Below are 230686 nucleotides of genomic sequence, written 5' to 3'. Positions count from 1 at the left end.
CGCTCGAGGGTCATTCATCATGTGTCGTCCATCGGCTCGACAGTCACCCGATGAAGGGGTGGACCTGGGGGTCCCGCGTCCGCACCTCTCGCCTGGTCGATGGAAGCATCGAATGGAAGGAGTTAGGCATGGGATTGGAAATCGCAATCACCGTCGCCCGTGAGGAAACGCGTGTGGCGGTGTTGGACAACGGAGTGGTGACGGACCTATTTGGAGACCGCGCCAAACATAAAGATTTCGTGGGGAATATCTATAAGGGGAAGGTGGCCAAGGTCCTTCCCGGTATGCAAGCCGCGTTCGTCGATATCGGGCTCGAGAAGGCGGCGTTCATGCATGTCTCGGATCTGTCCATGGATGCCGAACCGGGGGATACCCTTGTCGATGCAGACGAGGATGAAAAAGGCGGGGACGATTTGCGGCCTCGACGGGAAAGCTCGAAGCCTATCGAGCAGCTCTTGAGCGAAGGACAGGATCTGATGGTGCAGATCTCTAAAGGGCCGATCGGCACCAAGGGGCCGCGTGTCACGAGCTATGTATCGTTGCCGGGCCGCTACCTCGTGTTCATGCCGAACGTGGAGCATATCGGTGTATCACGGCGCATTCCGCGAGACGAAGAACGCGCACGGTTGAAGGAGATCATGAAGCGCCTCCGCCACCCGGGTTGCGGGTACATCGTCAGGACGGTCAGTGAAGGAGTGAAGGAGGAAGAACTGCGGTCGGATGTCGACTTCCTGCATGTGCTCTGGCAAGACATCCACGAAAAGCGCGATCAGCAGCCGGCGCCGGCGCTGTTGCACACGGATCTCAGCCTGAGTTTCCGCGTCGTGCGAGACCTGTTCGGCAAGAAGGTGGATAGGTTGTGGATCGATTCGCGCGAAGAGTATGAAGCGGTGCGGGACTTCGTCCAGCGCTTCTCTCCTGAACAGACCTCGCGTATTCATTTCTACGATAAAGATGAGAGTTTATTCGATCATCTCGGAGTCGAACAAGAAATGGCCCGCGCCCTCAGCCGGAAGGTCTGGCTCAAGTCTGGCGGATATCTGGTCATCGACCATACCGAGGCGATGACCGTCATTGATGTGAATACCGGGCGCTTCGTCGGGAAACGAGATCAAGAGGAAACGATCTTGCGCAACAATCTGGAAGCAGCCAAAGAGGTCGCCTATCAAGTCAAGTTGCGCGGGATCGGCGGAATTATCATCGTCGATTTCATCGACATGGAGCGGGAGAAGAACCGGGACAAGGTGTATCATGCCCTGGTCGATGCCATGGCGTCGGATAAGGCGCGAACGAGAATCTCCCGCATTTCGGATCTGGGGTTGATCGAGATTTCACGCGAACGGGTTCGTGAAGATCTTCTGCGTTCTCTTTCGGAACCCTGTCGTTATTGCGACGGCCGCGGCTACACGAAGTCTCCGACGACCATCGCCTATGAGATTTTCCGTGAGATCAGACGGATCGGGAGCGAGGCGGAGCAACAGCGTATCGTGGTCGGGGCGCATCCTTCGGTCGCGGGTCTGCTGCAGGACGAAGAACGACAGGGGCTCGAAGCATTGGAGCGCGAGTGCATGGCCAAGATCCTGGTCATGTCCGACGAGCAACTGCATTTGGAGCAGTACGATCTGGCCGTGTTCTGAGCGCCCGACGGCGCAGTAGCTAAATCGAGCGGAGTCTGCTCCCAATCTCTTGACAGCCGATCTCTATGCAATCGCGTCACCCGACGGACCAGTCTCTTCTTGCGCCCTGGTTACGCCTGAGAGCTATTGATGGGTTGGGAGATGCGACCATTCTGTCGCTGCTGCAGATCTGGGCGACACCGGAGGCCGTGCTGAAGGCGGATTTCCACGAACTGATCGAACGAGGCTGCAGTCGCCGCTTGGCCGCCGCAATTACCAAGGGACCTTCTGAGAAGGCGTGCCGCCTGGTCGACCGAGAACTCTCGGTGCTGCGGCAGTCGATGTATACGGTCCATACGATCCTCGATGCATCATATCCCGCGCGGTTGCGGATGATCCCTGATCCTCCGCCGTTGTTGTATGTCTCGGGAGCGTTGTTGGAGGCGGATGCTTTTGCGGTGGCGGTTGTGGGCGCTCGCCGAGCGACGGCTGGTGGGTGTCTGTTGACGGAGGAATTGGCCAGAGACTTGGCGGAAGCGGGCGTCTCCGTCGTCAGCGGATTGGCTCGGGGGATCGATGCGGCTGCTCATCAAGGCGCCCTCTCGGGCGGAGGCCGAACCATTGCCGTGCTCGGTTGCGGTATCGACCGGACTTATCCGTCTGAGCATGCACGGTTGCGTCGTCAGATCGAAGAGCAGGGGGCGGTGGTGACCGAGGTGCCGATCAACACGGCTCCGGAACCGCACAATTTTCCTAAACGAAATCGCATCATCAGCGGGTTGTCGCTCGGCGTGGTGGTGACGGAGGCCGCCTTGGAAAGCGGATCGTTGATTACCGCCCGGTTGGCGTGCGAGCAGGGCAGAGAGGTGTTTGCCGTTCCTGGTTCGGTCAAGTCGGACACCTGTCGTGGAACAAACGCGCTGATCAAACAGGGTGCTGCCTTGGTCGAGTGTGCAGACGACGTTGTCCAAGCACTGACGCCGCAACTTGAGGAACCGATGCGCCGGAAAGTGCGCCGATCACGACTCGATCCCACGACTCCTGAGCGTTTGGATGAGCAGGAAAGGCTGGTCTACGAGGCGCTGTCACATGAACCCAGGACCGTGGATGAGGTGGCCGAAATCATTCATGCGCCGGTGTCCATTGTGACGGCGACGCTCTTGTCTTTGGAGCTCAATCGACAGGCTCGGCAGCTGGGCGGGCAGCGCTTCGTCCGCACGTAAGCAGGCTTTCATTCCTGAGATGAGTTGCATCGCGAGAAGAATTTTGGTACGGATGATACGGTAACCGGGTATTCATCCAGCGGAGCATCCATGGCGAAATCTCTCATCATCGTCGAATCTCCGACGAAGGCCAGGACGATCACGAAGTATTTGGGGCGCGGATATACCGTCGTCGCCTCGGTGGGTCATGTCAAGGATCTCCCTACCAGCAAGCTTGGTGTGGATCTGGAGCACGATTTTGCTCCGCAGTATGTCACGATCAAAGGAAAATCGAAGGTGCTCGCTGAGATCAAGAAGAAAGCCGAAGAGGCCGACAAGGTCTTTCTGGCTCCTGACCCTGATCGCGAAGGGGAAGCGATCGCCTGGCACCTTGCAGAAGAACTGAACGGCAAATCGAAAAAGAAGAAGGACGGCAAAGTCTTTCGTGTCCTCTTCAACGAGATTACGGAGTCCGCCATTAAGCGGGCGCTGCAATCGCCAGGACAGATCGACATGAAACTTGTCAATGCCCAGCAGGCTCGGAGGGTCTTGGATCGAATCGTCGGATACCAGGGCAGTCAGCTGTTGTGGAACAAGGTGCGCCGGGGACTGTCCATGGGACGGGTGCAGTCGGTCGCCGTTCGGTTGATATGCGAGCGCGAGGCGGAGCGAGAGGCGTTTCGCGCGGAAGAGTACTGGTCGATTACCGCGCTGCTGGCCGGAACGGTACCCCCTCCGTTCGAAGCCCGCCTGCACAGCATCAACGGGGAAGAAGCGTCGATCGCCACCGCGGAGCAGGCGCAGAAGGTGGTTGCGGCACTCCAAGGAAGGGCCTTTACGGTCACCTCCGTCGAGCGGAAGGAAAAAAGGCGCAACCCAGTCGCTCCCTTCATTACCAGTCGGCTGCAGCAGGAAGCGGCCAGAAAACTGCGCTTTACCCCTAAGAAGACCATGACTCTTGCCCAGCAGCTGTATGAGGGTATTGAGATCGGGACGGAAGGGGCAACGGGCCTCATCACCTATATGAGGACGGATTCACCGAGAATCTCCCAAGAGGCCATGACGGATGCTCGACAGGTCATCTTGGAGCGATTCGGTCAGGAATATCTCCCGGGAACGCCCAACGTGTACAAGACGCAGAAAGCGGCTCAGGAGGCCCACGAAGCGATCAGACCCACGTCGGCGGGCCGCGATCCCGAGTCAATCAAACAGTATCTCGAAGAGGACCAGTATCATCTCTACAAGTTGATCTGGAACCGGTTCATCGCTTCTCAGATGGTGCCGGCCATTCTCGACGTGACGCGTGTGGAGTCTTCCCCGCAGGATACGCCGGATCGGTATCTGTTCCGCTCGAACGGCACGGTGGTGAAATTTCCGGGTCACACCATCGTCTACATGGAGGGCGTCGACAAGGAGTTGGCCCTGCAAAAGCCCAAGCAAGACGAAGACAGCGACGAAGGGACCGAGCGCCAGCTGCCGGTCCTCGTTGAAGGTGAGCGTCTCCGGCTGGTCGAACAGGCGGAGCAGACGATCGCGGGCGTTACGTCCAGACAGCACTTTACTCAGCCGCCGCCTCGCTACAATGAAGCTCTGCTCATCAAGGAATTAGAAGAAAAGGGGATCGGAAGACCCTCCACTTATGCGGCCATCATCTCCACCATTCAAGACCGGAAGTACGTCGAGAAAATCGAAGGTAGGTTTGTTCCGACGGAAACCGGCCGCACGGTCAACGACTTTTTGATGAAAGGGTTTCCCGACATCGTCAATGTCGATTTCACGTCTCAGCTCGAAGAGGAACTCGACGAGGTTGAAGAAGGGAACAAGCCTTGGATCGATGCGGTTCGGGACTTCTACAATCCCTTTACAGCTGATTTGGAAAAGGCCAAGTCGATTCCCGGTCCAAAAGATACGGTCGAGCCTCCCACCAATATTCCCTGCGACAGATGCGGAAGAATGATGGAGATCAAGTGGGGTCGAAACGGCAAGTTCCTCGCGTGCCCCGGTTATAAAGAGGATCCACCCTGCAAGAATACTCAGAACTTTGAGAGACTCCCCGACGGAACAATCAAGATCGTCCCCAAGCAGGATCTCACGACCGACCAAGTTTGCGACAAGTGTGGGAGTCCGATGGTCGTGAAGACGGGACGATTCGGCAAGTTCATCGCCTGTTCAGCCTATCCCGCCTGCAAGACGACGAAGCCTCTGGCGCTGGGTGTGAAATGTCCTCAGCCCGGATGCGGAGGCGACTTGGTCCAGAAGCGCACCCGCAAAGGACGCTCGTTCTACGCATGCAGCCGCTATCCTCAATGCGAATTTGCTCTATGGGATCGTCCTGTCAACAAAGCGTGCCCCACCTGCAGCGCGCCATTCCTGGTCGAAAAGATCAGTAAACAGGACGGAAGAAGCGTGCAGTGCCGCAATGAAGATTGCGGTTATCGCGAAGCCGGATAACCTCGCTATCCCCGTCTCCTCTTGCGCATCAATCCGCCTGCGATCTTTGCTCTGATCCAGCCGTTTCGTACGTTCATCCCGCATAATCGCGCGTGCTCGCGGTGTGAAATTGAGAGGCGAAGTCATCGAAGATGAGAAGTCTAATCAGAATTACGTAAATCAAATCTTGACGAGCTGTGTGAGAGCCGAGATAATATGTGCAGGAATGGTTAGGTCATCGCGCATTCGCGTTGATTTTCTGATGAAGGGAGGGGCATAAGATGAAAGCAAAAGATGGGGTGATCAATCTGTTGAACAAGATTCTCACCGCTGATCTGACTGCCATCAATCAGTACTTCGTTCACGCCAAAATGTGTGCGAACTGGGGATATGAGCGGTTGCATCATAAAGTTCGAGAGCGGAGCATCGATGAAATGAAGGATGCGGACGAACTCATCGGACACATCTTGTACCTGGAGGGAGTGCCGAACGTGCAACGCATGAACACCGTGCATGTCGGCGAGACGGTGCCGGAGCAGTTCAAGCTCGACCTCAAGGCGGAACAAGAAATGTTGTCGCTGTTAAGCGAGGGGGTCGTCCATTGCACGAAGGTGACCGATTTCACCACTCGCCACATGCTGGAAGATATGGCCAAAGACGTCGATGCCCATATCGACTGGATTGAGACGCAGATGGAAACGATCGAGCAGATCGGCATTGAGAACTATCTGGCTGAACAAATCAAGAAAGAGAGCTGAGAGAAGCCATGAAAGCCAAGGAAGGAGTCATTCAGCATCTGAACGATATACTGCGAGCGGAGCTGACGGCGGTGCATCAATACCTGCTGCATGCCGCGCTGTGCAAACACTGGGGATATGAACGTCTCCATGGCCATTTCGACCATCTGGCGCACGAAGAAGTAGGACATTCTTCGTTGTTGATCGATCACATTCTGTATCTCCAGGGAACGCCGGAGGTGGCGAAGCTCGATGGTGTAGCCACGGGGCCCGATGCTAAGTCGCTGTTCGAGAGCGATCTGGCGTTCGAACGGGAAGATGTCGAACTGCTGCGGAAAGCTATCAGCCACGCTGCGCAGGTTGGAGACTATACGACCAGACATCTGCTGGAGCACATGGTGATAGACTCGGAAGAACACGTGGACTGGTTTGAGATCCAACTGAAGACGATTGGACAGGTTGGACTTGAGCGATATCTTTCCGAGCAAATTACGAAGTAGTAGATAGGACGCATCGTGCTGAGTAGGTGGGAGGCTGGTAGCAGCCGGCCTCCCGCCTATGTCTCTTCGGGCTCACATCCGAGTGGAGTCATCCGATTCCATCCTACTGGTAATCTTCGTTCAACGAATTCAGGAATGCGGTCACAGCCGGAAGATCGGCGGCCGTCAGGGCGATACCTTTGAGCTGACTATCCCCGTTCCGCAGGGTCCCCGCTCGTGCCTGATCGGATGTGCCTCGATAGAATTGGAGCACATTGTTGAGTCCATCAAACTGCCCCGTGTGCATGTACGGGGCAGAGTGTCCGAGGTCCCGCAACCCCGGTGTTTTGAATCGCGCAAGCGCTCGATCCAAGAGCACGGCATTCGAGACGGGACAGGGTTGCTGATTGTCGCAAAGGATCGCGGTGATCTTTGCCTGTGGAGCCGGCATGTCGGGATTCGCAAACACGTTCCACGCTCCGAGGTCGGTTAGTGCCGGGTTTGCCAGCACGGGGATTTCCCGGAAACGCTCCGACGCATTCGGGTGATTCTCCGTCGCCGGAAGGTACGCGTCGTAATTGGCGTCACGTGTGGAGAGGTTGGGGATGACAAGCCCGGAGAATTGCCCTGATCCATGAATCTGGTCGTATTCTCTTTGAGTCGTACCGGTATTGTGCAGTTTGAAATCCGTAAAGTTAGGAGCGGGGTGGCAGACGAGACAGTTCCCGATCTTGCCCGCCGTCAGTTCAGCCGGTGAAGCTGGAATGGCGGTCGGTTCTGCGAGAAACATTTTCAGACCTTCTAATTCGGTGGTGCCAAAGACGAAGGGTTGGGAGTGGAACTGGAACTGACCATCGGCTCGGTTCGGATTGGAGGTAACGAATTGCAACGTGCCGGCTAATTCACGGGTCTGTATCAGCTGCAGTAACCGCCTGCTGTACGCCACGGGAGTCTCGTTTGGATCCGGTTGCTGAGGCAGGCCATTGATGGTCAGGAACACGTCGAAGGGGGAACGGATCAAGGCACCGCCGTCGTCGGTCTGAGAGAAGAGCAGGCCGTTGACATAAGCCGCGACAACTTTGACTACTGCATCGAAAATTTCCTGATCCGTGCCCGATCCGACGAGAACCCGATATTCAGGAGGAAGACGTGACTCATCAGGGATCGCAGGATTCGATCCGGTGAACAGGATTCGGTAGGGTAGGCCCACGAACTGATCCGACGGGTCGAATGACCCGTCATCACCGCGAACTACGCGCGCGACATGAGCGATAGCCTGCGCGCGTTCTCCCGCCAACCATCCAAAGTTGCGTCCGGTGAAGGTAGCCGCGACAAGATCCTCCATCGAGTTAAATTCCGTATCAAGATGGAAGAGGACGCCTCCGGGTCGATCCAGTGCGGAATTGACCAGAGGTGGGGAATTTCTCGGCGTCAGCGTCTTTCCGTCGGCCCTGGCGGGAATAGGGCTGCGCCGCGCGAAGTCCGCGTAGGTCCGCATCCCGCCCCCGGGGGCTGTCAGCACCTCATCGACGAAGTGACAGGAGCGACAATTCATCGACAGACCCTTGAACGGCCCGGGACTGATGGGGACGCCGGGATTCATGGTTTCCACGGTGCTCACGACCGGGTCGTTGACCTTGGGGTCGTTGACGTTCCCTCCGTTGTCGAGGAACGCGCTGAAGGCTTGGGCGAATCGTGTTTCCATGAAGAGCCGTTCGCCGACGGCCTGCTCGGCGCCCGGTGTTCCTGTCTCTTGGACGGTCGCCGGCGCACTGGAAGTGTTGCCTCCCCCGGAACATCCTGAGAACGCCAGGAGCAGGACCAGCGCGATGGACACGACAGGGCAGGACGGAGTAGAGCGTGAGACAGATTGATGAGTCATGGCAAATCCTCAAGGAAAATATCAGCCGCGACATCCTGTCGGCAGATGTCCGGCGCCGTATTGAGCTGCGTACGAGGTGCGTTATCGTTGCACGCTCTCGACCTCCACGACCTGGGCTTCAGCTTCGGCTCCACGGTCAAGTCCGAGTCAGATTGATTCGGATGATGCCTCTCAAAAGTAAGTCGCAGCTGAAATCACCAACGCTTGGTCATGGATGCGCTGCTCGGTGTTGGGATTAAAGGCCATCGGCTGATACTGATAGCTGATCTTGAAGGCCGCATCCTCCACTGGTCGATAGTTAAGCCCAACGGAAATCTGCTCCAAATTCCCCCAGCCGCCTGTCCCATTGCTGTTATCCAGGTTTGTGTTCACCCTGTCGTACCGGAGGACGGCCGTGAAGGTTGATCCCTCGCCGAATCGCTTCGGCGACCACTTGCTCAGGAACGAGGGCATAAAATGATAGTTGCCCTGGATGTAGTAACCGCTCGAGCGCTGTGGTGGAATGCCCGGACCACTATTGCCTTCAATTCCGGTCAATAGGGACCCGGGAGCGAATCCAATTGTATTCGTCTGAATCGCGCGAGAGTTGCCCCTCGCGTAGGCCCAGGCTGCTTCTCCGATCAATTCAAACGGACCGCGCTGAAATGTCCAGTCGACTGCCACAATGCTTGTAGGATTGTAGTTGCCGTTAGGCGCGCCATTGCCGTAGTAACCTGATCCTCCGACTTCGATTCCTAGGATTGGGCTGAAAGCTAAACGTCCCACGATGGACTTACCGTTATTGATATCTAATCCATCATCCGAGGGACATTTCCTTTGCCGTGATCCCCTGGTCCCATCCGCTTCATTGATTCTTGGAGTTCCATCACTGTTATATGAACAGGGGCCCGTCGTGAAATACAATTCGTAGTCCAGCTTGCTGGTTGTTCCGGGATAGAACGTTCCGTAGAAACCAGCACCGGTTTCAGACATTGTCGAAGGAATCACGAAGCGAGCGACTAAGGGCCGATCGGTCAAATCATTGAGCGGAGAATCGTGCAAAAGGTTGAATTTTCCCACAGGCAGCAACAGGATGCCCGCGCGAATGTTGAAGGGTTCGTTGACGAGGTAATCGATAAAACCAAATTCCAGCCCAATTTCCAACCCTTGTGTCGAATCCTCACGGATGCCGTGTTCGATCTCAATTTCAGAGGCAAACTTTACATGCTCCGTAATGTCTGCGTAGATAAAGGGCACGAACCGCTGCTGATCGAAAGTATTTGTCGTCCCTCCGTACCCGTTTTCAATGCTGGCTTGACTCTGAGCTCGGTACTGAATGTCCATATAGCCGCCGACAACGGCTTTCGGAGCGGAAACGAACGGCTTGGCGTACACCAATCGACCCGACCCTGTGGAGCCGAAGGAGAGGGGAACTTTCTCTTCGCCCGGTCGCTCAACCTTGATATCGGACATGGATCCCACCGGCGTGGGGTACTGCGCTCCCGGGGGTGCAGACTCCCGATGTTCCGCTGTCCCCTCCCTGCGTTCCTGTTCCTGGTAGCGCTTCAGCGTCTCTCGGTTTTGTCGAAGCTCCTCTTCGACGCGCTGGAGGCGTTCCTCAAGCGCTTTATCCTGGGCGAATGCTTCCAGACCAGGACAGAGCATGAATGAGATCAGGGCCCCGAGTCCTATTGCGATCTTCATACGCTTCCCTCCCCAAAAATGTATTGGTGGTGATTGACTCGGGACGCGGGGGTCTCTGGTCTCTGCTTGCTCAATCATGCTCCTTGTGGACCATTCCTCCGGTCAGGATGACGCACGGCCAAAAAAAAGAGCCCACGATCACCGAAGGTGATGCTGGGCTCTGGGCGAAAAACCTCTGGCCGCTCCTTCTTATTACACCTTGTCTGAGTGCACCGTCGATCTCAGATCACGGTCCACCTTGTCCTTTCCCCGCCACCAGCGGCTGTCTCAGGACCCACATTTCATAGATGGGGATTGCCATCATAACGAGGAAACTGACGACCATCAGCGTGTCTCCCATCAGCATCGTGAGCACAAAAAATGGGGACACATAGCTGATCAGCCACGGTGACACCAAATCCAACCCGACGCCTCCGAAAGACAGCCAGGTCATCATCACTTTCATCAGGTGACTGGCTTCGGTAAGATAGAGCACGTGGGCGAGAATCATGAATACGACGGGCATCGTGAACAGGTGAAAGTGGGTAACCTCGGCCAGTTCCCGAAAGGACATCGGTTCGCCGAACGTCGCATCGGACCCTCGGTAATGATCGGCGATTCCCTGCGGAGATAATCCGGTCATGTCATGGGCCCAAAAAAAAGAAAAGGCGAATCCAACCAGCATCAGGAGCAGAAACTGCGTATAGAGCAATCGGATATGGCGGTCCGAGTCTCGGAGACGGAAACGCGTATTGAAGTTCCGCATGACGTCAGACAGTTTCGGGGGGTCACTTGCCGAACAATAGGCTGAAAAACCCTCTCTCGGCCCTGCGCGCGTCGATGGCGTCGCTGCCGAGACCTGCGGGCTTCAAATAGAATTCATCCAATAACACCAACACACGCTTCACACCTGCGCTCATGGAGCGTACGGACATGGTTGCGCCGGAGATATTGATGATATCTTTGTTGATTCGAATCGGATCGGACACGTTCTTGCCTTCATATTGAGAATTAAAACGTTTCGTGCGAACTTCGCTGCCTTTGGCGTCGCGAAAGACCAACAGTTCGACATCCTGGCAGGTCCCTTCTGCGTCCACACCGACCATATACGTCATGGGTTTGTACTTCCCGATGGTATGATGAATCATGGCGTACCCATCGATCTTATCGTCTGTCTCGCCGACATAGACCTCGAATGATTCCTCCGGAAACTTCCATCCGATGCGTTGCTCGATTAACTCTTTCTTGTCCTGCGTCAGACGGATGAGTTCTCGCCTGATGCGTTTCGACTTGGGAAGCGCGTGCTTCAACGCTTCATCTTCCGTCATGAATTCTTCGTACTTGAAGTCTTGCTCGGTGACGAACCGGCGCAACTCGTTGTCCCAAATGCGGTCGCCGCTGAACGCCGCTGTCGTCCACAGCGAGAAACCTGCAAAGCAGATGATGGAAGCAATTAGGCGAGCGAGCATCCTTGCTCCTTGAGCTTGCCGTCAAGCCGGTGTTCGACATCGGTCATCACCTCTCGGGAAGGGTCCGTATCAGCCCAGCCGAAAAGCCTTGAGCCTCCGCGAAATGCCCACCGTTGACGTTCCTCAATAAAGTTGACATTCGTGACGTCACTGAGTCGCTTGACATTCATGATGATACGGGAGCGGTCCTTGCTCTCCATGTCGCGTTGGAATGCCCCATACTTTCGACCGGGCATCGGGAGCTCCAACCACGCGGTTTCGATGAGACCCTTCTCCTTCTCTTGGACTTTGATCGACCTATCCTTGACGCTTTCGATGGCGGCATCCCAGACCTTGTCGTAGGGGCAAACGACATAACGTTCCTGCAGACCCGTCAGTGACGAGCACCCGACTTGCCATAGGAGAAGTCCAACACCTAGGAGACCTGTCACACTGTGCCCAATAGTCATGATGCCATCTTCGGATCGGCCGGCTGCCAGGCTAAGCAGGCAGCCGGCTTGTCATGTCTCTAGAAATACGTGGCTGCCATGAATAAGAATCCGTTCCCGTCGATGCGGGTCACCTGATTGTTCCCGGGATTGTTGACGAAGTTGTTCAAGGACGTGTTTCTCTGTGTATTGAACATGTAGCTGAACTTAAACACCGTGTCCTCGATCGGTCTGAAATTCACTCCTAGTGTCAATCGTTGCAGATCTCGCTGATTGCTGACCTGACCGTTGGCAAAGCGCGAGTTTTGAGATGTATCGGTATCTACAGTCTCCCATCGGACGACGGCAGTGAATGTCGAGTTGTCGGTGAAGTGGCTGGGAGCCATCCTCTTCAAAAATTCCGGCATGAAGTGGTAGTTGCCTTGGATATAATATCCAAACATGCCTGAGGGCCCTTGGGTGGTTAATGTTACTCCTTGGTTCCCTTCGATCCGGGACCAGGCCGCCTCACCGATTACCTCGAAGGGCCCGCGTTGAAGCGTCCAGTCGATCGCATAAATTCCGATGTAATCTTTCTGATTGTTGACACCCCCGGCATTCCGGTTGTTGTACAGGCCGTAGAACGACGATCCCGCGATTTCAATGCCGAGCATCGGGCTGAAGGCGAGACGTCCGACCACACCCTTGTTATCGTTCAGATCACGAGAGACACTGCCTCGGCAGTTGCGAGTTCCATTCACATCTGTGATCGCGCTGCCCTGTGCGTTACAGCCCATGCCATTGACGGCGTAGAATTCGTAGTCCACCTTCGAAAGGGAGCTGGGATACAAGGTGCCATAGAAACCGGCGCCCGTCTCGAACCAGGTGCTGGGAATGACAAGGCGATCGACCATCGGCCGATCCGGAAGGTCGTTGAGCGGTGAATCGTGCAGGAGGTTGAACTTGCCCACCGGCATCAAGATGATACCGCCGCGGAGATTGAAGGACTCAGTGACGAGATAGTCGAGCTGCATGAATTCCAGTTGCATGGAGCCGGCATTGGTGCCGTTCGCCCCCGGAGAATTGGTCCCGCCGCGTTCAAACTCAATTTCAGTCATGAACTTCACTCGGTCCGTTACATCGGCGTACAGGAAGGGCACCATTCGTTCCTGGTTGAACGACTGTCGGCTGAGATTGTCGAGCGTCGGGCCGGTCAGAGATCCGAACTTGAAATCTGCGTACCCACCGATGGTGGCCTTGGGCGCGCTGACGAAGGGTTTCGCATAAACGAGCCTTCCTGACCCGGTGGATCCGAACGACAGCGGCACGCTTTCTTCGCCCTTTCGTTCAACCTTAATGTCAGACATGGGACCCGTTGCAACCGGATACTGCGGGCCTCCGGGCTGTGCTTGCTTCTGCTCCATGGATCTCTCCGCAGAAGGTTCCCGCCGCTCGTATTCTTTCATTCTCTTTTCGACGGCCTCGTCTACCAACTTCTGAATTTCCTCCGGAGTCATGTTTTCCGCCCATACCGGCATGACCGGTAAGCTGGCGATAACCAGAGCCCCAAGGATTGCCCCGATCCGCATTGCGAACCTCCTTGAGAAACGATGGTTTGAAGCAATGGTGGTCTGACTCGGGACGCAAAGGTCTCTGGTCCTGTTTCTGGCGCCTAAGAGCTACCCGTAGGTTCTGACGATACGAATCCTCCTTTCATCTGGACGATTGCCCCGTCCAGCCTTCGACCGCAGCGAAGGGAATAATGACGATGCGCTTGCATCGTTTGCATTTGAGTTCAAGCCCGGCGTCCTTTACCTTGGCGATGAGCTGGCCGCATTCGCAACGCGTTTCGTCGTTCTGAAAACGCTCCTGGGGCGGCATGCCTGTGACAATCATTGATGCTAGAAGGCTTTAAATGAAATTGAGAACGGTTATTAATGTCCCGAATCGCTCCCAATTGTCAAGTGGTACGAACGGAAATCTTGAGAAAAATGAGATGGAGTCTCTTCGGTACTCCCCTGCGAATTCTCACGGAAACTGTGCTACAAACCTCTAGATATGGCATGCGAACTGACGAACCGGCTACGGGATCTGCTTCTTATTGTGACGATGCTTGCCGGATGTACTCAGTTGCTATCCCCGTCTACACCGGTGCTCAAAAAGCGAACCCAGTTGCACATGGGGACGCTTGTGACAATCACGGCACTAGCGCCGTCGGAGGAGGCGGCGAATAACGCGATCGATGCCGGATTCTCGGAAATCAAGCGCCTTGAGCGGCTACTGAGTACCTGGATTGGCACGAGTGAACTCTCTTCAGTCAATGCTGCTGCGGGAAGGGAGCCGGTCCGCGTGAGTCCAGAGACTATTGCGGTCGTCGAGCGATCATTACAGGTGGCGAAACTGACCAATGGCGGATTCAACATTGCTATAGGCCCCGCTGTCGATGCTTGGCGTGTCACTGAGCGACAAGAAATTCCGTCGCCCGAGGACCTTCAGGCCCTCAAGGCATTGACGATGCTCAGTGGCGTGCATCTTGATGTACAATCCGGCACGATTTTCCTCGAAACGCTTGGGATGCGGATCGACGTCGGAGGTATTGGAAAGGGTTATGCGGCAGATCAGGCAGTGACTGCGATGAGGACGGCGGGCGCCAATGCCGGAGTAGTGGCGCTCTCTGGGGACGTTAAAGCATTCGGTCAGTTACCAGGTAAGAGGAAATTTACGGTTGGCATCCAGCATCCTCGCAAAGAAGGGGCAGTTCTGGCTTTTATCGATTTAGAGGACGAGGCAATTTCAACAGCAGGCGATTATGAGAAGTTTTTTGACCGTGACGGAGTTCGTTATCATCACATCCTGGATCCGTCCACACTGCAGCCTGCCCGTGCTTGTCAAAGCGTTTCCGTCATTGCAAGGGACGGCGTATGGGCCGATGGCCTTGATACCGGTGTATTTGTCATGGGGCCTGAGCGTGGGATGGATTTGGTTGAACGCCTTCCCGATGTGGAGGCCGTGATCGTGGACCATGCGGGCAATGTTCATATCTCATCAGGGTTGAGACATCGCATTCGTTTTCCGGTTGAATCTGATCAGGAAGGACATCTTCAATGAGCAAACTCATGCGAGTGCTCCAGGCAGCCGTGCTGTTAGGAATGTCGGTGGCGTGTTCGGAGATCGAATCTCAGTACTTCAAGAATGGTGTGAACACTTCCACTGCCGAGCAGGTCGCCAGTCGTTACGGGGCCCCTCACAAGGCTCGGAAGATCGATGGTGGAGGAATGGTATGGACCTATTTTGACCGTGGCAGCGGGACCGGTAGCTTCGCAGGATATGCCAAGTCCACCTACTGTCATGTATACATTTTGACGTTTGACAAGGATGAGATCCTTCGGGATTGGCAACAGGATAAGTGTGAAGCCTAGATGAAACGGTAGAGCCAGCGGGACGTTTGAAGTCCTGCGCGTGACCGGCCTATCGGGCGGCTGAAATTGCGGTTACTATGATCTTAGCACCTCGAGACTGACCTGGTGGAAGCCGAGGCCGCGGACGTCATCGACTACGTTGACGAAGCGCTCAAGCACGGTTACCCTGTCCGCTCGAACCAGGACCAGCGATTCCCTGGAATGGCTGATCAATTCGACCTTCAATCCCTCCTGCGACACCGGTTGGTCGTTGAGGAACAAACTGCCATCGGAGGAGAGCGTGATCACAAGCGGCACATCCTTCCGGTCTCCTGCCTCTTTGGCCTTTGCGAGGTTCACTGGGATATGCCCAGTCGTGATGAACGTGGCCGTTGTCATGACGATGACAAGGAGGACCAGCATTACGTCCACCAGAGGGATCACGTTGATCTGATCGATCTCACGTTCCATGCTGCACCTTGTACAGGGTGATGAGTTCCGAGACCCGCCGACGCAAGATGTTATTCATGACCACGCACGGAATGGCCACCAGCAGCCCTACGGCCGTGGCTTTGAGGGCGAGACTCAACCCGATCATGATGGTATTGACCGCCATCTGACCGGTGGTTCCCATTGTGTGAAATGTGAGCATGATGCCAAGGACCGTTCCGAGCAGACCGATGTAAGGAGCATTTGATGCGACAGTCCCAATAATGACCAGCCGCCGGGTCAGGGCGATTTCGAACACTTGCTGATTAGGATATTGCTTGAGGTCGACCCGACGATAGAAGAGCCAGCGCTCAACAGCTACCGCGACACACCAGATGCTGAGCAAAAAGAGCAGTCCGATCACTCCATAGTCCACTGCGTGCTTTAACAGGTCCATCTGTTGCGCCTTCCGAAGAGCTGAACTGGAAAAAAGTTCTCAACATGTCGAGTGCGTACGCTAACAAAATTCAGAATCCTGTGTCAATTAAGCTGGGTCAGTTGGTCCGAATCGGAGGTGGGCCAGGGTCGCGCCAGCCTGCATTTTTGGCTCAGGGCTACTCCTGCAGACGGCGTGATGAGTGACTGATTTCTGCGGCGCTTAGTGGCGGCAGCGGGAGCAGAGCCCATAGAGCTCAAGCCGGTGGGTCTGAATCGCAAACCCGTTCTTCACCGCGACCTCTTCCTGGAGTCGCTCTATTTCACAGTTCTCGAACTCGATGATTTTTCCGCACCCAGTGCAAATGAGATGGTCGTGATGTCCCTTATGCGAAATGTTGTCGTATTGAGTTTGAGAACCGAAGTGTCGGGCCTGCGCAAGTCCGGCATCGCAAAAGAGGTTTAGGGTCCGGTAGATGGTAGCCAACCCGAGATGCGGATCCATCTTTGCCAGTTGATGGTACATCGCCTCAGCCGTAATGTGCTCTTGTCGCAAGAAGGCACTCAGAATGAGCTCTCGCTGGCGGGTAAACTTCAACTGGTGTCTCGCCAGATGCTCCTTGAGCGTCTCCATTTCTTTCGCGTTCTTTGCTGACACCATAACAGATATACCTCCGAGGGAACAAACATTAGAAACGAAATCATGAGGCTGGGTCAAGAGGGTCGTGATTGACGGGTTTGAGGTCCGCTGTCTATAGTCGTGGGCGGTTTTGTGATGCGCGGGGAATGGCCACGATGCGTCAGCCTCATCAGATTATGGTTGATCGGGCGTTATTGCTCTATGTGCTGCAGTGCGCTGAGCCCCACGGTCTCCTCAGCGATGTCAAGCTCCAGCAGCTCTGCTTCCTATGTGAACTGCAAATGTTCGGGAAGGGGTACAAAGGATTTCATTTCGAGTTTTTCCGCTTCGCCTACGGCGCCTTCAGCAAGGATTTGGACAACGACCTGACGTCCCTCCGCAGGCGGGAACGGGTGGAGAACTTTACGCTCACCGAACAAGCCGGAGAGGTGATTGCTCAGCTGGAAAAGGCGGTAGCGGGAGTGGAAATCAATGAGAAGATCGTCGAGATTCTCAAGGCGGTGGTCGCGACCTACGGCGGTCATGACAGCGGGGCCATCACCAACTCGGTGGAGTCCGTGGAGTTGAGCACCCCGCAGGATCCTGAATTCAAGATTCCGATCCGGGACATCGTGTTTCATACCACGCTGCTCGTACCGTCTCGGATCGAGGTGCAATACGAGTTCCAGCTCTCTCCGAGCATCTTGGCTAAGATCAACCATGCCATGGGGTACTAGTGGATAGCGCTGAGTTGTGAGCGCGGTGTGTTGAGCGGACACTCGACTTGGCCGATCGACCGGCTACAGTCGGTACAATTCGGCGTACTTTCGCTCGATGTACTGGAGATAGGGTTCCGGTGTCAGGCTCACACCGGTGACCCGTTGCGCCAATCGCTCGGCGGTGAACATCCGCCCCCAGCGGTGTATTTTTTGGCCGAGCCATCGGCGTAAGACCAGTAATTGCCCGGCCGCAATTTCGTCTTCCAGGTGGGGGATCTCCATGCGGGCCTGGTCGTAAAACTGCACGGCATAAAGATTTCCGAGCGTGTAGGTAGGAAAATATCCAAACGCTCCCAAGGACCAATGGACGTCCTGGAGCACGCCATCGGCATCGGTCGGCGGGACAATATCCAGATATTCCTTCATCTTCACATTCCAAAGTTCCGGGAGTTCCTCGGCTTTGGCACGGCCTTCGATCAGATCTTGCTCGATTTCGAAGCGCAACATAATGTGAAGATTGTACGTCAGCTCATCGGCCTCGACCCGAATGTAGGAGGGTTTGACCCGATTCACTGCGGCGTAGAAATGATCGAGGTCGACGGACTGCAATTGGTGATGAAACGTCTGCTGCAAGATCGGATAGAAGAACCGCCAGAAGGCTCTGGAGCGGCCTACACAGTTCTCCCACATGCGGGATTGGCTTTCATGAATCCCGAGCGAAACGGAGTCTCCAAGCGGCGTTCCATAGTGGGCTGGATCCAGCCCCTGATCGTACAGCCCATGGCCGCCCTCATGGATGCAACTGAACAAGCACGACGTGAGGTCGTGTTCATGGATCCGGGTGGTGACCCGCACGTCCGTGGGGTGAAACGATGTGGTGAAGGGATGAGCCGACAGATCGAGCCTGCCTCTCTCGAAATCGTATCCCATGGCGATGAGAACCAGGCGGCCGAATTCGAGTTGTCTCGCCGAATCAAAGGTGTGAAACAGGATGCCGTCATCGACCCGCACCGAACTGTTCTGGATTTTTCGGAGCAGGGGAACCAGTCTGGCCTTCAGTTGCGCAAACAACGGCCGCAATCCGGCGATCGTTGCCTCGGGTTCATAGTAATCCAATAACGCATTGTAAGGAGAGCCCGCATAGCCCAAATACTGAGCCTCCTCCCGCTTGAGGGCCAGCACCGTGCCGAGGTTCGGCAGGAAGTCGGCAAAGGCATTCCCTTCTCGTGCTTCCGCCCAGACTTGTTGAGCGAGGGAGCATTCGCGACTGAGCTTCACGACGAAATCAGACGGGAGTTTTCTGGCCCGGCTGAAGTCCCTCCACACCTCACGGAGAAGCGATTGTGCCGGCTCGTCCCATAACTCACCATCTCGGTCAAGGGGGTGACCCGTTGCGAGGTCGACGGCGGCGCTCAATAGCCTCTCGGTCTCATCCGAGACGAACTGCCTGTGAGCGATCCCCTGGAGTGTCGCAATCTGTTCGGCTCTGGCGGAGCCCCCGCCCGCCGGCATGTGCGTTTCTTGATCCCAGGACAGCACGGAAGCCGCGCTGTTGATACGCTGAATCTCGCGCAGCCGGTTTGTAAGGTTTTCCAGGGTGGTGAGTGTCTTCACATCATATATCTCCCGCATGACACCGTATGGTAAGATCGCTCACGTACGAGCCCACGATAGTGTACGCTCGATCCTGTCATTTTTAAACCGTCAAGGACCGCCCCCATGAACCAGCTTGTTTCGGCCGAGGTCGAAGCCTATTCCGAAGCGCATTCCATCTCTGAGTCGGCGGTCTGCAGAGCGCTCAGGGAGGAAACCCACCGCACGATGGAGCATCCACAAATGCTGGTGGGCCCCCTTGAAGGGGCGTTTCTGAAAATGATGACTCATCTGGTCGGAGCAAAACGGGTATTGGAAATCGGCATGTTCACCGGCTACAGCGCACTCTGTTTTGCCGAGGCGCTTCCCGCGGACGGAACCGTGGTGACATGCGAAATCGATGAAGGGCCGGCCGAGTTGGCGCGCCGCTATTTTTCGCGGTCACCAGACGGGCGAAAAATTTCGATCCGGCTGGGCCCGGCGCTCGACACCATGCGCGACCTGACCGGACCGTTCGATTTGATATTCATCGACGCGGACAAGCCCAACTATGTGCGGTACTACCGGCGTGCGCTCGATCTGATTGCACCGGGAGGCGTGATCTTGGTGGACAACGTGCTCTGGAACGGCGACGTACTGAAACAGCCGGCGCCTGACGAGAGAGCCGCCGCGATCCAGGAGTTGAATCGGATTGTGGCCGCTGATCCAGGTGTGTCTGCAGTCCTTCTGCCGGTTCGAGACGGGGTATTCGTCATCAGGCCGAAATAGGCCGAGACGAAGCGCCTAGAGTGTCCGGATTGCGCCCGCCGGCAGGCACCACGAACACGAAACCCGCACGCGGCCGGTTGAGAGTTCGGCTACGAACTCAGCTTGAGCCCGACGATCCCCGCCACGATGAATCCGATGCTGAACAACCGCATCAGATCACGAGGCTCGTGGAACAAGAACATCCCCATCACCGCCGTACCCGCAGCACCTATTCCGGTCCAGACCGCATAACCCGTTCCGATTGGAATGGTTCTCAGGGCAAGGGCCAGGCACCATAGGCTGACGATCATGGCCAATACCGTCCAGAGGCTCGGCCACAGCCTGGTGAAGCCCTCCGTATACTTCATTCCGACGGCCCACGCGATTTCAAAGAGTCCGGCAACAAAGAGATACACCCACGACATGGCAGTTTCCTTCCGTTGCGCTCACGCGCCGTTTCCCGGCCTCTCAATTCCGTGGTGCTGGAGAGCGGCGGCGTGGACGGACGATTCCGCGCCGTCTATGAGATCCTGAGGCGTGATGGCATTGCCGGTCTGTGCCGAGTGCCCAGCGTATCCGGCGGCGCGGCCCTCGACCCAACGGTAGAGCACCGGGAGCACGACCAGGGTGAGCAAGGTGGAACTCACCAATCCCCCGATCACGACGATCGCCAACGGTCGTTGAACCTCTGAGCCAATTCCTCGAGCGAATGCCAATGGCGCGAGGCCGAGTAGGGCAACCAACGCGGTCATCAGTACCGGTCGTAGGCGGAGCACGCTTCCCGTGAAGACCGCTTCATCCAAATTATGACCGTCGTCGCGGAGTTTGTTCATGCAGGACACGAGCACGATCCCGTTCAACACCGCCACGCCGAAGAGATTGATAAATCCGACCGAGGCTGGCACGCTGAGATACTCGCCGGTCAGCCAGAGGGCGACCACGCCGCCGATCAAGGCAAACGGCAGATTGAGGATGATGAGTGTCGCCTGGCGCAAGGAATTGAACATGGAATACAGGAGCAGAAAAATGAGGCCGATCGTCATCGGAACGATAATGCGCAGTCGAGCCATAGCTCGTTCCATGTTTTCGAACGAACCGCCCCACGTGACCAGATACCCGGGAGGGAGCGTCACTGCGGATGAAATCTTCTGTTGGGCTTCCGCGACCAGACTGCCGATATCCCGCCCCAAGGTATTGAAGCCGATCGACACATATCGTTGGAGACGTTCCCGACTGATGCGCCCGGGACCCTCTTCCAGCCTCACCGTGCCGAGATCAGCCAGGGGAATCAATGCCCCCGAGGGGTCGGTCAGCAGGATGTTGCTGATCCGCTCAACGCTGTCTCGATATTGCTCTGGAAACCGCACGAACAGGTCGAACCATTGTTGACCTTCATAGACTCTGGTCGCGGCGCGGCCTCCGATCGCCGTCGTAATGATCTCCCGCACATCGGCGACGTTGATGCCGTGACGGGCGATCTTGGTCCGGTCGATGTCGATCGTGAGGTACGGCTGTCCGAACAACTGTTCTACCTTGATGTCGCTGACGCCGCGGACGGTTCCGAGGACGCCCGCGATTTCGTCCGCCTTGCTCCTCAGGATTTCCAGATCATCGCCGAACAATTTAACCGTCGCCTCCGTCCGCACTCCGGAGATCAGTTCGTCCACTCGCTGCTGAATGGGTTGACTGATCAGGAAGGTTGCGCCGGGAATGCGGGTCAGTCGTTCCCGGAACTTCTGCATCAGCTCGGGCATCGTCCGGGCCGTCGTCCACTGATCCAGTGGGCGCAGGCGGACCACAGGATCGCTCTCATTGGGCTCCTGCGGATCGTTTCCCAACTCGGTCCGCCCGATTTTGGACACTACCGTCTCCACCTCCGGAAACTCCATCAGCGCTTGCTGCATGTGTTTCTCGATCTCGATGGAGGCCGGTAGGGACACGCTCGGCAAACGGATCGTCTGCGGGGCGACGCTGCCTTCATTCATGATCGGGATGAATTCGCTTCCGAGAAACGGGAACAGCGCCAGGCCGCATACCAACGAGCCGACGGCCGCAGCCATGACGACCGGGCTATGCCCGAGCGCCCATCGGAGCGCCGGGGTATACAAGCGCTTAGCCTTCCTGACGATCCACGGATCTTCCTCGCTCCCGCTTTTCAGCATCAGAGAGCACAAGGTGGGCGACAGCGTCAGGGACAATAAGAGCGAAATCAACAGGGCAATCATGATGGTGTACGCCAGCGGCTTGAACATCTTCCCTTCCATTCCCTGAAGGGAGAGGACAGGAAGGAAGACCAGAATAATGATGAGGATGCCGAACACCACCGGCTGGCCCACCTCTTTCACAGCCGTCATCAGGAGATCGCGCCGTGGCATCACAACGGCAGAATGAGTCGAGAGGTGGCGGTAGACGTTTTCCACCACAACGACGGAGCCGTCCACAATCATTCCGATCGCGATGGCCAGTCCTCCCAGCGACATGAGGTTGGCCGTCAAGCCGACCTGTCCCATCACGATGAACGTGGCCAAGGGCGCCAGCACCAACGTGCTGACGACGATGAACGCACTTCGGATATTGCCCAAGAACAGAAACAGGATGAGGACGACCAGCACCACGCCTTCCGCGAGCGATTTGTAGACCGTGTTCAGTGCGGCGGTGATCAACTCGATCCGGTCGTAAAATGGCACGATACGAAGGCCGTCCGGCAAGAGATCGCGCGCATGAATGTCGTCGATGCGCGCCTTGATGCCTTCGACCACGTCGCGAGCGTTCCCGCCGCGGAGCATCAGTACGATGCCGGTCACCACTTCCCGCTCGCCGTTCCAAACCGTCGCGCCGTGCCGCACGGCGTGACCGACGAGTACCTGTGCGACGTCTCCGATGAAGACCGGCGTGCCTCCCGTTTCTTTGACGACAATGCGCTCGATGTCCTCGAGCGTGCGGATGAGCCCCACGCCGCGGACGATGTACTTTTCCGCGTGTTTTTCCAAGATATTGCCGCCAGCATTGGCGTTATTGCTGGCGACGGCATCGAAGACGTCATGCAACGTGAGGTTGTATTTCCTGAGCATGGCTGGTTCGACCAAGACCTGGTACTGCTTGACGTAACCGCCCATCGAATTGACGTCGATGACCTCCGGCGTGCCCTTCAACAGCGGCCGGATGATCCAGTCCTGCACGGTCCGCTGCTCGATCAGACTCTGCTGGCGTTCATCTTCGCTCTGCACGTAGCTACGAGCGGGCTCCTGGAGATAATACTGGAACACCTCGCCGAGTCCGGTGCTGTTCGGCACCAGCATGGGTTCGGCGCCGAGCGGCAGCGTCTCCTTGACTTCGATCAGGCGTTCGAGGACCAGCTGACGCGCGAGGTTGATGTCCATGTCGTCGTCGAAGACGATCGTGACCAGAGAGAGTCCCACTTTCGTCAACGACCGCATTTCCGTCAACGACGGAACCCCCGTCAACTGCAATTCGATGGGGTACGTGACCAGTCGTTCGACTTCCGCAGGGGAGAGTCCCGGCGCCTTGGTCACCACTTGCACAAGAACACTGGTAACGTCGGGAAACGCGTCGATGGGGATCGTCCTGAACGCGTAGATGCCGCCGATTCCCGTCACGATCGCGAAGATCACGATGAGAAGGCGTTGGCGAAGGGAGATGTCGAGGAGCCGAGCGACCATCAGACCTGCTTCTTGAGGAGCTCGGACTTCAGGACGAACGCGCCTTGCGTGACGACGGGATCGCCCTCGCTGAGGCCGCCGAGAATCGTGGTGAGCGCACCGTTGGATTCGCCGATCTGGACGTCACGGGCTTCGTATTCATTTTCGTTGCGCCGCACGAAGACGAACGTCCGATCATGATCTCGCTGCAGGGCGGATTCCGGCAGGGCCAACCTGTCCGGCTGCGGTTCCGAGTACAGACGGATCGTCGCGAACATCTCAGGCTTCAATCGGCCTTCGGGATTTGGCAGCTCGAGCCGAAGTTGCATGGTTCGCGTCGCCGGATCCAGCACGTCGCCGACATAAGTGATGGTACCTTTGAAGACTTCATTCGGATAGGCGTTGACGCGTACGTCGGCTTGCGTGCCACCGGCCGCATGCACCAAGTGCACGAAGGGAATGTCCTTTTCGGGAATGTTGGCGCGGACCCACACCTCAGACAGGTCGGCCACCACAAAGAGCTTCTCGGTGGTTTCGACGACTTCCCCTCGCGTCAGGTTGCGTCCGATGATCCGTCCCGCAAACGGGGCCACAATCGGAACATGGGAGCGAATGGTCCGGGTTTGGTCGAGACGGCGAAATTCCTCATCGTTCATGCCCAGCAGCTTCAGGTGGTCGCGCGCTTCGTGCGCTTCCGCCTGCATACTGAGCAGTTCGGCCTTGCGTCGTTGCGCCTCTGCTTCACCGATCACTTTTTCCTGCAACAGAAATTTCGCTCGGGCATAGGCCTGCTCGGCCACATGCAGCTTCGCTTGCGACTTCAGATAGGCGGACTGGGCCAACCCCAGTTCGCTGCTGTACAAGATGGCGAGGAGTGCGTTAGCTTCGACTTGCTGGCCGAGGTCCGTATAGACGTCGACAACACGACCCCGAACGAGCGTGGTAATGTCGGCCACGGCCCGTTGGTTGGGCTGCACGATGGCCGGGAAGTCACGATGAGTTCGAAACTCGCTACGGGCGACCGGTTGGACGACCAGACCGACCCGCGAGGAATCCTCCGGAGACAGGACCACAACCCCCGCGGCCGAGCCGACGGGCGGTTTGAACCTGACCGCGTCGCTGGGCGTACTGTCGCAACCTATGGACGAAACCATCAGGCCCGCAAGCACCCAGCCGAGCAAAGGGAGAACGCCATGCCGGGATTGAGCGCGCATGTCAGTCGATCGCCTCGATCCAGTCGATATCATAGCGCTCCGCCGACCGCCCGCTCAAGTCGTGCCAAGGCGACGGATAAGTCATATCGAGCTTGGGCGTAGTCCATCTGGATCTGTCGTTGGACCCGTTGGGCGTCGAAGACCTCCAAGAGGCTGGATGCACCCTGCTGAAAACTGAACTGGGCCAGTCGGAGGGCTTCCTGAGCCTGTTTCAGGAGACCCTTGTCGAACACGTCGATGAGCTCGGCCGTTGTTCTGGCATCCTGATAGTGTTGGTGGATCGCCCGGGCCAGTTCGTTGCGCGCGCGCAACAATTCGGCCTCCTCTCGCCGCTTGGTGCCCAATGATGCCGCGATCTCTCCCTGGCGTCGGTACCAAACCGGGACCGGTAGAGACAGGCCGCCTTGCACGGCTTCGCGGCCGATCTCGCGCCAATAACTCCCGTTGACAGTGACCTGGGGCACTCTCGACTGCCGCTCGAACTCAATCCGCCAATCCGATTGCTCGACGGATTGCAGGAGACGCTGAATGGTCGGGTGGTCTTGGGCCATACGTGCCATGAGCTTATCGATACGCAATTCCTTGGACATGTTCAGGAAATCTCCCTGAACCATGTACGAGGGCCCGAGTCCGCCACCGGTGAGGGTGTCCACGATCACCCGATTCACCCGCACCACATTCTCGGCGCGAACGAGGACCTGCTTGGCCTTTAGGACTTCCACCTCCGCTTTGATCAGTTCGAATTGCGGCGCTTCTCCTGACTTGACTCTGGCCTTGACGATCCTGCCGACCCCTTCGACGATTTCAAGGTTCTGCTGGGCCAGCGCCGCGTCCTGCTGGGCGAGCAACAGATCATAAAACGCGACCTTGACCTGTGTGGTCAAATTCAATCGTGTTTCGGACATGCCCGCGTTTGCCGTGGCCAGACCTGCGTCCGCAACCCGCTGGCGGGCGGAGCGCATGGCCGGCCATTCCAGCGGCTGTCCAATGACCATGTTGTATTCCACGATCGACTGACGAGCAAGCGATTGCGCGATGTCGGCGCGGCCGGCATCCCGAATCTCACCGTAGCCCGCGTTGCCTAAGATGTGCGGATTGGGATAGGCACCCGCCGCTGTCTGCTGGCCTCGCTGGTGGTCGATGTGCCCCTCGGCGGAGGACACCACGGGGTTTCTGGCAAGCGCCATCTCGATTATGGTGCCGAGTTGGTAGACCGGTGCTCCTGACAATTCAGTCGCTTGGGATCGAAGGGGTACGGCGCCGATCTGGAGCGCCGAGGTCAGGCAAATGAGCAAAGAAATCCGTCGGTGTGTCATATGTCGTCCCCCTTTTGACCGGGTGTTCGTCCTGAGGCTACGCGAGTTCAGACCGATGTGGCAAGTCGCGCATACCACGCCGTCGCAACATAGTCGAGCAAGATTGGGGAGCAATTGGGTGCGGTGCTGTTGCGCCTAATCCTTTCCCTCGAAGAATACGCTCAAGCACTTGCGCCGAAACAGTTCAGAGTCGAAAGGTTTGACGATGTACTCCGTCGCTCCGACATTCATGGCTTGCCGAAGATTCGCCACGTGCATGGAGTCCGCCATGACCACAATGGGGATTGACGGGAAACGGGTGCGCACCTCTCGGAGGACCGCAAGGCCATCGAGTCCCGGCAGATACAGTTCAATGAGCACCCCATGAAAGGGATTTGTCGGCTGATCATTGGCGATGCGTGACAGCCCCGAGGCGCCGTCCGCTTCTGCGGTCACATCAAAACCGAGCGCGCCGAGTCGATCACGGAGAATCCGGCGGACATCGTCGTCGCCGTCGATCACGAGGATGCGCCGTCCGGGAGCGTTCCTTGTGGAAGGCGCAGCGGCCGAAGATCCAGTTGCGGAGGATGAAGCGTCAGTATTCACCGCGTCCACCTTTTCATGCACAGGGCAGAGCCATGGAGATGCGGAGCGTTGCCCTGAGGACCCAACCCATTGACCTAGCAGGCTCCGTACTGCGTCAACGTCTGACCTCGCGGGGAATCCGGGGGAGGGAAGTCCGATGTAACATATGGTTCCCGGCGCCATATGTACTGTACGACGGCTCGGATAGAGGAAAGCAGCGAGCGGGCTGTATCGTTGATAAGATACCCCGAAGCTCCGGCTTCAAATGCCGCAGCCATCGTGTCGGGATCTCCGCACGAACTATAGAAGATGACCCGACAGTCGGGCAAGAACTCATGAATTTCTCGCGCTGCGGCAATTCCGTTCAAGATCGGCATCTCAACATTCGTCAGGAACACATCGGGACGGAAGGTTCTGGCGGCTTCGATGGCCGTCAATCCGTTCTCCGCCGCTCCGACGATGTCGTACTCCGACTCCAATCGAAGCCGGAGCAGGGCAACCGTCTGGGCCTGATCGTCGGCCAATAGGATCCGCACGCGTCCCATCACGACTTCGTCATCTGTAGTGCCGGCACCGCGCATAAATCGCCACGAAGGAGTCTACCCGATGCGCCGTTCAAACGAGGAGTGGAATGTTACCGGAGCCTATCTGGAAAACTACCGGCTTCCGCGGCGAGAATTACGAGAGAACCGTTCGGTACGTGATCACGAGCTGGAAACCAAGCCGTGCGCAACTGCGTATTTAACCAAGTCGGCGGTCGTGTGCAAGTCCAGCAATTCCATGATCTTGGCTTTATGGAATTCGACGGTTCGATGGGAGACCTTCAGCTGCGCGGCGATCTCTTTGGCCGAAAAACCCTCAGCGACGAGTTGCAAGATCTCGCGTTGCCTCATGGTCAGGTCGTCGGCCGCGGCGATTCGGGGTTGGCCGGGGCTGAGAAAGGAGCTGATCACATCTTTCGTAATAAGCGGGGTGACGTAGTAGTTCCCTCCCATCACGCACTGAATCGCTTGGACCAATTCCTTCCCAGCCGACCGCTTGAGGAGATAACCGGACGCACCCGCCTTGAAGGCCTCGGTGATGTATGCCGTATCCGCATGCATGGTCACGAAGATGAGTTTCACGTCGGGAAGCAAGCGTTTCAGCTTCTTGGCTGCGTCAATGCCGTTGAGTCTGGGCATCGTGATATCGAGCAGGATCAGGTCGGGATGAACACGTTCCGCGGCTTCGACAAGCGCGCGCCCGTCCTCGACGGTCCCGGCGAGTTCGCAGTGCTCTTCGAGCAGTTTCTTGAATCCCTCGAGGACGAGGGTATGGTCGTCAGCCAGCAGGATTCGCGGCTTCTTCATTGGCATAGGCTCCAGGAAGAGGAACGAGCACGGAGATCCGGGTGCCGAGGCCGGGTCCTGAATGGATGTCCAGCCGGCCGTGGACGGCCCGGACCCGCTCTCGCATGTTAATCAATCCCAACCCTTGTTGGTGGCGGTATGGCTCTGGATCGAATCCCGTCCCATTGTCCTGAATCGATAGGGTAACTGCGGAACCGTCGCACGTCAATTCAAGCTCGACCCGCGAAGCTTTGGCGTGTCGGGTCACGTTCGTCAGGCTCTCTTGTGCGATCCGGTACAGGCAGGACGCGATGTCCCGTGGAAACGAAGGTGTCAGCTCCTCCTGGACCACGATGGTTTTCACGCCGGTCCGCGAAGAAAATTCATCGGTCAGACGCGTGAGGGCAGCCGGAAGCCCCAGATCGTCCAGGATTGAGGAATGGAATTCGTAGGCGATGCGGCGGACATCGTCGGAAATGGTCGCCAGACGCTGGGCCAGCGATTGGATCGCATGACGAGCCCGCCCATCGGACAGTGAGGGGTCCGTCTCCATGTTGCCCAGTTCGATGACGACGATGGCCAACCGTTGATTGATGTCGTCGTGCAATTCGCGGGAGATCCGCCGGCGCTCTTCTTCCTGCGCCGTCATCAGCTGTGCGGTCAGCGACTGCAGTTGCCCCTCGGCTTGCAGGCGGTCGCTGATATCCCGCAAGATCACCGTGAAGGTCGTCTTCTCGCCGACGGTAAGTTTCGAAATGCTGGCCTCGGCAGGAAATTCCTTTCCATCTTTTCTCAGACCAAAGACTCCCCGGCTTTCAGCCATACGGCGCGCCGATTCGGAGCCGAGCGCAAAGGCTTGGATATTGGCGGTGTGATGGAGCCGGTGGCGCGTGGGCAGCAGCAGTTCGATCGGTTTCCCCAGGACTTCTTCCGGCCTGTAGCCGAACAATCTCGATGCGCCCTGATTGAAAAGCGAGATGGATCGGTCTTCTTCGATCAGGATGATGGCGTCCTCGGCAATATCCAGAATCCCGGCGAGCCGCCCCTCCGAGAGGCGAAAGGCCCGTTCAGTCTGCATGCGCTCGGTGACCTCGGAGACCAATGCTTCGTTGACGCCGGCGAGCTGCCTGGTCCGGTCGGCGATCCTCTCCTCAAGTCCTTCATTGACCTTCTGCAACGCTGTTTCCGCCTGCCGGCGCTTCAGCGCGAACCAGACCAGGACCCACAGGATGAGAATTGTGAAGGTCCGGTTGGCGATCGGAATCCACAGCGGCTGATTGGGAAGCTGGGGACTGAGGAATGTGCCGATGATCGTGAGAGCGGTGCAGATCGTCGCGACCAGTCCCGGGATCCATGGAAAGCGGGAACCGATCGCGATCACGATGGCAACGGCGTAGAGAATATGGTTGGCAAGACTCAGCGGCGTATGGATGTCCAGGACGAAGAGTCCCGAGAGGAGCAGCACCAACGCGCCGCCGCGCAACCATTCTTTGTCGATGGAGGACATGCAATCGGCTCGTGATGGCCGAAAATTATGATCCTTTCAGGTCCGGAGGTGCAAGCTGGCTGCTCCAGCGATGAATCGAGACGGGCGCGGACACGATGACGAAGGATGAGGAATACTGCTTGACGGTGGCCGTGAAGGATTGTATCCCCTTAACCATAACCATGTCACAGCAGTCCAACAGTTTCGCCTATGGAGCGATCGTGACCGCCGCCATACTCTGGGGGGGATCCATCGTCGCACAAAAGCTGGCGCTGAGCGGGTTCTCCGCAGTCGAAGCCTCCGTGCTGCGCGACATGGGAGGGCTTGTCATCCTGCTGGTTACCTGGGCATGGCAGGAGCGCTCAGTGGCGGGATTGATGGCAGGAGACCTCCGTATCCTGTTTGGGCTCGGGCTGGGTGTGCTCGGCAATCATCTCCTGATTCTGATGGGCCTCAACTACGTCAGCGGCGCCGTGGCTGGCGTCATCATCGGGTCCGCGCCGGTTGTGACCGCGCTCTTGTCGGCGGTCTTGATTCAAGACGTGCCCTTGCGAATGGTGTGGGGCGGAAGCCTATTGTCGTTCATGGGAGTCGCGCTCGTCTCCGTGGCAGGTTTTCAGGCTGTAGGAGAGCAGCCGCTCCTCGGTAGTCTGCTGGTTTTCCTGGGAGTCGTCAGTTGGGCGTTGTACAGCATCGGCAGTCGCGCCATCATGGAGCGGGTGTCGGCCTTGACCGTCAATTGGACGACGCTGCTGGTCGCGACAGGGCTTCAGATTCCGTTGCTCTGGACGGATCGCAAAGCATCCCAGGCGGGATGGGCCTCCGTCGGCGCCAGTGACTGGGTGGCGCTCGGATATCTGATCGTATTCGCCACTGCGATGGCGCAGCAGGCATGGCTGTACGGGGTGAAGGGTATCGGACCGTCCCGCGCGACCGTGCTGGGAAATCTGACTCCGGTCGCGGCCGTAGCCCTGTCCGCCGTGATCCTCGGCGAATCAGTCGGGATGATCGAGGTGGCGGGAGTCACGCTGATCCTAGCCGGCGTCTGGCTGGTTCATCACCAAACCTCGACCCTCGCCCGTGCCTGATCCGGACGTTTCGTTCTCGCCCTCCTAGGCAGTTTCCAGTATGATACTCCGCTCGGACGGGGGAGACCTGTGATCGAACAGCGCATTGAAGAAGTCACCAGAGCCAATCAGCGATTTTACGATGCGTTCGAATCGCTCGACATCGCCAAAATGGACGAGGTATGGGCGCACCTCGAATATGTCACCTGCATTCATCCGGGCTGGACGCTCCGTTCAGATTGGCCTTCGGTGCGCGACTCCTGGGTGCTGATTTTCAACAACACCTTCTCGATGAAGTTCGAGCTGACCGAAATCACGGTGCAGGTGGCGGGCGACATCGCCTGGGTCATCTGTGTCGAGAACATCACGAGCCAGCAGTCGGATGAGCCCCAACAGGCGCACGTGCTGGCAACGAATCTGTTCGAGCGAATCGGGGATGAGTGGCTGATGATTCATCATCACGGAAGTACGGTGATGGGGTGAACGAGGCGAGGAATCACGAGCCGCACGTGTGCGCTCGCCGAATGAAATACCGCAGCAATCTGACCTACATTGCGACTCGTCAGCTCGATGGATGTGCGTGCGCGGAGTAGAGAATCAATGCAGGGAGCGATGGGGTCAAGGCTTCGGAGCGGAAGCAGGCGAGGGTTCGACGGCGCGGACGGTCTGTTGCCATTCCGCGACGATCACGTCGCGTTGGTCCATCGTCATGCCGGCATAGGTCAAAAACATCTGAGGGCCCTTGCGGCGGCGCCACGTGAGATAATGGAGAAAATGTTCCTTGCAGACGTTGTGTGTACCGGCTGGAGCGTAGACCTTCCCTTGGCAGCCTTGGATGATACAGTGAAATTGGTTCACGTGGTCCCCCTTCAGATTCGACAGTATGCACGACCGATGACCGGCTTTTCAACCTTGGCGTTGTGTGTTCTGGCACTCGCGGTGTTGACCGCGTGCACGTCGGCCTCCCGTGAAGCGCTCCCTCCGGACAGCCCCTTTCCAGAGACGACGGCGTTCAGAGACAAGCTGTTGCCCGAAGGGCTGGCGGTCGGTGATGTGACCAGCCGGTCGGCGGTGCTGTGGCTGCGCACGGACGGCCCGAAAGCCGTCCAGATTCTGTGGGCGCCGCTTGACGACTGGGAGAAGACGGGCGCGATGGCGTCGCTACGACCGGTCGTATCGCAGACTCCGACGCAGGTCACGACTGCAGACACCGACTTCACCCTGTCCGTGCCGCTCGAACATCTGACTCCTGCCACCCGGTACCGATACCGTGTTCTCGTCGATTCCGTCGATCACGCATCGGGCCCGATGCCCGGCTCCCTTGCCGCAACCGGTGAGGTGACGACGCTGCCGGAACCGGCGCGGTCCGTGCCGCTGACGTTCGCGTGGAGCGGGGATTTGGGAGGTCAGGAACGGTGCCGACAGGGGGAGGCCGGCTATCCGATATTCGACGTGATCGGCGCGCAGCGTCCAGATTTCTTTATCTTTCTCGGCGACACCATCTATGCCGACGGAATCTGTTCGGCTCCTCCCAACGAACCGGGAGCGGGTTTCATAGCCACGAATTTGCCGGAATATCGGCTGCGGCATCGATACCAACGAGGTGCTCCGGCATTGCGCAGACTGCTGAGCCGCGTGCCACTATACGTGATCTGGGACGATCATGAAGTACAGGACAATTTTGCCGGCCCTTACGAGCCCAAGATGGCCGCTGGGCGTCAGGCCCTGCGGGAATATTGGCCGATGGCGGTCCAGGCCGGCGATCCAGATCGAATGTATCGCAGCGTCCGGTACGGTGCGGATCTCGAGATTTTCATCCTCGATACGCGACAGTATCGCAGCAGGAATTCCGACCCGGACGGGCCGACCAAGACGATGCTGGGGCCGACTCAGTTGGCTTGGCTGGTCGATGGGCTACGCACGTCTACGGCGACGTGGAAAGCCGTAGTGACGAGCGTGCCGCTTTCGATTCCCAAAGGCGGCGGCGCGGCCTCACCCGGCTATGACGGGTGGGCAGGCGGACCCCCCGGCGGAGCCGCCAGGGGATCAGACGGGACCGGTTTCGAGCGGGAACGGCAGGTCCTCGTCGATCGGATCCTGGCGGACCAGATCAAGAACGTCGTGTTCCTTGCGGGCGACGTCCACTATGTGCAAGCCAACGCCTACGATCCGGACGGAGACGGCCGCGTCGATTTCCACGAGTTCGTGGCGGGGCCGCTGTCGGCGCGATTTGGTCGCCTGACGCCGCCGAACCCCGGCCTGCACCCGACCGTCCTGCTCAACGACGGGGGGTACTCCAATTTCGGACTCGTCCGAGTCACCGCCGAGGCGTTTGAGGTGTCGTTTGTTGACGACACCGGTACGACTCGCTTCTCCCACCGCGTGCAAGCTCGCTAACCAAGACCCTTGCATTCCCGGCGGCCAACCGGTTACGGTAACCACCTTTACCGACCCGTGAAGGGCCATATCGTTCATTCATGCTGCTACAGTTCATTTCGGTGGTCGGGGCGCTGATGGTGTTGGCGGCGTACGGACTCAATCAGAGCGGAATTTGGCGCGAGCTCCATTCCGGCTACCTCACCCTGAACATCGTGGGATCGCTGCTCTTGGGAGTGGTCGCGATCGCCGACGGCCGGGCCGGTTTCATTCTGTTGGAGTTCGCATGGGCCGCCTTGGGAATTCTTGGAGTGATTCGAGCGGTGCGCGCGCGGCAGCAGCATCAGTGACAACTCATAGAGCAAAGAAAAGAGGAGAATAATTTATGGCAGGGTTGATGTCGGCGGATGAAATTTTCGAAAAAGCACAGGCGGCGGCGGTGGCAGCCACAAGCCCCGATGAGAAAGCCTTGCAGATCGACTACCCGGCGCTCAAGGAAAAGGTTCGCGCTGCATTGGGAGACCGCAAAGTGGCGCTGTGTCACATCAACAAGTTTCTGCCGGAGGGTTATGAAGAACAGGGGCGCTTCAATCTCATCCTGCTTACGGCCGGCAACGTTGTCTTCGACATCGTCATCGGGGACTCCTATTTTCGCTACGACGTGCTGTCCGTCGGGCAGCTCGATAAGGTCCAAGTGATCGACGCGATGTGGGATAACCGGGAAAAGCGCCGCGAAGAGCCGTTTCTGAGCCTGCGCCTGATGCACGCCGAGGAAACGCATCTCCTATTGGCGTTAGATGAAGACGAGCGCAAGAGCTTGCTGGCGTTTGCCCGGGCCGTTTCCGCTGCACGTAACCCAGAACGCTGAGCACTCGGACGATCCTGGAAACAGGGAGGACCAAGGCCTGCGTTCAGCCGCGCCGAGGCCGCGGAGCGGCCACGGGCACCCGAGCGAGCAGCGCAAGGGCGTCTACTGGAACCCGTTGTTGGGCGTCGTTCACATACAGATCGCAGCAGCCAGCGCGCGCAAGAGCTTCGCGCCGTCGCCGCGCCATGCGCTGCCGTGCATGCAGGCGAGTGTTGTTGGGCGAGTGGACGCCAATCGCTCCAGCATGTGGCGCGCATGCTTTGTATGCGAGAAATAGTCCATTCCGTGGCGGAACGCCTCGCTCGGCCCGAGGATGTCCGACTCGGTCATGGCCGGATTGTCGGCGCCGCCCTGAGTGAAGAGGTCACCGCACAGAAGCGTCCCGGTCGTTTCTTCCATTAGGAAGCCGCATTCCCACGCGTGCGGCAGGTGAGGGGTGTCAAACCACCGGACGGAGTGTTTTCCCAGTGAGAGCAACTCGCCGTCAGCGAGCGCTCGAGGCGGTCGGTCCGCAAGGTCGTTGATGGAGACCAGCGCCGCAACGGTTCCGCATAGGGGCGCGGACCGCGGGGCGGCGGCCAGCCACTCATTGAGCGATCCGCACTCGTCAGCCTCGACGTGTGAGAAGGCAATGTGACGAAGTCGTGGGGGCGGAAGCACGCGTGTAACCGCCTCGTGCACGAGCGGAAACAGCTTCCGCGGCCCTGTGTGAAAAATCAGTGGCTCGTCGTCCACGATGAGATACTGGTTGAATGAAAAGCCGCTGCCCGACATGATCACCGGCGTACTGATGCGGTAGATCCCGTCCGCAACTTCCTGAATATTGGTCCCGGATTGCTTGTTCGTGATCGTCATTTCGGTCTCCTCACCGACCAGCTCTGGCCGCCATGGCGAAGTGGAAAAAATACCGGTCAAGCGAGGCGAGATCACTGCCGTAGGTGGTCCCGCCGAACATGGCATCGCACAGCAGTTTGCGCGCACGGGTCAGTTCTTTGCGCCGGCCTTTCCACCGCTCGTCCGCGATCGTCAAATCCAGCAGTTCCAGGGCTCGATCGAAGGCCCGTTCGCAACGCTGCTGATCCTTTCCATGCCAACGCGCAGCTCGCGCCACGTCGCTGCGGACATGGGCCAGTTGCTCCACGAGCGACAGCGTGTGCCAGCGTCCTGCGGCGAGTTGCTCGTGAATGGGCGCCATGCTGAGTGTTAACCTTGTACCAAGCGATTGACGATGGCCCTGACCGCGTCGCGAGTCTCCGCGCGCTCGACGTATCGAGAACGGTTTCCCCCGGAGGGGCGCACATTGATCATCGAGTCAAATTCAATCCATTCGGAGCCCGACCTTTCAGGGTAGAGATTGATGCCCCACAGGTGTCTTTGCAGCGAGCCTTGCTCTAGGAGCATGGCTTCCTCGTTGGAATGCAGTTCCCCGCCGATGGGCATAATCACCTGATCGATATCCACAACGGCCTTGACCATATCGCCGAACTGCTGCTGAGCCATGGCGTTCAGATCGGCCTTTGTCACACTCGTTCGAACGATGATGAGCTCCATGACGCGTGTTTCAGAAGGTGAGAGTCGCCCGCGGCGCAAGAATGCGGGTTGTGCAGGCTGCTGTCAATACCGGTTCGTTTGAACGCTTGGCGCTCTCTCTTGTCTGCGCATCGTCGATCGCCTGCGGACTGAAAGGTCCGACCCCGTAACTCCGGCCGCTCGATGATATCCGCTCTGCCCCCCAACGCCAAAGCTCAGGGGAGCGCGGCTTGCGGCGTGGCTCCTCCAGTGCTGAGTTGGGCGGCAGTAGAGCCCCCTATCGCACCATTAATGCTCGTGGTAAGTTCGCGCAACGATCTCAAATGACCCTCGTACTTCTTGGCACTTTCCGAGTAGCGCTCGTCGATCGCGCGGGCCTTTTCTGATGCTTGGCCTGACATCTTTATTGTCCCGGCCCTCAGCGCATCGCGGTACGCGGCGCGGGTGGAGGAGAACGTATGCCAGTCCAGTCGGAGGGACGAAAGCAAGCGATCGGCGCTATCTAACTTCTCTTTAGGGACTACGCCCATGGCCACCAAGCTCGCTAGGGCGAACCGGATCTGTTCGATGCTTTGAAACGCTTGGGAGGCAAGTGGCGGTTCCGGATTAGCGGCGATCCACGCAACGTTATGGGAAGCGTCATACTGCGTGTGCAGGTGAACAGCAGCCTCCAGAGCTGAGCTGACGAGCCTATCAATCTGTGTGCGGCGGAAGCTCTCCCTTTCCCGTTCAACCGCAGCTACCGCGGTGAACTATGCGACTGAGCGGTCCGTCCCGCTAGTCAGAGCAGCTGACGTAATGCTCGCGGCGGCTGCGATAACAGCTGCAATAAGTGTTATGCGTTCCTCGGTGGTGGACCGGATAAGACACCTCCTCGTATGTGTGCCGCATAACGTCTGAATTCACCGGCCTGAGTGGCTTAATGCGCAGGTTCGGTGCAAGGAATACTACCATGGCTCCACTGGTGAGCCGGTAGCAGCGAATTTTACTCAGAATCAAGTTTCTTTCCGTCAATAGCCCAGGCGTATCAATTTCGGTCACTGCTTTTCTCGCGACATCTCCCGATTCGGAATGCCAGATCTCGATTCCCGAAGGCGACGGTTCATCAAAAATGAATTACCCAAATAGTTTTCCACCCAGAGCGAATGCGCCCGCGACTAATGCTGCCAGCGCACCGAGGACGGACCACAGTTGGACGGGCTTCAAGCCGCCCAGCAGTTCTGCAACCGTCATGTCGGCCGCTGCCTTGGACGACACTGCCTTCTTCGGCGCGCCCAACATCTTCTGCTTCCAGCTGGCAAGAACCCCGTTGAACTCGTTGGAAGTCAACGACGTAGGTTCGAGGGTCACCCACTGCACATACCAGTCATAACCGCGCTCAAGCAGTCCTTCGCTCTTCAGACCAGCTTCGACGATGACCATGAGCGGGAGGCCGCGGGCGTAGGACATCGCAGCCTCGATATGATTCCATGGTGTGGGCAGCTTAACCTCAGTGAGGGCGCTCTCTTTCGCACCACCACGCTTCTCAATTCCTGCGGCAAAGTACGTACGCTCGAGGGCGATGACCACGGTTCCAGAACACCTGTCCAACAACTCGGTAACAGTCCTCAGTGGCGCATCAGCACTGAATGTATTCCTGCCGACCGTATGCGGAACCAAGCCTTCACTCCGAAGCCGGTCTTCCACCGCCCGGACAAACGTCTCCTGCTTCTCCGTGGCGGTCCCTCCGACGCTGACGAACACGTTCAGCTCATTCATAGCTCGACCTTCCGGGTGTGAGATGCATAACTAGACCGTGAACCGCTTGGCCCCTGAATCGATTGGCGGTGGTATAGCACGATCCTGCTCGACGCAGTTGCTGTCGCAAACGCCGCAAGTATCAAAGTGTTCAGGAGTTCTGTCAAGGCTGGATTGCCACAATGCCTGGCCGGATCCGGTGAGGTCTCCGGAACGGGGGTAAGCGTATAGCTTCGAATCCGGGAAGGTACTAAAAGGAGTGTCGGAACAACCGGGCCAGAACCTGTTTGGCACCTCCGCTGGATACGCTGCGAATCCTGCCTTCTATCCGGTGATCAGCCCACAGGATATCCGGCCAACCGGCCACAGGCGTGCGCTAAGGAACAGGAAGAGATTGTGCTGCGCAGTTGGACGGTTATCCCTTTGTGTAGAACGGGAGGCTGGTAACGGTGGCCTCGAGGCGGGTTCCGCCGATCTCGACCGAGAGCACGGTGTCGGCTGTGCTGAAATCCCGAAGCGGAAATCCGAGCGCAATGACGGCCTTGATCTGCGAGGATCGCGTCGCGCTGCTGATCCAGCCCACTTCGCGATCGCCGCTGAAGAGCTTGGCTCCCTGCGGCGGGACCACAGAACCCTTGACGACCAGGCCGACCAAATGGCGACGGACGTTGCCGTAGGTGTCCATGCGGGCGACGACTTCCTGGCCGGGGTAGCATCCTTTGGTGAGACTGAAGGCTTTGCCTTCGAGGTTCGCCTCGGGCGGGACTATCTCATCGTTCAAGTCCGGTCCGGCTTTCGGGATCCCTGCCTCGATGCGGAGCGCTTCACGGGCCTGGCTGCCTATGGGCGTGATCCCATAGGCCTGACCGGCCTCCATCAACCGCTCCCAGGCCGTGATCAGTCCGCCCGCGGGCAATAGAATCTCATAATCCTCTTCACCCGTTTCCTCCGTCCGTACGATCAGCGCGGACTGTCCGCCGATCATCGAGGAGACAAAGTTCACGGGCTTTAGATCCGCCACGTCCGTTCCAAAGGCGGCCCTCACCGTCGACGCGGCTTTTGGACCGCTCACGAGCAACAGCCCCCAACTCTCCGCGCAGTTTTCCATCTTGGCCTTGGTGCCGTAGAGCAGAAATTTCCGCAGCGCGCTGTACGTCGTCTCACCGATCTCGCCGACGTCCTCCAGCATGACGGCGTCGGTCTGCATATACACACGGAAGTAGGTGAGCATTTTCCCCTTGTGGGACAGGAAGCTCGAGTAGCGCCCCTGACCCTGTTGGAGAGACAGGATATCGTTGCTGATGACGCTCTGCAGCCACTTGATCCGGTCGTCGCCGGTCACCCGAAGTTTGCCGCGGTGCGACAGGTCAGTCAGCCCCACGAATTCCCGTACCGCCCGGTGTTCCGCGAGAGGGTCGCCGTAGTGCGCGGGCACGCTCCAACCGGTAACTTCCTCAAAGGTCGCGCCGAGGCCGGTATGGTGATCGTACAGGCGGGATTGTTTCAGCATACAAATATCCGGTCGTGAATGTTTAATGTTGCACGATTACCGCTGAATTGAAACCAGCTCAAAATTCAGCATCAAACGTTCGACAGTATTTCCTCAACGAGATCTTTTGTACGAGCCGAGAACTCGTTTCGTGAGACGATCTTCGTCACGCCCATCGACTTGGCGCGATTCCAGGTATCGACTTCTTCATGATTGGCAAACGCCAGGATGGGGACCACCTTCGTCCGAGCAGCGGCCTTCAAGGTTTCGAGGGCTTGGAACGCGTTCAGGACATCGTCGTTCATGTTCAGAATGACTGCGGCCGGCGAACCGGTCGATGAGATTCCCTCGATATCTTGCTGCGAGCGGGCACGTTCGAGTCGAAAGCCTTTGGGTCGCAGGGCATCGCGGACCTTCGTATAAAAGAAGATATCGGTCACCGCGACCAGAATCGTCGGCTCGGTTGCATGGTCGGTCTGAGTCATCTGGAATAGCTCATTGCCGAATCGTGAGTGCGAAGCGCGGGCGGTTTCAATTCAATGAACTGATCAGTCGTCCGAGCGACTTCTTAGCTAAGACGTAGTCCGGATTGAGAAGGAGGGCCTGCTTGTAGGATTCGATTGCGTCGGTCCACTGACCTTTCTTCTCGTAGACTCTTCCAAGGTTCAAGTGAGGAAAAGCCGGGCTCTCGTAGCGTTTCGCCTGCATCGCCTTCTGAAACCAGGGGATCGCCTCCTCGAACTGACCCTTCTCGATCAAATAGGCGCCGATGTCGTTGTAGGGGTTGCCGAACTCCGGGTCTCGCGCAATGGCCATGTGGCACTCGTCGATGGCGTCGTCGAGCCGACCCATGAAGCTGTAGGTCCAACCCAGGAACGTGTGCGCCTCCGCCGTGGGATGTGCGGACAAGGATTGTCGGTAGAGCGACACGGCCTCTTCCAATTCGCCTTTCATCTGCCGCTCGTACGCCTGCTGGAAGAGACCCCAGGCTTCCCGTTTGTCCTCTTCTCGGCCGTCGCCTTGTACTAGAAAATCTTGAACATCCATATGATGCGATGATGCAGCTTCTGAAAAACGCCTCCAGCGTCGTTCTCAGTCGTACGAACTCCCCAACACTCTCAGACGTACGCCTCCGATCCGCACTCCCTGCGGCCTTGCTGGAGACCTTCATTCATTCTTCAGTTTCTTTTTGATCAACTCCGCTCCGTACCGACCGGATAGTAACATAGATCCGAAGGCCGGACCCATGCGGGGGGTGCCATGGACGGCCGAGACGGCCAGGCCGATGACGAAACAATTGGGATAGACCTCGCCGGTATGGTCCATGACGTCCTCTTCCGAACGGGCGACCCACATGGCACCGTTGCCCGGCACCTCCGTGTAGAGGCTTCGTTTATGCAACAAGGTGACGACGACCGCATCGTGGCCGGTGGCATCGACGACGACCTTGCTTTCCAAGGCGATCGGATCGACGTGGATGAGATCATGGCCGGCCATTTCGGCGGTCGTGTTGTTGACGACCACTCCCTCCAAGGCCCCGTCATGGCGGAGCACCAGATCAACGACCCGGGTAAGATTCAAGATTCTCGCGCCGCCGCGATAGGCCGCGGCGATCAGCGCACCCGTGGCGTGAGGCGGATCCACGATGTACATGCCGTCGCAGTCCTTGATCTTCTTGCAGGGCACGCCGATCTCCGCGAGTATCTTGTGCGCCGGGGCACAGATCGTAGCCTTGTTCATCAGGTACCCGCCGTGCCAGAACCCGCCGCCGAGCGCGAGGTTCTGCTCGACGATGACCGTCTTGAATCCCATGTCGGCCAGGTCGTGTGCGCAGATCAATCCGGACGGTCCGGCGCCGACGATGATGACGTCGCTCTCGATGAGCTGATCGAATTCCTTGTAGTACTCGCGTGCGATCTGTCTCGTGATGTCTCGTTCTCTCAGCGGGGCCGGCTTCGGCTTACCCATCGTACGCTCCCTTCAGCGAATGCTGAAAACAGCCTCCAACTGCGTTCTCGGTCGCTCGTTCCCCTCAACGTACCTAACAACAGTACGTCTTGGGGCCCTCGCTCCCTGCGGCCTTGTTGGAAGGCTGTTTTGAGCATTCGTATTCGGATCTCATGCTACCGGTAAATTTCAGATCCGGTTTTTCGAAATTCCTCTGATTTTTCTTTCATGCCGATTTGAATCGCCTGCTGTTCACTGACATGCTTGCTCGCGGCGTAGTCGCGCACGTCCTGAGTGATCTTCATGGAGCAGAAATGCGGCCCGCACATGCTGCAGAAGTGAGACACCTTGGCCGCGTTGTCCGGAAGCGTCTGGTCGTGGAACTGTTCCGCGGTATCCGGATCGAGCGACAGATGGAACTGGTCCTCCCACCGGAATTCGAACCGCGCTTTTGACAGGGCGTTGTCCCGGATCTGCGCCCCCGGATGGCCCTTGGCGAGGTCGGCGGCGTGGGCCGCGATTTTGTAGGTGATGACGCCGGCCTTCACGTCTTCGCGATCGGGTAGGCCCAGATGTTCCTTGGGGGTGACGTAGCAGAGCATGGCGCATCCGTACCATCCGATCATGGCCGCGCCGATTCCGGAGGTGATGTGATCGTAGCCGGGGGCGATGTCGGTCGTGAGCGGGCCGAGCGTATAAAACGGCGCTTCGTGACAGGCCTGGAGCTGTTTCTCCATATTGACTTTGATCAGGTGCATCGGCACATGCCCTGGTCCTTCGATCATCACCTGTACGTCATGCTTCCAGGCGAGTTTCGTGAGTTCGCCCAAGGTCTCGAGCTCGGCGAACTGCGCTTCGTCGTTCGCATCGGCGATTGATCCGGGCCGCAGTCCGTCGCCCAGGCTGAACGAGACGTCGTAGGCCTTCATGATCTCGCAGATTTCCTCGAAGTGCCGGTAGGCAAAGTTCTCCTCGTGGTGAGCGAGACACCACTTGGCATGAATCGATCCGCCGCGCGATACGATGCCGGTCATCCGCCGGGCGGTCAGGGGCACATAGGCGAGCCGGACGCCGGCATGGATCGTAAAGTAGTCGACGCCCTGCTCGGCTTGCTCGATGAGGGTGTCTCGATAGATGTCCCACGTCAGGTCTTCCGCCTTCCCGCCCACCTTTTCAAGCGCCTGGTAGATCGGCACGGTGCCGATCGGGACCGGGGAGTTGCGGATGATCCACTCCCGCGTCTCGTGAATGTTCTTCCCGGTGGAGAGATCCATGACCGTATCGGCGCCCCATCGAATCGACCAGATCATCTTTTCGACTTCCTCTTCGATCGAGGAGGCGACGGCGGAATTCCCGATGTTCGAGTTGATCTTGACCAGGAAATTCCGGCCGATGATCATGGGCTCCGTTTCGGGATGGTTGATGTTGGCGGGAATGATCGCCCGTCCCCTGGCGACTTCATCACGCACGAACTCCGGCGTAATGGTCTTGGGAATGCTCGCGCCCCAGGCCTGGCCCGGGTGCTGCGCCGTGCCTCCCCCCTGGCCGTTCCGCGAGGCCAACTCGCGGGCGACTTCCCGGGATTGATTCTCCCTGATCGCGATGAATTCCATCTCGGGTGTGAGGATGCCTTTGCGCGCATAGTGGAGCTGAGTCACATTCTTACCGGGTTTGGCGCGCAGGGGTTTGCGGATGTGTCCGAAGCGCTGGTCTGCCAGTTTCGGATCAGCGGCTCGTGCCCTGCCATATTGCGAAGTGACGTCCGGAAGCTGTTCCACATCGCCGCGTGATCGAATCCATTCCTGTCGGGCCGGGACCAATCCGGCTCGAATGTCGATCGTGACGGACGGATCGGTATAAGGACCTGAGGTGTCGTAGACTGTCACGGGCTCGTTGGGGGTTGGCGCCTCGCCCTTCAAGGACTTGGTCGGAGATAAGGCGATTTCCCGCATCGGGACCCGCACGCCGGGCTGAGTCCCGGAAACGAAGACCTTCTGCGATGCGGGAAAAGGATTTGTCGTAATCGTTCTCGGGCCGTGACCGTCGTCGGAGCCGTTCTTGCTCATGGGGAGATTCCTTTCGTCTGAAACCGCTCTCGATTGTCCGAATCCTCACTGCAAACTAAAAAGCCGCCCCTGGTAGATTAGGGAGCGGCTCAGACCTCAGCGTCTTTTGCTGTTCCGCTTCCCTACGCTGGTATTACCCAGGTCAGGTTGTGAGGGTCGTCCGTCCAAGATCTTCCGGCGGACTCTCAGCCTTCTGGCACCCCTAGCTTATAACGTCAAATCGTAGTCTGTGCCGAGTGGGAAGTCAACGTGCTATTAGACCCATAGGACGGGATCCATTTATCCTCCGACTGCGTGATACAAGGCCTGTCGGAAGCCGGGCGGTAGTGGGTCCGTCTCCTCTTGCGTCATGCCCGCGAAGGCGGGCATCCACTCCTCGATCACGGCTAACTGCTGAAGAGAAGGTCTTGTCTGGATTCCCGCTTCCGCGGGAATGACAGACTTCAGTGCGTCTGGATGGCAAACTGACCCACTGCCGCCGGGGCGGTTTCATTGATTGTGGGAGAACGCGTGTCGTACAATCAGGGTTCTTTATATGAATAGGTGAGCACAGTTCGGACATGCTGGCCACATTACCCAAACCCAAGCCGATTACCGAGTATCAGGGCCTTGAGGGCGAGGAACTGTTCCGGCGAACTGCGCAAGCGAAGCGTACGCTAGGCGACCGGGTCATGATCCTCGGCCATAACTATCAGCGCGACGAAGTGATCGAACATGCCGATTTTCGTGGCGATTCGCTCCTGCTGTCCAAGCTCGCAGCCGAGCGTTCGGAGCGGCCCTACGTGGTCTTTTGCGGCGTGCATTTCATGGCCGAGACGGCGGACATTCTGAGCCGTTCAAATCAAACCGTCATTCTGCCGGACCTGGCGGCGGGCTGTTCTATGGCGGACATGGCGGCGATCGAGCAGGTCGACCAGTGTTGGGAAGCCTTAGGGCGCATGCTCCCGGTCGAAGAAACCGTCATGCCGGCCGTCTATGTGAATTCCGCGGCGGTCTTGAAGGCCTTTTGCGGCGAGCACGGCGGCATCACCTGTACTTCGTCCAACGCGAGAGCCGTGATCGAATGGTGCTGGGCGAGACGTGAAAAGATTCTCTTTTTCCCCGATGAGCACTTGGGCCGGAATACGGCGAACAAGATGGGCCTGCCGCGCGAACAGATGATCGTGTGGGATCCCTATCAGCCGAACGGCGGCAACAGCCGAGAGGCCATCAAGCGGGCGAAACTGATTCTCTGGAAGGGACATTGCAGCGTCCATCAGATGTTTCAACCGGTGCATATCGACAATTTCAGGAAGCAGTATCCGGACGGTAAGGTGATCGTTCATCCGGAGTGTCACGAGGACGTGGTCAACAAGGCGGATGTGTCCGGATCCACCGAATTCATCATCAAGACGGTCACCGCGGCCCCTCCCGGCACGACCTGGGCGGTGGGCACCGAACTCAATCTCGTCAACCGATTGAAGCGCGACATGATCGACAAGAAGGTCTTCTTTCTGTCGTCCACCGTCTGTCAGTGCGCGACGATGTTCAGGATCGACGGCGCGCATCTGTGCTGGGCCATGGAGAATCTCGCCGACGGCCACGTCGTTAACCATATCGTGGTTCCTGAAGACGACAAGCGGTGGGCACGAATCGCCCTCGATCGCATGATGGCCATTAGCTAACCCCGCAAGCAGTTAACACTCCACGCCCAGATTTCCATGGACTACAAAGCAACGCTCAATCTGCCCAAGACCGATTTTCCCATGAAGGCGAATCTGCCGCAGCGGGAGCCCGAACTCTTGGCTTGGTGGGAAAAAGAGCGGTTATACGAGGAGATCCAGCAAGCCGGAGAAGGTCGGCCCCGTTATGTGCTGCATGACGGCCCTCCCTATGCCAACGGCCGTATCCACATCGGCCACGCCCTGAACAAGATCCTCAAGGACATCATCGTCAAGTCGAAAACCATGGCAGGATTTCACGTGCCGTATGTCCCGGGCTGGGATTGCCATGGGTTGCCGATCGAGCATCAGGTGCTGAAAGATCTCGGTGAAAAGAAGAAAACACTCGATGCAATGACGATCCGCCGGCTCTGTCGGGAATATGCCGAGAAGTTCCGCGACATTCAGCGCGAAGAATTTCAACGCCTGGGCACGTTCGGTGATTGGCAACATCCGTATCTCACCATGAACCCGGCCTACGAGGCGACGATCGTGCGGGAGTTCGGCAAGTTCGTGGAACGGGGGGGGGTCTACAAGGGACTGAAACCGGTGCTCTGGTGTACGCAGGATCAGACGGCACTCGCCGAGGCGGAAGTGGAATATGAAGACCACACCTCGCCGTCGATTTACGTCAAGTTTCCGATCGTCAATCCGCCTCAGTCGTTCCCCGGACGACCGGACGGTATTCCCGCCGATCGAGCGTCGTACGCGATCGTGATTTGGACCACCACCCCCTGGACGCTTCCGGCCAATCAGGCGGTCTGCCTCCACCCTGATATCGACTACGCGTTCGTGCGGGTCGGCGACGAGATCTTGATCATCGCAGACAAGCTGGTGGAGCGCGTGGCCAAGGCCTGCGAATTGAAAGAGGCCCGCGTTCTGGGCGTGAAGAAGGGGGGAGACGGGTTCGAGGGGCTTGAGACTCAACGGCCGATGACCACAGGATTGTCGCCCGTCCTCTTGGGAGATTTCGTCACGCTCGACCAAGGCACCGGTTGCGTGCATATCGCGCCGGGACACGGCATTGAGGACTACATCCTGGTCCAGGAGTACAACGCCAAAGCGTCGCCGGGCGAGCGGCTCGAGATCCTTGCCCCGCTCGACGACGCCGGACGATTCACCAAAGCGGTGGGAGATTTTGCAGGGCAACATGTCTTCAAAGCCAACCCCGGCATCGTGGAACGGCTCAAGGCGACGGGGAAGTTGCTGGGGTATGGCTCGCTGAGCCACTCCTATCCCCATTGCTGGCGATGCAAGAGTCCGGTCATCTTCCGGGCGACGGAACAGTGGTTCGTGTCCATGGAGACGAACGATTTGCGTCAGGAGACCCTGGCCGAAATCAATCGCGTGCAATGGGTTCCTCCCTGGGGCCAGGATCGGATCACCGGCATGATCACCAATCGACCTGACTGGTGTTTGTCGCGCCAGCGGGTCTGGGGCGTGCCCATCCCGGGGTTTACCTGCGTTGGCTGCCGCAGAGTGATGGCCGAGCCGGTTCTCATCGAATACCTTGCCGTGTTGATGGAATCCGGAGGGTCCGATATTTGGTTCGAACGGTCGGCGTCGGAGCTGCTGCCTCCCGGTACCACCTGTGGGCAGTGCGGCGGGAGCACATTTGAAAAGGAACATGACATTCTCGACGTCTGGTTCGAATCGGGCGTGAGCTATGCCGCCGTTCTCAAGCCGCGCAGGTGGTGGCCGGCGGACTTGTATCTCGAAGGCTCGGACCAGCATCGAGGCTGGTTCCATAGCTCATTGCTCGCCGGGGTGATCACCGATCGGCGCGCCCCCTACAAGGCCGTTCTGACCCACGGATTCGTCGTCGACGATCAGGGCAAGAAGATGTCGAAGTCCGCGTGGAACGGCGTGGCGCCTCACGAGATCATTAAGCAGTACGGCGCCGAAATCCTCCGTTTGTGGGTGTCTGCGCAGAATTATCAGGACGACGTGCGCATTTCCCCGGCCATCCTGACGCAATTGGTCGAAGCCTATCGAAAAATCAGGAATACCTGTCGGTTCCTGCTGAGCAATCTGTACGATTTCGATCCCTCGAAGGATCGAGTGCCGTACGAGCGGTTGCCCGAGCTCGACCAATGGGCGCTGTTGCGGCTCGAGGATCTGAAGGGAAAGGTCCGCACGGCCTATGACGAGTTTGAATTTCACGCGATCTATCATGCGTTGAACAACTTCTGCTCAGTGGATTTGAGCGCCGTCTATCTGGATATTCTGAAAGATCGGCTGTACACGTTTTGCAAGGACTCGCCGTTGCGACGAGGATCGCAGACCGTCCTCTATGAAATCATTCTGACGATGACCAAGCTGATGGCGCCGGTGCTCAGTTTTACGGCGGAGGAGATTTGGCGGACGATCAACGCGCACTCGGCCTTGGAACCGGAGACGAAGAGCGTCCACATGAGTCGGTTTCCGGAAGCCGAGCCGCGGTGGAAGGATGCCGGGCTTGCTCAACGATGGGAGCGGCTGTTGGGCTATCGGGAGCTGGTCCAAAGTGTGTTGGAAGGAAGCCGGCGGGAGAAAGTCATCGGATCTTCCCTGGAGGCGACGGTGGAACTACAGGCCAATCAGGAGGACTACGCGTTCCTCGCGACCTACGTCCAAGACCTCCCGACGCTCTTCATCGTGTCCGAGGTGAGGCTGGTTGCCGGCGCGGCCGGCAGTCGGCTGTCCGTTTCAGCGGCGAAGTCGCCCTTCGGCAAATGTGAGCGCTGCTGGAATTACCGGGCGGCAGTCGGAAAGGATGAGCGCCATCCCACCCTCTGCGACCGCTGTGTGGAGGCGGTCCAGTGAACTCAACCGCGCTCCGGTACGGAGGGCTGGGTCTGCTCGGATTCGTGATCGTACTGGTCGATCAGGTGACGAAATATTGGATTATGCAGTCCATGCGGTTGCACGAATCCATCGTGGTCATTCCCAACCTGTTCAGCATTACCTACATTCGAAATCCGGGGGCCGCGTTCGGCTTGCTGGCCAGCAGCAGCAACGCGTTTCGCATGGTCTTCTTCGGGGTAACGTCCCTGTTTGCGTTGGGGCTGCTGGGGACGATTCTGGCCCGGCTGCCCGAGAAAGATTGGATCGGACAGGTGAGCATCGCGGGGATTCTCGGAGGGGCGATCGGAAATTTGATCGATCGGCTACGGTTCGGCGAGGTGATCGACTTTCTGGACGTGTATGTCGAGATGTACCATTGGCCGGCGTTCAACGTGGCCGATTCCGCCATCAGCATCGGGGTTATCTGCTTGATCATGCATTTTGCGTTCGAGCGAAAAGAGACGCCGCTGCCCGCGCCTGATCCTCCTCCGACCTCCCTGTCCTCCTAGCCGTCCTATTCCGTAAGGGGGACGATGAATCCGCCCTGTTCGTGAAACTGGCGCTGCTGTTCCGTTGAAAACATGAGCAGCGGCTCGCTGTGGCAGAACCGGCACTCATTCACCGTCACCGAGACGTCTCCCTCTCCCAATTCCTCCAGATAGCGCTTTGCCAGCCTGAGTGCGGCCGACTCGTCGGTCGTCATGACGTCGAAATGGAGGGGGCCCTGCTTTCCGCGCACTTTGGCGTCGAACACGTGGACCGTATCCGTCATCGGGGTTCCCCAGATTACAGACCAAAGATGTAGAGGACGACGAGTCCCATGACGATTCTGTAATAGGCAAACGGGCGCAGCGTATGGTGCTTGACGAAGGAGAGAAAGGCCGCGATCACGATCCAGGCAACCAGGAAAGAAACGGCGAGCCCGATCGCCAAGGCGACGTAGTCCTCTTGATGAAAGACTCCTCGTGATTTCCAGATCTGATAGCAGGTCGCGACGATCAACGTCGGGAGCGCCAGAAAAAACGAGTACTCCGTAGCGACCTTACGGTCAAGGCCTACGAGCAAACCTCCGATGATCGTCGAACCCGAGCGCGACATGCCGGGAACGAGCGAGGCACACTGAGCCAATCCAACGAAGACGGCGTCGCGCAGGCCGACTTTCTCCAATTGGTGAACGGCTGCCGGCTTGGAGCGCGACTCCACGACGAGAATGATCAGTCCTCCCAGGATCGACGTGATGCCGACCGTTTGGGGGCTGAACAAATTAGCCTTGATCCATCCGTGCGTGATAAAGCCGGCAAGGCCCGCCGGCAGGAAGGCGGCACCCAGGCCGATAAGAAACCACAAATGCGGATGCGTAGTCATCGACGTTGAGATCCGCAGGGCTTGATCCGATATGCCACCGACCATCCGCTGCCGAAGATCGGCTTGTTCCTCGAACGCGCGCGTGACCAGCAGCTTGAGTTTTTCACGCTCGTATGCCACGACGGCGAGGATGGCGCCCAACTGGATGGAAATCTCCGCGTTGGCCGCCAGGTCGCCGGTAAATCCCAGCGCATGCCCCACGAGAATGAGATGGCCGGTCGAGGAGACCGGGAGAAACTCCGTGAGCCCTTCGACAATACCGAGAATCACCGCCAGGGCGGGACCCCATTCATTCATCGGCGTTCCTTTTGGTGAGGTTTGTGACGAGAGGTCTCTGCATAATCACAAAGTGTCCGCCTCCCGTCAAGCAGACGCGAGAAACCGATGATCGGAAATCCAAAGGCGGCGGCAGGGCGTCAAACTTGTTGACAAAGACTGAGGCTTGGCATACACAGTGGAGGGGTGCGAAAAGACGCGGTGGTGAAGCCTACAGCCGCGCCGCGCAGGGACGGCGATCAGGACAAGGGGAGGTTCGCATGAGGTCAGTGTGGATGACGGCGATTGTCGCAGCGGGGGCGTTCTCGATTATGGGCTGTGTCGTCAGCGACCGCAAGTACCAGGAGGCGGTGGCCGAAGGCGATGCCGCTAAGACTGAATTGGCCACGATGCGAACGCAGAAGAGCGCGTTGGAGCAACAGGTCAAGACGCTGAAGGAATTGAACGTCAAATTCGGCAACGAAGCCCAGGCCGCCCACGACGAATTGGAGCGCATACAGCACAGCCGGGACAAGGAACGGGGAAGCATCGAAGCGCGGACCAAGGAGCTCGAGGACCGCGTCAAGCAGTTGACCGCCCAGAATCGGGCTATGAAATCGGAATATGAGGACGCCAAGCGGCACAATGAAACGTTGAAGTCCTTGGTCGCACGCTATCAGAAGGAGCTCAAGGAACGGAGCGTCACCAGCTCCTTGGCACCCTCTGCCGCCACGTCGCCGGCAATGGTTCCGGCTCCGATGCCGCCATCCGCCGCTGCGATCCCGTCGGCCGGGACAGGGCTGATGAACGTCAATAAGGCGTCGGCGGGTGATATGGTGCTGGTGCTGGGCATTTCGAAGGAGATGGCCGACCGAATCGTCATGAATCGTCCCTACAAGGTCAAGGGCGAGTTAGTCGCGAAGAACGTCGTACCGAAGGAAACCTTCGATTCGATCAGGGAGCGTATCAGCGTCAGCCCCTAGACCTGAAGCGTATCTCGTGAAGCGTGAATCGCAAACAGGCGCCTCACCTCGGCGGTTCTTAAAGGCTTAGCGCGAGGCGAGGCACAAACAACAGAGGGCAATTCCCGGACAGGCCATCCATGCACATGGATGGCCTGTCCTGCTTTTGAGGCCGGAGGATGATTCTCATTCGTCCGTCTTGCTAGAATGGCACGGCACAGCTTGGGGAGGAACGGCTCTCGTCATGCGCCGGCTTGTTCTGATTGCCGCAGTATTGGCCGTCGGGCTGGTCATCGGCGGCTATGTGTTCTTCAACGGTGAGCGCAAGCCGCCTATTCGGTACCGTGCAGCGTCGGTTGAGCGAGGAACGGTCGTCTCGCTGGTCACCGCTACTGGAACGATCGCCCCGGTCGTGTCGGTTCAAGTCGGCACACAGGTATCCGGCATGATCAAAAGCCTGCACGCCGATTTCAATTCCGTGGTCAAGGCCGGGGACATCGTGGCGGTGATCGATCCCGAACCGTTTCGAGCCCGTCGGGATCAGGCCGCCAGCAATCTTGAAATGGCGAGAGCGACCATCGCGCGAGCGAGGACGGAGCAGGCGCAGCGTCGCCGCGAGTTGGACCGGACGAAATCGTTGCTGGCCCAGCAATTCGTGTCGCAGAACGATGTGGACGTCGCGCTGACGAACGCGCAGGGAGCCGATGCCCAGGTGAGTGTCGCAACGGCGCAAGTGAAGCAGGCAGAAGCCGCGCTCAATGCCGCGGAACTGGATCTCAAGTACACGGTCATCCGATCACCGGTCAACGGCGTCGTTGTGGCCAGAAATGTCGAAGTCGGCCAGACCGTTGCCGCGAGTTTCGCCACGCCGAACCTGTTTTTGATCGCCCTCGACCTGACGCAGATGGAGGTGGACACGAACGTGAGCGAGTCGGATATCGGCGGCATCACGGAAGGAAAAGACGCGACGTTCACCGTCGATGCGTATCCGAGCGTTCCCTTTTCCGGCACCATCAGGCAGGTGCGCATCGCGCCGATCAACGTGCAGAACGTCGTCACCTACAACGTCGTGGTCGGCGTGGACAACAAGGATTTGCGGCTCAAACCCGGGATGACGGCGAACGTGTCGATCGTCGTAGCTCAACGTGAAAATGTGCTCAAGATCCCGAACGCGGCGCTCCGGTTCATGCCTCCGAAATCGGAACTGGCGACCAGCGGTCCGGTGACCGGCGGCGGCCGAGTCGCAGCCGCAGGAGGTGCGGGGGGCAGGCCTTCCCGGTTCATCTGGCAGGAGCGTGAAAACGGCGAGCTGGCCTCGGTCCCGGTCCAGGGCGGCATATCGGACGGCCTGTGGACGGAACTCATCTCAGGAGACCTTGCCGAAGGGGAGGCAGTGATCGTCGGGATCGAGCAGCCCCGCGGAGACCGGCAGGTCAGCGATCTGCCGCCGGGGTTCGGCCCTCCGCAGCGTCGCCAGTCTCGCGAACGAGGCATGTAGGCAAGCCCAAGGCCGAGCCTCCACTGCGTCTCAACCTGAACCTAAGCTCTCCCTCGATGACTCCACTGATCACCTGCCGCGACATCTGGAAGGTGTACCGGGTCGGCGAGGTCCAGGTCGAGGCGCTTCGTGGCGTGGACCTCACGATCGAGCGCGGCGAATTCGTCGCCGTCATGGGCTCGTCCGGATCGGGTAAGTCCACGCTCATGAACATTCTGGGTTGCCTCGATCAGCCGACGAACGGCAGTTATGCGTTCGACGGCGCCGAAGTCGCACACCTGCGTCAGGACCGGTTGGCTGAGATCCGCAACCGACAGATCGGATTCGTCTTCCAAAGTTTCAATCTTATACCGAGAACCAGTTCCCTGGAAAACGCTCAGCTGCCGTTGTTTTATCGAGGACTCCCGCTCAAGGAGCAGCGCCGACAGGCTGCGGAAGCGCTTCGGCGGGTCGGGTTAAGCGGGCGGGAGCACCACTTTCCGACTCAACTCTCCGGTGGCCAACAGCAGCGGGTCGCCATCGCGCGGGCGCTGGTGACGTCACCGGCCCTTCTGCTGGCCGATGAGCCGACGGGCAACCTCGACACCCAATCCAGCGAGGAGATCATGGCGATTCTGCAGGGGCTCAATCGCGAGGGCATGACGGTCGTCGTGGTGACCCATGAACCGGACATCGCGGCTCATGCGTCTCGGGAGATCGTCATGACGGACGGCCGGGTCGTGAGTGACCGAACGAGGCGAACGCAGGCGCCGATCATGGGGCTTTAGCATGTCGGCATTCATCTGGTTAACGATTCTGACGGCGCTGAGAGTCCTGAGGCGAAATCGCCTGCGGACGGCCTTGACCATGCTGGGAATCGTGATCGGAGTGGGGGCGGTCATCGCCATGGTCAGCATCGGGGATGGAGCCCGGCGTGCGGTCCAGAGACAGATCGCCACGATGGGCACGAACGTCATCATCATCTGGCCCGGGGTTACGACGGTTAGCGGTGTGAGGGGAAGCCAAGGGGGTGCCGTCACCCTGACGGTGGCGGATGCCCTGGATCTCAAGAAGAAAATCCCGTTGCTGTCGGATACGGCGTGGGCCAAACGGGACGTGATGCAGATCGTCAACGGCAACCGGAATTGGAACGGCTCCATCAACGGCGTGTCCCCGAGCTATCTGACCATCAGAGACTGGTCGTTTACCAGCGGCGGGCCGTTTACGCAGGCCGACCTCGACAGCGCGGCTCGGGTGGCGCTGATCGGGCGGACGGTGGCGGAAAATCTCTTTGATCCGGGAGAGGAGCCGGTCGGCGCCGTCATCCGCATCAAGAACGTGCCGTTTCGGGTGATCGGCGTGCTTGCGTCGAAGGGACAATCTGCCCAGGGTTCGGATCAAGACGATGTGATCTTCATCCCGTTCACGACGGCGGAGCGGAAGGTGTTCGGCACGCTGTTTCTGGGCTCGGTGGGAGGAATCTTCGCGTCCACCGAGCGGGTCGATGATCTTCCGGAGGCGGTCGAAGAGATTCGTGAAGTCATCCGCATGCGCCATCGCATACAGGGCGAACAGGCCGACGATTTCACGATCCGCACGCAGGTGGACATTGGAAAGGTCCAACAGGGGACGAGCCAAACGCTGACGGTGATGTTGTTCGCCATCGCGTCCGTTTCCCTTCTGGTCGGAGGGATCGGCATCATGAACATCCTACTGGTTTCGGTGACCGAACGAACCAGGGAAATCGGCGTGCGCATGGCGGTCGGCGCCACACGGCGCCACATCGTCGGGCAGTTCTTGATCGAAGCCATGACGTTGAGCCTGCTCGGCGGCGCGCTGGGGATCGTGTTCGGGGTGACGGGGGCGAAATTGACTACGGTGATCGCCGGATGGCCGACCATCGTGTCCGGGTCCGTGATAGGGGTCGCGTTTGTGTTTTCGCTCGTCATCGGATTGTTTTTCGGCCTCTATCCTGCCGTCAAGGCCGCGCGTTTGAATCCGATCGACGCGTTGCGCTACGAGTAGCTTGTGACGGGATCGAGCGAGCTGCCGGTCGGTGCGGCGGCGGTCAGCGACACCTCGATTCGCGGGTTGAGCTTGTCGACGTCTTTGTAGAGATGAGTTTCGACGATACGGTTGTCGTTGATGCCGAGCCCCTCGCACAGCGCGTCTTGAGCGATTTTCAACCCGCCGTCGACGTCACGACGTAACGGCGACCTAAAGTAAAACCGTATCGAAAGAACGAGCGTATTCGATTGAAGCCGCGACAGCAGTGCCGCACGGTTGGAGCGCTTGGAGAGCATGAGCAGCACAAGGTCTCCGACTTGGGCCTTGTATGTGCGTCCTGCCGCGGAAAGGAGGCGACGGCCACGCACGGTGGCATACTGATGGTTCACGCTGGGAGGTACAGGCAGCACAAGTGCCACGCCGTCGGCCTCGCGGCACGCTGCCGCGGAGATCACTCCGAAGCGCAGTTTCGCGGATGGAGCCATGCGGGTCCCTGCAAGGAGTCTCGTAGCCGGCCGTCGGCAAACCACGCGAACCGGGAGCCGAGAACTGATGAGGGGTGTGGCGCGACGGGCGATGGGCATGCGGAGGGCTACAGGAGATTCAGAATCTTCGCCATGTCTTGTTCATACCGGTCTTCGGATCGGCTGAGGTATCTTCGCCATTCGCTGGGGTTCCAGACTTCCATGCGGTGGTACAGGCCGACGAGGATGATCTCCTGGTCCTCGTCGAGCGGAACCAGTTTTCTCAGTCGACCGGGGATCAGAATCCGACCGGTCTTGTCGATCTCCGAGGTTCCCGCTTCCGAAACCACGAAGTGCATGAACAGCCGGCTCTGGTCTTCATCGAGCGTGGCCTTGCTCCGCTCAAGCACCTTCTCCCATTCCTTAATGGAATAGATCAGGATCGACTGCTCCGGGCCCTTCATAAAGACGACGGCGCGCCCCTCGGATTCAACCTGTTCCCGGATGGGCGAGGGGACGATGAACCGACCCTTCTCGTCGACTTTACAGAGGTACTCGCCGGCAAACATCAATGCCACCTTGGGCTTAGTCGTTGAACGGCGTTCTGACTCGACTCCGAATCCACTGTTCGAGATCGGACCGTACGAATCGCCACTGGTTGCCCAGCTTGAAGGCGGGAATCCGACGGCTCTGGAGGTAGCGATAGAGCGTTCGCTGGGTGATCTTGAGATATCGGCAGGTCTCTTCCGCCGTCATCAACTCGCTCTTGGAACTCCCAGCCATTCACCGTCCAGGATGGAAAAGGAACCATAGAGCAGACCGCCTCTAGTGTGGCATCAGGGTATGCGAGAGTCGCGAGCGTGTCAAGTGAAAACATATGACAATGACGGTCATTGCCCGCCAATATCGTCCAGATTCGGCGAGGATTCATCGGCAGCTTCCAGGGCACCCGACGGATCCTCTCCGAAATCCTCACCCATTTCGTCGCCCATCTTCTTCATGAACCGCTGCATGCTCTCGGGGTCGCTTTCGTCAAGGTCGCCTAAGGTATTCGGGTCCGCAAGGGATTCGAGCCTGGCCTCCTCGGATTTCGGTGACGCAAAACGGGACATCAGACGCGAGAGCCTGGCGCTCCCGCAAGAATCGCACGAGACCGGTCTAGGATTGGTGATGCTCAGTTGAAGCACGGTGGTGCGACGCCGGCAGTCGAGGCACAGATATTCGTACAACGGCATGTGCTACAGTCCCAGAACCGAGAAAGGTTGAGCCGGCTCCTCCACGAAGCGGCGATCCGGAACGAACAACGGACCAATCGTGCGGGCAAGCGTCAGAGCGAGGACGGATTGCGCTCCGGACGCCGACAGGACTGCCGCACATTCGTGGAGCGTCGCGCCGGTCGTAAAGACATCGTCGATCAGCAGGATTCGGCGACCGGCGACCATGTGGGGCCTGGGTACCGAAAACGCGCGCCGCACATTCTTCAGTCGCATATTCCGAGGCAACGTGGTTTGAGGGTCGGTGGCCTGCACCCGCGTGAGTCCGCCGATCGATACCGGCAGATTGAGATGCCGTGCCAGTTGGTCCGCAAGGAGCAAGGATTGATTGAATTCCCGGCTTCGCAACCGGCTCGGATGCAAGGGGACCGGCAGAATGAGATCGACCTCGAGACCCGAGGGTAGGGCGTCGATCATCAGACGCGCCAAGGGCTTGGCCAATCCGACTTTCCCTCGATACTTGAATGCGCAAATGGCTTCCCGCAGCGGAGGAAGGTAGGGATAGAGCGTCCAGGCCCTCGTGAAGGCGGGTCGGTAATCCAGACAGTCTTGGCAGTGATGATCCGGCGAGAATGAGACGGCGGCCTGCGAGACGAAGGGCTGGTTACAGAGAGCGCAGCTCGGCCCTTTCAATGGTACGATCAACTCCCAACAGTGCCGACAGAATTCCGGGACGGGATCGCCCTGCAAACGTGCGCCGCAAGTCAGGCAATCGACCGGAACGATGAACCGCACCGCCTGGCGGCAGAGGCTGAGGAAGCCGGTTCGGAACATGCCGTTTCTTCTAGAAAAAAACACGGCGCCTGTCAAGTTGTTGCCCTTCAAATGGTTGTGTTATACGGAAGTGATCCGATACCCATGATGCTCAGGCTTGATCAGGTTTCGAAGATCTATCAGCGCGGATCCACCTCCATCACCGGGGTGAATCGGGTCAGCTTGGAGGTGGCGGCGGGAGAATTTTGCGCGTTCATCGGACCGAGCGGGTGCGGTAAAAGCACGTTGCTCAACCTGGTTGCCGGTCTGGACTGCCCTACGCTTGGGGAGATCATTCTGAACGGGCGAGCGACCGGACGTTTTTCATCCGATGATTGGACGAAGGTCAGGCGGGAGGAGATTGGAATTGTCTTCCAAGCATTTCATCTGATTCCTGGACTGTCCGCCGAAGAGAACGTGGCCTTTCCGCTGCTGTTGAGAGGCGAGCGGGGCGGAACGATGCGAAAGCGTGTTGAAGAGGTGCTCAGTCTCGTCGGAATGAGCCATCGTCGCCGCCACCGTCCCGGGGAATTGTCCGGAGGAGAGCAGCAGCGCATCGCCATTGCACGAGCCGTCGTGCATGGCCCCAAGCTGGTTATGGCTGATGAGCCGACGGGCAATCTGGATTCGCAGCAGGGGGCGGCCGTCGTCGATCTCCTCAGGACGCTGGCCGATCAGGATCGCCGGACCGTCCTTCTGGCGACCCACAGTCGCGAGGCCGCGGGCGCGGCGGACTATGTGTGGATCATGAGGGACGGCCGTCTGGTCGAGCGGACCGCGCCGAACCTCCTTCTCTTGGGGCGGTAGGTCGATGGATTTGTCGACGACGATTGCGGGGATCAAGTTTGCCGGTTGCTTCATGAACGCATCCGGTGCGTTATGCGTGACGCGGGAGGAATTGTCGGCGTTGGGACGGTCGCACGCCGGGGCGATCGTCACAAAATCTATGACGGTGGAGCCTCGCCAGGGCAACCCGTCGCCGCGGTATTACGGGTTCCCGGGCGGTTCGATCAATTCAATGGGGCTGCCCAATCTCGGCTATCGCGCCTATGCCGAGTTGATTCCGGACTTGAAGCGGTTCGGCAAGCCGGTCATCGCCAGCGTGGCAGGTCTGGCCGAAGACGACTTCCCAATCATCGCAGAGGTCATCAATGCCGCCGGGCCGGATTTGATCGAAGTGAATCTGTCCTGTCCGAATATCCCGGGTAAACCGCAGATCGGCTACGACGCCGAGGCGTCCGAGCGTTTGATGAAGCGCGTGAGAAAGATTGTGACGGTTCCGATGGGGGTGAAACTGCCCCCGTATTTCGATCCGGCGCATCATATGCTGATGGGAAACGTGATCGGTCGTTGCGGCGTGGATTTTCTGAATCTCATCAATTCAGTCGGGAACGGGCTCGTCGTCGATGCCGAGACCGAAACCGTCGTCATCAAGCCGAAGGGCGGGTTCGGAGGGTTAGGCGGCGCCATTATCAAACCGGTTGCGCTGGCGAACGTCCGGGCCTTCTGGAAGCATTTCAACGGACGCATGCCGATCATCGGCACGGGCGGCATCATGAACGGGAGGGATGCGTTCGAGCACCTGCTCTGCGGCGCCTCGGCCGTGCAAGTCGGCACCGTGTTGGTCGATGAAGGCATCGACGTGTTCGCACGCTTGGAGAAGGAACTCGCGGCCGCCCTTCGCGATAAGGGCTATCAGTCGATAGCGGAGTGCCGCGGAAGACTCAAGGAACTTTGAAAGGAAGTTCGGCCCCGTATTGCCGGGTTCGTCACGGGACGGTTCTGGGTCACGTAGCTGAGCGCCGGAAGAGTTCAGGAGGAGGATGCCTGTGTGACGTTATTTGCCGAACGACTTGGAGAGCAAGCCGAGTTGGAGCGCTCGTCTGAGAAGTTGGGCGACGTTTCTGACGTTCAGGCGGCGCATCAGATTGAATCGGTGAACTTCGACGGTGCGGACGCTGATCCGCAGCACGGAGGCGATTTCACGATTGGTATGACCGACGGAAACCAGCCGAAGTATGTCCCGCTGACGCGGAGTGAGCATTCCGAGATCGATCTCTTCTGCGACCGGCTCGACTTTACGACGCAACACACTTTTCATGCGGCTCTCACCTTCGATCTCGTGATGTGTTGAAGCGAGTCTAACAAAGGCGGGAAACCCTGTAAACGAAACTACTAAATCCCGCACCTGCAGGCCCGTCCTCCTGTGGTCTGATCCGCAGCGTATCGAGAGTCATCGGTTGCTCACCTCAGCGACGAGGAGTCGGCTGGAATGCCAGTCCGTTGGTCAGTGCCTGCATCGCTGATTCTGGCCCATTTTCGCGAACGGCCGGTCCGAAACGTGCTCAGCGTCGTCGGGGTCGCACTCGGCGTGATGGCGTCCGTGTCGATCGGCACGGCCAACGTGCGAGTGCTTCAATCCTTCGATCGATCGGTCCGAGCCGTCTCCGGAGCGGCAACGCTGGAAGTCATCGGTCACGACCTTGGAGTGGACGAGACAGTGATCAGGTCCGTACGCCATGTTCCTGGGGTGGAGAGCGCCGCTCCGTTTCTGGAGCAGGGCGTTGTGGTGCAAACCGGAGAGCACCGAGGCGAGGTGCTGCAGATCTTCGGCATCGACCTCTTAGCCGAGTTGGGTTCCCCAAGCGAAAGATTCCTGGTCACTCAGGAACATCGAGAACGGACGCTCGAGGATGTCGTCTCGGCCGATGCCGTCTATCTCGGTCGATCGCTGGCCGATTCATGGAAACTCCATGTCGGCAGTCTCTTGGACGTGCAAGGCGGCGGAGGCAACCTCCGCCTGAGGGTGGCAGGACTGATTCAAGGGACGGAGGGTTCTCGATCGCTCTGGGACCGATCGGCTGCCATGGACATCGCCGCGGCGCAAGTGAACTTCGCCGCGATCGGCCGGTTGGATCGGATCGATATCGTCACGGAGGCGGGATGGAATGTGGATGACGTCGCGGCCTCCGTCCGTGCCGTCCTTCCGCCGCACCTTGTCGTACAACGGCCCGCCCAACGGTCGCAACAGGTGGAGAATATGGTGCGCTCGTTCCAGCTCAATTTGACGGTATTGAGCTGGGTCGGGCTCCTCGTCGGAACGTTCCTCATTTACAACACGATGGCCTTCGCCGTGACCCAGCGGCGGCGCGAGATCGGCATCTATCGCGCCCTTGGAATGCCGGAACGCCGGATCGCGCTGCTGTTTCTTCTTGAAGGAGGGATGCTGGGTTTCATTGGCGGCATGCTGGGAGGGATCGGCGGTGTCTGGGTGTCACGGGCGCTCATGGCGCTGGTTAGCCGCACCATCTCAGACCTCTACGTTCCGCTCGGGACGGGGGATCCGACGTCCTGGTTGGACGCGCAAACCGGCATGGCCATGCTGAACGGCACGGTGTTCGGGACGATGGTTGCGATGGTGGGCGCGTTGGCTCCGAGCCTGGAGGCCTCGCGAACCGTGGCGGTTCGTGCCCTGGCGCCGGGAGATTACGAAGAGACTCAGCGAGTCCGGAGCCGTCGCTTTCTGGCGGTCAGCGTGCTGTTACTGGTCTGTGCCGGTGTGCTGTCGATGCCGGGACCGATCAACGGTCTTCCCGTGTTCGGATATCTGGCAACCCTCTGCCTTCTTGGATCGCTGGTGGCTCTGTCGCCGGTCTGTATCCAGGCGTTGGGACGCGACAGGGTTTCCCAGGACAATGCGTCCCTCGCACTGGAGGGCGGGCTGCGTCGGATGGCTGCTGAGCATGCCGCGCGACATCCGGGCCGCAATGCGGTGACCGTTTCGGCCTTGATGGTCGGACTTGCCATCATGATCGGGGTCGTGGTTATGGTTCGCAGCTTTCGCGAAACCGTGGAGACCTGGGTGAATGAAACGGTCATGGCCGACTTGATTGTGGCGCCGTTCGGCTGGCTGCAAGGGCAACAGGTCGGTCATGCGGCCCGTGCGCTTCCCGATTCGCTGGTTTCAGATCTCGCTTCCTTCGAAGGTGTGGCGGCGGTCGACACCTATCGGAACGTGCAGGTGGAGGCCGAAGGCCGACCTGCCATGCTGGTGTCACGGGATATGCGGCTGCATGCCCAACGGAGTCGCTATCTTCTCGTGCGGGGCGATTCGACGGCCGCACTGACCCGGGCTGCCGAATCGGGAGGAGTTCTTATCTCTGAAGTGCTGGCCAACCGACTGGGAGTGCAAGCGGGCGGCCGCGTGAGTATTCAGAGTCCGCAGGGGCCACAGAGCGTGCCGGTGGAAGGGATCTTTTACGATTACGCCACGGACGGCGGCAAGATGGTCATGGACCGCGCCGTCTACCAGAGGCTCTGGCGCGACCACGCCGTGACGGTGTTCGCCGTCTATCTCAAACCCGGAGCCGATAGCGAGACCGTCCGGGCCGCGATGGTCCGGACCTTTGCCGGACGACAGGATGGCGCCTTGCCGCCGATGGTGATCAAGAACAAGGAGCTGCGGGAGGAAATCCTCGACATCTTCGACCGCACATTCGTCCTGACCTATGTGCTGGAGCTGATCGCGGTCCTGGTGGCGGTGCTCGGTATCGTGAACACGCTGGTGACCGCCGTCCTGGAGCGACGGCGTGAACTTGCCACGCTGCAGGCGATCGGGGCGAGTCGGAAGCAAGTCGAACGATTGGTCCTGTGGGAAGCGGTCTATCTTGGTGTGATCGGCGCGGTGTTGGGTGTGATGGGAGGGCTTGGCTTGGCCTGGATTCTCGTCACCGTGATCAACAAACAGTCCTTCGGTTGGACGATTCGCATGATCGTGCCGATCGAGGTACCTTTACAAGCGGTAACCATAGGAGTGGCCGCGGCATGGATTGCGGGTTACCTTCCGGCGCGATGGGCTGCGAGACAGAGCATTGCGGAGGGTATTAGGCAGGAATAGCGGCCTGGCGGAGCGCAGTCGCTTCCTCACCTCTCGGAGCGACTCTTCCGGACTCAGCCGAGCGGAATCTGCGCTTCGCGCCCTTCTGGAATTCCATCGACTGCGGTCAGCGACCGCAGGATCTCAGTCAGTTCCAGCTTTCCTTCTCGGCTGAGTCTCGGCGGGTCCCCGCTCCTACGGTGAAGTTGCTCCGCGCTCTGCCAGACCACAGTGGATATGAGAAACGCGGTGCTCGTTCGACGCGTGCAGGGTTGACCCATAACTTGACTCATACATACCCTGTGAGCATGTCCTTTCAGCCGAAATTCACCGTCTCCGCACGACTCGTCGGCGAACTCGAGGCGATCGCGGTACTGCGGGAGAGAATCCTCGCTGCGACAGTCCAAGTCCCATGGATACCTGCTCTCCAACACGAGGCGCGCGTCAGACATACCCATGGCTCGACGGCGATCGAAGGCAATCCCTTGACGCTGGAGCAGGTCTGGCTCATCGAAGAGGGGCATGAACTGCCTACCGAAGCGCCGCGCGCACGACGAGAAGTCCTGAATTACCTTGCAGGGCTCCGCCATATTGAGCGTCATGCGGACAAAAAACGGATTACCCACCAGGATATTCTCGCGCTACACAAGATTCTCGCCACCTGAGTGATGGACCAAGGCGACGCGGGTCGGTATCGAGACATTCAGGTCTATGTGGGACCGTATACGCCCCCAGCGCCGCAGCTCGTGGGCGGATTGATGGCTGAACTTCTGGCGTGGTGGAACAGGGATGCCGGGGCCTTGTCGCCGGTGATCTCCTCCGCAGTTCTCCATTATCAATTCGAGGACATTCATCCATTCGCTGACGGCAATGGGCGCACGGGGCGAGCCCTGGCACTCTGGGATCTCTGCCGCCGGGGATTCGATACGCACCAAATCTTTTCGGTCGACGAAGTCTATAGCGAGGACCGTCCCGCCTATTACGGCGCATTGGCGAATGTGCGGAAACAGGGGAACGACCTCACGGAATGGATCGAGTACGCTGCACGAGCGCTACAGGTCACACTCGATCGGGTCTGGACACGCATTCAGCATCTGGGGGCCGGGGCCACACGGACGAAGGTGGTGCTGCGTCCGCGACAAGAACAGTTGCTGCGGTTACTCATGAACCGCCGGTCGATGACGCCCAAAGAAATCCGCGAGAGCCTGCGAGTCTCCAAACAAGGAACCATGGATCTGTTGCATCCGCTTCTGGAAGCGGGGCTGGTTCAACGCAGCGGCACCAAGAAATCCGGCCGCTACATGCTGACTTGAAGTGTCATCATCGATGAAAGAAGCATCGCTGGACGATTCGTATGATCGTGCCGATCGAGGTACTTTTGCAAGCGGTAACCATAGAGGTAGCTGCGGCATGGATTGCGGGTCACCTTCCGGCCCGATGGACTGCGAGACAGAGCATTGCGGAGGGTATTAGATAGGAATAGCCTCGACGTCGGAAGAGCGGGCATTCAAGTTCCGCCATCATGCGATGATCAGGCACGGCTATCCGATTCGTACTGTTGGCCGCGTGCTCCTCGAAAGCTTCGACGAAGCGTCGAAATGCTGTCGCACGGCGGCACGTCGTCGGCCGTCTGTTTGGCGCGCCCGCTATGTTAGATCTCTCCATGCCCGCTCCTCCGTCCAAGGCAGTGAGTGAGGTGAGGCGGCGGATAGCTTCAAAGAGCGTCCTGGTGTGTCCGTCATGGCTTGCCACGGTACGCTCCAGTTTGGCGAGTTTCTGAGCCAGGGCGCTGTGCGTGCCCAGCATCTCGCGGAGTTTCATGAATGCTCGGACCACATAGATGCTCACCTCAACGGCTCGCCTCGAATTGAGGAATCTTGCCACCGTGACTGCGCCATGCTCGGTGGAGGCATACGACGTGGCGGGAGAATACTTGAGTTTCTTGTTGGCTGTCTTGCGAGCTGCCTTCGCCGCTCTGCGGAGCGCACGGCCAACCGCGCGGGAAAAGGCATTTGGGGTGATTTTTCGTCTCGGCGGCTTCATCGTGTTTGCTCGCTCAACAGCGGAACGTTCGTGGAATTGTCGTAGACGGACCACTTATCGGCTAACGGTCGATAGAGTTTCCGGAAGTTGTTCCAACTCCTCTGAAAGCGTCTGATGACATCTGCGCGAGGCACATCATGACCGCCTTGGCGAACGCGGGGCGCGATTCGTTGAGGTGCCAGGTGGACTCACGACAGGGATAAGAACACGATCTCTATTCGGTATCCAGCGGTATTCCACTTCTTCAGCAGTCGAGGATACGTTCGGCCGCTCAGCGTGCTTTCAAACGCGAACTTCTTCCTGGCCTTCGCCAATCGAGACAGCTCCAAGAGCACGAGGCGCTCTGCCTGTCGAGTCGCTAGTTCCGGACGGATAGGTGAGAGGCCACCGGCAATTAAGTCGGCATGCCCAAAATGGACGACTTCTTCTTCGCGTAGGAGGAATTCCTTCGCGAAAGTCGTCTTTCCCGCGCCACTGGGACCGGCGATGACAATGCAGCGTGGAGGTCGAGGTCTTCTGATTCTCCTGCCCACAGGACGTCGTATCAGCCTGCCACCGGCTGCGGAGGCTGCTCAAAAAGGTTCTCGGCAAGGCCGCAGGGAGTGAGGCCCCCGAGGCGTGCTCAGTGCCGCACGTTGAGGGGTTCGAGCGACTGAGAACGCAGCTGAGGGCCTTTTTCAGCAGCCGATTGGTAGTCCACCTCGATCGTGAATCCCAGATCTTCGATCATGCCCCAGACCTCTGGAGCCGGTGCGCCTGGGGTTGTCAGGTAGCCGTTCACGAACACCGAATCGGCTGGATAGAGGGCGAGCGGCTGCAGGCTGCGGAGGTTGTGTTCGCGGCCGCCGGCGATACGTATCTCGGTGCGTGGATGGAGAAAGCGGAACAGGCAGAGGACTTTCAGACAGCGTTGCGGCGTGAGATTGTCGCAATGCTCCAACGGAGTGCCTGCCACCGGGTGCAGCGTGTTGAGCGGAATGGAATCCGGCTTGACCTCGCGCAAGGCCATGGCGAGATCGATGAGGTCCTCGTCCTGTTCGCCCATGCCGACGATTCCGCCCGAGCAAATTTCCAATCCTGCCGCCCGGGCATTCCTGATTGTTGCGAGGCGGTCTTGGAACGTGTGGGTCGTGCAGATCGAGGCGTGAAACGCTTCGCTCGTGTTCAAATTGTGATTCACGCGATCCACGCCCGCCGCCTTTAACCGCTTCGCCTGCTGTTCGTTCATGAGCCCCAGTGAGCAACAGATCTGGATCGGATTTTCCTGCTTGATGGCACGGACGGCTCCGGCGATCTCGTCGATCTCACGGTCCAGCGGGCTTCTGCCGCTGATGACGATACAGTACCGTTGAGCCTTTGAAGCGGCGGCCTCTCGCGCACCCTCGATCATGCGGTTCTGTGGGAGCAGACTGTATCGTTCGATCGGAGCGGTTGAGATGGAAGATTGGGAACAATAATGACAGTCTTCCTGGCAAGCGCCGCTCTTCGCGTTCTGGAGCATCTGCAGGCGGACCGTTCGGCCGAAATATCTGGCCCGCACCTGGAATGCTGCGTGAAGTAGGGCGAGAAGTTCGTCGTCCGGTGCGGTGAGGACGGAGAGAGCTTCCGGTCTCGTCAGGGGTTGATCGTCAAGAGCTTTTGCGGCCAGGGTCGAATAATCCGTCATACAGAGACCTTTCAATTTCAGCGAGATTCGTGCTCTGGGTCGATGGCTCGGAAGGTCGAAACGGAAGAAAACTACACGGTTTCAAACGGAGAAGCAATGCCCGGATACGGAACCGCGCGGACCGGGAGGGGAGACTCTTTTCCCGCGGATACCACATCCCCATCGAGCCAGGGAAGGGCCACGAGGCTGTTCCAGCTTCCGCAACGCCGGCAGCGGCCGGCCCATTCGGCGGTTTCCTGCTGGCAGGCAGTGCAGACGTACGGGACGACGACGCGCTTCTTGAACTGCAGCGCTTTCTTCAATTCCACCACCGCCTGCTCCATGTGTTGCTTGCGCAAAAAGAGGTTGGCCATGATCTTGTGGTAGTCGACCAGTTGATCCTGAGGCCCTTCGATCGTCGAAAGAATGTCGAACGCTTCGTCGACCATTTCGAGCCGATAGTACAGTTTGCCCAAATAGAACTGCAGCACGGAGTCATTGGGGTTCTGCTGGAGCGCGTCTTGATACGTGCGGATGATTTCGCTCGGCTCGCCCTGTTCGAGGAACAGCTCTTCCAGGCGATGTAGGATGATCACGTTGTGCGTCTTCGCGTAGACCTTTTTAAGAATTTCGACGGCTTGTTTGGTCTTGCCTTCCTGTATCAGGATTTCTCCGATGCCGATATAGGCCGGGAGAAACGTTCGGTCCTTCTTAATCGCGCCGCGGAAGTATCGCCTAGCCTTGTCTGGATGCCCCCGCTCCAGCAGCTGGCGTCCGACCTCGTACATGCACCCCGTCAGCAACAACGTCTCCGCGCGGCGTTCGGATTCGGGCAGGCTGGCTTTCAGGAGTCGATGCTGGATTTCCAGCGCTTCGCTCCATTTTTCGAGACGGATGGACAAGTCCCGCTTGCGTATCAGGGCCGTCAGGTTGTCCGGTTCGATGCGTAGAATCTTCTGCAGGGTCTGGAGAGAATCCTCGTATCGCTTGGCGGCTTCCAAATCTTTGGCCAACTCCAGGAGGATTTCGATGTTGCGGTCGTCGATACGATTGGCATACTGATGCAGCCGGATCGCCTCCGAGAAATTGTTCTCCGAGCGATAGATATTGCCCAGCCAGAGCAGGGAATCGACCCGGTTGGGATCGATTGCCAGGGCCTTTTCAAACAGTCCGATGGCTTCGCTGATGCGCTTGGACATGAATGCGTGCGTGCCCTCGCGATGGAGCGCGTCGAGTTTCTCTTTCCGGCGTTGTAAACGTGTACTCCTCCACGTCCCGATGGCGTGCACAGTTTGCCGCATGCCGACCGCCAGGGCCACCAACACCGCTCCGACGGCCGTGGAAAAGATCACCAGCGTGACGGGGCTCAAGTCGAACTGCGAGGAAGGACCCGTATGGATGGTCAGCGTGCCGGGATTCAACTCACGGAAATAACTGTAGACGAAAATACCCGCGCTGATGAGAAAAATGCTGGTGAGCAGCCTGAGCATGGTCTAGGCCTGTCTGGATATGGCCATCCGCTTGGTGCGGGCGGGCTTTGCCGCCGCTGAATCTGACGTCCCTTCCTCTACCGGGATACGCTTGGCATCAGCCCAGAGACGCTCAAGCCCGTAGTGCTGACGGGCGTCATGCCGGAAGATGTGAACAACGACGTCCCCATAGTCCATCAACACCCATTGCGATGAGGCCTTGCCTTCGATACTGAGGGGATTGGAACCGGTTTGAGAGAGGACCCCGTCGACATGATCGGCGACCGCTCTGGTCTGTCGATCGGAATCCGCCGATGCCAACACCAAGTAGTCGGCGATCGAGGTCAGTTTGGCGACGTGCAGGACGACGATATCCGTGGCCTTTTTGTCGTACATGGCCTTCGCGATGGCAAGGGCCGTGGCCTTCGGTGTTCGTGCGATCGGATTCCTCTTATTCGTACAAGTGATGCTGAAGTATATAGGATTCCACGGTGGGCGGCAATAGATTTGCCACCGAAAATCCCGTCCGGACCCTTCTCCTGATGTCCGAAGCCGAAATCTCGCTGGGGGTGAGATGCAGGCACACAAGCCGTCGGTCTCCGAGGGGAATGTCCAATTGTGAGATCTGGCCGGCATCCAAGGCCGCGAAGGACTCTCTGGAAAGCGTCTGAAAAGGATTCACCCGAGTTAAATCCTGAAACGAGGTCCCCGGTCGATTCATCACGACGAATGAACAGAGCTTCAACAGCGTGTCCGATTCCCGCCAAGTCGGAAATTCGAGGAACGCATCCAGTCCGATCAGAAAGAACAAGTCCGTCTGGGAGCCGTATTCTTCGCGGAGGAGCCGAACGGTGTCGACGGTATACGATTTCCCAGGCCGGCGGAGTTCGACGTCGGAAATCGCAAGGCCGGTTTCTGAAGCGATGGCCAGGCGGACCATTTCATGACGATCCTTGGCGGATGCGAGGTCCTTGCCCGATTTGTGAGGGGGGTCGCACGTCGGAATGAAGAGTATGCGATCGAAGTCGAGGGCATGCCGAATGTGCCGCGCTATCGTCAGATGGCCGTAGTGAACGGGGTTGAATGTTCCGCCGAATAGACACAATCGCCGGTCGAGTTTTGAAGTGTTCGTGTTGAGCGCCGAGCTCGTTGATGCCGGATCGGACTGATTCATAACTTACAATTCAACGCTACATAACGACAGAAGTTCTGCCCTGTTCGTTATTCCGGGCTGGACCCGGAATCCAGTCCTGACCTGGATTCCCGCTTTCGCGGGAATGACAGGCACTGCTGTGATTAACGTCGTCATGTTTAATTTATAGGATGACGAGATTGTCCCGGTGGATAATCTCGTCATATTCCCGCGGACCAAGCCGCTGTTGGATTTCGGCCGTCTTCAGGCCTTTCATGCGGGCGATCATGTCGGAGGAGAAATTGACCAGGCCTTTGGCGAATTCCTTTCCGTCCTGAGTGAGGCAACTGACCGGATCTCCTGCCTCGAACGAACCCTTGACGTCGATGATTCCGGAGGCCAACAGGCTCTTCCCGCGTTCCGCGAGCGCCGCCACGGCTCCGGCATCAAGAAGCAGTTGCCCCTGGGCCCGAAGTGTGAAGGCGATCCACAGCTTGCGGCTCGTCATCCGGCGCCCTCTGGGCAGGAACAGACTGCCCCCATCGCCACCCGCTAGGACGGAGGGCAGAAGGCCGGCCTGTTGCCCATTGAGAATGAGCGTCGCTACGCCGTATTCGCCGACTTTTTTCGCCGCTCGAACCTTTGTGGCCATGCCCCCCGTTCCTTCAAACGTGGTAGACACGCCGGCTCGTTGCTCGATGTCCTCCGTAATTTCAGGGATCAGCGGGATCAGCGCCGCGTCCGGATTCTTCCTCGGATCTTGGGTGAAGAGGCCGTCGATATCGGAGAGGATGACCAGCAGATCCGCGTCCACGAGGTGAGCCACGTCCGCAGCCAAGGAATCATTGTCGCCGACCCGAATTTCGTCCACGGCCACCGTATCGTTCTCGTTGATGACGGGTACCACCCCGAATCCGATCAGGGCCGCCAGCGTATGGCGGGCATTCAGGAATCGTCGTCGATCGGCGAGGTCCTGATGCGTCAGGAGAATTTGAGCGACCTGGGCGCCGAGCCGTTCAAAGGATTTCTCATAAGCCCACATCAAGCGACTCTGTCCGACGGCCGCGGCTGCCTGTTTGACCGGCAGGCTCCTCGGGTATTCTTTCAACGCCAGTTTCTTGATGCCGGAGACGATGGCGCCTGACGAGACCAGCAGGACCTCGCGCCCGTCGGCGCGGAGCATCGCGATCTCGTCGGCCAGCCGGTCGATCCGATCGGGATGGAGTCCCGCGTCTTTGGAGGAGACCAGACTGCTGCCGATCTTCACCACGACCCGCTTGGCGGTTCTCAGAATTTCGTCGCGCATCCGACGGTCCGAAGGTGCTCGACCTGTTGTCCGACGAAGGAGACGAGTTCCGACAACCCTTCTCTCGTGGCGGCCGAGATGGGGAGACACTGGTACTTCCGGCGCTTGCAGTACGCCTGCAACGCCTTCAATTTGCTCCGGTCGCCGGCGGCATCGAGTTTGGTGGGGACCACCGCAAAGGGGCGCGCAGACAGGGAGGCGTCGTAGGATTCCAACTCTTTGCGCATGACGTCGAAGCTCGTCACGGGGTCATCCGCCGACCATTCGGATATATCGATCAGATGAAGCAGGAAGGATGTCCGCTCAATATGGCGTAAGAACTGAAACCCAAGTCCCTTGCCTTCGTGGGCACCCGCGATCAGACCGGGGATGTCCGCGACGACAAAGCTGCGATCAGATCCCCAGCGCACCACTCCAAGGTTCGGGACCAACGTCGTGAATGGATACTCCGCGATCTTGGGGCGCGCCGCGGAGATGGCCGCAATGAGCGTGGATTTCCCGGCGTTCGGATACCCGACCAGCCCGACGTCGGCCAGCAGTTTCAGCTTCAGTCTGAGTTCGCGCTCTTCCCCTTGGGTGCCGTGCTCAAAGCGCGTCGGCACCCGGTTGGTCGAGGTGGCGAAATGACTGTTGCCGCGGCCGCCCCTTCCGCCGTGCGCAATGGTGACCGTCTCTCCGTCTGCGGTCAGGTCGGCAAGCACGTCCCCGGTGTGTTCGTCAGAGACGACCGTTCCCACGGGGACAGCGACCACCACGTCATGTCCTGTCCGGCCGGTGCAATTGGATCCGCTGCCGGGCCGGCCGCCCTCCGCCTCGTAGTGCCGTTGGTATCGGAGGTCGAGCAGTGTCGTGAGGCGTTGTGACGCCGTGAAAATGACGTGTCCCCCATTCCCGCCGTCTCCTCCGTCCGGGCCCCCGCGGGGGACGAACATCTCGCGCCGGAAGCTGCACACTCCGTCGCCGCCTCGTCCGGCCTTGACCACGATGCTGACTTCATCGACAAACATCTGAGCCTATCCGCAGGAATGTGTCCGGTCAGTTCTGCCCGGAGACCTCACATGGGGCGCGAGGCCCCCTTGACGTTGTTGGACGAGTGAGACGGTAGTGGTGAAAAGGAGGGGCGCCGGCTATGAGGTCGTCGGTATGGGGTAGACGCTGACCTTCTGCCGCGCGCGACCGCCCTCGAATTTGACGGTGCCCGTTACACGTGCGAAGAGGGTGTGGTCTTTGCCGAGGCCCACATTGAAGCCCGGGAAAAACTTGGTGCCGCGTTGGCGTACGATTATGGCACCAGCCTTCACCGTTTCGCCACCATACGCCTTCACGCCCAAATATTGCGGATTGCTGTCCCGTCCATTTCTCGATGATCCGCCGCCTTTATTCGTCGCCATGAAGCATCATCCTTTACGATTAGGCCGTGTGGATGCCAGTGATCCGAAGTTTGGTAAAGCCCTGCCGGTGGCCTTTTGTGCGACGGTAGTTCTTGCGCCGTTGCTTCTTGAACACGATCATGGATCGGGTCCGGCCCTGATTGACGATCTCCGCTGTGACTTTGGCCCCCGTGACCAGGGGTTGCCCGATGACGACCCCCTTGTCCCCGTGAACGAGTCGAACGTGGTCGAGTTCCACGGTGCCGCCCACTTCACCGGGAAGGCTCTCGACTTGGACAAGGCTGCCGTGTTCCACCCGGTACTGTTTGCCGCCTGTTTCTACGATAGCGTACATGAACCCTACCCTCCGTGACAAAACACAGGTATCTATCACAGCACGGAGAAAAGTGTCAAGGTAATGGTGCGGCCGCAGCCTCGCGCGTTGCGGGGCGTAGGACCGCTCCTTCCCCCTTTCGAGGGCTTTCAAGCCCAGTCCGGCGGCGAATAAGATCCAACCACGGAGGATCGCACGCCATGGAGACTTGGGCAAGGCACTCAAACCGACCGATCCCAAGAACATTCGTTCTCAGAACCTACCGGCGAATCCCGACATGGTGCGCCTCCTACTACCTAAGCGGAGCCGCGATCGGGAAGGGAGTCGTGACGAACTTGTCGCGTAGCGGTATGCGGATGCTGGGGGATCATGCGCTCAAGGCCGGGACTGATTTGTGCGTTCGGTTCCAACTTGAGGAAGACCAGCCACCCATCGAGATCACCCGCGCCACGGTGCGGTGGGTACGTGAATATGAATTCGGGTTGCGGATCGACGATCAGACCGCCGCGGCGGCCGGACGCATCGCGGAGGTGCTGAACCGCCAGGCCCGCACCGGCCTCAATGGCTGGTAATCGCACTCGACCGGAGTCGTGGGCCGCGGATTCTTGACGCTTCTTCCGGCCCGCTGCTATAGTCCGTTTCCATCATGGAACCCCAAGGCAAGATCTGGATGGATGGAGCGTTTGTCGATTGGGCGGATGCCAACATCCATGTCCTCACGCATTCTCTTCATTACGGGCTGGCGGCATTTGAAGGATTGAGGTGCTATCGAGGCAAGTCAGGCTCCGCCATTTTTCGGCTGCACGAGCACGTCGATCGGCTCTTCGAGTCGGCGCATATCGGTATGATGACGATTCCCTACGACAAGAAGCAGGTTGCGGAGGCGATCGTCGAGACCGTGCGGATCAATCAGGTGGAGGCCTGTTACATCCGTCCGCTGGTCTATATCGGATATGGCGCGATGGGGGTGTATCCCGGTGACAATCCGATCAAATTGGCCATTGCCGCATGGAAATGGGGAGCGTATTTGGGCGAGGACGCGTTGGCCAACGGCATGCGGGCTCGGGTGTCGTCGTTCACTCGCCACCACGTCAACGTGTCGATGACGCGGGGCAAGATCTCAGGCTACTACGTCAATTCCATCCTCGCGAAGCGGGAAGCCAAAGCCGACGGCTACGACGAGGCCATCATGCTGGACCCCGAAGGCTACGTCTCTGAAGGCACGGGAGAAAATATCTTCATCGTGCGCAAGGGACGGATCAAGACCACGCCGTTGACCTCCATTCTTGAGGGGATCACGCGGAATTCCGTCATCGAACTGGCGCGAGAGCAGGGCATCGTCGTGATGGAGGATCGATTCACTCGAGACGAGATGTATATTGCCGATGAGGTGTTCGTCACGGGAACCGCCGCCGAACTGACCCCCGTGCGTGAAATTGACAACCGCCGAATCGGAACCGGGAAACCCGGTCCGATTACGACGGGTCTGCAGAAATCCTTCTTTTCCATCGTGCGCGGTGAGGATGCGGCCCACGCATCCTGGTTGACGCGCATCTAGCTCGGACTCTCCTGTCTGTCTCAGCGACGCCGTCACAGGGCCAGCCCACCAGGGCGGTCTGCGTATCCCGCCTCGGGGTGGTTGTGCACGGCGTCACTTCGAGGATCCGCTCAGTGACCGGATGATGAGGAACCGTCGGATGAGTGGGAATCTCCCGCCGGTTTGTCGGCCTGGGTCGGCGAAGCTTCCTTTTTCTTCAAATCGATAACGGTGGAAGAAAACGTCCGCTCTTTGACCAACATCGCAAGACTGAGAGAGGTGATCATGAATACGGCCGCCACCACCACCGTGAATTTGCTCAAGAAGTTAGCCGGGCCGCGACTCCCGAACACCGTCTGACTCGAACCCCCGAACGCCGCGCCGATCTCCGCCCCCTTGCCGGACTGAAGCAAAATAGCGCCGATCATCAGGAAACAGGCAAGGACATGAATGATGATGGTCAACGTGTGCATGGGCCTCCAGAATTTTAGCCGATCGGGTTCCGTTTCGCCGCGGCGATGATCTTAGCAAACGAGTCTGGATTGAGACAAGCCCCGCCGACCAGCGCGCCGTCGATGTCGGAGCCGTCGAGCAGCGAGGCGGCGTTCTGAGCCGTGACACTGCCGCCGTAGAGGATCCGCATCGTGGCTGCTGCGTCGTCATTCCAGCCTTTGGCCAAAAACGCTCGTATCGATCGGTGAACGAGGGTGGCCTGAGCAACCGTCGCGGCGCGTCCTGTTCCGATCGCCCACACCGGTTCATAGGCGATGGCCACCGCCTTTAAGTCTGCGGCCGTGAGCTGATCCAGGCCGGAGGAGAGTTGCTCGGCGATGATCCTCTCCGTTTGCCCCGTCTCGCGCTCCGTCAGCGATTCACCGACGCAGAGGATCGGTCGAAGACCGCAGGTCACCGCCGCGCGGACTTTTTTCCGCACGTCCGCATTGCGCTCCCCAAACAGCGTGCGCCGTTCCGAGTGCCCCACGATGACATAGCGGCATCCCAGGTCGAGAAGCATGGTGCCGGAGATCTCACCGGTGAAGGCCCCGTGCCCTTCCCAGTGAAGATTCTGCGCGCCGAGCGCGATCCAAGAGGTCGGTCCAAGGGACGAGCGTACTGATTCCAGCGCCGTGAACGGCGGAGCGAGGACGACTTCGGCCTCGGCGGAGGTTTCGAATAATTGCCGGAACTCACGAACGAAAGTCCGGGCCTCCGACGCCGTCTTGTTCATTTTCCAATTGCCGACGATCAGCGGTGTTCGCAAGAGATGTCCTGATGTTGGGGCGGTTCAAGCAGATGCGGTCGGTCAATCTTTCCGTTCGGGAAGGGCGGTCAAGCCGGGAAGCTGTTTTCCCTCCAGCAGTTCGAGCGCGGCGCCACCGCCTGTGGAAATGAAGGAGATGTTTTCCGATTCGCCCGCGCGGTGTACGGCCATGGCGGTCTCGCCTCCGCCCACGATCGTGAGCGCATAGGCGTCGGCGACGGCGTGAGCGACGGAGAGCGTACCCCTGGCATAGGCATCGATTTCGAACACGCCCATCGGTCCGTTCCAGAGGATCGTCTTGGCGTTTTGAACCGCTTCCCGGAACAGTTTGACCGAAGCGGGGCCGATATCGAGCGCGTACCATCCCTTGGGAATTTCCTGGACCGGCACGATCTTTGTTTCAGCACCCGGCTCGCGGCTGGCCGCCACCACGCAATCCACCGGCAGATAGAACTTGACCCCGCGCGACAACGCGTGATCCTCGATCCCCTTGGCGAAATCCAACATATCGTTCTCGACCAGCGAATTACCGATCTCCAACCCTTTGGCCTTGAGGAACGTGAAGGCCATGCCTCCGCCGATGATGACCTTGTCGACGCGCTTCCCCAGGTTTTCGATGACGCCGATTTTACCTGAGACTTTGGCGCCACCGAGAATGGCGACGAAAGGGCGGACTGGATTGGCCACCGCGCCTTCGAGATACTCGATTTCCTTCTTCAGGAGGAAGCCGGCCGCCGAAGCGGGAATAAACTTGGTGATGCCGACCGTGGAGGCATGGGCCCGGTGGGCGGCGCCGAATGCGTCGTTGATATACACGTCGCCCAGTGACGCCAGCGCCTTGGAAAATTTTTCGTCGTTCTTTTCCTCGCCCTCGTGAAAGCGGAGATTTTCCAAGAGCAGGACGTCGCCGGGGTTCATCTTCGCGACGAGCCCCTCCACAGCGGGGCCGATACAGTCCGGCGCAAAAGTCACGTTCTTCCCCAGAAGCCGGCCCAGCCGTTTCGCGATCGGCGCCAGGCTGTATTTCGGGTCGAACCGGCTCTTCGGACGGCCCAGATGCGAGCACAAAATGACCTTGCCTCCATCGTCGACGACGCGATTGATGGTGGGAAGGGTCGAGCGGATTCGGGTGTCGTCCGTGATCTGGAGGGAGTCGTCGAGCGGAACGTTGAAGTCCGCGCGGATGATCACCCGTTTGCCGTTCAGCGTGAGGTCGTCAATGGTTTGCTTGTGCAGATTCATGGTCGATCGTTACTTTGGGTCCGGCGTCCTAAGGAAAATAGGAGTGGAACGGAATCAGTTCACAGCCATCAATGGCTCTTGGCCTTCGCCGCAATCACCTTGATCAAGTCCCTGACTCGGCAGGAGTATCCCCATTCGTTGTCGTACCAGGCCGTGACTTTCACCAACCTCTTGTCGACGACGGCGGTCAGCGGGGCATCGACGGTGGCGGAGTGATCGTCGCCCTTCTGATCGATTGAGACGATAGGAGCCTCGGAATAGTCGAGAATGCCCTTCAACGGACCGCTTGCAGCCTTACGGAAGGCTTCGTTGACCGACGCAACGTCGCAATCCTTTTCGGTTTCCACGGTCAGGTCGACCAGCGAGACGTTGGGGGTCGGCACGCGGATGGCGAGTCCGTCCATCTTCCCTTTGAGTTGCGGGATGACCAGATGGAGCGCCTTGGCGGCACCGGTACTGGTCGGGATCATCGACATGCCGGCGGCACGTGCGCGTCGGAGATCCTTGTGCGGCAAGTCCAGCAACTGCTGGTCGTTGGTATAGGAGTGGATCGTCGTCATGATGCCGTGTTTGATGCCGAAGTTTTCCAGGAGCACTTTCGCCACGGGAGCCAGGCAATTGGTCGTGCAGGAAGCGTTGGATATGATGAGATGCGACGCCGGATTGTAGGTGTTGTCATTGACTCCGAGCACGATCGTCACGTCGGGATCCTTGGCGGGCGCGGAGATGATGACGTGTTTGGCGCCGGCGGAGAGATGCTTCCCGGCGCCTTCTCGGTCGGTAAATCGTCCCGTCGATTCGATGACGACGTCGATATTCAGATCCTTCCAAGGGAGTTCTTTGGGATCCTTGATCGCCAGGACCTTCGTCGCTTTCCCATCGATGAGAATCTGATCGTCCTTCGCCTCCACGGTGCCCTTCAGCGTGCCGTGGACCGAATCGTATTTCAGGAGGTACGCCAAGGTCTTGGCGTCGGTGAGGTCATTGATCGCCACAAACTCCAGCTGAGGATCTCCGAGCGATGCCCGCAGGACATTTCTTCCTATTCTGCCGAACCCATTGATTCCGACTCTGATAGCCATAGTGCGCTGGTCCTTCAAGAAAAAACAGGCCGGTGAACAGTACCGGCCTGATGGAGCCCGATAGTATCGACGGCATCCGAGCTTGTCAAGCGCTACCAAAGTGGTAAACCCGCGTCGATACGTTCATTTCAAGGGGTGCACCTGAGGGGTTTAGGTGCGACTTGCGTCTGTGCGGCAGCCATGGGTAGAGTCCGTCGCTGATGAGTCCATCTCCGCGGTCCGATCTCGCCGAGCTCACGACTCGAGCGCTCGAATGGAGGGTGCTCCTGGAGGCGCTTGCGACGCATGCCCGCTCCCCAATGGGTGCGGCCCGTTGTCGCACCCTTATGCTGACGAGCGAGATCCAAGCAGCCCGGCGACGCCAACAGGAAACCTGGGAGATGGTGCAGCTTCAGGCGAGTCCTGACCCGATGCCGACCCTCTCCTTCCCTGACATCCGGGAACCGCTGTCCCGCGCAAGCAAAGGGGCGGCGTTGGATACTCATGAGTTGCGCGATCACGCGGTCGTCCTCGTTCTGTGGTCCGAAGTTCTCCGCTATGTGCGGCGGCATGGGCAGGAAGCGCGGGCGCTGGCGGCTGCGGCAGCTTCTCTGGAAACGCTTCCTGAACTGGGTGTCATCATTGCGGCTCTGGAGGGGGCCGTTCACTTCGATGGATCGATGAAAGAGTCCGCGTCGCCTGCACTGCTTCGGTTGACGCATCAGGCCAACGATCTGAAGCAGAGGATCCGCCATCAACTCGATGACCTCCTTCGCTCGCGACACTATGAGGAGATCTTGCAGGAGCCGTATTTCGATCAACGCGAAGGACGCTATGTGTTGCCGATCAAAGCCGGATTGCAAGGTCGTGTCTCGGGAATTGTGCATGATGTCTCGTCGAGCGGAGCCACCGTTTTTTTCGAGCCGCGCGAGTTGGTGGAGCTGAACAATGCCATCAAGCTTGCCGAACTCGAAATCGATCGGGAGGCGCGGAGGATTCTCAGAGAACTGTCGGGTCTGCTCGCCGCGCAAGCGGAAAGAATTGGATGTGGTCTTGAGGCGCTGGCCGAGTTGGACGAGATCGCCGCGCGGGCGTCCTTGGGCCGCCGCTTAGGGGCTCAACCTGTGGCATTGAATGCCGATGGACTGATTCGCTTGAGACAAGCGAGACACCCCTTGTTGGTCCTGACTAGAGATCAGGTCGTCGCCAACGACATTGTGTTGGACGAGACAGTCCAGGTCCTGATCATTTCCGGACCGAACACAGGCGGGAAGACGGTCACGCTCAAGATACTCGGGCTGTTCGCCTTGATGGTACGGGCGGGATTACTGCTTCCTTGCGATGCGGAGTCCGACATGGCGGTCTTTTCGGCGGTCTATGCGGATATCGGGGATGCGCAGGATCTGGCGCGCGACTTGTCCAGCTTTTCGGCCCACATGACGCAAATGATCGAGTTGTTGCGCGAGGCGCAGCAAGACGGCGATCCCAGCTCCAGGTGTCATGTCGGACAGGCGCTGGTGTTGCTCGACGAGCCTGTCACGTCGACGGATCCGACGGAAGGGGCTGCCTTGGCGGAAGCTCTGCTGTGTCGATTTGCGAGGCTGGGGATGAAGGTCGTGGCCACGACGCATTACCGGTCCCTCAAGGCATTGGCGCAGACCAAGGAGGGATTCGCCAATGCCAGCGTAGGGTTCGACCTGGCCACCCTCTCGCCGACCTATCAATTGTTTCTCGGCGTTCCGGGTGGATCCTCCGCCCTCGAAATCGCCGGTCGGCTGGGTATGGATCACGCCGTGCTCGATGACGCGAGACAGAAGTTGGGGCAGGAGGACCATGCGCTCGAACGGATGTTGAACGATCTACACGGGCAGCGGCGACAATTGGCTGAGAATCTCGCTCGAGCGGCTGAATCACGGGCCGAAGCGGAAGAAGCCGCTCGGCTGGCCAAGGGAGAGCTGGCGCGGTTGGAATCGACCGAGCGGGAGGCCAGGAAGAGCATCAGAAAAAAATTGCAGGACCAGTTCAGCCGCGCAAGAGCCGAGGTGCAGGCGATGGTGGACGAAGCGAAAAGAGAACAGAAGCTGATGACGGCGCGAGCGGCGCAACGACGGCTCGGCGAACTGGAGCAGGAATCGCGAGAAGCCCTGGAGCCGGAGCGGATTCGAGTCCCGATCGAGCAGCTGAAGGTCGGCGATCTGGTCGAAATCGGAGGACTCAATACGATCGGCATGCTGCTCGAAGCTCCGTTCGGGAAGAAGCGCGTGCGTGTGAGAGTCGGAGAAGGGGAAGTGTCGGCCTTGTGTTCCGGGCTGATCGGGGTGATTCCGGATGCCGGAGGCGCGAAGAACCCTCCGCCCGCCCCTCCGGGCCCTCCGGCGGTCACGACCCCGCCTCGTGCCTATCATGCTTCCGAGCAGACCGTGGTCGATGTGCGGGGTAAGATGGTGGACGAGGCGCTGGAGGAAGTCGTGGCGGCCTTGGATCGAGCGGCACTGGCGGGGGCTCCTCTCGTGCGGGTCATCCACGGTCATGGAACCGGCCGTCTGAAGGCTGCCGTGCGGGACTATCTCGGTCGCTCGCCTTACGTCAAGGAGTTCCGGTCTGGAGATCGATCGGAAGGAGGAGACGGAGTGACGATGGCCCGACTGCGCGAATAATCGGCGATGAGGACGTTGAACCGGCAGCAACCAGCGATGCGGTCAGCAGAGACGATACTTGGCCATGCGATAACGTAAGGTGTTTCTCGTCAGTTTGAGAAGACGACTCGCTTCGGAAATGTTCCCTCCCGCCTGGTGCAGCGCCTCCATCAACATTTTCTTCTCCATGTCCTGCAGGGAGAGGCCGAACGCCAACAACGAGGGTTTGGCTTGAGGGTCCGGGAAATCACCGTTGGTGCGGAGCGTCGGCGTGCTGTCGCTCGATAAGGAGGCCGGGAGGTGTTCGGGGAAGATTGTCGGACTCTTGCAGGTGATCGTCAAGCCTTCCACGACGTTGTGCAGTTCCCGGACATTGCCGGGCCAATCGTGTCGGCGCAGCAACTCGATGGCTGCGGGACTGACATCCGGCACGCGGCGACCGCGGTCGCAACGAATCGAGTCCAGGAAGTGCCGGACCAGCGGCTCGATATCGTCGGGCCGTTCGCGCAAGGGCGGAATCCTCAATTGATACACGTTGAGCCGGTAATACAGATCGAGACGAAACTTTCCCGCTTTAATGTGAGCCGGAAGATCTTCGTTGGTCGCGGCGACGACGCGAATATCAATCGGGACGTCGCGTGTATCGCCCAGCGGACTGATCACGTGGTCTTCGAGAACCCGCAGCAACTTGGCCTGTGCCATGGGACTGACTTCGCCGATTTCGTCCAGGAACAACGTGCCTCCCTCGGCGGCCCGGAAACGCCCGAGCTTGGGCTGTTTGGCGTCGGTGAAGGCACCTCGCTGGTACCCGAACAACTCCGATTCCATCAGATGTTCAGGGATTCCCGCGCAGTTCAGCGCGACGAACGGTCCATTGGATCGCGGGCTCGAGGCGTGAATGGCATGGGCGAAGAGTTCCTTGCCCGTTCCGCTTTCGCCCGTAATCAGAACCGTCGCGTCCGTCCCGGCGACTTCGGCCGCCAGGTGCTTGACCAGCCGCATTTGCGGAGAAATGCTGACGATTCGATCGAACCCTGACGACGTTTTGGCAACCGATTGGCTGGTGGCGGTCTCGATGTGCATCCGAAGGAGCGTCGCGCGGACATCGGATTCTGTCAACGGTTTGGTGAGATAATCGGCCGCTCCCAGACGCAGTGTCTCCACCGCGGCCCGGGCCGAGTCCTCGGCACCCACGACCACGACCGGAACCGAAGGAGCCACGTTTCGAAACCGAGCCACCAGGGGGGGCAATATCCGGCTCTGCCGGCTCTCATCAAGGATGATGCCGTCGAACCCGGCCTGTTGCTCGAGTAGATGGATCCCTTCCTCCGATGTGGCGGCGAACTGGAGGATGAGGTTCAGGTTGGAGACCGCTCGCTCGATGGTGGTCTTCGTCGAAGAATCGGTCGAAATCACGAGGAGCAGAGGAGGCATGAGGCACCGCTGTTGTAATCGACAGCCGTTGTGTCGCGTTGTTGAGCCTACTCCTATTCGGTTGGGGATGAAAGGGGGGATTTCTTCGTATGACGGGTCTCGTTCTCCTGAACAATGACGACGTTGCGCAGCAATCCGTCCCGCTTGGCCCGGCGAATCGGGCTGTCGCGGAACTGTTCCGCGAATGCCGTCTCGGTCAGCCCGGCCAACTCCGACAGGCGGGGAGCCAGAGCGACAGGCGACGGCGAAAACGCTGCATCCGCTTTCCCGGCGGCTTGCAGATTGAACGGACAGACATCGAGACAGTCATCACACCCGAAAATATGGTTGCCCATCCGTTGTCGCAGCTCGCTCGCAATCGTGTCTCCGGGTCCGCGGTACTCGATCGTGAGGTAAGAAATGCAACGCCGCGCATCGACGACATAGGGCTCCACGATCGCCCCCGTCGGACAGGCCTGAATGCATAGGCGACAGCTGCCGCAGAGGTCGGTCGCGGGTTCGTCCGGTGTGAGTTCCACCGTAGTCAACACTTCTCCGAGAAGCAGCCAAGACCCGTGCTCGGCTGAGACCAGATTGGAATGCTTGCCGATCCATCCTAGGCCGGCCTGCTGGGCCCAAGCCTTCTCCATGACGGGACCGGTGTCGACGTAGCTGCGGGTGTCTGCCTCGGGCGCCAATGCCTTGATCCGGCTCTCCAGCCGGCTGAGGCGATCTCCAAGGGTACGATGATAATCTCGTCCCCATGCATAGCGAGCGATGCGTCCCAACCCGGGCCCCTCAGTCGCCCGGTGTCCCGTATCGTAATTGAGACCCACAGACACGATGGAGCGGCAATCCGGCAAGACCACCCTCGGGTCGGCGCGACGAGACGGATCGCGCGCCAGCCAGGCCATCGTTCCGTGATAATGGCGCGCGAGCCACTCCTCCAGCCGATCGAGGAGGGTTACCGAGGGGGATCGAGTGACCGTGGAGATTCCGACCGCGTCAAAGCCCAGGGCGATCGCTTCCTGCCGGATCACCGCGGAGAGCGACATGGTTAGCGTTGTGTGCAGTCGAATCGAACGATGAATTGGACGGAACAATGCCCGGTGCTGCAGCGCCCACAGGCTCCGGTAATCTTGGTTTTCCAGTCGGTGCGTTTCTCATCAAATTGGCAGGCCATCTTCCCGCCCTTGGAAATGGTCGTCCAGGGCTTGGTCGTACCGGGGATGTGAGCGACGAGGCAGTCGGCCGGTATCGGCACCTGGCAATGCTGGGAAGATTCTCCCTTGGCCATCCCGAAGCTGCAAGACTGTTCCGTTGTGGCGATATAATCCGACGGGCGTTGAGCCGTCGCGACCGAGGGCGGGCAAGCCCATAAGATGAGCAGCGCGACGCTCAGCATTCGGTACAAGGAGTACATGCCCGCGCATGGTAGCACAGCGGCCGAGCTTGCGGCTATGGACGACTCTGCGTAGAATCACGCCCGGGCGTCGGAACAATCGCAACGGCATTCTCGTGCCCTGTACGCGCGGCAGGCCGCGAGGAGCCTAGATCAGGCGCATCGACCGTATCGTTATCCATCGTCGGAGCATGGTCGAGGACGGCGTGGACAAGGCCGACCGTACGCCTGCCTCGCCGCGTCCGTTTGATTGAATGATTGTGTATTCCGCATGTGTGGTGACGACAGACAATCCTTGAGGGAGGAGCCATGCTGGCCACGCAGATTCGTCAGAAGGAAGGCATGTTTTACTTCATCGGGTACAACGCGGCCGATCTGCTCTCGAAGGTGCGGTTCACCAGCCGCTATTATTTCGAAGGCGAGGAGATCTCAGAAGCGAGACTCCCTGAGCATGACGACGTGGCGCAGTTCATCGCCGGGATCGAGCGGAGCGAAAAAGGCTTCCAACGCTTGCTCAATCGACAAAAAATCAAGCAGATCGTGAATTTTTATGAAACGGTGGTGGCGCAGCCCATGATCCCGGGGACGGTGCTGCTCTTCACCGATGAAACACTCCGTTTTCAGCGCGCCGGTGAACATGAATCCGTCGGCCATTTGAGCGAGCCGAAAGGGAAGTATTTGATCATCGACGGACAGCATCGGCTCGCCGGCCTCCACTTTTTTCAGCAACGCCATCCGGACCAGATCGACAAGGTGGAGGTGCCATGCATTCTTTTCGACGGCAGAAGCGGCGAGTTCGCGACCGAGATGTTCGTCATCATCAACAGCACACACACGCGCATCAATCGATCGCACCTTGTGGATCTTTATGAGAAGGTGTCGTGGGAAAGTCCTGAGAAAAAATTCGCCGCCAAGGTGGTCAACTTGCTCTATGAGGAAGCGGATTCTCCGCTGCAATACAAGATCAATCGGTTGGGCGGACGAAGCAAGCAGGAAAAGTGGATCCTGCAGTCCGAGATCTTCAACGAATTGCTCAAAGTGGTGACGGCGCACAAGCGATGGATGGAATCTCATTTGGGGATGAAGGCCGAGCGCTGTTATGCGCTGGTCCGGGACTATCTCAGGGGCGTCAAAGACGTTATGCAGGATGTGTGGGGGCAGAACGAGCGGTACATGTTTACCCGGGATGTCACGCTGAAGGCGCTGATTCGGGTGCTCGACGATATCGTGGTCGATCGGAAGCTGATCAGCGACTGGGAGGCGCAGCGCTCGGCCAGGCCATTCGCCGATCTCGTGAGGCCGTGGGCGGCGCTGGGGAAAGAATTCCGGGCCGAGGGGTTCTATGAACGGTTTCCGGCAAAAGGCCAGCTGGAGCGCGTGCGAAAGATCCACCAGCGGCTCCTGGATGCGATCATCGGGTAGCTGGAACCCCGCGCGTGTCCTGGTCAATGTGGCGTTGACGCTTGCGATCGGATTGTTCGAAACAGCCGCCCCTCCTGCCGTTGTCGCCGCAGATACCGATGAACTGGAAGTCAAAGTCGAGCCGGATAGTGGAATCCGAGCGAGGGCGAGGCTTGTCTTCGAGGCCAAGCCCGGCGTGCTGTTCGCCATCCTGACCGATTATGCGCACTGGCCAGACTTGTTCGAGGTGCGCATGAGGCTCGTCGACCTCACGATGCATGGCGCGATTGCCCGGACCGATCTTCGGATCGAGCATGCGCTGTTGCCGGGAGAACGGCGTCTGGTCACGGACTCACGGACAGTGACGGATCGCAGCATCGTGACCGATCTTGTGCAGGGCGATTTCAAACGGTACCATCGTGCCTGGAGATTGAGCCCCGCGGACGGCGGCGCCCATACGCTCGCGGAGTTTGAGTTGCTCGTCGCAATCGACTCCATGGTGCCTGACTGGCTGGTGGCCTTCGCCATGCGGCGCGAGTTGGAATCGCACTTCCGGATTGTCAAGAAGAAGGCGATGGAGCGTGCCGCGGCGGAAAGGTGAACTCGGACGGCTCCGCGGCGTCCACGCCCTGCTTGACGAGCCCGCCGATATCGAAACCTCGCTCGATGCGCCGAATATCATCGATCTTCGTTCGCGTGCTGGGATGCGGCGGCGTGAAGAGGGAGCAACAGTCCTCATCCGGCTCGATCGATGTGGTAAATGTGTCGATGTGTTCCGCCTGGCGCGTGATTTCCGTCTTATCCATCCCGATCAAGGGGCGCAGGATCGGCAGTTCCGCGGCTTCCTCGACGACCGTCAGATTTTCCGGGGTTTGAGAGGCGACCTGTCCTAGACTGTCTCCAGTCACGAGCCCCCAGCACTGTTCGCGTTGGGCCAACTCACCGGCGACGCGGACCATCAGACGACGATAGAGGACCACCCGGTAGGGTGCGGGTGCCTGCGCCACGATTTCGCGTTGGATTGTGCCGAACGGGACGACATACAGTTTGGAGCGATACTGATACGCGGTCAGTGTCTGAACCAACTCTCGGACTTTTTCTTCAGACGCGCGGCTGACCAGCGGGCGTCCGGAAAAATGGATGAACACGGCGTTGCAGCCGCGTTTCATCATGCGGTAGGCGGCGACAGGGGAGTCGATGCCGCCTGAAATGAGGCACGCCACGGTGCCGCTGACGCCCACCGGCATGCCTCCGGGTCCCTCGATCTTGTCCAGCGAAAAATAGGCCTCCTTGGTCAAGAGGTGGATATAGACCGTCAAATCGGGATTCTTGAGCTGTACCTTCTTGCCGGTGGTCTGATGTAAGTATGCTCCGACCGCTCGTTCCACATCCATCGACGTCAGGACCAGCCGCTTGTCCGCGCGTCTCGCCGTCACCCGAAAACTTTCAAACGTACGATGAACAACGGCCTCACCGATCCTGCCGGCCAAGACAGCGAGATTCGGGCTTGCCAGCTTCAACTCTACGGCCTCGGCGGGCGAAAAATTGGCGATGCCGAACACACGCCGCAAGCGATCGGCCACGTGCAGAGCGTTCGCTTCAGGCGGCAGGGCGATGCGGATACGGCTGCGCAGGCTTTCCACGCGGCTGATGCGAAGGTCGCGAAGGGAGGAGCGAATGTTCTGAACCAGGCGCCGTTCGAAGAAGTCACGATTACGACCCTTCAGCGCGAGTTCATGGTAGTGGATGACGACGTATTTCATGGGAGGAATCGCCCCCGCTTACCTCGATACGTCTGTCGCGCGCCTGCATGAGGTGCGGTCCACCTCGTCACGTGCCGAGAGCTTCCAGGTAGCGTTCGACATCCATCGCGGCCATGCACCCGGAACCGGCCGCGGTGACGGCTTGCCGGTAGATGGAGTCCTGCACGTCGCCGGCGGCGAAGATACCGGGGACACTTGTGGTGGTGCCCTTCGTGGTGATGAGATAGCCCTTTGGATCCATGTCCAGTTGCCCTGAGAAGAGCGACGTATTGGGCCGGTGGCCGACGGCGACAAAGACACCCGCGCAGGGAATTTCCGCCGAATGCCCCGTGACCACGTTCTTGAGCTTGATGGCTGTCACGACGTCGGCGCCGAGAATGTCTTCGACGACGGTGTTCCATAAGAAAGTGATCTTGTCGTTTTTCATGGCGCGATCTTGCATGATCTTGGAGGCGCGCAGCTTGTCCCGGCGGTGGACGACGGAGACCTTGGTGGCAAATTTGGTCAGGAATAGCGCCTCCTCAATGGCGCTGTCTCCGCCTCCGACGACCATAAGCTCCTTGCCGCGAAAGAAAAAGCCGTCGCAGGTGGCGCAGGTGGATACGCCGTGGCCGATGAGACGAGATTCGTTCTTGAGGCCCAACTGAAGAGGTGAGGCGCCGGTCGCGATGATTACCGCTTTGGTGTAGAACGATCGCTCCCCGTCGATCGTGATGGAGAAAGGGCGGGTCGTGAAATTGACCGACGTCACGTCGCCAGTCTGAAACACGGCGCCGAACCGCTCGGCCTGCGCACGCATCTCTTTCATGAGATCCGGCCCCATAATGCCTCGAGGAAATCCCGGATAGTTCTCCACGACGGTCGTTGTTGTGAGTTGCCCGCCCGACTGCCATCCTTCGACCAATAAGGGCGTCAGATTGGCCCGGGCGGCATAGATGGCAGCAGTGAGTCCAGCGGGACCGGATCCGATGATGATGAGATTATGCATAGGAATTCACTGTAGCACAGGGGGACTGGAGGATGACAGAACGGGGACGAAGGTGAAGAGAGTCTAGGCCAGCCGTTGAAAGTGACGGTACAGCTTCTGAACTTCGGCCCGAAGCGCGGGGAGAGGCACTGCGCCGTTGAGCACCGCGTCGGCCCGCGCAATTTTCCGGTTCAATGGGAGCTGGCTGTCGATTCGCCGAAGCGCCTCGTTTCGCGGCAGGCCGTCCCGGGTCTTGAGCCGCACTATTTGAGTCGCGCGCGGAGCCGTTACCACCACGATCCGGTCGACCCGCCTGTCCACTCCCGCCTCGAAAAGGAGCGGCACTTCATAGACCACCACGGCATGAGGATTTTTCTTCGCGGCGCTTCGCGTCAGCCCGGCCTGCAGACGGGCGACTCGGGGATGGATGATGTGCTCGAGCTTGCGGCGCTTCCTCGGATTACGGAACACGATTTCGCCCAGCCCCTGTCTATCGACTGTGCGGTCGGGCTTGAGGATGGATCTGCCGAACTCTGCGACGATCTCTCGCCAGGCTGATTTTCCTGGCCCGACCACCTCTCGCGCTAAGACGTCGGCGCTGATCACGGTCGCTCCGCATTGCTCAAACATCCGCGCCACGGTCGATTTGCCGGTCGCGACTCCGCCGGTGAGCCCCACGAGAATCATCGCGCGGAGCATAGCACGTGGCTAGAGTCCCAACAACAAACGCCGATTGACTTCTCGATGGGCGCGCCTGTAAGACCTTATCCGATGCGCATTCTTGTCGTCCTCATCACATTCCTTGGCGTCGCCGGCGTCAGCTTTGCAGAGCCTCCTCAGGATGTCGGCCATGAAACCAGAACCATCGTCGTTGCACTCGATGGTTCCGGCGATTTCACGTCTATCCAGGAGGCCGTTGATAGCGCCAAGAAAGGGGACACCGTCTTTTTGAGGCCGGGACAATACCACCAGGACGTCACGGTTCACAGCAAGGAAAGGGTGAAGTTGATTGGAGCGGGAAGAGATCAGGTTACCTTGCTTGGGCGGGAAGATATCGTGGGAGTGCTCCATGTGGGAAAGTGGCCGTATGGAGCGACGGATGTGGAAATCAGCGATATGACGATCAATGAGCACGGTGGACATGCCGTCGGTCTGTTCAACGGGCGCGGTGTGACGCTCAAACGGCTGACGGTGAACGGGATGCTGTTCAGCCAGCAGGTTCAGGATGCACATATCGAGGATTGCATGATCGGCGGAAGCGAGACCACGGGAGTTCAGTTCGCAGATACCCAGGCGGTGCTGGCGGGGAATTTCATCCACGACAACGATCATGGAGTCAACGTTGCCGGCAAGTCCGACGTTCGTATTGAGCGAAATGTCATTACTCGGAGCCTCTACGAAGCCGTGGTCGTGAACGACAAGGCGAAGGCCGTGGTCATCAGCAACACGCTCGTAAAGAACGGGGGCGGGGCGGCATTTCTTGGGCAGTCTCAGAGCGAGGTGACTGGAAATGTAGTGGGGTTGAACCGCGTAGGCTTCCTGATCGCGCCGTCAAGTCGGGCGCACACCTCCTACAACGCGTTGTATAACTCCGATCACGACTATGTCCGAGCCGGCAATCCCGATCAGCCGGCTCCCGAATTGAAAGCGCAATCGGATATTACGGACGATCCGCACTTTGTTGACCCTGGACACGACGATTTTCGCTTAAGAGGCGACACGCCTCTGCTCAAGGTGGGCACGTTTCCCTTCCTCGGCGCACTTCCTCCGACCTCCACATCTTCTCACTAGGTCAGGAGAAACAGCCGCGTTATCAAACGGTTGTCGGCAGACTCCCTGCGCCCCCATGCCCATGTGCTATGCTAACAGTACATTGAGACGCACTGTGAGCGATCCTGGCGCGTGAATTGCTGTTCGAATTGCCGCTGTTGAAGAGAGCTAAGGATCAACACAGAAAGTCGGAGGACAGTTTGGCAAGTTACCGACAAGAACTTGAGCAACGATCCGGGGATGGAATTCCGTCGCTCGATGATATCGAGCCGGGAAAGATTGTTGGGGCCGTCATCCCCATGTCGGAGCGGGCACAAACGCAAATGCGCGACAGCATCGAGGTAATCGACTATCTTCTGAACCAAGAACGAGTTGTCTGGAGCTAGACCTTCCTTCCCTCGTGATCCGTTTCCTCGCAACTCCCCTTGACAGGCCGTTCTTGCCTTCGTAGGCTGCCACAGATTCGCCATCGGCTTATCATTCACTCCTGGAGGAGCTACCTATGCCGTCGATTGCACGATCGGTGTGTGTGCGCGGTTCGCGCAAAACAGCGCGCGTGGTACTGATGTTTGGTCTGGCGCTCTCGGGAGTTGGTCACGCGGCTGAGGAGTTGCCCAAAGAGTCGGTATTGCCGCTGATGATGGCCAGCAAAGCCGTACAGGCGGCGGTGGAGGCCTGTAAGAAGGACGGGTATAAGGTCAGCGCTTCGGTGGTGGACCGTGCTGGCGAGCTACGAGCCATGGGGCGTGCAGACGGTGCCGGACCGCACACGATAGACAGCAGCAGAAAGAAGGCCTATACGGCCGTCAGCTTGCGCCGTCCCACGAGCGAGTTGGCCGACCTGGTCGGTAAAGTCCCAGCCTTGCAGGCGTTGCGCGACATGAATGAGAACGTGCTGATCTTGGGCGGGGGATTGCCGATCGAGATCGGGGGTGAGGTTGTGGGCGGTATCGGCGTGGGAGGTGCCCCGGGTGCGCATCTCGACGACGCCTGCGCTCAGGCCGGACTGGACGCCATCGGCGCATCCCCGAAAGTTCCTGCTCCAAAGTGAGACAGCTGGCCCACGCGACCATCATACTGTGGGCCTGGAGCTATCTTGCCGCATGCAACAGCGATGTTCCCGAGGTCGCTGTGGCCGAGATGCCGTCCCTTGACCTCGTGGTCACCGTGACGCGGGTGGCCACACATCCATTCCTGGCCCGGTACAACCTCAGCATGAAGGCCACGGCGGGAGGGAGGTGTTCTGCGACCAGTGAGCTGTTTCCTGATACCGGAGGCGCGAGTCGACGCAACGTATATGCGGGAATCACGGGGTTACTGTACATGGTAGGACAATACGACGTCCGCGTGTTCAATAGGGACAGCTGTTCGGTTGAGCTGCAGGAGTTTCGTTCGCTGGAGGGTCGGTTGGATTACCTGGGCACGTTCGATCTCGATCGCGAACGCCGGTGGAGATTTTTCCCGGCCACCGCGCGTCCAGAGCAGCCGTTTGAGAGGTTGTAGCTGCGATCAGCCCGATCCGATGATGTCTGAATGAGGCCAGTCTGAACCAACCGATTGTGGGTTATCATCAGGACGAACAAGGGGACTGGGTGGCGGACCTCGCCTGTGGGCATGGACAACATGTGCGCCATCAACCGCCGATGACGAATCGCCCCTGGGTCCTGACGCGGGAGGGTCGTGAGCAGCACCTTGGAGAGGTCCTCTTCTGCAAGAAGTGTGAATCAAGCTGATATGCCTGAATCTGTTTGGTGTGTAGTGGTTCGATGCTATTCTTCTTCTGGAGAAGCGGTCGGAGAATGAGGCTGAGAAGGCGCCCGTCCGATCCAAGGAGGGAAGATGACCACACTCACTGTGGCGGATTCGCAGCCGTCCGGTAATGCTTCCAAACGGGCTCCCCGAGGAATTCAGCGGGGATACGTTTTGTGGATTGGATTGTTGCTCTTCCTTTACTCCGCCCTGTTTTTCACCCTTGCGTTTTTCGGCCCGCATCTGCAGCCTCTCGTGACACTGTACGTGGGCAGTTCTCCGGCCGACCGCCAGGAGGCGGCGCTGAAACTCCTTTCCCTCAGCGAAACGGTGTCGGTTGCGATCCCGGTTCTGTGTCTGGGGGCGGCGATCTTCAGCCTGGTGCTGACAAAACGAGTGGCCCGTCCGCTCCACGTTCTGGAGGAGAGCATCGTCCGGTGGGCGGATGGGGACCTGACGACCCGACTGCGGTTTCGGCAGGTAGATCGACTCGACGCACTTGAAACGTCGATTAACGCAGGGATGCAGGCGATCGACGCCTCGTTTGCGAACATCGCGCAAGAACAGGCACGCGCGGAAATGGCCCTGGACCACATTCGCGCGGCACTCGAGACGCAGCCGGGTTCATCGCGGAAGGCCCTGCAGGGGCTCGACGAGGTCAACGATGCCCTTGTCAAAATGACAGAGATTCTCCGGAAGTTTCGGTTCACTCGCCGGTAGGAACGGCGTGCACGTCATGGATATCGAGAAGCGATCATTAACGACCGGAGGCTTTTCGCTGACGGAGTTGATGACGGTACTGGCCATCGTGTCGGTGCTGATTGCCGTGGGTGCGGCATCGTATTCCCGGTTCATCACCAAAGCCAAGTCCGTGGAAGCGGAGATCGCACTCTCCGAAATTCACCGTCTGGAGCAGATCCATTATGCCTCGACCGGAACGTACACGGCGAATGTCGACGAATTGGGATTCAGGCCTTTTCAGCCTCTCAAGTATCATTCGTTGTTCGTTCAAGTCGCGGGCGAGTCGGGCAATGGTGCGTTCCGCGCCTTGGCCGTCCCCTTGTCCGGTTCCGGGGGGCAGACCTTTTCCGTCGTGCAGTACGCAGCGAGCAAACCTTCGTCAAGCGGCGGAGCCGGTCTGTCCGGTCAAGGAAGCGGTCCCGAGCTGGCATTCGGTGGGGAAGGCTGGAGCGACGAAGGCATCATTCGGCTGGAGACCGGCGGAGCCCAAAAGGGCGGGATTGAGAAAACCGTGTCGAACCCGAAGCCTTCCAGTGCTCCTAAGCCGGCGAGCAAGTAGATCTATCCGTGCTCGATGACGGTCGCGGTTGGGCCGAGTTGCACTGAGAGGTCCAGGCCCGGAGCGTTCCAAGGGACGAGCCGATTTTCTTCGTAGTGATACCCACCCGTAACGGGGTCGTTCACCAGAAGCAACGGCGTATCGAGATCTAGCACCTCGAATCCCTTGATCCCGAGGACCAGACTGAAGGAACAACCCATCGCCACTCTGGTTTCCACCATCCCGCCCACCATCAGGCGCAGTCCTGAGGAAAGTGTATAGGCCGCGATTTCTCGAGCCTCGATCAGTCCGGTCTTCATGATCTTGATGTTGATGAAGTCGGCGGCTTGACTGGCCACGACGCTGTGAGCGTCGGCGAGCGAGCGGACGGATTCGTCGGCCGCGACGGGGATCCCGGTGTCGCGTCGAATGGCCGCGAGTCCCTCGAGATCGTTGCGTGGAAGCGGTTGCTCCAACAAGGTCAACACACCTCCGAATTGGTTCACGCCTGCGACGAAAGCCGAACACTCGTCGCGTGAAAAGCCCTGGTTGCCGTCGGCGATAAACGCGATTCCCGCCAACCTACGATGGAGTGCCTCCAAGCGCCTGATATCTTCCTCCACATCTTTGCCGACCTTCATCTTGAAGAGGCGGAAGCCTCTGGCGTACCAACGGCGCCCCAGGTCGATAGTTTTTGCCAGATCGCAGATCGGGATGGTGATATCGCTTTCTCGTCTCCGAACGTCGGCCCTTCCCCAGAGCGTCCACATGGGGATACCCAAGGATCGGCAGTAGGCATCGACGGCGGCGGTCTCCAAGCTGCAGCGCGCGGCCGGCTGATGCGGCTGGTGGTCCTTGAGGATATCCGCAAAGTGGGCGAAGGGGGCGACTCGTTCTGTGATCACGCGCTCACCGAGTCTCTTCAATGCATTCAGACACGAGATCCTATTCTCTCCCCCGACCTCGGGAAAGGGAGCCGCTTCGCCGTAACCCTGCACCCCGTTCGATAGTGTCATGCGCACGAAGACATTCTCCGCCGACAAGCGGACTCCGGTCGCGACGACAAAAGGGTCCGCCATCGGCACATCAACAGGCCAGAATTCAATCCTGCGAATCGTGAGGCTCTCGGGCCGCATGTGATATATCTGCGTGCGCGACATGTTACCCGGATGCACCGACGAAGTCAGCCGATTGTGCGACGATCGGGTACCAGATCCGCAGGCTTGACTTCCAACCTTCACTGGTTGAGAACATCGAGCAGGAGCAGTTGAGCGAGGCATGAGGAAAGGGTTTGCGGTCGCTACGATAGGGATAGCTCTGTGCGGTCTGACGGCGGCGGTGTGGCTGCTCGTGCCGACGGCCGCATCCCTTCTGCTTGAACGGTGGCTGCATAACGCAGGATTTGAGGAAGCGACGATCCGGGTGGAATTGCCCGGATGGGGTCTGATTTCTCTCTCGAACATTCGACTGAAGCACCTCCTTCAGGATGAGGCACTGATCATCGAATCAAGGGAGACGGTAATCAGATACAGCTTGGCCGGTCTCCTGGCTGGACGGTTCGATGAGGTCGCGCTGCCGGATGTGCGCATGGGATTGACGGCTGTTCCACCTCCGATTCCGCAGGAGTCTGAGGGGGATGAAAGGCACGCGCAGGAACAGTTTTTTTCACTTTTCAATATGGTCACCGTCAGCGATCTGGTCAGGGGTATCCCTCTGCTTCCCTGGGACGATCTGCAACTCGGGCGGTTGGAAATCACTCGCGAACGTGCGACCGGGCCGTTCAGGCAGTTGAAGGTAGGCGGATCGGTCCGCCAACGGGGGGAGGGGTTACTTGCGACCATCACCGTTCAGGGAAGCGACACCCAAGCCTACGAGCTGCGCGTGTCCGATCTCGCTACCGGCATCATGTCGCTTCAATTGGCGGCGAACGACTCCTCTTCTGTCCCGATCCTCAGTTGGCGATCGGAAGCAATCGTCGGTGAGGCGCATGCGCAGCTTCGCGGAATGATCGACGTCAATGTTCAGGCGTTGGCGCCGTTCCTTGCGCTTGTGCTGCCCGCCGGATCCGAATGGCGGGAGACGACCGGTCGCATCCAGGCCAATTGGGTCGGAACCGCCTCCACTGCGGCGGCGCTAGCGTCAGTCTGGCACGATCCCGACACGCAGGTGCAAGGGACGATGCAGCTGGCCGTGAAGCTTCCAGCCCTTGCAGGTCTAGGGCGCAAACTGACAGCGGCCATGATCGGAACCTTTTCCGGAAGTCCCGGGCAACTGCGCTGGACGATCGAGCCGGGTACGATCGCGACGGCCGACATCGAATTAAAGAACATGGCTGGCCTTGCGCCATATCGAAAATTGTTGCCCCCCGACACTCAGACTTTCCGGATCGAAAGCGGGCGGGGGGTGAGCGGCGAACTGCGCGCAGCCGACTCGCCCCCGAGCATCCGAGTGCAAGGTCCTTTGATGCTGTCGATGAATTCCACACAGGATGCCGCACATGCGGAGATGTCTCTTGCCCTCGTCACGCTCCGCGGCAGCCGGCTTGAATCAGCGGAAGGCACGTTCGATCTCGTCGGAGACCTTCCGAAGCCGCTCAGCGAGAGCCTCTCCATCCAACGAGTCATGGGAAAGGTGGAAGGACGATTTTCCATGCGCGATGCTGAAATTCAAGGATCTCTCCTCCCATCGTCCTCGATTACAGCCGTCAAGTTCCGTCAAGGGGCAGTCAGGGTGGATCGTGGTTCGATTGTGCTGGCCAATACCCCGATGTTCCGATTCGTTCCGGGGACGGGAGAATGGACCGTTACCCTCGCGGCCTTCGCACTGCGAGTCCCGGTGCTTCGCTGGGCTGATGAAGAGGTGATGGTTCAGGACGCTCTGCTGAAGATGGAGGAGGCGGGAGGGGCATACCTGACCAGGTGGAGGGGGAGAGGGACGGCAGTGGTTCAGGGCATCTCCGTTGGACGACAGGCGGGTCGTAGTATCCCCGCCGACCTTACCGTTCGGCTTGCAGCCGATGAAGTCGCGGTCAAGGCCGATGTTCGGGTCGATACACCGGACCATGTCGTGACGTTGGACGCGGAGGCCGAACATATTCTTGCGACACACAGAGGATGGGCACGCGGTACGATCGGCCCCATCCGTTTTGATCATGACAAGGTCCGGTTACGACGGCTGTGGAATTCTTGGCCCTATCCGTTAGACATAGAAGGAGGCAGGGCGCAAGCGAGCGGGGAATTGACATGGGACGCGGGTCTTTCGGACGCCGTTGCCGTGAAATCCGGCACGGCGGTGATTACGCTGGAGAACCTTCGGGGCTACTATCGCGAATTTGCATTTGTGGGTCTGCACACGACCCTGGACCTTGCCGCGACGTCGCCTGAGAAAGGGGTGACGTTACGGCCTACTAAAGTTGAAATCGCCTCGTTCAGGCGAGGGATTGAGGCCACGCACATTTCCTTCACGGTACAAAGCGAATCGGATTCGCAAGGAGGACCTCTCATCCTCGAAATCCGTGACGTACGGTGGGAGGTTTTGGGAGGGACCATGACGAGTCAGGGTGTACGGGCGGATCTGTCCCATCCTCCCTATGCGTTTACCGTGCTGGCGAGAGCGGTGGATCTGGGGAAGGTCTTGAATCTGGAGCAGCAAAAGGGGTTGGAGGGAACCGGGCTCCTGGATGGAACCATTCCTGTGAGCGTGACTTCAGGCGGGATCAGCATCAAAGACGGAGCGTTTGAATCCCGCCCGCCCGGCGGGGTCATCCGCTACTCTGCATCTTCTGAAACTAGCAAGGCCTTGACGGACGCCAATGCCAGCATGGAACTCGTGCTCAAGGCACTCAACAACTTCCACTATAATGTGCTACAAGTTGAATCCCAGTACGAAGAGGACGGGCAATTGCACCTCAAGGCTCGACTCGAAGGACGAAATCCCGACTTGAAGCAGTCGCCCCCGATCCATCTCAACTTGACAGTGCAGGAAAGCGTTCCGGCTCTCTTGAAAAGCCTCAGACTCGTCCAGGATATCGAGACTTCGGTCGAAAACCGATTTGTCCTGCCATAGGGTAGGTGGCGATGACGACGTATCATCGTAAGCGACACTCAGCAGCCACCGTCGGCTGGATCCTTGCCGGCATGGCGGCTTGCCTGGCCGGCTGTACGCCGAGGGTCGAGGTGGCGGCTCCCGAGAAGCCGATTACGATCAATTTGAACGTCAAGATCGATCACGAGATCCGCGTGAAGGTCGATAAAGAATTGGATCGTGTGCTGTCGAGCGATAGCGGGCTGTTCTGAAGGTTGAAGCTGGGGGCCTCGATGCGAATGATCGGAATGATCCTCGTCGTTGCGGCGTCGTGTTTCTGGTCCGCCTCCATCGTGTTCGGAATCTCGCTGGAGGAAGCCAAGGCCAAGGGATTGGTCGGAGAGAAAGCAAACGGCTATCTGGGAATTGTAACCTCGTCAGGACAGGATGTACAGGCTCTTACCAATGACGTGAACAGGAAGCGACGCCAGGCGTATGAGGACATTGCCAGGAGGAACAAAACGCCGTTGGATGCCGTCGAGACGCTGGCCGGAGAAAAAACGATTCAGAATACCCAACCCGGGAATTATGTGGAAGGCTCCGGCGGATGGGTGAAGAAATAGCGCCGGTCGAGTACATGACTCGAAGCACGTGTTGATTTCAGGCGTACCGATCGTTGATCCAGGGTAGTGCGGTATTGGAATAGCCGCGGACCTCCCAGAATCCCTTTTCGTCCTTGTCCGAAAACGTAATCTCTTTGACCCACTTCGCTCCTTTCCACGCATACCGTTTCGGAACGATCACCCGCACAGGGCCGCCGTGCTCACGAGTCAGAGGGACTCCATTCCACTTCCAGGCGAGAAGTACGTCATGATCGTCACAGGCTTCCAGGGGGAGATTGGTGGTGTAGTCGTCGTAGGACTTGAACAGGACGAACTTGGCCAGTGGCAATGGTGCGACCGCCGACAGGATGTGTTTGAAACTGACCCCTTCCCACTCGTTGTCATAACGGCTCCAACTGGTCACACAGTGGAAATCGGAGACGTCCCTGAACTGAGGCTGCGCCAGAAACTGTTCCCATGTCCAGGTCACAGGGGAGGTCACGAACCCTCCAAGCGACAACGTCCATTCGCTGTGAAGAATTTCCGGCTTGAAACCGAGATCGAGAACGGGGAAGGTTTCGACGACATGCTGGCCAGGAGGCAGACGTTCGTCACCTTCAAAAAAGACCTCCCGTTCCTCTCCACCACGGCGGGCTTTTGCCCACTGCTCTTTCTTCTGGGTCAATCGACTCGGGTCGCTCATGTCCAATCCTCCCCTTGCACAGGGTAAGGGAACAAGCCCGCATCTGACAAGTGTCTCGGAATCAGGATCGCGGCGAACCAATCTCCTAACTGCTTGGCCCACAATGGTGTTGGCTCGGCCTGCTACACTTGTAAGGATTCACTCCATACGAGGGGTCATGTTCCGACGTGCTCAACAATCGATCGATGTGTGCTTGTCCGCCGCCATACTGATCGCGACGCTTGTCAGTCCCGGCTGGGCGGGAGTGAGGGAGGCCAAGGAACGGATCTCCGCGGAGGGAACAGCGAAAGGGTCATTGGAGAAACAGGCAATGCAAGGCGCTCCCGTCGGTATCGGAGCGATCCGGCCGGCTGTCGGGAATAAGCAAGCGCAGGTCGTTCAACGACCCAAGCACTTCGCGGAGACCTCCCAGGCGCGCCGCAGCAAGACTCATCGGCGTACACACGTGAATAGGATGCCGCACGCCAAGGTTACGATCCAACCGTCTCGGCGGGAGTTGGCGTTTCATGGTCTACTAGAAACCCCGCAGCGATACGACCCTCGTTTGAATCACCGTGCAGCAAGGATGCCGGCTATTCAGACACCGGAGCTCGCACAGGACCAGTTTGTTGAGCTCGACCGTAATCAGGACGGCCATGTCGATCCGGTCGAACGGACACTCGGCCGATTGGACATGGAGCATGATCTCCAGCCTCGCTAGGTCGTGAACTCAAAGCCGGAGACGGCTCCCCCTTCGCTCCCAGACGATGATCTCCCTTCACCGCTCGAGCCGGTGGACCCATCGTACCTCCATTGCCGCCTGGTTGAACCAATGAGGGCTTACCGGAACCGACGTTGACAGTTGGAACCGGAATTCCCATGATACGTCTTCAATGATGGTTTCGTCCCTCAAGACTTTCCATACGGGCGCATCTCAGTCCATGATCCTTCCCATAACACCACAATTCCCTGCTCCGTCATCATGTTGAGAAGGCAGAGGGGAAGGAAGAATTATGATTCACGGTGAACCGGGCTCGATTGCACCCATGGATGAACACAATCGGGTCCTGCTGGATCATGTCCATCCCTCAAATTGGGTGAACCCGGAGTCCAGCGCCCGGTATAACATCGTGGTACTGGGTGCAGGAACCGCGGGCCTCATTACCGCCGTAGTCGCAGCCGGTATCGGGGCCAAGGTCGCATTGATAGAGCAGCATCTGATGGGGGGAGATTGCTTGAACGTCGGATGCGTGCCGTCGAAAGCCATCATTCGGGCGGCTCGTGCATGGTCGGACTTGCGCAACGCGGCTGAGTTCGGACTTCGCATCCCATCCGGTGTCACGTACGACTTTGCAGCCGTGATGGCGCGCATGCGCAGACTTCGGGCTCGCATCAGCCGCCATGATTCCGTCGGTCGGTATGCAGGATTAGGAGTCGACGTGTATATCGGCCGCGGACAGTTTACAGCTTCCGGGACCATTCGGGTGGAGGGGCCCGCCGGTGGACGAACACTGAGGTTTGCGAGGGCGGCGATCTGTACCGGAGCACGACCGACAGTCCCGCCGATTCCCGGCCTGAAGGAGGCGGGATTCCTCACCAATGAGACGGTCTTCTCGCTCACCGAGCTGCCGCAGCGGCTTGCGGTGATCGGTGCCGGTCCCATCGGGTGCGAGTTGGCGCAGTCGTTCGCACGGTTCGGGAGCCGCGTACATGTCTTCGAGACACAGCATGGGGTGCTTCAGCGAGAGGATCGCGATGCCGCGGAGATCTTGCAGGGCCGGATGGAACGCGACGGTGTGAGCGTCCTCTGTTGCGCGAAGGATCTCCACGTGAGCATGAGTGAGGATGGGACGCACGTAACTCTGACGTCGCACGGCGAACGACATCATGTGACCGTTGATCGGATCCTCCTCGGTACCGGCAGAACGGCCAATGTGGAGGCTCTCGGCCTTGAGGCAGTGGGAGTGGATCTCGACGACGCCGGCGTGAAGGTGAATGCGCGGCTGCAAACGACCAATCACACAATCTACGCGGCAGGCGACGTCTGTTCCCGATACAAGTTCACCCATGCCGCCGATGCCATGGCGCAAGTCGTCGTTCAGAACGCCCTCTTTCCTCATCCGTTCGGACTAGCCTATGCGAGCATCGATTCCTTCACCATACCCTGGTGCACCTATACGCAACCGGAGGTGGCTCATATAGGGCTCTATGAACACGATGCCGAGGCGTTGGGCATCGAGGTTGAAACGTATACCTATCGCTTGGATGAAGTGGATCGTGCCGTCCTTGATGGTGAGGAGGAAGGCTTTGCCAGGATTCATGTTCGCAAAGGGAGCGACAAGATTCTCGGCGCGACGATCGTCGGGGGCCATGCCGGTGATATGATCAGCGAGTTCTCGGTACTGATGAAGGTCGGGGCGGGGGCCAAGACAATCGCGGCCGCCATTCATCCCTATCCGACGCAAGCTGAGGCCAATAAGAAGGCAGCAAATCTTTGGCGGAAAGCCCGGTTTACGGAAAGACAGAAGAACATCTTGAAAAAGTGGTTCGTCTGGACACGAAAAGGATGAAAAAGGGATTGATCACACCGGTCTGCGTTTGCGCCTGTTCCCTGCTCTTCGGGCCCGCCGATACTCCGGCGGATTCACCCTCCACGCTCCGAGTGGGAGAGTTCTCCTCAGCGCGAATTGGACAAGGTTTCCCGGAAGGCTGGAGGCCGCTCACGTTCGAGAAGATTCTCCGCCACACGGTCTACGAAGTGGTGGGCGACGGCGAGAAAGTCGTCGTGAAGGCTGTCAGCGAGGCGGCGGCTTCGGGTTTGGTCAAACAGGTCACGATCGATCCGAAAGAGTTTCCGATGGTGAGGTGGAGTTGGAAAGTCGAGAATCTGCTGAAAAAGAGCGATGTTGCGCGCAAGCAAGGCGATGATTATCCGGCCAGACTCTACATCACTTTTGCCTATGACCCCGACAAGATCGGCTTTTCAAGAAGACTCAAATACATGGCTGCGAAAGCCATTTTCGGGGATGTTCCCATCGCGGCGTTGAACTATATCTGGGAAACCAGAACTCCCATTGAGAGCATCGTTTCGAACGCCTATACCGATTTTGCTCAAATGATTGTAGTCGAAAGCGGACAGGAGAAAGTTGGGCAGTGGGCTGAGGAGGAGCGAAATATCTATGAAGATTACAAGAGGGCTTTCGGCGGAGAGCCCTCTCTGATCAACGGGGTAGCGATCATGACCGACACAGACAATACCAGGGAACGGGCCGTGGCCTTCTACGGCGACATTGAATTTCGACGCTACGGACGATGAGTCGTCGAGACTGAAGGAAAACGAAGAGGCCGACCTGGCAAGGATCGGCCTCTTCCGGATACGGGTAGGTCCGCGCGGGTACACGGACCCTTCGGGAAGTTATTGAATGGAGTTGGCGAACCCACCCCGGGTAATTTCTGCCCGAACAGTATCCCCGATTTTCTTTTGCTTGATCTGCTTGGTCCCCTGCCCGACGTAGAGCTTGACCTGGTTGCCTTCATAGTCCTCGACCGTATAGGCATTACCCTCGATCTGCCTAACGGTCCCGCCGATGGTCTTCCAGGCTGGACCGGGCTTTTCATCGTGTCGTCCGGGCTTGGGCGCCTCCTGCGTTTGTGGGACCGCTCCCATGGACGAGGCGGCTGCCGCGGCAGACGAGTAGGATTGCGATTTCTTGGAATTCTTGGCTGAGGCCGTTCCTGCGGCAAGGAGGACGATGGCCGTTGTTGCCGCCAACATGGAGAGCAGAATCGTCTTGTCTGTCTTGATCATGGAAACCTCCTTAAGACAATGATTATTCAGCACAAAGACACAGCGCCAGCAAGGCACGTGCCCAGGCCTGCTCTCTTCTTCGACATTGGAAATACAGAGAGTTCTGATGAGATGTCGAAGCTGAAGTCATTGGACAGGTCGTCCTCAGAGAAAAAACGGCAAGAAACTGTGCAAATATGACCGTCTGGACCGAACGGCATGGGGTGCGGCACGCACAGACCGGTGCTTGTGAGGCAGTGCCTGACTGGTTTCGATCCGGAGTCGAAACCAGGTATGTTCTCCCGAACTCGTGAACGCGATGGGAGCGGGAACGGGTGCTCCGGAATCAGTCTGCGAAGCGGCGGTTCGATCGGATCTTTTGAGAAGGAGGGCGAATTATGCGACCTGCGGCGTGGGTGCTGGTCGGTGTGGGTATGTTGGGAACCGGTCCCGTGGCCGCGCAACTTCTGCCCCCTGCCTCGGACGATGTGAAGATTCAGGTGACCCAGCAGGAGATGGATGAGGATGCTGCTGGGCGGAACCCGACCAGCCATGCCGAAGCCATGGCCCGGCAGTTTGACGTGGAGAAGGACGTTGTCGAGCAATTGCGGCAGGCCAAGGTGGGGTGGGGAGAAATCGGCATTCGACTCGCATTCGCACAGGAACTGACCAAGCGGGATGCCAAGGGTTTCCCATCGGTGGGAGTCGCACTTTCAAAAGTGAGCGATCGACGCGGCAACAGGATCAGATGGGGAACCATGGCGAACGAGTTCGGCATCGACCTCGGACATGTCGTCACCCAGGCACAGCACGTTCGACAGCAGATGCGGGCCGAGGCCAAGCAAGAAGCAACGGCTGGAGTGGTCAAGCCGGGAGGACCGCCGCCGGATCGGACGAGCAAAGGGGACGGTGCACCGAAACTGGGGGGCGTCTCCAAGTAAGATCAGATACTGTCCTGGAGACCAATGTGAGACCCCGTCGTCCGGTCCGTTGTGAATCCCATCCTGCCGGTCTGCTCCGGAAGCTTTCGCACGAGCACCGTTCCTTGCTCCGTGGTCTTGGAAGGATGGCAGACGAACAGCGCGTGGCGCTGTATCTGGTGGGCGGAGTGGTCCGAGATCTGCTGTTACATCGCCATAACCTGGATTTCGATCTGACCGTAGAAGGTGACGGGCTCGCGTTCGCCCGCCTCGTCTGTCGACGGTATCGCGCCACAGCGACGTTCTTTGAGAAATTCGCGACCGCCCGATTACGATTGTCGAACGGGTTGAAGCTCGACGTCGCCTCCACCCGCCGGGAATCCTATGTTCATGCAGCTGCGCTGCCGTCGATTGAGCCGGCGGCCCTGCGGGATGACCTGTATCGCCGGGATTTTACGATCAACGCCATGGCGATTGGATTGAATGCCGGTACGTTCGGGCGGTTAGAGGATCCGTTCGGAGGTGTCCAGGATCTCAGAGCCAAGCGGATCCGGGTTCTCCACGAGGGAAGTTTTCAAGATGACCCGACCCGCATTTTCCGCGCCATCCGGTTTGCAGAACGGTTCGGCTTCGCCATTGAACCCGGAAGCAGGCGTCAACTCGCTGCGGCAGCCGCTATGGATCTCGTGAAGCGTCTATCCGGCCCTCGCCTTCGGAACGAAATATTTCTCCTGCTCGGCGAGCGACGGTCCAGCCAGGTGGTGGAACGGTTGGTCAGCCTGAAACTCTTGAGATTTCTTCATCCCAGGCTGCGGTACAGTAAAACGAGTAGGCAGGTGCTGGAGTCCGTCTCTGCTGCGCTGATGTGGTGGGGAGCACAAGGAGGTCAGCAATCCGTGGACGTGCCGACGCTCCGCCTGATGGCGCTGCTTTCACAGTCGGGTCCGTCGGTGATTCGACTGGTTGCACAACGTCTGCAGCTCTCCTCGGCGCAGGCTTTGGCGTTGTCCTACGCAGGTGCTCTCACCTCGCAGGTGCTGAAGGACCTGTCGGGTGACCGGATCCTGCCGTCCCAGGTGTACCGCCGTCTGACGGGGCTGCCGGACGAGGCGCTCGTGTTGCTTGTCGCCAAGGCACGAGCGTCGGTAGACCGTCAGACAGCAGGCCGGGTGAGACAGCGTCTCCTCCGCTATCTTCGAAGCGATCGTCATGTTGAAACGACCGTCCGTGGAAGCGACCTCAAGAAGCTGGGACTCAAGCCCGGTCCCCGATTTAAGATCATCCTGGATCGTCTGTTGAATGCGCGGATCGACGGGACGGTAAGGTCGGTGGCCGAGGAGCAGCGGTTGGTCACCCGTCTGGTCTTGCAATCCGCGGGATGAACGATGGCCGGAACGGTCGGCTCGAAGTACCGGCCGCCGCGTCTAGAGCGTCAACAGCCGCTTGTCGCTTTCCATCTTGCCGAATAAGTCGCGAAATGCGGCATGAAGGGCTCGTTCCATCGCTGCCTTGTCCTTCTTGTCACCCGGCATCTTTCCGAATCCGGAATACCGCATCAAGGATCGGCCGGTTCGAGGATCGCTGAGAGTGGCATCCGTCACGGCAAGATAGACGTGACTGAAATCGGAAGCCACGCTGGGGTCGATATACATGTTGATGCGGAGCGTCAGATCCAAATCCGCCGTCCCTTCGTGCATGACGCTCCGAAAGGTTTTTCTCGTCGTCAGATACTTGACGGTCGTGCGTTCCCAATCGGTCGGATCGTTGGTGGACAGCAACGGCCCGGTCGCGCGGCTCACCCGGCTCTGCAGTTGCGGGTCCGCATCCATGCTCGCCCCCGGTTCGACTTCAAAGGTTCCGACTTCGCTGACCTTTACCTTGGCCGAATAGGGGAGGGTGGAACTTGCGGGGACGACGGGAGTCGGATCGAATGGGGCACGGTGACACCCCGCCGACAGGACGAGCGCCAGCGCTGAGAGACCCAGCGCAGTCCATGCGATGGAGACAGAAACCTTCAATCTGGATGTCATTGGCCGCTCCCTCCGGTAAGTCCCGGTCGCAAGTCAAGTCCGCAGCCGGATTTTACCTTACACCTCGATGCGGCTTGCTGCAATGGGCACGGTGAGCGGAGAGCCGCCTGGTTGCTGCCGTCGGCATTCAACTCAGGCGGAGGCACAGGCTTGACTTGACTGTTCACCGGAGACCAGATTGCTTCCCATGGCATCCCCCATCACTCATGCGGTTGTGGCGGTTGCTGCGGCGGTAGGGCTCCGGATCCCGCGCATCCCTCTTCGGTACTGGGCGCTCGGGATCTTCTGCGCGGAAGCGCCGGACTTGGATGCAATCGGTTTCTGGACCGGGCTTCCCTATGGTTCGCTGTGGGGGCATCGAGGTCTGACTCATTCCATTCTGTTCGCGATGCTGCTGAGTTGGCTGCTCGTCGGACTGACCGAGCGCGGGAAGGACATCAGTCTCATTCGTCTCTGGTGTTTCTTGTTTGTCTCGACCGTCTCGCACGGGCTGCTTGACGCGATAACCGATGGTGGGTTGGGCGTGGCCTTTCTATCTCCTTTCGATCCGACCCGGTACTTCTTCCCCTTCCGACCCATTCAGGTTGCCTCCATGTCGCTTTGGGATCTCCTCGGTGCGCACGGAGTGAACGTACTGATAAGCGAATGTGTCTGGGTGTGGGTACCCTGCGCCTTGTTCATGGCAGGAGTGATGGCGACCAGAGGAAGACAGCTCGCGCGGTCAATCGGCTGACACACCCTTGAATGGGACCGTCTCCCTGCGAGGGGGAGACAAAGGGGCTCGGTGCTGCTCAGCCCATCGGAATGATGGTGGTTGAGACTTCATTCGGCAACAGCACCGTGATCATCATCCCGTCCTGGCTGTCCCGCTGAAGCAGCGCGAACAGCGGAACCGGTTGCGGTACGGTGTTGGGCGGAATCGTCAACATCGCGGGAAAGTCGATCAAAGGAGAAATGGTCGCATGAGCAGCCAGGCGGAGCCGCAATGCCATAAGCACGTCTCTCAGCCGTGCGGACTGTTCTTCCTGAGTCGTGATCCCGTTGGGCGCGATCCCGGTATTCCACAGGGTGCGCGTCAGGTTGACCGCGAAGGAAAATCCCAATTGCTTGGCAGCGGGCGTCACATCGATGAGAGTACCTGCTTCGAGAGCCTGTGCAAAGGGAATTCCTTCGGGCAAGACAGCAGACTCGAGTTCCTGTGCCGGTTCCCCCTGTTGGGAAGACTCCGGCTGGGGAGATGCTGCTTCGGGGTCGGCTGTGCGCTGCGCGGCGCTGTCGACCGCTGCTGATAGGTAATGGCCTGTGGGGCGGTCGGTCTCGCCCTCGGACATCGGAGGCAACGCCTTCACGATGCCGTCATAGACGGTGCGGGCTTTTGCGGACCAGATGGGGTTGAACGGGCGGCCCGTAAATGCCGCCTCCGCCGCCTTCTTCTCGTCATGGGTCAGGAATTCGCCAGTCGTTTGCGTGTCCATAGTGAGGAGAAATAAGCACGTGACGCATGAAGTCAAGGGTCGGATTGCCAGGCGGCTCCGGGATGGACCGCCGAATGTTCCGTTTGTGGACGGCTGCCGACGCCTCAGCGTACAAGGCTTCGCGTTCGACCAGAGGAGCCGGATGTGATCAGGCTGCTGGAAGAGATTTTCCCCATCCTGCTATAGTCGAAGGCGATGCGCGTCGACTATTACCGAATTCTGGGCGTCAGCCGCGAGGCTTCCAATGAGACGATCAAGAAGGCCTACCGGAAACTCGTCTTCGAACATCATCCAGACCGGAATCCCGACAGCAAAGAGGCAGAAGCCAAGATCCGTGAGATTAATTCAGCCTATGAAATCGTCGGCGACCCCGAAAAGCGGCGGAGCTACGATCGGCTGCACTGGGGCGACGAGCTCAGGGACGATGTCGTCGACACGGCCGTCATTCTCGACGAGATGGAAAAAAAGCTCTACGACGAGGGACGAAAGGAACTCTTTGCGGTCCTCATGAAGAATGTCCGCCGAATCAAGGACGAGCTCGCGGTGATCCGGGAACAGACGGTGGCCGATCAAGGATACGATTCGTTCAAGGAAACGATCGTCCACGCGCGCGCGGCCGAAATCATGGAGGAATTCATCACCGACGATATGGCGGGTCGCGCGGAGCGCCTGGTCGAGGTGGCCACGCAGATGATGGTCTCGCAAGGGGTGGTCGGGAAACACGATGAGCCGGGCGTTCGCGCACTCCGCAAAGGGCTCGGCGCGATGATCCGCAGAGGGCGCATCCACGGCTACGCCTCGGCGCTGGAATTATTCTATGAACGACGCTAAAAATAGTGGCGAGTGTTGGGTTTTGAGTGCCGGGACTTCAGAACTCACTCTTGTGCAAGAGCGCCTGAAACGAATTGTCCTCCCTTCATCACGCCGACAATCCGATCCGGCTCGCAGAGCACCCCGATCCGCTTGAGCGGGTTGCCGTCAACCAGCAGGAGATCGGCCTGCCGGCCTCTCTGAATCGCTCCCACCGAATCCTGAATGCCGATCAAGCGCGCGGCGGCGGAGGTCGTCGCGACAATCGCCTCCATCGGGCTCATGCCGAGCGACACCATGCGCTCCAGCTCCTGCGCGTTGTCTCCATGAAAATTGAACGGCGTGCCGGCATCCGTGCCCATGGCAATGAGAAGACCGTGGCGAAGGGCGGTTCTGAAGCTCCGCTGATGCCGCTTCGTCATCGCTCTGGCCTTGTCCAACACACTGTCCGGAATCCCGCAGCCGCGGCGGCAGGCCGCGGTAGTCGCCAGGGCGGAGAGGGTCGGGACGGCGAAGACGCCGTGCTCTTGCATGAGGCCGACGGTCTCTTCGTCGAGCAGCGTGGCATGCTCGATCGAATGGACGCCGGCCCGGATGGCGTTCCTCATGCCTGAGGCGCCGTGGGCGTGGGCCGCCACCTTCTTGCCGGCTTCCCTGGCAACCGTCACGGCGGCCATGAGCTCTCGTTCAGTCATTTGCGCGAGATCCGGCGAGGTGCCGGGGGTCAGGACTCCGCCTGAGGCGATGACCTTGATAACTCCGGCCCCGGCGGCGAGCTGTTCGCGCGCGACGGCGCGCACCTGATCCTCTCCCTCGACTTCTCTGCCGATGAAGCGAGCATGGCCTCCGATCATGCAGATCGCGAGCCCCGACCCGACGATTCGAGGACCTGGAAGAATTCCCGCATCGATGGCCCGTTGCAGGGCAAAGATCGAATGGTCCCGGGATCCCACATCCCGGACCGTTGTGATGCCTGCCTCGATGGTCTGCCTGGCGCGGCGTGCCGCTTTCAGCAGCGTGAGCGAGGGGCTATCCTGTTCGACGGCTGCCACGACATCCGCTTCGCTTCCAAGGCATAAGTGGACGTGACAGTCGATCAAGCCCGGCAGCACCGTCAGCCCGCGGCCGTCGATGATGCGGGCTCCCCGAGGAACGGACAGGTCCCGATGGCCACCCACGGCGGCGATACGGTCACCCCGAACGACGACCGTCGCCTTGTCCGATAGACGCCCGGTTCCCTCGATCACTCTGGCGGAGCGAATAGCAAGGATCCCGGTCATGGTGCGTCGATCGGAAGGGTGATGATGATGCCGCCCATTACATCGCCGACCTTGAAGTCGCGACGGGGGCTGTTGGGGTGTTGATTGTGGCACGTGACGCAGGACTGATTGACCGCGTAGTCCGGATAGATGGATTGGTAGAACCGTCCACCCTCCAGCTTGACGAACCCCTGGAACGGTTTCTCAGGATCTTTTGCCACGGCGTCGAGCCCTCTCCGCTCGAAGTCGGTATTGGCCCCGTTCCAGGCGTAGATCGGCGTCAGGCTGGCGAGTCGGAACGAAAACTTGAGATCCTTCTGGGCGACCAGCCGGCCGGTCTCAAGCAGAAACTGTGCGGGCAACGGGACGCCTCGTTCATCCTTCCAATGCTCAATCGCCTCCGCGATACCGGCGGCGTGGAGCTTGTTGACCACATTTTCCGTATAGTTCTTCCGGTTCGCTTCGATCAGCGCATGAATGTAGGAGGAGGCCTTATCCGGCGGGACCAGGTCGAATTTCATATGATTCGCCAGCGTCAGGGCGAAAATCCAATAGGCGGTGACAGCGACGAACGCAAAGGCTCCGCCGCCGAGCACCCACAACAAGGGCTTGTTGTCCGACATGGATAATGGCCCTCCCAGGTTAAGGATTTCCGCGGCTGTAGATCCGGGACGCCGCTCCGACCGCCAGGCCGGGCGTCGTGAACCAGCCGCCTTCGATGAACAATTCTTCCAAGGCATTCAGCAGGCGCAGGACATGGGCTTCGGTCGAGGACTCTCCCATGAGCCCGATGCGCCATATCTTGCCCTTGAGAGGGCCGAGCCCTCCGCCGATTTCGATGCCGTAGCGGGTCAACAGGTGGGCACGTGCCTCCGCTTCGGGGATGATGTTCGGCACGGTGACGCAAGCGAGCATCGGAAGCCGCTGGCCGGCTTGAGCTAGAGGGGTCAAGCCCAACTCGAAGAGTCCGGTCGTCAACGCGTCGCTGTTCAAGTGATGCCGCGCAAAGCGGGCAGCAAGCCCTTCTTCCTCGACGAGGCGCAGGGCCTCCCGTAGCGCGTACAGCATCGAGACCGGTGCGGTGTGATGATAGGTTCTGGTTCCTTCGGTCCAATATCCGGCCACGAGCTTCATGTCGAGGTACCAGCTCTGACAAGGGGTGCGGCGGCGTGTGATGGCGGTCAAGGCGCGTTCGCTCATGGTGAACGGCGCCAAGCCGGGAGGACAACTCAGGCATTTCTGCGTGGCGCTGTAGCAGATGTCGATTCCGACGGCATCGACATCCACTGGAATCCCTCCCAGCGATGTCACGGCGTCCACGATCAGCAAGGCATCATGTTGCCGAGCCAGCTGCGCGATGGTCTCGAGGGGCTGTCGGACCCCGGTCGAGGTCTCCGCATGCACCAGGGCGATGGCTTTGACCGGTCCGGACCGGCGAAGCGCCTGCTCCACGGCCTGCGGATCGATCGCGCTGCCCCAGGGGGCTTCGATTCGAATTGTCTTCCCTCCGCAACGTTCCGCGACCTCGGCCAACCTCGTGCCGAACACCCCGTTGACGCCCACCAAGACCGTCTCGCCCGGCTCCACGGCATTGACGATGGCAGCCTCCATGCCGGCCGATCCTGTTCCCGATATGGCGATGGTGAAGCGGTTGTCGGTGTGGAACGTGCTCCGTAGCAACGATTGAACGTCGTTCATCAAGGTCAGGAAGGCCGGATCAAGGTGGCCGATCAAGGGGGTGGACATGGCGCGGAGGACACGGGGATGGACCTGACTCGGTCCGGGGCCGAGCAGCAGCCGCCTGGGCGGTATGAATTCACGAGTATCCATCCGACTCTCCGACGATGGGATATTGACGAGCGGCAGTATAGCGAAGTTTCGAAGTCCGAGGCCATGGGAAACGTGCAGGGTCGAAGTGATCCCGTAACTATTCCGAGGGGTTTCTGGCTGAAAAATGCCCATGGTATAGTCGAACCGCGATGGACACCCCGTCGAACATTCCGGCTTCGTCTCCGCTGCGCGACACGCCTTCCTGGTGGTGCGCCATCGATGCTCCCGCTCCCGTGGGGGAGTATCCCCATCGATTTTCTCCCGTGATCAGCGTGCTGGCGGCGGTCTTCTTGGTATTGGCCTTGACCTCGGTCCTGTGGCTGTCCCTCTCGATTCCAAAACTCGAGCGGATGGACGCGCCGGAAACTGCGCTTGCTCGGATGGTGAGTCGGACGATGGATGCGCAGGAGGGGCTCCGCCGCGCGCCGGCCTGGAAACAGCTCGTGCTGGCCTGGATCACCGGAGATAGCGAGTCCGAGAGGCTGCAGGCCATCGCCTGGTATCGCGAGTTGGCGCAGGTCTCGGAGGCTCCGGTGGTGCCGCTCCAACTCGCCGTCCTGCAGGCTGAGTCGGCACAAGTGTCGCAGGCGCTGCTCTCGGCACACGAATGGGACCGTCTGGGCGATCCGTTCCCACGGTTGGCCGGATTGATCCGCGCCGCATACGCCGAGGGAACGACGCCCGATCGGGAGACGCTCGAGCGGTTTCAGGCCGAGGCGGCTGAGTGGCTTCCGGCCGGCTGGTTTTATGATCGCCTGGCCGAACGGCTGGCGAGGCATGCGGGCAATCACGCGCTCGTCGCCTCGATTCAGGCCACGAGCATCGCTCGAGCCGACCGCATGTTCCTTCTTTCCTGGAAGCTTACGCTCGTCGAGCTGCTGGCGATGCTCGTCGGCACGGTCGTGCTGATCCGCCTGTGGCTGGCCCGCAAGGCGGGATCAGCCCCGATCAGGCTCCATTCGATCGGCGTCCCTCCGCCATGGCCGGGGGGAGTCGGAACTGCAGTACTTCTCCGGGGCGGGGCTCTTGGAGCGTTGCTCACGGCGGCGTTTCTCTTCTACATGCCGCCTGAGAATGCGACGCTTCGGGCGTTGGCCATCCCGATGTCCAATGTTCCGCTCCTGCTGCTGGCCTATTACCATTTATTCCGTCCGTCGGGGCTGAGCTTCGATGAGGGCTTCGGTCTCGATGTCCCTTGGAGCCGGATCGGGCGTCTCACCGCCGCGGTGGCCGCGGTGGTGGCGGCAGGACTCTGGGGCGAATGGGTGATGGATCGTCTGGCGGAGCGCTGGCAATGGACGAGTCATTGGACCGAGTGGTTCGACGCAGACCTGGTGTGGGGATCACCGGCCCAAACCTTCATCAGCTTGATTGAATATGTGGTGTTTGCCCCGATCTTCGAGGAACTGGCGTTCAGAGGATTGCTGTTTGCAATCCTGCGCCGGAAGTTCCGCTTCCTTCCTGCTGCGCTCATCAGTGCAGGAATTTTCGGCATCGCCCATGGCTATGGGGCGCTGGGGCTCGTCAGCGTCTGCTGGAGCGGCGTGCTCTGGGCCTGGATCTATGAAAGAACTGGAAGCCTGCTGCCGGGGATTCTGGCGCATGCCATCAATAATCTGCTGGTGTGTCTAGCCGTCATGGCCCTACTTCGCTAGCGGACGGTGAATCTAAACAAGCCGGGTTAGCTACGCGGTAAAGCCGCAAGCGCTTCGTACAGGTTCGAGTGAAACAACTGCGGCTGAAGCTCCTGGATGAGCTTCCTTGTGTCGATCCGCTTTCCCGGCCCATGATTCTGCATCGAAGTCGGCGCCCGTACCTTCCAGCGGTCTTCGACGGTCCTGCCAATCTCAACCCACGTCCTGGGGGTGCCGTCGCTGACGTTATAGGTCTCGCCGGACCTGCCTCGCTCCAGCGCCGCAAGGACAATCCCGGCGAGATCTTCCACGTGAATGAGATTGACGTACCTGCGTGAAGGACCGACGCGACCGTTCTTGATCCATTCCAGCGGGTCCCGGCCAGGGCCGTATATTCCCGCAATCCGCAGCAGGATCGCGCCGCCGGCCTGCCGCAGATACTCCTCGCCTTGTACGCGAGGCTTGGTTCGATCGATCGCCGCGGTCTCGTCCAACCATGGCGGCGGATACTGTTGTGATTCCATCACGTCGTAGGCCGATGTGCTGCCGAGCACCACAAGCCGGCGTGACGATGCCTTCACGGCTTCCGCGCAGGTCTTGACGGCTTCAAGCGGCGCTGCGGGAAAACACCAGACAAGATCCGCCCTCTGCGGAATATTCTGCCATGTCTCCGGCTGTAACAGATCAAACCGAAGTCGCTGCTCGCTGCGGAGATGAGGAAGATTTCTGTCCGGATCTCGACTCGTGGCGAAAAATTGACGAGAGGCTTTCGTCAAAGCCTCGGCCAGATAGCGCCCGGTATAGCCGGAGCCCGCAATGACGACCGAATGTGACATGGATCTGTTATTTTCTTGGTGAACCAACCACTAGGTGATACGTTGTACTACGTATTCGGGATTCGATTCATCCGGACGTATAATTGCACAACCCGCGAGGAAATTGCCCGATATCGAAATGAGATGGCCATGAATCACCGCAAGTACGTCCTGCTTCTCCTGGTTCTCCTCCTCTCGCTCGACGGCTGCCCGGGCAACGGGGGCGGAGGCTCCGGCGGTGGCAGTGGATCGTTTGTGATCACCACGACGACCGCGCCATTTGGGGTGGTCGGGAATCCTTATTCAGCCACGCTCGCGACGACCGGTGGGACGGCGCCGTTTACCTGGTCGCTCTTCGGGGGGGCTCTGCCGGCAGGTCTTGGTCCCATTAATCCATCCACCGGTGCGATCACCGGGACTCCGACCACGGCCGGGAACTCCACGGCGACGTTCACAGTACGGGACGGCAACGGGAACACAGCCACCGGGCCGGTATCGTTTGCCGTACATCCGAGAACGGACATACTGTCTGTCGACAATAATACACCTCCCGTACCTGGCAATGGCCTCAGTAGCTCGCCGTCTATCAGTGATGATGGGCGATTTGTTGCATTTGCTTCTCTGGCGGGCAATCTCAACTCAGGAGGCGTGGGCAGTCAGGTTTATGTCCATGACTGGCAGACCAATCAGACGACTCTGATCTCAAGAAGCGGAACCGTGTCTTCTCCGACAGGCGGAAATGGTCCGAGCTCGACACCGGCAATCAGCGGTGACGGTCAATTTGTCGCATTCGTTTCCGCCGCCACGAACCTCTTGCCGGCTGGAAGCCCGTCCGTCACCGGGAGCCAGATCTATCTGTTCGACCTCCAACTCGGCGTGACGAGCCTTGTTTCAAGAGATAACTCCGGGAATCCTGCTAGCGGGGGAGCCACAATGGCATCTCCGGCGATCAGCGGGAATGGGCAGTTCATTGCCTTTGTTTCCGATGCCACGAATTTGGGTGCCTCCGGCGAACAGGTCTATGTCCATGACACACTGGCCAGCGGCCCCTTCCCTAACGGGCAAACCATTCTCGTATCGAAGGACAATACGAATCCAACCCCCATCCCTGGAAACGGGAATAGCGCAACCCCTTCCATCAGCAGCGACGGGTGCTTCGTGGCATTCAGTTCCGCCTCGACGAACTTAGGCGCTCCCGCGAATCAGGTACTCAGTAGAGGTCCTCTCGCCGTTGCCGGTTGCGCTGGAATAGAACAGACGTTCTTGGTGTCGAGCAATAGTGCGGGCAATCCGGCCAGCGCTGGATCGACGAATACGAAGCCGTCCGTAAGCGGGAATGGGCAATTTATTGCGTTCCGTTCCACCGCGACGAATTTCGGAGCGACCGGCACACAAATCTACCTTCGTGATACGCAAGGCAACCAAACCATTCTGGTCTCCAAGGATAACTCCGTCCCTTCAGTGGCCGGAGACAATCCAAGCGATTCGCCGTCAATCAGCGACGACGGATGTTTTGTTGCTTTCGCCTCGGCAGCCGCGAATTTAGGCTCCGCCGCAAATCAAATATATGGGCGAGGCCCTCTCGCCGCCGCCGGTTGCGCCGGAACCGAGCAGACATCGTTAGTGTCAAGAGATGATGCGGGAAATCCCGCGAACAGCGGAGCCGGGACCACCATCAGTCCCTCCGTCAACGGGAACGGCCAATTCACAGCGTTTGCCTCGTCCGCAACCAATTTGACTAGTCCGCCTCCCGGCAACAGCCAGATCTACATCCGCGCCATGCCATAGCCTCTAGAGCCCGTTTCCATGGCATGGTAGCATCAGCGCGCCATGCCGCTGTCTCGCTTCCATCCCCTCATCGCCCAGTGGTTTGCCGCGTCGGTCGGCGTGCCGACCGACGTGCAGACGGAGGCGTGGCCTGCCATCCAGTCCGGACAGCATGCGTTGATCGCGGCGCCGACCGGTTCCGGCAAGACGTTCGCAGCCTTCCTGTCCTGCATTGACCGGCTCTTCACGCAGGCCGTCGCCCGGGAACTCGAGGACCGTACCGAGGTGCTCTATGTGTCTCCGCTGAAGGCGTTGAGCAACGACGTGCAGAAGAATCTCCAGCGGCCTTTGGCCGACATCGGCCAGGCCGCGCTGGAAGCCGGGCTCTTGCTGCCGGAGCTGCGCGTGCTGGTGCGAACCGGCGATACCCCGATGGCGGATCGGCAGCAGATGCTCAAGCATCCCCCGCACATTCTGGTCACGACTCCCGAATCGCTGTTTATCCTATTGACGGCCGAGAAGAGCCGCCGATTGCTGCAGACAGTGCGTACGGTCATTGTGGACGAGATCCATGCGGTGGCACCAAATAAGCGCGGCGCCCACCTGGCCCTGTCGTTGGAGCGCCTGGAGGCGCTGACGTCGCGGTCTCCGCAGCGCATCGGGTTGTCCGCGACCCAGCGGCCGATCGAAACGGTCGCGCGATATCTGGTCGGAGATCGCCCCCTGCCGACCGTGATCGACGTCGGCCACCGGCGAACCATGGACATAGCAGTGGAGGTGCCGAAGGACGAATTGAGCGGCGTGGCGACCAATGCCCTGTGGTCGGATATCTATGACCGGATCGCGACCCTGGTGCGGGAGCACAGATCGACGCTCGTCTTCGTCAACACCAGGCGACTGGCGGAGCGCGTCTCGCACCATCTGGAAGAGCGGCTTCAGGATCTGGGGCCGGAGGCGGTGGCCGCGCATCATGGGAGCCTATCGCGGCAGATCCGCTTGTCGGCGGAAGAGCGGCTGAAGTCCGGCAAGACTCGCGTCGTGGTCGCGACCGCCTCGCTGGAGCTGGGAATCGACGTCGGGACGGTGGATCTCGTGTGTCAAATCGGCTCTCCGCGCGCAATTGCGACGGGCCTGCAGCGTATCGGCCGCGCCGGGCACTGGGTCAAAGCCGTCCCCAAGGGGCGTCTCTTCGCGACCACCCGCGACGATCTGCTGGAATGCGCCGCGGTCGTCAGAGCGGTCAGAGGCGGCGCGTTGGACCGGATCGAGGTGCCGGAAGCGCCGGTCGACATTCTGGCTCAACAGCTCGTCGCGGCGGCTGCAACGCAAACCTGGACCGTAGACGAGCTGCTGGCGCTGGTCCGCCGAGCCGGCCCGTATCGCACGCTCGAACGGCGAACGTTCGACGCGGTCGTGCGCATGCTGGCCGACGGCATTTCGACTCAACGAGGGAGGGGACAGGCCTATCTCTATCACGACCGGATCAATCACCGGATCAAGGGACGGCGCGGGGCGCGCCTTGCCGCCATCACGTCCGGCGGAGCGATACCCGATACGGCCAATTATGCCGTGGTTGCCGAACCGTCTGGAACAGTCGTCGGATCCGTCGATGAGGATTTCGCGGTCGAAAGCTTGGCAGGCGATATCATGCTCCTCGGCAACGCGTCCTGGCGGATCAAGGGTGTCGAGCTGGGCAAGGTCCGCGTGGAGGACGCCCAGGGCGCGCCGCCGAATATTCCGTTCTGGCGGGGCGAAGCACCATCACGCACCGCCGAGCTCTCGGCCGAAGTTGCGCGGCTTCGACACGCCATCGTTGAGCGAGCCGATTCTCCTGATTCTCCACGCTCAGCACTCAGGCCTCAGCACTCAGCACTGTCTTTTCTCAAACACGAATGCGGCCTCGACGTACGCGGCGCGGAGCAAGCGATGGAGTACGTCACGGCGGGTCGGGCGAGTCTGGGCGTGGTCCCGACCCAAGATACGATCGTCGCGGAACGGTTCTTCGACGAGAGCGGCGGTATGCAGTTGGTCCTCCATGCACCCTTCGGCGGACGGATCAATCGCGCCTGGGGACTCGCGCTCCGCAAACGTTTCTGCGTCACGTTCGACTTCGAGCTGCAGGCCGCGGCCACGGACAACGGCCTCGTGATCTCACTGGGCGAAAAGCACAGTTTTCCGCTGGAGTCGGTATTCGCATTCCTCAATTCGAACACGGTCCGGGACGTGCTCATCCAAGCGGTTCTGGCTGCGCCGATGTTCGCCACACGCTGGAGGTGGAATGCGTCCCGCTCTCTGGCGCTGCTGCGATTCGCGAAAGGGAAGAAGGTGCCGCCTCAGATCCAACGGATGAGGGCTGAGGACCTCCTGGGCGCGGTATTTCCCGATGCCATGGCTTGTCAGGACAACATGATCGGAGAACGGACGAGGCAGATTCCCGATCATCCGCTCGTGCAGGAGACGTTGCGAGACTGCCTGAGCGAAGCGATGGATATCGATGGGTTGATCGAATTGTTGCAGGGCGTCGAAGCAGGGCGGATCGCCTGCGTGGCGGTCGAGACGCCGTCGCCCTCGCCGTTTTCTCATGAGATCCTGAACGCCAATCCCTACGCCTTTCTGGACGATGCTCCATTGGAAGAACGGAGAGCCAGGGCCGTCGAATTGCGTCGAACCCTGCCGGTCGATCTCGCCTCGGATGTCGGAGCGCTCGACCAATCGGCGATCGAAGAGGTGGCGCGGGAATCCTGGCCGATTGTGCGTGATGCCGACGAACTGCACGACGCACTGCTGACGCTTGTCTGGGTTCCGAAGCAGACGTCGGAACAGTGGGGCGCCCTGCTCCCCACATTGGTGCAGGATGGCCGAGCCGTCGTGTTGGTTCTGGAAGGGACGGGGTCTGGCGGAGCGGGTCCACAACAACAGGTCGGTGGGTGGGTTGCCGGAGAGAATCGGGAGAGGATGGAACGGTTGTCTGTCCACGGAGATGAGGCGACGCTGGATACCATTGTCCTTGGCTGGATGGAAAGCATCGGCCCGACGACGACGAAGGAATTGGCTGATCGGCTGCTGCTTTTACCCAAGGACGTGGAGAGCGCCATGCTCCGGCTGGAAGGCCAAGGACAGGTCCTCCGCGGCCGCTTTCGCTCGAAGTCAGCACGCACCACTCAAGACTCAGTACTCTCCGGTGAGGTTCTAGACGCGCCGGAGTGGTGCCATCGACGCCTTCTGGCCCGCATCCATCGGCTCACGGTGGGCAGACTTCGCAAGGAGGTGCAGCCGGTGACGGCGGCGGAGTTCATGCGGTTTCTTCTGCAATGGCAGCATGTCGGCGGAGGCGCTCGCCGACACGGAGAAGCGGGACTTCTCGAGACCGTCAGGCAGCTGGCCGGCTTCGAAGCGGCGGCCTCGTCATGGGAGCCGCATCTGTTGCGCGTGCGCATGGCCAAGTATGAACCGGTTCTGTTGGATCGGCTCTGCCTGAGCGGCGCGGTCAGTTGGGGCAGGTTGTCCCTCCACCCACGACTCGCGCCGAGGCTCGGCGCGGCACCGGAGCAGGGACGGGTTCGGCGGATCGTTCCGACCAAACTCGCTTCGATCAGCCTTTTCCCTCGGGACGACACCGAGTGGCTGCTGGAGGTGTCTCAGGAAGAAACGACCGCACCGGATCCCTTCGCGGGCGTGAGCGCGCTGGCCCGGGACCTGCGCCGCCTGCTTGCCGAGCGAGGGGCCTGTTTCTTTGCCGATCTCGTCCGCATGAGCCGCCATTTGCCGGCGGAAGTCGAGGAGGGACTCTGGGAACTTGCGGCGGCCGGGGTGGTTACCGCCGATGGATTCGACAATCTACGTGCCCTGATGGATCCGCACCGCCGCCGCGCGGAAGGGCGCGAGCGAAGCCGAAGACCCCGCCATGCGGCAGGCCGCTGGTCGCTCCTCCGGCCGGCAAGACAGGTCGCCATCGGCCCTCAGCCCTCAGCTGTCGGGCTTTCGGCCTCAACTCAGCACTCAGGGCTCAGTACTCACCACTGCCAGAACGAGCGCGTTGCCCGTCAGTTGCTCCGTCGGTACGGCATCGTGTTTCGGGATCTCCTCATGCGGGAATCCCTGGTCACCGCCTGGCGGGATTTTCTCGTGGCCTACCGGCGCATGGAGTTGAAGGGCGAGGTCCGGGGCGGGCGCTTTGTCGAGGGCTTTACCGGCGAACAGTTCGCCTTGCCGGAGGCGGTAGAAGCGCTTCGAGCCGGCAGGGCGGCCGGAAGCCAGACTGACTCGGCCGAGATCCGGCTTTCGGCCTGCGACCCGCTCAACCTTGCCGGCGTCATTCTGTCGGGACCGCGGGTGCCCGCCTTCCCCACAAATTTTCTCATCATCAGGGACGGAAGCATCGTTCGCACGATCCTCGGCCGTGAACGGGCGGACGCTTTACTCCCGGATCTCAAAGCAGCAGGTCACAGGGCGTAATTGAGGACAGAACGCGGGGCCCGCGCGGTCACATCCGCGAAGGCCTTCACTCGGGAATGGCGAGAAGGGGGGAACGGACTGCTCGTAAGACTCGCTCGGTGGTGCTGCCTCGGAGCATATCGATCACACTCTGGTGTCCGGCCGTCGTCATCACGATCAAGTCGACGTCGAAATCCTGTCCGGCGGCCACGATCCAATCCACGGCATTGCCCTTGGCGATCAGCCGTTCCCATCTCCATCCCGGCTGAGTCGGTTTGTTGATCTTTGGAAAGGTCGCTTCGTCGCCCAAGTAGACGAGTTCGAACAGGACCTTTTCCGCACCGAGCGCACCGGCCAGATCCGTCGCGGCGTCGATCGCCGGTTGAGGGTCTGGATGGCGGGTGACGGGAATGAGAATTCGCTCGAGCTTGGTGATGCCGGTCTGGGCCGAGACGAATCCCGCGACTCCGGCTGGAACGAACAGAGTCTTGACGTGGGCCCCGCGCGCGACCGGTTCGGCCACGGCCTCGTGGGTTAGACGGGCCAACCCTTCCCGCTGGTGGGTCGACATCACCAGGAGATCGGCGGGCTGCAGGGTCAGTTGTCTGAGGATCGCCGCCGCCGCATGGTCGGCCACGGCTCGGAATTTGCTGATATGGACACCCAGCTTAGTGACGTCCTCTTTGGTGCTTCCTTCCGGCAGCAGGCCCCATTTTTGAAGCATCGGCCGGACACGGGGAAAGTCGTCGAAGTCCTCGGGGCCCACGTGCATGATCGTCAGGTCAGCCTGCGCCAGGCAGGTCAGCTTCAACGCGTGGGCAAACGCCTCCTGCTCCCTGGCGGCGCGATCCGTGGGATGGAAGACTTGCCGAAGCGAGAAGGCCGGGCGGCGTGGTTCCTCCGACATCAACGCCGACGCTCCTTCAATCGCTCGAGTTGCGCGGTCAGATTCTGCATCACTGCTCGCAGGTGAAAGGCGTTCTGCAATCCTCGGCGAGTCCGACTATAGCATGAGCGTTTCGGTGGCTGGAAGGCTTTCTGGGAAAGCGACGTACCGGCGCAGACCCGCCCGGAGGCCGGGCGGCCTCCGGACCGGCCGGCGATCAGTCGTTCCACAAACGCCGGTACCAGGCTTTTTCCTCCGGCACGGCAATGGCGGCGATGTTCATGGCCTTGCGGATGTCGCCGATGTTCCAGCCGGTCAGTGTCGCCAGAGTCTCGGCCTGTCGCTCATACCGCTCACGCAGGTGCTGGCGGTAGGCGGCCGCGGCCTGACAGTCGTCCGTGCCGGTCCAGGGATGCCTGAGAATGTATCGGGCTTGGAAGTTCGACCGGTCAGACGTTTCCTGAAAGAGCAAGTCTTCAGGAAAGTGGGCCGCGTCGTAGCGGACGTGCAATCGTGTCAGGAAGACGTTCTGAGCTTGGGGGATGCCCTTGGGCGAGCGCCCTGAAATGTCCTGCCAGAACACGCCGAGGTTTCGCAGTTCTTCAGCCGACAGGGGATCGGCGGCACAGGGGTCGCACCAGGTCATGTCCCAGGCATATTCCAGGAAGACCCCGCGCTCGTTCTCGCGCCGTACTTGTTGATTGAAGAGATCGTGATAGAAGTCGCCGAACCTGTCTTTGACGTACAGCGGAACTTCCTGTGAGGCGGGCAACCGCACCGTCCGGTAGTTCGTGGTTTCCACGCGACCCTGTTTCGTCAGGAAGTAGGCGAACAGCTCCTGAGAACCGTCCGCGTTCACTGTTCCGAGTCGGATCGGCAGCATGAACTTCGCAGACTCGAACGCGATCTGCAACGGACGCAGATGGGTCAAGCCCAGCTTGGCCTGCTCGCCCAGGTTGACTTTGGCGACGAAGAATTTCAGGTTCTGTTTCAGATAACTGTGCAGAACCGCCGACGCGCCCTGTGGAATGCGATAGCCGTTCTCCGTGAGCCAGGTCTCGAGGCCCGCGCTTTCCTTGGCCGAGAGAATCAGGATGTCGTACTCGCCGACCACGTACCGGGCCTCGACCGTCACGCCCAGCGTCCGCTCGCGCTCCCGACTCGGCGCCGCGGCCGGTGCCTGACTTTTCATGGCGTCCATCCTGCGATCCGAGGACTCATATCTCACGCAGGGGTTCTCGTCGAAGTATTCGACGAGCCTCGGTGCCGAATAGTCGGCCAGGTGTTTCAGGACGGCCGGGTTGCCGACGTGGATCTGGTCCTTCTGCAGCACGACCGGCACGGGGACGACCAGTGCAAACTCCTTCACGTCGCCGGTGAAGTCATTCGCCATCGTGAGTACGGTCTTGTCGGTATGGCGGGCGATCGCCACTTCGGAGGCCTTGTTGAAGAGTTTGGTGTCGGCCTTGCCGACGTAGAAGCCGCAAAAGGCGGAGGCGGTGGTGCTCCATGCGACTACCAGACCAACCATGATTAACGAAATGAAGAGGAGGCGGATCCTATCGGCGAACAGCCCAACTGTGCTCGCCCCCCCGCCCGGTGTGGGGTCCCCCGCTGCGCGCGCATGGGTAAGAGCCGCGTCTCGGCGCGCGTCAGGGCCTGGGTGGGTGAGAATGGCGCCCGCTCGCCGCCATCCGCGCACGGATGCAGAGTCACAAACTCCGGGATCTTTAAAGAAGATGAAGGGACGAAGTGCTCGCTGCGGCGGCAGGACTTCCAGAACAGCACCACGCCCATCCCTCTGCCCAAAGCCATCTGTCTCGGTGTTATGACTCCTCATGAGATCCTCCTTTGTTGTGATGTGGACAAGGGAACGAGCGCAGAGGTGGAGATGCTTAACGAGAATTCTCCGGTTGTAGGCTTGGACCAAGCGTAGCGAGAACCGGGAAGTAGATGGTCGATCAACGGGACGAGCGGCGAACAGACGATCAGGCCCCATAGCGGGCCGTGGGGACGGAACAAAACAAACTGAACGAAGAGTGCGGAACCAGCCACGAGGCAAGCGAAGAAGACACGGCCCGCGCGGGAGTCCGGCGTCGTCTTCGGGTCCGTGATCATGAAAAAGGAAAAGATGAGCAACGTGCCGCTTTCGATTTGATGCAGGGGAATCGTGAGCGGGTCCCCGAGCCAGACCGCGCGAGCCACAAGCAGCCCGACATAGAAACCAAGAAACGAGAGCGTGACGTCGGCGCGGGCGGCGCGTGTGACCACAAGGCTGCCCAGACAGGCGATCAGAAATCCGAACCATGCCACTTGTCCCCATTGACCGGGCGAGATCCAGCCGAGACCCGTCGCGACCACAATGATCAGCGCAAAATTGGTCGGGTTGAAGATGTGCTTATTCTTCCAGCGGATGACAAATTTGCTGGCAACGGCGAGGAAGGAGGTCAGCGCGACGATAGACAGATCGGTGGTGCGGAGAAAGATGCACAGCCCCAGGGCGGAAATGATCGCGCTCAGAGGGTCGAAGGATGGAAGCTTGTGCCAGCGCATCCCGGTATATTGCGTCAGCAGGGCTGCTCCGACCGTCATGGCCACCTGGGCGATCGAGACGTCGAAGTGTAGCCACAGCAGACCGTACGACAGCAGCGTTCCAAGACTGATGATTTGATAGAAGCGGGGATCGAGCGACGAGAACCTGGACAGGGTATCGTGGAAGCTCATCCGGCACCTTGCGAATGGTTGGCCTATCTATGGTATGGCGCGAGCTGCACAATCCTTTCATGGGCAAAAGTGAACTTGTGAAATCATTTCGCGGGTCCTGTCGTGACGCACAGCCCCACCGTACTCACTCTAGCCATCCCCAGTGGGTCCCTTCCGTTCCGCGCGCGTGGAGAATAGCCGCGTCTCGGCGCGGCGGGTTGGGCGGGTGAGCACGTTGCCCCGTTCGCCACACCACCTGCGGTATTAATCGTGAATTGGAAATCTCCGATCAATGGGCGTTGACATGGCGCTGGACACGCGCAAGAATCCGCCGGCTCAGAGCACCGAAACGGCGCGCTGGCAGGTCGGCCTGATCAAGCCGTCCGAGCTATGAGAGAGGAGCGTCACATGAAGGTGGCCGAGATCGCGTTCACCTGTTATCCGGTGACGGCCCTACAGCGCGCTCGTCGCTTCTATGTAGGGGTTTTGGGTCTGAAGGAAACACGGTTCTTCGGGACGAATCATCAGGGATTCGTGGAATACGATATCGGGTCGGGCACGCTTGCCCTCGTCAACAGCGCGCCCGATTGGACGCCGTCAGCCGACGGCGGTTCGGTTGGACTTAAAGTGGAAGACTTCGACACGGCGATCGCGCGCCTCAGATCAAGCGGCTGTCCGTTCCGCCTTGAGCCGAAGGAGACGCCGGTGTGCCATATGGCGGTCGTTTCAGATCCTGATGGAAATTCCGTGACAATTCATCGGAGGAAGGCCGAATGAGCGGAGGCGGTCCCGGGAAGGTGTCGAAAGACGCAATTTGTTCTTTCGGCGGTGCGTGGCTCGTCTTTATTTTGTTGAGTCTAGTATCAGGTTGCGAATATGTCCGGCCGACCGTGAACGCTCCGCTCAAACAATGGGATGTGAACTATGGATATCGATCGACGAACTTCCCTCCCCCTCCGACCGGCAATTCCGACGGTCTGTTTATCATTGCCTCCTTCTCCGGCGGCGGCGCGCGGGCGTCTGCTCTATCCTACGGCGTGTTGCGGGAACTGGCGCGAACCCAGATCAGGTGGGAAGGACGAAACGAACGCCTGGTCGACGAGCTGAATATCATCAATGCCCTGTCCGGCGGCAGCTTCACGGCGGCCTACTTCGCGCTGTACGGCGACCGGATCTTTCACGATTTTGAGTACCGGTTCCTCAGAAAGGATTGGGAGAGCGAACTTGAATCGCGTGTCTTCTGGTCCCCCTCTAACTGGTTCCGGATGTGGTCTCCCTATTTCGGCCGGGCTCATGTCTTTTCGGAACTGCTCGACGAAGCGCTGTTTGACGGGCACACCTTCGGGGATCTCGTCGAACAGCATCGACGACCGATTGTCTTCGTTCACGCGTCGGACATGGCGACGCTTTCGCGTTTCGAGTTCAACCAGCGGCAATTCGACCTGATTTGTTCCGATCTCAATCAGCTTCCCCTGTCCGTTGCCACCGCCTCGTCCAGCGCATTGCCTCTCATCCTGAGCCCGATTTCGCTGAAGAACTACGCAGGGCAATGCGGCTTTCAAGTGCCTCCCAGATTTGTAAAGGAGCGTGCAACCTCCTGGGGGCGGCAACGGGCGAACGAACTCCGGTCGTACCTCGACGCCAAGAAACGTCCCTATGTCCATCTGTTAGACGGGGGGCTGTCCGACAATATCGGCATGCGCAGCGTCTTGGAGACGGCTGCGCTCGTGGGAGATCTTGAGTCCTATTTCAAGTTGCTCGGGGTCAACAATATCAGAAAACTGGTGTATCTCATGGTCAGCGCCGAGACCGCACCGGACGTCAACCAATACCAATTGAGCGAAATCCCGGGCCTCTCACGCGTCAGTCGCGCCTTCATCGATATTCCGATCAATCGATATTCCACGGATACATTCCAGCTCATGAGGCAAGCTGTCGAGAACTGGAAAACGGAGCTTCGCCGGCAGCCTCGCGGAGATAGCGCCTTTGCCCCCGATGCCGACATCTATTTCATCAATGCCAGTCTGACGGAAGTGGAGAACCCGGAAGAGCATGACTATCTCATGAACATCCCGACCAACCTTTCTCTCACCGATGAGCAGATTGAGCGACTGCTTCTCGCAGCGACCCGCCTTCTCAGGAACGACAAGGAGTTCCAAAGGCTTTTGCAAGACCTGCAGGCTCACGCAACAACTGTTTCGAGCCCCGTCCCTTGACGGGTAATGGGTCAGTTTCCTCTTGCGTCATGCTCGCGGAGGCGGGCATCCACTCCTCGACCACGGCTAACTGCTGAAGAGTTAACGGCTGAAGAGGAGGCCTTGACTGGATTCCCGCTTCCGCGGGAATGACAGACTTCAGTGCGTCTGGATGGCAAAGTGACCCACTACCCCTTGACGGACAGCCTGCGACGCCTCGCCGCGTTGACAAGGGAGATCGGGCGCGCGCAAGAATCCTGCGCCAGCCTTCATGCTGTCCAGGCAGGTAGGGTGGTGAACCCCTTCACGAATCAGAGGGCGGCCTGTCTGTTTATGAGATACGTCCCAGAGAACCGTTAACGGTTTGGCAAATAGGACAAGAGTCGGCGAGCGCACGGCCGGGGAGGCCGGGACACGACATGCCGGATCGAGCGCCGACGGTGTCTCCTCAGGGTCTGCGGATGCGCAGTCCAGCATCTTGAACGAGACCAGCATCCGCTGCGCTAGATGTACTTCATCGCAAAGAAATCCGACGAGACCTGGAAGGACTGATTCCGACGTTGACAACGAAATTTGGCTCGCGCGAGAATCGACGCGTGTGGCCGGGCGAAGGCATCGGCGGGATTCGCGCCGAATTCCGACCGGTCACATCACCTCAGACAGGAGCGATTGCCATGGACGCGCCCAGACCGCCGTTGCCGCCCTTCGATGAGCAAACCGCCGCGCAGAAGGTGCGTGCGGCTGAAGATGCCTGGAATACCCGTGACCCTCACCGAGTCTCCTTGGCCTATACCCCGGACAGTGTATGGCGCAATCGAGCGGAATTCTTCAGCGGACGTGAGGCGATCGTGGAGTTCTTAACGAGAAAGTGGAACAAGGAGCTGGACTACCGGCTCATCAAGGAGCTGTGGGCGTTCCGCGATGACCGGATCGCGGTCCGGTTCGCCTATGAATGGCATGACGATGCGGGCCAGTGGTATCGGTCCTATGGCAATGAGAATTGGGAGTTCGACGAGCACGGTTTCATGCGTCGTCGGATCGCGAGCATCAACGATCTGCCTATCAGCGAGAAGAACCGAAAATATCATTGGACTCTTGGGCGGCGTCCGGACGGCCATCCAGGTCTGTCCGATCTCGGTCTGTGACTCTCGGCAACGGCAGGCCCCCTTCGGTAGCACCGCTGCTCCTGACGACCGAGACTCACCGCGCGAGCGGGACGTCCGCCTCGATGCGGGCAGCGGGGGAGCGGTCCCGCGTGACGACGTAGGTGCCCGATTCCTGATGAGAGGGGCGGGACTGGGGACAAGCTCCGATTCGCCCTGCGCGACGGGTCCCCTCACCGTACCTCATTGTTCCACTTGATGATTTGCGCGACGTTGGAGAAGTCGTCGGACCAAATCCCGACCGATGGCACACGTTGCAGCGGAGTCCAGCGGGGGTCCGTTCCTAACGACCCGAAGGCCTCCTTCTCTCTCGCCAACAAGACGATATCGGCGGCAAACCTGTGGATGGCGTCGTCCGATACGCCGAACTGTTTCAATCCGGACAGATTCAGGGTTTCCGCCAGATTCCCCAGGACCGGTTCGAGGGCCAGGTACTTGTTGGAGATATGGACCACCAGCAGGCCGTCCGGTGCGAGCTTCCGGAGATACAGCTCGATCGCCTCTCTGGTGAGCAGGTGAACCGGAATGGCGTCCGAGGTGAACGCATCTAAAATAATCATGTCGTAGGCGGCATCGGCGGCCTCTTCCATCTTCAGCCGGGCATCGCCGTGGACGACCTGGAGGTCTACGCCTCGGGCCACGCTGTCGCGAAAATAGGAGAACCACCGGGGGTTCTGCGCGATGGCGGTGACTTCCGGATCGATTTCGTAATACGTCACCTGTTGCCCCGCGTCACAGTAGTTCGCCAAGGCGGCGATGCCCAACCCGGTCACGGCGATCCGCTTCTTGGCCTGTGCGCCGGTGAATGCCGCGAACACCTGTCCATATGATCCGGTCGGGTGAAAATAGCTCAATGAATCGCGGCGAGCCCCTTCCTTCATGTTCTGCATGCCGTGGTTCACGGTTCCGTGCTTGAGCCGGTGAAGATCGCCTTCCGCCATGACCTTCAGCACGCCGAAGAACGTGCGGGATTGATGGAGCTTCGTGTCCGAGAACGTCTCACCGATCACGTGCGCACTCACCAGCACTACGCCGACCATCGCGCCGAACTGCAACGGCCGATTGCTGCAGGCGTAGCACAGAGCGAGGGGAATGGCGGCAAGCGCCGCATCGACAAGAAAGGGCGCCTCGCCGAGTGAGAAAGTGATCCACCCGGTGAGCAGCGTCGCGACGACGGCGGTTGCCGGCCACAGCGCCTCCCGTAGCCACTCGGCCTTGCCGGCCGCCATCGTGCGCAGCCACGCTCCGGCCTGTGCGCCCTGCAGGTCCTCGAGGCGCGGGAGGAGGAGCGCGGCGCCGACCATGGACGCTTGGTATTCGTAGATGTCTCGAAAGATGACCGGAGCGATCAGGGCATTGAACAGTCCTCCCAGCGCGCCGCCGACGGACATGAGCAGGTAGAACAAAGTGAGCCGCTCGGCCGGTGGTCTGGTGCGGGCCAGTTCGCCGTGGCAGACCATCGCCACCGCCCCCAATCCCAGCACCGGCAGGAGCAGCCGGATTTCCTTGGGCAAGAGCGGCGCTGCCGGCATGGCGTCGAAGACCATCACGAGTAGCACCACCGGCAGCGCCAACACCATCGCGCGGTGAGCGAGCGGAGGCCATTTGGCGAAGACGAGGATGAAGCTCAGCAGATACAGCGCCAGGGGCAGGACCCAGAGCAACGGAATAGCCGCGACGTTGAGCGTGATGTACGTTGTGGCGCCAAGCAACATGCTCGACGGGATGCAGGCCAGGGCCACCCATCGCAGCAACTGCTTCAGCGGCAGAGGCGCCGCCGAGATCGAGGCAGCGGCGTGAGGCGTAGGAATCGAGGGTGTCACCGATGGATCCTGGTTCCGGCGGAGGACCCAAGCGCAACAGAAGATCATCGCCACCAGCCCGGCATAGCCGGCGCTCCAGAGCGAAGTCTGGGCCAGAAGCACCTGTCCTTTAAGCGGTATCCGGGGTTCAATGACGAATGGATATCCCAGCAAGGCGACCATACTTCCGGCATTGCTCGCGGCGTAGAGGAAGTAGGGGTCATTCGCCGAAGGATGCTTCGTCCAGGAAAACCAACGCTGGAGGAGCGGCGCGGTCGTGGACAGGGTAAAGAACGGGAGCCCGATGGAAACGGTTAACATCAGGAGCACCCAGAGAATCGGGGTCGATTGATCCGGAGGAGTCCACCCTTTCGGAAGACCGATGGGTAGTAGGAACAACGGAAGGGCCAGAACCACCAGATGGACCGGCACTTGAAAACCAGGCTGAAGCTTGCGATTCAAGACATGGACATACCCGTACCCCCCCAAGAGCGTCGTTTGGTAGAAGAGCATGCAGGTGTTCCAGACGGCGGGCGTTCCTCCCAGCATGGGGAGGATCATCTTGGCCATCATCGGCTGGACGAGAAACAGCAGAAAGGCGCTGAGGAAGATCGTCCCAGACCACAGAACCGCCATACCGTTCCTTTGACCGAGCCTGTGGGAGGCCTTGATCACGTTATCGTGATGCCTGGATGCGGCCCCCGCTTCTACCAGACAGGCCGACAAGAAACAATGGAAACGTGATCCGGATACCCGTGCACCAGGACCGCGCCCTTCACCTACTCGAACCAAGGTTCACCGAACCACGACTCGTCTTGGTCGCCTTCTTCTCCCTCTGAATCCATTCCACATTTCATGTCTCTGACTCGGTGGATCGGACGTAGGTTGGCCCTGTGAACCGGCATTGATCGCGAGGGGGAGTGCGATGGAGTCCGGAGATCTCATTCGAGTTGGATCGTTTCTATCCATCCTGGGGATGATGGCGGCATGGGAGCTGCTGGCGCCGCGGAGGGCGTTGACGGCGTCAAAGTGTTGCCGCTGGGGCGGCAACCTCACGATCGTGGTCGTGAACACGGTGATCGCCAGACTGTTTTTCATGGGCGGCGTCGTGGCGACGGCGGTGATGGCGCAGGAGAGCGGCTGGGGGCTGCTGAATCTCGTGGAGGGACCGGCCTGGCTTGAAGTCGCCCTTGCGATCGTCTCGCTGGATTTCATCATCTACTGGCAGCATCAGGTATTTCACGTCGTCCCGATCCTCTGGCGGTTTCACATGATGCATCACTCGGATTTGGATCTGGATGTCTCCAGCGGTGTCCGATTTCATCCGGTGGAAATCGTCCTTTCGACGTTCATCAAGGCTGTATCGGTGGCGGCTCTGGGCGTGGCGCCCTTGGCGGTCGTGATCTTCGAGATCGTGCTCAACGCCAGCTCCCTGTTCAACCACGGCAATGTGCGCATGCCCTTAGGACTCGATCGAATACTTCGATGGGTCGTCGTGACGCCGGACATGCATCGCATCCACCATTCGACGAACGTGCGCGAGACGAACAGCAACTTCGGATTCAACGTGCCCTGGTGGGACCGGCTGTTCGGCACCTATTGTCCGGAGCCGGCGCTGGGACAGACGGGCATGAAGATCGGCCTCGAACATCTCGGCCCGCCGGTCTGCCTGAACCTCTTCATGATGCTGCGATTCCCGTTCGTGACGAAGCTCGGACGCTACGCCGGACGCACGTAACGACGAAGAAATGCTACCGCAGCGAGCGTGACGTTCCGAGAGGGATCTCGGTCGTCAGTTGCGCGAGCGGCGACAGATCGGGGGTGGCCACGTAGGTGGCCTGTTCCTGTGGAAGGGATTCCTGAAGTTGGTCGGGTGACGGTCGATCGAACATCGCCGCTTCTTGTTTAGTGATCGGCCCGAACGGCACTCGTGAGAGACGCACCGCAAGGGTAATGGGATCGCCGGTTGAGGGCAGTGAAATCGATTGTCGGCGGCCGGCTAGGATTTTCATCGAGATCTGACCGGTATCTTTGTCGGGCCACAGCAAGGATATTACCGAGGAACCAACAGTGATCCAAACCTGGAGATACGCGTCCTGATTCGATTCAATGGTGAGTTGAGCCGGGTCGCCGCTCTCCGCCGCCCTCGACGCGTCGACGACTCGATCCCGTCCGTCCGCTCCGCGGACGACGAAGCTGTAGCGGAGACCGAGCGGTGTGCGTGCGGCTGAAGATCGTTTCGCTCCGCTCAGCTGAGAAAGCTGCTCGAACATTCGTGCAGGCTTGTCGGCTTCTGGAGCCGGCTCCGAGGGAGGTTTCCGCGCTTGCTCTTGGGCCGTCATGCGCTGGTCCGAGCGCTCAGACCCGCCGGTGTAGAACAGCCTGCGGGCGCCGGCCGCCGCGCCGGCAGGCGGAGCGGCGGCTTGTGCTCCCAGTTCGGTCGTTGTCGGCATGGCCGCCGCATCCTTCCGCTCAATCGTGCCGACGGGTTGCTCATCTGACTTCCTTACCGCTTCGACAGGGGTCTCAGCTTGTCTCCGTGCCTCGTCCCGCCCGGTTCGCAGCGTGATATTGCCACGCGAAGCACCAGGCGCAGTCTGCATCTGAGCTGGAGGTGAGGGAGCGGCACGCTCTCGTTTCGCCGACTTGTCGGCCATTGCCTCGATCTGTTTCGGCTCAACAGGCGGAGCCAGATTTTTCTTGGCCTTCAACTCTGCTTCCTTCATCAGTGCAGGTCCCGATTGTAACGGTGGGATCATCGGGGTTGGCGGCGTGGCTGGCGTCGTCTCTTCAGTCGCGACCGATCGCGCCGCCTGTTTGAGGCTGTCTTGATACATCCTCGTACCGAGGACGACAGCGACGACTGCGGCAGTGAGGCCACCGGCCCAGGCGAGACCGGCCGGACGTCGGAACCAATCGAACCATGACCTTGAACCGGCGGCGCCTGACGGACTGGGTTGGTTCAAAGCCTGCAACAGTCTGCGCCGCACGGCCGGATCGTTCAACAATTCTTTCAATGCCTGTTCGTCGGCCAGGGCGATGAATAGTTGCTGGTCCTGCAAGGCGGCCTTGTAAAGCACTGTGCGCTCCTCGGCCGTCAGCGTATCCGCCGCGAAGCCACCCAGCAGTTTTTCGAGGTCGTGTTCAGGCATTTCTGAGAACCGTGACGAATGACGGGTGGCGCTGACGCGATGAACCGTTCCCGAATTGAAAATTACACATTCAACACTGAACATTGAAAAATAGAGCACCCGAAAAACTCAACACTCAAAATTGATTACTCCCAACTCCCGCCCATCAGGCTCAAGAGCTGCTTCCGGCATCGCAGGTCCCAGGTATAGATCGTGTTGATCGAGGTCTGGCCCATGAGCTGTTGGATTTCCGGAAAACTTTTCCCCTCCAGTTTCCATTTGAATAGTTCGCGGCAGCGTTCGCCGAGCTTCGCCATCGCCGCCATCAGCCGATCGACCCGCTGCTTCTGGTCGAGTTGTGTCGCCGGGTCGCCGCTTGGGTCGGCCAGCGGCAGGTCCTCTACGGATTCTCCATTATACTCGCCTCGGCGAAGCGCCTTGCGATGAGCATCGAGCATCTTGAACCGCAGGACTTGGAAGGCGAGGGGAACCAGTTCTGTCAGCTCGATGACATCGGCATATTTCTCGTGCAAGAGTGCGAGCACCTCCTGCGTGAGATCCTCCGCATGGTCCCTCGATACTCGTGATGTCGCGAAGGCGAGTATCCTTTCGCGGAGCGCGGGGAGTATCTGATCGCGGTCCATCGGTTAGAGCCGTTGGGCCGGTTGCGGCCGTGCAATGACGTCTCCGAGCGAGCGAAAGCCGAGTTCCAGCCCCCCACACACCTCGACCTGTCGATCGAACCGATTCTTCGTGCGGATCAGACGCCACATCGTGCGGAGCCCAACGCGTCCCCAGGCGGCCAGATGGAAGACCGAGAGGGGATAGTCGGTGCCGAAGAGCAGCCGCTCGTGGATCTCCGGATACCGGCGCAATTTGAGCAGCATCGCCAGGCGATTTGGGAGCGTCAACGCGGAGATATCGGCATAGAAGTTGGGATAGCGGCGGATGAAGTCACGCAGCGTGGGAAGAAATTTCTCGTAGACCATGAGGCCGTAGCTGCACGCATGGGCGGCAATGACGGTGGCGCCTTCATCGAGGGCCAATCGAAGACGGTCGGGATCTCCGACCGATTGATCTTTGCCGATCAAACTGAACTCGTAGCCCACGTGGCTCAAGAAAGGAAGTTTGCGCTCTGCGAGCGCCCGGTAGAACGGTCTGTACCGCGGATCGGCCGGGTTGAACTGTTGGGCATTCGGCAGCACCTTGACCAGCACGGCCCCGGCGTCGGCCACGCGATGCACCTCCTCCACCGCATCGCGCCGCTGTGGATTGACCGAGGTGCCCGCGAGAAAGTCCTGCGGATAGGCCTTGGCGGTCTGCAGCACGTACGCGTTGCTGATGAGAAAGTCGGTGTGGTCTTCGATCAGCCGTCCGTTGTGGTCGTACACGCCGTCCATGCCGAGGAGCACCGCCTTCTGCACATGGCGGGAGGCGCGGAGTTCATTCAGCAAGTCGTCGAGATATTTTCGATTGGCTTCGCGCGGTTTGTCAGGTGGCAGGCGGTGTTTCCACAGGAGAAACCGAAACAGCGGGCTCTTGAGGATCTTCGGCGAAATGTAGCACCCGTTGTCGCCGTCGGGCAGCGCCGCCAGATGTACGTGGCAGTCGATTAACGTTTTCTGAGCGATCATTGGCTAAGCGGTATTCGTTACTTGCCGAAACCCACACTCAGCACTCAGGACTCAGCACTCAGCACTTCCTAGGAGTCGCTCCATCGCGATGCGTTTGAGGCTGCGCAAGTCCATTTTCCCGGTTCCGAGCACCGGCAGCGCGTCCACCTTGAGGCAGTTGCCCCGGGACGGAATGAAGAGATTGGGCAACCCATCGTCGGCCAGTTTGGCCAGAATCGGCGGGATCTTCTCTTCGTCCACCGTGTGCAGGACGACCAGTTGCTCGCCTTTTCGGCTGTCGGGGACCCCGGTGACGGCAAAACTCTGTGTATCGAGGCCCGCAGCCTGGTGCAGGGCCTCCTCGACTGTTCCATGGGGCACCATCTCGCCGCCGATCTTGGAAAATCGGGACAGCCGATCGGTAATGGTCAGAAACCCGTCGTCGTCCAACAGCGCGAGATCGCCGGTGACGTACCACCCGTCCCGCAGGGCTTCGGCGGTGAGGTCGTCGCGGCCGAGATAGCCTTTCATGACGTTGGGCCCCTTCACGAGCAGCATGCCGGCCGTGCCGTCCGGCGACGGGGCAAACGTCTCCGGATCGACGATCCGCACGGAGACGCCTGGCAGCGGCTGACCCACCGTGCCGCGCCGTGACCCGGGCTGATAGTAGCCGGCCGCCCGGTAGTCCGGACAATTGACGGCGATGACCGGTGAACATTCCGTGACGCCGTAACCCTCGATGGGACCGATGCCGAACTTGTCCTCAACCGCCTGAGCCAGCCGCGCCGGCAGCTTCTCCGCTCCCGTCAGGATGACGCGCAGGGAGCTGAACTGTTCCGGCGTGCACCGCTTCAGATAGAGCTGCAGGAAAGTCGGAGTGGTCACCAGGAACGTGATCCGATACCGGCGGATCAATTCGCCGATCGCCGCGGCGTCCAGCGGGGAGGGGTGAAACACCAGGCCGGCGTTGTTGAACATGACGAGCCAGAAGACCAGATAGCCGAACGAGTGGAAGAAGGGCAGAATGCCGAGGATCCGTTCCTTCTCGTAGAGATGGAGCACCTGGCTGGCGGCTTGGGCGTTGGCGTCCACCGAAAAGTGGGACAGCATGACGCCTTTCGGCTCGCCCGTGCTCCCGCTGCTGAAAATGATCGTGGTCAGATCGTCCATCGACGGTGTTCGCTCGGTACCGCAGATCCGTTCGACGATGCGGGCCGGCGCCAGCGCGGCCAGGAGGGCGGCGGCGAGCTTTTGCGAGGTCCCGATCGTCTCCCGCACATCTTCCAGCCAGATGACGGACGGACCGTCCGGCAGAGCGAGTTTCGCTTTCTCCACGAACAATCTGCTGGTGACGATGGTGCGGATACCCGCAATCCGTACCGCCGCCTCCAGGCCTGCCTTGCCGACCGTGTAGTTCAGATTGACGGTGGTCTTGCCGCACAACGGCGCCGCGACGTTGACCAGCGCCGCCGCCACGGTCGGTGGGAGCAGCACACCGACTCGTTCCTGGTCCTTCCATTCGTGGCTGAGGCGTCTGGCCAGTACGATCGAACCGATGAGCGCCTGGAAGTAGGAGATGTGGGGACGTTGCTGGTCGGCCATGGCGAACCGGAGCGGATAGCGCCGCGCGGCTCTGATGAACTGCCGGTGCAGCGGGAGACGGTCGCCTTTGCGCAGGTACCAAGCCTCTTCCCCAAGGGCGCGAATTGCCTGGCGGATGCCGCGGACGTCGGTATCGGCCGGCATCGGCCGGCCGAAAGAGACGGTGACGGGATAGGGCAGTTGCTCCGGCCACTTCCAGAGCACCCGGCCGTCGTTGAAGCTGAAGATGCTTCCCCAGACGCGGTCCAGATGCACGGGAAGGATGGGCGCGGTCCGACCATTCATAATGCGTTCGAATCCGCGGCGGAACGGCAGCAGCGTGCCGGTCCGAGTGATCTGTCCCTCGGGAAACATGCAGACCAGCTCTCCCTGGTCGATCGCGGCTCCTGCGTCACGCAACGCGCGCAGCACGACCCGCAAGCCGCCTTCGGAAGAGATGGGGATCGCGCCGAGAAGTTTCATGAAGGGCTTGAGGAGCGCATGGTCCGCATAGCGCTGGTCGACGAGGAATCGCACGGGGCGGTCCAAGCTCGCGATCAGCAGGAAGCCGTCGATGAACGAGACATGGTTGGGAACCAGCAACGCGCCGCCCGAGGCCGGGACCTGCTCATGGCCGCGGATCCGGAGCCGATAGAGGGTGTTCGTCGCGATCACCAGGATGACGCGCAGCAGTGCCTCAGGCAGCAGCCGGAGCGCCCATCCGGTTCCGACGACGGTCAGGACCGCCGTGGCCAGGAAAATCCCCGTGGTGGACAGGCCGCCGGAGGCCAGCGCTCCGGCGCCCAGCGATCCCAATAGGATGCCGGTAAACACGCAGATATTTTCGAACGCGATGACCGAGCCTCGGCGATCCGCCGGGGCTCGCCACTGGATCAAGGCGTTCAGCGGTACGAAGATCAGCGCGCTGGACATGCCCAAGAGCACCATCATGGCCAGCGTGGCTCCGAGAGCCGGCGCGAACAGGCCCAGCGCGGACAACATGATTGCGACGCCGACCGCGCCCAGCGGGATCAATCCGTACTCCACGCGGCCTTGCGAGAGCCGGCCGACCAATCGCGCCCCGATCCCAATGCCGATCGAGAGCATCATCAGGGGCAACCCGGATTGCCAATCGGAAACGCCCAGCACCGCTTTGGCGTAGACGAGGATGTCCTGGGCAAACAGGCTGGCGATGGTCCAGAAGAACACGGCCCCCATAACCGCCAAGCGGAGCATGCGGTCCTTCGAAAGCGCGGACCAGGCGCCGCGTAATGTATCCGCCAGGCCTCCCTCCGCCCGCGCCGGGGGCACGTGGGGAATGATCCAGGCGGCGGTGAAGCCGATGACGGCCAGCCCCCAGAAGGTCAGCGGGGCGAGCCAGAGAGCCTCGCCGGTCAGCGACATCAAGATCCCTGGGGCCGCGGTGCCGGTCAGGATCGCGAGGAACGTCCACATTTCCAATCGCCCGTTGCCGGCTGCCAGTCGCTCGTGCGGTACCAACTCGGCAAGGATGCCGTACTTGGCCGGACTGAACAGGGCGCTGTGCACTCCCATCCCCCCGAGCACGATCAGCGGCAGGATGCCGCCGGCCTGGTTAAGCCAAAGGGCCAGCGTGGCGGTCCCCATCAGAAGGACTTCCACACCCTTCATGACGATGATGACGGTGCGTTTACTGACCCGGTCGGCGAGGAGTCCGGAGACAAGAGAGACAAGCGCGAGTGGAAGGGTGAAGACGACGAACGCGAGCGTCGTTTGCGCCTGGGAGGCCGCCTCAAGCTCAGGGCCCGGTGCCATGACCGACGAGAGCTGGCGGATACTCAGCAGGGCGACCATCAACTTCCAGGCGTTGTCGTTGAAGGCCCCGCAGAATTGGGCGATCAGGAGTCCGCGGAGGGGGTGTTGGGAGGCTTGCGTCATCGATCAGATCAAAGGAATCCGCGTAGGGTCGGATAAATATGGAGGAAGCGCCGGCAAAGGTCAAAGGAAACCGAGTGGCTCGTGCCGGCGAAGAGAAAGCTCGATAATCGGCTGCGCGTTGCTTGTCGGGCAGGCTCAGGTCGCCCAATTCTGACAGTCACCGTTCCCTCTGCCATCATAGAGGCACTTCTATAGGTTAGAGGAGGTGTCAGAATGCCCGGTGCAACGAAGCAGGCCAATTTCACCTTGCCCGAAGATCTGCTCGGTGAATTGAAGAGAACGGTTCCAAAGGGGGAGCAGAGCAAGGTCGTCGGCGACGCCTTACGTCATGAGCTCAAACGGATCAGGTTCAAGAAGGCCCTGGAGAGCAGCTTCGGGAGTTGGAAGAAGGAAGCGCATCCCGAGTTGGCTCGAGGCACACGACAGTTAGTCCGCTCGCTTCGGAAATCGTCCCGTTCGAGACGTGCCGGCGTCCGGTGAACAAGATCGTGTTTGACACGGACGTGCTCATCGATGCGCTCCGAGGCCGGGAAGCCGCCAGATTGTTTCTCAAAGATATGGTCGATCGGTTCGTGCCTTGTTGCTCGGTCATCACGGTCGCTGAAATTCATGTCGGGATGCGTGCTGAAGAAGAGGCCGCGACGCGAAGATTTCTCGGCAGCCTTGTGATTCTCCCAGTGACACAGGAGATTGCCGAAGTGGCCGGCCGTTTCAAAAAGAGGACGACGAGCCGCCGGTTGGAGTTGGCCGATTGTGTGATCGCCGCGACGGCATATGTCGAAGGGGCTCCCTTGGCGACGGGCGAGGTCAAAGATTACCCAATGCAGGAAATCACACTGTTGAAGGCTAGGTAACAGGACCCCTCAATCGCTCCCCCGTATTCTTCAACTTCCTTCGCCTCCGGGTTTCGGTACCGGCAATCCTTCCAGCTCCATAATCTTCAGTGCGTTGGTCGTCGGGCAGGGACCGGGTCGCAGCTTGTAATCGAACGACAGCGCGCCGTCCGCCACGCTCTCCTGAAAATGTGCGTTGAGCAGAGACGGAATGTCCTTCTCCAGATCCGTCAGTTCCAGATCGTGCGTGCTCACCAGTCCGAAGCCGTTTCCCGTCGAGAGCGCCGTGATATAGGCCCGGCTTCCGAGCAGACGTTCCAGGTTGTTCGTGCCCTTGAAGATTTCATCGATGAGAAACAGCACGGGCGGCGCGGTTCGATCGCCGATTGCATCGAGAATGGTCTTGAGGCGTTTGACTTCCGCGTAGAAAAAGGAGAGGCCTGCATCGAGGGAATCGTCGATGCGGATACAGCAGGCGAGCCGGCTCGGCGACCAGTCGAGCCGACTCGCGCAGACCGGTGCTCCTGCCTGGGCGAGGCAGAGATTGATGCCGATCGTCCGCAAGAACGTGCTCTTGCCCGACATGTTGGAGCCGGTGATCAGATGGAGGGAGCCAAGGCCGGCCAGTGCGAGATCGTTGGCGACGCGGGTCCGGGCCGGGATGAGCGGATGGCCGAGCGCGGAGGCGCGGACGGCGGTGTCAGCCGTTTGAGAGGGCCAGACGTAGGTCGGGTGCAGGAAGGCAAAGGTCGCCAACGCCGATGCCGCTTCCACTTCCGCCAATCGATCGAGCCAGACGGGGAGCTGTTGCGCGATATCCGCTTGTATGGCTCCCAGTTGCCTGGTGAACCACAGATCCCACGGGCAAAGCGCGTTCACGGCCAGGTGAATCAAGGGGTGTGCCTTCACGCTGATGCCGTGGAGCGCCTTGGCGGCGCGTTTCACCGAGGCCGAGGGACCGCGCCGGTCGTGCAGGAGCGGCGCGCAGGCCTCGCTCAGCGCCGACCGGCGGCCACGCGCACGACGTTCCAGATAGCCGAGCACGACGCCCAAACGTTCCATTTCGCCGTGCAGGCCGACCGCATGTTCCAGCAGTTCTTCTCCTTGGTCCGTCATCAGGTAGATGACGGCGTAGGCGCCGAACGAGAACATCCAATAGCCGGGCAGCCAACCGAGTAATGCGCCCAAGCCGAGCAGCAGAGTCGAGGCGGCCAGCACGCCCTGGACGGTGAGAATCAGAGACAGTCGGGGGAATCCGATCGGGTGGCTGAGCACGGCGGCGAGACGGCGGCCGTTGATTTCCTGCTCGCCGGTGAGGCGCGAGGCGAGCACGAGACGGTCTCGAAAGAGTGAGCGGGGAGTCAATTCTTGCGTCAAGCGGCGACGGGTTTCCCATTCTTCACGTGACGGAGGCTGCGCCAGCAGCCAGGAGGTCAGGCGATCACGGCCGTGGTCTGAGACGGTGGTGTCGAGCAGGTGCAGCAACGAGCGCGGGCCGACCAGGTCGAGATCGTTCGCATAGGGGTGCGATTCGGGGCGGGTCCCTGCCGGCAGCGGGATGGCGAGCCAATCCAAGCGGATCCGAGCCAGGTGAACCGACTTGATTGCATGCCACAGGCGCAACCTGTGAATCCGCTGTTCAAGCCTGCTATGATAAGACGCGATCAGCGCGAAGAGCACGACGAACCCGCCTAATGCCAGGTTGCCGGTCCGGTACCATTCGGTTTTGTAGAGCGCGACTGTGCAGATCAGGCCGGTGAGGAAGATCGCCAACCGCCAGGTCGTATAGGCTGAACTGGTTTTCGTACCGCGTGCAATCAATCGCTCGACCGATCTGAGAACACGCTGCAATTGGACCGCGCGCGAGAATGCCGCCATAGGTGATGGGACCTTACTGGAAGCCCGACATGTCGTCAACGCCTACCGATTGGGTCGACGTCCGCATCCTTTCCTGTCCTGAGGCAGGCGAATTTTTGGGACTGCTCGACGATCCCGACGTCGGCGGTGTCTGGGAAGAGGGCGAGGCGTTGCATCTCTACTGGCCGAGCGTTCGTTGGTCCTCCGATCGGTTGGAGCGGGTGCGACTCGCGCTGCGGCGGCTGCGCGGCGGAGGACAGCCGCTACCGGAGATTCGAATCGACTCGCTGCCTCATCAAGACTGGAACCGTCAATGGGCCGAATCCGTCAAGCCGTTGAGGATCGGACGGCGCATCGTCATCCGTCCGAGCTGGGAAGCGGTGGAGGTGCGAGCCGGTCAAATTGAGATCGTGCTCGATCCCAAGCAGGCGTTCGGCACCGGCCATCATGCGACGACCAGGATGTTGCTGGAATGGCTGGAGACGCTGGCGCTCGACGGAGCGACCGTACTCGACGTCGGAACCGGCAGCGGGATTCTGGCCATGGTGGCGCTGCGGCTCGGCGCCGTCCGAGCGGTCGGGCTCGATCACGATCCGGTCGCCGTCGAATGCGCGCAGGGCTGCGCGCGTGAAAACCGGTTCGGCGAGGAGCTTACGCTGAGTGACGAAACCCTGGCACGGGGCGAGCGGTTCGACCTCGTCCTCGCGAATCTGGACGGCGCAACCTTGACGAGCCTGTCGGACGAACTGGCTGTGGCCACCGGACGGAGGCTCCTCGTCTCGGGCCTGTTGCTTGATCAACGCCGAGAGACCGTGGAGGCGTTCGCACGCGCCGGACTCTACGAGGGCGAGGTGCGCGAGCTCGACGGCTGGGCGGCGATGGAATTCCTTCGCCCAGATGCCTGTGACGGGGCGGAGTCGTGACCGGACCGGGCCGACCGTCCTATCCGCACGTGCATCAGATCAATGTGTCTGACGGAGGGATTCCCAAGTATCCCCTGCTCGAGGGGGTCGTCGGAAAGAAAGGGCTCTCGGGCGATGCCCAACGCAATCGAAAGCTTCATGGAGGGCCTGAGCGGGCCGTCTGCCTGTATTCGCTCGATTTGATCGAGCGGTTGCAGGACGAAGGCCATCCCATCGATCCGGGGTCCTCGGGCGAGAATCTGACATTGGCCGGACTTGAGTGGTCTGACCTGGTGCCCGGTGTCAAGCTCAGCGTTGGACCGGAGGTGGAATTGGAAATTACGAGCTATTGCGCGCCGTGTGAACTGAACGCCCGATGGTTTCGCGACCGGGATATCGGCCGGATTCATCAGGAAAGCAATCCCGGGTGGAGCCGAGTCTACGCTCGCGTTCTAACAGGCGGCATCGTCAAGCCGGGGGACGCAGTCGAGGTAAAAGCGAAGTCTCAACCTATTTCGAGGGACTCTGCATGATGGATCGCATTCCGGAACCAGAGCTGATGGAGGACGAAACTCAGGTCGCCGCCTACGCCGATGCGGATTTCGCCGAAGAGAATCAGGGATTCGTCGATCGGTTTCGGGAATACTTTCCCGACTTTGCGGCGGGCCATATCCTCGACCTTGGATGCGGCCCCGGCGACATTCCGATCAGGCTGGCGAAAGCCTTCCTGGGATGCCGCGTCACGGGCGTCGATGCGTCGGCCCCGATGATCCGGCTGGCGGAGCGGGCGGTGCGATCGGAAGGATTGCAGGATCGGATCGTTTTCCAGTGCGAGCGGTTCGAACGGTTGCCGGGAGCGAACATCGTCGACGCGGCGGTCTCCAACAGCCTGCTCCATCATCTGCCCAACCCGCTTCAGTTCTGGAACAAGCTACGGCAGCTCGTGAAGCCCGGCTCTCCCGTGCTCGTCATGGATCTCCTCAGGCCGGATTCTCCGGAAGAGGCGCGAGCCATCGTGGATCGTTATGCGGCCGGTGAACCGGACATCTTGCGGAGGGATTTCTACAATTCGCTGCTCGCCGCTTTCACCGAGGATGAAATCACGTCGCAGCTGGCCCGCATGAACTTGACTCGTCTGTTGATCGACGTCGTTGACGATCGTCATTGGGTGGTCGGGGGCATCGTCCATTGATCAGGATGGTGAAATCGATATCCCTCTCACCCACCCAGCCCCGTCGCGCTGAAGCGCACCCCGTCCCGAGCGGCATTCGCGGTCGTTCGGACCTTTCAACGTATCGACATCATAGGCCGCGGAGGACCAACTTCCTTCGGTCTTGCCTGGGAAAGGGCGTGCTCCAACAGGTCGGGGTTGGGCGGGTGGGAGTGGCGACCGTTTTGGTCCTTCTGTCGGTCACGAATACGTATAAGATTGCCGACGCTCAGCTGGATCGATTGAGGAAGTCCAAAACAGTCGAGTCATCGGCCGCCAGCGAAACTCCCATGATCACGATTCCAGAAGGGGACTTCATCATGGGCGTCGACGGGACTCAGGCCTTGGAAGATGAGCGGCCGGCCCATCAGCCCTGGCTCGCGGCTTTTTCTATCGAGATTCATGAGGTCGCGACCGCCCAGTATGCCGAGTTTCTCAAGGCCACCGGCGGTCCGGCGCCCTGGCAATGGGACACAGTCGAGCTCTCCCGCCACGGTGATCGTCCCGTGATCGGCGTGGACTGGGCCGACGCGGACGCCTACTGCCGGTGGAGGGGAAAACGGCTCCCGACCGAGGCGGAATGGGAAAAGGCGGCGCGGGGGACGGATGGTCGCCTCTATCCGTGGGGTAACCAAACCCCAACGCAGGACCTGGCCAATTTCGCCCTCGGTGCTCGATTCAGTTACAGCCAGGTGCTGATGCCTGTACATTCGTACGAGCGAGGCCAGAGTCCTTTCGGCCTCTTGCAGATGGCCGGCAACGTCTACGAGTGGGTGCAGGATTGGTACGGAACGAATTACTACGAAGTGTCGCCCGATCGCAACCCGGCAGGTCCGGAGCAGGGCCAATTCAAGGTGGTGCGCGGCGGTTCCTGGTCTGATCTCCCCAAGTATCTCCTCACGTACGGACGGTTCAAGCTTCCTCCGGAGACGAGAAACAGCTATACCGGCTTCCGTTGCGCCAAGTAGGGGACTGGTGCCCTTCTCTTCACGGCGCCTGTCCCCCGAGACGCGGGAGCGCGGCGTCGTTCAGCCCGGATTCCGCCGTAGCAACAGAGAGATTGACCTCGAATGTCATTTCGACCACCGGGAGAAATCTGTTCTCGCTTCCAAGCGTGAAGATTTCTCACGGAGCCTGCCCTGAGTGAAGCCGAAGGGTTCGAAATGACAAGGCGATCAGGGGCTGATCGTCTGATTTCCAAACTGGTGGGGAACGCATCGCGCTTCCAACCCCACAGGCTCAAATCCAACTGCGGAATCCAGGTTCAGTAGATGCTCTTGTGGACCTCGGCGGAGAATGCGCTGGTATTCCCCGCGCTGTCATAAGCGGTCAGAGCGAAGTAGTAGGTCTGTCCTAGCGGCACGTTATCGACCTTATGGGTGGTGATCCGACCGATCGTAAAGGGAGACCCCGGATAGCTATAGGTCCCAGACGCGGTGCCGACGTAAACCTTGTAGCTTGCCAGGTCTTTTTCTGTACCCAGATACCAGGACAGCATCGCGTTTCCAGTTTTTGGGGGAGGAGGCGGCGTGCCGGACGACTGGCTTGGAGGCGCATTACCGGTCTGAGTGCCGGGAACTGGATTGCCTGAGGAAGGGCTCGGCTGACGATTGGTCGGTGTCGTGCTGCGAGGTGGATGAGAAGGTGGATGAGAAGAGGTGCCGGGGGCCGTCTGAGGCGCCGGCTTGGGATGGTCCGGAGGATTGCGCGACGAGGTGACCACGGGGGGGCAGCGGAGCCTGAAGCAGATTCACGAGGCCCGAGATGTTGGGCAAGTTCATCACAGCGCGCGAACCGCGGTACCGGCTGCTCGTCTCGGTCCCGTTTGCCGCAATCGGTTGAGCCGGACGCACGTTGGCTACAGGTTGGTGTCCAGCCTTGGTGGAAGCCACCGCGGCCATAGAAGTTCCCTGAGAAGTGTTGGAAAGGACCTCAGGATGCTTCGCCAGTCTGGGAGGCGGGGAAGCTGACGTTGAGGACGTGGCTGGCGAGACAGCGGCCCGGATACCGGTCTGCGCTTCCAAGGACAGACCAGGTGCCATGGGACGCTCGTGCTCGGCCACCGGCCTGAGAATCAAGCTGTGGCGCTTTCCGTCGACCTGATCCGCGCCGAATGCCTGCACCGTCATCGAAAGGACTGCCAGACAAACTGCAAGGCGACTCGGGAACGGTGACCTTATCGATGGTGTCTTTCGGAACCGAACAATGATCATTCGCGGGTCAGTTCGGAGGTGGTTCCCGTCGCGCATCGCAATCAGCGCGCCGAATCTCAGTCTGACGATTGGCGGCGGTGGACGGCATCGTTTTGACACGGAAGTCTGCAATTTGATGCGATAATTCCCATTCGATGGCAAATGAGAACTCAGTTCCCGCTTCGACGGAGATTATTACCCTGGAGGAAAGGCCCTGCGCGAAGTACCAATGCGAACGGAGTGGTGGATCAGTCCAGTAGGAGAGCGATCAGGAGGAGGACGGTCAACAGACAGAGCACGGAGAGATAGAACCTTCTGCTGCGATCGCCGAGCCACGCGGTTCTCCAGCTATCCGGATACAGCGTCTGATTTTCAACGATCAGGCCCTCTTCGTAGAAACCCAAAGCCTGCTCGATCTGGATCAGGACCTGTTTGGCTAAGCGATGACGGTGTTGCTGTTGCAGGATCAACGCGCAGAATAGCCCGCACCATGTGACGCCGACGACTCCCAACAAGAAGGTTTCCTGCGAGGAAAGTCGGTGCTTTTGGGGGCTGAGGAGGAGAGCAAACAGCATCACGATCAGCCCGAACGAGCCCATCGCCGTGAGTCGCATCATCTGCTCTCGACGTTTATACACCTCCTCTTTATACAGGGGATAGATGACCGTCAAAACTTGGTGCACGCCTTCCGTCAGCATCGGACTCCCCTAAACCCTCGATGGATCCAGATGCAGGGTCAGCCAATCGGCGATGGCGATCGTCATGCTGAGAAAATCTTCGCCTTTGCTGAACTGATGGTCTGCGCCCGGCAGCAGATCGAGCCGCTTGGGTCCCCGGAGCGCTTCCATCAATCGCCGGCTTTGATGGAGCGGAACCAACTCATCCCGGTCACCTTGCACGATCAAGGTCGGAGCGGTGATGCGCGTGGCCGGCTCATAGGCGACTTGTCGGAGACTGTCCTCGTACAGTCCATAGCCGAGCCGTCTTCGGTTCGGACCTCCGTGAATGTCCGGAACCATGTTCGTGTCCCTCCAGCGGGCCAACTCGTCCACTCCAAATTCTAAGCGAAGCTCTTCGGCAAAATCTACTACCGGACATTTGAGGCTCAAACAGGCGATAACGGGACGGTCAGCAGCCGTGAGGACCGCGACCAACCCGCCGAAGCTTGACCCCACCAGTCCGATCGGGCTCCGGCTGCGAGCGGCAACGAAATCCACGACCGTTTTGGCCTGGCCGAGCGCCAGCGACACGGTGATGTCTTCAAAACGGCCATCGCTCTCGCCGTGGCCGAAGAAATCGAATCGAAAGGTTGCGAAGCCCCGTTCATTGAGCAGGCGGGTCAAGGTCTTATTCGTCGTGCTGTGTTTGTTCGAGAGAAACCCATGGCAAAGCACCACAATTCCGCGGGCTTGCACGGGCGAGCTGAGGACGGCGGATACGCGATGCCCCTGTGCATCCCGGATCGTGACCGGTTCTTCCATTCCGTGACCGGGTACGGCAGATTGGTCTCCGGTCATGCCGCATCTTTGGCCGGCGGGTCACCGAACACCCAGGCAAGTTTGACCGAGAAGAGCGTGAGCGAAGTCAGGAACAGAATGAACGTCAGCCACACCGCCGTCTGCACCGCGACCGAACCGAGCGGTGCGGTCCAAGTCAGGGTGGCCACCAGGCCAAGCCCCAGCGTTCCCATGCTCAAGCCGGCGACTTGAGCGATGCGCCACCGATTCACGATGCGGTTCAGCCTGTCGAGGTAGGGCCCACGTTTCTTGTTGCTGGCGATCCGCTGTGCGGCGAGCGTCACCGGTACCAAATGGGAGATCGCCCCGAAGATGGTTTGCATGACGAAGCCGACCAGCGCCGTATGGGTATAGGCCACCAGGTGCAAGGTGCCGAACGGCAGAAAAGGATGCTCGCCTAGATAATTGGCCGCCACCAGCAGACCCATGAATACCGCCAAGACCAAGAAGAACGTCGCGGTCAACAGATGGTCCGATGCAGCATTACCCGCATGGCCGGAGGTCCGCCAAGTGACAAACAGGTTGAAGGCGTAGAGGCACAGTCCCGTGGCCAGGACGGCCCCGCCGATGAATTCGATGGACAGGGACGAGAGGGCAAACCCGCCGATCAGCAATGCGATACCTGCCGGCAGCAGGATAAACACCAGTCTGGCAAGACGCGGGCTGTGAAGTGGCTGTTGCAGGACGGTCGGAAGCAAGTTGTGCATGGTTCCGACGATCGTCACCGTGACGAATCCCATTAGGTTTAGATGCAGATGGATCAGCCTCGCCGCACCGGTCCAAGCCGGCTGAATGAGTTGCGCTGCCAAGCCGATGCCTAGCGCGAGCCCGCCCGCCAGGGCCGCCAGGGCCAGGGCGTAGTACCAGACATTCAGCGGAGGTCGATTGAGGCTTCGACGGGCTTGTTGCCATGTGTCTCGGGCGACCCAGAAGAAAGCCACGAACACCATGCAACCTGCGGCGGCCACCACCTGATAATCGCGGAATCCGAATCCCAGGACGAGCGCGAGGGCCCCGCCGTTCATCGTCGCGAAGAGTACGGGATGGGAATCCCGGCGGTCACGGCCGGTCATGAGCAGCGTGGATACAAAGGTCAGCATGGCCCCCATGATGATCTGCGCGACCCCGCCGACCAAGGCGCCGTGCACATGCACGAGTCTCAATCCCGGCGGCAGCGGGGTGCCGTGAACCAATCCAATCAGCAGGGCCAGACCCAGCAACGAGGCAAGCAGGAGCCAGGCAAATCCGGTCATGATGAAGGTCAGGGGGCGACAGAGGGGAAGCGGCATCGAGCGTCAGGTGTCCAGAAAATAGAAATGATTGGTCGGGCCATGCCCGTGACCGATTGCCAAGCCGTGCCGGATGGCTTCGGTCAGATAGGTCTTGGCGGTGTGGATCGCGTCATTGAGCGCCTTGCCGCGGGCCAGTTGGGCGGTAATGGCGGAGGCGAAGGTGCAGCCGGTTCCGTGGGTGTGCGGGGTTTCGATGAACGGGCTGCGAAATACGTTGAAGAACCGTCCGTCATAGAGCAGATCGGTGCCCCGCTCGGCGAGCAGATGGCCGCCTTTGATCAGGACGTGCCGGCAGCCGAATCCGTGGATCACCTTGGCGGCTCGGCGCGCGTCAGCCAGCGACGTGATCTCGATGCCGGACAGCTGCTGCGCCTCATGGATGTTCGGCGTGACGAGCAGGGCGAGCGGGAACAACCGCGTCTTCAAGGCTTCGATCGCCTCCGGCTTCAGCAGGGGATGGCCGGTTTTCGAGATCATCACCGGATCCAACACCATGCTGGCGATGTTCTGCGGTTTCAGAAGTTGAGCCACGACCTCGACCACGGCTGCCGAGGACAGCATTCCAATCTTGACCCCCGCCACGTCGAAGTCGTCAAACACGGCGTCGAGCTGCGCCGCAACGATCGAGGTGGGGAGCTCAAAGACTTCGGTCACTTCCTGAGTATTCTGGGCGGTAATCGCCGTGATCACGGACATGGCAAAGACGCCGTTGGCCGACATGGCCTTGATGTCCGCCTGGATACCGGCCCCTCCGCCGGAATCGGACCCGGCAATCGTCAGGACTTGTTTGAGTGTGGTGCTCATAGGGTATATCTAGCTCAGGGAGCCGGATGTCTTTATAACTCAGGGCATCGGGCCTGTCTAGCAACGGGGCACAGTCGGTCAGCGCACCAGCAGGCGGCCGAGGACTCGTCCGATGGCGTAACCGACCGGCAGCAGTCCGGTCAGTCCGATCGGGAGAAAGATGTATACGAGGGCGCCTTGCGCGTCGGGAAACCACAGGGTGGCCATATGAACCCAGGCACTGAGTCCGATCGCTCCGAGGCAGGCCGCCACCACACCCGCCATTCGTCGTCTGACCAGCAACAGAGGCTGGCTTGCGGTCATTCCGAGATGGAGCAGCAGAAAGAGGGCGAGAAGGACGAAGGGAATCGTATTCAGCAGCCCGACCAGAAATAGATTGTAGCCCGGCGCAAAGAGGTGGAGCCGCCATTGGTGTAGCGCCTGTTCGATGGACTGGTGATGTTTGAACAGGTCCACCAGGATCACGGCAATCCAGGGTATGGTTAAGCCCAGCCCGATGCAGGTCCAGTACAGGATTACGGTAGCCCGCTCGGGTCGCGAATCCGAGCGTGTACGGCTCACGGTGGTCCTCCGTTCCTGAGCGGCGCCGATTCGATCGACCGCAGGGCGTCCGCCACCGCATCGCGGACGACAGGGTCCTGGTCGGCACGGGTCTGTCCAAGAGCAGACAGAGCCTGAGCGGCGGCGGGGCCGATGGCCCCAAGCGCTTCGACCGCCAGGTACCGGTGCAGGGGGAGGCGGTCGTTGAGGAAGGGGATGATCGCGGGTACCGCTTCCGCCGCCGGCGGTCCCAGTCTGGCGAGCTGCTGCAATGCGTCCTCCCGGCCGTCCCGCCGTTGCAGTCGCGCCATGAGCATCTGGACGTCGGTGCGATGGACACCGCCGCCGCGATCCAACGCGATCCGTGCCAGCGAGGCGACGGTCTTGTCCGGGTCTTTCTGCAGGCCGGCCAACGGGGCGAGCGCCGTGGTCGGGATCGGGACGGCAAAGGCGAACAGCGAGACGGCGCGATGTCGGACCATCGCAGACCGATCGAAAAGTGCCGTCGTCAATGCGGCCGACACATCGGTCTGCGGCACGCCGATCGCGCCGAGCGCCTCGATCGCTCGTTCACGCGCAAGATCGTCCTCGTCCGCCAGCATCTTGATCAGCGCCGGTACGGCCGGCTTCGCGAGCAGTCCCAGACTGCCGAGCAGGGAGCAGGTGTGACGTCTGACGTCCGCATCCGAGTCGCTGAGGCCCGGCAAGGACTCTTGCATCACTCGGCGAGCCGCCTGAAGATCCACAGACCGGAGCGCGGCTGTCGCCGAAGTCCGCATAAGCCAATTTGTATGGTGGAGAGCCAGATCGACGAGCAGGGGCACAGCGGGACGCGCATCCTCGCCCGACTCCGACAGCCATTGTGCCGCCAGCATCTGAGCCTGTAAATCATGGCCCTGCAAATCCTCGATGATTCCAGGCACGGCCCGAGCGCCGGTGTGCAGCCAGAACGTCAGTCCCAACAGGCCGGCACCGATCACCAAGGCAAGGACATGCCCCGCGATTCGCCGCGGAGTGAGGATGGTATGAGAAACAGCCTGTTCCGTGTTCACTCCGCCTTTCTGATATACAGAAATTCGAATGTCTAATGAATCTTTCTTCACCCTCTCTCCCGTTCCTGGCAAGTGATGACGTATCACAACCGGCGGGAGGCTGGGAGGGTCTCGAAGCGAAATCAGAGCGCCGTTGGGGCAAATACACTCTACTGCTGAAGGGGCGGCGATGACCTGGAGTCTCATCGGCCCGCAGCGGGGGTCCCTACACCGGGCGGGGGTGCGAGGACGGCGAGGCTCCAGGTCATTGACAGGACCCATGACCGGCGCTCTGTGGCTGCGAGCGGAGAGAGCCTCCAGCCCGGGCCTGCCCTTCTACACCGGCCACTCTTCTTCGTTCCAGGCCATTTCCCAGAACATCCATTCGTAGCGTGAGCTGATCACGAAGGACTCTTCCATCCTGCGCCGTTCTTCCTGTCCCGCGGTTTTCGCCCAATGATCGACTTTGCGTCTCATCCATTGTTGCACGTCGGCGAATTCCGGGGACGCGTAGAGCAGGAGCCAGTCGCGATAGGGGTGAGTCTTCTTCGGGGCTCCGTGTTTCAAGAAGTGCCGCCCCACGACGCAATAGATCCAGGCACAGGGGAGCGCGACGACGGTGATCTCTGCGGCCGAACCGGATGCGGCCACTGAAAGCATGTGCCTGGTGTACGCGTAGTTTGTCGGCGCCATCGGGACGGACGTCATTTGTCGGGCGGTCATCCTCCACCGTTTGCCGTAGCCCTCATGGAGACTCCGCTCGACGGTGATGGTGTCTTCCGCGAGTTTGGCGAACCGAAGCCCCGATTCCGAGTCTGGCGCACGCAAGGCGCCGGCCGCGAATACGCGGGACAGATCGCCGAGGAAGCGCGCGTCCTGCAGGATGTAGTAGCGGAATTTGCGCTGAGGCAAGGTTCCGTTGCCCAGCGCCACGACGAAGGGATGCGAGAGTTGTGCAGTCCAGATCGGCTCGGCCAGCTTCCGCAGATGCTCGCAAAATGACATCAACGTCTCCTTTTCGAACATGGCTTCCCATGAAGCCGACCCCGAGGTGGAAGACCAGGGGGCAATTCAATGCGCCCGCGTGTCACGCTTCACGAGATACGCCTCACGCACTTCATTTCGTTGGCACCCACGGTCTCGGCAAACGATTGATGCCGTCGAGGGCGGCAACCTTGTAACATTCGGCGAGCGTGGGGTAGTTGAAGACCGTGTCGATGAAGTAGTTGATCTGCCCTCGGTAGGCCATGACGGCCTGTCCGATGTGAATCAGCTCGGTGGATCCCTCGCCGATGGCATGGACGCCGAGAAGTTGGCGGGTCTGCCGGTGGAACAGCAGTTTGAGCAACCCGGTTTCGTCACCGATGATCTGGCCCCTCGCGATTTCACGATACCGCGCGATTCCGATGCCGTAGGGGATGTCCGCCTTTGTGAGATCTTCCTCGTTTCGTCCCACCATGGAAATTTCCGGGATGGAATAAATTCCGTAGGGGAGCAGCTCCGTGTCGGTCCCGTCCGGAACTCCGAAGGCATGGCAGGACGCATGACGGCCCTGTTGCATCGACGTGGAGGCAAGGGCGGGAAAACCGATTACGTCCCCGACCGCATAGACATGGGGTATTGCTGTTTGAAAGTGTTCGTTGACGCTCAGGCGGCCGCGGGTGTCCGGGTTGAGCCCCACCGCGCTGAGATTGAGATCCTGGGTCGCGCCCACGCGGCCGATCGCATACATGAGCGTGGCGGCCGCGGTCGGGCCCGTATGCCGGAGTTGGACATGAATCAGGCCGTCCTGCTGCTTGTGGATCGAGACGACTTCCTCGTTGTGGCAGAGCGTGACGCCGATCTCCTTCATCTGCTGTTGCAGCGCCTGGATGATTTCCGCGTCCACGAACTCCAAGAGTCTGGGACGTTTGTCGATCAGGGTGACGGGCACGCCCAGAGCCGCGAGCATCGAGGCGTACTCCGTTCCGATGACTCCTCCCCCCACGATGACGATGGACTTGGGGATGTGCTTGAGCGTCAACAGCTCGTCGGTGTCGATGACGGACTCGTGATCGAAGGGCACTTCGACCGGCTTGGCCGGCTCCGATCCCACGGCGATGACGATGAAGTCGGCCTCGTGCTCGACCCGCTCTCCGCCCGCCTGGGTGATGCGCAGCCGGTGAGAATCGACGAAGCTCGCGGTTCCGTAGATCATGTCCACCCGGTTGCGCGCCATCTGGTTCTCGACGATGCCGACCTCGTTCTTGATGACGTGATTGGTGCGATAGGCAAGGTCCTCGATGGTGATGGTCGTCTTCAGCCGGTAGTCGGCTCCGTACATGCTCCGCTGCCGAAAGCCAGACAGGTAGAGGACCGCTTCGCGGAGGGATTTACTCGGAATGGTTCCAGTGTTGATGCAGACGCCGCCGACGACTTCCTTGCGTTCCACGATCCCGACTTTTTTCCCGAGCTTGGCCGCCTGCACGGCGGCCTTTTGTCCCGCGGGGCCTGTGCCGATCACCAGGAGGTCGTAGCGACTCATCGGTTGCCTTGGTTCGTGTGCGGATGCAAGGTTGGTGTGGCCGGGAGACCCCTGTGGTCAGTTCGCCGTAATCAACGACCGCGCTACGTTAAAGGATTCTTCCATGTCCGGCAGCTGGCCCAGTTCCGGGGTGACCTGGAGATGTCGGACTTTATTGTGCGAATCCACCACCATGACGGCTCGGGCCAGGACGTGGGGGTCCTTCAGGAACAGCCCGTAGGTCTTCCCAAAGTCGGCGCCTCTATAGTCCGACAGAAACGTGACATTGGCGATCTTGGCTTCGGTCGCGAATCGCTTCTGGGCGAACGGTGTATCGATGCTGACGGTGATCAATTCCACCATCCGGTCCAGTCCCTTGTTCTGCTCACTGAGGATGTGTGTCTGCTGTTCGCAGACCTTCGTATCCAGCGACGGCACAACGCTGATGATGCGGACCTTGCCCTTGCCTTTGGTCTCCGCGATATTGACGAGCGAGAGATCGGTCTGGACCACCTTGACGTCGCGCAACTGGTCGCCGGCCTTGATGCCGGTTCCGGTCAGGACCAGCGGGCTGCCCTTGTAGAGGACCGTGTGTCCCTCCCCCGCCTGTACCGTTCCGTCCGCGACGGGAAGGTTCTTGTATGCGAAGACGGAGCCCGAGCCGGACTGTGCACAGCCAGCAACGGCAAGCGCGACGAACATCAGCAGAAGCAGCCGTCGGCGAATAATCGGGGCGGTCATACGATCCTCCGTTCGGTTACGACTCCGCGGTTGCGGATGCGACAAACTCCATTATAGCCTGATTCACCTGTTCCGGCTGTTCCCATTGCGGAATATGTCCGGCCTGAGGGATGGTCACCAGTTTCGACCCCTTCATGGTCCGGTGCAAGTCTTCGCCGACGGCAACGGGGAAAACTCGATCTTCCTGGCCCCAGAGAATCAGAGTCGGATGGGTTATCGTTCCGAGGCGCGGTGCAAAGTCGGTTTCCCACACCGGCAGACTGTCCCGCAAGGCCATCAACGGTGGGATGATACCGGGGCGCCGGCGGTTCCGGTTCGACCGTTCGAGCACGGCGGGCGTAAGGAGGGCCGGATCGTGGACTATTTCCTGCAGGATCGATTCGACCATCAGTCCTCCGAAGAGCCAATTGCCGAAGGAAACCATCCAGGTCGGTGCCCGGGATTCCAGCGCCCGTTTGATCGTCGGACTCGTGAGCTTGTTCGCGACCTGGTTCGGTAGACCGTCGATAAGGATCAGTTTGTCGACGCGCTCAGGACGGGTCAAGGCCATCCCGAGGGCCAGCCCGGCCCCCATCGAACTGCCGACGAGGGTGGCCCGGGATAGCTGCAAGGTGTCCATGAACTCCGCGAAGTAGTCGAGCAACTGCTCGGGGGTATAGGCGATATCCGGCTTGTCGGAGAGCCCGGAGCCGATCAGATCCGGGGTGATCAGGCGGAAGTGCCGGCCCAGGACAGTCTGTTGGTGTTCCCACTGCCACATGGATCCGCCGAACCCGTGAATGAGGATCACCGGGGCGCCCTGTCCGATGTCCAGATAGGCGATCCTTTGTCCGTGGACCAAGGCGGTGTGGACGGGAATGCGTTCGAAGGCGTCGAACTGGGTCGGAATCGCAGTGGGCGATGAACAGGCGGTCATCGGCAGCCAGAACAGCAGCGTGGTCAGAAGCCGATGGAGGCCGACAGGGGTCTGGCTGGCGGTACCAAACGGCGGAATGGTCTACTCCAGCTGGATGAGGGTCTCGTCGGTTCGAACGTTTTCCCCTTCCTCGACCAGAATCCCCGTCACCGTCCCATCGATCGGTGCAGGGACCTGACTCTCCATCTTCATGGCCTCGATGATGAGCAGAGGATCTCCGGTCATGACGCGATCGTCCTTGGCGACCAGGATCTTGACGACGCGACCCGGCATCGGGGGAGCGACGTCGCCGGGTTTGGCCGGTTTGGGCCGTTTGGGCTTGGCTCCGCCGGCGGTCTCCGTGGCCTCGGGCGTGCCGGCCAGGACTTCCTGGATCGCTTCGAGGGACACCTCTTCGAGTTTGTCGTTGACCCGGATGTAATAGGGTTTCCGTCCGTCAACTTTGCGTCCGGATCCGGACACCTTCACGTGATAGGTTTCGCCATGGACGGTCACATTGAATTCCACCGGAGCCAAGTGGAGTTCGCCCGCGACGGCCGGACCTTTCGGCAGGCTTCCCTCCAGCGGCTCCGGGACCAGATCCCCCTTCTCGCGGGCCTCGAAGAAGTCGCGGGCGATGGCTGGAAAAAGAACAAACGACAGGTGATCCTCGACCGTGTCGGCGGATGCGGGCAGATCCTTCCTGGTCGCTTCCATTTCCGGTTCCAGTCGATCGGCGGGCCTGGTCTTGATCGGTTCATCGTCGCCGATGGCGCGAGCCATGACGTCGTGGGCCACTTGCCCCGGCGCGCGACCGTACAGGCCGAGAAAATAGTTCTTCGTTTCATTCGTGATGACCTTGTAGCGCTCGCCTGTGAGGACGTTCAGGGTCGCCTGAGTGCCGACGATCTGGCTGGTCGGCGTGACCAGCGGCGGATATCCCATGTCTTTCCGGACCCGGGGAACTTCGTCGAGCACCTCCTTCATGCGGTCGAGCGCGTTCTGTTCGGACAGCTGCGCGGCGAGATTGGACAGCATGCCCCCGGGAATCTGGGAGGTGAGAATCTCGGCGTCGACGCCCGTGACGTCGCTTTCGAACTGCCGATATTTCCGCCGCACCGTGCGGAAGTGGTCGGCGATCGGTTGAAGGGCCGTGAGCTCGAGCTTGGTGTCGTATGACGTGCGCTGCAACGAGGCCACGATCGATTCGGTCGGCGGATGGGAGGCGCCGCCGGCCAGGGGGGAGATGGCGGTGTCGACGATGTCGAGGCCCGCCAGAACGGCCATGAGCGCGGACATCGTGCCCATGCCGGAGGTGTAGTGGGAATGCAGATGGATGGGCACCCCGACCGCCTGCTTCAGACTCTTGACCAGCAGGTAGGCGTCCATCGGAGCCAGCAGTCCGGCCATGTCCTTGATGCAGATCGTGTCGGACCCGAGGTCCTCCAACCGTTTGCCCATCTCGACGAATCCTTCCAGCCGATGGACGGGACTCACGGTGTAGGAGATGGCCGCCTCGACATGTTTCCCGCAGGCTTTGACCTCCTGGATCGCCCGTTCGAGATTGCGGATGTCGTTGAGGGCGTCGAAGATACGGAAGACGTCGATGCCGTTGGCGGCCGAGCGCTCGATGAACCGGTCCAGCACGTCGTCCGCATAATGCCGGTATCCGACGATGTTCTGCCCGCGGAGGAGCATCTGCAACTTGGTGTTCGGCATCGCGGCGCGCAGCGCCCGCAGCCGTTCCCAGGGATCCTCCTTGAGGAAGCGTAGACAGGTATCGAAGGTGGCGCCGCCCCAGACTTCCAACGACCAGAATCCGACCGCGTCCAGCTTTTGGGCGATCGGCAGCATGTCCTCGGTCCGCATGCGCGTGGCCAGGAGGCATTGATGCCCATCGCGCAAGGCCACTTCGGTCACGAGCACCTGCTTGCCCGCCGCCGGCTGAATCGGCCAATCCTGTTTTAGAACGCCCCGCTTCTTCGGCGCCCTGGTCGCCGGAGTTTGGGAACGTTTCTTGTGCGTCGGTTTCTTTCCGGATGACCGTTTCGTAGCCATGGCTTCTCGCTTAGATCATGAACAATCGGAGGCGCTGAGGGGTTACAGCCCTTCATAGGCCGCAATGGCGGCGGCGAGCGCCAGAACGAGATCCTCCGGCTGCTCGATTTCGTCGTAGGTGTACAAGTCCGGGTGCGTGTCGAGATAGGAGGTATCGAACCGGCCGGCGAGAAAATCCTGGTCCTCCATGATCGCTTTCATGAAGGGAATGGTCGTCTTGACTCCACGCAACACGTATTCCTCGAGTGACCGCCGCATCCGGCTCACGGTCTCCTCCCAGGTCCGGCCTCGCACGGTGAGTTTGGCGAGCAAGGCGTCGTAATACGGCGGAACGGTGTAGTCCTTGTAGACGGCGCCGTCGATCCGGACGCCGATTCCTCCCGGCGACAGGTAGGCCGTCACGGTTCCGGTACAGGGCATGAAATTGTTCTTCGGATCCTCGGCGTTGATCCGGCATTGGATGGCATGCCCCTGGAGGATGACGTCCTTCTGTTGAATGTCGAGCGGCTTGCCGGCGGCGATGGCGATCTGGTTACGGACGATGTCGATCGCGGTGATCTGCTCCGTGACCGTGTGCTCGACCTGAAGACGGGGATTCATCTCGATGAAGTAGAAGCGACCGTCCTGGTCGAGTAGAAACTCCACCGTCCCTGCGTTGTCGTAGTTGACCGCCCGGGCGATCGCGGTTGCGGCTTTGCCCATTTCGGTCCGGAGCTTGGGCGTCAGGACGAGGGAGGGCGCGATCTCGATCAACTTCTGATGCCGGCGCTGAATCGAGCAATCCCGCTCGCCCAGGTGAATGATGTTGCCGTGGCGGTCGGCCAGGATCTGGAACTCGATGTGATGGGGCCGCTCGATGTATTTTTCGATGAACAGGCTGCCGTCGCCGAATGAGGCCAGGGCCTCTCGTGCCGCGACTTCCATGTTTTCACGCAGTTCGGCATCCGAGCGCACGACGCGGAGTCCGCGCCCGCCACCGCCGGCGCTGGCCTTGATGATGACCGGATACCCGGCTTGTTTGGCGAAGGTGAGGCCCTCCCTGGCGTCCGTGATCCCGCTGTCGGTTCCCGGGACGATGGGTACACCGATTTTGCGGGCCAACTCACGAGCTTTGACCTTGCTGCCCATGGTCGTAATGGCCAGGGGGGACGGGCCGATGAACGTAATGCCTGACGCGTCGCACAGTTCGGCGAACTGCGCGTTTTCTGAGAGAAATCCGTAGCCGGGGTGGATGGCGTCGGCGCCGATGCGTTGGGCCAACTCGACGATCTGACGGCTGTCGAGAAAGCCTTTGACCGGACCGGGTCCCACAAGGTAGGCCTCGTCGGCCTTCTTGACGTAGATTCCGGTGGAGTCGGCTTCAGAATAGATGGCGGCGGTGGCGATGTTCAGCTCGCGGCATGCGCGGATGATGCGCATGGCGATTTCACCGCGATTGGCGACCAGAATCTTTCGAAACATCTTCATCCAGCTTCTTGGAATTCCCTGTCCGCAGAATTCCTTGGTCGGCCCAAAAGGAGCGAGTACGCTAGCATAGGTGGAAGAGGTCTGTCGAGGGAGTCGGAGGGCAGGCAGCGATAACAGAGCCCGGAAATTCGCGGCGATTTTCCGGGCTCGCGACCTACTTGGATTTGATGAGGAGGGGTTTCGACTGGGCGCTTCCGCCGCCGGCGACGATGATCAGGAACGACATCCCGGCCTTGGCTTCCGGAACGGTCGCTTCAATCGTCGTGTCGTTGACGAACTTGTAGTCGACCGGCGCCTTGGGCGACGCGCTGAAGGTGACGGTATGGAAGCACTCTTTCGTGCCGAAATTCTCTCCGGAGATCACCACCTTATCGCCGGGCTTGGCCTCATCCGGTTCGACTTTGGCAATCCGCGGCCGCTTGTTGCGGTCGCAGACCGGATCCTTATCGAGCTTCTCCGTGTCGGATCCCTTGATCGACTCCATGTCGTACAGCGTAAAACCCGCGCCTTCCACAATCGCGCCTTTCCCGCTCTCGTCCGCCCGAGGCGTCGAGACGAGGACGAGCAGCATGAATCCGGTCAGCATCATTATCATGAAGCCCGATGATCGCCACGTCTGCATAAGACCCTCCTTGCTATAAAAAACGAGATTAGTTCCGTGTCACGGGAACATAGGCTTCCGTAACGATCTGTTGTCCGGGGGGCGAGAGGGCAAATTGGATGAAGGCCTCGACCAGCGGGTTCGGCTCCTTCCGTGAGAGCAATAGGACCGGCCTGCGCAATGGGTAGCGGCCATCCTTGACGGTGGGTATCTCGGGCTCCACATTGTCGATCGGGAGGAGGCGGACCGCCACGCCCCCGGACACCACCGAGAGCCCTTGGCTCATGGAAATATAGGCCACGGCCGACAAGGGAGGTAAGGTGCCGACGACCGTCTTGACGACCTTGTCGTCCCTCGCGATGACCTTGGCGGTATCTGGGATCTTTCCCGTAATGCCGAGCTGCGATTCAAAGGCGTCGCGGACATTTTGATTCCGAGGCCGGTTGATCAACAGGATTTTGGTTTCGGGACCGCCGAGTTCAGACCATTCTTTGACTTTCCCGGAAAAGATATCGGCGACCTGCTGTTTGGTGACCTCTTTCGTGAAGTTCGACAAGTGCACCAGAATTCCGATGCCGTCCCATGCGATCTGCGTCGCGGCAAGTCCGCCGTCTTCGGCGCCCGTGACGGCCAGGTGCGCTTCTCCCGTTTTCACCATTTCGACGGCTTTAGAGTGATCGTCCCAGATAACGTCCACATACGCGCGCGGGTTCGCCTTTTCAAACGCACGCACCAGGAGTTCGATGATGGGCTGCTCTGGACCGTTGCCTGCGATGATCAGGTTGCCGGAGACTTCGGCCGGCGATGGGCGGACGCCGGTGAAGGTCAGGAGCAAACCGAGCCCCAGACCGACAAGGAGACCCCGGGAAGCGCCCGCCGCCGATCGAAGTCTGAACATCCGGTCGAGGAGCCTGCGCATCGCTGGTCCCGGCATGCTCAGCTTTCTTGAGAGGGCTTGGAGGTTGAGGGGGGTGTCTCAAGGCTGGAAAACAGGTCGGGAGGCGGCATCGTTCTGGTGCCCATCACCGGGGGGAGCTTCGAGAACTTGTCCATGCGTTCGTTCAGCATGTTGTACGCTTTCATCTCGGCAAACCCAGGCTTGCGCGAGCCGACGACCTTGGAGGCAAACGACGACAGCAATTTCGTCGCATCCTGAGCCTGACAGAAGGGACACACGGTGTCTTCCGCCCGCGCGTGGACCGACTGAGTCGCTTCAAAGACCTTTTCGCACTGGCCGCAACGGTATTCATAGATGGGCATGTGTTCGCTCCTGCTGGAGAATCCATCTCGGCATCGACTCTTGACCGGCTGTCGAACGATGCCGTATTGTACCACACCTGCCTGGTTCGGAGACTAGGGGTATGCGGAGCGAGTTTTGAGGAGGGTGTGCGATGGCGGTGCTGATTCGGCGGTACAAGGGGCATAACGGGATGATGCAGGAAGAGCGGATCGACGACGACGATCGGATCGAGCGCTATTTTCGCCTGTTCGAGAAAGACGACGTCAAGAAACTCGAAACCGGGGTGAAGGTATTCATCGAAAAGGATGAGTGGCAGCTCCTTCCGTAAGGCAGGCCCACCCTCTTCTGACCTCTCGTGATTTATTGGATTCACATCGCGCGCTCGATCGACCGCGTGACTTTGCATAATGAACGCTGTTCTGAGGTGCCGTCGACGCAATCGTCCACCGACTATTGGGCCGGCGGATGGTTCGACTACCCGGACAAAGAGCGCGCGCTGACGGCGATGGAGCAGGCGGGCACCACAGACCAGCGGCGGTGCCCGCTCTGCAAACCCTAAGGTACAGTTCTGAGTTATGAGTGCTGAGTGCTGCGAGTAGAGAGGTTTGGATTCAGCACTGATCATTCAGGACTCAGCACTGATCATTCCGGACTCAGCACTGCTGTACCCTCATGCCTCGACTGGCGCTCCTGCTGACAACCCTGATCTGGGGCGCGACATTCCCGGCGACAAAAGCGGCGCTGGAGCAGATTCCCCCGCTGTCGTTTCTCTTCCTTCGATTTCTCCTGGGTACGCTACTCGTCGCGGCGTGGTTTGCGGCAGTGGGCCATGGGCTGCGGCGTGAACGGGGGATTCTGCTTGCCGTCGGTATCGCCACCGTGTTTCTGTTCCTCGGCTACGTCCTCCAGACCGTCGGGTTGCAGTATACCAGCGCATCCAACAGCGCCTTCCTGACGGCCTTGTATGTGATTATGGTGCCGGTGATTCTCCGGCGATTCGATCGACGGGTCATGCTGGCCGCTTCCGTCGCCACCGTCGGATTGTGGCTCCTAGTCAAACCGAGCACGACGATGAGCCCGGGGGATCTCATGACCCTGGCCTGCGCGGCGGCCTTCGCGGCCCATATCGTGTGTCTCGAACGATTCACCCGCCTGTTCGATGCACCGTCGCTCCTTCTCTGGCAGATGACGGCGATGACGCTGCTGCTCGTGCCAATGATGTGGTGGGAGCGGGCGTCTCCCGAGGCCTTCGCTCCCACCTCCGTGTTGCTGATCGGACTGGGAGTGACCGGTGTATTGGCGACCGGCGCTTTTGCCGTTCAGATGTGGGCGCAACAGTTGATTCCCGCGCAACAGGTGGCGCTGGTGTTTGCCTCGGAGCCGGCTTACGCCGCCTGGCTCGCCTGGTATTTTCTGGGAGAGACACTGGATGCTCGAGGATGGGTCGGCAGCGGTATGATCTTGGTCGCTGTCGTGATCGGAGCCTTTGCATCGAGCGGGCAGCAGCCGGCATCGCAAGCCGTAGAGCCAGCATATGGCGATTGAAGCAATGTTGAGACCGGAGCGCCGAGTAGCGAGATGCGGTCATCGCCTCTCGGCACTCAGCACTCAGGACTTCCATTGGAGACATGATGGCGCAGAAGTTCGGCAATGGGCGTTGGGTACGGGAAGGGTTTCTCGACAATCGGATTGAAGGGACCGTCGTCGGGCGGATCGTGCTCGCGGCCGTGGGACCCGTGGACCTGTTCCTGAGAGGAAACTTCAAGGCAGACATTGCCGGGGAAATGATCGAGTTCCGCAATCGGCGCTTCGAGGAGGACGACACGGCGGCTCAGGTCATCGGCGACATGGAGAATCCGCAGATCGGTACGGTGAACCTGATTTCATTCGATCCGCATCCCAACCTCGCCCCGCATCCGTACGTCGAATGGTTTTCTGACCGGTCGAATCACTACCGCTTCGAACTGGATCCGGATGACGCATGGGTGATAGCGGAGGAGAGGCGTGGTGCGATCGATGCCCAAAGCCGGGAGATCCGGGAAGCGCTGGCCGGTCGTGTCGTTGACCGGCCGCGCTCCGACGAAGAGTCCGAATGGATCTAGAGAAGGGGAAGTCTGGTCAGACGGCGAGCGCTTCCTGTTTGCTCTTTTGCTCGCGCACATAGATCGGGACTTCCTTGATGTCCCAGACCAGCCCGAGCCATTCCATCACCTTCAAGCCGTAATAGGTGATGTCGATTTCCCACCAGTAGAATCCCTGCCTCGTCGAAGCGGGATAGTAGTGATGGTTGTTGTGCCATCCTTCACCGAGTGTGATGAGCGCGAGAATGAAGTTGTTGCGGCTGTCGTCTCCGGTTTCGTAGCGCTGCGAGCCATAAACGTGGGACAGAGAGTTGATCGTACAGGTTCCGTGGACTAATGCCACCGTCGAGACGAAGAACCCCCAGATCAACATCTGAGGCCCGTTCGTTCCCAGTTCCGGCGCGTAGATTTCGAGCAGCTTACCCAGGCCGAACATCCCGAATCCCGCCATAGTCGGCACGAGAATATCGAATCGATCGAGGAAACGCAGCTCGGGAAACTTTGCAAAATCGGCGATCGCCTTCAGGCGTGGAGGAAAATGCGTCTGCGAGGTGAACCACCCCATATGCGACCACAGAAAGCCCCCGTGACGCGGAGAATGGACGTCGTCTTTCGTGTCGGAGGCGATGTGATGATGGCGATGATGGCCGGCCCACCAGAGCGGTCCGCGCTGGGCGCAGGATCCGCCCAAGACCGCGAAGGCGAACTGGCAAGCCCGGGTCGTCTTGAATGAGCGATGGGAAAAGTACCGGTGATACCAGCCGGTGATCGCGAACATCCGAACGACATAAAAGGCGGCGGCGACCGCCACGGCGATCCAGCTGACTCCCACCCAGATCACACCCAGGCACATCAGGTGGACGGCAATGAGAGGGATGCAACGGAACCAGTCCATCTTCGGGGTCCCGTCCGTCTTCATATACTCAAGTCCGGCCCACGAGTCGAACCAGCGGAGAAACGTGAACCAGAGGAGCTGGGCCTTGGTCGGGCGCAAGATGCGAACGTCGGACATTCGGGTACCTCCAGCTAAGTCCGACAGAGCATCCGCCGGACACACACGACATCTCGTATGGCTCAATGGAACCGCGGCAGCTGTTGGCGAATCACAAGGCAGGCCGCAGAAGCCGGGTCACGAGGAAGCTTCACGTACCGCTTTCTCGAACCCTGTCGATGACGGGAGCACATTATACATGTAATGGAGTGCAAATGGTACCAGGCAATTCATGCTTCCACACCCACATGCAAGTCATTCTACTTGAACGGGATTTCCTGTCCACTAATCCGCCGAACCTTCGACGCTTACCGTGGGCCGGCTGTCGGGATGGAGCGTGGCGGCCAGTGTCCGGGTCGGCGCGATGCCATTTGACACGTTCCGCAGGCCCCTCCTAGAATGCCGCACGGTGATGAACGATCGATTTCTCAAAGCCTGTCGACGTGAGCCGGTCGATTGCACCCCCGTCTGGTTCATGCGGCAAGCGGGCCGCTACATGGCCGAATATCGCTCGCTTCGGGCGAAGCATTCCATGCTCGAGCTATGCAAGATCCCCGAACTGGCGGCGCAAGTGACGCTGCAACCGATCGAACGCTTTCCTCTCGACGCCGCAATCATCTTCGCCGACATCCTACTGCCGCTCGAAGCGATGGGGCTGCATCTGGAATTTGCCGAAGGGGAAGGCCCAATCATCCATAACCCGGTGCGAGAACGAGCGGATGTCGAGCGCCTGCGGGTCATCGAGGGCGAAGAGTTGGAATACGTGGCCGAAGCCATTCGGCAGGCACGCCGGGCGTTGCGGGGCAGGGTGCCGCTGATCGGCTTTGCGGGAGCCCCGTTCACCCTGGCGAGCTATGCCATCGAGGGTGGGGGATCGCGCAACTACGTCCTGACGAAGTCGATCATGTATCGGGAGCCGGATCTTTGGCACAGGCTGATGGACAAGCTGGCGCGCGTGGTCGTGGGCTATCTCCGCCGTCAGATCCGAGCGGGGGCCCAGGCGGTCCAGTTGTTCGACAGCTGGGTGGGCTGCCTGTCGGCCGGTGACTACACGGAGTATGTGCTCCCCCACGTGCAACTCATCTTCGAAGGACTGAAGCGTGAACAGGTCCCCTTGATCCATTTCGGCACGGGAACGACCGCCATTTTAAAGCACATGCGGGAAGCGGGCGGAGACGTCATCGGCGTCGATTGGCGCGTGCCGCTGGATGAGGCCTGGTCCATGATCGGCCATGACCGGGCCGTGCAGGGGAATCTGGACCCTGTCGCCTTGTACGGTCCGCTCGGCGAGATCGAGCGGCGGGTGGAGGATATCCTGCGTCGTGCGGGGGGGCGGAACGGTCATATTTTCAATCTGGGCCACGGCATCCTGCCGACGACGCCCGTCGAGCACGTCGAAGCCGCCGTCAGCATGGTTCACAAGCTGAGCATGAGGTAGGGCCGGAGCGGCCCTTTCGGGGTGGACGGCGGACGGGACAAAGAGGGGATCGTGACCGGCGCGCAACGTCCTATCGCCGTGTTGTTGATGGCGATGGGAGGGCCCGATAAGTTGGAAAACGTGGAGCCGTTTTTGCTCGACGTGCGCGGCGGGCGCCCGACGCCGCCGGATCTGGTCGAAGAAATCCGCAGGCGATATCGTGCCACCGGCGGCAAGTCTCCCGCGGTCGGCATCACGCAGGCGGTGGCGGCCCGCCTCGAACGGCGGCTGAACGAGTCGCGCGGACGCTATCGCGTATACGTCGGGCTGCGTCACTGGCACCCGTTCATTCGAGAGACCTATGCGGAGTTGTTGCGCGATGAGCCGGAGCGCGTCATCGGCCTCTGCATGGCGCCGCAGCAATCGTCGTTGAGCACCGGGGCCTATCGCAACAAAGTGGAGGAAGCCCGGAGCGCTCTCGGGGACAGCTGCCCAGTGAGCTACGTGGGTAGCTGGCATCGGCACCCCCGTCTCATCGACGCCATTGCGGATCACATTCAGCAGACTCTCGAGCTGTTTCCCTCCGACGTGAGATCCACCATTCCCGTGCTGTTCACGGCGCACAGTCTGCCGGAGCGGATCGTGGCGATGGACGATCCCTATCCGGAGGAAGTACGGGGCACGGTGGCGGCCGTGACCGCACGGTTGGGCGGCCAACCGACCTGCTTTGCCTATCAAAGCCAGGGTCGGTCAGGAGAGAAATGGTTGGGTCCGACGGTCGAATCTATGGTCCATGAGCTGAGCCGAGCCGGTCAGCGGCAGGTGCTGGTCGCTCCGATCGGCTTCCTGTGCGACCATGTCGAAACCCTGTACGACATCGACATCGAATTGCGACAGCTGGCCGCCGGTCTCGGCCTGCGCCTCGAGCGCATGCCCATGCTCAACGATTCGCCGGCACTGGTGGAGACGTTGATCGACGTACTGGCGGCCCATGAATCTTCGCTGACGCTCACGTCGTGACCGCGCCCAAGACCGTCGCCATCGTCGGGGGAGGTATCGCGGGGCTGGCCTCGGCGTTTGCCCTCCTTGAGCGCTCGGCGCAGGCGGGCGTGCCGATCGCCTGCACGGTCCTTGAGCGCAGTCCGTCTTGGGGCGGGAAGATCGTGACTCACCGGGTCGGTGACCTGGTCACAGAAGCCGGCCCCGACTCGTTTCTGTCTCAAAAGCCCGCCGGTCTGCAGCTCATCGACAAGCTCGGTCTCATCGATCAGTTGATCGGCACCAATAAGACGGCGACGAAAGCCTGCGTGTATTCGCGCGGCCGCCTTCGCGAATTGCCGGAAGGGCTGGTGGTCATCGCTCCCGGCCAAATCGGCCCGTTTCTCCGAAGCGGTCTATTGAGCCCCGCCGGACTGCTTCGCATGGGGGCGGACATCGTCCTACCGGCCAAACGGTCGCCGGAGGACGAATCCCTCGCCTCCTTCTTCCGTCGTCGATTCGGCCGTCAGGCGTTCGAACGAATGATGGAGCCGCTGATGGCCGGCATCTATGCCGGAGACGCTCAACAGTTGAGCATCAGGGCCACGTTCCCGCGGTTTTCCGAACTCGAGCGGACACACGGCAGCGTCATCCGCGGAATGCTCGCGACGAGGGCCGATGCCTCCGGCGCGCAGGCGGCCGGACCGAAGCGGACGATGTTCGTGAGTCTCAGGAACGGATTGGAAGATCTGGTCACCGCGCTTCGCCGGTCGTTGACGGATCGGGGCGTGATGTTGCGAAGCGGCACCTCCGTGGAATCGCTCCGGGTGCGATCCCATGAGCTGGGCCGGTGGACCTACGATGTGATGCTGAGCGGAGGCGGAGCGCTGTCGGTCGACGGGGTGATCTTGGCGACCCCCGCGTTCATTTCAGCGGAGTTGCTCCGGCCGTTGACACCGATTGCGGGCGGCCTGCTGGAGAGGATTCCCTACGCCTCGACGGCGACCGTCGCAATGGCGTATCCTGCGACCGCGGTGGGGCGGTGCGTGCAGGGCTTCGGTTTCGTCGTTCCCCGCGTCGAGCAGCGTGATCTGATCGCGGCGACGTGGACGTCGCTGAAATGGCCCCACCGCGCCCCGGCCGACCAGGTGCTGATTCGTTGCTATCTCGGAGGCGCGGGGCGGGAAGCGGTGTTGGAGCTGGACGATCAAGCGCTGGTCGCTCGGGTTCGCGCCGAGTTGCGGCATATCAGCGGACTCATCGCCGAGCCGACCTATGTCGAGGTCAATCGCTGGATCAAGGCGATGCCGCAGTATGTGCTCGGACATCTGGAGCGGCTCGAGCAGATTGAGGCGGCGCTCAGCCGGTTCGGTGGGCTGGTGCTGACCGGCTCGGCGTATCGGGGGGTTGGCATTCCCGATTGCATCCGCGACGGATCGGTCGCGGCCGACCGCGTCGTCCGATATCTGTCGGGAGAACGAGTAAGAGGTGGGGAGACGTGAAAACCATGGCGACGGACAACAAATTGACCGTGCTCGAGGTCAGCGGCCCCTTTCGTGAGCCGAGAGAGCCGGTGTTCTCATATGACTATGCAGTCCAACGGGCATCATGGAGCATGCCGCACGCCGTGCGGGTCAAGGTCGCGATCGCCGAAGAGTTGGACGTTGTCAAGGGCCGATTGCTCGGCCAAGTCACCGGCACGCCGGGTCAGCAGCTCCTGATCGCACGAGCGCTCTCGCGGCGGATCGCCGACGAAAAGCTCAAGATCGCGGAAGCCGAAGGCACTCTGTCGGATCGACGTGACGTCATCATCGAGCCGTTCACCGGGCCGCAGGCGCATCTCTTCGTCAAGCTGGACGCCTGGCTCGACCGTGAAGGTCAGGCCTTGTTGGCCGAAGTGAAGAAGCGTGCCAATGTCTGAAGTCAGAAGATTTTTCGATAGTGCTTAGAATGGACGCCCGATTCGTCGGCGAACCCGACGGAGCCGCTGTCGGGGGCGCCCGTATTGTGGAGGTCGATGCGGTAGTGACCTCTGATCTCCTCCATGGCCACTTCGAACGGGACCGCATCCGGATAGAGTCCGCCCGGCGCATGGGCGCCGCGCGTGAGGGTCTTGAGCACGTCCGCCTTGGCGTACTTGGCGTCGGAGGTCACGTAAATGTCGGCCACGGCATGGTCGCCCAGCTTGTGGCCCGGCGTCGTGGCCGGGATCAGATCCGACAATGAGCCTGCGAGTCGTTCCTTTCTAAGTCGCTTCAACAGGCCCACGATCTGACTTTCGGTGGCCTGTGTCGGGACGACCAGGCTGACGGCGTTCATGTCGGGCACCGTAGCCTCGACCTTGAAGATGACCGGCGCGGCTTCTGGATCCTCGATCATCGGCATGGCCGGTCCTTCGGTGCCGGCCGCCTGCTTGTTCTTGGAACTCGGCACGATCAGCGCCACGAACAGCCACAAGCCGAGCAGGACGCTGAACACCACGATGAGCGGATGGATGCCAGCCCGCTTGCCTTCTTGGTATGGTTCCGGCTGATCATTCATGCAGGACCGTCCTGGGCGTGATTCGAGCCGCTTTGTTTGGCGGCCTCCCACAAGCGGTTCATTTCGTCGAATGACAACTCCCCCACGGTTCGTCCGGATCGAGCCGCCTCGCGCTCGATGAACCGGAAGCGTTCGACGAAGCGGTTGACGGAGAGACGAAGCGCGTCTTCGGGATTGACCTTCACGAATCGGGCGAGATTCACCAGTGAGAACAGGACGTCGCCGAATTCCGCGACGATCTCCCGTTGTCGCGAAGAGATCGCTCCGTCCGTAGCCGGCAGACGCAGGACCTCGCGCAGCTCCCGGATTTCTTCCTCGATCTTGGTAAGGACCTGATCGAAGCCGCTCTGGTCATGGCTCCAGTCGAAACCCACCCTGGAGGCTCGAGCCTGGATCTGATAGGCCCGCAGCAGCGCCGGCAGCGCGACGGGCACGCCGTCCAACACGGAGTCGGGACGTCCCGCCGCCTGCCGTTCCGCCTTCTTGATGTCTTCCCAGCGGGTCACGACCTGGTCGGCATTGAGGGGCGTCGTATCGTTCGTTCCTGCGGCGAACACGTGCGGATGCCGTCGAACCAATTTGTCCGCCAGCCGGTCCATGACGTCGTCCAGGGTGAAGGTGCCGTTCTCCGACGCGATCTGGCCATGAAAGAGGATCTGGAGCAGCACGTCGCCCAATTCCTCCGGCAGCTTCGCGCGGTCGTGATGATCGATCGCGTCCAGCACTTCGTAGGTTTCTTCAAGCAGGTAAGGCTTGAGGGATTCGTGGGTCTGTTTGCGATCCCACGGACAACCCTCCGGCGCCCGCAGGGCCGCCATCAGCTCTGCCAATTTATCGAACCGTTCGGACATGCTCGGTCTCGCGGTGGTAAGGATAACGCGAGCGACATTATACCCGGTTCCACCGACGCTTCAATGAGCCGGCGCGCCTTGCGCGCCTTCAGAACCCTATGATAGGGTAATTTCCCGCGTGCGAGCGCGCGAAGCGTTCTGGACTTGCCTATGGCCACCGAGAAGGAAGAGGGATTCGTCGTTCGGGATCGCCGCGGGAGCGGATCGACAGAGAAGACTCCCGCCACGCCTCCCCAGACGGAATCGCCCGGCGATGTTTCACCGGAACCGGGGCAGGCTCCCAACCTCCCGGTGACGTTCGCGTCCTTCGTCATTTCTCTCGGAAGCTCTTCGTTGATGCTCATGGGGGAGAAGTTCGATCCTCAACAGCCGGCCATGCCCGTCAACCTGCCTCAGGCCAAGGAAATCATCGATCTCCTGTCGATTCTGGAAGAGAAGACCGCCGGGAACCTCACGACCGAAGAGCAAGCGGTCTTGCGCGACATGCTCTACGCGCTGCGTATGAAATACGTCAGCCTGAGTGCCGGGAAGTAACCTTCGTCCGGCATCCGATCCGTACCCGCGACGTTTTGAGACCAGCGAATAAATCCGCTATAGTAAGCAGTCTTGACTCTTCGTCCCAGGGATCGTACGCCTGGGAGGTCGGCGATGAATAACCTTCAAAAGCAAACCGGATCTCCGATGTGGCCTGCTTCCGAGCACCCTGAGGCGGCGGAACTGAGGATCCAGGAGGATGTTCCCCTTCGGCCGATGGGCGTGGCGCACGCTGTGCTGGAGCCGGAACGCCGCAAGCGCAGTTTTTTTCGGCCGGTTCCCGTCGTCTTCCTGCTCTTATTGTGCTGCCTCTCGCTGACCTTCTACTACACCCAAGTCGTCGTCCCGGGAGGAGAGGACAGTGATTCGTTCATTCCGACGACCAGTTACGCGCTCGTGCTCCTCCTGATCAACCTCGACCTGATCGGGGTGGTCGTTCTGCTCCTGCTCCTGTCCCGCAACCTGATCAAGGCCTACTTCGAGCGACGGCATCGGCTCATCGGCTCCGGGTTCCGGACCAAGCTCGTGGCGGCCTTCATCGGCTTCTCGTTGATTCCTACGGTGTTGCTCGCCCTCGTCGCGAGCGGGTTGGTCAATAAGGCGGTGGACGTGTGGTTCAGCGACCAGATCGATCGGGTCATGCGCGACTCGTATGAAGTGGCCCGCATGCAGCACGCCGGTCACATTACGCTGGCGGTCAACAGCGCACGAGCGATCAGTCATGAAATCTTCCGCGAAGACCTCCTGTTGCCGGCGCAGCGAGACATTCTGATCTCGGCCATGGCGCGCAAGCGGGTGGAATTCGGCGTGGCGGGCATCGAAGTCTATTCGGCCAAGATGGAGACCCTCACGAAGTCGCTGGATCCGGAGGTGCCGGCCGGGGTCCTGGATCTGCCGGTGGGTCAGTTGGTGCTCCAGGCGATCAACGGTAAGCAAGAGACCAATACGGTCCAGGAAGCGCAGACGGGACGGCTGGTCAGAGCCGCAGCTCCCATTGCCGCCAGCGGTCGCGGCGGCGAGGTCGGCGGCGTCGTCCTCGTCGATGCCTACGTCCCCGAATCGCTGCTGGCAAAAATGGACGGGATCGGGCGGCAGTACGAGGAATACAAACAGATCAAGGCGATGAAGAATCCGATCAAGGCCGGCGCATATTTGTTCGTGGCGGTGATCACGGTCCTAATTCTCTTCGGCGCGACCTGGTTCGGCTTTTACGTGGCGCGGAGCATCACCGTGCCGATCCAGCGGTTGGCCGAGGCCACGGAAGCCATCGCTCAAGGTGATCTGTCGGTGCGGATCGACGCCAAGGCCACGGACGAAATCGGCACGCTCATCGAGTCCTTCAACCGTATGACCACGGACCTCCAGAGCGGCAAATCCGCGATCGAAGCCGCCAACGTCTCGCTGCGCCAGAACAACCTGGAACTGGACCGGCGTCGCGCCTACATCGAAACGGTCGTGGCGACCATCGCGGCGGGCCTTCTGTCGATCGGGAAGAACGGGATCATCATGAATTTCAATCCGTCGGGCGAGAGGATCCTGGGGATCTCGGCCGACCGGTTCCACGGCCGGTCCGCGAACGAGGTGTTCAAGGAGTTCGGACTTGCCCTGTTTCAGACCCTCTATGACCGCATGCTGGTGGATCAACGGGACGACCTGACGATGGACGGGACAGCGGAGGTTGAGGGCAAGTTCCTGACGATCGCGCTGCACGGCTCCAGGATGAAGGACGAAATGAATCAGGACTTGGGCATCGTCTTGGTGTTCGAGGATCTGACGGAGTTGCTGAAGGCCCAAAAGGTGGCGGCTTGGCAGGAGGTCGCCCGCCGAGTTGCCCATGAAATCAAGAATCCGCTGACCCCGATCCAGTTGTCCGCACAGCGTATGCGGAAGAAGTTTTTTGAAAAGGCCTCGGATTTCGAACGTGTGTTCGACGAATCGACGAACGTGATCGTCAATGAGGTCACCAGCCTGAAGCACATGGTCGACGAGTTCTCCAAGTTCGCCAGACTTCCCGCGCCGCAGCTGGTGCAGCAGTCGCTGTACGACGTGATCAACGAGGTGGTCGCCCTGTATCGAGGCGCCCACAAGGACGTTGAATTGATCGTCTCGCTGGACGAAGATCTGCCTCCGTTGAAGTTCGACTGGGAACAGATCAAACGAGTGCTGGTGAATCTGCTCGACAATTCCATTCAGGCGATGAGTCAGAAGGGTCGGGTATGGCTCACCACCCAGTACGATACGAAACGGCGCCGCGCCGTGGTGAGCATCGCCGACGAGGGGACCGGCATCGCCTTGGAAGACCAGGAAAAGCTGTTCGTGCCGTATTTCACGAGAAAGAAAACCGGAACCGGGCTGGGATTGGCCATCGTCCGTCGCATCATCACGGACCACGAAGGGCATATCCAGGCCGGCAACAATCATCCCAAGGGCGCGATCTTTACGTTTGAATTGCCGGTGTGATCGGTGAGGGGTAAGGCGTAGAAGTGAGGGGGTAAGGGGTTATGTCGGCTTCGATTTTACTGGTGGACGACGAGGAGGCGATTCTGTCTTCCCTCAGCAGCATTCTGCTGGACGAAGGGTACGAGGTGGCGGCGGTGAAGAGCGGCGGCGAGGCGTTGAAGATTTTCACGACGGACCCGCCCGATCTCATGCTGCTCGATATCTGGATGCCCGAAATGGACGGGCTGGAAACCTTGAAGCGCGTGCGCGAGTTGATGCCCACGGCCCAGGTGATGATGATGTCGGGCCACGGGTCGATCGAGACGGCCGTCAAAGCCATCAAGCTCGGGGCCTACGACTACATCGAGAAGCCGCTGTCGCTCGAGAACGTCACGCTTCGCGTCAAACACGCGCTCGATCAGCACCGACTGGAGCAGGAGAATCGATCCCTGCGCACGAAAGTGCAGCGGCGGTTCGAGCTCGTCGGACACTCGCCGGCGATGAAGCAACTTCGTCAATTGATCGAGACCGCCGGACCGACCAACAGCCGGGTCTTGATCGGCGGAGAGAACGGAACGGGCAAAGAACTGGTGGCGCGGGGAATCCACCAGCACAGCGCGCGAGCCGATCGCCCCTTCGTCGCCGTCAATTGCGCCGCCATTCCTGAAACGTTGATCGAGAGCGAGCTGTTCGGCCACGAAAAGGGCTCCTTCAGCGGCGCCACTTCGATGAAGCGGGGTCAGTTCGAGCAGGCGGACGGGGGAACGCTGTTTTTGGACGAGATCGGCGACATGAGTCTGAGCACGCAGGCCAAGGTGTTGCGCGCCTTGCAGGAGCAGCAGTTCAACCGGGTCGGCGGCACGAAGTTGATGAAGGTCGACGTTCGCGTCCTCGCCGCGTCGAACAAGGATCTCTTGAAAGAGATCGAGAAGGGCGCCTTTCGGGAAGACCTCTTCTATCGGTTGAACGTGGTGCCGATCGTGGTGCCGCCCCTTCGCGAGCGTCGAGAAGATATTCCGCTGCTGATCCGGCATTTTCTCAAGCTGCACGGGGAGGAGCAGGGCCTGCGGATGAAAGACATCACCCCGGACGCGATGGCGGTCTTTGAGCAGTACGAATGGCCGGGAAACATTCGGGAGCTGGGCAATCTGGTCGAGCGGCTGATGATCATCGTGCCGGGAGCGACGATCGATGCGGCGCAGGCCACGATGGCCTTGCAGGTGCGTCCCTCCGGCCCCGCTGCCCAAGCAGCTTCGACCGCGGCGGCCTTGCCCGCGGTGAGTGCGTTGCTGGGACAATCCTTCGATTCGCTCCGGGATGCCCGCAACGCGTTTGAGAAGGAGTACATTGGGCGCAAGCTGCGGGAGCATCACTGGAACATCTCGCGCACGGCCGAGGATCTAAGAATCGAGCGGAGTCATCTGCACCGCAAGATCAAGCTGCTCGATGTGGAGATGCGGCCGGAAGGATAGAGGGGGTAGATCCGTCGCAGCGGGTCCTGTCGCGGCAAACAGCCCCACCGTGCTCACTCCACCCATCCCCCAGCGGGGCCCTTCCGTTGCGCGCGGTGGGGCGCCCCGTTCGCCGCACCACCCGCTGCGGTTTCCCAGGTCTGGCCGACTGACATCTCCGGGGCGTGCCCAGTCTTGACTCTTGTTATTGCGTTTCAATTTTGAGATAGGTTCTAGTGTTGTGTCCCAGCAGTCCGTTCGTGGTGAGCCCTTCGACTGGCTCAGGACAGGCCTGTCGAACCATGAACGGAACTATAGGAAACTCGACGCCCTTCGACCGGCTCAGGACAGTCCCTTCGACCAACCAACCGTTCGTCCTGAGGCTCTCGAAGGAGACGGTTGGTCTTCTCAGGACTGACCCTGCGACTGGCTCAGGGCGAACGGATCATGAACAAATTTGTGGGGCGCTACATCTAGTGCCGGGTAAGCTCCATGAGTTTCTGGGTGTATATCGTGCGCTGCGCCGACGGGTCGTATTACACCGGGCATACCGATGATCTAGACAGGCGTCTGGCCGAACACCATGCCGGCCAAGTCTCCGGCTTCACGGCGACGAGACGCCCGGTGACGCTCTTATTCTCCGAGGTCTTTTCAACCCGAGAGGAGGCCTTGGCTTCTGAACAACGCATCAAGGGCTGGAGCCGCAAGAAAAAGGAAGCCATGCTGCGAGGGGATTGGGCGGAAGTCTCTCGGTTGGCGAGAGGCGAGCGTTCGGCTCGGTGAACTCACTGCAGGCAGTTCGACAAGCTCACGGAAGTCGGTTCGACACCCTCACCCCGGACTCTGATCAGCGCGTCCCCAACTCCGTTCGTCGTTCGACCACCTCAGGACGAACGGAGGATCAGGTTCCGGTGGCGATCAAATCCGATCGCTTGACGAATTCCAACAAATCGCAGTCCCTTAGGAGCACCAATTGACCAATCAGGCTGCTCCACCATAAGATGCTGCCTCTCATGACGACCTACCGTGATGCCGGAGTCGATATCGATGCAGGCGACGAATTTGTCGACCGCATCAAGCCGCTGGTTCGCTCGACCTTCCGTCCGGAGGTGCTGACGGATCTTGGAGGCTTCGGCGGTCTCTTCCGCTTCGACGCGAAGAAATACGCGGATCCCGTCTTGGTATCCGGAACCGACGGGGTGGGGACCAAGCTCAAGATTGCCTTTCTGATGGACAAGCACGACACGGTCGGCATCGATCTGGTCGCGATGTGCGTCAACGACGTGGCGGTCAGCGGAGCTGAACCCCTGTTCTTTCTCGACTATTTTGCCTCAGGAAAACTGACGCTGGACAGGGCGCAACAAGTTCTCGCAGGCATCGCGGAAGGGTGCCGGCAGGCCGGGTGCGCGCTGATCGGCGGTGAAACCGCCGAGATGCCGTCGTTCTATCCGGACGGGGAGTACGACCTGGCAGGCTTCGCCGTCGGGGTGGTCGACAGACCCAAGCTCATCGATGGAAAGTCTATTCTACCGGGCGATGTCGTGATCGGCCTGGCGTCCACAGGCCTGCACAGTAACGGATATTCCCTGGTTCGGCGAATCTTCTTCGAACAGGCGAAGCTGACCGTCGACAGTCGAGTGGCCGAGTTCGATCGTCCGCTCGGAGACATCCTTCTGACGCCGACCAGGATCTATGCCAAGCAGATCCTGGCGCTCGCATCGGAACAGCCGGTGAAAGGGATCGTGCATGTGACCGGCGGGGGCATCACGGAAAACCTGCCGCGGGTGCTGCCGGACGGGATGCGGGCGCAGATTCATCGGAAGAGCTGGCCTGTTCCCCCCGTTTTCGATGTCCTAAAGCGCCTCGGCCGGGTGGATCGGGCAGAAATGTATCGGGTGTTCAACATGGGGATCGGACTCATTCTCGTAGTGCCGGCCTCTTCCGCGTCCGCCCTGATAACACGTGCCTCCGTGTTGGGGGATCAAGGCTGGGTCATCGGCGAGATCGTCGGCGCAAATCCGGGAGAGCCGCAGGTCGAATATGTCGACTAGCAGAGCCGCCCCACTTCGCATTGCCGTGCTGGCGTCCGGCCGCGGCTCCAATCTGCAGGCTGTCATCGACGCGATCGAGGCGGGTCGGATTGACGCCACGATCGTCGCGGTCATCAGCAATAAGCAGGATGCCGCAGCACTGGAGCGGGCCAGGAAACATGGGCTCTCGGACATATTCGTCGATCCCAAACCCTTTGCCGGCCGACCGGACAGCCGGGAAGCATATGACCAAGCCTTGCTGGAGGTGCTCCGCCGGCATGAGGTCGATTTGGTCTTATTGGCCGGCTACATGAAGATCGTTACGAGCCTGCTGATCGAGGCCTATGCCAATCGAATGATGAACATTCACCCGTCCCTGTTGCCGGCCTTCCCCGGATTGGACGTGCAAAGGAAGGCCATCGACTGGGGATGCAAACTTGCCGGATGCACCGTGCATTTCGTGACCGAAGGCGTCGACGAAGGGCCGATCATTCTCCAGGCGGCGGTTCCGGTTCTGGACGGCGACACACCGGACACGCTGGCCGCGCGCATTCTCGAGCAGGAACACCGAATCTATCCGCGCGCCGTGGAACTCTTCGCCGAAGGCCGACTGCGGGTGGAGGGGCGTCGTGTTTTCATCGACGGAGGCAAGCCGCTGGGAGAGGCGCTCCTCTGTCCGTTTTGAGCGCTCTCGGGAGAAGCAGACAGGTGCATCCGGACTCGTTCCGCATCGTGTCTCAGGCGAAACCCGTACATGTAATAGGCTAGGTGAACTGCCGGCCGTGACCTTGACGGCTCACGGGTGATTCTGTACCCTTCCGTCGTCATGAAGCGGTCGGGCGTCCGGATAGCGCTTGCTCTGTCGTGTCTGATCGTCGGCTGCGAGTTTGTCCGCCCCACCATGAACGAGCCGCTGCCTCGGTGGAATTCCGAGTACGGCTATCGCTTCGCGAACCTGCCTCCGTCCGTGTCCGGCAATACGAACAGTCTCTTCATCGTGGCGTCGTTCTCCGGCGGCGGTGCGCGCGCCTCGGCGCTGTCCTACGGCGTCCTGCGCGAATTGGCGAGAACGCCGATCGTGTGGGAAGGGTATCGCAAGACGCTCGTCGATGAACTCACCGTGATCAACGCGCTCTCCGGCGGCAGTTTCACGGCCGCCTACTATGCCCTCTATCACGACCGGATCTTTCATGATTTCGAATATCGCTTCCTCCGAAAGGATTGGGAGAGCGAGCTGCGTTCACGGGTCTTACGGTCTCCTCAGAATTGGTTTCGGCTCTGGTCTCCGTATTTCGGGAGGACGCATGTCTTCTCGGAATTGCTCGATGAGGCGTTGTTCGATGGCGCGACGTTCAATGACCTGCTCTCAAGCGATCAACGGCCGATCATCTTCATTCATGCCTCCGACATGGCGACCGTCTCACGATTCGAGTTCAATCAGCGACAGTTCGATCTGATCTGTTCCGATCTCAGCAAAATGCCGCTGTCCGTGGCCACCGCTTCATCTTCTGCGCTTCCGCTGGTCCTGAGCCCGATTTCGCTCAAGAACTACGCCGGACAGTGCGGCTACGTCCCTCCGTCGTACCTCACCAGGATAAAGGAGACGTCATGGGGCCGGCGACGCGCGACGGAGCTGCAGTCCTATCTCGATGCCGAACGGCGACCCTATATCCATCTTTTGGACGGCGGCCTGGCCGACAACATCGGTATGCGGAGCGTGTTGGAGCTCTCGGCGCTCGTTGAGAGTTTGGAAGGTTCATTCGAGGTGCTCGGCGTAAAGAAAATTCGAAAGCTCGTCTACCTCATGGTGGGGGCAGAGACCGATCCCGATGTGAATCAGTATAAATTGGATGAGATTCCCAGCCTCTCGAAGGTGCTGAATTCTCTGGTGGACATCCCGATCAACCGCTACTCGGATGATACTTTTGAACTGATGGGCCAGGCGGTGGCGCAATGGAGAGCGCAACTGCGGCAGCGAACTGGGAAGGAGACGGACATTTTCGCGCCTGATGCGGACATTTATTTCATCAATGCCAGCCTGTCTGAATTGGAAGATCCGGCAGAGATGGCACGGGTGATGAAAATCCCTACGAACCTGTCGCTCACTGACGCGGAAATCGAGGACCTGCTCCTGGCCGCGTCAAAGCTTATCCGAAACGACAAGGACTTTCAGAGACTCATGCGGGATCTTGAGATCGAGGCTGCGAAGACCCCGGTCATTTCCCAGTCGCCGGCCGAGCGCTAGCGACGCGTGAGACGGGGAATGGGTACAAGGCGATCTGCAGAGGTGACTGTCAGCCGGATGAAGCCGAGGTACGAACCACACAGGTAGGCCTTGGCCATCTCATCGTGCTACACTCGCCGCCGTTAGCAAGCCGTTCAATGAGACCAGCACGGCGTACATACAGGAGGACCGTATGAATTGGGATCGCAATATTCCAAGTGCATCGCGCTTCACGATCCTTTCCGAGTTCAACAATGAGGCCGTGCGGGATAACAACACCGGGTTAGTATGGCACCGGACTCCGGATGCCACGCTTCGTGGCTGGCATGATTCACGCGTCTTATGTACAAATTCGCTGGTGGGGGGCGCCTCTGGTTGGCGCCTGCCGTCGGTAATCGAATTAAAAAGTCTGCAAGACCGCTCCCTTCCCCCGCCGTTTGTCCCAACCGATATTTTCACCGCGACGGCCGGTACGTACTGGTCGGCAACAGCGGTCGCCCCTCCACCGACAGGGCAAGCCGTATGGGTTGTCACCTTCGCCGGCGGCGATGCTTTTCCCAACGGTATAGGGGGCGGCCAAACTTTCTTGGCCTGGGCCGTCCGAGGCCCCATGAACAGCGATACATATTGAACGGGCCGAGCACGCACCACGCCATGGACAACTTCGAGTGGAGCGCGGGACACGGAAATCGGTTCGGGCTGGTACAGCTGGATTCCAAGCAGCACGCACGCCCAACCAGAACGCGGACTAGTTCGGTAGGCAGAGCATGCGGTCGTTTGACCGACAATGGTCAGTTTGCCATCAGAAGCACTGAAGTCGTCATTCCCGTGAAAGCGGAATCCAGTCAAGGACTTCTTCTCAGCATGGAGTCTGGATCGAGGACTGGATGCCCGCCTTCGCGGGCATGACGCAAGAGGAAACTGACCCACTATGCAACCGTGTTCATCCGGCGGCCTCAATACATGAGAGGCTTAGTCTGACGAGCCGCCGGCACGAGCAAGCTTGGTTAAGAGAGGAGCGACCGGAGGTTTCTATCCGCCCGCGCAGTTACGATAATGCGATAAAGAGCGGGCGGCACGCGCAAGCGAGGTTTGGTGGAGGGCAGGGGAGTTGAACCCCCGACCCCTACGTTGCGAACGTAGTGCTCTCCCAACTGAGCTAGCCCCCCACACGAGACGATGGGCAGAAGATGCAAGCACGGAAGCCGCAGGGTTTGCCGCGCATCATTGCGCAGGCGTCAACTGCGGTAAGGAGAACGGGGAGGAATCAGGCTCGCATCTCCTCGCCGGGGCATTATACACAAGCCGGACGCCGGCTGCTACGGGAGAGTAAGGAGACGCATGCGGGGGCGTAGGTCGGGCTAAGGTGGTCAGCCTGGCAGCCGATTATCGCTGGAGTCGGTCCTTTCCGTATACCACCTGTACACGGCCGAGAAAGTCTTCAAGCCTGTCGGTCTGCTGCGCGATGACGGTGCGGTCTTCTCGGACCGCGGCCCGCTCCAGGGCCTCGCCGACCTCGCTGATGGCGTCAAAGCCGTACCCACCGCCGTCGCCCTTCATACGGTGACCGAGCAGCCGCACGGTTTTGAAGTCGTTCTCGTCGACGGCGATCCGAAGCGTGGCCACGTCGCGCCGCCTATTTCTCATGAAGATCGGCATGATCTCCTCAAGATCAGGATCGACCAAGACGGTAATGAGGCCGGAGGATGGGCCTCGAAGAGGCTGTGTCATGATCGAAGCCCCTTGCAGGCATGAAGCACCTCCAGGAGAGTTTGCTTTCTGACCGGTTTGGTCATGTGGGCGTTGCAGCCAGACTGAAGAATTCTCTCGCTCTCCTCTTTCAGGGCCAGGGCCGTCAGCGCGACGATCTGAGTGGGGGGCAAATCATGCTCAGCTTCCCAGGCTCGAATCGTCTTGGTGGCTTCGTATCCATCCATCACAGGCATCTGCATATCCATAAGGATCAAGTCATAGCGGCCGGCCTTGAATTTGTCGACGCCGACTGCGCCGTCGTCGGCAACATCTATCTGATAGGGAGTGTGCCTGAGGTAGGATCGGATCAGAAACTGGTTGTCGGGCGAGTCCTCGACCAGCAAAATCTGGAGCGCGCGCGATAGCGTAGGCAATGGCGCGACTTGCGGATCGGCCGAGCGGGCGGCCGTCGAATTCCTTTTTCGATCGAGGGCGATGCTGATGGTCTGTAACAGATCCGAACGCCGGATGGGCTTGATCATGTATCCACCCAGACGCATGTCGTATGTCCTCGCAATGTCATCGGCCCATTGGTGCGAGGCGAGCATGACGATGGTCAGGCCTTCTGCAAGGCTTTCTTGTCGAATCTGTTCGACCACGGAAAATCCGTCCATGTCCGGCATGCGGCAGTCGAGCAGCAGCAGTTGATAGGGACGCGAGGCTTGAGCGGCTCGACGCAGTTCGTTGATCGCGTCCGTTCCGCTCCCTGCATCCGTTACGGTGGCATTCCAAGAGGCGAGTGTTTCTCTGAGGATCATCCGATTTGTCGGATGGTCGTCAACGACCAGGGTCCTCACATTGCAAAGATCGATCGGGATCGATGGGGAGGCCGAGGCGGCCCGGCGTTGGACCCCAAGCTCGATTGAGCAATGAAACGTGCTCCCCTGTCCGACCGTACTCTCGACCCAGATGCGGCCGTGCATGAGGTCGGCAAGTTGCTTGGAAATCGTCAGGCCCAAGCCGGTTCCCCCATATGTGCGGCTCGTCGACGCGTTGGCCTGGGTAAAACTCTCAAAAATGGCCTCGAACATGTCCTCTGAAATACCGATCCCGGTGTCGGTCACGGAAAACCGGATTGCGCCCTGTGTCGCCTTGTCGCCGTCATTCGTGACCTCGACCACGATGGATCCGTCGTCGGTGAATTTGATGGCGTTGCTGATAAGGTTGATCAGGATCTGGTGAAGCCGGTTGGGGTCTCCGATCAGTGCGCGCGGGACATCCGGTGAAACGTGACAGGCCAGTTCGAGTCCTTTCTCATTGGCCCGCATCGCCAGAATTTCAATCGCCTTTTCAACCAGATCGTTGAGATCGAAATCGATCGACTCGAGCTCAATGTGGCCGGCCTCGACCTTCGAAAGGTCGAGAATATCGTTGATGAGCAACAAAAGATTGCCGCCGGCCCGTCGAAAGGTCCGCAGATATTTCCGCTGCTCCGGCGTGAGTTCAGTTTCCCATAGCAGATCGGCCATGCCGATGATGGCGTTCATCGGCGTGCGAATTTCATGGCTCACGCTGGCCAGGAACTCGCTCTTGGCCCTGCTGGCCACTTCCGCTGCGTCCTTGGCAAGACGCAAGGCGGTTTCCGCCTGCCGCCGTTCGGCCGCTTCCAGCGCCAGCGTGACCATCGTTGCCAGCGAACTGGTGAATTGCTCCTCGTAGACCGTCCATTGACGCGTCCCTCGGACGTGCTCGGTGCAGAGGACACCCACGACTTGCCCCTTCTGCCTGATGGGAGCGTCCAACATGGCCCCGATATGAAGGGGAGTGAGATAGTCGGTCACGAACTCCTTGGTCCGGGGATCACGATGGGCGTCGTGCGCGGCGATCGCCCACTCTTCTGTGACCAGTGCCCGGAAGTAGGCAGGATAGTCCGACGCTAGGAGCACGCAGCCGGCGCTGTGACACCGGGTGCTTGCTTGAAACAAATCCATCTGTGTGATCGAGGTGCGCCGTTCGTTCATCAGCCAAATGCTCGTCCGCTCGGCCTCGAGAAGCTCCGCACAGGCTTCAGTAATTACACAAAGCGCCTGGGTGAGATCTCCGCTGTTGAGACTCTCGCTCTGCATCAGTTTTCGCAGGGTGTTCTGATAGCGGCTTAACAGGATCGTGGGATCAGCGGGCGCGGCAGCGGCACGACGCTTCTTCGATGAAGCGGAGACCGTGTTGGGCTTAGGCCGTCGAGAAGGGAATGGGGCAGAGGGGCGCGACCCACGTCGAGGTGTTTTGCTGCGTTGCCGAGCCGAAGAGCGAGGATGGCGTGCCATGTCCGTCCGGAATCATTCCTGAAATGGTCCGGTGATGCCGAGTCTAGTCTTCGTGTGAATGGGGAACGAGGGAGAGTATCCCCGCCTGCTTGGCGCGATTGCGGCCTTCCTGCTTGGCTTGATAGAGCGCTTGGTCGGCGGCTTTGATGAGGTCAGTCTGCGAGGCGCTTCGATTCGGGATGGTGCTGGCATAACCCACGCTGGTGGTCATGACGTCTCCCTCGGAATGGGTGATACCGAGCGATTCGATTCTCCGGCGGAGTGTTTCAGCTACTTGAGCTGCGCCGTCCGTGGCCGTCCCCGGAAGGACCACCACAAATTCGTCCCCGCCGTAGCGAGCGACCAGGTCGCCCGGCCTGTTGACCGCTCCGGAGATCGCGTTGGCGACCTGCCGCAGGCATTCGTCGCCGACCGTGTGCCCTTGGGTGTCGTTGTACGATTTGAACCGGTCGATGTCGAGCATGATCAGCGACAAGGGAGTGGATTCACGAACAGCCCGCCGCCACTCCTGATCGAGGAAATCATCGAACTGTCGTCGATTGGTGATACCGGTTAGGCCGTCTAGGCAGGACAGCCGAAGCAGCATCTGATTGGCTTCCTGGAGCTGGCGCATGACTTCCAAAAGCTCCTGCTCATGGGCCCGGCGCCGTTCAATCTCATGGACCAGGCGAAGCACGGACCGCACGCGGGTGAGCAATTCGATCTTGTTGATCGGTTTGGCGATGTAATCCAGGGCGCCCGCCGCGAAGGCCAATTGCAGGTCGACCGGGTCGGTCTTCACCGTGACCATGATGATGGGGGTATCGCGGTACCGTTCGATGGCTTTGATCTGTCTGCAGGCTTCGATACCGTTCATTTCCGGCATGATGATGTCCATGAGGATCAGATCGACGCGGCCGGCGCTCTGCTTGCCCCCCTCCATCCCGAGCAGCCGGAACGCCGTGACGGCGGACTCGGCCGAGAGAATATGATCATAACCGGCGGCGGACAGAATCGATTGCAGCAGCGCGCGGTCGTCAGGAGAGTCATCAATGATGAGAATGCTCATGGGATCAACGCCTCAGAGATTGAGGGAAATGGTTGCCAAAATCCTAGCAGTTAATCCTGGTAAACACCAGGGTAAAGCCGTTTGATACAGGGGAGGCAGAGCCCGTGACTGAACTCGGCCTCGGAATGTTGGCTGAGATATTCCTCCAGTTGCTGCCAGAATCCCCCGTCATTCCGGATCTTTTTGCAGGATGCGCAAATAGGTATCAATCCACGGAGCACCTTGACCTCTCGAAGCGCGCGCTGCAGTTCGTCGTTGCTCCGTTGTAACTCCAACTCGTGCGCTTTCCGCCGATCGGTCTCCTGCTTGAGTGCCAGCGCCGACGAGACTCGAGCCAGCAGCTCTACGCTTTGCACCGGCTTGTTGATGTAGTCGTTGGCGCCTGCGGCGAAAGCGGCCTGCAGGTTCGACGGATCGTTGTTCGCCGTCACCATGATGACGGGAACGTCTCGAAGGTCGGCGCAGCTCTTGATTTGTCTGCAGGCCTCGACCCCATCCTGTTCCGGCATCAACACGTCCATGAGGATGAGATCGATCCGCCGGTTTGCCTCGCCGGTGTCGGGAGTGAGCAGTTTCCACGCCGATTTCGCCGAGTCGGCGCACAAAATGTCGGCATGGCCTGCCTTATCGAGAATGGAGGAAAGCAGTGCGCGCTGATCCGGAGAGTCGTCGACGATGAGGATGGTCATGACCGTCTCGTGTGAACTGAAGTCGGTCAACGGGAAGGCGCCGTTGCTCGAGAGAAATGCCAGCAAAAGTATAGCAGGGAGAAGCCGGGAGGGAAGAAAAACGTGAAGTCCTGAAGACTCGATCTATTGCAGCTTGGTTCGTACGAGATCGCTGACTTGCTTGCCGTCGACAGGCCGGCCGCCCAGACGGCTCATGACGGTCTTCATGACCGCGCCCATATCCTTCAGCGATGTCGCGCCGGTCTCACGAATCACGTTCGAGACGACGTCGGCCAGCTCATCCTGAGTCAGGGCCTTGGGGAGATACGATTCGATAATGGAAATTTCCAGTCGTTCCTTGGCGGCAAGCTCACTCCGGTTTCCCTTCTCGTATTGCTCCACTGATTCCTTGCGTTGCTTGATCATGGTGGTCATGATCCGGCTCATCTCGGCGTCGTCGAGATCTTTCTTGATTTCAACCTCCTTGTTGAGCACGGCCGCCTTGATCATTCGGATGACATCCATGCGGAGCTGGTCGCGCGCTTTCATGGCGTGCTTGAGATCTTCGGAAAGTCGGTCGCGCAGTGACATGATGAGTCAGTGTCGTGGATGAAGATGCCGTCAGGATAGCGCGACACCTCGGACCAGTCAATCCGGCTGTAGCACCTGATGGGACCGCATGGAAAGTGATGGTGAGGTGGTGTTGAGGTTGCGCGGCAGGGTATGATGCCCGATGGCCGGTCGGCCCCGAGGGATCTTCACCGGCTTCGGCGGAGAGTGTGACGGGCAGGATCGGCGGAGTCTTATGGAGGGGCACAGCTATGGCGAGTGGGATAATTGAACAAGCGCGCGTTCGTGGAATGGCAGTCGCGTTGGTCGTTTCGACGGTGATGCTGGCGGCAGTCGGCTGTTCCAGCGAGCCGCCAAAACCGATGCCGCAGCCGACGCCGGACCAGGTTCGAAGCCACGGCGATCGGACGTTCGATAAGCTCAAGCAAGAGGAACAGGAACGGGCCGCACAACCCTCGGCTCCTCGATAGCCTCACTTACCGAGTCGAAAGGGAGGGCTTGCGACCCACTGCCGCATCGGTTTCAGCAGCGGCAGTTCCAGGAGCAGCCGCGGGAGCGGTGCCTGTTGGACGGCGCGGGGCTCATGGAATCCTCCCATGAGTCTCGCGGAAATCACCAATCGCAGTACGCCAGATACGAAGAACACGACCGGAAGGTTCGATGCCAGGGACAGGTTCGCCCATTCAAACTGCGAAGGCAAGACGGCGATGAGCCAGCTGCCCAGCAGCGCGCCGCCGCACCACCCGACGGCGTTGACCGTGCTGTACACCGCGACGGCTTTTGCGCGGTCTTCTCCCGGCACCGCGTCGAACACGTAGTTTTGAAGCCCAAGAGCTAGTCCCGCCCAGATCACCCCGGAAAAGAAGTTCACCCCCGTCATGACGAGCACGTTCGTCGTCAGCAGGTAACACATCGGAAGCACGGGCACGATGAAGCCCGTGATCGAAAGGATCGCCTTATTGCCGAATCGATCGGCGAATCGGCCCCACGTCTGGAGGGTCAACAACTGTCCGAGCACGCCGGCTGCGAGCCATCCTCCATAGTCCAGATAGGAAAAGCGGAGATCGCGGAGCATATAGAGCACGAAATAGGGGCCGGCAATCAACACCGCGAGATGCATCAGGCTTGAAAACAGGAGGAACCGGTGGAAACTTCGACTGGATTGTCGCAAGAAGGCACGGAACCCGTCATGACCCGAGCGGGATTCCGGGTGCGGCAGATCCGGGACAGGTCGCAGCGCAAACGCCGAGAACAGCCGCGCGGTCCCCGCCGTCAAGAAAATCAGAACGAACCCGATCCATGCCGTGCGGGGCGGCCAGAGGCTGAGCAGTCCGCCGGCTGCACACAGTGCGCCGAAACTGACGGCGGCGACGATCAAGGCGCGGCGGGCGAAATAGGCTCCCCGCTCGTGTTGATCGAGGTGGTCCGCAATGAAGCTGGTCCACGTCGGAGCCGTGAAATGGTTGCAGGAAAAATAGAGGGCGACTCCTAGAATGAGAAGCCAAGAGCCCCAGGCAGGATACGCAAACGGGAGGAGCAGGATGGGAATCCAGGACAGCGCCTGTCCGAAGGTGCCGATCCGGACCAGCGACTTGCGATCCGGGAAACGCCGCAACAGCTTCACAGAGGCCAATTGTGCTGTGGTGCCGATCAGTTGCGGAAGTGCCGAGAGGATCCCGAGCTGAAGCGGTCCGGCCTGCAACAGCAAGGCGAAAGCGGACAGGTAATGTTCGCCGCTGCCTTGCGTGACGGCCTGAGAGGCTCCGTCGAACAAGCCGTAGCGTCGGCAGTGCAGGCGATCAGTGTCCGGACTGTGGCGCGTAGACGAATGAGGCTGTGTTGAGGAGACATCTTGCAAACCGCTCAAGGAAAATGTCTCGTTGTTTTCAGGGTTTCGGATACCATACCATATGGGTTGACCGGACGCCATTTCCGGGCCGGTTGGTCGGTCGGTCGATCGCGCGAGGTCGGTTGTTGACCCCGCCGACTTCCTCTGGATACGATAACCGCTATGGACGAGACCTCACAGCGACGCCTCGGACGGGCGGACCCGGTAAATCGATGGCAGCCTGACGGGAAACTGACGGTGTCGTCTGTCCTGCTTGTGCTGACCCTAGTGGGCTCCTGGTCGACCGCTGCGGCCAGGGATCTCGTGGCGCCGAAAGAGCAATCCGACACCGAAGTCGATCCGACTATCCTACCCTCGTTCGACGATCAAAAAAAAGGCATCCCACAGTCGATCTTCGTGTGGATCAAGATGGCCAAGGGTTACGATGTAGAGTGGGACAGCTTCGGACGCAAGGGATGGTACACGCAGGATCCCCGGTTGAAGCCGATCGACCCCGGCACAGTCTTCACACCGGAGACGCCGGCCATCTATATCGTATTCGAAGTGGCGCCGCTGGAAGATCCCGCCCAATTCAGCGCGCAGTGGTTCCTGGAAGGGCCGGATCGAACGATTCCCGGCTCGCCGATCGGAAAGGACACCTTGGAAGTGCCGGGACATGAGCGCTATGGGTTTCTGGAATTGAAGCGTCCGGGAGACAAGTGGACCACGGGAACGTATCTGGCCAAGTTGTTCATTACTCCCCTCGGCCAGCAGCCGTTTCACGCCGTCAACCAAGTCGGGACGATGCGATTTACAGTCGCTGAGACCGCGTCGTCCGGCCAGACAGGTCCCACGAAGTAGCGATCACACCTATCGACCGCGAATCATCCATTCACGAACAAGCAGGAGCGACAATTACAGATGGGAACCCGCGTCAAGGTGACGGATCCGGAAAAGCTTACATTGTTGTACGAGCGGTTTCGCGACGTGTGCTTAGTCGAAAAGGAAGTGTGGAAAGAAATCTTCATGCCGCGGGAAGTGTCCCAGGGGCCGGTGCGGACGAACATTCAGGACCGCTACGACGTGGAAATCGACGATCCCGCCGTCGAGGACACGCTCGACGCCAATATCCCCCTCGGAGGCACCGCCTTGGGCGCGGCGATTCAGGAGTATCGACAGCACATCGGATTCTACCGCTGCGGCTAGCGCCGTGGCGTTCGGGACAAGCCCGGTCAGGGCTTATTTCTGCGCCAGCACCCGTTCGACTTCCTTCACCACTTCAGGCGCCAGGGGCTTCGTCCGATGATGAAAGCGCCCGACCACGTTTCCTGATCGATCGACCAGATATTTCTGGAAGTTCCATTCCACTTCGCCGGGGAAAGGACTTTGCTCCGTCAGATATTGGTACAGCGGGTGCTTGTCCGACCCCTTGACGCTGATCTTGCTAAAGAGCGGAAAGCTTACGCTGTACTTCGTCAGACAAAACCCTTTGATCTCCGCGTTGGTGCCCGGCTCCTGCTGCCCGAAGTTGTTTGCCGGAAACGCCAGGACCTCGAATCCCTGCTCGTGATATTGCTCGTACAAGGTTTCCAGATCCGTATACTGCGGCGTATTTCCGCAAAAGCTCGCGGTATTCACCACCAGGAGCGCCTTGCCTTGGTATTGCTTCAGATTGATCGGCTTGCCGTCGATATCGTCCATTGTGAAGTCATAGAGGCTCGCGGTCTTGGACGCCATGAGCAGTCCTTTCTCTTCCGCACGCACGTTACTGAGGCCGATCAGGAGTCCGCCACTCAGTGCGAGGGTGGAGACGACGATGAGTCGGTTCAACATGATGGCCTCCTCTGTGACGGTTAGAGTTGTTGGAGCGCGGCGATCCGAGCCTCGATGGGCGGATGGGTCGCCAGGAGTTGCATCACGCCGGATGACGTGCCGGAGATCTTCATCGTGGCCAGCGCATCCTGGTTTGAATACTCGAACTGCGTCCGGTTGACCCATCGGTCGATTCCCTGCAACGCCCCGATCATCGATTGTTTGCCGTAGACTTTGGCCGAAAAGGCGTCGGCTTCGTATTCGCGCCGCCGGGAATGCCAGCTCACCACGATCATGGCCAAGAACGACAGCACGATCTGCAGGAAGAAGTAGACGACTATGGCGAGAATCGGATTGCCCGCCGAGCCCCCCTCTTCTCGGTCGCCGCTCGGCTGCCCGACCATCGAGGCCAACAGGTTGCTGATGTAATAGACGAAGGTGTTCATCAGCCCCGCCAGGACCGTTGTTGTGAACATGTCGCCGTTGTACACGTGGCCCATTTCGTGCGCCAGTACGGCCTTGACTTCATCCTCCTTCAGGTTTTGGAGTAGTCCCGTGGACACCGCGACCATCGAGTTGTTCTTGCTCGGACCCGTCGCGAAGGCGTTGGGATCCGGCGCGTCGTAGACCCAGACCTCGGGCATGGTGATTTTCAGACGTTGTGCGATTTCTCGCACCGAACCATGGATGACCTGCTCGGCGTGAGAGTGTGGCTCCGTTATCTGCTGACAGTGCAGCATTGCCCGGGCCATCTGCTTGGAAAACAGCAAGCTGATGAAGGCACCCCCAAAGCCGATGACGAGCGACCAGACCACCAGTTGCTGACTGAAGACGCCTCGTACGTCGATGCCGAAGGCCGGCAGCACGACATTGATCAGGATGCTGGCGGTCACCGACAGCGTCAGGTAGATCAGGATGTTCGCAATTAGAAACAGCGAGATGCCTTTCAACCACTTCATCGAGCGTCCTCCTTTGCGCGCGTGGCGCCTGCGGTGTTTCTGCCGCCACGGTTTCGGCGGCACAGCACTCACAATTATACAGAGCTTCCGGCGCTGGTTTCTACAATAGCTCTGGAACGGCAAAGGTCAAGTTGACCTGTTCTCCGCCTTCCTGTTAGAACCCTCTCATGATGCCGTCGCCCTTGCGATACGCCCTCCTGGCGGCACTGGCGACCGTGATGTCCGGTGGGATGTTCGCCTCAGCCGCCGATGTGCCGCCCCTCGCCGTGCCTGTTGCGGTCCCCCTTGGGGCCGACGGAGTGCAGCGTGCCACGATCACGCTCGACAGCTATTCCTACGCGCCCGCCCATCTGATCGTCGAAACGGGCAAGCCGGTCGAATTCACCCTGACCAGCGTGACCACGATCATACCCCACAATTTCATCATCAAAGATTCTGCCTCAGGCCTCTCCGTCGAGCAGGATGTCGGTGCCGGCAGGACGGCCGTCGTGAGATTCACGCCGTCCAAGCCCGGGGTCTTCTCCATCTATTGCGACAAGCGGCTGTGGCCGCTGCCGAGCCATCGGGACAAGGGGATGGAAGGCACGCTGGAAGTGAAGTAGGAGTGGCTACGGACACCACGGTCTCCAAGCAGGAACTGCTCCGCGATCTGCTCAAACGCGTCTCACGACTCTTCTATACGACTCTGGCCGTCGTTCCCGCCGATGTGCGGGATCAAGTCAGTCTCGCTTACTTGTTCGCCCGCGCCGCCGATACTATCGCCGATACCGACTTGATCGACCGCCCACGTCGGCTGGATTATCTCGGCCAGCTGAAAGCGCAGTTCATCAGCGACCGCGTCGCCTGGATCCAAGTCAAAGACATCCGGGAGGCAATCGGCCCGCTGCAGCGGCATGAAGCCGAACGGGTATTGCTGGAGCGGTTGGAGGACTGTTTTCGCCTGTTCCAGTCGTTCGCGTTGGACGACCGCCGGCGTGTGCAGCGACTCATGACGACGCTCACGCAGGGCATGGAAATGGACCTGACGGCGTTTCCCGGAACCAGCGCTGCCGACCTGACCTCGTTCAAGACCCTCGACGACCTTGACCGGTACACCTATTACGTCGCCGGCTGTGTCGGGGAGTTCTGGACCGACTTGATGTGCGCCCATCGCCGCGCGCTCTGTTCCTGGGACGTACGGGAGATGTCGGATGTGGGTGTGCGTTTCGGGAAAGGGCTTCAGCTGACCAATGTGGTCAAGGACATCGCTCACGACTTGCAGCGAGGTCGGTGTTACGTGCCGGAGGTAGTGTTGTCCGAGGCCGGGCTCACTCCTAAGCAACTCCTCGATGCCAACAATCTTCCGCGCTTTCGCCCGGTGCTGACTCGACTTGTTCGGACGGCCGTGGAGCATCTCGATCAGGGCTGGCTGTATACCATGGCCATCCCTCGTCTGGAGACTCGCCTGCGTCTTTCCTGCATGTGGCCCATTCTGTCGGCAGGCGAATCTCTGAAACTCGTTCTGAACTCTCCCGATCTGTTGAACCCCGCCGTCCATGTCAAGATCCCACGGAGCAAGGTGTACCGGATCCTGGCCCTTACGACCGCCACCGGTGCTTGCGGATATGTCGGAACGGCCTATTGGGGACGATTGAGAAAGCAGTTGGCCTGACGAAACGGGGCATTCGGCGGATGTCGTCGTGGACACAGAGGATCGTCACCACGCAAGCGATCTTGGCGGCGGCCTGGCGTATCCTCAAAGAGGAGAAGACGCTGTTGCTGCTGCCGCTGGCCTCCTCGGTCTGTGTGCTGCTGCTCACCGCCGTGGTCGCGGCTCCGGCCATCATTGAAGGATTCACCGGAATGCCGGTGCCGGACGATGTGCCGCATGTCGGGTCGGCGAATGCGTTCGGCCTCTTCTTCCTGTACGTATCGACCTATGGCGTCGGAGTGTTTTTCAACGCCGCGTTGGCTCTCGCCGTGCTGCGGAAATTCGAAGGACGGTCCGAGTCCGTCTCGACGGCATTGAGCGAGGCCGTGTCGCTGCTTCCCCAGATCGTCGGGTGGGCGGTCGTGTCCGCGACGGTGGGTGTGCTCCTCAAAGGGATCGAACGCCGATCCGGCATGATCGGCGGACTTGTCGTCAGGATGCTCGGGTTGGCATGGAGTGTCGCCACATTCCTGGTCGTGCCCGTGCTCGTAGCGCAGCGCACAGGTCCGTTCGATGCAATCAAGGAATCGGTTCAGCTCTTACGGCGAACTTGGGGAGAGAATATTCTGGCGGGATTGGGATTCGGTGTGCTGTATTTCTTTTGGGCGCTGCCCGGCGTCTTTGCGTTCGTGATCGGAGCCGGACTGGTCCCGACGCACCTCGCGACCGCCATCCTCATCATGGCGCTTGCGATCTGTTATTTCCCGGTCCTGGGGCTCGTCTTGTCCACCCTCTCGACGATCTTCGACGTCGTGCTGTATCGGTACGCAAAATTTGGCGCCGTCGCACCCGGTTTCGATCGGACTCTCCTCGAGGCGTCGTTCACTCCCAAAACGGGATCAGGGCGATAAGGATTGGGAGGAATCCTTCCCCCGGGCTGGTGGCTCCGGGGTGTCTGAATGCAGGCTGGCCTTCCTCAGGAAGCTGCGCGTCGTTGCGCCGTCGGCTCGCCGCTACTACTTTTGCGGCTCCAGGAGCTTGTCGCCTTTCCTGAATACCGCGTAGATGGCGTGCGATGGGCAGGCGTCCAAGCAGAGCCGGCAGCTTTCGAGACAGCGGGAGGGGTCGAACTTGTAGGGCGGCGTCGAGAGCCAGGCGCCGGTCGGGCAGATCGGAATGCAGATGCCGTTGTGCATGCACCGGTCCGGATGCCGGACAAGGTGATCGCGAATGACCATCATAGGCTTGACTCCTTCGAAGAGACCCTGGGAAAAAATTTCGAACATATTCTTCTTGGGGAGGCTGCTCACTTCCATTCCTCCACGAGACGTTTCAGCCGATCCTTCAACTCGGGGATCTGTTCGAGATTGTTGCGGATCGCGCCGATTATCTTTTCGAGCCTGGCCGCCTTGAGCGCATCCTGATCCTTCTTCACCAACAGGTCATACTCGGCATACGCGTCCGGATGGCTCCGCGCCAGATATGTCCTGGCGCGCTGCAGCGTTTCTCCGAGTTCGTACGGTTCGGCCGACATGGGCGGCGCGATGGTGAACGTGCCATCGTGGAAAATGATCGCCGCGGCTCCCTGCTTGCACGTCAGGGGAATCACCGCTTCGACGGATTTGTGCTCTAGAGCGGTCCAATTCGCCAGCAAGCCGGGAAACCGTTTCATGAAGACCACCTTCTCCAAGTTGGCCTTCCACTTCTCTTCGACGGCCATCGGGTCCTCGCGTTATGCGCTAGCGGGGCAGCGGAGGGAGCTCGGATGGGACCGGATGATCGGGCATGACCAGGCGGGTGACGATCTCGCCCTGCATCACATGACATTCCATGATTTCGGTGACATCGGCTTCCGATCTGACGGTGTACCACACACCCTCCGGGTACACGACGACGCTCGGTCCCTGCGCGCAATGGTCGAGACAGCCCGCCTTGTTGGCGCGCACCACGTTCTTCAAATTCAGCCGTTTGGTTTCCTGCTTGAACTTGGCGTGCAACGCTTCCGAGCCGAGCAACGAACAGCTGCCGCGGGGATCGTCGGCGCTCCGTTGGTTCGTGCAGACGAAAATATGTCGGGCGAATGAGGACAAGGGCGTTCTCTACGCGTTCAGGCCCGCATGGTCGTCGTTTGGAATCGGTCGATCAGGTTCTTCACGTCCGCCGCGTTCAACAGCGTCGATTGGCCGGACGATCCTCCGAGAATGGCGACAATCTCTCTGAGCCGAAGCGTGGCGCGCTGGAACGCCTCCTGATCGGAAAGTTCGGAGTGCTGCCCCGCCGCGAGTTTGTCGTGTTCGGCGCGGATGTCGCGAAAGTCTCGCTGGAGATTCTTCTGCATCGAGCACCCTTCGCAAAACCACATCGGGCTCTGGTCGCTCGAGGGCGAGAGGCGGTCGTACGTGCGGCCGAAGAAATCTTTTCCAAGCGACAACTTCATCAAGGGAATGCCGCTGACCTTGCACGCGTCGCAGGTTCCGGCTGATGCAGCCATCGAGTCGACCTCTAGAGTACCTGTCAGAAACCGAACACTTGAGGTGCTTATCCGCGTGCACTCATCATGAAAAGGCAAAAATAAGCACGCGGTACACGCGAACAAGGAAACCACCGGGAGACTGGTGGTGTGTATCCGCCGCCCCAACTCCCGACTACGCTAAAGAGGCGGCGGCACGAGCAAGCTTGGTTTGGTCGGGACGAGAGGATTCGGCCTCCGGCCCCGCGGCTTTGCTGCCGGTCGCACGCGGGTGCGACCTCTTCCTCCTAACAGTCGGCGCCCAGCCGCTTCAAACCCTCTCGACGGTCAATTTCAATTTGCACATTTTGGTCGGGGCGAGAGGATTTGAACCTCCGACCCCTGCGTCCCGAACGCAGTGCGCTACCGGGCTGCGCTACGCCCCGACCTCGTAATGCAGACGGCTCAGCGAAACGAGGGGCGATTGTCTTATATCAGGGGGGTGAAACGCAAGCCGTGAGCTTCGGCCACGGCCGGGCAGGTCACGTTACCATTATAGAGGTTCACACCCTTGCCGAATCCCGCGTCGGATCGTATCGTCGTTTCGACGCCTTCCGTTGCCAGCCTGAGCACATACGGAAGCGTGACGTTCGTGAGCGCGCCGGTCGATGTTCGGGGGACAATGCCCGGCATGTTGGCGACACAATAGTGAAACACGCCATCCACGAGATACACGGGATCGGAGTGGGTCGTGGGCTTCGTCGTCTCAATGCAGCCTCCTTGATCCACCGCGACATCAACTATCACAGCGCCCTTCCTCATTTGCGCGACCAACCGCCGCGAGACCAATTTCGGAGCCCGGGCGCCGGGCACAAGCACCGCGCCGATCAACAAGTCGGCTGTCGGCACGGTTTCTTCAACGGCTTCATGGGTGGCGGCTCTCGTGACGATGCGTCCCTGATATTGCTCGTCGAGGACGCGAAGGCGCTCGAGGTCGAGATTGATCACGGTGACGCGGGCGCCCATACCGACCGCAATCCTGGCGGCCGCGCTGCCGACCACGCCCGCTCCGAGCACGACCACGTGCGCCGGCTCCACGCCGGGCATCCCCGACAGCAAGATACCCCGGCCTCCTTGGGTTTTCTCCAAGTAGCGCGCGCCGATCTGCACAGACATTCGGCCGGCGATGTCGCTCATGGGCCTGAGCATGGGCAGTGTGCCGTCTTTGGCTTCCACTGTCTCGTAGGCGATGGCCGTGACGCGGCTCTCCATCAGCTTCTTCGTCAGTTCGGCGGAGGACGCAAGGTGGAGATAGGTAAACAAAATTTGACCCGCACGCACCTGACGGCATTCCGACAGGAGCGGTTCCTTCACCTTGATGATGAGCGCGGCGCGTTCGAAGGTCTCCGCGGCCGACCGCGTGATGGAAGCGCCGGCTTGCCGGTAATCCTCATCCATATATCCGCTGCCTTCGCCTGCGGCGGATTCGACCCAGACTTCGTGACCTGCCCGGCGCAATGCCCGCGCTCCGTCCGGCGTCAGGCCGACCCGATACTCGTGATCCTTGATCTCCTTCGGCACACCGACGATCATGATCTCCTCCATCCTAGATAGAGAGCGAGGACCTAAATCCGACGAACGGACGCCTCGATGCCTTCCTTGAGTATTGTACTCAGAGGCTGTCGAAATTGACACTGCCTCACGAGGCCCGCGGCGCAGAGATGTGGGCGTTCGGGTGGATACGATGTGTGGGAGACGGCGGAAGCCGGCGCTCACGGCTCGTTTCGCCGGGACAATGGACCGGGATTCCTGCGCGCGGAAGTGCAAAAGACGTGACGCGTCTCGGTGGGTGTGAGAATATTCCTTCGTCGAGACGGTTCGAGCGATCCCGACGCCCGTTCAGGTGACACCCTTCATGACCGATCCAACTGAGCCGGCAACGGTCCGAGCGACGATCTCCGTAGCGGGTCGGGTGCAAGGTGTGGGATACCGGGCGTTCGCCGTGCGAGTCGCCGCCGCGCGCGGACTCCGGGGAACGGTGCGGAATCTCGACGACGGGCGCGTCGAACTGGATGTGGAAGGACCGAAGGACCGGATCGAATCCCTCATGAACGATCTTCATACGGGGCCTCCTGCGGCGCGGGTGACTGCCGTGAGCGTCGAATGGGGGCGCCCGACGGGACGATTCTCGGATTTTCGGATCAGCTACGCGGGCGGGTCGTAGAGGACGGCATGGCCAGGAGACAGGACGATTTCGAGGATGGAAGCGAAGCGCGCCGGCATCAGGTCGAGCGCGACGAAGAAAGTACCGACCGCGAAGAGGGAGGAGACGGCGAAGAGAAGAGCGGTCGCCGGTCCGAAGGACTGGACACGCTGAAAAGCTACCTCCGGGAAATCCGTCGCTCCAGCCTGCTCACATTTAAGCAGGAACAGCAACTGGGCAAGCGCGTTATGGCCGGCGACGAGCAGGCCCGTCAGCAGATGATTGAATCCAACCTCCGTCTGGTGATCAGCATCGGCAAGCGATACATGCATCGCGGCTTTCCCTTCTCCGACATCGTGGAGGAGGGCAATATCGGGCTCATCAAAGCGGTCGAGAAGTTCAATTACAAGCGCGGCTTCCGGTTCAGCACCTACGCATCCTGGTGGATCCGGCAGTACATCGAGCGCGCCATCATCAATCAAGGCAAGCTGGTGCGGCTGCCGGTTCATGTGGTCGAGCGGCTCAATCGCTACCTCAACCGCAGCGAGTCCCTCGTTCAGACATTGGGGCGAGAACCGACCGCGGCCGAGGTGGCGGTCAAGCTGAAGTCGACGGAAGAAGACGTGCTGGATCTGAAGCAGGTCATCCGCACGACCTGCTCGTTGGACAGCCCCATCAACGATCAGGCCGACACCTTCCTTCGCGACGTCATCGAGGACCCGATGTGCCCCTCGCCGGCGGCCACCGCTGAAGGCGTGCTGCGCCGTGCGGAGATGATGGCGTGGGTGAAGGAGTTGCCTGAAAAGGAGCAAACTGTTATTGTGTCGCGGTTCGGGTTGGACGGCAGCGAAGCCAAGACGCTGGAAGAGATCGGCACCGAGATGGGGCTCACTCGCGAGCGGGTCCGACAGATCGAAATGGCCGCGTTGAGCCGTCTGCGCCATACCATCGAACGAAAAGCGCTGACACAATCGGATCTGCTCTGAGTCAATGACCCTCGATCAGTATCGCTCGCTCATTCGCGAAGTCCCCGATTTTCCCCGTCCCGGCATTCTCTTTTACGACATCACGACCCTCCTCAAAGATCCGGCCGCGTTCGGCGCGATCGCCGACGAGTTGACCGCCTACTATGGAGGTCAGGACATCACCAAAGTCGTCGGCATCGAGTCGCGCGGGTTCATCTATGGTGGAACCCTGGCTCAGCGCCTCAAGGCGGGATTCGTCCCGGTCCGTAAACCCGGAAAGCTCCCGGCGGCGATCTACGAGGTAAACTACCAGTTGGAATATGGGTCCAACTCCCTGGCGATTCATCGTGACGCAGTCGCCAAAGGGGAACGAGTGCTCATCGTGGACGACTTGCTGGCGACCGGAGGCACGGCGGCCGCCACGATCGAGCTGATCCGCCAGTTGGGCGGCGAGATCGCCGGTTTGGATTTTCTGGTGGAGCTCAAGAGCTTGAACGGACGGGAGAAGCTGACCGGATATCCGGTCCATAGCACCATCCTCTATCCCTAGGGCACGCGTTTCTTTTCGACCACTACCTCTTGTCAAAGTCCCGGCACCCGTGCTATGAATGCCGAACTTTTTCCAGGCCAGTCGACGTGCATCGAGAGAGGACGGCGTCATGGCAACCAAGGCTCCCGCGAAAAAGAAACCCCCTATGAAAAGCAAACCGACAGCCAAGCCGGTCGTCAAAGAGCCGAACGTCGAAGCCTCAGCGGCCGTCAGTGAGAAGCCCATAGCCGCCGAAAAGCCCTTGACCGTCGCGATTTCTCCGCTCGCGGCCAAGCCGAAGGAATCCGCCAAGGAACGCGAGGCGCGCGAGCGACGCCGCGAGGCGCTGCAGAAAATCCTCATGCGGAAACGGCAGGAGATTCTCAAGGAAATCGAAGACAGTATCGGCCAATCGCTGACAGAAGATCAGCAGCGGCGCCTGGAGTCTGCCCGCGATGTCGGCGATCAGGCGCTGATGGATCTGGACCGCGAGCTGGGGATTTCTTTGATGGAAATGCGTAACCGCCGACGCCAGGCCATCGACGAATCGTTGGTACGCCTGTCCGAGGGCACCTACGGCATCTGCGCCGAATGCGGCGTCGAAATCAGCGAGCGGCGGCTGGAGGCCGTGCCCTTCGCCAAGCTCTGCGTCGAATGCCAATCCAGAGAAGAGCTGCTGGAGAAAATCGAAAAAGAAGAAGAACGCGACTGACGGCCCTCCCGTCAACCCCCGCCTCGTCGGTCGCCCGGCCGAAGCCCGACCAGATCAGTGTACCGCACGGAAACCCCAGCGGTCCGACCGCAGGCGATGCGCGCATGCCTGTCTCCTCGACCGCGGTGATCATCAGGAGGCGCCATGTCCGGAGTGAATGGTCCTCGCGCTGTCGTGCTGGTGAGCGGAGGGATCGATTCTGCCGTGACGGCCGCCATCGCGCGGCGGGACGGCCAGGAACTCCATTTTCTCACGTTCGAGTACGGCCAACGTCACGCCGTGGAAGTTCGCCAGGCGCGGCGGCTGGCGGAGGCGATGGCGGTGATGCATCATGTGGTCTGTTCAGTCGATCTTCGCGTAATCGGCGGATCGGCCCTCACCAGCGATCAGGCGGTGCCGAAAGATCGTGAGAGGCCGGAACGGACCGCGGAGATTCCGGTGACCTATGTCCCGGGGCGGAACCTCATCTTTCTGTCTCTGGCGGCGGCCTATGCCGAAACAATCCGAGCCGAGTCGGTGTACTTCGGCGCCAACGTTCTCGACTATTCGGGGTATCCAGACTGCCGCCCGGAGTTCATCCGTGCGTTCGAAGGCGCGGTGAAGGAAGGCACCAAGGCCGGTGTCGAGGGACAAGCCTTGCGAGTGCTGGCGCCCTTGCTCGCGCTGTCGAAGGCCGAGATCATTCGGGAAGGCGTGGCGCTGGGCGTGCCGCTCGCACTCACGCACAGTTGCTATGATCCGGTAGGCGAACTGGCCTGCGGGCGATGCGACAGTTGCCGCATCCGGCGCGATGGATTTCGGATGGCCGGGGTTGTAGATCCTACGCAATATGCGCTAACGTAACACGATGTCGCCGGAAGAATTCTTCATGTATCTGACGATCGCGCTGATCGTCGTCGCCCCGATTGGAGCCAGACTCTATCGGCGCATGACCTTGCGCCGTACGCAAGCCATGCTTCGCGAGCAGTTCAACCACACCGACGCGGCTGAGCGCGGGCCCGGTGCCGGCCGGTGAAGCGGAATCGAGTATCCGGCTTGCGATGGTCGTGGGGGCTGAGCCTCGTCCTCCTCGTCGCGACGGCGGCCTGCGATCCGCCGCAGCCGGCTCCGGCAGCGGGCGGCTCGGCTCTCCCTGCGGACCTGCAGGCGGGGGAGGCCAAGTTCGATGCCAATTGTTCCGCCTGCCATGGAAAACAGGGAACCGGGACCGCGCAAGGTCCTCCGCTGGTCCATAAAATCTACGAACCCAATCACCACGGCGATGCGGCCTTCCAGCGGGCTGCAGCCAACGGGGTGCGGGCCCACCATTGGGAATTCGGCAACATGCCGAAGATCGAAAACGTGACTCCCGCAGATGTAGACCACATCACGCAATACATTCGCTGGCTTCAGAAGCGAGCGGGCATCTTCTAATCCAGCCCTACGCGCGCTCTATCGACAAGGTCGCACCGCTCGGTTGGCTCTCCTCCAGGCTCGTTTGACTTTGTTTCAGTCTGCTACGTAAGGTGTATCCTCTGATTCACGCAACCTGATCGAGCGTGGCAGTGTGCGATCGGCAACGTCGAATGCGGCCCGTCCTAACAACAGGAGGCTAGCTATGAGGGAATCAGTCTGTCGTATGTGGGGAGCGGGCACAGTCCTGGCGCTCATGCTGGCGACGAGTGGTTGTGCGGCGATCGAAGCGGGCCATGAGGGTGTGTTCGTCGAGCAACCTTGGTTCTTCGGTCACGGCGGAGTCGATCCGGTTCCCTCGAAAACGGGGCGCGTATGGATTGCTCCAACGACGAAAGTCGTCGACGTGGACATTCGTCCGGTCCAGTATTCGGAACACTTCGATATTATTTCGGCCGAGAACGCACCGGTGTCATTCGACGCGTTCATGATCGCCAACGTCGTCGAAGGCCGCTCGCCGGAACTGATCTCCCGCTACGGGCCGACTTGGTATCTGAACAACGTAAAAGAAGCCTTCCGCACGTTCGTCCGGGAGGAAGTACAGAAGTACCCGCTCTTCCAATTAACCACTGACCCGACCACCCGCACCAAGTTACAGGAAGCGATTGCCCGTGAAGTCCAAGTCAAACTCATTGAAAAGCAAAACATCCCGGTCCGGCTCAATCGGGTTGTCGTCGGCAGCATCCTGCCTCCAAAGGGCGTGGTAGAACAAACGACCCAGACGATCGTGCAGGAACAGCGAAAGATCACGATGGTCGAATTTCAGAAAGCGGAGGAAGCCCGTGAGAAAGCAGAGAAACAGCGAGGTATCGCGGATCGGGCCTACCGCGAATCTTTGGGCCTGACCGCGCCGGAGTTCGTGGATCTGCGGCGGATCGAAGTCCAGAAGGAGATCGTGCAGCACTCGCCGTCGGCCCTGACCGTCATCATGGGGCTCGAGCGCTTCGGCATCAACCTGCCGCCGCTCGCGGCCGAAAAGTAGCGGTGCGAGGGGAGCCCGCCCGTTCTGTGCGTTGCCGGTCACAGGAGAAAATATCTTCGATATCCACTATATTGTCGGTCGGCCGATGCGGTATGATAGCGGATCTGAACCAGAGGCTACGAGCAGCCGCGCCACGAAAAGAGGCCGCCATGCATCGCATCAGCGAACCCTTACGGACTGTATCAGGAACTGGTTGTGAAACCGGCGCCATCGGACCGTCTGCCCCAGAGGGCGACGCACCGGCGCGGCAGGTGATGCCGGGGCCGCGGCGACGAGTGATGCTGGTGGACGACAATGAGAGGGATCGTCACCTCCTGAAGGTTCTGTTGGAGGAGCACGAGGGAATCGAAGTCGTGGGAGAGGCGTCCAACGGTGAAGAAGCCCAAGCCATGGCGGAGCAGCAACAGCCGGACGTGATCCTCATGGACATCCGTCTGCCGCGCACCACCGGCGTCGAGGCGACACGCCAAATCAATCGACGCCTGCCCGAGGTGACGATCATCGGCGTGTCCAGCCTCTATACACCCCATGACTACAACGCGATGATTACGGCCGGCGCGGTGGCATTCGTTCGGAAGGAAGACGCCGTGGAAGCGTTGTATAAGACCATTCACTTCTCCACACGGCATTATCGTCACAATCGACCAATCGCCTTGGTTCGCGGTCCCCAACAAGCCAACTAGTCCGCTCATCACCACTGCCGTTTCTGCCGACCCAATGCCGCCGTTCCTCCGGCGGTCTGTTCTGTTCACCCTGGATTTCGCAGTTGGAGTTGCGCCTGTGGTCTTGGAAGGGCGATGAGTGCTCCTCCGGTGTGGGACTCAGACGATCAGCCCCTGATCGCCGTGTCAGGTCCGACGGAGTGAGCGGTCCTTGTCTCGAGCAACGCGAGAGATCTTCTCCCTGGTCACAAGGATTGCTCCCAAGTTCCCTCGAAAGACTCGCTCGGAACCCCCCCGTCACCCCCGCTGCCAGATACGAAGCGCGAGATCCGCTTCATTCTCCTGAATCAATTCCCTGAGCCGCCGCTCCTGATCAGGCTCCATCCGAAGGAATTCCACGCCGAATTCTGTGCCCTGCGTCCAGCGCACCGTCGCGAGCAAGATCTTCAGGGGATTCTGGCGGCGCGGTACCTCGATGTGAACGCCCACCTCGCGTGCCGACAGGGGGACGTCGCTTAGCGCGCGGCAACCGGCGATCGAGAGGTTGAGGATGACGCCGTTGGTGTGAACGTCCTTTACGGAAAAGGATCCTGCATATTCGACTGGATACCGGACGTGACGTCGTTGTTCGTGAGGAACCGTGCTCATCGTTTGGATGCGCGAAGCCTGTCTGCACTCCGGAGGAAGATAGGCTACTGAAAGACAGATTCCGGCGAGCGACCGGCATTCGTATACACGCGCCGTCAGCCGAAACAAAGAGTCGTTCGGCTTCGGGCCGTCCGGCCCTAGGTCTGCGCAATCGGCACGGAAATCAGGGGGATGGACCGGCGTGAGTTGTCAAAGACTTCATGCTTCCATGAGCAGTTTCCGCCCAGGCGTTGCTCTTCCTGTATGGTCGAAGTGAGGGAGAAGAGCGTCTTAAATGCTGGTATTCATTTAGGAATGTAGCCATTCGTTGCCAGAAATTTTCTTGCATCGCTGTGCGACTTCATGTAGAAGCACCGTCGCAGTTCGTACTGCTAACCACTCCGAGCGGAGTGCCCGCAATACGAAGGAGACGGGACGATGCGTGAGGCGGACAAGGCCCATCGATCGAAACGCGCCCGCCTCGCTGTTCCACTTCAGTCGACTTCCCCAGCGTTGCATCCACGCTCAGCCAGCGACACCCCTGTGAGTATCGGTCGCGGCCGGGTGTCTCTCGACATCGGATTCAGTGAACCTGAGTTCGTCCATCCATCTGCCATCATCCAGGTCATCGGAAGATCGTCTCGGTCAACACTCTATGCGGCAGAGCCGGTGTCGCTCTTGAACCCTCCAGAGAGGGGCCTGGCGAAAGGCACGTTGAGAATTCTTCCGTGCCTCGCATGTGACCAGACGGCAGGTGAAGTGCAACGGCAGACTGATCGCGGTGTGTGTCAGTACGCCTCGCAGATGAAAAAATGCGGAAAGGAGAATGCCATGCGGGAAGCTACGCCGGAGAACGGTGCCAAGCGAGTTGCACCATCCACATCACGCCAGGTGAAGCTGCGCCTTGTTGAACGATCGGATCATCCCGCAACGGTCAATTTTTCAACCGTCGCCGTGGCAAAGGGGATCGCCTATCTCGATTTCGGGTTCATCGAGCCGGCGCTACTCGGACGAATCGCCCGAACGGTAACAGATGGACAGCCTGCATCGAAGATCGTCGACGGTCATCGCGTCGCCCGCGTGGCCATGCCGTTCGAACAGCTGATCGGGCTGCATCAGCAGATTCAACAGGTATTGCTCAATGTGCGTGATGCGCGCGCGAAACAAAAGGACAATAGGTAGCTATCCCAAGACGACACGTGGTCCAACAAGTCCTGCTGTTGTGCCCAGCACTACAAGGAAATGCATGAAGAGAGGACTCGCATTGATTGCCATACTGCTCATGATGGTGGCGAGTCCGCAGTTGGTGACTGGCTCCGAGAAGGCGCCGTTCGTTCTCAGAGACTCTGGGTTTCCCGTAAGCAGCCAGCACCGGATCTATTGGCTGGACAATGATCGTGTGATTTTTACGGGATACGAAATCAACCTCGAGAAAATAGATAAGCAAGGTAGGTATGGGCGTGAGCAGAACATCTATATCTGGGATACCCGCGAGAATCGTCGATCAGTTTATGTGAAGCACGCCAGCCTTGGTTGTTATTTCCGCGGCTATATTCGCTATTCCATTCTCGAAGGGCCGTCGAAGAAGGGGCCGATGGGGCAAGAGCGCACGTATCTTGATCTTCACTACTCCAAGGAAATTTGGGAGGGAGAACCGCCCGAGTGGGAGGAAAGCGTAAAGGCGCATCCTATTACGTGCAAGAGTTATCAGTCGCGAGGGCAATTGCGAGACTTCATTGAACTGCTCCCCGAGCATGGATATCTAGATTTTCGGCGGCAGCCTGATGCCCATCCTGGCCGACCTGGCCCAATACTTTTCTATCGACCAGAAGCAAATGAAGCTACAAGACTTCCACTAAATGACAATCAAGTTTGGCCACCTTTGGCACGTTATGTGGAGTTTCTGAATGCCTACGTCATGTACGCAGGATCAAACCAGCATACATTCTGGCTACTGAGGCCGGATGGGACCATAACGGGGCGTGAAGTGCCAGAAATTCATGGAGGATGGCATCACTTCCTCCCACTACGTTCGGGGGTTCTTGCATCAGGCGGTAGTATCAATGTGAAGAAACAGGGAGACCCAGGAAATCGTGGAGCCTATTTGCTCGAAAGCGACCAGATTCAGAAAATTGTAGTTGGATTCATTAACGCAATGGCGGTCTCTCCAGATGGCTGTAAGGCTGTGTTTGTACGAGAGCCGCATGACAACCTGCCAACTGCAAGTCGCGCTACCTTGCATTTGATCGATACCTGCAAAGGAGCCTAATCATGTTAGTTGCGCAACCATTAAACGAACTGGCCAAACTCGCCCTCATTGCCAGTGATGCTTCATATTTTACCTCTACGAATACAGTGCCTCTCGGCGGCACTCTGGCGCCATTTCGAGACACTCCGTCCTACGACATCCTCCCCCTTTACTCAATAGCCCCAGGCTTCGTGAAAGATTCAAACGATGCCCAGTCCGTAAATACATCCAACGGGTTCAAGTTTACCGCTTATCGAAATGCAACGACAAATGAAGTCATCATCGCATTCGGTGGAACTGACGGAGCTGATCCTGTCGATTGGACCAGCAATACTCAATTGGGATGGAACCAGTGGAAAGATAGTCGGGAACTTGTCTTCACACATCTGCGACAATTTGACTCAGATACTAGAATCCATTTCGCTGGCCAAAGCATGGGTGGAGCCTTAGCTCAGTATGCGGCCTATGAGTGGGTCCAAAAGAAGCTGACGACTACGAACCCAGAAGATCCCGATTTTCTCGCTGACTTTGACAAGTCCAATGTGAGTCTCACGACCTTTAACGGACTGGGCGGGTTGAAAGCGCTGCAGGACCATGTCAGCTACGATCCCACGGTACTGCAAGGCCTCGGGCTCTCTGGTCACTTCTTCGTCACCAATGATCTGGTCTCTCGTTTTGGCGGTGGGCATGTGGGAGGAGACACGTTTCTCCTTGATTTCAAATCAGGGAATATCAATCCCATCACCAATCAACCTTATGCGTATGGCCTTGTCGATGCCCACCGCATTGAGACTGGCCTCTATGCAAATCTGCGGCCCGGAGCACTCCTGGAGTTTCAAGTATCCCCAGGTACCACCTCGATCGCCTATCTCAATGTGGATTCCATGCAGGAAGTGGCGGCTCTGTTTGGCAACCTCCTCAATAGCAAAGACCTCGGATTAGTTGAATCTCGATTCCAGCTTGTCGCAGCAGTCACAGCAGGATTGACCATCGGGTCGCCCAGCAGCATCAACACGCTAACGCAAGCCCTGATCACGAGCCTTCATGATTCGGGCGATCTTAGTGAGAGCTGGTTTCGGGCACTCCAAGGAATGAATTGGGGGGCGGTCTTTACCCCCCTTCGTCCTGTGACCGGGGCCATTTCCATTCTCAGCACCTTAGGTGCGGTCTTCACGGACGCGGTGCAGGTGGCAGCGAGCGGGATCTCGACGATTTTTCAAGCCATTGGTGAGTATGTCGGCGCTGGGTCTCGGCCGGATGTGACGGTCACGCCACCGGCAGCCATTGATGTGTCTTCTCGTCAGCTTCAATTCGAGATTTTGATGGCGAGCATGGGAGCGGCTCCCCAGTTGACAGAGCTCACCGCGAGTCTTCCATCAGGCCTCGACCCGGAAGCCTTAGCCGCACAAATGCTGGGTGGAGGCGCTACCGACTGGCTGCCGAACACTCTAGCGTTCGCCCGGGAGCATGCGAATAGCAGTGGTCAAACGGCAGGGCAGTTGATAGAGACGACCACGCAGTTGGTCGTAGCTCTCAACCATCGGATCGATGCCCTCCAAGATATGACACCAGAGAGTAAAGGACAGCTCGTCGCCCAGCTGCAGAGTCTTACACTGAACACCGCTGATGGATTTGCGAGAGCGATCCCTGATTTCTTAGCCGATGTCGCAGGGTCATTTGACCTCGGGCGAGCGCTCGACTTTCTCAACGTGAACTTTGTGACCGAAGCCTATGCCGCTGAACTGGATGATCGCCGCCTTGCGGCCCCGATTCGAACCGCTTTAGAAGAAGCTCAGCAGATCGTTCAGCAGGCCGGCCAGACGGTCGTCGTGCGCCAAGGCATCGGAGCGAATCCGTTCAACACCCCTGGCTTCGATCCGGCCGTCGCGCCGTTGGCGACCGGCACGGTGAGCGAGGATGGCGCGAACGTGTTCACGGCCTATCTGCCCTATGCGGCAGGCACGGGCGGACAAGCGATCCAACTCAAATTGAACGGCCTTGGTGGGAACAATGTGGTGGTGCTGGCGAATAGCCAAGAACTCACTCCGCAGGGCGAGACCGTCACCATTCTCGTGCCGGAGGGCCAGCAGCAGGTCCTCTTCGCGCTGAAAGCTCCGGAGGTCTCTGCAAATACGACGCTCTCCGTCAACGCGGTGCTTGTGAATGACGCTGGCATCGCCACGCACGTCGAGCACCAGGAAGCCACGGTCTCACTCGTCTCCACCGATCAGGCGATCGACTATACCAACGGCCTGCCAGGGCAGACAGCTACCGGCGATAACAATCCCAACCAGCTCGGGCCGCTGGGGGGTATCGGTGCCCTTTTCAATGTGACTGCCTTCGGCAATGGCGGCGATGATTGGCTCTTTGCGAACACCGCGAGCCAAGGCCATCATCAGTTTTTCGGCGGCACAGGCGCGGATTTACTCGAAGGTGCGCTCGGCAACGATCGACTCTACGGCGAGGACGGACGCGATATTCTGGCGGGCTCTGCGGGCCGCGATGTGCTGGAGGGAGGGACGGGAGAAGATCTACTGGTGGGCGGACTGGGGGACGACATCCTCGAAGGTGGGAGCGAGGGCGATACCCTGGTCGGCGGCAGTGACGCGGATGAGCTGCGTGGAGACCTCGACGGCGATATCTTGTTCGGCGATGCGCTCGATACACCAGCGGCTCAGATGGGCGACGACGTACTGGATGGGGGCGCCGGCGCTGACTGGCTCTATGGGGGCGGTGGCGCCGATGTGCTCAGAGGCGGGACCGAACCCGACCGCCTCTATGGCGATCAGATCGTCGGAAACTATCCAAGTGTCACCCATACCTGGCCGGGTCAGGTGACGCCATCCTCGCCCGGCAGTCTCGCGATGACGACCGGGGGCGACGATTACCTCGATGGCGGCGCTGGTGAGGATGTGCTTCAGGGCGATGCAGGTTCAGATGTGTTGCTGGGGGGTGCCGGCGTTGATGTATTGATCGGCGACGATTTGGAAGTTGGGGTGATTCAGGAAGGGGATGATTGGCTCGGCGGCGGAAGTGAGAACGATCAACTAGTCGGCGGTGGTGGCGAAGATGCACTCTTCGGAGGCGACGGAGACGATCTTCTCGCGGGGGACTATGCCGATAACCCGACATTGGGGTTTGCCGACACGTTGGACGGCGGAGCTGGCAACGATCAACTGCAAGGGGGAGGCGGGAACGATTTGCTCGATGGCGGCAGAGGCAACGATGCGTTGTTTGGTGAAGCCGGGGACGACGAACTCTTCGGAAGCGTGGGAGTCGATGAGTTGCAGGGCGGTGAGGGGAACGATGCGTTAGCTGGAGGCACGGAGAACGACCGGCTCTTTGGCCAAGCCGGGAACGACGAATTGGATGGCGGCGATGGCGATGATCTGCTCGTGGGTGATGTCGGCGATGACACGGTGTTCGGTGGCGATGGAAATGATGAACTCGATGGGAACGCCGGCGCTAATCGATTGTCTGGTGAAGCCGGCAACGATTTGTTGATCGGTGGAGCAGACGCGGATCTTTTGTTCGGCGACGATGGGGACGATGCCTTACAAGGTGGGGCAGGTGATGACGAGCTGACTGGCGGCGCGGACAATGACACTATTGACGGCGGCGCTGGGGCGGACACCTATGTCTTCAATCTCGGCGACGGGGTCGATTCGATCACGGATACCCCAGAAGAAGGGAACAAGTTAGTCTTCGGGCCCGGCATCTTAAGCAGTGATATCACCCTTGGCATTGGCTCCCTGTTGGTGCGGGTGGGGGGGAACGGTGATGCCATCCATATCCAAGGGTTTGACCCTGCCAATCCGACGCAGCCGGCCGGCATCGATCAGTTTGTCTTTGCCGACGGGACGACGCTGACCCAAGCCGAGTTGGTGGTGAGAGGTTTTGACCTCATCGGCACGGCTGGCGACGACGTGTTGAATGGTGGTGAGACTTATCAGAAGATCATCGGGCTGAACGGGAATGACCAGCTGATTGGTGGGTTCGGCAACAATGTCTTAGACGCAGGGGCTGGAAACGATCAACTGTTTGCCGGGGTAGGCGCCGACCGGTTGCTGGGTGGCGCCGGCAACGATTGGTTGGATGGCGGCGAAGGACAGGACCAACTTGATGGCGGCACGGGCAATGATCGGTTGGAGGGCGGGGCGGGCAGCGATACCTATCGGTTCTCGCTCGGCAGCGGCTCCGATCAAATTGTGGAGTCGTCGGGAACGGGTGATGCGAATCAGGTTGTGTTTGGATCGGGCATCACGTCGGCCGAATTACAGTATCGCCTCGGCAATGGTTTGGAATTACCGATCGGCACACAGGGCGACGTGGTGTCACTGGGCTTTCCGAATTTTTCCGACATCTACAATTCTCGCGGGGTCGATCAATTTCAGTTTTCGGACGCCACGACGCTGACCCATGCACAGCTTGTCGATCGCGGGATCAACGTGCCCGGTACCGAGTCAGACGATCATTTATTTGGGACGAATGCCCGGGACTTGTTTGTGGGCGGCCAAGGAAACGATCAGTTGGTCGGTGGCGCGGGGGATGATCAGTATACGTTTGCCGCCGGCGATGGAATCGATACGATCGAGGATCGGGCCGACTCCGGTGGCGGCAACAGCGTGGTGTTTGGATCCGGAATCACCTCCGCCGATCTCACGCTGGGGTGGCAAGCGCCGCCATTCGGCATCGGAACGAATAAGTTGCTCGTGCGAGTCGGAACCTCCGGCGATGCGCTCTTGCTGGATTCGTTCAATCGCAGCGACGTGCTAGGGACTCATGCAGTGGATTCGTATCAATTCTCCGACGACACCGCGTTGACCTATGGCCAACTGATCGCTCGCGGCTTCGATCTCACCGGCACTGACGGGAATGACGTGGTGGCGGGGACGAACGTCACAGATCGATTGAAGGGGTTAGCAGGCCAGGACACGCTGCAGGGAGGAGACGACAACGATGTAGTGGACGGAGGGACCGGGAACGATCTGCTGAATGGTGGACGCGGCGACGATACCTATTTGCTTGGCCGTGGAAGCGGACAGGATCGTCTGGTCGATGTGGGCGGGACGCAGGATGCGATTCAATATGCGGCGGATGTGACGCCGGCCGATGTACAGGTTACGAAGAACGGCAAAGACGTGGTGTTGACCATCGGTGACACCGGTGATGCGGTGATTCTCTCGCAATTTTTGACGGCAACCGTGCTGCAAGTCGATGCTGTCCGCTTTGCCGACGGCACGGTCTGGGATGCTGCCGCGATCGCCGGGTTTGCGCAACGACCGATCATGGGCACGACCGCTGCTGATAGTCTGACCGGGACGGCCGGTGATGATCTGTTTCAAGGATTGGCGGGGGATGATCAACTGTTCGGACTGGCCGGGAACGACGTCTTGGACGGCGGCGCCGCCGCCGACACCATGACCGGAGGCCCGGGCGACGATATCTATGTGGTCGACGATGCAGCGGATGCCGTCCTGGAAGCGGTGGATGAGGGGCTCGATACCGTACAAAGTTCTGTCAATCATCAGCTCAGCGCGAACGTGGAAAATCTGAGGCTCACCGGAACGGCCGCGATCAAGGGCACAGGCAACGCGCTCGACAACGTGCTCATCGGCAACAGTGCGGCCAATGTGCTGACTGGTGGACTGGGTGATGACACCTACCATGTAGGTGCCGGCGATACGGTAATCGAACAAGCGGCCGAAGGACGAGATACGATCGTGACGGACCAGACCTATGTATTAGGTGCGAACTTCGAGAACTTGACGCTTGCCGGCTCGGCGCCGATCAATGGAACCGGTAATGACCTCGACAATGTGTTGATAGGCAACAGTGCGGTGAATGTGCTCACCGGAGGGAAGGGCAACGACACCTACGTCGTCAGTGCTGGTGACATCGTCATGGATCAAGTCGGCGAGGGAATCGACACGATCAAGACCACCAGATCGTACCGGCTTGGAGCGAACGTCGAGAACCTCACCTTGCTGGAGACTGCAAGACGCATCGAACCGTTCCTTCAACTCGGGCCGGACGCTAAGGGCGCCACTGCAACATCGATCTACGGTGGGACAGCTGCGGGCCTTCAAGTGGGTATCGGCAACGCGCTCGACAACGTGCTGTTGGGAAACGGTCAGGAGAATGTGCTCGAGGCAGGGGTGGGGAACGACACGTTGGCAGGGAATGGAGGGCTCGATCTTCTACGCGGCGGCTCGGGGCAGGACATTTATCTGTTTGGATTAGGCTCGGGTATCGATGTCGTTGAGGATACGAATCCGGGTGAAATCGATACGATTCAACTGGCGGCTGGAATCAGTCCCGATCAAGTGATCGTGACTCGCCAACAAATACTCATGGATTCGCCGATATACAGTCTTTTCCCGTCAGGCTTGACGCTCAATCTTGCCCTTCCGAATCCTGATCGCAATGCCGATGCCCCTGCCGATCAACTGTACATTGTCTACAGCTCGCTAGCTGCTTTCTCGACCAAACAAGTGCGCTTTGCCGACGGGACGGTGTGGGATGGTGCGACACTCTTGGAGAAACCAGCGGGTGAACCGGATCCAGGTCCGGGAATCACGTTGGACGGTGGAAGCGACGACGACCTGCTCATCGGAACCGAGGCCAATGATCGGTTGAACGGCTTTGCCGGAAATGATCGGCTTGAGGGGGGCTCCGGGAACGACATTCTTGATGGAGGAAGCGGCAACGATGTGCTGTTGGGCGGCGATGGGCGTGATGCGCTCTCCGGAGGCGACGGCGATAACGATCTCGATGGGGGAGCCGGTGACGACAGCTTATCCGCAATCGGAGGGCAGAATGTCCTGCGAGGAGGGGTGGGAAACGACTCGCTCAGTGGACAGGGACTGACCAATCTTCTTGATGGCGGGGCAGGAAACGATAACCTGTTTGGACTCGGAACCGATACCTTCGTTTTCGGTCGGGGGTATGGCTACGATAGCGCCAATCCCGGTACGGAAGACACCGTATTGATGAATTCCGATGTCCTTCCTGCCGACGTCAGACTATATGCATTCGAATCGGGGAATCATCGGCTCGGCATTCAGGGGACTCCGGACGAGTTGCAGATGGGGTTGTCTTTTCCAGGGCAGATCGTCTTTGCGGACGGCACGACCTGGGACCAAGCCTATCTGATAAGTCACGAACAGCAGGGTGTGGGAACGGAGGGAAACGATATTCTTGGAGGGACGAGTGGCGCGGACACTCTGGTCGGAGGGAAGGGAGACGATCTCTACGGCATAGGAGACGGAGACATCATCATCGAATTTCCAGATGAAGGCAACGACACCATTACCACGCTGTTGGACTATGCTCTGCCTGAAAATGTTGAAAACCTGATTTTTAACTTTACTAGTCACGCCGTTCTTGGCATGGGGAACGAGCTCGACAACGTCATCCTGGGAACGCCGGATCATGGCGGCGGGGACGGCGACAATATCCTCGATGGCGGCGAAGGGAATGACGTGCTCATCGGAGGGGCCTCGATTCCATCGTTTACTGAGGCGGGCGATGGTAGTGACTTGCTCATTGGCGGTCCCGGTAACGACGTACTCAGGCCTTTTTTCTGGATGTCGGGAGGGCCGCCGTTCAGTAGCGTAGGGGCTCATGGAGCGGATATGTTGCTCGGCGGCCTAGGCGACGACATCTATATTTTGATCGGCGGATACGAAGTTCGGTCATCGGTTGATCCGACTCAGGGTCCATTCTTTGATCTTCCCAATGCGACAGTTGTGGAATTGTCGGACGAGGGCAGCGACACGCTCGTGGCCATTACTGATCAGACGCTTCCGAGCAATGTGGAAAACTTGTTTCTGTTCGGCGGCAGTCATGGTGTCGGGAATGAGCTGGACAATGTCCTCATCGGCAGCCTCGGTGCCAATATCCTTGAGGGTCACGGAGGCCATGACACGTTGATCGGAGGATCTGGACGGATCCTTTCGCCCAATGGACTACAATTTGTCGACTCGGCCTCGGTGCTCGATGATTCAATCAACGATGGTGCGGTCGATAGGTTAGTCGGGGGTGTCGGCGATGATGTGTATGTGGTTGGTGTCGGCGACATTATCGTGGAATCGCCGGGAGAGGGAACCGACAGCGTGATCAGTCGCCTGTCTTTCCAGCTCGGTGACAATCTTGAACATCTTATGCTTGCCGGGGACGATGCGATTGATGGGACGGGCAATGTATCGGACAACAGATTGACTGGCAATAGCGCGTCGAACATCCTGGCCGGCGGCCAGGGCAACGACTTACTCCGGGGCCTCGCCGGAGACGATACCTATGCCTTCAATCTCGGCGATGGTATCGATACCGTTGAGGATATGGCCTCAGCGGCTGAAGGTAATCGCATTTCGTTTGGTAGTGATATTAGGCAGGGCGATCTGGCGTTTACCCAGGACAATGCAGCGCACACGCTCACAATCCAGGTGGACAGCAACGGAACCCATCAGCTTCTTCTCACCAACTTCGATCCCACTGGTGCAAACGGGTCGTTGGTGGTTAAGACGCTGGCTTTTGCGGATGGGAGCACGGCGAATCTGGCCGATCTGTTTCCGGCAAACCATGCGCCGACGGTGGCAAATCCGATCGTGGATCAATCGGCGCAGTCGGGATCGGCCTTCTCCTTCACGGTTCCGTCGAATACGTTCTCGGACATCGATGCAGGCGATGCGTTGACCTACGGCACCACGTTGGCCGACGGCAGCCATTTGCCGGCCTGGCTAGGCTTCAACGCCAGTACGCGGGCCTTCAGCGGGACGCCTGGAAGTGGTGATGCCGGAGTCCTGAACCTCAAGGTCACGGCGACGGATTCGGGGAGCTTGAGCGTGGCCGATGAGTTTTCGCTCACGGTCATCACTGCCGACCAGACTCTGACCGGCACTGCCGGGAACGATGTCCTCACGGGCGGCGTCGGGAACGATCAGCTCTTCGGACTAGCCGGCAACGATACGCTCACCGGCGGGGCGGGCAACGATCGGCTCGATGGTGGGACCGGCGCCGATACCATGCAAGGCGGGATGGGCAACGATACCTACATCGTTGACAACGGCGGGGATGTGATCACGGAAGCCGCCAATGAGGGCACGGACATCGTGCAGAGCGGGATCACCTCCACGCTCGGGGGGAACGTGGAGAACCTCTCGCTCACAGGGGTTGCCAATACCAACGGAACCGGCAACGCACTCGACAACGTCCTGATCGGCAACGGCGGGGGCAATACGCTCACCGGCGGAGGCGGCAATGATCGGCTGGACGGCAGTCTGGGCAACGATACGATGATCGGCGGGGCCGGCAATGACACCTTCGTCGTAAACCAAGCCGGCGATGTGGTCACTGAATCGGCCAATCAGGGGATCGATACCGTCGAAAGCGCTGTGACTTACAACCTGGGTTCCAATGTCGAGAACCTCACCCTGACCGGCACGGCCAATATCAACGGTACTGGAAGCTCAGACGGCAACATGCTCATCGGCAATAGCGGGAATAACAGGCTCGATGGCGGCACGGGCAATGACACGCTCCGGGGACAGGACGGCGACGACACCCTCAACGCAGGAAGCGGGAATGATCAGGCCGATGGCGGTATCGGCAATGATGCCTTGCAAGGCGGAAGCGGGAACGACAGCCTCACCGGTGGGTTCGGTGACGACACACTGAATGCCGGGAGCGGCAACGACGGCCTGAACGGCGGAGACGGGCTCGACACGCTCGACGGAGGGTCAGGCGATGACATCCTCACGGGTGGTGCTGGAAATGATAGTTTGACAGGCGGCAGCGGTGCTGATCAGTTCACTGGTGAAACTGGCAATGACCAGCTGACCGGCGGGGGCGGGAACGACCTCTACAATTTCACTCGTGGCGACGGCCGGGATACGATCAGCGACACCGATTCGACATCCGGCAACCAAGACCGGCTGCTCTTTGGCGAAACGATCAATCCATTGGATGTGGTCCTGAGTCGCCAGGCCAATGACCTTCGCTTGGCGGTATACGGATCAACCGATCAGGTTACGATTCAGAATTGGTATGCCGGCGCAACCAACCAGATCGAGATGATCCAGGCCGGCGACGGCCAGATGCTGCTCAATACACAAGTCGATCAGTTGATCCAGGCCATGGCCGGGTTCACCCAGCAAACCGGCTTGACGTGGGAGCAAGGCATCGTCCAACAGCCTCAGCAAGTCGAGAGCATCCTCGCAGCCAGCTGGCACTAGTCCAAGGCAGCTAGGCATGACGCCGGCGTCACCAAATTCACATCCTCAAGAACCGGTCTCGTCCTCGTCTTTTCCGGTCGAGGACACCGGCCTCATGTGTCTGCTCATCATGGCGCGCTTTCATGACGTGCCGGCCGATGCGGCGCAGTTGCGCCATCAGTTCGGCAGGTCCGGATCTCCGTTCACCGATATCGATATTCTGCGCGCTGCCAAACATCTCGGACTCAAGGCCGGCCTCCATCGGGCGCAATGGACCCGTCTGCCGGGGACTCCGCTCCCTGCAATTGCGAAGCGAGTCGACGGCCGGTATGTGGTCTTGGCCAAGATCGAAGGCGACAACGCGTTGATTCAAGACCCGGTGCTGGGGCGCCCGCTGGTCCTGCTGCGCGAGGAGTTCGAATCGGGTTGGACCGGCGAGCTGCTGCTGTTTACGAAGCGCGCTCATCGTAGGATTCAAGATGTGAAGTTCGATCTCACCTGGTTCATCCCGGCGATCGTGAAGTATCGCAAGTTGCTGGGCGAGGTGCTCCTGGCCTCGTTCTTCCTGCAGCTGTTCGCCCTCCTCACGCCGCTCTTTACTCAAGTGGTCATCGACAAGGTGCTCGTCCACAGGGGTTTCACGACATTGCACGTCTTGGCGATCGGCATGATCGCCCTGGCGATGTTCGACGCGGCACTCGGGGGACTGCGCACCTATTTGTTTTCGCATACGACCAGCCGCATCGATGTCGGCCTGGGCGCGCAATTGTTCCGTCACATCCTGGGGCTCCCGCTGGCGTACTTCGAGGCGCGGCGCGTCGGAGATATGGTCGCGCGGGTGCGCGAGCTGGAACACATCAGGCAGTTTCTCACGAGCAATTCCGTCACCGTGGTCTTGGATCTGTTCTTTACGTTCGTATTCCTCGTGGTCATGTGGTTCTACAGCCCCATGTTGACGATGGTCGTCATGGCCTCGTTGCCGTTCTATGCGTTCTTGTCGATGACGATCACACCGGCCATCCGAGCCAGGCTCCATGAGAAATTCAATCGGGGCGCCGACAGCCAGTCATTTCTCGTGGAAGCGGTGAGCGGTATCCAGACGATCAAGGCCCTTGCCGTCGAGCCGCCGTTGTTGCGTGCATGGGAGGAACAGCTCGCCGCCTATGTGCGGGCCAGCTTTCGGGCGGCCGTTCTCATGACAGGAGCGAGCCAAACGGCGTCGTGCATTCAGAAGATCACCGTGGTCGCCGTGCTCTGGGTCGGCGCCTATCGAGTGATCGACGGGGATCTGACCATCGGCCAATTAATCGCCTTCAATATGTTGTCGGCCCAGGTTACGGGCCCGCTGCTCCGTATCGTGAACCTTTGGCAGGAGTTCCAGCAGGTCGGCATTTCACTCCAACGGCTGGGCGATGTGCTGAACACCCAAGTGGAAGCCTCGCACAGCGCCAATCGGACCGCGCTTCAGTCGCTGCGCGGACAGGTCGCCTTCGAGGAAGTCAGCTTCCGGTATCGTCCCGACGCGACTGAAGTGTTGCGCAACGTCTCGTTTTCGATCGCGCCGGGACAGATGATCGGGATCGTCGGACGGTCAGGATCCGGCAAAAGCACGATTGCCAAGTTGATCCAACGGCTCTATGTTCCCGAGCGCGGGCGCATCCTCGTCGATGGCGTGGACGTGGCACAGGTCGATCCCACTTCATTACGCCGGCAGGTGGGTGTCGTGCTCCAGGAAAACTTCCTATTCAATCGCTCGATCCGTGACAACATTGCCTTGACCGATCCCGGGATCGGGGTTGAACAGGTGATCCAGGCGGCCAAGCTGGCCGGGGCTCATGAGTTCATCCTCGAACTGCCGGAGGGTTATGACACGCTTGTGGGAGAACAGGGATGTTCCTTGTCCGGCGGGCAGCGTCAGCGGATCGCGATCGCACGAGCCTTGGTCGCCGATCCGCGGATTCTGGTCTTCGACGAGGCCACCAGTGCGCTCGACTACGAATCGGAGGCGGTCATTCAGCGAAACATGGCTCGGATCTGCAAGGGGCGGACTGTGTTCATCATTGCACATCGATTGAGCGCGGTACGGCAAGCCCAACGCATCTACGTCGTGGCAAGCGGGGAGATCGTCGAAGACGGCACCCACGATGACCTGCTTGGGAGAAACGGTTCCTATGCGCGACTGTGCCGGATTCAGGACGGGCGGCTGGAGCTGGGCATCTGAGAGGATCGTGATCGATGGCGTTCGGGACGCTGATACGGCATTGGACGGTGTGGAAGTCAGTTGTCGAAAAGGTGTCGGGAGTCGGTCGGAAGGACTTCCGACCCCTGGCGATAGAATTTCTTCCTGCCGTGCTGGAAATTCAGCACGCCCCGCCGTCGCCGATCGGCCGCGCGATTGTCTGGCTGATCCTGGCGGTGTTTACGTCCGGCGTGCTGTGGGCCACCTTCGGCTGGATCGATATCGTGGCCATCGCCCAAGGCAGGATCATCCCCAGCGGGTATTCCAAAGTGATTCAACCCTATGAAGCCGGTGTCATCGTCGCCATTCATGTTATGGATGGTCACGTCGTCAAACGGGGCGATGTGCTGATTGATCTTGACCCGACGTTGAACCGAGCTGATCGAGACCGGGCATCAAACGAATACTGGGCCGCCAGAATCGAAGCGGCTCGCTTGCGGGCATTGATCGCCGGTCAATCGACCTTCGAGCCCCCCGCTGATGGAGATGTAACCTATGTCGGTTTGCAGCAACAACTCCTCCGCGATGAGCTGTCCGAGTATCAAGCGCGCCTGCAGGCGGCGCTGTATGTGATCGATCAACGGAAGGCCGCCATCGAGCAAACCAAAGAGGACATCCGTCGGCTGGAAGCGACCGTACCCATGGAAACTGAGAAGGCCGAAACGTTTAGGTCGCTCCTGGAATTTCAGGCCGCGACGAAGATGGAGTATCTCCAGGCCGAGGAGCAGCGAATCGACAAGACACAGGAATTGGCCGGACAGCGCATGAAGCTGATTCAAGACCGTGCGGCCCTGGCGGAAAGCGAAAAGAACTATCGGGTGTTCGTCTCGGAATTTCAGCAAACCAAGCAGGCGGAGCTGGCGGCTCTTGCAACCAAAGCCGCCTCTCTCGCCCAAGAGGTGACGAAGGCCGGACAAAAGGCGGCGCTTCAGCGGCTCACGACGCCGATCGATGGAGTCGTCCAGCAACTGGCTGTGCACACGGTGGGGGGAGTCGTCTCCCCGGCTCAACAGCTGTTGGTCGTGGTGCCGGAAGATCATCCTGTGGAAGTGGCGGCGCAGGTCGAAAACAAAGATGTGGGGTTCGTCCAGGAAGGTCAGTCTGTCGAGATCAAGGTGGAAACTTTTCCCTTTACGCTCTACGGCACGATCCCCGGTCAGGTGATCACGGTGTCGGATGACGCGGTCCCGCTCGACCGGGAGAAGCCGAGCGCAGTAGAACCGCGTCCGTCACAGGCAGCCGGGCAACTGGTCTACGCCACCCGGGTGAGATTGGAACGGTCCACCATCCTCGTCAATGGGAAAACGGTGAACCTCTCGCCCGGCATGGCCGTCTCCGTCGAAATCAGGACCGGGAAACGACGGATCATCGAATATCTCCTGAGTCCACTGCTGAAATCGCTCCAGGAGAGCCTGCGCGAACGCTAGACTTTACAAGGATCAATACACGGGGCGGGATAAGGTTCAAGTGTGACCGACAGCGCCTCGCGCCTGGACCTGTCGCAGCTTCCAGCCGGGTCAATGCAAAGGAACGATGCGCTATTTCACGAGCCAGACGCGGTAGGTCTTGGCGGCGAGCGGCTTGGGAACTCTCAGGACGCCGGTGGCGCCGGGGTTCATGACATCGTCCCCGGACGCGTTGCGCCTGGCGGGGTAACGCTCGGTGCGGATCAGAAACTTTTGATCGTCGTAGAAGTCCACCATAATGTCCGCTGTTTCTCGCAATCCGCCCTGGTAGCTCGTGTTCAGCCAATCGAGACGCCGCAACGCTTGGTATTCGACCGAGATGGTGCCGTTGGCTTCTTCGCGGACTGCGAGGAGCTTGAGCGAGCGGTTCTGATCGAGGCTATCCTCAGTGCCACTACCGCCAGCGAGTTGAGTTCGAATCGCTTTCACGCTCTCGTCCACGACCAGCGTCCCCCGGACTCGACACGTGACGGTCTTGCCGCGCTGGAATTGCTCGAGAATCTGCTGATCCTTGACGTACTTGGTCACGAGATTGTTGGCCACCTCACGGAGCAGCACCGAATCGACGACGTTGGCGGTCTGGTCGCGATATAACGGCGATTCGATCACTGCCAGTCTCCAGGCTTCGCGGCAGGCCAGCGTGAGGGCATCGGACGGTGTCTCTGGCTCATGAAATGTGTACCGGTACTCGCCGGTCACTTCGGTCTTCTCCGGGGCGGCCTCCGCAGCTATGGCGATCAACGGAGCAAGAAGCAAGAGACCAAGGACTCGTGACGTCGTACGTCTGTATAACATCGCCATGGGCCGCCTCCTCTGCCGTCGGGACGATCGAGCATCAGCCCGACTGCGGAATGACGTGGACATCGTACCATGGGCATCGTGCGACATAAAAGCAGCCGGGGTGGGCTTCACCGGTAGATGCGCGACCGATGGGTCGTATTTGGTGCGAGACTCGGGTTTGCCGGGTATGGCAGTGCGGCCGGTCGCAGCCGACAGCTTGATGTGTACCTTGTTAGAGGTTAAGCGGTTGTGTATGTGGATGACATTGTGCGCCCGGAGGATCTCGCCGTAATGACGGCCGAGCAATGTTGGATTCCGGACTTTGACGCCATAGAGCGGGCCGGATGGGAGCTGTTCCAAGAGGTGATCGAGTCGATCCAGAATGACCGGCAGTTTGACGCCCCAGCGCTGATATTCGAAGATGAACGGGCCGAGCCTGTCGCCAAGGTCTGTTGTCGCCGGATTCAGCACCGATTCGCGAAACAGCGGGGGCTCTTCCTCACTGAACCGGGGCGCGGCATACTCCGCGAGCGTGTCTTGGTTGAAACGGCCCTTAGGATCAGGCCGATGGTAGAGCAGTGCCTGCCCGTTCGTAGGCCCAAGAACTGGTCCCGAATCGCACCAAATCACGGGAGGTGGTCATAGGCACGCATTCTGCTGAAATCGTGTTCAAGAACAATAGGATAGCTTGACTTGATTGGCAACTTCACTCAGACTCGTCCCTTATGTCCGCTTCCTACGATTCTTCTCTCCTCGCGACACTGGCAGAACGGGTCGGCATCGCCTCGGAATATTACGACATCGGCGGGGCGCTGCACGTCGCCTCCGATGACACGAAGCGGGCGATCCTCTCGGCAATGGGATTCAATGTCCATTCGACCGAAGACCTCTCCAAAGCCTTGCGAGATTGGGATGAGGCTTCTTGGTGCCGTCCCTGTGAGCCGGTGCTGGTGGTGCGCGAAGGCACAGGTGAAGCGGTCATCTTCTGCTGTCTGATGCTTGAAGACGGCAAGGAACGGTCCGTCGTGGTGCAGTGGACGATCAGCGATGAAAGTGGCCAACCAGTACAGACCGGCGAGGCGGGGCCGGGATTGTCAGCGGCCGAAGTCCGTTTCGTGGGTGGGCAACGTCACGTTCGGCTGAGCTGCCGATTACCGGGTGATTTGTCGATCGGTTACTACACAGTGACGGTTCAGGCTTCCGGGCTGGTAGGCGGCTCGTCCGGGACGATCCGTCTGATCGTGGCGCCTCAGCAATGCTATCTGCCGCCCGCGCTTGCGGATCACCGGCGTATCTGGGGCATAGCGCTGCAACTCTATGCCTTGTCGTCGAATCGGAATTGGGGCTGCGGGGACTTTACGGATCTGGGCGCGGTAGTCGAGTGGGCCGGCGCCTCACTCGGTGCCGGATTGATCGGGCTCAATCCGCTGCACGCTTTGCGCAACAGCGCGCCACACCATACCAGTCCCTATGCACCGGTCACCCGTCTGTTTCTCAACGAGCTTTATGTCGATCTCGAGCGGCTGCCGGAATTCTGGGCGTCGCCGGAGGCGCAGCGTCAGTTTCAGGCCCCGGAGTTTCAATCCAAGCTCAAGGCTCTGCGCGAAAACCGCCGAGTGGACTATGACGTCATTGCCGCAGCGAAGCGCGGTTTGCTGGATCTGGCCTATCGGCAGTTTTTGAAAGAGCACTATGTCGGAAACGAGCCTGATTTGGAACCGAAGACTGCCCGCGCCAAGCTCCTCGAGCGGTTTATTCGGGCCGAAGGGGAGCCGCTGGAGCTGTATGCTACGTTCCAGACGCTGGAGGAGGAACGCCGACTGATTCAACCCAAGGCGTCGTCGTGGCGCGATTGGCCTGCTCAGTTTCAGTCCCCTGGACCGGCTGTCCGCGAGTATGGGAAGCGGCATCGGAAGCGTTTGCGGTTTTTCCAGTATATCCAGTGGGTCGCGTCGGAGCAGTTGGGTGAAAACCGCAGGAAATCCGAACAGACGGGTATGGCGATCGGGCTATACAATGATCTGGCGCTCGGAGCGGAGCGGTTCGGAGCCGAGTCTTGGATGTATCAATCCGTGCTGGCGCTCGATGCCGACTGCGGGGCTCCGCCTGATTCACTGGGACCGCAGGGACAGAATTGGGGGTTGCCGCCGGCCAATCCGTTGGCGCTTCGCGCCGGTGGTTATGAACTGATCATCCGTCTGTTGCGCAACAACCTCCGATTCGGCGGCGCGATCAGGTTGGACCATGTGATGGCGCTTTGTCGGCTCTTCTGGATTCCGCGCGGAAAACCGGCCGCGGAGGGTACCTATGTGCACTATCCATTCGAGGAGTTGCTCGCGATCGTCGCGCTGGAAAGCGTGCGAGCCAGGACTCTGGTGATCGGTGAAGATCTCGGGACCGTCCCCGACTGGGTACGCGAGGAGCTGGCCAAAGCCAGGGTCCTGTCCTATCGCGTCTTCTACTTCGAACGCCACGGTGACGGAACCTGCAAGGCGCCGAATGAATATCCCGAACAGTCGCTCGCCGTCGTCGGGACCCATGACCTGCCGACGTTGACCGGCTTCTGGTCTGGTGAGGATCTGCAAGTCAGGGCCGGATTGGGGATGCTGGGAGACGATGAGGCAAAGCGCCGAGCGTGGGAGGACCGTCGTCGCGACAAGGGGCATATGCTGGAGGCACTCGCCCGCGAGGGCTTGTTGCCGGAAGGCTTGTCTACCGACCCGGACTCCGTATCCTCGATGACGCCGACCCTCTGCCGGGCCATCCATATCTATCTGGCGGGCAGCATGTCCGCCGTCGTGCTGGCCAATCTGGAGGACGGCTTGGAGGAACTGTCGCAGACCAACCTGCCGGGTACCATCGATGCCCATCCCAATTGGAATAGAAAGTATGCTGTTCCGGTCGAAACCCTGCCTATCGACTCCCGGTTGCGAGACCTGGCTGCGGTCTTGCGTTCCATACGCCCGCTAGGCTAAGACCTTCCTTCGGAGATGCGGTCTGCGTCGGCCTCCCTTCCGGGTGGAGAGCGGCGCTCTCAACGGCGGACTTGCTCCACCCATGCCGGCTTGCCGCTTAGGCGTGGATCCCTGTAGCCTCGGCCATGGACGTTGACGATGAACAAGCAGAACCGCATTCTTCTGGCCGTCGCCGGAGTCGTTTTTCTTGTCATTGTGATTCTGGAAACCGCTGCGCCGGCGAACATCGTCGCCGCGTACGGGCTGGTGTTTCCCATTTTGCTGGTCGCGCGGCTGCGTAATCGGGCGCTCATGGTGCTGACCGTCGTCTGCTGCTTGGCGGCGACCTATCTGGGCTTGATGCAGCCGACGAAGCCCGGACGATTTCAGGCCGCGGTGATCAACCGCTCCGTCGTGGCGGGCGTGCTGATGGTCGTGGCCTACGTCGGTGTGACGTGGGAAGAGCGGAAAGCCAGGGAGGCAGCGGCAAAGGCGGCGCTGGCGCAACAGACCGAAAGTTTGCTGCGCGCGAATACGCTGTTGGTCGATGCGAAGGATCAACTGAACCGCTCGGAACGCCTAGCCGCCGTCGGGCAGCTCGTGGCTTCGGTCGCCCACGAGGTCGGAACGCCGCTGCATTCGATCGCCTGGCACGTTCAAGCCCTGGCCGAGGAACCGGGCGTCACGACGGAAATGAAGAAGCGCATCACGGTCATCGACGAGCAGCTCAACCGTGTGGTCCGGATCATCCAAGACCTGCTGTCCTCGACGAGACAGCGCAAACCCGAACCGGTGTGGATGTCGGCGGAGCGGGTCATCAATCCGGCCACGGCACTGATGGAGCCGGCGTTCCACGCAAAAGGCGTGTCCTTGAGCGTGGAGTTGGCGATCGGGATTCCCTACGTGTGGGCCGATGCGGAGAAGGTGCATCAGGTGTTGGTCAACTTGCTCACGAATGCCTTGGCGGCCACGCCCCAACATGGTTCGGTGGTCGTGCAGGCGAGCGGTCGCGCCGCCACAGTCGAGGAGGTGGATGTGGCGCGCCGCATGGCTCCTGACATGACGTCGATGATGGTGACTATCGCCGTGCGTGACACGGGGGTTGGGATGCCAGCGGCGGACGTGCAGAGGGCCTTCCATCCATTTTTCACGACTAAGGAAGTTGGCAAAGGGACCGGATTGGGACTATTCTTGAGCCGTGAAACGGTGGCAGCGCACGGGGGGAGCCTGTCTCTCCAAAGCGAAGCCGGCCGTGGGACCGTGGTTACGGTGACATTGCCCGGGAAGATGCCGGAGCCGGACACAACGGTATAGAAATGCTCATGAATGTCGCAACAATTTTGGTGGTCGATGACGACGCGGTGGCTCGGGAGCTGCTGGCGGAAGCGTTGAAAAAGGAAGGCTACAACGTCGAGGCCTTCGGGAGCGGCGAAGAAGCCATTGCGCGAGGACGAGAAGGCTCGGTGGATCTGGTGCTCACGGATATCCGCATGGGGGCCGTGGACGGCCTCACGGTGCTGCGCGAGTTCAAACGGACAAGTCCGGACACCGCCGTCGTGGTCCTGACGGCGTTCGGTTCGTTGGAAGGGGCGATCGAGGCCATCAAGCAGGGCGCGTACGACTACTTGGCCAAGCCGTTCAAAAAGGAGGAGATCAAGCTCGTCGTCGAACGGAGCTTGGATCACTGCCGCCTGGTGCGGGAAAACGCCCGGTTTCGAGAAGAGCTCAAGGGCAAAGAGGACTGGTCGCCGTTGGTGGGCAGCAGTCCCGCGATGCTCGAAGTCTATAAGCTGGTCGCCCGGGTGTCGGAAGGAAAGAGCACGGTGTTGTTGCAGGGCGAGAGCGGAACCGGTAAGGAATTGATCGCTCGCGCCATCCACGCCAATGGTCCCAGGCGGGAGAATACGTTCGTGCCGGTGAATTGCGGTGCACTCCCCGACGCACTGCTCGAATCGGAGATGTTCGGGCATGAGAAGGGCGCTTTTACGGGAGCGGTGGGCACCAAAACGGGCCTCTTCGAGTCGGCCAGTGGAGGCACCCTGTTTCTCGATGAGATCGGAGAGCTGGGGCAGGCGCTACAAGTGAAGCTCCTGCGCGTCATGCAGGAGCAGGAGGTGAGGCGGGTCGGTGGGACGGCCTCGATCAAGGTCGATGTGCGGATTATCGCGGCGACGAATCGGGACTTGGAACAGCTCGTCAAGGAGGGGAAGTTTCGTGACGACCTGTTCTATCGCCTGAATGTCGTCCGTATCACGTTGCCCTCGCTGAAGGAACGCCAGGAAGATATTCCCATGCTGGCCCACCACTTTCTGCAGAAGTGGGGCGTCGGCGCAACGCGAGCTGTGAGAGGGTTTCATCCAGATACGCTGGCGCTGTTGCAACAATATCGGTGGCCGGGCAATGTACGTGAACTGGAAAACGCCATCGAACGGGCCATGTCGTTGAGCCGGGGCCCGCTCCTCACGCCGGACGATCTTCCGGCTGCCATTCGGCAGGTGGGAGCGGAACCAAGCCAACGGGTGGAGCCGGCGGAATCACCTGGCGAGGCCTATCTCACGTTAGAAGAAGTGGAGAAACGCCACCTGATACGCGTGTTGAAAGAAATGAAGGGTAACAAGGTCAAGGCGGCGAAGGTGCTCGGCATTGACCGGCGAACGCTGTACCGGATGGCGAACCGTTTCGGAGTGGATCTTGGTGACGACGGAGATGGAGGCGATACCACATCCGCCTCGAACTGAATCGAGTGGTTTCTGTTGCGCAGCCGGATGGGATCTCTAGGCCGATCCTCAGAGGAGATGGAGGGCGTTCTTGATCAGCCGGAGTTGGTTTTCAGCGCATTGAGGCAAGGCCGTCGGAGAATCCTCCCACCTGGTGAACAGCCCGTCTTTTCCCTCATACAGCACGTGGAGCCGCAGCCTGGTGCTTCCCTCCGATGCGGGAGTCACCCGAGTTTCCACCCGACTCCTTCCCGTTCCGAATCGCCAACGCAACATCCAGTCCCAGGGGCCCCGTATCTCCTGCCGGTAGTCGGTTGCTAGGCGTTCATCGTCCTTGTGATCGATGTCGTAGCCCCCGTCGGTCAGTACGTCAATGACCGCGGTGCTCACTTTGTCGGCCGGAGCCGGTAACATGACGTCAATGATGTCTGGTTCATGAGGGATTCTGGGCCCAGCACACGCGAGGGTTCCCAGGAGAGACAGGCAGAGGACGATTTGAAGAAGGATGGTGATCACTTGACCTTGGTGTCCTTCAATCGATACACCAAATGCGTGTCGGTCTGAGTCACTCCTTCGATGGCATGAATTCGGCTGAGCACTAACTGCGTCAAGGCGTCTTGATCCGCGACTTCCACGACGACAATGATATCGGGTTTGCCCCAGCAGGGATCTACGGTCTTGATCTGTTTAATGTCGCGTAGCGCCCGGACGACGCTGCTGGTCTGCCCTGGAAGTACGTGAATCAATACATAGGCCCGGTCCGCCATAACTACCCCGCCGTCAACCGGCGCGTGGATCGTGCAAGGCACCGCCGGAATGGCAGGTTCCCCATCAACGTAGCGGATGCCCCGTGCGCCTGTCAACGTGCCGGTGGTGGATTTCGCTGGGGGTGGAAGGGCGGGGTCGGACTTCGCTTTCTTCATCGATGGCCTCATTTCGGTGCGACGTAGACGTCGACGGTCAATTGGTCGCTGATACTGATGAGATCGCTCTCAAGCCCACGAGGATTGCCGATGCGTCCTTCGGGGTCGTACACAAAATACAGGAGCGTCGAGCATCGCTTCAGCGTTCTGCAATGCTCGATGTCGGCCCGCAACTGCTCCGTGAGGTCTCTGCTGTTCAATCCGGACTTGGTCTTCTTGACGATGACGGCAAGGCGACCGTCGTTGAGAAGGAACATGGCGCGTGGCGTGCCGTTGGCATAGCCTGGCGCCCACTCGCTCGTCTCGATGTCGTCGAAGGAAACTCGAAGTACGGCATGTAACAGATCCTGGGCATCGAGTTCGTCCTCGACATTCAGCGTGGGGCGGTACTCGCCGCGAAGGCGAAGCTGTCTGGCGATCGTGTGGAACCGCGTGCAAAGGGATTTGACCGTCTCCGCAGGATCGGGTCCTGGGGCGGTTCCAGGTGAGGACTGTGGTTTCGATGAAGGCGACGACTCCGTGGACAGGGTCTTTGGAATCGAAGAAACGGGTACAGCCTCGGACTGTTCGAGATCCGGGGGGGCAAGCTTCGATTCGACAACAGCGGGAGACGCTGATATTGGGATAGGTGGCGACACCGGCATCGATACCGGTAGGGAAAGCGATGCAGCTGTGGGTGCCATAGTTTGGGATTCCTGCAATGAAGATTGTACAGGTGCAGCGGGAACCGTGGGACGAGGTGGAAGCGGGTTCGAAGTCGAGAGGTGAATTGACTCAGACGTCGAGGGCGCCGGAGCTGGTGATCGAGGGATTGCACTGGAGGCGTCGACCGTCTGGGGGTTCGTCGCAGCCTGAGGGGTCTCAATGAGACTAGATGGAAGAGGAGCCGATATCGGTGCGTTCAGCGTTGGGTTCGGTGGCTCAGGTGCTGCCTGCTGAGTGCCGGTTAGCGGTGCCGGTGGTACAGCCGATGGCTGAGTCATGTCCAGATTCGTGGTCAGGGCCACGGACATCGTAATGGGCGGAGGTACAACAGGAGTTGCAGGGGTGATAGTCACCTGGGCTGTCGGAGTCGACGGAGGCACCAGCGCCAACGAGGGTCGTGGCGAGGCAGTCGGGGGTACTGGGACTGGGGCTGACCCCTCAGCGATTGGGAGCGGAGGTTTCAGCCCTTGGAGTTCCGATCTCCTGTCCTCAAGGGCGCAGATGAGACTTTTGAGGAGCGCAACCGTCTGCTTCGTGTCCGCCGGTGTCTCCACGGAGAGGCGATGTTGTCGGTAGGTTTGAAATTCCGGCGACTTGTCTCCAAACGTCTTCTTGATGCATTCCTTGAGTTGCAGTTCGGTTCGAGCTCGGGCACCTTCCAGATAAGGAAATCCGTCGCGTCCCAGATCCTCGATCTGGGGAATGAAGCTCTGAAGACGTTCGATTCCCTGAGCAATGTCTTCCAGCATTGCGGTCTTCGACCGCGCGCGATCTGCTTTTACTCGTGCCATGATGCGTGGAAAAAGTGTAGCGAAGGCCGTAGTTTCTGACAAGAAAACACCATAAAACTGACAGTCATGTGCATCGTCTGCACGACGAATTTCGAGCGAGCAGTTCCTAGGCTGCCGAGTCGAGCTCGGCCAATTCCTCGTCAAGGCATGAGTCCTGAGACACGACGATCGACGCTGCGGTGACCATACGCTCATCATGTTGTTTCCGACGATTCTGTTCTAGGACCGCATCAAGCACATAGCCGCAATTGATGCACCGCCATGTCGTAGTCCACCATTCGCCGCCACTCTCCAACAGATCCACGAAATGGTCGCGAACCATGCAACCTTGGCAACGATGACAATTCATGTGGCGCTCCCTTCGACGAGGTTACCGTGATCCAATGATGAAAAAATATCCGACTTCTTGGAGTTGGGTTAGACCGGAAAGGAGTACCTCGGAAGTAGGGACGGTCGAGATCTTGAACGAGCTAACTCGATGAATCAACAGAAAAATCTATCTGAGGGCAGTAGGAGATGACCTGCAGAAGCGTGCTAGACGAGTAAGCGAACTCAACACTGTATGAGAGGTTGTCCGGTAGTCCGGGCGACAAAGAGCATCTACCGAGGCGGTTGATCCGGAGTCGAAGGGAGAGCGTGTGTCGACCTGGTACTGGCGCGAGTGATAGGCAGAAATCGAAAAGCCATCCGGAGATTCATCCGCCGGCCTCACGAACAAAGCGACCTGAACCGTCGGCGCGTACGACGAACGGAGACACATCATTGCAGTTGTCTCTCCCGCGCGGTCGGATGCGACAAATACACGAATGCGACGATGAGGCGTCGGCCCACACGCTACTAAGAGGATATCGGGTACTGGAGGTGCTTGTCTGCGGGGCGCAGGACGATAGTTCGAACAGCAGCCCCGCAGGTCACCCGAATGCTGGTTTGGTGCCCCCGACACGAATTGAACGTGCGACCCGCGGTTTAGGAAACCGCTGCTCTATCCAACTGAGCTACGGGGGCGTGAGGAGTACGATACTGAAGGCGATCGAGAAAGTCCAGGCAAGGAACCCGTGAGGACCGGTCCGCTCCATCAATCAATGGGTCGACCGATCGCCTTCGCCTGCGGAGCCGAGGAGCTCCTTTTTCGACGGGATCTGCTTGAGCAGGTCGGCACGAACTTGATAGATGCCCTGCAGACGGTGCCCCATCGCATAGACGAGTCCGTTGGATTGGCTGCCGAGGGAGAGTTTGCCGGCGGGCTTGCCGTCCTGTCCAGTGGCGACGAATTCCGCGGCAGGGGATACAAGACCATACGGAGCCAGAGGGCCGGACTGCTTCATCACCCGTTCTTCAGCCGGCGCATTCACCACCCGGCTCACAAACAGATCGGCGGTCTGCTGATTCACCTTATCGGTCGGATGATCTTCCAACACCCACTCGCCGTTCTGGTTGATCAGTACATAGTGTTCCCCAGCTGTCTTGACCGAGAGCATGGCGATGTCCGGCGCGTCTACGCCGAGCAGCCGTTTGTCCTGCAGGTTGAAGAGTTCCTTCGTGAGATCCCTGATGGCCGTGGGATTGATGCGATAGAGCGGAGCATCTGCTGTCGTTTCGGCGATGGCTTCCCCGCTTGACGGGTCCGGTTGATAGAGCTTGACCGTCTGGTCGCCGTCCGCAGCATGAATGGTGACCTTCACTTTCGGAGCGTGAAGGGTTTTGGCCAACGTGTCGCGCTCCGGCCCGGGATCAACCACGCCGAGCGCTTTCAGGTCTTCAAGGCGGAACAGCAGCATGCGGACTTCGTTCAAGTCGGCTTCGGCCTCGATCGGATAGCGGATCTTCCACTTCGGTTTCGGCTTTTCGTTCACGTTGTACAGCACGATTTCGGTCGTCGGGTACGTCAGGCGTATGCGGTCGACGTCACCCTTGACCACACGCAAAATGTCTTTGCGCCGGAAGGTCATCAGGCTCTTGTTGACGAAATCCTTCGGCGCCATGTCCGTGAGCAGCAGGGCACGGTCGGATTCCCGCAGGACGTAGAGGGTTGAAGATAGAGGCCCGGTGTCGCCGATGGAGAGTGCTTCCTTCGTGGCGCCGGCCGTGATCGTAACCGTGGTCACCGGAGAGTCAAGTCCGAACGGCGACAAGGCGGTCGGATTCTCTTCGACTACGCGATGCACCGATCCTGTCACGAGCGCACGGATCAGGCTTTGGACCTCGCGCTGGTCCGCGTCGGTCTGCAGAGGAGCGGTCATCACCCAGCCTTTCTCGGCAGTCCGCTCGAACACCAATTCTCCTTGCTTGGTCTTGAAGGTCAGGCCCGTCAACGCCTGCTGATCCAGCAGCAGCACCTTTTTCCTTTCAACCGCGCGGCGTTCTTCGGTTTCCTTGGCGGGAAACTCGACGAGATACAGGTAGAGGCCGAGACCTCCGAGGACGAGGGCCATGAGCAGCGTAGGCCAGTATCTCATGAGGGTTAGAGCCGGCGGCGCTTTCGCCACACCGTCAGTCCGGCGACGCACAGCAGAGCCGGAATGAGGATGACCTGCACGTAGAGCAGCGTTCGTTCCTGAACCGGATTGGGAATGAACGGCTTCAGCGCCTGGTCTCTGGGACCGATGGCAAGCAGTTCGCGATCATCCGCCAGCCATCCGGTGGTATGCAGTAGGAAATCACTGTTGCCTGGAAAATTGACGAAGCCGTTGGTCGCGAACGTACTGTTGCCGATGATCACGATCCCTGCTCTCGGCTTACCTTCGACGGGCGGTTTCTTGGGTGCCAAGGCCGCCGCCATCGGGAGCGGGCCTTTGATGTCTTCCTTCTCATTGAGGCTCACGACCCGACCCTTTAAATCCGTCTCGGCCCAGCTATTGGGAGAGGTGCGTGCGAGCGGCACGTAGTCCCAGTCCTTCCCCTTCTGCTCATCGAAAGTGATATGCCTGGCGAGTGGGAGCAGCACGGCCGCGGTGAGGTCCTGCGTAATCTCATGTTCGGTGAAGGTGCGGACGAGCAATGCGGTAAGATCACCTTGTGCCAACCGGTCTTGCAGATCGACAAGCACTCCAGGACCGAGTCCGAGACCCCAGCGGGACAGGAGGGGAGAAAGATCGGTCTGCGTACCCGGGTCCACCATGAGCAGAAGTCGGCCTCCGGCCTCCATGTATGTCCGGATGCGGTCCAGTTCATCTGAGGTGATCGGCTTGCGGGGCCCTGCCAGCACGAGAATGGCCGTGCCGTCCGGAACGAAAGATTGGGACAGCAGGCTGATCGAGTCGACTTGGTATCCCTGTCGGGCCAGCAACTCCTTGGCGGAGGAGAAACCTGTCCGTTCCTGGTCATCGAGGCTGTGTTCCCCGTGTCCGTCCACGAATAGAATGCGCTTTTTCTCGTCGCGTGCGACGCGCATCAATGCGCCGGTCAATTCTGCTTCGGATGGATTGGTCACGCGGATCGTCTGCGTCCCGCTCTCGAAAATGGCCGTGTCGGTTCTGGTGATCCCGTAGGATTGCGCCGCCTTCGGTTGTCGTTCCGGATCGACGAATTCGACCGTCAGCTTCGAACTCGCCTGCCGATAACTGTCGAGTCGTTCCTTGTAGGACTGATAACCTGGGTCTTTTTCTCGGGTGAAGACGGTGATCTTCACGTCGCGGGGCAGGCTGCGTAGAACCCGATGAGTTTGAGGCGCGAGCGAGAAGTTTTGATTTTCGGAGAAGTCCCAGCGGACCGAGTGACGGGCGGACAGAAAGTTCACGATCGCCAGAATGCCGATCATCAACAGGCTCAAAAGCAAACTATTGGCCCCGAGACGGGTCGAACGACGAGATGAAAAGGTCTTCAGCGATTGGAAGTGAACGATAAAGAACGCGATGAGGCAGACCAGCGCCAGTCCTTCTACAGCCGTCACGAGCCAGAGTTTGTCGGGCGCGAGGCTATAGGCGACTGTACCGGCGATTGCCAGCGCCGTTCCCAATACACCGAGCGGCAGGGTTCTGACGTTCATCTCCATCTGGCGGAATCGACGACGCGGTGCGCAAGAAACAACACCAGGATGATCGCGGTGGCAAAATACACCAGATCCTTCGTGTCCACGAGGCCGCGCACCAGGTGGTCATAGTGCTCCATGAAGGAAACGTAGGAGATGACCTGTCCCGCCGCGGTATCGCCCAGAAGAGAGCCGAGACCCGCAAGGAGCCATAGAAACAGCAACAGGCCGAAACTCAGGAATGCCGCGACAACTTGATTCTCGGTCAATGCGGACGCCAGAAGTCCCACGCCGAGAAACAACGCGCCGAGCAACGCCAGGCCGAGATAGCCGGTCAGCACGGGGTGCCAATCGAAATCGCTGAACAGCGACAGGGTCAGCGGGATGAGGCCCGTCCATGCAAGCAATCCCCCAAAAACGAGGAACACGCTCGTGAACTTGCCGGCGACGATCTCGTTCAATCCGACAGGCGAGGTCATCAGGAACTCAAAGGTTCGAAGCTTTCGCTCCTCCGCGAAGAGCCGCATGGTGAGGATCGGCAGAATGATGAGGAGGACGAATCGGACGCTTGCAAAGAGGTTGCGGAAGACGAGGTCGTTGAGGTTGATCTGGGCCTGGCTGCCTTGGATCTGCATCAGCTGGATCGCCTGGGCGCCCGCGAACACGATGTACAGATAGGCCAGCAGTCCAACGATGAGCAGGAACACCGCCCCGACGACGTAGACGACCGGGGAAACGAAATAGGAGCGCAGTTCTTTGGAGACGATGGCGCCGACCGGTGTCATGCTGAGGTCTCCGTGCTTCCCATGGGTTCGAGTTCGGATTCCTGTTCCGGCTGGCCCATCCCTTCCTCGTGCCGAGTGAGACGGAGAAAGACGTCTTCCAGCGTCATGGAGATCGGTTTGAGTTCGACCAGACCCCAGCCGTTGGTGACTGCCAAACGGCCGACGTCTTCGCGAATGTCCTGACCCAATTCGGACTCCAGCAGGAAGCTGCCGGCTGCGCCGTCGGCGAACACGTGCTGCACACCGGAAATCTGCTTGAACCGGGCTTCGACATCTGCCGGCGGACGCTTGAGGATTACGGAAAGTTTTTCCGAGTTGCGCAAGCGGGCGGAGAGTTGATCGGGAGTGTCTTCTGCAACGATACGTCCGCCACTGATAATCACAACCCGCTGGCAGACGGCGGTGGCTTCTGGAAGGATATGTGTGCTGAGAATCACCGAGTGTGACCCTGCCAGACTTCTGATCAATTCGCGAATTTCGATGATCTGTTTTGGGTCGAGCCCGACGGTCGGCTCGTCGAGTATCAAGACGGGAGGATCATGAAGCAGGGCCTGAGCCAGTCCCACACGCTGGCGATAGCCACGAGAAAGATTGCCGATCAATCGGTGCTGGACCGGCCCCAGTCCCAACCGTTCAACTTCACGAGTGATGGCCGCGGTCAGCGTGTCGCGCTTCAGGCCGCGAAGCTGCCCGACGAATCGAAGGTACTCGTGGGTCGTCAATTCTTGATAAACGGGCGGCGTCTCCGGCAGATAACCAATTCGTCGCTTCACGTCCAACGGTTGGTCAAGGCAGTCGTATCCTGCGACCCGCGCCGATCCTTCCGTGGCTGGAAGGAAGCAGGTGAGAATCCGCATGGTCGTCGTCTTGCCCGCCCCGTTCGGGCCAAGAAAGGCCAGCACCTCTCCCTTGGCGACGGAGAAAGTTACGCGATCGATGGCGGTGTGCTGTCCGTATCGCTTGGTAACTTGCTGAACGTCAATCATCTGTCGTCACTGGTGTGCCTGTGGCTGATGGTGTGCCTGCGGCTGAACGGATGCCGTCGAGGACTATACAGGCGGGCTGCTCATCGATGTCCGGTCCATTGAAGACAAGGCATCTTACTCACCCCGTGGAGGGCAGTCAATATCGATGGCGCGGGAGACTAAAAGATCGGCGCAGGAAGCTGATCGTGGAATCGGCAACTTTACAGGCGCCGAGCATCCTGTTAGAGTCCAGCACACTTCGAACGGCTCCTGGCAATGAGAGACAGAATCGTCACGCCGAGTCGGCGTTGGTTTTGGACAGCGGTGGTGGCGATCGCGATCGGGTTGCTCTCCGTTCCTGCCAGTGAGGCCGCTCAAGGACGGACCTACAAGGTACAAGGGATTGTGATCGGAGTGACCTCGAATCAGTCGCCCCAACTGATTGTGGTCAATACCCCGATCACACCCAAGAATTTTATGACTGTCGGAGCCACCGTCACCGCTCAGACTAAGATTCTACGGGGGCAGAAAAAGGTCCCTCTCCATAATATACGGGTGGGCGAGAGCGTTTGGCTCACATATGTCAAGAGCCCTGAGGGCCTGCTCGCCCGAATGATTCAAGCCAAAGGCTGATGTCTTTCTGAACCGGACCAGTAAGGCGATCGGGTCGCATTTCGATGACGGGGAGTCTTGGCCACATCCCTGTGCATGTGATGATATGTGACTGATCCTGTGCTCCAGCCGAAGGTAGGGGCGGGGGCTACGCTGTCGGTATTGTTGAACGACAGCCCCGGTTTTAAGTTGGACCGGTGAGAGTCAAGCGGTCGGTTCAACAGGATAGAGGTGACGACATGACCGTTCGTGCAATGACATCACCGTATACCGCCGTTCTCGGCGTCGTCCTCGGCACCTGGTGCTTCATGGGCGGTTGTTCCTGGATTCCGAAGGGTGATTCCCAATTCGATGTCGGCATTAAGGATCGCGGCACAGCCTCCTGGTATGGCGAACCGTTCCATGGGAAACAAGCTGCCGATGGGACGATCTATGATATGGAAGGGTTGACTGCCGCTCACCGCACGATGCCGCTGGGGAGCATGGTCCGTGTGGTCAACCTGGTCAACGGCAAGTACATTTATGTTCGGATCACGGATCGCGGTCCTTATGTAAACGGTCGCATCCTCGACCTTTCTCACGCCGCGGCGATACGCCTAGGTATGGAAAAGGGGGGATTATCGCTGGTTCAAGTTGAAATCGTCGGAGAGCGTCGACCGGACTCGCTCCTGTCTTCTGACGCCGCCAAGGCGCGGTCGCTTGCCAGGATTCTGGGCACCGACTCGACGACGAAGCCGGAGGGTGTCGCGCTGGGGGCTCCCCACCGTCCACGCCCCGGCGATCTGTGGACCAGGCGAAGAGACCTGCGGGTCCCGGCGACACTGGCGGCAGACCATACGGCGCATGTCGAACTTGCCGCGCTCGTTCTCGACTAACCTTTTCCCTGGCTCCTGCGCTCCCGTTGACAGCACATAAAGCGGTCCACTAGACTGCGGACCATGCGGGTCGGTACGGGACCCTGGGAGGTGTGGGTGCCCGTGCACGATTTCACAGAAAGAATTGAGGATTTGACGGAAGGCGGAGGTTGGCAATGGCGAAAAAGGGGTCCGAGTCGGACGAGGCGCGGCTCAAGAAGAAGGTGGCCGCAAAGTTGAGTGGCCACAACAATCCTGAGGGTGATGCAGCGGTCCGTGCGCTTCGGAAGCGGCTGAAGCGTGAGCAGCGGAAACGGCGTGCGGTGGCTCTAAGAAAAAAACATTCGGGAGCGAATAAGCCGGCTACCGAGGGGGCTCCGGCGGCAGGATAGCCGGCTTTCAGCTGTCACTGAGGAAGCGATTCATGAAACCATCGGAAGCACACGAGCAAGACCATCACAAAGAAACCGATCCCGAAGCCGCGTCCGACGAACTTACCGATCAGGTGGCGGCGGAGCTGACTGGAGAGGCTCCGGCGGCCGAAGCCACCGACGTGCAGCCTGAGGCTGCGCTGCTCGAAGAAGAGAAACCGAAGGACGAGATCGATATCCAAATCGACCTGCTCAAGGATTCTGACTGGGTCGTACGGCGCGAAGCAGCCATCACCCTCGGGGAAATGGCGGATGAACGATGCGTGGAACCGTTGTGCCAGGCGCTGCGGGACGGAGACTGGCAGGTTCGGGAAGTCGCCGTCGATGGGCTCGGTCAGATCGGTTCTCCTGCCGTGGAAATGCTGCTCAAGCTGCTTCGTGATTGGGACGTTCGAAAGTACGCGATTGCCGCACTGGGCAAGATCCGCGATGAGCGAGTGCTCGATCCGCTCATGCTTCAGCTGCGGAACGACGAATTCAAGGACGATGCGACCAATGCCCTGGTCGAGCTGGGCGCTCCGGCCCTGAGTCGGCTGGTCGTCGCGCTGAAGGACAGGGACGAGCTGGTTCGAAAGCAAGCGGTGCTGGCCCTCGGTCGCATCAAGCATACTGACGCCATCGATCCACTGATCGAAATGTTGGCCGACAAGGATTGGTTCACCCGCCTGACCGCAGCTGCCGCCTTGGAGGCAATCGGAGACGATCGCGGACGCGATGCCATCAAGCCGTTGACGAAAGATTCGGACATGGTGGTGCGGATGCGGGTCGAGCGAATTCTGGCGAAGTGGAAGAAGCAGCCGGCCAACGCCTGAGCGGTCTCCAGCCCGCTCGAAATCGTGCGCCCGACGCGGCCGTCTATTTGTCGAGCTGCCGGTCGATTTCCTTCTGAACGTCGTTGAGTTTCTTCATCGGAACTGGCTTTCCCATCGACAATTCCAGTCGCAATTCCTGCAACGTGCCGATGACTGCCCGCACGGCCTGAGTCGAAGCGTCTTGTCGCGCCCCCTTGATGGCGGTTTCCAGACCGGCCACGCCGTCCGCCAGCTGCTTTGCCGCTTCCCCGAAATTCTTATCCAGCACATCGGAACGGGTTTGCACGATTTTTGACTTCGTCTCGAGCAGGGCCTGGCGCCTGCGGAGATCCTGTTCGATTCCCATGGTAGTGTCCATGACGTTCCGAGAGACTTCCTTTATTGACTTCGGCAACCCTGCCACTGTTTCCTCCAAAGTTCCGACCGGCCGTTGGCCGAAATAGAATCCCAGCGCGAACGATGCCACAATCAAGAGGAGCACTCCGATAAATTTCCACATGCCTATCCTTTCCGTCCCTTGGATGCCGTGGACCTGTTGTGTCGGTCGATTTGTTGCAACAGACTCCCGGCTGCGGTGATACGGACAGCCAAGTCCGAATCGTGCAAGCCCTTTTTTAGGAGAGCAAACGCGGGCGGGTTCGTCTTGCCTAGCGCTTTCGCAGCAAATAACCTGGGCTGAGGTTGCTGATCCTGCAGCAGCGCCTGAAGGATGGTTGTGCCTTGCTTGTCGACGGCCATCCCAAGCGCCTGTGCCGTGGCAGCGCGAACCGATGGGTCGGGGTGACGAGCCAGATCCGTAGCAATCAGGACGGCTGATGCATCGCCCAATCGAAGAAGCCCTTCAACGGCGCTGGCGCGCACCTGCATGGAGGCATCGTGCGTCAATTGGAGCAACAGCGGACGTGTGTCACGGATGCCGAGACGGCCCAAACTGACGGCAGCCACACCCCTGACTCGTGCGTGCTCGTCACCGATCGCATGCGTGAGCGGCGCAACCGCTCCGGGCTGCCCGAACTCGCCCAGGGCACCGGCGGCAAACGCACGAACCGACGGCTCAGGATCGTAGACAGCTTGGCTGAGTACCGCGAGGCTCGACGGCCGTTTCAATTTTCCGAGCGCACCCAATGCGGCCATGCGGGTTTCCGGATCCGGAAGTGTGGCGGCTCCCGTGATATCGCGCAACATGTCCTGTTTGCCCAGCCGATAGAGCGCGGCGTAGGCGAATACCCCTTCGGGTCCGTCTTCAGTTCGCGCCACCTCGACCAGACGGGGCACAATGTCGCCGACTCCTCCTTCGCTCAACACGTTCATGGCGGCGATGCGTACCGGCGGCATGTCGTCCCGCAGGGCGCGTCGTAGCGCATCCGACTTCGAAGCCAGCCCGGCATGACCGAGACCCTCGACGGCGCGGGCCCGCACCAACGGAGAAGGGTCCAGCAACCCATCCTCTAAAATGGATCTGGTCTCGACAAGCCCCAACTCCGCCAGAGCCGTGTAGGCGGCGATCCTGACGTATTCTTTGGAGTCGCGGACGTGAGTGATCAACGTGCTCAGGGCCAGCGAACGCAAAAGTGGGAACTCGTCCGGTTGGTTGGCGGGAACCAATCGGTCGTAAAGCGCCACGGCCTCCTCGGTGTGGCCCAGTTTCAGGTGGCTTTGAATCGTCACGCGAAGGAAGGCCTTCGACGGGGGGAGATCCGAAGCCCGGGAACTCCATAGATTCAGAACTTTGTCGTATTCCGCGTCGCGATAGGCCTGGGTCGCTTCCTGTTCCAGGCCGACACCCGCCGTGGCCGCAGTCGCGCCGAAGGCGAGGGAGGTTGTCAGCAGGAGCGCCGTGAATAGAATCGCATGGGCACGGAAAGAGGGACCGGTCACCATGCGATGTACAACTGGGTTCCTCGGGACGGCGGCAGAGGGAGCGGTCTTACCATACCGTCGGGGTTTTGGCCATCGCCGGCGTGTACAGCATCTCCACATAGTCTTTTACCATCCGCTTGGTGCAGAAGACCGGCGCGACGGTCCTGATACTTTCCTTGACCAATTGGAGCCATCCGCGCGGGATGCCGTCGATGTCGCGCTGATAATAGAGTGGAACGACTTCCTGCTCCAGTAGCCGATAGAGCTGTTCGGCGTCGTGACGGTCCTGCGCCTCGACGTCGACGTCGCCCAGCGGCTGAATGCCCCAGCCGTTCGCCCCGTTATACCCTTCTTGCCACCACCCGTCGAGCACACTGAAGTGCAACGCACCGTTGAGGGCCGCCTTCATACCGCTCGTGCCGCTGGCTTCCATGGGAAAGCGCGGAGTGTTCAGCCAGATGTCCACGCCCTGTACGAGGTACTTGGCCATGTGCATCTCATAGTCTTCCAGAAAGGCCACCTGACCTCCCAACTTGTGGTCCTGGCAATAGCTCATGACCTCGTGAATGAAATAGCGTCCTGGTTCGTCGGCCGGATGAGCTTTGCCGGCGAAGATCAGCTGGACGGGGCGCCATTGGTCGTGGAGAAGGCGCTTTAAACGTTCAAGGTCGGCAAACAGCAAGGTGGCCCGTTTGTACGTGGCGAACCGTCGCGCAAACCCGATCGTGAGCGCCTCGGGGTCAAGCAACGTGCCTCGGGCCA

220 protein-coding genes, 3 tRNA genes and 1 riboswitch (1 of these 224 running past the window's edge) are annotated in these 230686 nt (G+C 59.8%); of the genes, 102 read left to right on the top strand and 121 right to left on the bottom strand.

What is annotated here, in order from left to right:
- The first annotated feature begins 128 nt into the window (after window positions 1-128).
- The 5 genes from P0111_13650 to bfr (P0111_13630) all read left to right on the top strand — a co-directional run bounded on the left by P0111_13650 (window position 129) and on the right by bfr (P0111_13630) (window position 6485).
- Window positions 129-1637: an Rne/Rng family ribonuclease gene (locus P0111_13650; GenBank protein MDF0645070.1), complete on the top strand. Its 1509-nt coding sequence runs from the start codon at window positions 129-131 to the stop codon at window positions 1635-1637.
- Window positions 1638-1702: 65 nt separating this feature from the next.
- A complete protein-coding gene (gene dprA, locus P0111_13645) occupies window positions 1703-2839 on the top strand; it encodes a DNA-processing protein DprA (GenBank protein ID MDF0645069.1) in 1137 nt (378 codons plus the stop codon).
- 90 nt (window positions 2840-2929) lie between these two features.
- A complete protein-coding gene (topA, locus tag P0111_13640) occupies window positions 2930-5269 on the top strand; it encodes a type I DNA topoisomerase (GenBank protein ID MDF0645068.1) in 2340 nt (779 codons plus the stop codon).
- Between the two features lie 260 nt (window positions 5270-5529).
- The gene (gene bfr / locus P0111_13635) at window positions 5530-6006 is read left to right on the top strand and encodes a bacterioferritin (GenBank protein MDF0645067.1); all 477 of its coding nucleotides are present in this window, start codon (window positions 5530-5532) and stop codon (window positions 6004-6006) included.
- 8 nt (window positions 6007-6014) lie between these two features.
- Complete coding sequence (gene bfr / locus P0111_13630; GenBank protein MDF0645066.1) at window positions 6015-6485, top strand: bacterioferritin; 471 nt, start codon at window positions 6015-6017, stop codon at window positions 6483-6485.
- Window positions 6486-6588: 103 nt separating this feature from the next.
- On the opposite strand, the gene P0111_13625 is transcribed toward bfr (P0111_13630), so the two are convergent.
- The 7 genes from P0111_13625 to P0111_13595 all read right to left on the bottom strand — a co-directional run bounded on the left by P0111_13625 (window position 6589) and on the right by P0111_13595 (window position 13765).
- On the bottom strand, window positions 6589-8346 hold the full coding sequence (locus P0111_13625; protein MDF0645065.1) for a hypothetical protein: 1758 nt from the start codon (window positions 8344-8346) through the stop codon (window positions 6589-6591).
- A gap of 171 nt (window positions 8347-8517) precedes the next feature.
- Window positions 8518-10029 (bottom strand): TonB-dependent receptor, encoded by a 1512-nt coding sequence (locus tag P0111_13620; GenBank protein ID MDF0645064.1) that lies wholly within the window; start codon window positions 10027-10029, stop codon window positions 8518-8520.
- A 226-nt stretch (window positions 10030-10255) separates the two neighbouring features.
- Window positions 10256-10774, bottom strand: coding sequence for a hypothetical protein (locus P0111_13615; protein ID MDF0645063.1), 519 nt, complete (start codon window positions 10772-10774; stop codon window positions 10256-10258).
- 22 nt (window positions 10775-10796) lie between these two features.
- Window positions 10797-11477 carry an FMN-binding protein gene (locus tag P0111_13610; protein MDF0645062.1) on the bottom strand — a complete coding sequence of 227 codons (681 nt, stop codon included), beginning with the start codon at window positions 11475-11477 and terminating at the stop codon, window positions 10797-10799.
- A complete protein-coding gene (locus P0111_13605) occupies window positions 11462-11926 on the bottom strand; it encodes a hypothetical protein (GenBank protein ID MDF0645061.1) in 465 nt (154 codons plus the stop codon). Before P0111_13605 ends, P0111_13610 begins: the two co-directional genes overlap by 16 nt.
- 59 nt (window positions 11927-11985) lie before the next feature.
- On the bottom strand, window positions 11986-13473 hold the full coding sequence (locus tag P0111_13600; protein ID MDF0645060.1) for a hypothetical protein: 1488 nt from the start codon (window positions 13471-13473) through the stop codon (window positions 11986-11988).
- A 124-nt stretch (window positions 13474-13597) separates the two neighbouring features.
- On the bottom strand, window positions 13598-13765 hold the full coding sequence (locus P0111_13595; protein MDF0645059.1) for a hypothetical protein: 168 nt from the start codon (window positions 13763-13765) through the stop codon (window positions 13598-13600).
- Between the two features lie 177 nt (window positions 13766-13942).
- On the opposite strand from P0111_13595, the gene P0111_13590 reads away from it, so the two are divergent.
- Together P0111_13590 and P0111_13585 are read left to right on the top strand one after the other, a co-directional pair.
- On the top strand, window positions 13943-14992 hold the full coding sequence (locus P0111_13590; GenBank protein ID MDF0645058.1) for an FAD:protein FMN transferase: 1050 nt from the start codon (window positions 13943-13945) through the stop codon (window positions 14990-14992).
- A complete protein-coding gene (locus P0111_13585) occupies window positions 14989-15303 on the top strand; it encodes a hypothetical protein (GenBank protein MDF0645057.1) in 315 nt (104 codons plus the stop codon). Before P0111_13590 ends, P0111_13585 begins: the two co-directional genes overlap by 4 nt.
- Before the next feature lie 75 nt (window positions 15304-15378).
- Here P0111_13585 and P0111_13580 read toward each other — a convergent pair whose 3' ends face one another.
- From P0111_13580 to P0111_13570, 3 genes are all read right to left on the bottom strand, one after another.
- Window positions 15379-15753, bottom strand: coding sequence for a biopolymer transporter ExbD (locus tag P0111_13580; GenBank protein MDF0645056.1), 375 nt, complete (start codon window positions 15751-15753; stop codon window positions 15379-15381).
- Window positions 15743-16168 carry a TonB-system energizer ExbB gene (gene exbB, locus P0111_13575; protein ID MDF0645055.1) on the bottom strand — a complete coding sequence of 142 codons (426 nt, stop codon included), beginning with the start codon at window positions 16166-16168 and terminating at the stop codon, window positions 15743-15745. The genes P0111_13580 and exbB overlap by 11 nt, the downstream gene beginning before the upstream one ends.
- A gap of 201 nt (window positions 16169-16369) precedes the next feature.
- A complete protein-coding gene (locus P0111_13570; GenBank protein MDF0645054.1) occupies window positions 16370-16807 on the bottom strand; it encodes a Fur family transcriptional regulator in 438 nt (145 codons plus the stop codon).
- A 125-nt stretch (window positions 16808-16932) separates the two neighbouring features.
- Here P0111_13570 and P0111_13565 point away from each other — a divergent pair, with 125 nt between their 5' ends.
- Window positions 16933-17502 (top strand): hypothetical protein, encoded by a 570-nt coding sequence (locus tag P0111_13565; GenBank protein ID MDF0645053.1) that lies wholly within the window; start codon window positions 16933-16935, stop codon window positions 17500-17502.
- Between the two features lie 63 nt (window positions 17503-17565).
- Here P0111_13565 and P0111_13560 read toward each other — a convergent pair whose 3' ends face one another.
- Window positions 17566-19098: a carboxypeptidase M32 gene (locus tag P0111_13560; GenBank protein ID MDF0645052.1), complete on the bottom strand. Its 1533-nt coding sequence runs from the start codon at window positions 19096-19098 to the stop codon at window positions 17566-17568.
- Between the two features lie 105 nt (window positions 19099-19203).
- On the opposite strand from P0111_13560, the gene P0111_13555 reads away from it, so the two are divergent.
- Entirely contained in the window at window positions 19204-19845 is a 642-nt protein-coding gene (locus P0111_13555; GenBank protein MDF0645051.1) for a class I SAM-dependent methyltransferase, read from the top strand.
- 89 nt (window positions 19846-19934) lie between these two features.
- Here the strand turns inward: P0111_13555 and sugE are convergent, their stop codons facing one another.
- The 8 genes from sugE to P0111_13515 form a co-directional block, all read right to left on the bottom strand.
- The gene (gene sugE, locus P0111_13550) at window positions 19935-20249 is read right to left on the bottom strand and encodes a quaternary ammonium compound efflux SMR transporter SugE (GenBank protein MDF0645050.1); all 315 of its coding nucleotides are present in this window, start codon (window positions 20247-20249) and stop codon (window positions 19935-19937) included.
- A gap of 21 nt (window positions 20250-20270) precedes the next feature.
- A complete protein-coding gene (locus tag P0111_13545; GenBank protein ID MDF0645049.1) occupies window positions 20271-23504 on the bottom strand; it encodes a CusA/CzcA family heavy metal efflux RND transporter in 3234 nt (1077 codons plus the stop codon).
- A complete protein-coding gene (locus P0111_13540; protein MDF0645048.1) occupies window positions 23504-24697 on the bottom strand; it encodes an efflux RND transporter periplasmic adaptor subunit in 1194 nt (397 codons plus the stop codon). The genes P0111_13545 and P0111_13540 overlap by 1 nt, the downstream gene beginning before the upstream one ends.
- 29 nt (window positions 24698-24726) lie before the next feature.
- Window positions 24727-26013: a TolC family protein gene (locus tag P0111_13535; GenBank protein ID MDF0645047.1), complete on the bottom strand. Its 1287-nt coding sequence runs from the start codon at window positions 26011-26013 to the stop codon at window positions 24727-24729.
- Between the two features lie 135 nt (window positions 26014-26148).
- Window positions 26149-26514 carry a response regulator gene (locus P0111_13530; protein MDF0645046.1) on the bottom strand — a complete coding sequence of 122 codons (366 nt, stop codon included), beginning with the start codon at window positions 26512-26514 and terminating at the stop codon, window positions 26149-26151.
- 158 nt (window positions 26515-26672) lie between these two features.
- Entirely contained in the window at window positions 26673-27122 is a 450-nt protein-coding gene (locus P0111_13525) for a response regulator transcription factor (GenBank protein MDF0645045.1), read from the bottom strand.
- 159 nt (window positions 27123-27281) lie between these two features.
- The gene (locus P0111_13520; protein ID MDF0645044.1) at window positions 27282-27926 is read right to left on the bottom strand and encodes a response regulator transcription factor; all 645 of its coding nucleotides are present in this window, start codon (window positions 27924-27926) and stop codon (window positions 27282-27284) included.
- On the bottom strand, window positions 27898-29412 hold the full coding sequence (locus P0111_13515; protein MDF0645043.1) for a PAS domain S-box protein: 1515 nt from the start codon (window positions 29410-29412) through the stop codon (window positions 27898-27900). Before P0111_13515 ends, P0111_13520 begins: the two co-directional genes overlap by 29 nt.
- A gap of 95 nt (window positions 29413-29507) precedes the next feature.
- Between P0111_13515 and P0111_13510 the strand changes: the two genes are divergently transcribed.
- Complete coding sequence (locus tag P0111_13510; protein MDF0645042.1) at window positions 29508-30479, top strand: DMT family transporter; 972 nt, start codon at window positions 29508-29510, stop codon at window positions 30477-30479.
- A 69-nt stretch (window positions 30480-30548) separates the two neighbouring features.
- Window positions 30549-30941 (top strand): nuclear transport factor 2 family protein, encoded by a 393-nt coding sequence (locus P0111_13505; protein ID MDF0645041.1) that lies wholly within the window; start codon window positions 30549-30551, stop codon window positions 30939-30941.
- 135 nt (window positions 30942-31076) lie between these two features.
- Here P0111_13505 and P0111_13500 read toward each other — a convergent pair whose 3' ends face one another.
- On the bottom strand, window positions 31077-31316 hold the full coding sequence (locus tag P0111_13500; GenBank protein ID MDF0645040.1) for a hypothetical protein: 240 nt from the start codon (window positions 31314-31316) through the stop codon (window positions 31077-31079).
- On the opposite strand from P0111_13500, the gene P0111_13495 reads away from it, so the two are divergent.
- From P0111_13495 to P0111_13485, 3 genes are all read left to right on the top strand, one after another.
- A complete protein-coding gene (locus P0111_13495; protein ID MDF0645039.1) occupies window positions 31302-32855 on the top strand; it encodes an alkaline phosphatase D family protein in 1554 nt (517 codons plus the stop codon). The two genes, P0111_13500 and P0111_13495, sit on opposite strands and share 15 nt — an antisense overlap.
- Window positions 32856-32935: 80 nt before the next feature.
- A complete protein-coding gene (locus tag P0111_13490; protein ID MDF0645038.1) occupies window positions 32936-33184 on the top strand; it encodes a hypothetical protein in 249 nt (82 codons plus the stop codon).
- Window positions 33185-33219: 35 nt separating this feature from the next.
- The gene (locus tag P0111_13485; protein ID MDF0645037.1) at window positions 33220-33702 is read left to right on the top strand and encodes a hypothetical protein; all 483 of its coding nucleotides are present in this window, start codon (window positions 33220-33222) and stop codon (window positions 33700-33702) included.
- A 129-nt stretch (window positions 33703-33831) separates the two neighbouring features.
- On the opposite strand, the gene P0111_13480 is transcribed toward P0111_13485, so the two are convergent.
- From P0111_13480 to thiC, 9 genes are all read right to left on the bottom strand, one after another.
- Window positions 33832-34557 carry an MBL fold metallo-hydrolase gene (locus P0111_13480; protein ID MDF0645036.1) on the bottom strand — a complete coding sequence of 242 codons (726 nt, stop codon included), beginning with the start codon at window positions 34555-34557 and terminating at the stop codon, window positions 33832-33834.
- A gap of 10 nt (window positions 34558-34567) precedes the next feature.
- A complete protein-coding gene (locus P0111_13475) occupies window positions 34568-34897 on the bottom strand; it encodes a hypothetical protein (protein ID MDF0645035.1) in 330 nt (109 codons plus the stop codon).
- 8 nt (window positions 34898-34905) lie between these two features.
- Window positions 34906-35253, bottom strand: a complete 348-nt coding sequence (locus tag P0111_13470; GenBank protein MDF0645034.1) for a DUF5674 family protein — start codon at window positions 35251-35253, stop codon at window positions 34906-34908.
- Between the two features lie 1095 nt (window positions 35254-36348).
- Entirely contained in the window at window positions 36349-36990 is a 642-nt protein-coding gene (locus P0111_13465) for a hypothetical protein (GenBank protein ID MDF0645033.1), read from the bottom strand.
- Window positions 36991-37384: 394 nt separating this feature from the next.
- Window positions 37385-38479, bottom strand: coding sequence for an aminomethyltransferase family protein (locus P0111_13460; protein MDF0645032.1), 1095 nt, complete (start codon window positions 38477-38479; stop codon window positions 37385-37387).
- Window positions 38480-38550: 71 nt separating this feature from the next.
- Window positions 38551-38943, bottom strand: a complete 393-nt coding sequence (locus tag P0111_13455; protein MDF0645031.1) for a histidine kinase — start codon at window positions 38941-38943, stop codon at window positions 38551-38553.
- A gap of 46 nt (window positions 38944-38989) precedes the next feature.
- Window positions 38990-39505 (bottom strand): tetratricopeptide repeat protein, encoded by a 516-nt coding sequence (locus P0111_13450; protein ID MDF0645030.1) that lies wholly within the window; start codon window positions 39503-39505, stop codon window positions 38990-38992.
- A gap of 120 nt (window positions 39506-39625) precedes the next feature.
- On the bottom strand, window positions 39626-40426 hold the full coding sequence (locus P0111_13445) for a sulfide-dependent adenosine diphosphate thiazole synthase (GenBank protein ID MDF0645029.1): 801 nt from the start codon (window positions 40424-40426) through the stop codon (window positions 39626-39628).
- Window positions 40427-40581: 155 nt separating this feature from the next.
- Window positions 40582-42471, bottom strand: coding sequence for a phosphomethylpyrimidine synthase ThiC (gene thiC / locus P0111_13440; protein MDF0645028.1), 1890 nt, complete (start codon window positions 42469-42471; stop codon window positions 40582-40584).
- 102 nt (window positions 42472-42573) lie between these two features.
- A riboswitch (TPP riboswitch) is annotated at window positions 42574-42685 on the bottom strand.
- Window positions 42686-43031: 346 nt separating this feature from the next.
- Between thiC and nadA the strand changes: the two genes are divergently transcribed.
- The 3 genes from nadA to lspA are packed head-to-tail and all read left to right on the top strand — an operon-like array spanning window position 43032 to window position 47506.
- On the top strand, window positions 43032-44135 hold the full coding sequence (nadA, locus tag P0111_13435; GenBank protein MDF0645027.1) for a quinolinate synthase NadA: 1104 nt from the start codon (window positions 43032-43034) through the stop codon (window positions 44133-44135).
- 36 nt (window positions 44136-44171) lie between these two features.
- Window positions 44172-46976, top strand: coding sequence for an isoleucine--tRNA ligase (gene ileS, locus P0111_13430; protein MDF0645026.1), 2805 nt, complete (start codon window positions 44172-44174; stop codon window positions 46974-46976).
- Window positions 46973-47506, top strand: coding sequence for a signal peptidase II (lspA, locus tag P0111_13425; GenBank protein MDF0645025.1), 534 nt, complete (start codon window positions 46973-46975; stop codon window positions 47504-47506). Before ileS ends, lspA begins: the two co-directional genes overlap by 4 nt.
- A 5-nt stretch (window positions 47507-47511) precedes the next feature.
- Here the strand turns inward: lspA and P0111_13420 are convergent, their stop codons facing one another.
- The gene (locus tag P0111_13420; protein MDF0645024.1) at window positions 47512-47769 is read right to left on the bottom strand and encodes a DUF2024 family protein; all 258 of its coding nucleotides are present in this window, start codon (window positions 47767-47769) and stop codon (window positions 47512-47514) included.
- 14 nt (window positions 47770-47783) lie between these two features.
- A complete protein-coding gene (locus P0111_13415; protein MDF0645023.1) occupies window positions 47784-48659 on the bottom strand; it encodes an undecaprenyl-diphosphate phosphatase in 876 nt (291 codons plus the stop codon).
- Between the two features lie 239 nt (window positions 48660-48898).
- Here P0111_13415 and P0111_13410 point away from each other — a divergent pair, with 239 nt between their 5' ends.
- From P0111_13410 to P0111_13395, 4 genes are all read left to right on the top strand, one after another.
- A complete protein-coding gene (locus P0111_13410; protein ID MDF0645022.1) occupies window positions 48899-49600 on the top strand; it encodes a helix-hairpin-helix domain-containing protein in 702 nt (233 codons plus the stop codon).
- Between the two features lie 223 nt (window positions 49601-49823).
- Window positions 49824-51077 carry an efflux RND transporter periplasmic adaptor subunit gene (locus P0111_13405; protein MDF0645021.1) on the top strand — a complete coding sequence of 418 codons (1254 nt, stop codon included), beginning with the start codon at window positions 49824-49826 and terminating at the stop codon, window positions 51075-51077.
- A 56-nt stretch (window positions 51078-51133) separates the two neighbouring features.
- On the top strand, window positions 51134-51844 hold the full coding sequence (locus P0111_13400) for an ABC transporter ATP-binding protein (protein MDF0645020.1): 711 nt from the start codon (window positions 51134-51136) through the stop codon (window positions 51842-51844).
- Between the two features lies 1 nt (window position 51845).
- The gene (locus P0111_13395; protein MDF0645019.1) at window positions 51846-53081 is read left to right on the top strand and encodes an ABC transporter permease; all 1236 of its coding nucleotides are present in this window, start codon (window positions 51846-51848) and stop codon (window positions 53079-53081) included.
- Here P0111_13395 and P0111_13390 read toward each other — a convergent pair.
- The 5 genes from P0111_13390 to P0111_13370 form a co-directional block, all read right to left on the bottom strand.
- Complete coding sequence (locus P0111_13390) at window positions 53072-53548, bottom strand: RusA family crossover junction endodeoxyribonuclease (protein MDF0645018.1); 477 nt, start codon at window positions 53546-53548, stop codon at window positions 53072-53074. The two genes, P0111_13395 and P0111_13390, sit on opposite strands and share 10 nt — an antisense overlap.
- Window positions 53549-53655: 107 nt before the next feature.
- Window positions 53656-54096: a hypothetical protein gene (locus P0111_13385; GenBank protein MDF0645017.1), complete on the bottom strand. Its 441-nt coding sequence runs from the start codon at window positions 54094-54096 to the stop codon at window positions 53656-53658.
- Between the two features lie 16 nt (window positions 54097-54112).
- Window positions 54113-54310 carry a helix-turn-helix domain-containing protein gene (locus tag P0111_13380; GenBank protein ID MDF0645016.1) on the bottom strand — a complete coding sequence of 66 codons (198 nt, stop codon included), beginning with the start codon at window positions 54308-54310 and terminating at the stop codon, window positions 54113-54115.
- Between the two features lie 107 nt (window positions 54311-54417).
- Entirely contained in the window at window positions 54418-54762 is a 345-nt protein-coding gene (locus tag P0111_13375; GenBank protein ID MDF0645015.1) for a zinc ribbon domain-containing protein, read from the bottom strand.
- 3 nt (window positions 54763-54765) lie between these two features.
- On the bottom strand, window positions 54766-55575 hold the full coding sequence (locus tag P0111_13370) for a ComF family protein (protein MDF0645014.1): 810 nt from the start codon (window positions 55573-55575) through the stop codon (window positions 54766-54768).
- A gap of 84 nt (window positions 55576-55659) precedes the next feature.
- On the opposite strand from P0111_13370, the gene P0111_13365 reads away from it, so the two are divergent.
- Both P0111_13365 and P0111_13360 read left to right on the top strand, forming a co-directional pair.
- Window positions 55660-56361 carry an ABC transporter ATP-binding protein gene (locus tag P0111_13365; GenBank protein ID MDF0645013.1) on the top strand — a complete coding sequence of 234 codons (702 nt, stop codon included), beginning with the start codon at window positions 55660-55662 and terminating at the stop codon, window positions 56359-56361.
- Between the two features lie 4 nt (window positions 56362-56365).
- A complete protein-coding gene (locus P0111_13360; protein ID MDF0645012.1) occupies window positions 56366-57292 on the top strand; it encodes a dihydroorotate oxidase in 927 nt (308 codons plus the stop codon).
- A 99-nt stretch (window positions 57293-57391) separates the two neighbouring features.
- On the opposite strand, the gene P0111_13355 is transcribed toward P0111_13360, so the two are convergent.
- On the bottom strand, window positions 57392-57655 hold the full coding sequence (locus tag P0111_13355) for a LuxR C-terminal-related transcriptional regulator (protein ID MDF0645011.1): 264 nt from the start codon (window positions 57653-57655) through the stop codon (window positions 57392-57394).
- A gap of 171 nt (window positions 57656-57826) precedes the next feature.
- On the opposite strand from P0111_13355, the gene P0111_13350 reads away from it, so the two are divergent.
- The 3 genes from P0111_13350 (at window position 57827) to P0111_13340 (ending at window position 61743) form a co-directional block, all read left to right on the top strand.
- Entirely contained in the window at window positions 57827-60451 is a 2625-nt protein-coding gene (locus P0111_13350) for an ABC transporter permease (GenBank protein ID MDF0645010.1), read from the top strand.
- Between the two features lie 287 nt (window positions 60452-60738).
- Window positions 60739-61095, top strand: coding sequence for a hypothetical protein (locus P0111_13345; protein MDF0645009.1), 357 nt, complete (start codon window positions 60739-60741; stop codon window positions 61093-61095).
- A gap of 3 nt (window positions 61096-61098) precedes the next feature.
- On the top strand, window positions 61099-61743 hold the full coding sequence (locus P0111_13340) for a Fic family protein (protein ID MDF0645008.1): 645 nt from the start codon (window positions 61099-61101) through the stop codon (window positions 61741-61743).
- Window positions 61744-63095: 1352 nt separating this feature from the next.
- Here P0111_13340 and bioB read toward each other — a convergent pair.
- The 8 genes from bioB to rplU all read right to left on the bottom strand — a co-directional run bounded on the left by bioB (window position 63096) and on the right by rplU (window position 69750).
- Window positions 63096-64139: a biotin synthase BioB gene (gene bioB, locus P0111_13335; GenBank protein MDF0645007.1), complete on the bottom strand. Its 1044-nt coding sequence runs from the start codon at window positions 64137-64139 to the stop codon at window positions 63096-63098.
- Between the two features lie 71 nt (window positions 64140-64210).
- Window positions 64211-65608 (bottom strand): tetratricopeptide repeat protein, encoded by a 1398-nt coding sequence (locus P0111_13330; protein MDF0645006.1) that lies wholly within the window; start codon window positions 65606-65608, stop codon window positions 64211-64213.
- Window positions 65609-65611: 3 nt separating this feature from the next.
- Window positions 65612-65995, bottom strand: coding sequence for a ribosome silencing factor (gene rsfS, locus P0111_13325; protein ID MDF0645005.1), 384 nt, complete (start codon window positions 65993-65995; stop codon window positions 65612-65614).
- A gap of 43 nt (window positions 65996-66038) precedes the next feature.
- Window positions 66039-66761: a nicotinate-nucleotide adenylyltransferase gene (nadD, locus tag P0111_13320; GenBank protein MDF0645004.1), complete on the bottom strand. Its 723-nt coding sequence runs from the start codon at window positions 66759-66761 to the stop codon at window positions 66039-66041.
- A gap of 142 nt (window positions 66762-66903) precedes the next feature.
- Window positions 66904-68025: a glutamate 5-kinase gene (proB, locus tag P0111_13315; protein ID MDF0645003.1), complete on the bottom strand. Its 1122-nt coding sequence runs from the start codon at window positions 68023-68025 to the stop codon at window positions 66904-66906.
- A complete protein-coding gene (gene obgE / locus P0111_13310; GenBank protein ID MDF0645002.1) occupies window positions 68007-69032 on the bottom strand; it encodes a GTPase ObgE in 1026 nt (341 codons plus the stop codon). Before obgE ends, proB begins: the two co-directional genes overlap by 19 nt.
- 120 nt (window positions 69033-69152) lie before the next feature.
- The gene (rpmA, locus tag P0111_13305) at window positions 69153-69416 is read right to left on the bottom strand and encodes a 50S ribosomal protein L27 (protein MDF0645001.1); all 264 of its coding nucleotides are present in this window, start codon (window positions 69414-69416) and stop codon (window positions 69153-69155) included.
- Between the two features lie 19 nt (window positions 69417-69435).
- On the bottom strand, window positions 69436-69750 hold the full coding sequence (gene rplU / locus P0111_13300; GenBank protein MDF0645000.1) for a 50S ribosomal protein L21: 315 nt from the start codon (window positions 69748-69750) through the stop codon (window positions 69436-69438).
- A 179-nt stretch (window positions 69751-69929) separates the two neighbouring features.
- On the opposite strand from rplU, the gene P0111_13295 reads away from it, so the two are divergent.
- Both P0111_13295 and P0111_13290 read left to right on the top strand, forming a co-directional pair.
- Window positions 69930-70301, top strand: a complete 372-nt coding sequence (locus P0111_13295) for a PilZ domain-containing protein (protein MDF0644999.1) — start codon at window positions 69930-69932, stop codon at window positions 70299-70301.
- 74 nt (window positions 70302-70375) lie between these two features.
- On the top strand, window positions 70376-71287 hold the full coding sequence (locus tag P0111_13290; protein MDF0644998.1) for a branched-chain amino acid transaminase: 912 nt from the start codon (window positions 70376-70378) through the stop codon (window positions 71285-71287).
- Between the two features lie 110 nt (window positions 71288-71397).
- Here P0111_13290 and secG read toward each other — a convergent pair whose 3' ends face one another.
- The 4 genes from secG to gap all read right to left on the bottom strand — a co-directional run bounded on the left by secG (window position 71398) and on the right by gap (window position 74851).
- A complete protein-coding gene (gene secG / locus P0111_13285) occupies window positions 71398-71739 on the bottom strand; it encodes a preprotein translocase subunit SecG (protein MDF0644997.1) in 342 nt (113 codons plus the stop codon).
- A gap of 14 nt (window positions 71740-71753) precedes the next feature.
- A complete protein-coding gene (gene tpiA, locus P0111_13280) occupies window positions 71754-72527 on the bottom strand; it encodes a triose-phosphate isomerase (protein ID MDF0644996.1) in 774 nt (257 codons plus the stop codon).
- Window positions 72528-72569: 42 nt separating this feature from the next.
- Complete coding sequence (locus P0111_13275; GenBank protein MDF0644995.1) at window positions 72570-73769, bottom strand: phosphoglycerate kinase; 1200 nt, start codon at window positions 73767-73769, stop codon at window positions 72570-72572.
- Window positions 73770-73837: 68 nt separating this feature from the next.
- Window positions 73838-74851: a type I glyceraldehyde-3-phosphate dehydrogenase gene (gene gap, locus P0111_13270; GenBank protein MDF0644994.1), complete on the bottom strand. Its 1014-nt coding sequence runs from the start codon at window positions 74849-74851 to the stop codon at window positions 73838-73840.
- Between the two features lie 200 nt (window positions 74852-75051).
- On the opposite strand from gap, the gene P0111_13265 reads away from it, so the two are divergent.
- A complete protein-coding gene (locus P0111_13265) occupies window positions 75052-77487 on the top strand; it encodes an endonuclease MutS2 (protein ID MDF0644993.1) in 2436 nt (811 codons plus the stop codon).
- 42 nt (window positions 77488-77529) lie between these two features.
- On the opposite strand, the gene P0111_13260 is transcribed toward P0111_13265, so the two are convergent.
- From P0111_13260 to P0111_13250, 3 genes are read right to left on the bottom strand one after another with little or no spacing between them, the layout of a single operon-like run.
- Window positions 77530-78900 (bottom strand): sigma-54 dependent transcriptional regulator, encoded by a 1371-nt coding sequence (locus tag P0111_13260; GenBank protein ID MDF0644992.1) that lies wholly within the window; start codon window positions 78898-78900, stop codon window positions 77530-77532.
- Between the two features lie 53 nt (window positions 78901-78953).
- Window positions 78954-79934: a tRNA epoxyqueuosine(34) reductase QueG gene (gene queG / locus P0111_13255; GenBank protein MDF0644991.1), complete on the bottom strand. Its 981-nt coding sequence runs from the start codon at window positions 79932-79934 to the stop codon at window positions 78954-78956.
- Window positions 79935-79936: 2 nt separating this feature from the next.
- Window positions 79937-80302 carry a hypothetical protein gene (locus P0111_13250; protein ID MDF0644990.1) on the bottom strand — a complete coding sequence of 122 codons (366 nt, stop codon included), beginning with the start codon at window positions 80300-80302 and terminating at the stop codon, window positions 79937-79939.
- 288 nt (window positions 80303-80590) lie between these two features.
- Here P0111_13250 and P0111_13245 point away from each other — a divergent pair, with 288 nt between their 5' ends.
- Window positions 80591-81703, top strand: coding sequence for a DGQHR domain-containing protein (locus P0111_13245; protein MDF0644989.1), 1113 nt, complete (start codon window positions 80591-80593; stop codon window positions 81701-81703).
- Window positions 81687-82283 carry an SRPBCC family protein gene (locus P0111_13240; protein MDF0644988.1) on the top strand — a complete coding sequence of 199 codons (597 nt, stop codon included), beginning with the start codon at window positions 81687-81689 and terminating at the stop codon, window positions 82281-82283. The genes P0111_13245 and P0111_13240 overlap by 17 nt, the downstream gene beginning before the upstream one ends.
- On the opposite strand, the gene thiI is transcribed toward P0111_13240, so the two are convergent.
- The 3 genes from thiI to coaE all read right to left on the bottom strand — a co-directional run bounded on the left by thiI (window position 82243) and on the right by coaE (window position 85111).
- Entirely contained in the window at window positions 82243-83445 is a 1203-nt protein-coding gene (gene thiI, locus P0111_13235) for a tRNA 4-thiouridine(8) synthase ThiI (GenBank protein ID MDF0644987.1), read from the bottom strand. The two genes, P0111_13240 and thiI, sit on opposite strands and share 41 nt — an antisense overlap.
- Before the next feature lie 67 nt (window positions 83446-83512).
- Window positions 83513-84433, bottom strand: a complete 921-nt coding sequence (trxB, locus tag P0111_13230) for a thioredoxin-disulfide reductase (protein ID MDF0644986.1) — start codon at window positions 84431-84433, stop codon at window positions 83513-83515.
- 63 nt (window positions 84434-84496) lie between these two features.
- Window positions 84497-85111, bottom strand: coding sequence for a dephospho-CoA kinase (coaE, locus tag P0111_13225; protein MDF0644985.1), 615 nt, complete (start codon window positions 85109-85111; stop codon window positions 84497-84499).
- Window positions 85112-85183: 72 nt separating this feature from the next.
- Between coaE and P0111_13220 the strand changes: the two genes are divergently transcribed.
- The 5 genes from P0111_13220 (at window position 85184) to P0111_13200 (ending at window position 89231) form a co-directional block, all read left to right on the top strand.
- Complete coding sequence (locus P0111_13220; GenBank protein ID MDF0644984.1) at window positions 85184-86203, top strand: pectinesterase family protein; 1020 nt, start codon at window positions 85184-85186, stop codon at window positions 86201-86203.
- 481 nt (window positions 86204-86684) lie between these two features.
- Window positions 86685-87233, top strand: coding sequence for a heme-binding protein (locus P0111_13215; protein ID MDF0644983.1), 549 nt, complete (start codon window positions 86685-86687; stop codon window positions 87231-87233).
- Window positions 87230-87685 (top strand): hypothetical protein, encoded by a 456-nt coding sequence (locus P0111_13210; GenBank protein ID MDF0644982.1) that lies wholly within the window; start codon window positions 87230-87232, stop codon window positions 87683-87685. The genes P0111_13215 and P0111_13210 overlap by 4 nt, the downstream gene beginning before the upstream one ends.
- Before the next feature lie 336 nt (window positions 87686-88021).
- The gene (locus tag P0111_13205) at window positions 88022-88651 is read left to right on the top strand and encodes a methyl-accepting chemotaxis protein (GenBank protein MDF0644981.1); all 630 of its coding nucleotides are present in this window, start codon (window positions 88022-88024) and stop codon (window positions 88649-88651) included.
- A 16-nt stretch (window positions 88652-88667) separates the two neighbouring features.
- Window positions 88668-89231 (top strand): prepilin-type N-terminal cleavage/methylation domain-containing protein, encoded by a 564-nt coding sequence (locus P0111_13200; GenBank protein MDF0644980.1) that lies wholly within the window; start codon window positions 88668-88670, stop codon window positions 89229-89231.
- A gap of 2 nt (window positions 89232-89233) precedes the next feature.
- Here the strand turns inward: P0111_13200 and P0111_13195 are convergent, their stop codons facing one another.
- The gene (locus P0111_13195; protein ID MDF0644979.1) at window positions 89234-90289 is read right to left on the bottom strand and encodes a dipeptide epimerase; all 1056 of its coding nucleotides are present in this window, start codon (window positions 90287-90289) and stop codon (window positions 89234-89236) included.
- 199 nt (window positions 90290-90488) lie between these two features.
- Between P0111_13195 and P0111_13190 the strand changes: the two genes are divergently transcribed.
- Genes P0111_13190 through P0111_13180 form a run of 3 tightly spaced genes read left to right on the top strand, consistent with a single transcriptional unit; the run spans window position 90489 to window position 93856 of the window.
- The gene (locus P0111_13190) at window positions 90489-93275 is read left to right on the top strand and encodes a YdbH domain-containing protein (protein ID MDF0644978.1); all 2787 of its coding nucleotides are present in this window, start codon (window positions 90489-90491) and stop codon (window positions 93273-93275) included.
- Between the two features lie 11 nt (window positions 93276-93286).
- Entirely contained in the window at window positions 93287-93505 is a 219-nt protein-coding gene (locus P0111_13185) for a YnbE family lipoprotein (protein MDF0644977.1), read from the top strand.
- 36 nt (window positions 93506-93541) lie between these two features.
- A complete protein-coding gene (locus P0111_13180) occupies window positions 93542-93856 on the top strand; it encodes a YdbL family protein (protein MDF0644976.1) in 315 nt (104 codons plus the stop codon).
- Between the two features lie 37 nt (window positions 93857-93893).
- Here P0111_13180 and P0111_13175 read toward each other — a convergent pair whose 3' ends face one another.
- Window positions 93894-94538: a sulfite oxidase-like oxidoreductase gene (locus tag P0111_13175; protein ID MDF0644975.1), complete on the bottom strand. Its 645-nt coding sequence runs from the start codon at window positions 94536-94538 to the stop codon at window positions 93894-93896.
- Window positions 94539-94695: 157 nt separating this feature from the next.
- Between P0111_13175 and P0111_13170 the strand changes: the two genes are divergently transcribed.
- The 3 genes from P0111_13170 to P0111_13160 all read left to right on the top strand — a co-directional run bounded on the left by P0111_13170 (window position 94696) and on the right by P0111_13160 (window position 97833).
- Window positions 94696-95238: a hypothetical protein gene (locus tag P0111_13170; protein ID MDF0644974.1), complete on the top strand. Its 543-nt coding sequence runs from the start codon at window positions 94696-94698 to the stop codon at window positions 95236-95238.
- 292 nt (window positions 95239-95530) lie between these two features.
- On the top strand, window positions 95531-97087 hold the full coding sequence (locus tag P0111_13165) for a mercuric reductase (protein ID MDF0644973.1): 1557 nt from the start codon (window positions 95531-95533) through the stop codon (window positions 97085-97087).
- Window positions 97084-97833 (top strand): DUF3047 domain-containing protein, encoded by a 750-nt coding sequence (locus P0111_13160; GenBank protein ID MDF0644972.1) that lies wholly within the window; start codon window positions 97084-97086, stop codon window positions 97831-97833. The genes P0111_13165 and P0111_13160 overlap by 4 nt, the downstream gene beginning before the upstream one ends.
- A 99-nt stretch (window positions 97834-97932) precedes the next feature.
- Here the strand turns inward: P0111_13160 and P0111_13155 are convergent, their stop codons facing one another.
- A complete protein-coding gene (locus tag P0111_13155) occupies window positions 97933-98325 on the bottom strand; it encodes a hypothetical protein (GenBank protein ID MDF0644971.1) in 393 nt (130 codons plus the stop codon).
- Between the two features lie 377 nt (window positions 98326-98702).
- On the opposite strand from P0111_13155, the gene P0111_13150 reads away from it, so the two are divergent.
- Both P0111_13150 and P0111_13145 read left to right on the top strand, forming a co-directional pair.
- The gene (locus tag P0111_13150) at window positions 98703-99245 is read left to right on the top strand and encodes a hypothetical protein (GenBank protein MDF0644970.1); all 543 of its coding nucleotides are present in this window, start codon (window positions 98703-98705) and stop codon (window positions 99243-99245) included.
- A gap of 125 nt (window positions 99246-99370) precedes the next feature.
- The gene (locus P0111_13145) at window positions 99371-100606 is read left to right on the top strand and encodes a hypothetical protein (GenBank protein MDF0644969.1); all 1236 of its coding nucleotides are present in this window, start codon (window positions 99371-99373) and stop codon (window positions 100604-100606) included.
- Between the two features lie 42 nt (window positions 100607-100648).
- Here the strand turns inward: P0111_13145 and P0111_13140 are convergent, their stop codons facing one another.
- Window positions 100649-101254, bottom strand: a complete 606-nt coding sequence (locus P0111_13140; protein ID MDF0644968.1) for a hypothetical protein — start codon at window positions 101252-101254, stop codon at window positions 100649-100651.
- A gap of 187 nt (window positions 101255-101441) precedes the next feature.
- On the opposite strand from P0111_13140, the gene P0111_13135 reads away from it, so the two are divergent.
- Window positions 101442-101987, top strand: a complete 546-nt coding sequence (locus P0111_13135) for a metal-dependent hydrolase (GenBank protein ID MDF0644967.1) — start codon at window positions 101442-101444, stop codon at window positions 101985-101987.
- 58 nt (window positions 101988-102045) lie between these two features.
- Here P0111_13135 and P0111_13130 read toward each other — a convergent pair whose 3' ends face one another.
- On the bottom strand, window positions 102046-102729 hold the full coding sequence (locus P0111_13130; protein ID MDF0644966.1) for a hypothetical protein: 684 nt from the start codon (window positions 102727-102729) through the stop codon (window positions 102046-102048).
- 195 nt (window positions 102730-102924) lie between these two features.
- Between P0111_13130 and P0111_13125 the strand changes: the two genes are divergently transcribed.
- Complete coding sequence (locus tag P0111_13125; protein ID MDF0644965.1) at window positions 102925-103560, top strand: DnaJ domain-containing protein; 636 nt, start codon at window positions 102925-102927, stop codon at window positions 103558-103560.
- 44 nt (window positions 103561-103604) lie between these two features.
- On the opposite strand, the gene P0111_13120 is transcribed toward P0111_13125, so the two are convergent.
- The 3 genes from P0111_13120 to P0111_13110 are packed head-to-tail and all read right to left on the bottom strand — an operon-like array spanning window position 103605 to window position 106628.
- Window positions 103605-104819: an amidohydrolase family protein gene (locus P0111_13120; GenBank protein ID MDF0644964.1), complete on the bottom strand. Its 1215-nt coding sequence runs from the start codon at window positions 104817-104819 to the stop codon at window positions 103605-103607.
- Window positions 104816-105421, bottom strand: a complete 606-nt coding sequence (locus P0111_13115; protein ID MDF0644963.1) for a DUF3365 domain-containing protein — start codon at window positions 105419-105421, stop codon at window positions 104816-104818. The genes P0111_13120 and P0111_13115 overlap by 4 nt, the downstream gene beginning before the upstream one ends.
- Window positions 105422-105440: 19 nt before the next feature.
- Complete coding sequence (locus P0111_13110) at window positions 105441-106628, bottom strand: alanine--glyoxylate aminotransferase family protein (GenBank protein MDF0644962.1); 1188 nt, start codon at window positions 106626-106628, stop codon at window positions 105441-105443.
- A 149-nt stretch (window positions 106629-106777) separates the two neighbouring features.
- Here P0111_13110 and P0111_13105 point away from each other — a divergent pair, with 149 nt between their 5' ends.
- Complete coding sequence (locus P0111_13105) at window positions 106778-108283, top strand: CPBP family intramembrane metalloprotease (protein ID MDF0644961.1); 1506 nt, start codon at window positions 106778-106780, stop codon at window positions 108281-108283.
- A gap of 26 nt (window positions 108284-108309) precedes the next feature.
- On the opposite strand, the gene P0111_13100 is transcribed toward P0111_13105, so the two are convergent.
- Window positions 108310-109098 carry a hypothetical protein gene (locus P0111_13100; GenBank protein MDF0644960.1) on the bottom strand — a complete coding sequence of 263 codons (789 nt, stop codon included), beginning with the start codon at window positions 109096-109098 and terminating at the stop codon, window positions 108310-108312.
- Window positions 109099-109227: 129 nt separating this feature from the next.
- Between P0111_13100 and P0111_13095 the strand changes: the two genes are divergently transcribed.
- Together P0111_13095 and P0111_13090 are read left to right on the top strand one after the other, a co-directional pair.
- Window positions 109228-110865, top strand: coding sequence for a putative Ig domain-containing protein (locus P0111_13095; GenBank protein ID MDF0644959.1), 1638 nt, complete (start codon window positions 109228-109230; stop codon window positions 110863-110865).
- Between the two features lie 42 nt (window positions 110866-110907).
- Window positions 110908-115299, top strand: coding sequence for a DEAD/DEAH box helicase (locus P0111_13090; GenBank protein ID MDF0644958.1), 4392 nt, complete (start codon window positions 110908-110910; stop codon window positions 115297-115299).
- A 46-nt stretch (window positions 115300-115345) separates the two neighbouring features.
- Here P0111_13090 and P0111_13085 read toward each other — a convergent pair whose 3' ends face one another.
- From P0111_13085 to P0111_13075, 3 genes are all read right to left on the bottom strand, one after another.
- Complete coding sequence (locus P0111_13085) at window positions 115346-116185, bottom strand: universal stress protein (GenBank protein MDF0644957.1); 840 nt, start codon at window positions 116183-116185, stop codon at window positions 115346-115348.
- Between the two features lie 196 nt (window positions 116186-116381).
- The gene (locus P0111_13080) at window positions 116382-118004 is read right to left on the bottom strand and encodes a DUF2330 domain-containing protein (protein MDF0644956.1); all 1623 of its coding nucleotides are present in this window, start codon (window positions 118002-118004) and stop codon (window positions 116382-116384) included.
- Complete coding sequence (locus P0111_13075) at window positions 118001-118888, bottom strand: RnfABCDGE type electron transport complex subunit D (GenBank protein ID MDF0644955.1); 888 nt, start codon at window positions 118886-118888, stop codon at window positions 118001-118003. Before P0111_13075 ends, P0111_13080 begins: the two co-directional genes overlap by 4 nt.
- Window positions 118889-119275: 387 nt before the next feature.
- Here P0111_13075 and P0111_13070 point away from each other — a divergent pair, with 387 nt between their 5' ends.
- The 3 genes from P0111_13070 (at window position 119276) to P0111_13060 (ending at window position 122207) form a co-directional block, all read left to right on the top strand.
- Window positions 119276-119644: a VOC family protein gene (locus P0111_13070; GenBank protein ID MDF0644954.1), complete on the top strand. Its 369-nt coding sequence runs from the start codon at window positions 119276-119278 to the stop codon at window positions 119642-119644.
- Window positions 119641-121083, top strand: a complete 1443-nt coding sequence (locus P0111_13065; protein ID MDF0644953.1) for a patatin-like phospholipase family protein — start codon at window positions 119641-119643, stop codon at window positions 121081-121083. Before P0111_13070 ends, P0111_13065 begins: the two co-directional genes overlap by 4 nt.
- Window positions 121084-121736: 653 nt before the next feature.
- Complete coding sequence (locus tag P0111_13060; protein ID MDF0644952.1) at window positions 121737-122207, top strand: nuclear transport factor 2 family protein; 471 nt, start codon at window positions 121737-121739, stop codon at window positions 122205-122207.
- A 191-nt stretch (window positions 122208-122398) separates the two neighbouring features.
- On the opposite strand, the gene P0111_13055 is transcribed toward P0111_13060, so the two are convergent.
- On the bottom strand, window positions 122399-124663 hold the full coding sequence (locus P0111_13055; GenBank protein ID MDF0644951.1) for a fused MFS/spermidine synthase: 2265 nt from the start codon (window positions 124661-124663) through the stop codon (window positions 122399-122401).
- Between the two features lie 289 nt (window positions 124664-124952).
- Between P0111_13055 and P0111_13050 the strand changes: the two genes are divergently transcribed.
- Window positions 124953-125765, top strand: coding sequence for a sterol desaturase family protein (locus tag P0111_13050; protein ID MDF0644950.1), 813 nt, complete (start codon window positions 124953-124955; stop codon window positions 125763-125765).
- 13 nt (window positions 125766-125778) lie between these two features.
- On the opposite strand, the gene P0111_13045 is transcribed toward P0111_13050, so the two are convergent.
- From P0111_13045 to P0111_13030, 4 genes are all read right to left on the bottom strand, one after another.
- Window positions 125779-127179 (bottom strand): hypothetical protein, encoded by a 1401-nt coding sequence (locus tag P0111_13045; protein MDF0644949.1) that lies wholly within the window; start codon window positions 127177-127179, stop codon window positions 125779-125781.
- A gap of 125 nt (window positions 127180-127304) precedes the next feature.
- The gene (locus P0111_13040; GenBank protein MDF0644948.1) at window positions 127305-127802 is read right to left on the bottom strand and encodes an RNA polymerase sigma factor; all 498 of its coding nucleotides are present in this window, start codon (window positions 127800-127802) and stop codon (window positions 127305-127307) included.
- 3 nt (window positions 127803-127805) lie between these two features.
- The gene (locus P0111_13035) at window positions 127806-128792 is read right to left on the bottom strand and encodes an amidohydrolase family protein (protein ID MDF0644947.1); all 987 of its coding nucleotides are present in this window, start codon (window positions 128790-128792) and stop codon (window positions 127806-127808) included.
- Window positions 128793-128843: 51 nt separating this feature from the next.
- Window positions 128844-132269, bottom strand: a complete 3426-nt coding sequence (locus tag P0111_13030; GenBank protein ID MDF0644946.1) for an acyl-[ACP]--phospholipid O-acyltransferase — start codon at window positions 132267-132269, stop codon at window positions 128844-128846.
- 213 nt (window positions 132270-132482) lie between these two features.
- Here P0111_13030 and P0111_13025 point away from each other — a divergent pair, with 213 nt between their 5' ends.
- Window positions 132483-132749, top strand: coding sequence for a hypothetical protein (locus P0111_13025; protein MDF0644945.1), 267 nt, complete (start codon window positions 132483-132485; stop codon window positions 132747-132749).
- Window positions 132746-133123, top strand: a complete 378-nt coding sequence (locus P0111_13020; protein ID MDF0644944.1) for a type II toxin-antitoxin system VapC family toxin — start codon at window positions 132746-132748, stop codon at window positions 133121-133123. The genes P0111_13025 and P0111_13020 overlap by 4 nt, the downstream gene beginning before the upstream one ends.
- A gap of 30 nt (window positions 133124-133153) precedes the next feature.
- On the opposite strand, the gene P0111_13015 is transcribed toward P0111_13020, so the two are convergent.
- Window positions 133154-134980, bottom strand: a complete 1827-nt coding sequence (locus P0111_13015) for a MutS family DNA mismatch repair protein (GenBank protein MDF0644943.1) — start codon at window positions 134978-134980, stop codon at window positions 133154-133156.
- 29 nt (window positions 134981-135009) lie between these two features.
- Between P0111_13015 and P0111_13010 the strand changes: the two genes are divergently transcribed.
- From P0111_13010 to P0111_12995, 4 genes are all read left to right on the top strand, one after another.
- Entirely contained in the window at window positions 135010-135882 is an 873-nt protein-coding gene (locus P0111_13010) for a 50S ribosomal protein L11 methyltransferase (GenBank protein MDF0644942.1), read from the top strand.
- On the top strand, window positions 135879-136394 hold the full coding sequence (locus P0111_13005; GenBank protein MDF0644941.1) for an MOSC domain-containing protein: 516 nt from the start codon (window positions 135879-135881) through the stop codon (window positions 136392-136394). Before P0111_13010 ends, P0111_13005 begins: the two co-directional genes overlap by 4 nt.
- On the top strand, window positions 136391-137053 hold the full coding sequence (locus P0111_13000; protein MDF0644940.1) for a class I SAM-dependent methyltransferase: 663 nt from the start codon (window positions 136391-136393) through the stop codon (window positions 137051-137053). Before P0111_13005 ends, P0111_13000 begins: the two co-directional genes overlap by 4 nt.
- A gap of 158 nt (window positions 137054-137211) precedes the next feature.
- Entirely contained in the window at window positions 137212-138039 is an 828-nt protein-coding gene (locus tag P0111_12995) for a formylglycine-generating enzyme family protein (GenBank protein MDF0644939.1), read from the top strand.
- Window positions 138040-138335: 296 nt separating this feature from the next.
- On the opposite strand, the gene P0111_12990 is transcribed toward P0111_12995, so the two are convergent.
- The 16 genes from P0111_12990 to P0111_12915 all read right to left on the bottom strand — a co-directional run bounded on the left by P0111_12990 (window position 138336) and on the right by P0111_12915 (window position 153972).
- On the bottom strand, window positions 138336-138569 hold the full coding sequence (locus P0111_12990; GenBank protein MDF0644938.1) for a hypothetical protein: 234 nt from the start codon (window positions 138567-138569) through the stop codon (window positions 138336-138338).
- 942 nt (window positions 138570-139511) lie between these two features.
- Window positions 139512-139961, bottom strand: a complete 450-nt coding sequence (locus P0111_12985) for a hypothetical protein (GenBank protein ID MDF0644937.1) — start codon at window positions 139959-139961, stop codon at window positions 139512-139514.
- 9 nt (window positions 139962-139970) lie between these two features.
- On the bottom strand, window positions 139971-140780 hold the full coding sequence (locus P0111_12980; protein ID MDF0644936.1) for an alpha/beta fold hydrolase: 810 nt from the start codon (window positions 140778-140780) through the stop codon (window positions 139971-139973).
- The gene (locus P0111_12975; GenBank protein MDF0644935.1) at window positions 140777-142033 is read right to left on the bottom strand and encodes a hypothetical protein; all 1257 of its coding nucleotides are present in this window, start codon (window positions 142031-142033) and stop codon (window positions 140777-140779) included. Before P0111_12975 ends, P0111_12980 begins: the two co-directional genes overlap by 4 nt.
- A 42-nt stretch (window positions 142034-142075) precedes the next feature.
- Window positions 142076-142876: a bifunctional hydroxymethylpyrimidine kinase/phosphomethylpyrimidine kinase gene (gene thiD, locus P0111_12970; GenBank protein MDF0644934.1), complete on the bottom strand. Its 801-nt coding sequence runs from the start codon at window positions 142874-142876 to the stop codon at window positions 142076-142078.
- Between the two features lie 78 nt (window positions 142877-142954).
- Window positions 142955-143437, bottom strand: coding sequence for a hypothetical protein (locus P0111_12965; GenBank protein ID MDF0644933.1), 483 nt, complete (start codon window positions 143435-143437; stop codon window positions 142955-142957).
- A complete protein-coding gene (locus P0111_12960) occupies window positions 143434-144468 on the bottom strand; it encodes a HEAT repeat domain-containing protein (protein MDF0644932.1) in 1035 nt (344 codons plus the stop codon). Before P0111_12960 ends, P0111_12965 begins: the two co-directional genes overlap by 4 nt.
- Before the next feature lie 315 nt (window positions 144469-144783).
- A complete protein-coding gene (gene tenA / locus P0111_12955) occupies window positions 144784-145452 on the bottom strand; it encodes a thiaminase II (protein MDF0644931.1) in 669 nt (222 codons plus the stop codon).
- A 112-nt stretch (window positions 145453-145564) separates the two neighbouring features.
- Window positions 145565-146971 (bottom strand): Si-specific NAD(P)(+) transhydrogenase, encoded by a 1407-nt coding sequence (gene sthA / locus P0111_12950; GenBank protein ID MDF0644930.1) that lies wholly within the window; start codon window positions 146969-146971, stop codon window positions 145565-145567.
- 57 nt (window positions 146972-147028) lie between these two features.
- Window positions 147029-147691, bottom strand: a complete 663-nt coding sequence (tpx, locus tag P0111_12945; GenBank protein ID MDF0644929.1) for a thiol peroxidase — start codon at window positions 147689-147691, stop codon at window positions 147029-147031.
- A gap of 16 nt (window positions 147692-147707) precedes the next feature.
- The gene (locus P0111_12940) at window positions 147708-148607 is read right to left on the bottom strand and encodes an alpha/beta hydrolase (GenBank protein MDF0644928.1); all 900 of its coding nucleotides are present in this window, start codon (window positions 148605-148607) and stop codon (window positions 147708-147710) included.
- 81 nt (window positions 148608-148688) lie between these two features.
- Window positions 148689-150644 (bottom strand): sodium-extruding oxaloacetate decarboxylase subunit alpha, encoded by a 1956-nt coding sequence (gene oadA, locus P0111_12935; protein ID MDF0644927.1) that lies wholly within the window; start codon window positions 150642-150644, stop codon window positions 148689-148691.
- 42 nt (window positions 150645-150686) lie between these two features.
- The gene (gene accC / locus P0111_12930) at window positions 150687-152111 is read right to left on the bottom strand and encodes an acetyl-CoA carboxylase biotin carboxylase subunit (protein MDF0644926.1); all 1425 of its coding nucleotides are present in this window, start codon (window positions 152109-152111) and stop codon (window positions 150687-150689) included.
- Between the two features lie 154 nt (window positions 152112-152265).
- A complete protein-coding gene (locus P0111_12925; GenBank protein ID MDF0644925.1) occupies window positions 152266-152733 on the bottom strand; it encodes an IPT/TIG domain-containing protein in 468 nt (155 codons plus the stop codon).
- A 28-nt stretch (window positions 152734-152761) separates the two neighbouring features.
- Entirely contained in the window at window positions 152762-153646 is an 885-nt protein-coding gene (locus P0111_12920; GenBank protein MDF0644924.1) for a substrate-binding domain-containing protein, read from the bottom strand.
- A 2-nt stretch (window positions 153647-153648) separates the two neighbouring features.
- A complete protein-coding gene (locus P0111_12915; GenBank protein MDF0644923.1) occupies window positions 153649-153972 on the bottom strand; it encodes a zinc ribbon domain-containing protein in 324 nt (107 codons plus the stop codon).
- A 131-nt stretch (window positions 153973-154103) separates the two neighbouring features.
- On the opposite strand from P0111_12915, the gene P0111_12910 reads away from it, so the two are divergent.
- From P0111_12910 to P0111_12895, 4 genes are all read left to right on the top strand, one after another.
- Window positions 154104-154280 carry a hypothetical protein gene (locus P0111_12910; GenBank protein ID MDF0644922.1) on the top strand — a complete coding sequence of 59 codons (177 nt, stop codon included), beginning with the start codon at window positions 154104-154106 and terminating at the stop codon, window positions 154278-154280.
- A gap of 96 nt (window positions 154281-154376) precedes the next feature.
- Complete coding sequence (locus P0111_12905) at window positions 154377-154511, top strand: hypothetical protein (GenBank protein ID MDF0644921.1); 135 nt, start codon at window positions 154377-154379, stop codon at window positions 154509-154511.
- 113 nt (window positions 154512-154624) lie between these two features.
- A complete protein-coding gene (locus tag P0111_12900) occupies window positions 154625-155497 on the top strand; it encodes a DMT family transporter (GenBank protein ID MDF0644920.1) in 873 nt (290 codons plus the stop codon).
- Between the two features lie 83 nt (window positions 155498-155580).
- Window positions 155581-156054 (top strand): hypothetical protein, encoded by a 474-nt coding sequence (locus tag P0111_12895; GenBank protein ID MDF0644919.1) that lies wholly within the window; start codon window positions 155581-155583, stop codon window positions 156052-156054.
- Between the two features lie 16 nt (window positions 156055-156070).
- Here the strand turns inward: P0111_12895 and P0111_12890 are convergent, their stop codons facing one another.
- Entirely contained in the window at window positions 156071-157045 is a 975-nt protein-coding gene (locus P0111_12890) for an acyl-CoA desaturase (protein MDF0644918.1), read from the bottom strand.
- A 391-nt stretch (window positions 157046-157436) separates the two neighbouring features.
- On the opposite strand from P0111_12890, the gene hemE reads away from it, so the two are divergent.
- Genes hemE through P0111_12870 form a run of 4 tightly spaced genes read left to right on the top strand, consistent with a single transcriptional unit; the run spans window position 157437 to window position 161340 of the window.
- A complete protein-coding gene (gene hemE / locus P0111_12885) occupies window positions 157437-158462 on the top strand; it encodes a uroporphyrinogen decarboxylase (protein MDF0644917.1) in 1026 nt (341 codons plus the stop codon).
- Between the two features lie 21 nt (window positions 158463-158483).
- Window positions 158484-159461: a ferrochelatase gene (gene hemH / locus P0111_12880; GenBank protein ID MDF0644916.1), complete on the top strand. Its 978-nt coding sequence runs from the start codon at window positions 158484-158486 to the stop codon at window positions 159459-159461.
- Window positions 159458-160921: a protoporphyrinogen oxidase gene (gene hemG / locus P0111_12875; GenBank protein MDF0644915.1), complete on the top strand. Its 1464-nt coding sequence runs from the start codon at window positions 159458-159460 to the stop codon at window positions 160919-160921. The genes hemH and hemG overlap by 4 nt, the downstream gene beginning before the upstream one ends.
- Window positions 160918-161340, top strand: a complete 423-nt coding sequence (locus tag P0111_12870) for a hypothetical protein (protein ID MDF0644914.1) — start codon at window positions 160918-160920, stop codon at window positions 161338-161340. Before hemG ends, P0111_12870 begins: the two co-directional genes overlap by 4 nt.
- Before the next feature lie 2 nt (window positions 161341-161342).
- Here the strand turns inward: P0111_12870 and P0111_12865 are convergent, their stop codons facing one another.
- Together P0111_12865 and mazG are read right to left on the bottom strand one after the other, a co-directional pair.
- Window positions 161343-161960: a hypothetical protein gene (locus P0111_12865; GenBank protein ID MDF0644913.1), complete on the bottom strand. Its 618-nt coding sequence runs from the start codon at window positions 161958-161960 to the stop codon at window positions 161343-161345.
- A complete protein-coding gene (gene mazG / locus P0111_12860; protein MDF0644912.1) occupies window positions 161957-162811 on the bottom strand; it encodes a nucleoside triphosphate pyrophosphohydrolase in 855 nt (284 codons plus the stop codon). The genes P0111_12865 and mazG overlap by 4 nt, the downstream gene beginning before the upstream one ends.
- A gap of 150 nt (window positions 162812-162961) precedes the next feature.
- Here mazG and P0111_12855 point away from each other — a divergent pair, with 150 nt between their 5' ends.
- The 8 genes from P0111_12855 (at window position 162962) to P0111_12820 (ending at window position 172120) form a co-directional block, all read left to right on the top strand.
- The gene (locus tag P0111_12855) at window positions 162962-163345 is read left to right on the top strand and encodes a DUF1844 domain-containing protein (GenBank protein MDF0644911.1); all 384 of its coding nucleotides are present in this window, start codon (window positions 162962-162964) and stop codon (window positions 163343-163345) included.
- Between the two features lie 114 nt (window positions 163346-163459).
- Window positions 163460-165805, top strand: a complete 2346-nt coding sequence (locus P0111_12850) for an ATP-binding protein (GenBank protein ID MDF0644910.1) — start codon at window positions 163460-163462, stop codon at window positions 165803-165805.
- 41 nt (window positions 165806-165846) lie between these two features.
- Window positions 165847-167256 carry a sigma-54 dependent transcriptional regulator gene (locus tag P0111_12845; protein ID MDF0644909.1) on the top strand — a complete coding sequence of 470 codons (1410 nt, stop codon included), beginning with the start codon at window positions 165847-165849 and terminating at the stop codon, window positions 167254-167256.
- A 471-nt stretch (window positions 167257-167727) separates the two neighbouring features.
- Window positions 167728-168018, top strand: coding sequence for a GIY-YIG nuclease family protein (locus P0111_12840; GenBank protein ID MDF0644908.1), 291 nt, complete (start codon window positions 167728-167730; stop codon window positions 168016-168018).
- A gap of 230 nt (window positions 168019-168248) precedes the next feature.
- Window positions 168249-169286, top strand: a complete 1038-nt coding sequence (purM, locus tag P0111_12835) for a phosphoribosylformylglycinamidine cyclo-ligase (GenBank protein MDF0644907.1) — start codon at window positions 168249-168251, stop codon at window positions 169284-169286.
- Window positions 169276-169950: a phosphoribosylglycinamide formyltransferase gene (gene purN / locus P0111_12830; GenBank protein MDF0644906.1), complete on the top strand. Its 675-nt coding sequence runs from the start codon at window positions 169276-169278 to the stop codon at window positions 169948-169950. The genes purM and purN overlap by 11 nt, the downstream gene beginning before the upstream one ends.
- A 117-nt stretch (window positions 169951-170067) precedes the next feature.
- Window positions 170068-171510: a patatin-like phospholipase family protein gene (locus P0111_12825; GenBank protein ID MDF0644905.1), complete on the top strand. Its 1443-nt coding sequence runs from the start codon at window positions 170068-170070 to the stop codon at window positions 171508-171510.
- A gap of 172 nt (window positions 171511-171682) precedes the next feature.
- Complete coding sequence (locus P0111_12820; GenBank protein MDF0644904.1) at window positions 171683-172120, top strand: DUF1566 domain-containing protein; 438 nt, start codon at window positions 171683-171685, stop codon at window positions 172118-172120.
- 462 nt (window positions 172121-172582) lie between these two features.
- Here the strand turns inward: P0111_12820 and P0111_12815 are convergent.
- From P0111_12815 to P0111_12790, 6 genes are all read right to left on the bottom strand, one after another.
- A tRNA-Ala gene (locus P0111_12815) sits at window positions 172583-172658 on the bottom strand.
- Between the two features lie 217 nt (window positions 172659-172875).
- Entirely contained in the window at window positions 172876-173220 is a 345-nt protein-coding gene (locus P0111_12810) for an Hpt domain-containing protein (protein MDF0644903.1), read from the bottom strand.
- A complete protein-coding gene (locus tag P0111_12805) occupies window positions 173217-175307 on the bottom strand; it encodes a response regulator (GenBank protein MDF0644902.1) in 2091 nt (696 codons plus the stop codon). The genes P0111_12810 and P0111_12805 overlap by 4 nt, the downstream gene beginning before the upstream one ends.
- Window positions 175308-175548: 241 nt before the next feature.
- Window positions 175549-176553: a diguanylate cyclase gene (locus tag P0111_12800; protein MDF0644901.1), complete on the bottom strand. Its 1005-nt coding sequence runs from the start codon at window positions 176551-176553 to the stop codon at window positions 175549-175551.
- Between the two features lie 50 nt (window positions 176554-176603).
- On the bottom strand, window positions 176604-177242 hold the full coding sequence (locus P0111_12795; protein ID MDF0644900.1) for a response regulator: 639 nt from the start codon (window positions 177240-177242) through the stop codon (window positions 176604-176606).
- A 123-nt stretch (window positions 177243-177365) separates the two neighbouring features.
- Window positions 177366-177812 (bottom strand): GatB/YqeY domain-containing protein, encoded by a 447-nt coding sequence (locus tag P0111_12790; protein ID MDF0644899.1) that lies wholly within the window; start codon window positions 177810-177812, stop codon window positions 177366-177368.
- Between the two features lie 230 nt (window positions 177813-178042).
- On the opposite strand from P0111_12790, the gene P0111_12785 reads away from it, so the two are divergent.
- Window positions 178043-178261: a hypothetical protein gene (locus P0111_12785; GenBank protein ID MDF0644898.1), complete on the top strand. Its 219-nt coding sequence runs from the start codon at window positions 178043-178045 to the stop codon at window positions 178259-178261.
- A 2-nt stretch (window positions 178262-178263) separates the two neighbouring features.
- On the opposite strand, the gene P0111_12780 is transcribed toward P0111_12785, so the two are convergent.
- A complete protein-coding gene (locus P0111_12780; protein ID MDF0644897.1) occupies window positions 178264-179658 on the bottom strand; it encodes an MFS transporter in 1395 nt (464 codons plus the stop codon).
- A gap of 144 nt (window positions 179659-179802) precedes the next feature.
- Here P0111_12780 and P0111_12775 point away from each other — a divergent pair, with 144 nt between their 5' ends.
- Entirely contained in the window at window positions 179803-180480 is a 678-nt protein-coding gene (locus P0111_12775; protein ID MDF0644896.1) for a hypothetical protein, read from the top strand.
- Window positions 180481-180540: 60 nt separating this feature from the next.
- The gene (locus tag P0111_12770; GenBank protein ID MDF0644895.1) at window positions 180541-180825 is read left to right on the top strand and encodes a hypothetical protein; all 285 of its coding nucleotides are present in this window, start codon (window positions 180541-180543) and stop codon (window positions 180823-180825) included.
- Window positions 180826-180858: 33 nt separating this feature from the next.
- On the opposite strand, the gene P0111_12765 is transcribed toward P0111_12770, so the two are convergent.
- Window positions 180859-181452, bottom strand: a complete 594-nt coding sequence (locus tag P0111_12765; GenBank protein ID MDF0644894.1) for a glutathione peroxidase — start codon at window positions 181450-181452, stop codon at window positions 180859-180861.
- Between the two features lie 20 nt (window positions 181453-181472).
- Window positions 181473-182390, bottom strand: coding sequence for a protease HtpX (htpX, locus tag P0111_12760; protein MDF0644893.1), 918 nt, complete (start codon window positions 182388-182390; stop codon window positions 181473-181475).
- 167 nt (window positions 182391-182557) lie between these two features.
- Between htpX and P0111_12755 the strand changes: the two genes are divergently transcribed.
- From P0111_12755 to P0111_12745, 3 genes are read left to right on the top strand one after another with little or no spacing between them, the layout of a single operon-like run.
- Window positions 182558-182992 (top strand): cupredoxin domain-containing protein, encoded by a 435-nt coding sequence (locus tag P0111_12755; protein ID MDF0644892.1) that lies wholly within the window; start codon window positions 182558-182560, stop codon window positions 182990-182992.
- A 2-nt stretch (window positions 182993-182994) separates the two neighbouring features.
- Complete coding sequence (locus P0111_12750) at window positions 182995-184041, top strand: phytoene/squalene synthase family protein (protein ID MDF0644891.1); 1047 nt, start codon at window positions 182995-182997, stop codon at window positions 184039-184041.
- A 20-nt stretch (window positions 184042-184061) separates the two neighbouring features.
- Complete coding sequence (locus tag P0111_12745) at window positions 184062-184931, top strand: DUF6159 family protein (GenBank protein ID MDF0644890.1); 870 nt, start codon at window positions 184062-184064, stop codon at window positions 184929-184931.
- A gap of 105 nt (window positions 184932-185036) precedes the next feature.
- On the opposite strand, the gene P0111_12740 is transcribed toward P0111_12745, so the two are convergent.
- The 6 genes from P0111_12740 to ald all read right to left on the bottom strand — a co-directional run bounded on the left by P0111_12740 (window position 185037) and on the right by ald (window position 188062).
- Window positions 185037-185261, bottom strand: coding sequence for a hypothetical protein (locus tag P0111_12740; protein MDF0644889.1), 225 nt, complete (start codon window positions 185259-185261; stop codon window positions 185037-185039).
- Between the two features lie 65 nt (window positions 185262-185326).
- Window positions 185327-185740 carry a hypothetical protein gene (locus P0111_12735; protein MDF0644888.1) on the bottom strand — a complete coding sequence of 138 codons (414 nt, stop codon included), beginning with the start codon at window positions 185738-185740 and terminating at the stop codon, window positions 185327-185329.
- Between the two features lie 19 nt (window positions 185741-185759).
- Complete coding sequence (locus tag P0111_12730) at window positions 185760-186110, bottom strand: (2Fe-2S) ferredoxin domain-containing protein (GenBank protein MDF0644887.1); 351 nt, start codon at window positions 186108-186110, stop codon at window positions 185760-185762.
- 17 nt (window positions 186111-186127) lie between these two features.
- Window positions 186128-186511 (bottom strand): hypothetical protein, encoded by a 384-nt coding sequence (locus tag P0111_12725; protein ID MDF0644886.1) that lies wholly within the window; start codon window positions 186509-186511, stop codon window positions 186128-186130.
- 327 nt (window positions 186512-186838) lie between these two features.
- Window positions 186839-186915 (bottom strand) — tRNA-Pro (locus tag P0111_12720).
- A 43-nt stretch (window positions 186916-186958) separates the two neighbouring features.
- Entirely contained in the window at window positions 186959-188062 is a 1104-nt protein-coding gene (ald, locus tag P0111_12715) for an alanine dehydrogenase (GenBank protein MDF0644885.1), read from the bottom strand.
- A 322-nt stretch (window positions 188063-188384) separates the two neighbouring features.
- Here ald and P0111_12710 point away from each other — a divergent pair, with 322 nt between their 5' ends.
- The 9 genes from P0111_12710 to P0111_12670 all read left to right on the top strand — a co-directional run bounded on the left by P0111_12710 (window position 188385) and on the right by P0111_12670 (window position 193995).
- Entirely contained in the window at window positions 188385-188693 is a 309-nt protein-coding gene (locus tag P0111_12710; GenBank protein MDF0644884.1) for an acylphosphatase, read from the top strand.
- 8 nt (window positions 188694-188701) lie between these two features.
- Window positions 188702-189658: a sigma-70 family RNA polymerase sigma factor gene (locus tag P0111_12705; GenBank protein MDF0644883.1), complete on the top strand. Its 957-nt coding sequence runs from the start codon at window positions 188702-188704 to the stop codon at window positions 189656-189658.
- A gap of 4 nt (window positions 189659-189662) precedes the next feature.
- Window positions 189663-190187, top strand: coding sequence for an adenine phosphoribosyltransferase (locus P0111_12700; protein MDF0644882.1), 525 nt, complete (start codon window positions 189663-189665; stop codon window positions 190185-190187).
- Window positions 190188-190428: 241 nt separating this feature from the next.
- Complete coding sequence (locus P0111_12695) at window positions 190429-190878, top strand: TraR/DksA family transcriptional regulator (GenBank protein MDF0644881.1); 450 nt, start codon at window positions 190429-190431, stop codon at window positions 190876-190878.
- 144 nt (window positions 190879-191022) lie between these two features.
- Window positions 191023-191721: a 7-cyano-7-deazaguanine synthase QueC gene (queC, locus tag P0111_12690; GenBank protein MDF0644880.1), complete on the top strand. Its 699-nt coding sequence runs from the start codon at window positions 191023-191025 to the stop codon at window positions 191719-191721.
- A 4-nt stretch (window positions 191722-191725) separates the two neighbouring features.
- Window positions 191726-191893 carry a hypothetical protein gene (locus tag P0111_12685; protein ID MDF0644879.1) on the top strand — a complete coding sequence of 56 codons (168 nt, stop codon included), beginning with the start codon at window positions 191726-191728 and terminating at the stop codon, window positions 191891-191893.
- Window positions 191890-192291 (top strand): cytochrome c, encoded by a 402-nt coding sequence (locus P0111_12680; GenBank protein MDF0644878.1) that lies wholly within the window; start codon window positions 191890-191892, stop codon window positions 192289-192291. Before P0111_12685 ends, P0111_12680 begins: the two co-directional genes overlap by 4 nt.
- Before the next feature lie 184 nt (window positions 192292-192475).
- Window positions 192476-193312 (top strand): SPFH domain-containing protein, encoded by an 837-nt coding sequence (locus P0111_12675; protein ID MDF0644877.1) that lies wholly within the window; start codon window positions 192476-192478, stop codon window positions 193310-193312.
- Between the two features lie 149 nt (window positions 193313-193461).
- Window positions 193462-193995: a response regulator transcription factor gene (locus tag P0111_12670; GenBank protein ID MDF0644876.1), complete on the top strand. Its 534-nt coding sequence runs from the start codon at window positions 193462-193464 to the stop codon at window positions 193993-193995.
- A 276-nt stretch (window positions 193996-194271) separates the two neighbouring features.
- Here P0111_12670 and P0111_12665 read toward each other — a convergent pair whose 3' ends face one another.
- Window positions 194272-194622: a PilZ domain-containing protein gene (locus P0111_12665; protein ID MDF0644875.1), complete on the bottom strand. Its 351-nt coding sequence runs from the start codon at window positions 194620-194622 to the stop codon at window positions 194272-194274.
- Between the two features lie 810 nt (window positions 194623-195432).
- Between P0111_12665 and P0111_12660 the strand changes: the two genes are divergently transcribed.
- The 5 genes from P0111_12660 (at window position 195433) to P0111_12640 (ending at window position 210729) form a co-directional block, all read left to right on the top strand.
- On the top strand, window positions 195433-195783 hold the full coding sequence (locus P0111_12660) for a hypothetical protein (GenBank protein ID MDF0644874.1): 351 nt from the start codon (window positions 195433-195435) through the stop codon (window positions 195781-195783).
- A 64-nt stretch (window positions 195784-195847) separates the two neighbouring features.
- Window positions 195848-196870, top strand: a complete 1023-nt coding sequence (locus P0111_12655) for a hypothetical protein (protein MDF0644873.1) — start codon at window positions 195848-195850, stop codon at window positions 196868-196870.
- 2 nt (window positions 196871-196872) lie between these two features.
- Window positions 196873-207084 carry a calcium-binding protein gene (locus tag P0111_12650; GenBank protein MDF0644872.1) on the top strand — a complete coding sequence of 3404 codons (10212 nt, stop codon included), beginning with the start codon at window positions 196873-196875 and terminating at the stop codon, window positions 207082-207084.
- A 16-nt stretch (window positions 207085-207100) separates the two neighbouring features.
- On the top strand, window positions 207101-209284 hold the full coding sequence (locus P0111_12645; GenBank protein ID MDF0644871.1) for a type I secretion system permease/ATPase: 2184 nt from the start codon (window positions 207101-207103) through the stop codon (window positions 209282-209284).
- 14 nt (window positions 209285-209298) lie between these two features.
- Window positions 209299-210729: an HlyD family type I secretion periplasmic adaptor subunit gene (locus P0111_12640; protein ID MDF0644870.1), complete on the top strand. Its 1431-nt coding sequence runs from the start codon at window positions 209299-209301 to the stop codon at window positions 210727-210729.
- A 111-nt stretch (window positions 210730-210840) separates the two neighbouring features.
- On the opposite strand, the gene P0111_12635 is transcribed toward P0111_12640, so the two are convergent.
- Window positions 210841-212178, bottom strand: coding sequence for a DUF72 domain-containing protein (locus tag P0111_12635; GenBank protein MDF0644869.1), 1338 nt, complete (start codon window positions 212176-212178; stop codon window positions 210841-210843).
- 95 nt (window positions 212179-212273) lie between these two features.
- On the opposite strand from P0111_12635, the gene malQ reads away from it, so the two are divergent.
- The 3 genes from malQ to P0111_12620 all read left to right on the top strand — a co-directional run bounded on the left by malQ (window position 212274) and on the right by P0111_12620 (window position 217240).
- On the top strand, window positions 212274-214523 hold the full coding sequence (malQ, locus tag P0111_12630; protein MDF0644868.1) for a 4-alpha-glucanotransferase: 2250 nt from the start codon (window positions 212274-212276) through the stop codon (window positions 214521-214523).
- Between the two features lie 138 nt (window positions 214524-214661).
- A complete protein-coding gene (locus tag P0111_12625; protein ID MDF0644867.1) occupies window positions 214662-215816 on the top strand; it encodes an ATP-binding protein in 1155 nt (384 codons plus the stop codon).
- 8 nt (window positions 215817-215824) lie between these two features.
- Window positions 215825-217240, top strand: a complete 1416-nt coding sequence (locus tag P0111_12620; protein MDF0644866.1) for a sigma-54 dependent transcriptional regulator — start codon at window positions 215825-215827, stop codon at window positions 217238-217240.
- Window positions 217241-217288: 48 nt separating this feature from the next.
- On the opposite strand, the gene P0111_12615 is transcribed toward P0111_12620, so the two are convergent.
- The 9 genes from P0111_12615 to P0111_12575 form a co-directional block, all read right to left on the bottom strand.
- Window positions 217289-217735 carry a hypothetical protein gene (locus P0111_12615; protein MDF0644865.1) on the bottom strand — a complete coding sequence of 149 codons (447 nt, stop codon included), beginning with the start codon at window positions 217733-217735 and terminating at the stop codon, window positions 217289-217291.
- Window positions 217732-218142, bottom strand: a complete 411-nt coding sequence (locus P0111_12610) for an Lrp/AsnC ligand binding domain-containing protein (protein MDF0644864.1) — start codon at window positions 218140-218142, stop codon at window positions 217732-217734. Before P0111_12610 ends, P0111_12615 begins: the two co-directional genes overlap by 4 nt.
- Before the next feature lie 8 nt (window positions 218143-218150).
- Window positions 218151-218825, bottom strand: a complete 675-nt coding sequence (locus tag P0111_12605) for a hypothetical protein (GenBank protein ID MDF0644863.1) — start codon at window positions 218823-218825, stop codon at window positions 218151-218153.
- Between the two features lie 919 nt (window positions 218826-219744).
- Window positions 219745-219987: a hypothetical protein gene (locus P0111_12600; protein ID MDF0644862.1), complete on the bottom strand. Its 243-nt coding sequence runs from the start codon at window positions 219985-219987 to the stop codon at window positions 219745-219747.
- 579 nt (window positions 219988-220566) lie between these two features.
- Window positions 220567-220643: transfer RNA gene (locus tag P0111_12595), tRNA-Arg, on the bottom strand.
- Window positions 220644-220717: 74 nt separating this feature from the next.
- The gene (locus P0111_12590; protein MDF0644861.1) at window positions 220718-222094 is read right to left on the bottom strand and encodes a DUF4340 domain-containing protein; all 1377 of its coding nucleotides are present in this window, start codon (window positions 222092-222094) and stop codon (window positions 220718-220720) included.
- Window positions 222095-222099: 5 nt separating this feature from the next.
- Window positions 222100-223623, bottom strand: coding sequence for a DUF4350 domain-containing protein (locus P0111_12585; GenBank protein ID MDF0644860.1), 1524 nt, complete (start codon window positions 223621-223623; stop codon window positions 222100-222102).
- On the bottom strand, window positions 223620-224390 hold the full coding sequence (locus tag P0111_12580; protein ID MDF0644859.1) for an ABC transporter permease: 771 nt from the start codon (window positions 224388-224390) through the stop codon (window positions 223620-223622). The genes P0111_12585 and P0111_12580 overlap by 4 nt, the downstream gene beginning before the upstream one ends.
- Window positions 224387-225376 carry an ATP-binding cassette domain-containing protein gene (locus P0111_12575; protein ID MDF0644858.1) on the bottom strand — a complete coding sequence of 330 codons (990 nt, stop codon included), beginning with the start codon at window positions 225374-225376 and terminating at the stop codon, window positions 224387-224389. The genes P0111_12580 and P0111_12575 overlap by 4 nt, the downstream gene beginning before the upstream one ends.
- 255 nt (window positions 225377-225631) lie before the next feature.
- Between P0111_12575 and P0111_12570 the strand changes: the two genes are divergently transcribed.
- From P0111_12570 to P0111_12555, 4 genes are all read left to right on the top strand, one after another.
- Window positions 225632-225988, top strand: coding sequence for a hypothetical protein (locus tag P0111_12570; GenBank protein ID MDF0644857.1), 357 nt, complete (start codon window positions 225632-225634; stop codon window positions 225986-225988).
- Window positions 225989-226206: 218 nt separating this feature from the next.
- Window positions 226207-226842, top strand: coding sequence for a septal ring lytic transglycosylase RlpA family protein (locus P0111_12565; GenBank protein MDF0644856.1), 636 nt, complete (start codon window positions 226207-226209; stop codon window positions 226840-226842).
- Window positions 226843-226997: 155 nt separating this feature from the next.
- A complete protein-coding gene (locus tag P0111_12560; GenBank protein ID MDF0644855.1) occupies window positions 226998-227213 on the top strand; it encodes a hypothetical protein in 216 nt (71 codons plus the stop codon).
- A gap of 32 nt (window positions 227214-227245) precedes the next feature.
- A complete protein-coding gene (locus tag P0111_12555; protein MDF0644854.1) occupies window positions 227246-228064 on the top strand; it encodes a HEAT repeat domain-containing protein in 819 nt (272 codons plus the stop codon).
- 43 nt (window positions 228065-228107) lie between these two features.
- Here P0111_12555 and P0111_12550 read toward each other — a convergent pair whose 3' ends face one another.
- The 3 genes in view from P0111_12550 to glgP are tightly spaced (at most 46 nt apart) and all read right to left on the bottom strand, a layout consistent with a single transcriptional unit that may run on beyond the window.
- The gene (locus P0111_12550; GenBank protein ID MDF0644853.1) at window positions 228108-228563 is read right to left on the bottom strand and encodes a hypothetical protein; all 456 of its coding nucleotides are present in this window, start codon (window positions 228561-228563) and stop codon (window positions 228108-228110) included.
- 2 nt (window positions 228564-228565) lie between these two features.
- Window positions 228566-229945 (bottom strand): HEAT repeat domain-containing protein, encoded by a 1380-nt coding sequence (locus P0111_12545; protein MDF0644852.1) that lies wholly within the window; start codon window positions 229943-229945, stop codon window positions 228566-228568.
- A 46-nt stretch (window positions 229946-229991) separates the two neighbouring features.
- Window positions 229992-230686: the final stretch of an alpha-glucan family phosphorylase gene (gene glgP / locus P0111_12540; GenBank protein MDF0644851.1), read on the bottom strand. The gene runs 1462 nt beyond the window's last position; 695 of the gene's 2157 nt are visible here — the last part of the coding sequence; its start codon lies beyond the right edge, outside the window; it ends in the stop codon at window positions 229992-229994.

Origin of the sequence: Nitrospira sp. (genome assembly GCA_029194535.1) — a bacterium.
Lineage (GTDB): Bacteria > Nitrospirota > Nitrospiria > Nitrospirales > Nitrospiraceae > Nitrospira_C.
This window is presented reverse-complemented; position numbering and strand designations above follow the sequence as displayed.

Coding starts and splice junctions, on each gene's coding strand:
- P0111_12590 (MDF0644861.1), bottom strand. CDS start 222,094: ATGAGATACTGGCCTACGCTGCTCATGGCCCTCGTCCTCGGAGGTCTC.
- P0111_13125 (MDF0644965.1), top strand. CDS start 102,925: ATGCGCGTCGACTATTACCGAATTCTGGGCGTCAGCCGCGAGGCTTCC.
- P0111_12765 (MDF0644894.1), bottom strand. CDS start 181,452: ATGTTGAACCGACTCATCGTCGTCTCCACCCTCGCACTGAGTGGCGGA.
- secG (MDF0644997.1), bottom strand. CDS start 71,739: ATGCACACGTTGACCATCATCATTCATGTCCTTGCCTGTTTCCTGATG.
- P0111_13405 (MDF0645021.1), top strand. CDS start 49,824: ATGCGCCGGCTTGTTCTGATTGCCGCAGTATTGGCCGTCGGGCTGGTC.
- P0111_13015 (MDF0644943.1), bottom strand. CDS start 134,980: ATGGCGGCATTCTCGCGCGCGGTCCAATTGCAGCGTGTTCTCAGATCG.
- P0111_13260 (MDF0644992.1), bottom strand. CDS start 78,900: ATGCCTCCTCTGCTCCTCGTGATTTCGACCGATTCTTCGACGAAGACC.
- P0111_13175 (MDF0644975.1), bottom strand. CDS start 94,538: ATGAGCGACCCGAGTCGATTGACCCAGAAGAAAGAGCAGTGGGCAAAA.
- P0111_13290 (MDF0644998.1), top strand. CDS start 70,376: ATGGAACCCCAAGGCAAGATCTGGATGGATGGAGCGTTTGTCGATTGG.
- topA (MDF0645068.1), top strand. CDS start 2,930: ATGGCGAAATCTCTCATCATCGTCGAATCTCCGACGAAGGCCAGGACG.
- queC (MDF0644880.1), top strand. CDS start 191,023: ATGTCCGGAGTGAATGGTCCTCGCGCTGTCGTGCTGGTGAGCGGAGGG.
- mazG (MDF0644912.1), bottom strand. CDS start 162,811: ATGTCCGAACGGTTCGATAAATTGGCAGAGCTGATGGCGGCCCTGCGG.
- P0111_13200 (MDF0644980.1), top strand. CDS start 88,668: ATGGATATCGAGAAGCGATCATTAACGACCGGAGGCTTTTCGCTGACG.
- P0111_13295 (MDF0644999.1), top strand. CDS start 69,930: ATGGAGACTTGGGCAAGGCACTCAAACCGACCGATCCCAAGAACATTC.
- P0111_13275 (MDF0644995.1), bottom strand. CDS start 73,769: ATGAATCTGCACAAGCAAACCATTGACGACCTCACGCTGAACGGCAAA.
- P0111_12985 (MDF0644937.1), bottom strand. CDS start 139,961: ATGCTGACGGAAGGCGTGCACCAAGTTTTGACGGTCATCTATCCCCTG.
- P0111_12600 (MDF0644862.1), bottom strand. CDS start 219,987: ATGAATTGTCATCGTTGCCAAGGTTGCATGGTTCGCGACCATTTCGTG.
- hemE (MDF0644917.1), top strand. CDS start 157,437: ATGAACGATCGATTTCTCAAAGCCTGTCGACGTGAGCCGGTCGATTGC.
- P0111_12665 (MDF0644875.1), bottom strand. CDS start 194,622: ATGAGCACGGTTCCTCACGAACAACGACGTCACGTCCGGTATCCAGTC.
- bfr (MDF0645067.1), top strand. CDS start 5,530: ATGAAAGCAAAAGATGGGGTGATCAATCTGTTGAACAAGATTCTCACC.
- P0111_13170 (MDF0644974.1), top strand. CDS start 94,696: ATGTTCCGACGTGCTCAACAATCGATCGATGTGTGCTTGTCCGCCGCC.
- tpx (MDF0644929.1), bottom strand. CDS start 147,691: ATGACCGCCCCGATTATTCGCCGACGGCTGCTTCTGCTGATGTTCGTC.
- P0111_12725 (MDF0644886.1), bottom strand. CDS start 186,511: ATGGCTGCATCAGCCGGAACCTGCGACGCGTGCAAGGTCAGCGGCATT.
- P0111_13035 (MDF0644947.1), bottom strand. CDS start 128,792: ATGATCGCTCAGAAAACGTTAATCGACTGCCACGTACATCTGGCGGCG.
- P0111_13455 (MDF0645031.1), bottom strand. CDS start 38,943: ATGACTCAGACCGACCATGCAACCGAGCCGACGATTCTGGTCGCGGTG.
- P0111_13480 (MDF0645036.1), bottom strand. CDS start 34,557: ATGACGATCACGAACAAGCAATCCGGGACCAATATTCAGGAAGTTGCG.
- P0111_13115 (MDF0644963.1), bottom strand. CDS start 105,421: ATGTCGGACAACAAGCCCTTGTTGTGGGTGCTCGGCGGCGGAGCCTTT.
- P0111_13650 (MDF0645070.1), top strand. CDS start 129: ATGGGATTGGAAATCGCAATCACCGTCGCCCGTGAGGAAACGCGTGTG.
- P0111_12895 (MDF0644919.1), top strand. CDS start 155,581: ATGATGGCGCAGAAGTTCGGCAATGGGCGTTGGGTACGGGAAGGGTTT.
- P0111_13105 (MDF0644961.1), top strand. CDS start 106,778: ATGGACACCCCGTCGAACATTCCGGCTTCGTCTCCGCTGCGCGACACG.
- P0111_12700 (MDF0644882.1), top strand. CDS start 189,663: ATGACCCTCGATCAGTATCGCTCGCTCATTCGCGAAGTCCCCGATTTT.
- P0111_13485 (MDF0645037.1), top strand. CDS start 33,220: ATGGCAGGGTTGATGTCGGCGGATGAAATTTTCGAAAAAGCACAGGCG.
- nadA (MDF0645027.1), top strand. CDS start 43,032: ATGCTGGCCACATTACCCAAACCCAAGCCGATTACCGAGTATCAGGGC.
- P0111_12775 (MDF0644896.1), top strand. CDS start 179,803: ATGGACGAGACCTCACAGCGACGCCTCGGACGGGCGGACCCGGTAAAT.
- P0111_13085 (MDF0644957.1), bottom strand. CDS start 116,185: ATGTCGGAGGAACCACGCCGCCCGGCCTTCTCGCTTCGGCAAGTCTTC.
- P0111_12845 (MDF0644909.1), top strand. CDS start 165,847: ATGTCGGCTTCGATTTTACTGGTGGACGACGAGGAGGCGATTCTGTCT.
- trxB (MDF0644986.1), bottom strand. CDS start 84,433: ATGCATAATCTCATCATCATCGGATCCGGTCCCGCTGGACTCACTGCT.
- P0111_13265 (MDF0644993.1), top strand. CDS start 75,052: ATGAGTCCATCTCCGCGGTCCGATCTCGCCGAGCTCACGACTCGAGCG.
- P0111_12675 (MDF0644877.1), top strand. CDS start 192,476: ATGAGGGAATCAGTCTGTCGTATGTGGGGAGCGGGCACAGTCCTGGCG.
- P0111_13535 (MDF0645047.1), bottom strand. CDS start 26,013: ATGACACACCGACGGATTTCTTTGCTCATTTGCCTGACCTCGGCGCTC.
- P0111_13135 (MDF0644967.1), top strand. CDS start 101,442: ATGGCATCCCCCATCACTCATGCGGTTGTGGCGGTTGCTGCGGCGGTA.
- P0111_13365 (MDF0645013.1), top strand. CDS start 55,660: ATGATGCTCAGGCTTGATCAGGTTTCGAAGATCTATCAGCGCGGATCC.
- P0111_13570 (MDF0645054.1), bottom strand. CDS start 16,807: ATGGTGTCAGCAAAGAACGCGAAAGAAATGGAGACGCTCAAGGAGCAT.
- P0111_12910 (MDF0644922.1), top strand. CDS start 154,104: ATGGCGGTGCTGATTCGGCGGTACAAGGGGCATAACGGGATGATGCAG.
- P0111_12620 (MDF0644866.1), top strand. CDS start 215,825: ATGAATGTCGCAACAATTTTGGTGGTCGATGACGACGCGGTGGCTCGG.
- P0111_12920 (MDF0644924.1), bottom strand. CDS start 153,646: ATGCCGGGACCAGCGATGCGCAGGCTCCTCGACCGGATGTTCAGACTT.
- nadD (MDF0645004.1), bottom strand. CDS start 66,761: ATGAATCAGTCCGATCCGGCATCAACGAGCTCGGCGCTCAACACGAAC.
- P0111_13045 (MDF0644949.1), bottom strand. CDS start 127,179: ATGCCTGAACACGACCTCGAAAAACTGCTGGGTGGCTTCGCGGCGGAT.
- coaE (MDF0644985.1), bottom strand. CDS start 85,111: ATGCTCCGCGCGATGATTCTCGTGGGGCTCACCGGCGGAGTCGCGACC.
- P0111_12925 (MDF0644925.1), bottom strand. CDS start 152,733: ATGCAGACGTGGCGATCATCGGGCTTCATGATAATGATGCTGACCGGA.
- bfr (MDF0645066.1), top strand. CDS start 6,015: ATGAAAGCCAAGGAAGGAGTCATTCAGCATCTGAACGATATACTGCGA.
- P0111_13075 (MDF0644955.1), bottom strand. CDS start 118,888: ATGAGCTTCCACGATACCCTGTCCAGGTTCTCGTCGCTCGATCCCCGC.
- P0111_12805 (MDF0644902.1), bottom strand. CDS start 175,307: ATGCAGAGCGAGAGTCTCAACAGCGGAGATCTCACCCAGGCGCTTTGT.
- P0111_13065 (MDF0644953.1), top strand. CDS start 119,641: ATGAGCGGAGGCGGTCCCGGGAAGGTGTCGAAAGACGCAATTTGTTCT.
- P0111_13475 (MDF0645035.1), bottom strand. CDS start 34,897: ATGGCGCCCATTCACGAGCAACTCGCCGCAGGACGCTGGCACACGCTG.
- P0111_13460 (MDF0645032.1), bottom strand. CDS start 38,479: ATGCTGAAACAATCCCGCCTGTACGATCACCATACCGGCCTCGGCGCG.
- P0111_13450 (MDF0645030.1), bottom strand. CDS start 39,505: ATGGATGTTCAAGATTTTCTAGTACAAGGCGACGGCCGAGAAGAGGAC.
- P0111_13445 (MDF0645029.1), bottom strand. CDS start 40,426: ATGGGTAAGCCGAAGCCGGCCCCGCTGAGAGAACGAGACATCACGAGA.
- P0111_12795 (MDF0644900.1), bottom strand. CDS start 177,242: ATGACCATCCTCATCGTCGACGACTCTCCGGATCAGCGCGCACTGCTT.
- P0111_12645 (MDF0644871.1), top strand. CDS start 207,101: ATGACGCCGGCGTCACCAAATTCACATCCTCAAGAACCGGTCTCGTCC.
- P0111_12990 (MDF0644938.1), bottom strand. CDS start 138,569: ATGCTGTCCTGGTATCTGGGTACAGAAAAAGACCTGGCAAGCTACAAG.
- P0111_13415 (MDF0645023.1), bottom strand. CDS start 48,659: ATGAATGAATGGGGTCCCGCCCTGGCGGTGATTCTCGGTATTGTCGAA.
- P0111_13040 (MDF0644948.1), bottom strand. CDS start 127,802: ATGGACCGCGATCAGATACTCCCCGCGCTCCGCGAAAGGATACTCGCC.
- sugE (MDF0645050.1), bottom strand. CDS start 20,249: ATGTCGTGGGTGTATCTCTTTGTTGCCGGACTCTTTGAAATCGCGTGG.
- P0111_13145 (MDF0644969.1), top strand. CDS start 99,371: ATGGCAGACGAACAGCGCGTGGCGCTGTATCTGGTGGGCGGAGTGGTC.
- P0111_13095 (MDF0644959.1), top strand. CDS start 109,228: ATGAATCACCGCAAGTACGTCCTGCTTCTCCTGGTTCTCCTCCTCTCG.
- P0111_13555 (MDF0645051.1), top strand. CDS start 19,204: ATGAACCAGCTTGTTTCGGCCGAGGTCGAAGCCTATTCCGAAGCGCAT.
- P0111_13155 (MDF0644971.1), bottom strand. CDS start 98,325: ATGATCAAGACAGACAAGACGATTCTGCTCTCCATGTTGGCGGCAACA.
- P0111_13165 (MDF0644973.1), top strand. CDS start 95,531: ATGATTCACGGTGAACCGGGCTCGATTGCACCCATGGATGAACACAAT.
- accC (MDF0644926.1), bottom strand. CDS start 152,111: ATGAAGATGTTTCGAAAGATTCTGGTCGCCAATCGCGGTGAAATCGCC.
- P0111_13520 (MDF0645044.1), bottom strand. CDS start 27,926: ATGAAGAAGCCGCGAATCCTGCTGGCTGACGACCATACCCTCGTCCTC.
- P0111_13600 (MDF0645060.1), bottom strand. CDS start 13,473: ATGCGGATCGGGGCAATCCTTGGGGCTCTGGTTATCGCCAGCTTACCG.
- P0111_12670 (MDF0644876.1), top strand. CDS start 193,462: ATGCATCGCATCAGCGAACCCTTACGGACTGTATCAGGAACTGGTTGT.
- P0111_13410 (MDF0645022.1), top strand. CDS start 48,899: ATGAGGTCAGTGTGGATGACGGCGATTGTCGCAGCGGGGGCGTTCTCG.
- P0111_12545 (MDF0644852.1), bottom strand. CDS start 229,945: ATGGTGACCGGTCCCTCTTTCCGTGCCCATGCGATTCTATTCACGGCG.
- P0111_12650 (MDF0644872.1), top strand. CDS start 196,873: ATGTTAGTTGCGCAACCATTAAACGAACTGGCCAAACTCGCCCTCATT.
- thiD (MDF0644934.1), bottom strand. CDS start 142,876: ATGAGCACCACACTCAAACAAGTCCTGACGATTGCCGGGTCCGATTCC.
- dprA (MDF0645069.1), top strand. CDS start 1,703: ATGCAATCGCGTCACCCGACGGACCAGTCTCTTCTTGCGCCCTGGTTA.
- P0111_12915 (MDF0644923.1), bottom strand. CDS start 153,972: ATGCCCATCTATGAATACCGTTGCGGCCAGTGCGAAAAGGTCTTTGAA.
- P0111_13010 (MDF0644942.1), top strand. CDS start 135,010: ATGTCGTCAACGCCTACCGATTGGGTCGACGTCCGCATCCTTTCCTGT.
- P0111_12585 (MDF0644860.1), bottom strand. CDS start 223,623: ATGAACGTCAGAACCCTGCCGCTCGGTGTATTGGGAACGGCGCTGGCA.
- proB (MDF0645003.1), bottom strand. CDS start 68,025: ATGCGCGACGAAATTCTGAGAACCGCCAAGCGGGTCGTGGTGAAGATC.
- P0111_13490 (MDF0645038.1), top strand. CDS start 32,936: ATGCTGCTACAGTTCATTTCGGTGGTCGGGGCGCTGATGGTGTTGGCG.
- P0111_12855 (MDF0644911.1), top strand. CDS start 162,962: ATGGCCACCGAGAAGGAAGAGGGATTCGTCGTTCGGGATCGCCGCGGG.
- P0111_13395 (MDF0645019.1), top strand. CDS start 51,846: ATGTCGGCATTCATCTGGTTAACGATTCTGACGGCGCTGAGAGTCCTG.
- P0111_13470 (MDF0645034.1), bottom strand. CDS start 35,253: ATGGAGCTCATCATCGTTCGAACGAGTGTGACAAAGGCCGATCTGAAC.
- P0111_13465 (MDF0645033.1), bottom strand. CDS start 36,990: ATGAATGAGCTGAACGTGTTCGTCAGCGTCGGAGGGACCGCCACGGAG.
- P0111_13545 (MDF0645049.1), bottom strand. CDS start 23,504: ATGGTCGCTCGGCTCCTCGACATCTCCCTTCGCCAACGCCTTCTCATC.
- P0111_13390 (MDF0645018.1), bottom strand. CDS start 53,548: ATGGCTCCATCCGCGAAACTGCGCTTCGGAGTGATCTCCGCGGCAGCG.
- P0111_13380 (MDF0645016.1), bottom strand. CDS start 54,310: ATGGCTGGGAGTTCCAAGAGCGAGTTGATGACGGCGGAAGAGACCTGC.
- P0111_13130 (MDF0644966.1), bottom strand. CDS start 102,729: ATGGACACGCAAACGACTGGCGAATTCCTGACCCATGACGAGAAGAAG.
- P0111_13090 (MDF0644958.1), top strand. CDS start 110,908: ATGCCGCTGTCTCGCTTCCATCCCCTCATCGCCCAGTGGTTTGCCGCG.
- thiC (MDF0645028.1), bottom strand. CDS start 42,471: ATGAGCAAGAACGGCTCCGACGACGGTCACGGCCCGAGAACGATTACG.
- P0111_13190 (MDF0644978.1), top strand. CDS start 90,489: ATGAGGAAAGGGTTTGCGGTCGCTACGATAGGGATAGCTCTGTGCGGT.
- P0111_13180 (MDF0644976.1), top strand. CDS start 93,542: ATGATCCTCGTCGTTGCGGCGTCGTGTTTCTGGTCCGCCTCCATCGTG.
- P0111_13370 (MDF0645014.1), bottom strand. CDS start 55,575: ATGTTCCGAACCGGCTTCCTCAGCCTCTGCCGCCAGGCGGTGCGGTTC.
- P0111_13220 (MDF0644984.1), top strand. CDS start 85,184: ATGCGCATTCTTGTCGTCCTCATCACATTCCTTGGCGTCGCCGGCGTC.
- P0111_12710 (MDF0644884.1), top strand. CDS start 188,385: ATGACCGATCCAACTGAGCCGGCAACGGTCCGAGCGACGATCTCCGTA.
- P0111_13510 (MDF0645042.1), top strand. CDS start 29,508: ATGACGAAGGATGAGGAATACTGCTTGACGGTGGCCGTGAAGGATTGT.
- P0111_12975 (MDF0644935.1), bottom strand. CDS start 142,033: ATGACCGGATTTGCCTGGCTCCTGCTTGCCTCGTTGCTGGGTCTGGCC.
- ald (MDF0644885.1), bottom strand. CDS start 188,062: ATGATCGTCGGTGTGCCGAAGGAGATCAAGGATCACGAGTATCGGGTC.
- P0111_13070 (MDF0644954.1), top strand. CDS start 119,276: ATGAAGGTGGCCGAGATCGCGTTCACCTGTTATCCGGTGACGGCCCTA.
- malQ (MDF0644868.1), top strand. CDS start 212,274: ATGTCCGCTTCCTACGATTCTTCTCTCCTCGCGACACTGGCAGAACGG.
- P0111_13385 (MDF0645017.1), bottom strand. CDS start 54,096: ATGTTTGCCGGCGAGTACCTCTGTAAAGTCGACGAGAAGGGTCGGTTC.
- P0111_12605 (MDF0644863.1), bottom strand. CDS start 218,825: ATGGCACCCACAGCTGCATCGCTTTCCCTACCGGTATCGATGCCGGTG.
- tenA (MDF0644931.1), bottom strand. CDS start 145,452: ATGTCATTTTGCGAGCATCTGCGGAAGCTGGCCGAGCCGATCTGGACT.
- P0111_12555 (MDF0644854.1), top strand. CDS start 227,246: ATGAAACCATCGGAAGCACACGAGCAAGACCATCACAAAGAAACCGAT.
- P0111_13205 (MDF0644981.1), top strand. CDS start 88,022: ATGACCACACTCACTGTGGCGGATTCGCAGCCGTCCGGTAATGCTTCC.
- P0111_12850 (MDF0644910.1), top strand. CDS start 163,460: ATGAATAACCTTCAAAAGCAAACCGGATCTCCGATGTGGCCTGCTTCC.
- P0111_13355 (MDF0645011.1), bottom strand. CDS start 57,655: ATGAAAAGTGTGTTGCGTCGTAAAGTCGAGCCGGTCGCAGAAGAGATC.
- P0111_13140 (MDF0644968.1), bottom strand. CDS start 101,254: ATGACATCCAGATTGAAGGTTTCTGTCTCCATCGCATGGACTGCGCTG.
- P0111_13590 (MDF0645058.1), top strand. CDS start 13,943: ATGGCATGCGAACTGACGAACCGGCTACGGGATCTGCTTCTTATTGTG.
- P0111_13625 (MDF0645065.1), bottom strand. CDS start 8,346: ATGACTCATCAATCTGTCTCACGCTCTACTCCGTCCTGCCCTGTCGTG.
- gap (MDF0644994.1), bottom strand. CDS start 74,851: ATGGCTATCAGAGTCGGAATCAATGGGTTCGGCAGAATAGGAAGAAAT.
- P0111_12980 (MDF0644936.1), bottom strand. CDS start 140,780: ATGACCGGAGACCAATCTGCCGTACCCGGTCACGGAATGGAAGAACCG.
- P0111_13605 (MDF0645061.1), bottom strand. CDS start 11,926: ATGACTATTGGGCACAGTGTGACAGGTCTCCTAGGTGTTGGACTTCTC.
- P0111_13215 (MDF0644983.1), top strand. CDS start 86,685: ATGCCGTCGATTGCACGATCGGTGTGTGTGCGCGGTTCGCGCAAAACA.
- thiI (MDF0644987.1), bottom strand. CDS start 83,445: ATGAAATACGTCGTCATCCACTACCATGAACTCGCGCTGAAGGGTCGT.
- P0111_12790 (MDF0644899.1), bottom strand. CDS start 177,812: ATGTCACTGCGCGACCGACTTTCCGAAGATCTCAAGCACGCCATGAAA.
- P0111_13030 (MDF0644946.1), bottom strand. CDS start 132,269: ATGACGCAAGCCTCCCAACACCCCCTCCGCGGACTCCTGATCGCCCAA.
- P0111_13060 (MDF0644952.1), top strand. CDS start 121,737: ATGGACGCGCCCAGACCGCCGTTGCCGCCCTTCGATGAGCAAACCGCC.
- sthA (MDF0644930.1), bottom strand. CDS start 146,971: ATGAGTCGCTACGACCTCCTGGTGATCGGCACAGGCCCCGCGGGACAA.
- P0111_12565 (MDF0644856.1), top strand. CDS start 226,207: ATGACCGTTCGTGCAATGACATCACCGTATACCGCCGTTCTCGGCGTC.
- P0111_13330 (MDF0645006.1), bottom strand. CDS start 65,608: ATGCTCAGGCTGCTCACCAGCATTTTTCTCATCAGCGCGGGTATTTTC.
- P0111_12840 (MDF0644908.1), top strand. CDS start 167,728: ATGAGTTTCTGGGTGTATATCGTGCGCTGCGCCGACGGGTCGTATTAC.
- P0111_12625 (MDF0644867.1), top strand. CDS start 214,662: ATGAACAAGCAGAACCGCATTCTTCTGGCCGTCGCCGGAGTCGTTTTT.
- P0111_12550 (MDF0644853.1), bottom strand. CDS start 228,563: ATGTGGAAATTTATCGGAGTGCTCCTCTTGATTGTGGCATCGTTCGCG.
- P0111_12865 (MDF0644913.1), bottom strand. CDS start 161,960: ATGAATGATCAGCCGGAACCATACCAAGAAGGCAAGCGGGCTGGCATC.
- P0111_12660 (MDF0644874.1), top strand. CDS start 195,433: ATGCGGGAAGCTACGCCGGAGAACGGTGCCAAGCGAGTTGCACCATCC.
- P0111_13080 (MDF0644956.1), bottom strand. CDS start 118,004: ATGAGGAGTCATAACACCGAGACAGATGGCTTTGGGCAGAGGGATGGG.
- P0111_13100 (MDF0644960.1), bottom strand. CDS start 109,098: ATGTCACATTCGGTCGTCATTGCGGGCTCCGGCTATACCGGGCGCTAT.
- P0111_12785 (MDF0644898.1), top strand. CDS start 178,043: ATGGCGAGTGGGATAATTGAACAAGCGCGCGTTCGTGGAATGGCAGTC.
- purN (MDF0644906.1), top strand. CDS start 169,276: ATGTCGACTAGCAGAGCCGCCCCACTTCGCATTGCCGTGCTGGCGTCC.
- P0111_13375 (MDF0645015.1), bottom strand. CDS start 54,762: ATGCCGTTGTACGAATATCTGTGCCTCGACTGCCGGCGTCGCACCACC.
- exbB (MDF0645055.1), bottom strand. CDS start 16,168: ATGGACCTGTTAAAGCACGCAGTGGACTATGGAGTGATCGGACTGCTC.
- P0111_13000 (MDF0644940.1), top strand. CDS start 136,391: ATGATGGATCGCATTCCGGAACCAGAGCTGATGGAGGACGAAACTCAG.
- P0111_13120 (MDF0644964.1), bottom strand. CDS start 104,819: ATGACCGGGATCCTTGCTATTCGCTCCGCCAGAGTGATCGAGGGAACC.
- P0111_13525 (MDF0645045.1), bottom strand. CDS start 27,122: ATGGGACGCGTGCGGATCCTATTGGCCGACGATCAGGCCCAGACGGTT.
- P0111_13565 (MDF0645053.1), top strand. CDS start 16,933: ATGGCCACGATGCGTCAGCCTCATCAGATTATGGTTGATCGGGCGTTA.
- P0111_13620 (MDF0645064.1), bottom strand. CDS start 10,029: ATGAAGATCGCAATAGGACTCGGGGCCCTGATCTCATTCATGCTCTGT.
- P0111_13195 (MDF0644979.1), bottom strand. CDS start 90,289: ATGGCGGACCCTTTTGTCGTCGCGACCGGAGTCCGCTTGTCGGCGGAG.
- P0111_13150 (MDF0644970.1), top strand. CDS start 98,703: ATGCGACCTGCGGCGTGGGTGCTGGTCGGTGTGGGTATGTTGGGAACC.
- P0111_12820 (MDF0644904.1), top strand. CDS start 171,683: ATGAATTGGGATCGCAATATTCCAAGTGCATCGCGCTTCACGATCCTT.
- P0111_13360 (MDF0645012.1), top strand. CDS start 56,366: ATGGATTTGTCGACGACGATTGCGGGGATCAAGTTTGCCGGTTGCTTC.
- P0111_13340 (MDF0645008.1), top strand. CDS start 61,099: ATGGACCAAGGCGACGCGGGTCGGTATCGAGACATTCAGGTCTATGTG.
- P0111_13025 (MDF0644945.1), top strand. CDS start 132,483: ATGCCCGGTGCAACGAAGCAGGCCAATTTCACCTTGCCCGAAGATCTG.
- P0111_13345 (MDF0645009.1), top strand. CDS start 60,739: ATGTCCTTTCAGCCGAAATTCACCGTCTCCGCACGACTCGTCGGCGAA.
- P0111_12685 (MDF0644879.1), top strand. CDS start 191,726: ATGTCGCCGGAAGAATTCTTCATGTATCTGACGATCGCGCTGATCGTC.
- rplU (MDF0645000.1), bottom strand. CDS start 69,750: ATGTACGCTATCGTAGAAACAGGCGGCAAACAGTACCGGGTGGAACAC.
- purM (MDF0644907.1), top strand. CDS start 168,249: ATGACGACCTACCGTGATGCCGGAGTCGATATCGATGCAGGCGACGAA.
- P0111_13350 (MDF0645010.1), top strand. CDS start 57,827: ATGCCAGTCCGTTGGTCAGTGCCTGCATCGCTGATTCTGGCCCATTTT.
- P0111_12745 (MDF0644890.1), top strand. CDS start 184,062: ATGTCGTCGTGGACACAGAGGATCGTCACCACGCAAGCGATCTTGGCG.
- P0111_13110 (MDF0644962.1), bottom strand. CDS start 106,628: ATGGATACTCGTGAATTCATACCGCCCAGGCGGCTGCTGCTCGGCCCC.
- rpmA (MDF0645001.1), bottom strand. CDS start 69,416: ATGGCGACGAATAAAGGCGGCGGATCATCGAGAAATGGACGGGACAGC.
- P0111_12640 (MDF0644870.1), top strand. CDS start 209,299: ATGGCGTTCGGGACGCTGATACGGCATTGGACGGTGTGGAAGTCAGTT.
- P0111_12705 (MDF0644883.1), top strand. CDS start 188,702: ATGGCCAGGAGACAGGACGATTTCGAGGATGGAAGCGAAGCGCGCCGG.
- queG (MDF0644991.1), bottom strand. CDS start 79,934: ATGTCGCTCTCCGCGGTGATCCGGCAGGAAGCGATCGCCCTGGGCTTT.
- ileS (MDF0645026.1), top strand. CDS start 44,172: ATGGACTACAAAGCAACGCTCAATCTGCCCAAGACCGATTTTCCCATG.
- P0111_12735 (MDF0644888.1), bottom strand. CDS start 185,740: ATGGCCGTCGAAGAGAAGTGGAAGGCCAACTTGGAGAAGGTGGTCTTC.
- P0111_12770 (MDF0644895.1), top strand. CDS start 180,541: ATGGGAACCCGCGTCAAGGTGACGGATCCGGAAAAGCTTACATTGTTG.
- P0111_12570 (MDF0644857.1), top strand. CDS start 225,632: ATGAGAGACAGAATCGTCACGCCGAGTCGGCGTTGGTTTTGGACAGCG.
- P0111_13420 (MDF0645024.1), bottom strand. CDS start 47,769: ATGACGGATACGGTCCACGTGTTCGACGCCAAAGTGCGCGGAAAGCAG.
- P0111_12740 (MDF0644889.1), bottom strand. CDS start 185,261: ATGATGGTCATTCGCGATCACCTTGTCCGGCATCCGGACCGGTGCATG.
- P0111_12655 (MDF0644873.1), top strand. CDS start 195,848: ATGAAGAGAGGACTCGCATTGATTGCCATACTGCTCATGATGGTGGCG.
- P0111_12940 (MDF0644928.1), bottom strand. CDS start 148,607: ATGACCGCCTGTTCATCGCCCACTGCGATTCCGACCCAGTTCGACGCC.
- P0111_13400 (MDF0645020.1), top strand. CDS start 51,134: ATGACTCCACTGATCACCTGCCGCGACATCTGGAAGGTGTACCGGGTC.
- P0111_13160 (MDF0644972.1), top strand. CDS start 97,084: ATGAAAAAGGGATTGATCACACCGGTCTGCGTTTGCGCCTGTTCCCTG.
- P0111_13540 (MDF0645048.1), bottom strand. CDS start 24,697: ATGCGCGCTCAATCCCGGCATGGCGTTCTCCCTTTGCTCGGCTGGGTG.
- P0111_13595 (MDF0645059.1), bottom strand. CDS start 13,765: ATGCCGCCCCAGGAGCGTTTTCAGAACGACGAAACGCGTTGCGAATGC.
- obgE (MDF0645002.1), bottom strand. CDS start 69,032: ATGTTTGTCGATGAAGTCAGCATCGTGGTCAAGGCCGGACGAGGCGGC.
- P0111_13585 (MDF0645057.1), top strand. CDS start 14,989: ATGAGCAAACTCATGCGAGTGCTCCAGGCAGCCGTGCTGTTAGGAATG.
- P0111_12810 (MDF0644903.1), bottom strand. CDS start 173,220: ATGACACAGCCTCTTCGAGGCCCATCCTCCGGCCTCATTACCGTCTTG.
- P0111_13610 (MDF0645062.1), bottom strand. CDS start 11,477: ATGCTCGCTCGCCTAATTGCTTCCATCATCTGCTTTGCAGGTTTCTCG.
- P0111_12890 (MDF0644918.1), bottom strand. CDS start 157,045: ATGTCCGACGTTCGCATCTTGCGCCCGACCAAGGCCCAGCTCCTCTGG.
- P0111_13185 (MDF0644977.1), top strand. CDS start 93,287: ATGACGACGTATCATCGTAAGCGACACTCAGCAGCCACCGTCGGCTGG.
- P0111_12580 (MDF0644859.1), bottom strand. CDS start 224,390: ATGACACCGGTCGGCGCCATCGTCTCCAAAGAACTGCGCTCCTATTTC.
- P0111_12610 (MDF0644864.1), bottom strand. CDS start 218,142: ATGAAGAAAGCGAAGTCCGACCCCGCCCTTCCACCCCCAGCGAAATCC.
- P0111_13055 (MDF0644951.1), bottom strand. CDS start 124,663: ATGGCGGTTCTGTGGTCTGGGACGATCTTCCTCAGCGCCTTTCTGCTG.
- htpX (MDF0644893.1), bottom strand. CDS start 182,390: ATGAAGTGGTTGAAAGGCATCTCGCTGTTTCTAATTGCGAACATCCTG.
- P0111_13580 (MDF0645056.1), bottom strand. CDS start 15,753: ATGGAACGTGAGATCGATCAGATCAACGTGATCCCTCTGGTGGACGTA.
- P0111_13515 (MDF0645043.1), bottom strand. CDS start 29,412: ATGTCCTCCATCGACAAAGAATGGTTGCGCGGCGGCGCGTTGGTGCTG.
- P0111_12900 (MDF0644920.1), top strand. CDS start 154,625: ATGCCTCGACTGGCGCTCCTGCTGACAACCCTGATCTGGGGCGCGACA.
- P0111_13240 (MDF0644988.1), top strand. CDS start 81,687: ATGCGATCATCGGGTAGCTGGAACCCCGCGCGTGTCCTGGTCAATGTG.
- P0111_13245 (MDF0644989.1), top strand. CDS start 80,591: ATGCTGGCCACGCAGATTCGTCAGAAGGAAGGCATGTTTTACTTCATC.
- P0111_12575 (MDF0644858.1), bottom strand. CDS start 225,376: ATGATTGACGTTCAGCAAGTTACCAAGCGATACGGACAGCACACCGCC.
- P0111_13250 (MDF0644990.1), bottom strand. CDS start 80,302: ATGTACTCCTTGTACCGAATGCTGAGCGTCGCGCTGCTCATCTTATGG.
- P0111_12800 (MDF0644901.1), bottom strand. CDS start 176,553: ATGAGCATTCTCATCATTGATGACTCTCCTGACGACCGCGCGCTGCTG.
- bioB (MDF0645007.1), bottom strand. CDS start 64,139: ATGACGGATTATTCGACCCTGGCCGCAAAAGCTCTTGACGATCAACCC.
- P0111_12755 (MDF0644892.1), top strand. CDS start 182,558: ATGATGCCGTCGCCCTTGCGATACGCCCTCCTGGCGGCACTGGCGACC.
- P0111_12560 (MDF0644855.1), top strand. CDS start 226,998: ATGGCGAAAAAGGGGTCCGAGTCGGACGAGGCGCGGCTCAAGAAGAAG.
- oadA (MDF0644927.1), bottom strand. CDS start 150,644: ATGGCTACGAAACGGTCATCCGGAAAGAAACCGACGCACAAGAAACGT.
- P0111_13615 (MDF0645063.1), bottom strand. CDS start 10,774: ATGCGGAACTTCAATACGCGTTTCCGTCTCCGAGACTCGGACCGCCAT.
- P0111_13050 (MDF0644950.1), top strand. CDS start 124,953: ATGGAGTCCGGAGATCTCATTCGAGTTGGATCGTTTCTATCCATCCTG.